This is a genomic window from Mesorhizobium sp. M0048, assembly GCF_040323405.1.
Classification (GTDB): domain Bacteria; phylum Pseudomonadota; class Alphaproteobacteria; order Rhizobiales; family Rhizobiaceae; genus Mesorhizobium.
Window position 1 is genome coordinate 1 of record NZ_JAMYUV010000001.1, and the last position, 224008, is coordinate 224008.

The window sequence follows — 224008 nt, forward strand, 5'->3', positions numbered from 1 at the left end:
ACCAGAAAATCCAGACCATCGACCTCAATGCAAGCCAACGATAGGATGGCAAACTGTTCGCGATGTCCTCGCACAGCTGTTCGCGATGTCCCCGGTCCAAACACCCCCTTGAGGGGGAGATGGCCGCGAAGCGGCCAGAGGGGGTCGGTCCGACCGGGCTCGGCCCCTTATCGCAGGCGCAAGAGGTCGGTGCTCCATGCGAGACGACCCCCTCTGTCGCCCCCGGCGACATCTCCCCCTCAAGGAGGGAGATTCGCCATCCTGTTGATGTCAGAAAACCTTCATCGTTTCGAAATGTGCCTGAAACATTGAAGCTGGAGCTTGGCGGCGACGTTCAACGCCATCCAGGAGACAGCCATGAACAAGATTTCGATGACGCGGCGCGCTTTCGTCACGTCGGCCAGCGCCGTTGGCCTGGTCGGCGCGTCGGGCCTCGCGCTTCCCTATTACTCGCGCGCCAATCAGCGCCCGGCCTTTACCCACGGTATCCAATCCGGCGACGTCGACGCGACCAGCGGCATGGTCTGGGCGCGCACGGACCGGCCGTCGCGCGTCATGTTCGAAGTGTCGCCGACGGAGAGCTTCGCCAATGCCGTCCGCCTGGCGCCGCTCGATAGCTCGCCGGCCAGCGACTATACGGTGAAGCGGCTGCTTACCGATCTCGCCTCCGACCAGGACATCTTCTACCGCATGGTCGCGGCCGATCTTTCCGATATCAACGCCGTTTCCGAGCCGATCATCGGCCGCTTCCGCACGGCACCTGCCTCGAAGCGCGACATTCGTTTCGCTTGGTCGGGCGACACCGCCGGCCAGGGCTGGGGCATCGACGACACCGGCATGAAGACCTACGCCACGATCGCCAAGCACACGCCGGACTTCTTCCTGCATTCGGGCGATACGATCTATGCCGATGGCGCGATGAAGGACGAGGTCGACCTGCCCGGCGGCGGCAAGTGGAAGAACACCGTGCTGATCGACGAAAAACGCAAGGTTGCCGAGACGCTGGATGAATACCGGGGTCAGTGGAAATACAATTTGATGGACAGGAACGTGCTGGCGCTGAACGCCATCTGCCCGACGTTCTACCAGTGGGACGACCACGAGGTGGTGAACAACTGGTCGGATTCGAAGGATCTGAGCGCCGACGACCGCTACACCGAAAAATCCATCCATGTACTGGCGGCACGCGCGGCGCGCGCCTTCCACGAAATGACGACGATCCGCTACGAGCCGTCGGAGCCCGGCCGTGTCTACCGCAAAATCGCCTATGGGCCGCTGCTCGACGTGTTCTTCCTCGACATGCGTTCCTATCGCGGCCCCAACGGTCCGAATATGCAGGAGACGATGACGCCGCAATCGCGCATCCTCGGCGAACAACAGACGAAATGGCTGAAGCGCGAGCTGGCGAATTCCAATGCAACCTGGAAAATCATCGCCGCCGACATGCCGCTCGGCCTCGTCGTCTGGAACGACGGCACCAAGAAGGTCGGGGCTGAGGCAATCAGCAATGGCGACAATGGCCCGGCCAAGGGGCGCGAGCTGGAAATTGCCGACCTCCTTCGCTATATAAAGAACGCGGGGATCAGCAATACCGTCTGGCTAACCGCGGACGTGCATTACACAGCCGCGCATTATTACAATCCGGACAAGGCGCAGTTCCAGGACTTCAATCCGTTCTGGGAATTCGTTTCGGGTCCGATCCACGCCGGCACATTCGGACCGAATGCTTTCGACATGACTTTCGGCCCGGAGCTGAGGTTCATCAAGGCACCGACCGCCGAACAGGGTCAGAACCTGCCGCCGTCGGCCGGCCTGCAGTTCTTCGGGCTCGTCGACATCGATGGAGCCACCGAGCAGTTGACGGTGCGGCTGATGGATCGCGACGACAGCGAACTCTATAAGGTCACGCTCGATCCGGTGCGGTCGGCGTGAGATTGCCTTTTAGGACCACCCCGAAGGTGGATGTGCATCAATCGGGATAGCAGACGACGGGAATCTTGGGCCAGACGGCGCTGTCGCATCCGGCGTTTTTTTGCCTTTGCTTGAAGGCGGTGCTGACCGGTCCGGTCACCACCGGGTCGACGCCGTCCGGAGCATCGGCAAAAAGCTGCTCTGCCGAGCGCTTGTCGGACGGCAGAGCAGACCGCGTCTCCTTGGACGGCGCGGCCGATTGCGCCGCGCTTGCCGCGAGGAGGACGGCGAGCGCGGTACATGCCAAAATCGGCCGGAGTTTGATGCCTGTCTCGATCATGAAATTCGAACTGTCCGGACCACGAAAGGTTCCGCCTTGGTTAATAATTCCACTTCACACCAAGATATTTAAGATTTGGTGACTTTATTTGGTGGCTCGCCTCCTCTTTCGCAAATGCGAAAAACCCTGTATGAGCCGCCCAACCGAAAGAGGCAGCGCCTTTTGGCCTGCTGCCTGCAACGCTCCCGAGACCGAAACATGAAAATCCGCAATATCGCGATCATCGCGCACGTCGACCATGGAAAAACCACCCTCGTCGACCAACTCCTGAAACAGTCCGGCTCGTTCCGCGACAACCAGCGCGTCGCCGAGCGCGCCATGGATTCAAACGATCTTGAAAAGGAACGCGGCATCACCATCCTGGCCAAGGCGACCTCGGTCGACTGGAAGGATACCCGCATCAACATCGTCGACACGCCCGGCCACGCCGATTTCGGCGGCGAGGTCGAGCGCATCCTGTCGATGGTGGATTCGGCCATCGTGCTGGTCGACGCCGCCGAGGGCCCGATGCCGCAGACCAAATTCGTCGTCGGCAAGGCGCTCAAGGTTGGACTGAAGCCGATCGTCGTCATCAACAAGATCGACCGGCCGGATGCCCGCCATGTCGAAGTGGTCAACGAGGTGTTCGACCTTTTCGCAGCACTTGACGCCACCGACGAGCAGCTCGACTTCCCTATCCTTTACGGTTCAGGCCGCGACGGCTGGGTCTCGGAAAACCCCGAAGGCCCGAAGGACCAGGCTCTGGCGCCGCTGTTCGACCTCGTCATCAAGCACGTGCCGGCGCCGACCGTTCATCCCGGCCCGTTCCGCATGATCGGCACCATCCTGGAAGCCAATCCGTTCCTCGGCCGCATCATCACCGGCCGTATCGAATCCGGCACGCTGAAATCCAACCAGGCGGTCAAGGTGCTGCACCATGACGGCACCCAGGTCGAAACCGGCCGCATTTCGAAGATCCTCGCCTTCCGCGGGCTCGAGCGCCAGCCCATCGAGGAAGCGCAGGCGGGCGACATCGTCGCCATCGCCGGCCTGTCGAAAGGCACTGTCGCAGACACCTTCTGCGACCTGTCGGTGACCGAGCCGCTGCACGCGCAGCCGATCGATCCGCCGACGGTGACGATGTCTTTCCTCGTCAACGATTCGCCGCTGGCCGGTACCGAAGGCGACAAGGTGACCAGCCGCGTCATCCGCGACCGCCTGTTGCGCGAGGCCGAAGGCAATGTCGCGCTGAAGATCGAGGAATCACCTGACAAGGATTCGTTCTTCGTTTCCGGCCGCGGCGAATTGCAGCTGGCCGTGCTGATCGAGACGATGCGCCGCGAAGGTTTTGAGATCGCCGTGTCGCGGCCGCGCGTCGTCATGCAGAAGGGCGATAACGGCGAATTGCTGGAGCCGGTCGAGGAAGTCGTCATCGACGTCGACGAGGAGCATGCCGGCGTCGTCGTGCAGAAGATGTCGGAGCGCAAGGCCGAGATGGTCGAGTTGCGCCCTTCGGGCGGCAATCGCCAGCGAATCGTCTTCCACGCGCCGACGCGCGGCCTGATCGGCTACCAGTCGGAACTGTTGACCGACACGCGCGGCACCGCCGTGATGAACAGGCTGTTCCATGCCTACGAGCCTTATAAGGGTGAGCTGCCGGGTCGCACCAACGGCGTGCTGATCTCCAACGAACAGGGTGAATCGGTGGCCTATGCCATGTGGAACCTGGAAGACCGCGGCCCGATGGTCATCGATCCCGGCGTCAAGGTCTATCAGGGCATGATCATCGGCATCCATTCCAGGGACAACGATCTCGAGGTCAACGTGCTCAAGGGCAAGAAGCTGACCAACATCCGCGCCGCCGGCAAGGACGAGGCGATGAAGCTGACGCCGCCGATCCGCATGACGCTGGAACGCGCGCTGGCCTGGATCCAGGACGACGAGCTGGTCGAGGTGACGCCGAAGACCATCCGCCTGCGCAAGCTCTATCTCGACCCGAACGAGCGCAAGCGTTTTGAGAAGTCGGCGAAAGTGGTCGGCGCGGCATAAAGGGTAATACCGCGCAGTGAGCGGTAAACTCGTCACGGCTGTCATATACGACAATCGACGCGAGGCCGAAGTTTGCGTGTCGATGCTCGACGCGTATGGAATTTATGCTCTCGCGAATTATCTTCTCGACACGGGCAGGCTCGGCTTGATCCATGTGCAAGTCGCCGACAGCGATCTCGATGCAGCCAAGGGTTTGATCGGCTCGGCCTCCAAAGAGGGCGATTGACCCCTGGCCGCAACTGTCTCCGATCGCGGATGCCCTTGCCGTCGCCTCATCCGCCGGCAGCCGAAATGATGTCGTCCCGGTCTGGTTCGCCAGACAGGTGGATGCGGATCGCCGTTCCCGTCCGCGCCGGCCTGCGCAAGGCTTTGGCTCCGTCCGGACTAATGACCAGCAATCGTTTCTCTTCCCAAACCTGAAGCCGCGATCGCGAGACACCGAGTTCGCTGGCGAGCAACCGGTCGAGCCGCAGCGATGTCGGCGTTTCGAGCCAGAGCTGGAGTTCGAGAGCGGTGGTGTTTCCCAGCCTGTCGCCGAGCACCTCCTTTTGAACGGCGGCTTCGGCGAACTCCTCAACGCGCCCGATACTGCTTCGCAATGCGGCAACATCGAAGGCATGGCGCCGCGCCAGGACCGGATCGTTGCTTTCGAGCGCCTGCAATATTGCCGGTTCGATATCCCGGCGGCTGCAGCGCTCCAGAATGCCGAAATTCCAGGAATTGTCGCAGTCGATGCAGCGGTAGATCAACCAGGCGTCAATGCGCTTGCCATTGGCATTGACGCGGAATTTGCCGCTGCAGCGATAGGCTTTCAGGCCGCCGCAGCGATTGCAGTTGAGGTGAGGTCGAGGTGCGGTTTTGGGCGCGATCGCCCAGCGGATGAGCAGTATCGAAGGCATGCCGAAAAGCCCTTCCCGTCGGGAAGTTCGTCAGATCGGCGATATCGAGAACCCCTTGCGGGCACGGCGTGGCGAGAGACTGCGGCAGTTGGAAATCAGGTGTCGCGGGTGGTTATGCGCGACAGCGGTTCAGCAGTGCCAAACCGGTCTCGAACCGCCACCCTGAAGAACAGGTCATGTGAAAACAGGCACCGCGACTGCGACGCCCTGCTCTGTGTTGGGGGAGTTGACGAGACCGGCGGTTACGTAGGCAAAGTGAAGCTCGGAAAGGATTTCGGAACGACATCTCTAGCCGTGAGGTGCCTGGCGGACAAGCCTTCTTTCGGTAGACGCTACCGTCGCCGGAACAGTTGGGTTATGTTGAACACCCCAAACACTTCAAACGAGACCCCGTCATGCATTTCACGTCGCTGCTGATTTTTGCCGGCGCCCTGCTTGTTGCCGCCGGCTCGCCCGGCCCGTCGATTGCCGCTCTTGTGGCGCGGGTCATCGCAAAGGGCTTCCGCGACGTGTTTCCGTTCCTGCTTGCGATGTGGATCGGCGAAGCGATCTGGCTGTCTCTGGCGGTGTTTGGCCTCGCCGTGGTGGCGCAGACGTTCCATTATGCCTTTGTCGTCGTGAAGTGGGCCGGCGTCAGCTATCTCGGCTGGCTTGCCTGGAAGATGTGGACGGCACCGGTCGAGGCGAAGGAAGGTTCGCTGCCGCGCGAAGATTCTCCTGCCAAGCTGTTCTTTGCCGGCATGGCTGTGACGCTCGGCAACCCCAAGATCATGATGTTCTATCTGGCGCTGCTGCCGACCATCATCGACCTCGGTTCGGTCAGCGTGGTCGGCTGGGTCGAGCTGACGGCGACCATGGCAGTGGTCCTGGTCGCCATCGATTTGACCTGGGTGCTCGCCGCATCGCAGGCGCGCAAGCTCTTGAGAAGCAAGCGGGCGATGAAGATCGCCAACCGCATCAGCGCCGGCACCATGGCCGGCGCTGCGGCGGCGATCGCGGCGCGGTCCTGAGCCGGCGCGTCAACCCATTTCGATGATCGGCGCGATCTCGATACTAAAGGCTGGGTCGGTCAAGATAGGACAATCCTTGGCCTTGCCGACGGCATCGTCGATGTCTTTTGCTTCGATGATGGTGTAACCAGCGGTCGGATTGCTGCCGCCGTTGTTCTCGACCTTGCCGCCAGGCAGCACGGTCTTCGACATGCCGACTGGATTGCCACCGTCGACCACCGCTGAGCCGAGCTTGCCGTACCAGCCGGTCCAGGCATCCATCGCTGCCTTCCGTTCGGCCTCCTCGGTCGGCATCTTGCCTGAGCCATGATAGACGTAGAGAAATTTCGCCATGTTCTCCTCCTCTGATCGGCGGCATCGAACCGGCATGCGGTCATGCCGCATGCCGATCATCTGACCAAACCGGCAAACAAGCAACGAGAATGCGAAGTAGCTAATATAATGTGCGGTTGGCTCGCAACAGCGGTGCCCTATCGCGCCATCGCGTGGTATTCATCGTTCGGCCGCATATCGATTGCCGATGCCAGCCGGTTCGACATGTTGAAGAATGCCGCGGTCGAGGCGACATCCCATATGTCGCGGTCGGAAAAGCCGACTTGCCGCAGCGCCGCCCGGTCCGCTTCGACGATCTTTGCCGGTTGCTCGGTCAGCTTCACCGCGAATTCGAGCATGGCGCCTTGCCTGTCCGACAGCTTGGCGGCGCGAAAATTCATCACCATCATCTCGCCGAAGGCGGGGTCGCCGGAAAGCTGGCGCACCGCCGCGCCATGCGCGGCCAGGCAATAGTAGCAATGGTTGACCGAAGAGACGGCGACCGCGATCATCTCGCGCTCGAGTTTCGACAGGCCGGATTCACCCAGCATCAAATCATTGTACATGTCGGTGAAAGCGCGCAGCTTCTTCTCGTCGAAGGCATAGGCGAGTAGCACATTGGGAACGAGGCCGAGTTTCTCCCGGCATTTGGCGAAATAGGCCTTGGTCGCGTCGCTCAGCTCCGCCGGTGCCAGGTCAAGCGCGGTGATTTTGTCCGTCATGGCGGATTTCTCCTCGTTTTTCGCCAGGCTGCCGGTGAATTCCGACATTTCGTCGCAAGCCGTCAAACCTTTGTCGCCAAATACCCGTCATCTGTTAGCATAGCCGCAAAAACATGCGACGGGAGGGACTCATGGCCAGTGTAAAGTCAGCGAGCCGGTTGAAAAAAGCCGGCCTGACGAGGGGTGAAGCCGCGGGTGGCGAAAAGCCCGGCAGGCTTGCCGACTACCTGCTGGCCCGAGCTCCGGCCGAAGATGTCGCCGCCTACGACGTCATCGATCTCGAACGCGCTGCCGAACTCGCCGGCCGCGCAGTGGCCAGGCACAAGAAGGACGACTGCGTCGTTGCTATAGACGTCGATTCCGGTGTCGTCCGCCAGGGCCGGCCGATGACGGTGATCACCGTCGTCAACGACAACATGCCGTTCCTGTTTGATTCCGTCCTCGGCGAAATCACCGAGAGCGCGGGCGAGCCGCTGCTGGTTACCCACCCGGTCATAGTCGTCAGGCACGGCAAAAACGGCGTCGAGGAAATCCTCGGCGACGGGGGTTATGCCAAGGGCGACCACAGCCATGACCGGCTGAGCGTCATCCATGTCCATATCGGCCGCCTTTCGGCCGAGCAGGCTGAAGGTCTGGCCGCACGCCTGACCAAGCTGCTCGGCCAAGTGCGCGCCGCCGTCACCGACTGGAAGCCGATGCTCGCCCGCCTCGACCAGGCGATCTCGGAATTCCGCTACTCGCCAGTGCCGCTCGACAAGGCCCATGTCACCGAGGCGATCGCCTTCCTCGAATGGCTGCGCGACGACAATTTCACCTTTCTCGGCATGCGCGAATTCAACTACACCGGCGGCGAGACGAGCGGCATGCTCGAGCGGGCCGAAAAGCCCGGCCTCGGCATCCTTTCCGATCCCGACGTGCTGGTGCTCAGGCGCGGCACCGAAGCGGTAAGCACGACGCCGGAAATCCGCGCTTTCCTGCATGGGCCGGAACCGCTGATTGTCACCAAGGCCAACGCCAAGTCATCGGTGCACCGGCGCATCTACCTCGACTACATCGGCGTCAAGACCTACACCGGCAAAGGCGTGCTTTCGGGCGAGCTCCGCATCGTCGGCCTGTTCACGTCGACTGCCTATACGCGCTCGGTGATGAAAATCCCCTATCTGCGCTCGAAGGCGGAAACCGTCATCGCCAAATCCGGCTTCAATCCAAGCGACCATTCCGGCAAGGCATTGATCAACGTGCTGGAGAGCTATCCGCGCGACGAGCTGTTCCAGGTTCCGGTGCCGATCCTGCGCAAGCATGCCGAAGCCATCCTGGGCTTGATCGAGCGGCCGCGCGTCAGGGCATTGGTGCGTGTCGACCAGTTCGACCGCTTCGTCTCCGTGCTCGTCTTCGTGCCGCGCGACCGCTACGACAGCGTCGTGCGTGAGAAGATCGGCACGTATCTGAAGACCGTCTTCGAAGGCCGGCTGTCGGCCTATTATCCGGCGTTCCCGGAAGGCGGGCTGGCGCGTGTCCATTTCATCATCGGCCGCTCCGGCGGCAAGACGCCGAAGGTCGAGCAGGCGACGATCGAGGCGGCGATCCGCGACATCGTACGGACCTGGGACGATGCACTGCGCGAGACCGCGACAGAGACCGGCGCCGATGCGAGACTCACGGCCATCGCCTCGCGTTTTTCGGAAAGCTATCGCGACAGTTTTCCGCCGGCCGTGGCGCTGGCCGACGCCGGGCGCATCGCCAAGCTCGATGCGTCAAATCCGATCGCCATCGACTATTACCGTCACGCCGTCCAGAAGCCGCATCAGGCTGCGCTGAAGATCTATCACCACGGCAGCCCGGTGGCGCTGTCGCGGCGCGTGCCGGTGCTGGAAAACATTGGTTTCCGCGTCATCAGCGAGCGCACTTTCGAGGTCGGCGACAATCAATCCGGCATGGTCTTCATCCACGACATGGAACTCGAGAACAGCTACGGCAGGCCGATCGACCTCGGCAATGGCGGCGCGCTGTTCGAGGATGCGTTCCTTTCCGTCTGGCGCGGCGATGTCGACAATGACGGCTATAACGGCCTTGCCCAGACCGCCGGCCTGTGGTCAGGCGAGATCACCGTCCTGCGCGCCTATGGCCGCTATCTGCAGCAGGCCGGTATCCCGCAGAGCCAGGATTTCATCGCCGCCGCGCTCAATCGCTATCCCGAGATCGCCCGCGGCCTGCATGCGCTGTTCGTCGCCCGCCTCGGCCCGACGGCGGAAACGGAAGGTGTCGTCCAGGCCAAACATTTGAAGGCCAAGATCACGGATGCGCTGGAAGACGTTCCCAACATTGATGACGACACCATCATCCGCCGTTATCTGAACCTGATCGAGGCCTCGCTGCGCACCAATCATTTCGTTGCCGATACGAAAGAGAAAGGCCAATCGCTGGCGATCAAGCTCGATTCGCAATCGGTGGACGGGCTGCCGGCGCCGCGGCCATGGCGGGAGATCTTCGTCTATGGCTCTGAGGTCGAGGGTGTGCATCTGCGCTTCGGCCCAGTCGCGCGCGGCGGCCTGCGCTGGTCGGACCGTGCCCAGGACTATCGCACCGAAGTGCTCGGCCTGGTCAAGGCACAGCAGGTCAAGAATGCGGTGATCGTGCCGGTTGGCGCCAAGGGCGGTTTCTACCCGAAAAAGCTGCCGATGAGCGCCGGGCGCGACGCCATTTTCGAGGCCGGCACAGCCGCCTACAAGAATTACGTTTCCAGCCTGTTGTCGATCACCGACAATATCGGCCTGGACGGCGTCATCCCGCCGGCGGGCGTGGTGCGGCGCGACCAGGACGATCCCTATTTCGTCGTCGCCGCGGACAAGGGCACGGCGACCTTCTCGGACATCGCCAACGCCATCAGTGAAAAGCACGGCTTCTGGCTCGACGACGCTTTCGCCAGCGGCGGTTCGGCCGGTTACGACCACAAGAAGATGGGCATCACCGCCAAGGGCGCCTGGGAAGCGGTCAAGCGGCATTTTCGCGAGATGAACCGCGACATCCAAACCACTCCGTTCACCGTCGTCGGCGTTGGCGACATGTCAGGCGACGTGTTCGGCAACGGCATGCTGCTGTCGGAGCAGACCCGACTGATCGCCGCCTTCGATCATCGCGACATCTTCATCGATCCCGATCCCGACATGGCGGCTTCGATGGCCGAGCGCCGGCGTATGTTCGCTCTCGCCCGCTCAAGCTGGCAGGATTACGACAAGACGAAGCTGTCCGAAGGTGGCATCATCGTCTCGCGCAGCCAGAAGTCGATCACCTTGCCGGCCGCCGCGGCTGCAGCGATCGGCCTCGGCAAGACAACGGCCACGCCGGTCGAGATCATGAGTGCCATCCTCAAGGCGCCGGCAGACCTTTTGTGGTTCGGCGGCATCGGCACCTATGTCAGAGCATCGGGCGAGACCAACCAGGATGTCGGCGACCGTGCCAATGACGCGATCCGCATCACCGCGCTCGACCTGCGCGCCAAGGTGATCGGCGAGGGCGCCAATCTCGGCGTCACGCAGCGGGCGCGCATCGAATTCGGATTGAATGGCGGCCGCTGCAACTCAGACGCGATCGACAATTCGGGCGGCGTGAACTGTTCCGACGTCGAGGTCAACATCAAGATCGCGCTGGCTTCCGCGATGCGCAAGGGATCGTTGACCCGGCCGGCGCGCAACAAATTGCTGGCCGAGATGACCAATGAGGTCAGCGCCCTGGTGCTGTCCAACAATTACCAGCAGACGCTGGCGCTGTCGCTTGCCCGCAAGCGGGGCCTCGCCGACATCGCCCATCAGAGCCGCTTCATGGCGGCGCTGGAGGCGCGCGGACTGCTCGACCGTGCCGTCGAGGCGCTGCCGTCGCCGGCGGCCCTTGTCGAGCGCGAGACGCGCGGCGAGCCGCTGACCCGGGCCGAGCTCGGCGTGCTGCTTGCCTATGCCAAGATCGCGCTGTTTTCCGATATCGTCGCCAGCGACGTGCCCGACGATCCGCATTTCGACCGTGATCTCATGGGCTATTTCCCCGATCGCATGGCAAAGAGATATGCGGGAGAAATCCACGGCCATCGGCTGCGCCGCGAGATCATCGCCCGTGTCGTCGCCAATGATCTGGTCAATCGCGGCGGTCCGTCCTTCGTCAACAGGCTGCAGGAAACAACCGGCCGCAGTGCCGCCGATGTCGTGCGCACCTTCGCCGTGGTTCGGGATGGATTTGCGCTGCCGGCGCTCTATCGCCAGATCGACGCGCTCGACAACCAAATCGACGGGCAGATCCAGCTCGACCTTTATCAGGCGGTCAGCCGGCTGATCTATGTGACGAGCGGCTGGTACCTGAAGAACGATGCCGGCACCGCGCCGCTCGGGCAGCGGATCGCCGAGTTGCAGGACGCGCGCAAGGCGCTGGAGTCGAAGCTGGTTTCGCTGCTGCCGGCCTTCTCGCGCGAGCGGATCGAAGAGCGGCGGCACAATCTGTCGAAGGGCGGCGCGCCGGGGAGCCTTGCCGAACAACTGGCGTTGACCGATGTGGCGGAACTCATCCCCGACATTGCCCTGACGGCGCGGACGGCGAATGCTGGCATCGTCGCTGCTGCCAAGGCGTTTTTCGCGGTCAGCGATGTCTTCCGCATCCCGCGCGTCGAAGATGCGGCGCGCTCGATCACCCCCTCGGATTATTACGATCAACTGGCGCTTTCCCGTGCCACCGACACGATCGGCGCGGCCAGGCGCGGCATCGCCGTGGCGGCACTCACCAGCCATGCCGAGGCGGCGGATCCGGTGACGGCATGGCTGGAGGCCGGCGGCGAACGGGTCGGACGCATCCGCGAGCGGCTGCAGGCGCTGACCGAGGGCGGCGACATCACCGTGTCGCGGCTGTCGGTGGCGTCCGGCCTGATGAGCGATCTGACGGGGCTGTGAGACGTCTTCCATATCGCGCGGGATTGCCGGGAAGAACTGCGCGATAGAGCGAACGGCGCGCTGCTTTGGGGAGCGCCGGAGCATGATGCCGAACCTAACGATCGGCTTTTGGACAAGATCGTGCTCAACAACAAGACGGAGCGTCATTCCGATTCGATCGGCATTGAGCAAGCTCCAGCGGAGGGGACATGGCTGAGATGGCAGTGCAGCGGGCGTCGGGACGCGGCATCTGGGGATGGATGCTGTTCGACTGGGCGGCACAGCCGTTTTTCACGGTCGTCACTACCTTCATCTTCGGTCCTTATTTCGTCTCGCGCATGGCCAGCAATCCCGAGACCGGGCAAGCGGCCTGGGGCTACGGCATTGCCGCCGCCGGCCTCATCATTGCCGTTTTGTCGCCGGTCCTCGGTTCGATTGCCGACCAGACCGGACCGCGAAAGCCGTGGATAGCCTTCTTCGCCGCGGTCAAGATCACCTGCCTCACCCTGCTGTGGTTCGCCGCGCCCGGCTCTGATCTTTTTCTGGTCGTGGCGTTGTTCTCGCTGGCGTCGGTCGCGGCGGAATTCTCGACCGTGTTCAATGATTCGATGATGCCCCGCCTGGTGCCGAAGAGCGACATCGGCAGGATCTCGAACATGGCCTGGGGGCTCGGCTATCTCGGCGGCATGATCGCACTGATCTTTGTCGTTACCGTCATGGCCGGCTCGCCTGAAACCGGCAAGACCGTTGTTGGGCTGGACCCGATCTTCGGCCTCGATCCCAGGCTCGGCGAGGACGCGCGCGCCACCGGACCGTTGTCGGCGGCCTGGTATTTCCTGTTCATCCTGCCGATGTTCTTCTTCACGCCGGATGCAATCAAAGGCATTCCAATCGGGCCGGCGGTGCGCGAGGGACTGTCGGAACTGAAGTCGACGCTGGCCGAAGTGCGCAAGCGCAGCGGCATTTTTCGCTTTCTCGTCGCCCGCATGATCTATCAGGACGGCGTCAACGCGCTGCTGGCGTTGGGCGGAACGTTTGCGGCGGCAATGTTCCATTGGTCGATTACCGAGATCGGCCTGTTCGGCATCATCCTCAACGTCGTCGCCATAGTCGGATGCCTGGTTGCCGCACGCCTCGACACGGCGCTGGGTTCCAAGTCCATAGTGATGATTTCGCTGGTCATGCTGAGCATCGCCACGCTCGGCATCGTCTCGACCGGCCCGGGCTATACGCTGTTCGGCGCCTGGGTGATGCCCGGACTGGACGGCGGCGGATTGTTCGGCACGGCGGCGGAAAAAGCCTACATTTTCTACGGCCTGCTGATCGGGCTTGCTTTCGGGCCGGTGCAGGCATCGTCGCGCTCCTACATGGCGCGCAGCGTCTCCGCGGCCGAATCGGGCCGCTATTTCGGCATCTATGCGCTGGCCGGCCGAGCAACCAGTTTTGCCGCACCTTTCATGGTGGCCACGATCACCCTGGCCAGCGGCTCGGCGCGGCTCGGCATGGCGGCGATCGTGCTGTTCCTCGGAGCGGGCATGGCGATCCTGATCGGCACGCCCTATCCGGCGGATCGGCCGGCGGAGTGATCTGCTCGTCCCTTCTCCCACAGAGGGAAGGGAGGGAGTTCAATGCCTGAAATGCCTCACGCCGGTAAACACCATGGCGATGCCGTGAGCATCGGCGGCGGCGATGACATCGTCGTCGCGCATCGAGCCGCCGGGCTGGATGACGGCGGTGGCGCCGGCTTCGATTGCCGACAAAAGCCCATCCGCGAACGGGAAAAAGGCATCCGAGGCGACGACAGAGCCCTTGGTCAAAGGCTCCGTCAGACCGGCAGCCTCGGCCGCGTCGAGCGCCTTGCGCGCGGCGATGCGCGAGGAATCGACCCGGCTCATCTGGCCGGCGCCGATGCCGACTGTAGCGCCATCCCTGGCATAGACGATGGCGTTCGACTTGACGTGCTTTGCCACGCGAAAGGCGAATTTCAGATCGGCCAATTCGGCCGGCGTCGGAGCGCGGCTGGTCACCACTTTCAGGTCGAGGTCATCGATCACCGCATTGTCGCGGCCCTGGACCAGCAAGCCGCCGGCAACCGATTTCAAGCCAAGGCCCGCCGCGCGCGGGTCGGGCAGGCCGCCGGTAACCAGCAGGCGTAGATTCTTCTTGGCGGCAATGATGCGGACTGCTTCCTCGGACGCCTCTGGTGCGATGATCACTTCGGTAAAGGTCTTGACGATCTCTGCGGCGGTTCCGGCGTCGAGGATGCGGTTCATGGCGACGATGCCGCCGAAGGCAGAGACCGGATCGCAGGCCAGCGCCTTGGCATAGGCCGCGTGCAGCGAAGCGGCTTCGGCGACGCCGCACGGGTTGGCGTGCTTGATGATGGCAATTGCGGCGGAGCGGGTCGGATCGAATTCGCCGACCAGCTCGAAGGCGGCGTCGGTGTCGTTGATGTTGTTGTAGGAAAGCTGCTTGCCCTGAAGCTGGCGCGCCGTAGCGACGCCCGGCCGCCTGTCGCCATTGACATAGAAGCCGGCGCCCTGATGCGGGTTTTCGCCATAGCGCATCACCGATTGCAGCTTGCCGCCGAAGGCGCGCCATGTCGGATGCTCGATCTCGAGCGCCTCGGCGAACCATCCCGAGATCGCCGCATCGTAGGTGGCAGTACGGGCAAAGGCCTTGGCTGCCAGCTTCTTGCGGAAATCCAGCGACAGCGAGCCGAAATTCATCTCCAGCGCGTTGAGCACCGAGGCATAGTCGTCAGGGTCGGTGACGATACCGACATAGGCGTGGTTCTTGGCCGAGGCACGGATCATCGCCGGGCCGCCAATATCGATGTTCTCGACGATCGCCGCGTAGTCGGCGCCGGAGCGGCGCACCTCTTCGAATGGATAGAGATTGGAGACGACGAGATCTATAGGCTCGATACCGTGGTCGCGCATCGCAGCGGCGTGCTCGGGATCGTCGCGCACGCCGAGCAGTGCGCCATGCACCGACGGGTGCAGCGTCTTGACGCGGCCGTCCATGATCTCGGGAAAGCCGGTGAGCTCGGATACGTCGCGCACGGCCATGCCGGCCTCGGCGATCGCCTTTGCGGTGCCGCCGGTCGAAACCAGCTCGACGCCGGCCGAAGCCAGCGCCTTGGCGAAGTCGATCAGGCCGGTCTTGTCGAAGACGGAGAGCAGCGCGCGACGGATCGGAACAAGGTCGGGCGCGGGAATGTTCTTGGCGGCGACGGCCATGGGCTGGCGGCCTTTCCAGTTCTGGTTGGAGAGCGTCCGCGGGCCGTAGCACATGAGGCCCGGAAATCAAGCAGCAAGGCTTGATCAGTGTTTGCCGTTGCCACTGGCTTCAGCTTTTTCCGGATGACCACCGATAGTAGTCCGCGTCAATTGCCAGTGGACCTCGGAAATCTCCGAGGCTTTGAACGCAAGCACGATCTGCCGGCTGCGGCGCGGGCCGCCGAGCCCGGCGAAATAGATCGATTCCTCGACCTCGGGTGCCACTTCGGTGGAGGTAAACACCCAGGTGTCGGCATGGTCGGCGGCCAGCACCAGACGGTCATGCTCATCCTGGAGCAGGTTTATGTCGGGATGGACATGGAAACGCACCGTGACGAAATCACGGCCATTGTTGCGGATAGAGGCGCCGCCCGGCCGCAGGAAGCGGTCCCTGCCGGCAAGCACATTGCCTTCGGTCGATAATTTCAGCTCGCGCTCATGCAGGAAGCCGAAGCGCGCCCCATAGCCGTCATGGCGGGCGATGAAGCCCTGGCTGCCCTTCTGGTCGGTGCGCTTGCAAGGCACATGCTGCGGTCCGCCGATCAAAGGCGTGCCGAGCAGGTCGTTGACGCGCAGGGAGTGGTTGAAGCGCGCCGACGACGTGTCGTTGATGGTGGCGGTCGAATGGGCGGCGGTGGCGCGGGCAAGCGGCCGGAACTCGGCGGCGCCATAGGTGTCTATGCCGGCGTTGACGATATAGTGCTGGCGGCCCGACGACAATTCGAAGGCGAGGCACCCGGCGTGAGCGGCATTGGACACGTCGACGGGCGGCGGCGGTCCGGTATCGGCGATCACGGTGACACCCCCCATCGACAGGCGCTCATAACCCGAATGCGGCGCGTGCAGCAATGGTGCGCCGGCGGTGTCGTCGTGATGCAGGATGCTGGCGATACGGTCGTGGATGGTGGCGCCCATGCCGTTGAAGCGGGCAAGGCTGCCATCCTGATGGCGAAAGAAGCGCAGCGCCGGCAGCATCCGGTCGATGGCGCCGATCAGGGCGGCCGGCGGTGTCTCGGCCTGATTGGCGTATGTCTGGCGCAACGGCAGAAGGTCGGCGAGGATTTCAAGCACGGCCATCGGATTGCGCGAGATATGGCCGCCGTCAGGCAGGATCTGGCGGTCGATCTCCTCGGCGAGACTGCGGGTGGCACCGCGCAGCGCCGAGGCCGGCGCCGGCAGCGACAAAGCGGCAAAGGCCAGCGCAATGCGCGCGCGCAGCCTGTCCTTGCCGTCCGGCATCTCGCGCGCCATGGCGCGCAGATAGCGGATCTGGACGGCAAGCGATTTCAGGAAGGCGCGGTAGAACGGAAATTCGGCGCCCTGCAACACGATCGAGGAATGCTGCAGCCAGGCAATGACGCGCTTGGCCGTCGTGCCGGGCTCCCAGGCGACGCCGGAAATATGGCTGCCATGGATTGCAATCCAGTCGGAAACCAACGCCCGCGCGTTGGCGGCGGCGAGCTCGGTACGCGCGGCACGCATGTGGCGCAGCCAGCGAAAGCCATGCAGCGTCTTTTGCCAGCCGGGATTGGGCACGTCGATCTGGAAGGGCGATTTGCCGCCGGTCTCGACCAGATGCCCCGAAAGCGGATAGCGGCCGTAATAGATCTCGAGCGCAATCTGAGGATCGGCGAGGCGCAGGTCCGGCGGGGCGATCAGGACGCGCTCCGGCGTGCGGCCTGAGTAGCGCCAGCGATAGAGTGGTCCGGCACGCAAGCGCCGGCGCGCCTTGCGCCAGAACTCCCTCGCGACAAGCGTCCACAGACGCGTCGTGTTACCGGCAGCGATTGCCAAAATCTCTCCTGATCGTCCTCACCCAGGCACAAGTTTATATGATTCAAGAACTTGTGCGAAGGCGAATTCCGCGGCAGCGTGGCCGTTCAGCCTGTTTTCCGTGCCTCCTCGCTCCAAAAGGCCGGACGCGCTTCGATATCTGCCCTTAGCCGGCTCTGCGCATGCGGGCGGCGAAGAAGCCGTCCAGCCCGGAACGGGCAGGGGAGCCAAGCTCCAGGTCGGCAGGCGTGGTGCGCAACGTGCCTTGCGGCGTCAGGAACGGGTCGATGCCGGCGATCTCACCCGGCCGAAGCGGGTCGTCGATGATTTCCGCATTGCCGGCGAGAAAGCCGCGATAAAGCTCTTCGCCTTCGAGCGGATCGAGCGAACAGTTGGAAAAGACGATGCGTCCGCCAGGCTTGACCAGGGTGACGGCCCGGGCAAGCAGCCGGCGTTGCAGGTCGGCCAGTTTTTCGACGTCGGCCGCCGTCTTCGTCCAGGGGACGTCGGGGTGCCGGCGCACCGTGCCGGTCGAAGAGCAAGGTGCGTCGAGGAGGACGGCGTCGAAGCGGTCCTTCGGCTCGTATTTGAGCAGATCGGCCTGCACTATCTCCGCGGCCAGGCCGAGCCGTTCGAGGTTCTGCGTCAGCCGTGCCAGCCGCGTTCTGGACATGTCGAGGGCGGTGACGTGGGCGCCGGCGAGGATCAACTGGGCGGTCTTGCCGCCCGGCGCGGCACAGAGGTCGGCGATTCGCAAACCATTGATGTCGCCGAACAGCCGGGCCGGCAGGCTGGCCGCCGCGTCCTGAACCCACCAGGCGCCTTCCCCAAAGCCGGGCAGTTCGGTCACGGAAGCGCTGAGCTTTTCCACCCGCACCGTGCCGGTCGGCAAGACGAAGCCACCGAGCCGTTCGGCCCACAGCGCCGGGCCCGACTTGACGGTGAAATCGACCGGCGCCTCATGGCGATGGGCGAGCAGTATCTGCCTGGTCTTGTCGAGGCCGTAGACCGTTTTCAAACGGTCGGAAAACCATTTTGGCGCCTCGTCGGTGGCCGCAACCGCCGCCGCGAGCTCATCCTGCTTGGCCCGCGCCAACGTACGCAGTACGCCGTTGACGAGGCCGGAAAAGCGCGCCGTGCGCGGATCGGACTTGGCATGCGTCACGGCGAGGTCGACGGCGGCGCTGTCGGGAACATCGAGGAACAGGATCTGCGCCGCCGCCCCATGCAAGATGTGCGAAAGCGCCGTGGCGTTGGGCGGCAGCGGCTTTTCCAGGCGGCGGGCCAACAGGCCTGATATGGTCATGCGGTAGCGCAGGGCGGTGACCAGAATGGCGCGCACCAGGGCGCGGTCGCGCAGGTCGAGCGCCTTGTATTGCGGATGGCCGTTTTCATGGTCGGTCAGCCCGTCGAGCGGCGTTCTCGCGTCGATGACGGCGGCAAGCAGCCGCGCGGCTGCCTTGCGCGCGGCGAGACCGCGAGCTTCTGAAGCCTCACTGTGAGTTGGCCTCATTGTGCCGGCGATCGGTTGACTAGTTTAAATATGGCGCTGACAAAATCTTCTTTGCTTCCTAGGGGTGAGGTCACCTGAATGTAGTCTTTCTCAACCTTGTCAACATAGTCCGCGACTTGCTTTGGAGATGCACCATCCCCGACAAGTCGGACGATGTGGTGGAGATAGGTGTCATATTCGTTTTCAGGAAGCGGACGAAATTCCAGTTCACTTGATGTTTCCATGTTCGCCATCGGTATGCCGATAGGGTTCCAGTGCCTTGCACAAAGATCGCGTATTTCCGCCAGCGAGATCCCGCCTTTTTTGTCTGTCGCGCTCGTCACGACCACGGACCTTTAGGCCCGGTCGGATTGCGTCCCCAGGGATTGGGTTTCGGCCTGGCCGGCTCGGCCGGCCTTTCGGGCCGGGCGGCCCTTTCCCACGGACCCGACGGCTGCTGCCCGATCCCGTCCGGCGCCGGGCTTGGCGTCGCGGCCGCTTCGGGTGCGCCGGCCATCTGTTGCGCCATCCGCTGCAGGGCGGCGATGCGGTTTTCGGTGCTCGGGTGGGTGGAGAACAAATTGTCCATGCGCTCGCCGGAAAGAGGATTGATGATGAAGAGATGGGCGGTTGCCGGATTGCGCTCGGCATCCGGGTTGCGGATGCGTTCGGCGCCACGGGCGATCTTGTCAAGCGCCGAGGCGAGCCACAGCGGGTGTCCACAGATTTCGGCACCGCGCCGGTCGGCCTCGTATTCGCGAGTGCGGCTCACCGCCATCTGCACGATCATGGCGGCCAAAGGCGCGACGATCATTGCCACCAGCACGCCGACGATGCCGAAGGAATTGTTGTTGTCGCGGTTACCGCCGAAGAAGAAGGCGAAGTTGCCGAGCATCGAAATTGCGCCGGCGAAGGTGGCGACGATCGTCATGGTCAGCGTATCGCGGTGCTGCACATGGGCGAGCTCGTGCGCCATCACCGCCGCGACTTCTTCATGCGATAGCCGCTCGAGCAGGCCAGTGCTGGCGGCGACAGCGGCATTTTGCGGATTGCGGCCGGTGGCGAAGGCATTGGGCTGCGGATTGTCGATGAGATAGGTCCTCGGCATCGGCAGACCGGCGCGTCGGGCGAGGCCCTGCACGATGGCGTAATATTCAGGCGCGTTGCTTTCGTCGACCTCGATCGCTCGGTGCATCGCCAGCACCATCTTGTCGGCGTTCCAATAGCTGAACAGATTGGTGCCGGCAGCGATCAGCAAAGCGATCATCATGCCGCCGGATCCGCCGACCAGATAACCGACGCCCATGAACAGGGCCGTCATTGCGGCCAAAAGCATGGCGGTGCGAAGGGTGTTCATTGTCTGCTCCGTTCTGCCCAACAAAGGGGTCGATCCCTTGTGGACCCATCGCTATATGATGGGAAACAGCGGTTCTCGTTTCAATCGGGGGCCCGTTTCAATCTACCGGAAGATCGCATGATCGACGAATCCAACAAAACACAGGCTCACCACGCGCCGCAAAAGGCGCTGACGCCGGCAGCCCGGCGCGCTTTGGCGGAGGCCGAGGCCCGGCGGCAAAAATATCGCGAGACGGAAGCCACGCTGCCGAGGGAGATCGGCGGGCGCGGCGGCAAGGAGCCTGGCCGCTACGGCGACTGGGAGATCAAGGGCCTGACCAGCGACTTTTAGCCCAGGCAGGGCGCCAAACTACGCAGGCTGCGCCGTCCGCTCCGCTTCGATGGCAATCCAGCCGCTGGCATCGACGGCGATGCCGATCGCGTCATAGCCGGCGATAGCGGCATGCGGCGTCTGCAAAGGATGCCGGTGCGTGGCGCTGATCACCACGATTGCGGCGCCCGCGGCTTCGGCTGCCGCTATGCCGGCCGGCGCGTCCTCGAAGACAAGGCAGTCGCGCACATCGACGCCGAGCCGTTCGGCCGCCAGCCGGAAGCAGTCGGGCGCCGGCTTGCCGCGGGCCACGTCCTCCGCCGCAACGATCAAGGCGGGAGCCGGAATGCCGGCGGCCTGCAGGCGCAGCAGGGCGAGTTCGCGCGGCGCGGAGGTGGCGATCGCCCAACTCCCAGGCGGCAGCGATGCGAGGAACGCCGCGGCGCCGGCGATCGGGCGAATGCCCTCGACATCGGCTGCCTCGGCCTGCAAAAGCGCATCGGCTTCGCGGGCAGGATCGACGCCTGGCAGCGCCAGCCGGCCGATGGTCTCGATCGCCCGCACGCCGTGGATGGTCGGCAGGAATGCGGCGACGTCAAGACCTTGCCGACGCGCCCAAGCTGCCCAGACCCTTTCCGCCGCGGCAATCGAATTGAGAATCGTGCCGTCCATATCGAACAGGAAGGCCGCAAATTTTCTGCCTGCAAACATCGGTTTTCCCGGGTCATCCTGGAGGGATTATTTTCGAAGGACGCGTGTCGATCGACCGTAACGTTGCCGCGTCCGTATGGGAAGCCGCGAGGCGTCGTTTTCGACGTTCGCAAGGAACCGCCGCGCACTCTCCTGCGTTGACCAGCACTATCTTCCATGACGATCGTAGGGGGACGGCGATGCTGATCAGGCTCGGCTATGAAATTGGCATTGAATGCGCTGCAGCCACGCCGATTGTTTCGCTGCTCGAGATCCACAGGGATCGCCAGGTCGACATCAAGCGGCAGACGCGCGTGCTGACCTCGCCGTCGGTCCCGACCAGGGTCTACCACGATCTTTTCGGCAATAGCTGCCGCCGCTTCACGGCGCCGGCCGGAAGCTTTCGCATCCTCTATGACGCGGTGGTCGAGGACAGCGGTGAGGCGGACGAAGTCAACACGCTGGCCAGGGAAGTTCCGGTCGCCGAATTGCCGGACGAGGTGCTCGGCTATCTGCTCGGCAGCCGTTACTGCGAGACCGACCATCTCGGCGACCTGGCCTGGCAACTGTTCGGCCAGCTTCCGCCGGGCTGGGCGCGGGTGCAGGCGATCGTCGACTATGTCCACAACCGCCTGTCCTTCGGCTACGGTTATGCGCGCTCGACCCGCACGGCGGCGCAGGCGCATGAGGAACGCGTCGGCGTCTGCCGCGACTTTGCCCATCTGGCGATCACGCTCTGCCGCTGCATGAATATCCCGGCCCGCTACGTGAACGGCTATCTCGGCGATATCGGCGTGCCCGCGGATCCGGCGCCGATGGACTTCTCGGCCTGGATGGAAGTGTTCCTCGACGGCAAGTGGTACACGTTCGATCCCCGCCACAACGTGCCGAGAATCGGCCGTGTCGTCATTGCGCGTGGCCGCGACGCCACCGATGTGCCGCTGTTGCACAGTTTCGGCCCGCACCGGCTCAGCCTGTTCAAGGTCTGGACCTACGAGCAGGAAGGCAACCTGTTCAGGCCGCCCTATCGCGGCCTCGACAGGACCGTCACCGCACGGGTGCTGGCCTAATCCTCCCGGAGACATCCACAGCCGTGTTTCCACGTCCCGCCATCGCGGTCGTGCTGATCCGGTTCGAGACATCTCTTCTGTACCGGATCGGGACGCAGTCCGGCCGTTCCGAATTGCGAGCCGGATCGTGGTAAGCGCTTTGTGAACAAAGCTGCGCCGACGCGGCTTTCGTTTACCGGCTGTTTACCTTGTCGCCGCTCGAAACCGTTTGGAAACAATGCCCTGAGCGGGGGGCGCTCGCTTTCCCGCGCCCGGCGGCGCGATCCGGCCGGATTCCTGCAATGCGCGTTCGGACAGCTGCAGGCTGTAGCGAATGGAGGCGGAAGGAATGCGGCGTTTCGGGGGTCTTGTTCAGGCGATCGGCGGGTTTGCCGGGGATCGCAGCGGAAATTTCGCGGTGCTGTTTGGTATAATCGGCTCAGTACTGGCGCTGAGCGTCGGCTTTGCCGTCAACGTCTCCCAACTCTACAATGTGAAATCGAGCCTGCAAGGCGTCGTCGATGCTGCGGTCACCTCGACGGCCCGCGACCTGACGACCAGCGTCATCAGCGAGGCTGACGCCAGCAAATCGGTGCAGGCCTTTCTCGATGCCAACAGCACGGCGGGTATCCTGCAGGACAATCAGATCGTTCTCGACAAACTGACTGTCGACCGAATCGCCAAGACCGTTCAGGCGGACGTTCATGTCAATGTCAGCTATTATTTCCCGCTTTTCAGCACGGGTAGCATGCAGCGCGTTCCCGCATCGACGACGGCTCTCTATTCGGACAAGCAGATCGAAGTCGCGATGATGCTCGATGTTACCGGCTCGATGGCAGGCCAGAAAATCATCGATCTGCGGACGGCTGCGGCGAATGCTGTCGACAGCTTCCTGGGCGGTCAGGACCCGTCCAAACCGCGCGTGCGGGTTGCCATCGTGCCTTATGCCAATTCGGTGAATGCCGGTACACTTGCCACCAGCAGCGTCTATGTGGAAACCACCGCCAGCCAACGCAAACAGGCGCCGGCCAATGACGCCGTGCAGTATGTCTCGGGCTTCATCCGTCCCGATAATTGCGCCACAGAACGCAAGGGGACCTACCAGTATTCGGACGCAGGCCCCGACGCCAGCATGGTCAACCGCGACTACCTGCTGTCGTCCTTCGCCTGGCAAACCGGCACCGCCGCCTGCCCGGCCGCCACGCTGATGCCGCTGACGGCCGATGCGACGGCGCTCAAGACGGTCATCAAGAATTTCGTCGCCTCCGGCGGCACTGCCGGCCATATCGGCGTGCAGTGGACCTGGTACATGCTCTCGGAGAGCTGGGGGAGCATAATGAGGACTTCGCAGCGGCCGGCCAAGATGGATCCAAAAAAGGTCGCCAAAATCGCGATCCTGATGACCGACGGCGAATTCAACCTGTCCTACTTCGATGCGAGCACGGTGAGCGACGTTTACAATGACGCCGGCAAGGAGCCGACCCGCACGGCAGCCAAGAAACTTTGCGCTGCCATGCGCGACAAGGGCATCGAGATCTTCACTATTGGATTTGACCTAAACGAAACGAATGCCAAGGCGACGCTCCAGGATTGCGCGAGCCCGGACACCACCAAGATCAAGCACTTCTACCAAGCTGCCAATGGAACCGAACTCAACCAGGCTTTCCAGGACATAGCGCGCAACGTCGAGATGTTGAGCGTAACCAAATAAGGGACAACAGCCCAAAAAGGAAAAGGCCGCCGCTTCTTGCGAAGTCGGCGGCCTTCCGTGTTTCCGTCCATGGCGCGGCTCCTGGCTGCGACGGTTGGTCGCCAGCCGCGCATCTCGCGCCTTAACGGGAAGACTGCTTCCCGAAAGTGCGATCCGCTGAGGCCACGTTCTGGAAAACGAAATCACTCGACATCGGATCACCTCCTTTCGATTTGTTGAACACTTGCTCATGATGGGGTGTCATCCGGCAAATGGCAAGGCGGGGCACTCGAAAATCCTGAACAAGCGTGCTTGTGCACTCGGGCGGCTTGCGGCCGGCCGATCCGGCAGGCAAGATCGAGCCGCGATTGTTCCGGGCCGCTTTTTGCCGGGTAAGGGAGGATGGGGATGGAGGCAGCCGAAAGAGCGGCCCGGATTGTTCGGACGGTCATCGAAACGCTGAAACCGGGTTTCGCGGTGAGGCTGTGGACAGGCGAGCGGATCGGCCCGGCTACCGGCCCGGTGCTCACTATCAACGACCAGGACATCGTCTGGCAGATCGTACGTCGGCCCTCTTTATCGACGCTGATCGAGATGTGGATTGCCAAGGCGGTCGACGTCGAAGACGGATCGCTGTTTGATTTCTACGCCTTGCCCACGCACGGCAAGCTCAGGACGAAGCTCAAGACGTTGCCGAAGCTGGCGATCCTGCGCGACCTGCCGGCGGTGCTGTTTTCGCGAAAACAGATGACGGCGCGAACCGATCTTTCCGGCCGCAATCCTTTCGTCAGCGGTTCGAGCCGGGAGGCAATCCAGCATCACTACGATATTTCCAACGCATTCTACCGGCTCTTCCTCGACGAGCGCATGGTCTATAGCTGCGGCTATTTCAAGGATTTCGCCAACGATATCGATCAGGCCCAAAGAGACAAGCTCGACCATATCTGCCGCAAGCTTCGGCTGAAGCCCGGCGAAAAACTGCTCGACATCGGCTGCGGCTGGGGAGCGATGCTCATCCATGCGGTGAAGAATTATGGCGTCGTCGGCCACGGTGTTTCGCTGTCGGAGGCACAGACCGAGCTCGCCCGCGAACGCATCCGCGCCGCGGGGCTGGAGGACCGCATCACCATCGAGATCAAGTCCTATGCCGAGCTGTCCGGCTCCTTCGACAAGATCTCGTCGATCGGCATGTTCGAGCATCTGGGGCTTGCCAACCATGCGGCCTATTTCTCGAGGATCCATCGCCTGCTCAAGCCCGGCGGCATCTATCTGCACCACGCCATCACCCGGCGCGACAAGGGCAGCTTGAAGAAGACGCTGCGAAAGGGGCCGGAATTCAAGGCGCTGATCAAATACATTTTTCCGGGCGGCGAACTCGATACGATCGGCATGACGCTCGGCAATCTCGAGGCGCACGGCTTCCTCGTCTACGACGTCGAAAACTTGCGCGAGCACTATGCGCGCACCTGCAGGCTATGGGCAGAGCGTCTCCACGCACGTTTTGACGAAGCCATCGCTGAGGTCGGCGAAGCCAAGGCGCGGCTCTGGCTGCTTTATCTCACCGGCTGCTCGATTACTTTCGAACGTGCATCGGCGCAGGTTTTCCAGACCGTCGCCACAAGGCGCGCGCGTGGGCCGAGCGGCCTGCCGCCGACGCGGGCGGATTTGTACCGATAGCTACAGGAGGCGCATCGTGGCGCCGATCTCGACGCGGGCCGGTCGATCGACGGTGCAGTAGACGCCGAGATTATGGGCGTTGTGGCGGACCAGGCTGCGCAGGATTGCCGGGTCGTGGTCCAACCCGTCCTGGCCAATGATGGTGAAGCCGCAGCGGCGGCACGGCTCGGAGATGGTCAGGAGCAGGTCGCCGATTGCCAGCTTGCGCCCGATCCATTCCGTCTCGGGGAACGACCCCTCGACCTCCGGCATATCGACGACGATGTTGGGGCGGAAGCGGCGCGCGTCGGCGGTGCCCTCTGGATGCAGCACTTTCAAACGCGCCAGTGAGGCGGTGGTCAGCAGATGAATAGGGGCTTTGACATAGCGTTCCGTCAGCAGAGGGCCGGCGTAATCCGGAGCCGCATTTTCCCGGCGGAACGGCCGGATGGAAGCCGCAAAGCCGAGATACGCGGAAACCGCGCGATCACTTTGCGCGCCAGGTGCCGAAAGCCAGCGTCCGTCGGGGATGGCGACCTCCAGCCTGCCGGCCTGCGACAGCCGGGTGCGGATGCGGGGCACCTTGTGCCATTTCGCTTCGCGGTCGGGCCGTGCGATTTCATCGGTCGAGGTATCGACAAGACCAAACAGGCGGTCGCCTTCGACGGTATACCAGTCGACGGAGATCGCCTCCTGAAACTCGCCGGCGAGCGAGCTCGCGGGATAGCGCCAAAGCTCGGTGACGGCGCCCAATGCGGGTTGCATCAGCCCTTCTTGTTTTGCCGGTTGGCGATCAGGTCGTCGACGACTGCCGGATCGGCGAGCGTCGAGGTGTCGCCGAGCGCGGCAAAATCATCCTCGGCGATCTTGCGCAGGATGCGCCGCATGATCTTGCCGGAACGGGTCTTCGGCAGGCCGGGCGCGAACTGGATCTTGTCGGGCGAAGCGATGGCGCCGATCTCCTTGCGGACATGGACGACGAGCTCCTGGCGCAATTCCTCGCTTGGCGTCTCGCCGGCCATCAGCGTGACATAGCAGTAGATGCCCTGGCCCTTGATATCGTGCGGGTAGCCGACGACGGCGGCCTCCGAGACCTTCTCATGCGAAACCAGCGCCGATTCGACCTCGGCGGTGCCCATGCGGTGGCCGGAGACGTTGATGACGTCGTCGACCCGGCCGGTGATCCAGTAGTAGCCGTCAGCATCGCGGCGGCAGCCGTCGCCGGTGAAGTACCTGCCCTTGTAAGTCGAGAAATAGGTCTGCACGAAGCGGTCGTGATCGCCATAGACGGTGCGCATCTGGCCCGGCCATGAGTCGGCAATGCAAAGATTGCCGCTGGCTTCGCCTTCCAGTACCTTGCCGTCGGCGTCGACCAGCTGCGGCTTGACGCCAAAGAAGGGCCGCGTCGCCGAACCCGCCTTGAGGTGGGTGGCGCCCGGAACCGGCGTGATCATGATGCCGCCGGTCTCGGTCTGCCACCAGGTGTCGACGATCGGCACCTTGCCGTTGCCGACGACGTTGAAATACCACTCCCAGGCTTCCGGATTGATCGGCTCGCCGACGGTGCCCAGCACGCGCAGCGACTTGCGCGACGTTTTGGTGACATGGGCATCGCCGGCGCCCATCAGCGCACGCAACGCCGTCGGCGCCGTGTAGAAGATGTTGACCTTGTGCTTGTCGATCACGTCCCAGAAGCGCGACTGCGACGGGTAGTTCGGCACGCCTTCGAACATCAGCGTGGTGGCGCCGTTGGCGAGCGGCCCGTAGACGATATAGCTGTGACCGGTGACCCAGCCGACATCTGCGGTGCACCAGTAGATGTCGCCGTCATGATAGTCGAATACATATTGGTGGGTCATCGAGACATAGACGAGATAGCCGGCGGTGGTGTGCAGCACGCCCTTCGGCTTGCCGGTCGAGCCGGATGTGTAGAGGATGAACAGCGGGTCCTCGGCATTCATCTTCTCGGGCTTGCATTCGGCCTTAACCGTGGCGACCTCGTCATGGTACCAGACGTCGCGCCCGGCGGCCCAGCCGGTCTTGCCGCCGGTGCGGCGCACGACCAAGACCTTTTCGACTTTCGTTCCGGCCTTGGCGGCGATCTCGATCGCCTTGTCGGTGTTGTCCTTCAGCGGGATAGTCTTGCCGCCGCGCAGGCCTTCGTCGGCGGTAATGACGAAGGTCGACTTGCAGTCGTCGATGCGTCCGGCCAGCGCGTCCGGCGAAAAGCCGCCGAAGACGACCGAATGAATGGCGCCGATGCGCGTGCAGGCGAGCATCGCATAAGCGGCCTCCGGGATCATCGGCATGTAGATGGTGACGCGGTCGCCCTTCTTGACGCCGTGCTTCTTCATCACATTGGCGAGGCGGCAGACATGTGCGTGAAGTTCGTTATAGGTGATCTTCCTGTCGTCGTAGGGGTTGTCGCCTTCCCAGATGATGGCGGTCTGTTCGCCGCGCTTCTTCAGATGCCGGTCGATGCAGTTCCAGGAAACGTTTGTCTGGCCATCCTCGAACCATTTGATCGAAACCTTGCCGTCGAAGGACGTGTTCTTGACCTTGCTGTAGGGCTTGAACCAGTCGATGCGCTTGCCGTGCGTGCCCCAGAACTTGTCCGGGTTCTTGACGCTGTCGGCGTACCATTTCAGGTAGGTGTCATTGTCAATCAGCGCGTTCTTCTTCCACGCCGGCTGGACGCGATGGACATGAACATCGGACATTTCTTCGCCTTCCTCCCCAAAACCAAACCGCCGGCTTGACCGCCGGCAGGATCGCAGCGATGCGGCCGCGAATTCGCGCGCATTATTAACAGTTCGGCGGTGACGGCAACATTAGACGTTGGATTCGCGCGGCGGGATGCCGCAGGTGCCTTGCCGGGTGGTGTCAGCACTCTCGTGAGGCGGCTGCTAAGCGCATGTTTTTGCGGGAGGAATCTGGTTTGATCGCAGAAATATCAATAGACGAATAAGCAAATGGGGTGCACAATTTCAGGCTGGGAGGAAGGAGAATCAACCAGGGGACCGCAATGCGCGACCATTCAGAAATGGACCTGATGCTCAAGGGCTATGGCTTGACCACGGCCAAGATTCTTTATCACTTTCCCGATCATCCGCATCTGCTGCAGAGCTTCATCTGGCAGGATTACGACATCGCCCCGAAATTTCCGGTGCTGATCCGCTTCATCGAATTCTGGAAGGCCGAGCTCGAAGGCCCGCTGCATTCGGTGAGCTACACGCACCAGAAGCTGATCGCGCCGAACGAATGGCGCAAGGTCGACGGCGAGTTCGTGCTGCATTAGCCGGGGCGGCAGCCCGGGAGCCGCCGCCAGCTTTTGGAGCGTCAGACTGCGGGCGCGTTCAGCCGGGCAAACCCCTCCTGCCGGCGATAGGGAAAATACGGGTAGGGTGCGGTGACCTCACTTGCCGTGTCGAGCTTCTTCATCTGCTCGGCTGTCAAGGACCAGCCGACGGCGCCGAGATTCTGGCGCAACTGCTCCTCGTTGCGCGCGCCAATGATGACGGAGGCGACGGTCGGCCGCTGCAGCAGCCAATTAATGGCGATCTGCGGTATGGTCTTGCCGGTTTCCTCGGCGACAACATCAAGCGCGTCGACGACCCGATAGAGATGCTCATCCTCGACGGGCGGTCCGAAGCTTGCCGTGTCGTGCAGCCGGCTTTTCTCAGGCAGCTTCTGGCCACGGCGGATCTTGCCGGTCAGGCGGCCCCAGCCGAGTGGGCTCCACACCAGCGCACCGACACCCTGGTCGAGGCCGAGCGGCATCAACTCCCATTCATAATCGCGTCCGACCAGCGAGTAGTAGACCTGATGGGCGACGTATCGGGGATAGCCATATCTATCCGCCAGGCCGAGCGACTTCATCACTTGCCAGCCGGAAAAATTGGAGACGCCGACATAACGCAGCTTGCCGGCGCGCACGAGACCGTCCAGCGTCGACAGCACCTCCTCGATCGGTGTTGCGGCATCAAAGGCGTGCAGTTGCAGCAGGTCGATGTAATCGGTTCCAATACGCTTCAGCGCGTCTTCGACGGCCTTGATCAGGCGTGAACGTGACGAGCCGGCATCGTTGGGACCGTCGCCCATCGGCAGCGAGGTCTTGGTCGAGATCAGCACGGCGTCGCGGCGGCCCCTGATGGCAGCGCCGAGCACTTGTTCGGAAGCGCCAATCGAATAGACATCGGCGGTGTCGAACAGGTTGACGCCGGCCTCTAGGCAGATGTCGACCAGCCGCCGTGCTTCCGTCGCATCGCTGTTGCCCCAGGCGCCGAACAGCGGGCCTGAGCCGCCGAAGGTTCCAGCGCCGAACGAGAGTGCCGGGACCTTCAGGCCTGATGCGCCAAGATTTCGATAATCCATGGGTTTGCTCCTTGTGGAAGGATGGCTGTTTCAAGGATTGGTTGAGGTTTGCCGTTCTATGACGGCGCGATTTCCGGTGTGGAGAGGGCAGGGTCTCGGTCGAGGCGCAGAGCAAACGCCGCCACGGCAAGCGCTGAAAGCGGCAACAGGGCCGCGACCCAGGTGACGGCGCCGAGGCCGGGACCGTGCGCGATGACCACGCCGCCGAGCCAGGCGCCGGCCGCGTTGCCGAGGTTGAAGGCGGCGATGTTGAAGGACGAGGCGAGGCTCTGGCCGGCGCCTTGTGCCTTTTCCAGCACCCACATCTGCAGTGGCGCCACGGTGGCGAAGGCGGCGGCGCCGAGCAGGCCGACATAGATAACGGCCATGACCTGGCTGTGCAGGGCGAACGTCATGGTGCCGAGCACCAGCGCCAGGACGACGAGACTGCCGAGAACGGAAGGTAGCAGCCGGCGGTCGGCGAACTTGCCGCCGGCGATTTTGCCGGCGATGAGGCCGCCGCCGAAGACCAGCAGGATAGGCGACACCGCTGCTTCCTCAAAACCGGTGATCTCGGTCAGCAACGGAGCGATGTAGGTAAAGACGGCAAAGACGCCGGCATAGCCAAGCACGGTGGTGGCAAAGCCAAGCAGGACGGGCGTGCGGCCGAGCACGGCGAGATCGGCACGCAAATTGCTCTTCTCAGGTTCTGTTCGGCTGCGCGGCACCACCAAGAGAATGATGGCGGAGGCGGCGATGCCGACCAGGGTCACCGCCCAGAACGTCGCGCGCCAGCCGAAGGCCTGGCCGAGCCAAGTGCCGAAAGGCACGCCGAGGATGTTGGCGATGGTCAGGCCGGTGAACATCAGGGCGATCGCCGAAGCTTTCTTGTTGGGCGCCACCAGCCCGGTCGCCACGACCGAGCCAACGCCGAAGAAGGTGCCGTGGGCGAAGGCGGTCAGCACGCGCGCACCCATCAGCGTCCAGTAGTCTGGGGCAAGCGCACAGGCGAGGTTGCCCAGCGTGAAGATCGCCATCAGCGACAGAAGCACGGTCTTGCGCGGCCAACGGCCGGTTGCGATCGTCAGCAGCGGCGCGCCGATGACAACGCCGAGCGCATAGCCGGAAATAAGCTGGCCGGCAGCTGAGATCGAGACGTCGAGATCGGTGCTGACGTCGAGCAGCAGGCCCATGATGACGAATTCGGTGACGCCGATGCCGAACGCACCGGCGGCAAGAGCGTAAAGAGCAAGGGGCATGGCGGTTCCCACTTCGATGACGACCAGTTTTGACGACGGGCGCCGTGTTCCTCCCACGCCCCAATTCGGAAGATCGTGTCGCGATGTGCTGTGAACCAGCCTTGCATCGGGCACATCGTCTGTGAAATAGATTCACCAATGACCAGACCCGACATCAACCGCTCCGGCGAGATCGAAGTGTTCGTCCGCGTGGTCGAGGCGGGCAGCTTTTCGGCCGCTGCCCGTGCGTTGCGGATGACCCCGTCGGCGGTGAGCAAGCTGATCGCGCGGCTGGAGGCACGGCTCGGCGCGCGGCTGGTCAGCCGTTCGACGCGCAGGCTGCAACTGACGCCGGAGGGGGCGGCCTTTTTCGACAGCGGCGTGCGTATCCTGGCCGACATGGCAGCGGCCGAGCGCGAGGCGGCGGCGGGTGCCGCGCCGCGTGGCCGGCTGCGGATCAACAGCTACGTGCCTTTCGGGCAGCATCGGCTGATCCCGCTTTTGCCGCGTTTTCTGGAGCGCTACCCCGAAATCTCGGTCGATCTGGTGTTGACCGACGATGTCATCGACCTGATGGAGGAGCGTGCTGACGTCGCCATCCGGGCCGGGCCGCTCGGCGAATCACGGCTGGTGGCGCGCAAGCTCGGACAGAGCCGGGTGGTCGTCGTTGCGGCGCCATCGTATCTCGAAGCGCGTGGCACGCCCGTGACGCCCGCCGATCTCGATCGTCACAACCGGATGGGCTTCCGTTTCGTACGCCACCTCGAGGGCTGGCCTTTTATCGATGCGGTCGGCAAGCCGATCAGCCTGTCGATCGCCGGAAATACGCTGGTCAGCGACGGCGAGGCGATGCGGCTGATGGCGCTGTCGGGGGCGGGCATCGCCCGGCTGGCAAGCTGGCATGTGGAGGCCGACATTGCCGCCGGCCGGCTCCTGCCGCTGCTGGAAGAGTTCAACCCCGGCGACGAGGAACTTACCCACGCCGTCTATGTCGGCCATGGCAAGCATCTGCCGGCGCGGGTGCGGGCCTTTTTGGACTTTTTGGTCGAGACTGTCCGGCTGAACTGAGCCCAAAACGATCGGGAGCCTGCCGGCTCCCGAAGCAACGAAGGTAAGAAGGTAAGATTGAGTTACTATTTCGGCGCAAAGGGCGCCGGCCGCCGGCCGGCCGCCTGACGCTCCAGCATCCAGCCCGGATATTCGGCGGGCAGGGCACTGGCTTCGTCGAGGCGAACAAGATCATCGGCATCGAGCTGCAACTCGGTGGCTGCAAGGTTCTGTTCCAGCTGCTCCGTGCGGCTGGCGCCGATGATGACGCTCATCACGAATGGCTTGGCCAGAACATAGCCGAGCGCCACCGTAGCGACGCTGACGCCGTGCTTGGCGGCGATCTCGCGCATGACGGCGACTGCTGCCCAGGCACGGTCCTCATTGACCGGCGGGAAATTGAAGCTGGCGCGGCGGCCCTCGCCATTGCCGGGGGCGCCCGGTCCGTATTTGCCGGAGAGCAGGCCGCCAGCCATCGGCGACCAGACCATCAGCCCGAGCTTCTCCTCGTTGAGCAGCGGCACGATCTCGCGCTCGAGATCGCGGCCGGCGATCGAATAATACGACTGCACGGTCTCGAAGCGGGCAAAGCCTTTGCGCTCGGCAATACCCAGCGCCTTGGCTATGCGCCAGGCCTGCCAGTTCGAGACGCCGACATAGCGGACCTTGCCGGCGGCAACCAGGTCGTCGAGCGCCCGCAGCGTTTCGTCGATCGGCGTCACCGTGTCGGTGCCGTGCAGCTGGTAGAGATCGATATGATCCAGCTGCAGCCGTTCGAGGCTGCCTTCGACCGAATCCATGATGTGGCCGCGCGAGGAACCACGCTGGTTCGGGCCTCCACCCATGGCGCCATGAACCTTGGTGGCGATGATCACGTCCTGCCGGTTGACGCCAAGGTTCCTGAGCGACTGGCCGAGAAGCCGTTCCGAGGCGCCAAAGGAATAGACATCCGCCGTGTCGAAGAAATTGACGCCGGCGGCGAGCGAGCGGGCAACGATCTGGTCAACGCCCTTCTGGTCGAGGCTGGCGATCAGGCCCCATTGGGCGTTCTCGCCGGCCGCGCCGAACGTCATCGTGCCGAGGCAAAGTTCGGAGACGAACATCCCCGTATTTCCAAGTTGATTGTAACGCATGGTGGCTCCAGACGGGTTGAGAATAACTCGACCCATATAGGAACGAAACGTTCCGTTTCTATATGCTGGCTTAGTCAATGTTAGCCTGTGGCCTAAGGCCGGCTGCGCCTCATCTGGCGCCGAAAATCGCCGATCCAACCCTGACACTAGTCGCGCCGAAGGCGATCGCGGTTTCGTAGTCGCCGGACATGCCCATGGAGAACTTGTCGACGCCGGCCTCAAGCCCAAGCTTTTCCAGCAGCGCGAAATGCGGACCGGGGTTCTCGCCGGCCGGCGGAATGCACATCAGCCCTTCGATGGCGAGGCCGTGAACCGAGCGGCAGCGGGCCACGAAGGCGACAGCCTCGCGCGGCTCGATGCCGGCCTTTTGCGGCTCGGAGCCGGTGTTGACCTGGACATACAGCCTTGGTGACCGGCCTTGCCTGGCGATCTCCTTGGCGAGTTCGGCGGCGATCTTTTCACGGTCGACGGTTTCGATGACGTCGAACAATGCCACCGCTTCCTTCGCCTTGTTCGATTGCAGCGGACCGATCAGATGCAGCTCGACGTCGGGAAACGCCGTCCGCAGTGCCGGCCATTTGGCTTGTGCTTCCTGGACCCGGTTTTCGCCGAAGACGCGCTGGCCGGCCTCGATAACGGGGCGGATATCGGCGGCGTCGAAGGTTTTCGAGACCGCGACCAGCGCCACCGCTCCGGCGTCGCGTCCTGCCTCGCGCTCGGCGGCAGCGATCCTTGCCTTGACCGTGAAAAGCTGTTCGACGGCGCTCGCCATGCCTATATCCTGCCTGTGTTTGGCTTTTCGCCGGATCGCCGCAGTTGACGGGTCCGGCAATCCATGGTGAACACCGCGACGACATTTCCTGAGCCGCCCGGGCATTGTCCGGCGGTTCGCGCATGCTTTTAAGTGAAAAACACCCGATGGCAACCGAACGATACAATCCGCGCGCGTCAGAGCCCAAATGGCAGAAGGCCTGGGACGCAAAGAAGCTGTTCGAAGCCGACAATGACGACCCGCGCCCGAAATATTACGTGCTGGAGATGTTCCCCTATCCGTCGGGGCGCATCCATATCGGCCATACCCGCAACTATACGATGGGCGACGTGGTGGCGCGCTACAAGCGGGCCAAGGGTTTCAACGTGCTGCACCCGATGGGCTGGGACGCCTTTGGCATGCCAGCCGAAAACGCGGCGATGCAGAACAAGGTCCATCCCAAGGACTGGACCTATCAGAACATCGCCGCTATGCGCGAGCAACTCAAGGTCATGGGCCTGTCGCTCGATTGGGCGCGCGAGTTCGCCACCTGCGATGTCGATTACTATCACCGCCAGCAGATGCTGTTCCTCGATTTCGTCGAGAAGGGGCTGGTGACGCGCAAATCCTCCAAGGTCAACTGGGATCCGGAGGACATGACGGTGCTTGCCAACGAGCAGGTCATCGACGGACGCGGCTGGCGCTCGGGCGCGCTGGTGGAACAGCGCGAGCTGACGCAGTGGTTCTTCAAGATCACCGACTACGCGCAGGACCTGCTGGATTCGCTCGATCAACTCGACGACTGGCCGGAAAAAGTGAAGCTGATGCAGGCGAACTGGATCGGCCGTTCGGAAGGTCTGCTGATCCGCTGGCCGCTGGCCAAGCCAGCAGCCGGCGAGCATGAGCTCGAAATCTATACGACAAGGCCTGACACCATCTTCGGCGCCTCCTTTATGGCGATTGCCGCCGACCATCCGCTGGCCAAAAAGGCCGCCGAAGACAATCCGGCGCTGGCAAAGTTCATCGACGAGGTCCGCCATATGGGCACCTCGGTGGCGGCTCTGGAGACGGCCGAGAAGAAGGGCTTCGATACCGGCATTCGCGTCGTCCATCCGTTCGACGAGAAGTGGACGCTGCCCGTCTACGTCGCCAATTTCGTGCTGATGGACTACGGCACCGGCGCCATCTTCGGCTGTCCGTCCGGTGACCAGCGCGACCTCGACTTCGCCAACAGATACGGCCTGCCGGTCATTCCGGTGGTGATGCCGGAGGGCGAGAATCAAGGGAGCTTCCAGGTCATCGATGAGGCCTATGTCGGCGACGGCGTGATGATCAATTCGCGCTTCCTCGACGGCATGAAGCCGGATCAGGCGTTCGACGAGGTGGCGAAGCTGCTGGAACAAAAGACCATCGGCAACCGGCCGATGGCCGAGCGCAAGGTGAACTTCCGCCTGCGCGACTGGGGCATTTCGCGCCAGCGCTATTGGGGCTGCCCGATCCCGATGATCCATTGCGAGGATTGCGGCGTGGTGCCGGTGCCGAAAGCCGACCTGCCGGTCAAGCTGCCGGACGACATCGAGTTCGACCGGCCGGGCAATCCGCTCGATCGCCATCCGACATGGCGGCGCGTCAAATGCCCGCGTTGCGGCAAGGATGCGCGGCGAGAAACCGACACGATGGACACATTTGTCGATTCTTCGTGGTATTTCGCTCGCTTCACCGCGCCGTGGGCAAATGATCCGACCGATCCCGAGGCCGCGACTGAATGGCTGCCGGTTGACCGGTATATTGGCGGTATTGAGCATGCGATCCTGCATTTGCTCTATTCGCGCTTTTTCACCCGCGCCATGCGCGAGACCGGCCATGTCGATCTCGCCGAGCCGTTCAGGGGCCTGTTCACGCAAGGCATGGTGGTGCACGAGACCTATCGGGTTGGCGGCGCCTCGAACGGCCGCTGGCTTGCGCCAAGCGAGGTCAGGCTGGAAGACGCCGACGGAAAGCGCCGCGCCTTCGAAATCGCCACCGGCGAAGAGGCGGTGATCGGTCCGCTCGAAAAAATGTCGAAGTCGAAGAAGAATACGGTGAGTCCGGAAGAGATCACCGACGGCTACGGCGCCGATACGGCGCGCTGGTTCATGCTGTCGGACTCGCCGCCCGAACGCGATGTCGAATGGACCGACGAGGGCGCGGCCGGCGCGCACCGCTTCATCCAGCGCATCTGGCGCCTGGTGTCGACGGCTGCCGAATCGCTCGCCGGAGTCCGGCCAGAGGCGGCGAAGGACGGCGAGGCCGGGACAGTGTCCAAGGCCGCGCACAAGATCCTGAAATCGGTCGGTGAGGATATCGAAAAGCTCGCCTTCAACCGCGCCATCGCCCGCATCTATGAGCTCGCCAATGCCTTGACTGTACCGCTCAACGAGGCGGCAGAGGGCAAGGCCGGTCCGGCGCTGCAAGCGGCCTGCCGTGAGGCCGTCGAGATCCTGGTGCACCTGATCGCGCCGGTCATGCCGCATCTGGCCGAGGAGTGCTGGCAGACGCTCGGCGGCACCGACCTTGTCGCCGAACGGCCCTGGCCGGTCTACGATCCCTCGCTTGTCGTCGACGCCGAGATCGTGCTGCCGGTGCAGGTCAACGGCAAGAAGCGCGGCGATTTGACAATTGCCCGCGACGCGGACCAAGGTGCGGTCGAAAAAGCGGTTCTGGCCCTCGACTTCGTGCAGAGAGCGCTCGAAGGTAAGGCGCCGCGCAAGGTGATCATCGTGCCGCAGAGGATCGTTAATGTCGTTGCCTGATCCGCGAAAGACAGAGCTGACGCTGCGCCGCGTCGTGCTTTGCGGGCTGCTCGCCTCGGTGGCGCTGGTTTCCGCCTGCACGGTGCGGCCGCTCTATTCGAGCGCGCCGCTGATCGCCGGCTCGCAGGTCGGCGCTGCTGCCGAGCTGGCATCGATCTCGGTCAAGCCGGTCAAGACCCGCTACGCCCAGCAGGTCCGCAACAATTTGATCTTCGCGCTCGGCCGGGGCGCCGGCGAGCCGGCTTCGCCGGTCTATTCGCTTGATCTCGGCGTCTCCGAACTCGTCGAATCGGCGGCAATCGAGCAGGTCACGACAGACGAGGACGAGCCGACCGCCGGCACTGTAACGCTGACCGCCAACTATGTGCTCAGCGATGCCAAGACGGGCACGGTCATAGCGAGGGGCAAGCGCTCGATTCCGTCGTCATACGACAGGCCGCGCCAGGAATTCGCGTCATACCGAGCCCAGATCGACGCCGAGAACCGTGCGGCGCGCGAGCTGGCAGATGTGCTGCGGCTGTCGATCGCTCAGGATCTGATCAAGCACGGCAAGCCGGCGGCAAGCTAGGTCTTTCCGGAGTGCGCAATCTGCAAAAAAAAGGCCGATTGCTCGGCCTTTTTTTGTTCGTAGGATAGTCGCTTCAGCCGATCTTCTGCCCGGTCTTTGCCCAGTCGGCGAGGAACAGTTCCAGGCCCTTGTCGGTCAGCGGGTGTTTGACCAGTGCCTTGAGCGTCGCCGGCGGCGCGGTGATGACATCGGCACCGATCAGCGCCGCCTGCTTGACATGGTTCACGGTGCGCACAGAAGCGGTCAGGATCTCGGTCTGGAAGTCATAATTGTCGTAGATGGTGCGGATATCGGCAATCAGCTCCATGCCGTCCCAGCCGCTGTCGTCGATGCGGCCGACGAAGGGCGAGATGAAGGAGGCGCCGGCCTTGGCGGCGAGCAGCGCCTGGGTGGCCGAGAAGCACAGCGTGACGTTGACCATGCGGCCGTCCGACCGGATGTCCTTGCAGGCTCTCAGGCCATCGAGCGTCAGCGGCACCTTGATGCAGACATTGTCGGCGATCCTGGCCAGGATCTTGGCCTCCGCCATCATGTCCTTGTATTCGGTGGCGACGACTTCGGCCGAGACTGGGCCCTTGACGATCTCGCAGATCTCTCTTGTGACGTCGGCGATCTTGCCGCCGGATTTCAGGATCAGCGACGGATTGGTGGTTACGCCGTCGAGCAGCCCCAAATCGTTCAGCTCGCGGATTTCCTTGACCTCGGCGGTGTCGACAAAAAATTTCATGGCGGTCTCCTGAAGATTTTTCATGTGCACGTCATGCACATTCGGGGTCGGACTTTGATCTAGACCAAAGTCGGGGCAAGGTCACGCCTCATGATCGAAGATTCGCCCTTTGTCGCGGCCGCACCGGTGCTGGTGCCGATGCCCGCCGAGCGCCCCTACACCTATGCCGTGCCGGCTGGCATGCGCGTGGTGCCGGGCTCGATCGTGCGCGTTCCGCTTGGGCCCCGCCAGGTCGCCGGCATCGTCTGGGACGGCGCCGTCGAAAAGGTCGACGCGAAGAAATTGCGGCCGATCGAGCAGGTTTTCGACTGCCCGCCGATCGACCGCGCGATGCGGCGTTTTGTCGATTGGGTGGCGCAGTACACGCTGTCGCCGCCCGGCATGGTGGCGCGCATGCTGCTCAGGGCGCCGGAGGCGTTCGATCCGGAGCCGTGGATCGAAGGGCTGCAGCGCACCTTCGCCAAGCCCGACCGGATGACGGAGGCGAGGACGCGCGTGCTGGAGACGGCCGAAGGCGGACTTGCCTGGACGCGATCCGGCCTGGCGCATGCGGCAGGCGTGTCGTCGACGGTGGTGGACGGGCTGCGGGCGCAGGGCGTATTCCAGACGGTGATGATCCCGCCGCGGCCGGTGGTCGCAGCACCCGATCCCGGCTACGCCGTGCCTTCACTGATGCCCGACCAGAGCGATGCCGCCGAGACGCTGCGCGCCAATGTCGCGACCGGTACATTCGGGGTCACCCTGCTCGACGGTGTAACCGGATCCGGCAAGACGGAGGTCTATTTCGAGGCGGTCGCGGCCGCGCTCGATCGCGGCAAGCAGGTGCTGATCCTGCTGCCGGAAATTGCGCTGACCCATGCCTTCCTCGAACGCTTCCAGGAGCGGTTCGGCGCCAAGCCGGCGGAGTGGCACTCGGACCTGCCGCCAAGGATGCGCGAAAAGGTCTGGCGGCAGGTAGCGGAAGGCGGCGTGCGGGTCGTCGCAGGCGCGCGCTCGGCGCTATTCCTGCCATTCAGGGAGCTTGGATTGATCGTCGTCGACGAAGAGCACGATCCCGCCTACAAGCAGGAGGATCGCGTCTTTTACAACGCGCGCGACATGGCCGTGGTGCGCGGCCATATCGGCGGTTTTCCGGTCGTGCTCGCTTCGGCGACACCGTCGGTCGAAAGCCGGGTCAATGCCAGCCAGGGCCGCTACAGCAGGGCGGTGCTTTCGGCGCGCTTTGCCGAGGCGGCACTTCCCGATCTCAAGACGGTCGACATGCGCCGCGCGCCGCCGGCACGCGGCGGCTTCCTGTCGCCGGTGCTGCTCGGCCATATGCGGCAGACGCTGGAAAGAAAGGAACAGTCGCTGCTGTTCCTCAACCGGCGCGGCTATGCGCCGCTGACGCTCTGCCGGGTCTGCGGCCACCGCTTCGGCTGTCCGGTCTGCTCGGCCTGGCTGGTCGAGCACCGCTTTCGCGGCCAGCTCGTCTGCCACCACTGCGGGCACAATGAACGCCGGCCCGAAGCCTGTCCGGAATGCGGCACGCTCGATCATCTGGTCGCCTGCGGGCCAGGCGTCGAGCGCATCGCCGAGGAGGTCGTCGCGCATTTCCCCGATGCCCGCACCATCGTCTTGTCGTCGGACCTGATGGGCGGCGTGCGGCGGCTGCGGCTCGAGCTTGAAGCCATCGCCAATGGCGAGGCCGACATCGTCATCGGCACGCAACTCGTCGCCAAGGGCCACAACTTCCCCAACATGACGCTGGTCGGTGTGGTCGATGCCGATCTCGGCCTTGCCAATGGCGACCCGCGCGCCGCCGAGCGCACCTTCCAACTGCTCAGCCAGGTGACCGGCCGCGCCGGTCGCACCGGCAAGAAAAGCCTCGGCCTGCTGCAGACCTTCCAACCCGACCACCCGGTGATGCGCGCGATCGTCTCAGGCGATGCCGAGGCCTTCTACGAGCGCGAGATCGCCGAGCGTGAGCGGGCGGGGCTGCCGCCCTTCGGCAGGCTCGCCGGCGTCATCGTCAGCGCGGCGACACGGGCCGAAGCCGAAGGGCACGCCCGTGGCCTGCGCCGCGCCGCGCCGCAAGCCACCGACCTGTTCGTGCTCGGCCCGGCCGAGGCGCCGCTGTCATTGATCGGCGGCCGCCATCGCTTTCGCCTGCTGATCCAGGGCGAGCGGCGCGCCGACATGCAAGGGTTCATTCGCACCATGTTGGCCGAGGGACCGAAGATAAGGGGCTCGGTGCGAGTCCAGGTCGACATCGACCCGCAGAGCTTTTTGTAAGCTGTCGAATTACCCTTTCGAGGCGCGTTCGGTGAATGGGTTCAGGTAAGGCACGTCGAGAATCGCAAAATGCCGGGTGTTGGCCGTCAAAACTGACAGGCCGTGCAAACGGGCAGTAGCTGCGATCAGAACGTCCGCCAGACCCGGATTGGCGCCTCTGGCGATAGTGGCGTCTTCCAGTTTTCCGGCTTCTCGCGCGATTGCTAAATCGATGGGAAGGATGCGCTGGTTGAACTCTAGAAGCAACCTTTCGAACCACTCATTGATGCGCTCTGCCTTCATATGCCCGCCCGCCCGCTTCAGTTTCGCGATTCCTCGTTCCACCTCCAAGATGACGATCGACGAGAGCTGCCAAGAGCCGCGTTCTCCTTGTTCGGCAACCCAGTTCTGCACGTGTGCCGGAAGCAGAGGCCGACCAGGTGCAAATGCCGAGAGAAAAGACGTATCAAGCAGATAGCCGGTCAAAACTCCACTTCCCGCGACGGCGATTCGTTTCGCTCAAGCTCGATGCCGCCTGGATACTGAAGCAGGAAATCCACGAAGTCTTTTTGGCTGTTCTGCGGATAAAGTTTCCGTCCCTCACCGATTGGCACCACCATGACTGCGGGCTTGCCGTGCTTGGTGATAACCGTGGGCTCACCGTTCTCAGCAGCCTCCACGAGCGCGGAAAGGCTGGCCTTTGCCTCTCGTAGTTGCATCGTCTTCATGCGCGGAACCTCTTGTGGTCTCATGTAGTCACAATATAGGAATTGTGCAGAAAAAAACAGCCCGTTGTGTAACGTCCTGTTAGCCCGGTCGATACAACGGCGCTCGCGTTGGGCTGACGCCCCGTAAATTGCGACGGCCCATCTGGCGCATGTCTCTTGCTTCGCTAGAATGCCCGAAAATTTTGAATATCCATTTACGAGGGGACAAGGATGGAATTTGCGTTTCCATGGCCGATGAGCCAGGGCGAGTGGCTGGCATGGTCAAGCGCCGTCGTGACCTTGCTTTTCGGGCTGCTGCTGTTCCTGGCGCCAGGGCTGGCGTTCCGGATTCTCAGGCTGCAGGTCAAGCCCGAGAAGGCGGCGGCGATCGCCGAAGGTCGCGGCAGGATGTCGGGCTTCTATCTCGGTGTCAGCCTGTGCTGCATCCTCTTGGCGCAGCCGCTGCTCTATATGGCGCTCGGCTTCTCCTGGCTGTTCACCGCCTTCGGCCGGCTGCTGTCGATGATGTCGGACGGCGCCAACACGCCGTTCAACTGGGCTTCCATCGTCGTCGAGCTGGTGCTGGCGGCGCTGCCGCTTGCCTTCGCCTTCGGCTTTTTGCCCTGAATCAGGGATCAATCCGGGGTTGGTTGCTGAACTCGCCCGGCGGATGCGACAATAGTGCCTGAAAACCATGCCGGACGACGCATTGCGGTCTGAAAATGCCTGTGCTAGACGGCAATCGACTTTCGACCGGGGATAGCGGAAGCCGCGCCTCCGTGCTTGGAAAAATGCAGTAAGGTCAAAGATTTAGCCAGAGTTTTTGCTCGCGCCAACAATCTGCGGCCTGTCAGACAAGAGAAAAGACGGTCCGTGGCCCAATCGTCATCGCCAATCTCAGGTGTCGCAGAACGCTATGCGGGTTCGCTGTTCGAACTCGCGCTGCAGGCCAATTCGGTCGCCGGCGTCGAGGCCGACCTCAACAGGTTCGAAACGATGCTCGAAGGCAGCGCTGACCTTTCGCGGCTGATCAGGAGCCCTGTCTTCTCCAGCGAGGACCAGGCCAAGGCGATCGCCGCGATCGCCGACAGAGCAGGGATTACCGGCCTCACCGGCAATTTCCTGCGCGTCGTTGCCCAGAATCGCCGGCTGTTCGCCGTGCCCGGCATGATCAAGGCGTTCCGCCAGATCGCCGCCGAACACCGCGGCGAGACCGCTGCCGAGGTCACCTCGGCGCATGCGCTGACGCCTGCCCAGGAAACCGAGCTGAAAGCAGCGCTGAAAAGCGTCGCCGGCAAGGACGTGGCGATCACGGTCACCGTCGATCCGTCGCTGCTCGGCGGACTGGTGGTCAAGATCGGCTCGCGCCAGATCGATACGTCGCTCAAAACCAAACTCAATTCGCTCAAGCTTGCACTGAAAGAGGTCGGCTGATGGACATCCGCGCCGCGGAAATTTCCGCAATTCTGAAAGACCAGATCAAGAATTTCGGCAAGGAGGCCGAGGTCTCCGAAGTCGGCCAGGTGCTGTCCGTCGGTGACGGTATCGCCCGCGTCTACGGCCTCGACAATGTCCAGGCCGGCGAGATGGTCGAGTTCCCCGGCGGCATCCGCGGCATGGCGCTCAACCTCGAAGCCGACAATGTCGGCGTCGTCATCTTCGGCGCTGACCGCGACATCAAGGAAGGCGACACCGTCAAGCGCACCGGCGCCATCGTCGATACGCCCGTCGGCATGGGCTTGCTCGGCCGCGTTGTCGACGCGCTCGGCAACCCGATCGACGGCAAAGGCCCGATCCAGGCCACCGAGCGCAAGCGCGTCGACGTCAAGGCGCCCGGCATCATCCCGCGCAAATCGGTGAACGAGCCGATGTCGACCGGCCTCAAGGCCATCGACGCACTGATCCCGGTCGGCCGCGGCCAGCGCGAACTGGTCATCGGCGACCGCCAGACCGGCAAGACCGCGATCATCCTCGACACCATGCTCAACCAGAAATCGGTGCACGACAACGGCCCTGAGAAGGAAAAGCTGTACTGCGTCTATGTCGCCGTCGGCCAGAAGCGCTCGACGGTGGCGCAGTTCGTCAAGGTCCTGGAAGAGCGCGGCGCGCTCGACTATTCGATCATCATCGCCGCGACCGCCTCCGATCCGGCGCCGATGCAGTTCCTGGCACCGTTCACCGCCTGCACCATGGGCGAATATTTCCGCGACAACGGCATGCACGCGCTGATCAGCTACGACGATCTGTCGAAGCAAGCCGTCGCCTATCGCCAGATGTCGCTGCTGCTGCGCCGTCCGCCGGGCCGCGAGGCCTATCCGGGCGACGTCTTCTACCTGCACTCGCGCCTGCTTGAGCGCGCCGCCAAGCTCAATGACGAAAATGGCGGCGGTTCGCTGACGGCGCTGCCGATCATCGAGACGCAGGCCAACGACGTTTCGGCCTACATCCCAACCAACGTCATCTCGATCACCGACGGCCAGATCTTCCTGGAAACCAATCTGTTCTTCCAGGGCGTCCGTCCGGCGGTCAATGTCGGCCTGTCGGTGTCGCGCGTCGGCTCCTCGGCGCAGATCAAGGCGATGAAGCAGGTTGCCGGATCGATCAAGGGCGAGCTCGCGCAGTACCGCGAAATGGCTGCTTTCGCGCAGTTCGGCTCCGATCTCGACGCCGCCACGCAACGCCTGCTCAACCGCGGCTCGCGTCTGACCGAGCTGTTGAAGCAGCCGCAATTCTCGCCGCTCAAAGTCGAGGAGCAGGTCGCGGTGATCTTCGCCGGCGTCAACGGCTATCTCGACAAGCTGGCGGTCAACCAGGTCGGCAAGTTCGAGCATGGTCTGTTGTCGCATATGCGCTCGGCCGGCAAGGACGTGCTCGACGGCATCCGCAAGGAGAAGGCGCTGTCCGACGATCTGCGCGCCAGGCTGAAGGCAGAAATCGACGCCTTCGCCAAGACCTTTGCTTGAGCAGGACGGACGGGATCAGGTTTAAAGCATGCCTTCGTTAAAAGACCTTCGTAACCGTATCGCCTCGGTCAAGGCGACGCAGAAGATCACCAAGGCGATGCAGATGGTCGCCGCGGCGAAGCTGCGTCGCGCGCAGGAAGCGGCGGAAGCGGCGCGTCCCTATTCGGAGCGCATGGGCGCGGTGCTGGCCAATATCACCCAGGCGATCGGCGGCGGCGGCGATGCCCCGGCGCTGATGACCGGCACCGGCAAGGACGACGTGCATCTGCTTGTCGTCTGCACGGCCGAACGCGGTCTGTGCGGCGGCTTCAATTCGCAGATCGCCCGCTTTGCCCGCGACCACATCCGCAAGCTTCTGGCAGACGGCAAGCAGGTCAAGATCATCTGCGTCGGCAAGAAGGGGTTCGACATATTGCGCCGCGACTACGGGGCGCTGATCATCGAGCGTGTCGACCTGCGCGAGGTCAAGACGCTGGGCTTTGTCAATGCCGATGCCATCGCCAAGAAGGTGATCCACCTGTTCAACGAAGGCGGCTTCGACATCTGCACGCTGTTCTATTCGCAGTTCAAGTCGGTGATCAGCCAGATCCCGACGGCGCAGCAAATTGTCCCGGCGGGCGCGCCTGCGGCTGGCGCGGAAGTGAGGGACGGCGGCAGCGCTGTCTACGAATACGAGCCGGAGCCGGGCGAGATCCTCTCCGATCTCATCCCGCGCAACATTTCCGTGCAGGTTTTTCGCGCGCTGCTCGAGAATGCTGCCGGCGAGATGGGCGCCAAGATGAGCGCCATGGACAATGCGACGCGCAACGCCGGCGACATGATCAACAAATTGTCGATCACCTACAACCGCCAGCGGCAGGCGCAGATCACCAAGGAATTGATCGAAATCATTTCGGGCGCCGAGGCGCTCTAGGCACGCTCACAAGGAGGTCATCGACCTCAAGCGTGTGAGAAACAAAGAGACGAAAAGGGTAAGGACGATGGCGAAAGCAGCGACCCCGAAGACGGCAGCCCCGAAGGCCGCGGCACCAGCAGCAGCAAAGGCCGCTCCGGCCAAGAAAGCGGCAGCAACCAAGGTCGCCGCTGTGAATGCGCCGGCCGCCACCATCAAGAAAACCGGCCTGGCAGGCAAGGTTCGCCAGGTCATCGGCGCCGTTGTCGACGTCCAGTTCGGCGAACATCTGCCGGCGATCCTGAACGCGCTTGAGACGATCAACGTCGGCAATCGCCTGGTGCTAGAGGTGGCCCAGCATCTGGGCGAAAACACCGTGCGCTGCATCGCCATGGACTCGACCGAAGGTCTGGTCCGCGGCCAGGACGTCTATGATACCGGTGCACCGATCACCGTGCCGGTCGGCCCGGGCATGCTCGGCCGCATCATCAACGTCATCGGCGAGCCGGTCGACGAGGCAGGCCCGGTCGACGGCATCGAGATGCGCTCGATCCATCAGCCGGCGCCGACCTATGTCGAGCAGTCGACGGAAGCGCAGATCCTGGTCACCGGCATCAAGGTGCTCGACCTGCTGGCCCCCTATGCCCGCGGCGGCAAGATCGGCCTGTTCGGCGGCGCCGGCGTCGGCAAGACGGTGCTGATCCAGGAACTGATCAACAACGTCGCCAAGGCGCATGGCGGCTTCTCGGTGTTCGCCGGCGTCGGCGAGCGCACCCGCGAAGGCAACGACCTCTATCACGAGTTCATCGAGTCCGGCGTCAACAAGAAGGGCGGCGGCGAAGGCTCCAAGGCCGCGCTCGTCTATGGCCAGATGAACGAGCCGCCGGGCGCCCGCGCCCGCGTCGGCCTGACCGGGCTGACGGTTGCCGAATATTTCCGCGATCAGGGCCAGGACGTGCTGTTCTTCGTAGACAACATCTTCCGTTTCACGCAGGCGGGCTCGGAAGTGTCGGCGCTGCTCGGCCGCATTCCTTCGGCCGTGGGCTACCAGCCGACGCTGGCTACCGACATGGGTGCGCTACAGGAGCGTATCACCACGACGACCAAGGGTTCGATCACCTCGGTGCAGGCGATCTATGTGCCGGCCGACGACCTGACCGACCCTGCACCGGCGACCTCGTTCGCCCACCTCGACGCGACGACCGTGCTCAACCGCGCGATTTCGGAAAAGGGCATCTATCCGGCGGTCGATCCGCTCGATTCGACCTCGCGCATGCTCGACCCGATGGTTGTCGGCGAAGAGCATTATCAGGTCGCCCGCCAGGTGCAGTCGATCCTTCAGCGCTACAAGTCGCTGCAGGACATCATCGCCATCCTGGGCATGGACGAGCTGTCGGAAGAGGATAAGCAGACCGTGGCCCGCGCTCGCAAGATCGAGCGCTTCCTGTCGCAGCCCTTCTTCGTCGCCGAAGTGTTCACCGGCGCACCGGGCAAGCTGGTCGACCTCGCCGACACCATCAAGGGCTTCAAGGGCCTTTGCAACGGCGATTACGACCATCTGCCGGAGGCCGCCTTCTACATGGTCGGCGGCATCGAGGAAGCGGTCGAGAAGGCACAGCGCCTGGCCGCTGAAGCGGCCTGATGGTGAATGGTCAATAGTGAATTGTGAATGGGGAGTAGCGGATAGGAAATCGGGGGCTGAGTGAAGGTCATTCTTTCTGACCATTCACCATTCACCATTCACCAGTCGCTAAATTGATCATGCCTGAAGCTTTCAAATTCGAACTGGTCTCGCCGGAGCGCCTCTTGGTTTCCGAGCAGGTCGAATCCGTCGTCATTCCGGGCGCCGAAGGCGAGATGACTGTCATGGCGCATCACGCACCCGTCATGACCACGATCAAGCCCGGCGTCGTCACGCTGAAGACCGTTTCCGGCAAGGAAGAGCGCTATGTGGTGTTCGGCGGCTTTGCCGACATCGTTCCGGCCGGCTGCACGCTGCTCGCCGAATCGGCTGTGGCCGTGGGCGACATCGACCGCGCCGACCTTGCCCGCCGCATCCAGGAGGCCAGGGAAGACGCCGCCGACGCCAAGGACGACCAGACCCGCAGCAAGGCCGAGCAGTTCCTCAACCAGCTTACGACGCTTGAAGGCGCGCTGTTGCCGGCTTAACAGGCGCCCCCTGCCTTCTCCCCTTGTGGGAGAAGGTGGATCGGCGCGCAGCGCCGAGACGGTTGAGGGGTGTTGGAAGAAACGAGACGGCGGCGATCCCTGGAGCACCCCTCATCCGACCGAGCTCCGCTCGGCCACCTTCTCCCACAAGGGGAGAAGGGGGGCTGGTCACACCGTCAGCGCCTCCACTGCGCGCATGACGCCGCGCAGTTCGGCGAGGCCCTTCAGGCGGCCGATGCAGGAATAGCCGGGGTTCACCTTCTTGCCGATGTCGTCGACGATGGCGTGGCCATGGTCGGGGCGCATCGGAATCTGCCAGTCCGCCCTGCCTGCCGCCTTGCGCCGGCGCTCTTCGCCAATCAGCGCCGACACGACCGCCACCATGTCGGTGTCGCCGTCGAGGTGCTCGGCTTCGTGGAAGGAGCCGTCTGGCTCCTTGGTGACGTTGCGCAGATGGGCGAAATGGATGTTTTCGGCGAAGGCCTTGGCCATCGTCGGCAGATCGTTCTGCGCGCCCGCCCCGTAGGAGCCGGTGCACAGCGTCAACCCGTTGGCCGGCGAAGCGACGGCGTCGAGCAGCGCGCGGGCATCATTGGCGTTGGAAACGATGCGCGGCAGGCCGAACAGCGAAAAAGGTGGATCGTCGGGATGGATCGCCATCCTGACGCCGGCCTCTTCGGCCACCGGCACGATCTCGCGCAGGAAGGCAAACAGGTTTTCGCGCAGACCTTCGGTTGAGACGTCCTTGTAGAGGTCGAGGGCACGGCGGAAGCTTGCCCGATCGAAGATGAATTCGCGCGCCGGAACCCAGCCGATCAGGTTGCGCTCCAGCCTTGCCTTGTCGCTGTCGCTCATCCCTTGCAGTCGCACACGCGCGGCCTCGACGCGGGCCGGCGGGTGATCGGCCTCCGCCCCTTCTCGCTCAAGGATGAAGACGTCATAGGCGCAGAGCTCGACGACATCGAAGCGCAGCGCCGTGCCGCCATGCGGCATGGGATAATCGAGATCTGTGCGCGTCCAGTCGGTGATCGCCATGAAATTATAGCAGACGGTATTGATCCCGGCGGCGGCGACGGAGCGGACCGACGCCTTGTAATTGTCGATCAGGGTGCGCCAGTTGCCGCTGCGGGTCTTGATGTCCTCATGGACGACAATGCTTTCTACCACATCCCAGGTCAGGCCCGCTGCCTCGATGTCGGCCTTGCGCCTGGCGATCTCGTCCGCCGGCCAGGCGCGGCCGTCATTGAGGTGATGCAGCGCGCTGACGATGCCGACGGCGCCGGCTTGACGGACATGGGCAAGCGTCACCGGATAGTCTGGCCCGAACCAGCGCCAGGTTTGTCTCATGGCTTCTCACTCCCTATGCCAAGCGCCACGAAGGCAGCGGCAGGTCCGCCTCGCCGCAGGCGCTCGAGATGGGCTGCCGTCAGATCGATCAGTGTCATGCGGTGGGAATGGTCTTTGGCGAAGCCGGCGAGATCGAACATCGCTGTCACCGTTTCGATAGCTGGCCGGCTGCCGAGCACAGTAAGCCGAGTGTCGATCGGGTCGGTAAAATGGGCTTCCGGCAAAGTTTTGCCGCGCGCCTCGCAAGCGGCGATCCAGGCCGCCACCACCAGCATGAGATGCGCGGGCGGGTCACCGGCACCCAGCCGATCGACGGCCGAGGCGACGATGCGCTGCGGCAGTTTCTGGCTGCCGTCATTGGCGATCTGCGCCGTGCGATGGGCGAGGGCGGTGTTCGAATAGCGTTCGGCGAGCTGGGCCGTGTAGCCGGCCGTATCGAGCCCGGCGTCCTGCGGCAGCGTCGGGATGGCTTCGGCCCATAGTCCGTCGACGAATTGCCGGATCGCCGGATCGGCAAAGGCGCGGTCGACCGTGTCGTAGCCGCTGAGCAGGCCGAGATAGGCGATTGCCGAATGCGAACCGTTGAGCAGCCGCAGCTTCATGTCCTCGAAGGGCCCGACGTCGCCGACCATGGTGACGCCGAACTTTTCCCAGACCGGCCTGCCTGCCGGGAAATCATCCTCGACCACCCATTGGCAGAACGGCTCGGTCATCACCGGCCAGGCATCCTCGACGCCGAGCTCGACGGCGATACGCGCCCGGTCCGCATCGGTGGTCGCCGGCACGATGCGGTCGACCATGCTCGACGGGAAGGCGACGCCGTCGGCGATGTGCCCGGCAAGGCCGGGATCGCGCAGTGCCGCGAATTCGACCAGCAGGCGGTGCAGCGTGGCGCCATTGGCCGGAAGGTTGTCGCAGCAGAGCACGGTGAAGGGCTTGATGCCGGCGAAACGGCGGCGCGACAGCGCTTCGGTGAGAAAACCATGCGCCGTCCGTGGCATTTGCGGGTTAGCCAAATCATGGACGATGTCCGGATGGGTGCTGTCCAGACCGCCGCCGGCTGCTCTCAGATAAGCCTTTTCGGTGATCGTGAGCGTAACGATGCGGGTGCGCTGATCCGTCAGAGCGGCGAGCACCGCAGCCGGATCTTCCGGCGCCACCAGCATCGACAGGATCGAACCGACGACGCGCAGCTCTTCGCCGATGCTGCTCCTGATCGCCAGCGTGTAGAGGCCATCCTGCGGCGCTAGTGCGTCGCGTGTGTCTGGACTGCGCAAGGACACGCCGACAATGCCCCAGTCCGCCTCTCCCGCCGCCAGGCAGTGGTCGACATAGGCCGCCTGATGGGCGCGATGGAACGCACCGACGCCGAGATGGACGATGCCCGGTGCGACGCCGCCGCGGGCGTAGCGCGGAACCGCGACCGAAGCCGGCAGTGCCTTCAGCGTGCTGTTGGAAAGGCGTCTATTGGTCATTGCGCCACGTGTCTGATCGAGATTGTTGGGTCCTGCTGGCAGGCGGCGTAACACCCGATGCCGTCACGCACAATGGGCAATGGCCGACGAAAAGTCATCATACAACAACCCAGTTTTTGTATGTTGACATTATTTCTTTCCAACCCTACCGATGTCCGAGTTGGGAGGATTACGTGGCCGCATTGACGGATCCGGATTTGCTGTTTGCCGCCGAGGCGCGCCCGCTTTCGCTGGCCCGCGATCTCTACGCCGCGGTCAAGGATCTGCCGATCGTCAGCCCGCACGGCCACACCGATCCGCGCTGGTATGCGCTCAACGAGGCGTTTCCCGATCCGGCGCAATTGCTGATCGTGCCGGACCACTACATTTTCCGCATGCTGTTCAGCCAGGGCGTTCGGCTTGAGGAGCTTGGGGTGCCGACGCTTGACGGCTCGCCAGTGGAGACCGACGGCAGAACGATCTGGCGGCGCTTCGCCGAGCATTATTACCTGTTTCGGGGTACGCCGACCCGGCTGTGGTTCGACCATGTGCTCGCCCATCTGTTCGGCATCGGCGAGCCGCTGAATGCCAGGACAGCCGACCGCCACTACGACACGATCGCGACGCTGCTGCAGCGTGAAGACTATCGCCCTCGGGCGCTGTTCGAGCGCTTCAACATCGAGGTCATCGCGACGACCGAAGGTGCGCTCGACGATCTCAGATGGCACCAGATGATCCGCGAGAGCGGCTGGCAGGGCCGCGTCGTCACCGCCTACCGGCCCGATGCGGTCGTCGATCCCGATTTCGAAGGCTTCTCAGCCAATCTCGACCGGCTTGGCGAGATCACCGGCCGCGACACCGGTACTTGGACCGGCTATCTCGATGCGCATCGCCAGCGGCGCGCCTTCTTCAAGAGTTTCGGTGCGACGTCCTCCGATCACGGCCATCCGACGGCCGACACCGCCAATCTTTCGGATGCCGCCGCCGCGGAGCTGTTCAACCGTATCCGCCGGGGCTCGGACGACGAGCGCGAGCGAAAACTGTTTCGCGCCCAGATGCTGACCGAGATGGCCAAGATGAGCCGCGACGACGGGCTGGTCCTGCAGATACATCCCGGCTCCTGGCGCAATCATTCGCCTTCTATCTTTCAGAAGTTCGGCAGGGACAAAGGCTTCGACATCCCGACCCGAACCGATTATGTGACGGCGCTGAAGCCGCTGCTCGACTGCGTCGGGCTGGAGCGCGACCTCACCGTCATCCTCTTCACCCTCGACGAGACCAGCTATGCGCGCGAGCTGGCGCCGCTCGCCGGCGTCTACCCGGCATTGAAGCTCGGGCCGGCTTGGTGGTTCCACGACAGCCCCGAAGGCATACGCAGGTTCCGTGAGATGACCACCGAAACCGCCGGTTTCTACAACACCGTCGGTTTCAACGACGACACCCGCGCCTTCCCATCCATACCGGCTCGCCATGATGTGGCGCGCCGGGTCGATTGCGCTTTTCTGGCGCGTCTCGTCACCGAGCATCGGCTCGGCGAAGACGAGGCGCACGAGCTGGCGCAGGAACTTGCCTATACGCTCGCGAAAAAGGCGTACCGGCTCTAACGGCGCTTGCCGCCATCGTTTCAAAAACGGGAGGAAACCAATGCTGCATTTTTCTAGACTGGCGGGAGCTACGCTAGTTGCCGCCGCACTGCTGGCCGGATCGGCAAGCGCCCAGACGGTCCTGCGCTCGTCCGACACCCACCCGGATGGCTATCCGACGGTCGAGGCGGTCAAATATTTCGGCGAGCTGGTGAAGGAGCGCACGGCCGGCCGCTATGTGGTCGAGATCTATCCTTCCGCGCAACTTGGCGAGGAAAAGGACACGATCGAGCAGGTGCGCACCGGCGTGATCGATCTCAATCGTGTTTCGATGGCGCCGTTCAACGGGCTCATCCCCGAGACCACCGTGCCCTCGCTGCCCTACATCTTCCGTTCGGAAGAGCATATGCACAAGGTCATGGACGGGGCGATCGGCGACCAGATCGCGGCGGCGTTCGACCAGGTCGGGCTGGTGTTGCTCGCCTTTTACGACGGCGGTGCGCGCTCCTTCTACAATTCGAAGAAGCCGATCAACACTGTAGCCGATATGGCCGGCATGAAGTTCCGCGTCATCCAGTCCGACATCTTCGTCGACATGGTGGCGGCACTCGGCGCCAACGCGACACCGATGCCTTATGGCGAAGTGTATTCGGCGATCGAGACCGGGGTCATCGACGGCGCGGAGAATAATTTTCCGAGCTACGACACTGCCAAGCACGCGGAAGTCGCCAAGTATTATTCGCTCGACGAGCACACGATGGTGCCGGAAGCCTTCGTCATGGCGAAGTCGAGCTGGGACAAGCTGACGCCGGAAGACCAGGCGATATTCAAGGCGGCCGCCAAAGAAAGCGTCGCCAAGCAGCGCGAGCTGTGGACCGCCAAGGTCAAGGAATCGCGCGCCAAGGTCGAGGCGGCAGGTTCGCAGATCACGACGCCGGACAAGCAGCCCTTCATCGACGCGATGGGGCCGGTCTACGAGAAGCACGTCAAGGACGACAAGCTGAAGGCCATGGTCGAAGCCATCAAGGCCGTGCAGTGATCAAGCGGCGGCGCGGACATTCCGCGCCGCCATCCTCTTGCGGAGAAAACCGGTGACTTCCAGCCCAAAACCAAGACCGCTTCTGTCCGGCGTCGCGCAAGTGATGTCGCGCGTCAGCACGGCGGCGCTGTCGATCGCCGGCATCGGGCTGGTGCTGATGACCGCCTTCGTCGCATGGCAGGTGTTCGGCCGCTATGTTCTGAACCGCTCGCCCAGCTGGACCGAGCCGGGCTCGGTGATGCTGATGAGCTGGTTCATTTTCCTCGGCGCTGCCGTCGGTGTGCGCGAGAACTACCATCTTGGCTTCGACGTCCTGCTCTACGTGCTGCCGAAAGGCGGCAAGCGTTGGCTGCGGATGATTTCGGACCTCGTCGCGCTCGCCTTCGGCATCGGCATGATCTGGTATGGCAGCCAGCTGGTCGCATTGACCTGGGGCTCTACCTTGCCGTCACTCGGCATATCGGGGGGCTGGGATTACGTCCCGCTTGTCGCGGGAGGAGCGCTCATCGTGCTCTTCACGCTGGAGCGCATCGTGCTTCGCCTCTCCGGCGCACCGATCGACGATACCCTCGATGAACTGCCGCCGGCCGAAGTCGCGGCCGAACTCGACACCGCGAACGTGAAGGTCTGACGCCATGGAACTGTGGATTCTGTTCGGCGTCTTCACCCTGCTGATGCTTATCGGCACGCCGATCGCTTTCTGCCTCGGCGTCGCAAGCCTTGCCACCGTCCTCTATATGGGTCTGCCCCCGCTCATCGTATTCCAGCGACTGAATTCCGGCATGAGCGTCTTTTCGCTGCTGGCCATTCCGTTTTTCATCTACGCCGGCGACTTGATGGTGCGCGGCGGCATCGCCAGCAAGATCGTTGCCTTCGCCGGCTCGCTCGTCGGTCATTTGCGCGGCGGCCTCGGGCAGGTCAACATCGCCACCGCTACACTGTTCGGCGGCATTTCGGGCTCCGCGGTGGCGGAGGCAGCGGCGGTAGGCGGCCTGATGATCCCGCAGATGAAGGCGCGCGGCTATGGAGCGGACTACGCCGTCAACGTTACATCGATGGCGGCGCTGATCGCGCTGCTGCTGCCGCCGTCGCACAACATGATCATCTATTCGATCTCGGCAGGCGGAAAGATCTCCATCGCCGATCTGTTCACGGCCGGCATCATCCCGGGCCTGCTGTTGGCCCTGTCACTGATGATCACCGCCTATTTCGTGGCGCGCTCCCGCGGCTACCCGACCGAGCCGTTTCCGGGCTTCACCGCCGTTGCGCATCTCTTCGCCGTCGCGGTGCCCGGCCTGCTGCTGATCGCGATCATCTTCGGCGGCGTACGATCGGGCGTGTTCACGGCTACCGAGAGTTCCTGTATCGCCGTCATCTATGCGTTGTTCGTAACCGTCTTCGTTTACCGGCAGATGACCTGGGAAGGTTTCGTTCATGCCACCTACGGCGCCGTGCGCACCACGGCCATGGTGCTGCTCATCATCGGCATGGCGGCGGCGTTCTCCTGGTTGATGGCCTTCCTGAAAGTGCCGGCAGCGCTGATCGCCTCCATGAACGCGATCTCGGACGATCCGCTGGTCGTGCTTCTCCTGCTCAACCTCCTGATGCTGTTCCTCGGCACCTTCATGGACATGGGGCCGACCATCATCATTTGCACGCCGATCTTCCTGCCCGTGGCGCAGGCCTACGGCGTCGATCCGGTGCATTTCGGCGTCATCATGATCCTCAATTTCGGCATCGGGCTGAACACGCCGCCGGTGGGCGCGGTGCAGTTCGTCGCGTGCGCAGTGGGCAAGATATCCGTCTGGGAATCGATGCGCTCGATCTGGCCGTTCTATGGCGCAGGCCTCGTGGTGCTGGGGCTCGTCACTTACATTCCGGCCATTTCGCTGTGGCTGCCGAGCGTCTTCAAATAGGAGGTGCGACATGGCCTCAGACACCGCAGCCGGCCTCCGCGTCGAACGAAGACCGAAACTTTCGGAAACCGTCGTTGCGGCGATCCGCAAGCAACTGCAGGCGGGCGAGATCCAGCCAGGGCAGAAGCTGCCGACCGAGGGCCAGTTGACCGAGACCTTCGGGGTCAGCCGCACGGTGATACGTGAAGCGCTGGCCAAACTTGCCGCGGACGGCCTGGTCGAGCCGCGCCAAGGCGCCGGGGTCTTCGTCACCGAGCATATCTCGACAGCATTCGGTGCTCTTGCGGCGGAGATGGGCAGCAAGGATTCGATCGCCCTCAACGTGCTCGAAGTCAGGTTGGCGATCGAGATCGAATCCGCCGGGCTCGCTGCCATCCGCCGCAACGCCGCGCAGGAAGCGGCGATCCAGGAAGCCTTCTTCGAATTCGAACGGCTGCTCCTCAACAGCGAGCCGACGGGACCGGCCGACCTTGCTTTCCACCGCGCAATCGCCAGCGCCACCAACAATCCGTTCTATGTCGAGATGCTCGACGTGCTCGGCCGGCGCGCCATTCCTTGCGACGTCACCTCGCCATGGTCGACCGAGATCGCCCAGTCGGACGCCTACCAGCGCGGCCTGCAACGTGAGCATCTGGTGATCCTCAAGGCCATCTCGGCAGGCGATGCGGAGGCGGCCCGGGAGGCGATGCGCGCGCATCTCGGTGCCAGCCAGCAGCGCTATCGCGAGCGCCTGCACGCGCGCCAGGTTTTTTATGCCGACTCGGTCAAGGCCGCGGGAACTGAATAAGCAATTGAGGCAGCCCCATGGGACAGCAATGAATCACACTGACAATCATACGGATTTCACCTCCCGCTTCGCCATCGATCCCGTTTCTGCCGCTGCCATGGGAACGGACGAGCTGCGACACAATTTCCTGATCGAGGACTTGTTCCGGCCCGGCCGCATCGGCCTGACCTACACCCACTACGACCGCATGATCGTCGGCGGCGCCATGCCCGCCGGTACGCCGCTGCCGCTGCAGGCGATCAAGCCGACCGGGACCAAGAATTTTCTCGACCGCCGTGAGATGATCATTGTCAACATCGCCGGTGCCGGCATCGTGAAGGCCGGCGGTCAATCCTACGAGCTGCAGGCGCGCGACATGCTCTATCTCGGCATGGGCACGGATGAGGTATCGTTCGCTGCGACCAATCCGGCAGCGCCGGCTAAATTCTACCTGCTCAGCGCGCCGGCGCATCAGGGCCATCCCAACCGGCTGATCCGGATCGGCGATGCCAAGCGGCTCGATCTCGGCAGCCAGGCAACCTCCAACGAGCGCTCGATCTTCCAGTTCATCCATGCCGATGGGGTAAAGACCTGTCAGCTTGTCGTCGGCATGACGCAGCTTGCCTCCGGTTCGGTCTGGAACACCATGCCATGCCATGTGCATGATCGGCGCATGGAAGCCTATCTCTATTTCGATCTGCCGGAGGCGGCGCGGGTGTTTCATTTCATGGGCGAGCCGGACGAAACGCGCCATCTCGTCATGCGAAACGAGGAGGCGGTGCTGTCGCCGGGATGGTCGATCCATTCGGGCGCCGGCACCTCGAACTACGCATTCATCTGGGCGATGGCCGGCGACAATGTCGACTATACCGACGTTGACCTGGTAATGATGGAGGAGCTCAGGTGAGCGACCTCTCTGCGTTCAGCCTTGCCGGCAAGCGCATCCTCGTTACCGGCGCCAATACCGGCATCGGCCAGGGCATCGCCGTGTCGATCGCGCGCGCCGGTGGCGCGGTGGTCGGCGTTGGCCGGTCGGCGATGGACGAGACGGCGGAGAAGATTGCGGCGGCCGGCGGCCGCTTCGAGGCAGTCCGCTGCGACCTTGGCGACGATGCCGCTGCCCAGGCGATGCTCGACCGCGTCTGGGATGATACGGGGCCGCTCGATGGCTTGGTCAACAATGCCGGCATCATCCGGCGTGCCGATGCGGTCGACTTGACCAAAGCCGACTGGGACGACGTCATCGGCGTCAATCTCAAGACGGTGTTCTTCCTCGGCCAGCGCTTTGCCAGGCGCGTCCTTGCCGAGCCGGGGCGGCGTGGCAAGATCGTCAACATCGCCTCGGTACTGAGCTTTCAGGGCGGCATTCGTGTCGCCTCCTACACCGCCTCCAAACACGGCGTGCTCGGCATCACCCGGCTGCTGGCATGCGAATGGGCGGCAAAAGGCATCAATGTCAACGGCATTGCGCCGGGCTATATCGAGACCAACAACACCGAGGCGCTGCGCGCCGATCCCGACCGCAGCGCGTCGATCCTGGCGCGCATTCCGGCCGGGCGCTGGGGCGCGCCGGAAGACATCGGCGACGCAGCCGTCTTCCTGCTGGCGCCGGCGTCGAACTATATGCATGGCGCGGTGATGCCGGTGGACGGCGGCTGGCTGGCGCGATGAACAACCAAAGATGAGAGTTTGGCGATGACCGGAACCAAAATCTTCTCGCATGCCGGTGAGGGCGCATGGACGCCGACGCCGGATGGCAACCGCAGACGCGTGCTCCTGCACACGGACGAGCTGATGATGGTCGAGTTCGGTTTCGACAAGGGTGGCGTCGGCGCGCTGCACTCGCACCCGCACGTCCAGGCGAGCTACGTCGCCGAAGGGCGCTTCGAGGTCACCATCGACGGCAGGACCGAGATCCTGGAAGCCGGAAGCAGCTTCATCGTTCCTTCCAACCTTGTCCATGGCGTCAAGGCGCTGCAGGCGGGACGACTGGTCGACAGCTTTACGCCGCACCGCGCCGATTTCCTCGACTGAGCTGCGGGCCCGAAGATCAGGCAGCCGGTTCTCAGAACGAAAAAACCCGCGCCTCCGGAGAGACGCGGGCGTGTTGCCTGGGCGCTTGTGGCGCCGCGGTACTCAAAACATCACCGCAGAACCTGAACCTGCCGAATGATGGTGAAGATAGGATTAACCGCTCCGAGGCGGTGCGATATTCACAGCCAAAGCGAATAGGGGCTGGAACGACGGTCTGATATCGGCCAATGAGAGAGAAGTTCGCCTCAGACGGTGCCGCGGACAGGACCAGAGGGGTCGATAAATGTTCGAATCTGCTGTCCAGGCAATCACCTGGCGATTCGCCGGCGAATTTCGGCAGGTCGTATCCCCGAAAGTTCCCTAATGCAGATAGCGGCGAGCGTCCCGGTGGAGGATTCCAAGCGGCGCGTCCTGAAGGATGTATTCGGCTTCGATGATTTTCGTCTCGGCCAATCGGCCGTGATGGAGGCGCTTCTGGCCGGGCATCATGTGCTGGCTGTCATGCCGACCGGCGCCGGCAAGTCGCTCTGCTACCAGGTCCCGGCGCTGGTGCTGGGCGGGCTCACCATTGTCGTTTCGCCGCTGGTGGCCCTGATGCAGGATCAGGTCGCCGCATTGCGGCTTGCCGGCGTGGCGGCCGATACGATCAATTCCTCGCTCGACCGCGATGCCAATGTCGCTGCATGGCGCCGTGTCGCGGCAGGCCAGACGCGCCTGCTCTATCTTGCACCGGAGCGGTTGATGACCGTGCGAATGCTCGAGGCGTTGACCAAGCTCGATGTCCGGCTGATCGGCATCGACGAGGCACATTGCATCTCGCAATGGGGACCGGCGTTCCGGCGCGAATACGAAGAATTGTCGAGACTACGTGATATCTTCCCGAAAGTGCCGATCATTGCGCTGACGGCGACGGCGGATGAGACGACGCGCACCGACATTGCCGCGCAACTGTTCGACGGGCGCGTCGATACGGTGGTGCTCGGCTTCGACCGACCGAACATCAAGCTAGGCATTGAGCCCAAGCAGGACAGCAAGCGCCAATTGCTAAACTTCGTGCAGCGCCATGCAGGCCGCAGCGGGATCGTCTATTGCCTGTCGCGCAAAAAGACCGAAGAGATGGCGGCGTTCCTCGAGCGGAACGGCGTACGCGCGCTCGCCTATCATGCCGGAATGAGCAAGGACGCGCGTGAAGCGAATCAAAACGCTTTCATGACCTTGTCCGGTGTGGTGATGGTGGCGACCATCGCCTTTGGCATGGGGATCGACAAGCCGGACGTCGCCTATGTCTTCCACACCGACCTGCCGGGCAGCTTGGAGGCCTATTATCAGGAAATCGGGCGGGCGGGCCGCGACGGGCGGGCGGCCGAGGCACATATGCTCTTCGGTCTCGGCGATATCCGCATGCGCCGGCTTTTCATCGAAGACGAGGACGCGCCGGCTGAGCACAAAAGGCGCGCGCATGGCCGACTCGATACGCTGATCGGTTATTGCGAGACGACGCAGTGCCGCCGTCAGATCCTGCTTGGCTATTTCGGCGAGAGTGCTTCGCCTTGCGGCAATTGCGACAACTGCCTCGACCAGGCGCCGCATGCGGATGGCGAGGCGGAGGCGCGGATCATCCTGGCGGCGATCGCACAGACCGGCGAGCGCTTTGGCGCCGCCCATGTCGTCGATGTTCTGCTCGGCCATGAAACCGAGAAGGTCCTGGACAGGAACCACCACAGGCTTGCCAGCTTCGGCACCGGTGTCGCGCACAAGAAAAATGTGTGGCTGTCGCTGGTCCGCCAGCTCGTCGCGGGAGGGTTTCTGACATTGGACTCAACGGGCCATGGCGGCCTCGCCATTGCCGAGAAGGGCTGTGCGCTGGCTCGGGGCGAGGCCTCGTTCCGGTATCGCGTGGACGCGCGCCAGTCATCGCGAGGCAAGATACGGACCGCACAGGATACCGCAGCAGGCACGGAAGGTCTGGATTCGGTGCTGCTGGCCGCGCTCAAGGCTGTACGGCTGCGTCTTGCCCGGGAACGCCAGGTGCCGGCCTTCGTGATCTTTTCGGATCGTACACTGATCGATATGGCCGAACGCTGCCCGCGCGATCTGGACGCCTTCGCCGCGGTCAACGGCGTCGGCGCCGCCAAGCTCAAGGATTTCGGCGAGATATTCCTCGGCGCGATCGCTGCGCATCAATCTGGTGTGGCGGGCTGAAGACCCACTTCAGTGACGTAATCAGCACCTGCTTCGCCTCGCCGCCGCAATCGCAGCCTCCTGCTGCCGCAAGCGCTCGAGCTTCGCACTCTGGCGGGCAGCCACGGTCGAGGCGACACGCTGCCCTCCCAACAGCCAGCCCGGAATGTTGGTGTGGACGACTTTGCCACGAGCGATGGCTGTCGCCGACATTTCGTCGGCGACAGCGCCCATCGCCACGTTGAGCTCGACGCAACTCATCTTGTCGTATTTCGCAGCATCGAAGGATGCAGGCAAAGGCGATGCGCAACTTCCGACAAACATCAGGCTGCATATCAGAGGCGCGGCCGTGGAGATCGCCTTCATTTTCTTTTCAAGCACGTTGACGCCTGCCGAGCGAATTTCGGAGGGTTCTCGATCTCAGGCCGCGAAGCACTCCCGAGGTTCGGCGTAACTGAAGCATGTGACCTCTACAATACTCTGTGCTGACCGTCCTGTTTATCCTCGAAGAATTCCGAGAGTGCCGCTGCCGTTTTGTCGGGGTGCTCTTCCGGGAAAAAGTGCCCGCCTTGAACAGCGCGTCCTTCCACTCTGTCGGCCCATTTCCTCCAAATGGCCAGCGGCCCGCCCTCTTGCGCATACCAGTTCTCCAGGGCGCCTTCGCCACTCCATAGCGCCACTAGCGGACACTCGATGCGACTACCGTTTACCTGGTCCAGCGCGTCATGTTCACGATCGATCGTCGCAGCGGCGCGATACTCTTCGCAGATGGCGTGAATATGCGCGGGATCGCGAAGCGCATCAACATAGGCGTCCCTGACCTCTTTGGAGACCATTTTCGCCGACGATCCCCACTGCGTTATTGCATCGTCGACGACGGCATCGGGAGCCGCGCCTATCAGACGCTCCGGCAGGGGCTCCGGCTGGGCAAGAAGGCTCCAGGGCCAGAAGCCGAGTGCCAGTCTGGCATCCGCCCGATCCCATGTTGCGGCGGTGGGGATGATGTCGAGGACGGCGATTTTGAGCACTTTGTCGGGATGGTCGAGCGCCAGGCGATAGGCAACCCGCCCGCCACGGTCATGCCCGGCAACCATGAACCGCTCAAACCCCAGTTGCTTCATGGCCTGAACCATGTCGCCGGCCATGGCGCGCTTGGCGTATGGGCTATGATCGGCAGATGAAACCGGGCATCCGCTTTGCCCATAGCCTCGAAGGTCGGCGGCGACCACCGTGAAGCGGGGCGCCAAGGCTGCGGCGATATCCCTCCACATCAGATGCGTTTCTGGAAAACCGTGAAGAAGCAGCAGCGGCGGACCGGTGCCGCCGACCCTTGCGAAAATGGTCGTATCGTCCAGTCGCAAGCTGGTGGCTCTGAAACCTGCAAACACCGTCAGCCTCCTCGGGCGCCCTTAGACAAGCTCTCCAAGGGCGCTAACGGCCGCCTGAGGCGAACCCCGGCCGCGATGGCCTGGGTTCAAGCCGGCCAGTTGCTAGAATCGAAACCAGACCCACACGCGCCTGCGGAAGCACCGCCTGCGCCGATAGCCATTTCGCCAGTAAACGCGACAGACCCTTCTCCAAGCACGCCGGCGGCGCCGACGCGGCCGGTGCCACCGGCGATGATAGACTGGTTGCACCTCGGCTTGAGTTTCGTCGTCGTCGAAGGTTTCGACATCCGGCGCCTCGAGTTCATCGAGAATGCCGCTTCTGGCAGTTGGAACGCCGGCCACTGCGTTGATTGGCCGAACTGTGCTTGCAAGGGCCGCGGCCCCGGCAATGCCAAACATTCCTGTCAAAAATAGTCGCCGATCCATGGAAACCTCCCAGTCTTCAACCAGCGATAGAACAAGGCTAACGATGGGGAGATAGCGCAGTCGGTGCAAACGCCTAGTGCCGCCCGGCGATCGCAATGATCCGGTCGGCCGGAGGGCGTTGCCCTCCTCCCCGAAGTGGGATGGCTACCTCGATCGACAAACACCCGGCGCTTTCTGAATTTATGGCGAGCCGAGATCAACGAAGATCGAATGACGTCTACGCCAAAGCCACCCAATTTCACGCTACTCGCTTTGCAAGGAGGCTTGACGGCCATCCTACCAGAAGGTAGGTATGGGCATGAGCAACTTGTCTACCACCTCTGACGACATCCTGGCTTGTGCGCGTTCTCTGATCGTCGCTGGCGGCTACAACGGTTTCAGTTATGCCGACATCGCTGTTGTGGTCGGGATCCGTAAGGCGAGCATCCATCACCATTTCCCAAGCAAAGTCGATCTGGTTCGGACGCTGGTTGCGCGGTATCGGGAAGAAGCTGAAGCGGGGATGGCAAATGTCGAACTTCACGAATCCGATCCGCTCGAACAGTTGCGGATCTATGCCGGGTATTGGGAAGCCTGCATTGCGGACGCCAGCGCCCCGTTTTGTATCTGCGCGCTGTTGGCAAGCGAGCTCCCCGTTCTGCCCGAGGAAGTCGGCCTTGAGGTCCGGGCGCATTTCCGCTCCCTGTCGGCTTGGCTTACATCCGTGCTGGAGCGCGGCGCGCGGCGCGGCCAATTTCAACTGATGAGTACCCCTCGCGCCGAGGCTGAAGCGTTCATGGCGACCGTCCACGGCGCGATGCTTTCGGCACGGGCCTATGGCGACCCGACGATATTCGGCGTCGTGACAGGCCCGCTCCTGGAGCGGCTCGCTCCGCGTTCCCTCCAGATACGACACTAAGATCTCAACCAACCATAGCCGTAACGGCTCCGCGACGTTCGTCAAGACTCTCTACCTACTAGTCGAAAGGACATCCAATGACGGTTCACAATCGCGATCTTTCCCGTGCCAGCCAGGAACAATGGCTCAAGCTCTATTACTTCGCTCGGACGGCGTTCTCGGCTGCCTGGGTGGCGGCTGCCTTTACGGTGGGACAGAATTCCGGGGAGATCGCGGCGGTGTTACTCGTGGCTTATCCTGCATGGGATGCCCTGGCCAATTTTGTCGACGCATCGCGCAGCGGAGGATTGGGACAGAATCGCACCCAGACCATCAACGTCGTGGTCAGTGTGGCGACAACGTTCGCGGTCGTTGTTGCGCAGAAGATGAGCATGAACTGGGTGCTGGGCGTGTTCGGCCTATGGGCGATCCTGTCCGGCCTGCTTCAACTCGGTACCGCTGTCCGCCGTTGGAAGAGCTCTGGTGCGCAGTGGGCGATGGTCCTGAGCGGAGGGCAGTCAGCACTGGCAGGCACGTTTTTCATCGCACAGGCGCGGATGCCGATGCCGCCATCGATCACCAACGTGGCCGGCTATGCCGCAGTAGGCGCCCTCTACTTCCTGGTTTCGGCGGTGTGGCTGAGCGTGAGCCAATTGCGGCGGAAAGCTGCATAGCGTGCCATCTTGAGCCATTACCGGCGCGATGAGAGATGCTGTTACCTAATGTCTCCGGGTTGGCCACATTGCGAAGTGGCGGAGAGGGAGGGATTCGAACCCCCGATGGGCTTGCACCCATGCCGCATTTCGAGTGCGGTGCATTCGACCACTCTGCCACCTCTCCGCGGTCATGGTCCGCCGTTGCCGGCGCGGCGCACTAGATAACGGCTGGACAGGCAGGTTACAAGGGCCAATCTGCCCCGGCGCCGCAGCTTCTGTCCATGCTTCTTCGAGGCTCCGGTGGCCGTTGCTCGATATTTGCAAGGTCTGGGCTCAACCCATTCGCAGCTTGCCCGCGGCGCTTGCCTTGACTCAAGCCGAACCTTCGGTTAGGGACAGCGCGCAATCGGCGTGGAGGGATCTTCCGCGCCGCTTGTTTTTTGAACCCGCAGACTGACAAAAAGACGGCCGAACCGCCTGTGGCGGTTCATCAAGGCCGACCGAACAGCGAAAGGCAAAAAATGTTCGCAGTCATCAAAACGGGCGGCAAGCAGTATCGCGTTGCCGCCAACGATCTCCTGAAGATCGAAAAGCTCGAAGCCAATGTCGGCGACATCGTCGAGATCGGTAGTGTGCTCGCGCATGGCGAGGGCGAAAACGTCACGTTCGGCGCACCGTTCGTGGATGGTGCGATGGTCACCGCCGAAGTCGTCGAGCAGGGCAAGAACCGCACCGTCATCGCCTTCAAGAAGCGCCGCCGGCAGAATTCGCGCCGCAAGATCGGCCATCGCCAGCTTTTGACCACCGTCAGGATTGCTGAAATCCTGCTGGGTGGCGCCAAGCCGGCGAAGAAGGCCGCCGCCAAGACCGAAGCGAAGGCTGAAGTTGCAGCCAAGACCGAGGCGAAGGCTGAAGCCGCGCCGAAGGCAGCAGCGAAGGCAGAGGCTGCGCCGAAGAAGGAAGCCAAGGCCGAGACGACCGAGGACAAGGCTGCCGAAGCCGCCGCACCGTTGTTCAAGGCGCCGAAGGGCGAGCCGGACGACCTGACCGTGATCAAGGGCATCGGCCCGGTCGCCGCCGGCCAGCTCAACGAACAGGGCATCACCACCTTTGCCCAGATCGCCAAGCTGTCCGACAAGGACGTCGCCAAGATCGACGAGCACATGCCGTTCAGCGCCGACCAGATCAAGGACTGGCGTGAGCAGGCCAAGGAATTGGCGAAGAAGTAGAACGAACCGACGCAATCGTCGCCGGATCGGACTTGAAACGGAACGCGAACGCGTTCATAAGATCGTTTAGGCGCCTCGCGGCGCATCGGAGTAGTTAGATGGCACACAAGAAAGCTGGCGGATCGTCGCGCAATGGTCGCGACTCCCATTCCAAGCGGCTCGGCGTGAAGAAGTTCGGCGGCGAAGCCGTGATTCCGGGCAACATCATCATTCGTCAGCGTGGCACGACGTGGCATCCCGGCACCAATGTCGGCATTGGCACGGACCACACGCTGTTTGCGCTCGAAGCTGGCGCAGTCACCTTCAACAAAAAAGCCAATGGCCGAACCTACGTATCGGTGAACCCGATGACGAAGGCAGCGGAGTAGCCGGTTCCGCACGAGAACACCGGCACCCATCTCGGGACCGGTGTCTGGCCAAGCCAGGAAATGGATCAGGGGAGATGGGTTTCCATCTCCCCTTTTTCTTGTGCCTGGAGGACTTTGATATGGTTGCCGAAGCGGAAGTGACAGACGACGAAAGTTACACGATAGATTGCCCGGTGCTCGCGACCGAGCGGCTGGTCATGCGTGCCCCGCGTGAAAGCGACATCGAGCAATTGGTGGCGCTCGCCGACAACCGCCATGTCGCGGAAATGCTGGCTCGCATGCCGCATCCCTATGGCGAGGCGGAGGCACGCGCTTTCCTGGCCATGACGGCATCGCGCCGGGCCGGAATCGCCTATGCGTTGACGCTGGCCGGCACCGAGACCTTCGTCGGCTGTGCCGGGCTCAACACCACGGATCGCGGGCTGGAGCTTGGCTACTGGATCGGCGAGCCGTACTGGAAGCGCGGCTACGCGACGGAAGCAGCGCACGCACTGGTCGACCTTGCCTTCCAGAGAACCACGATCCAGGTGCTGCACGCCTCGACGCGGGTTATCAATCCGGCCTCGCGCCGGGTCATCCACAAATGCGGCTTCCAGTATGCCGGCCAGGGCATGCTGAATTCGATCGTTGCCGGTCAGGTGCCGGTCGAACGCTACCGCCTCGATCGCAAGACCTGGACCAGCCTGCGGAACTGGGTGCATTTTTGATGGATGCGGCTCACGTCATCTCGAGCCAGACCGGAAAGTGATCCGAACCGGCCGCTTGCCGGTCGACCCACAGGCGCCTCAGCGATTTGGCAAGCGAGGCGCTGGTGAAGATGTAGTCGATGCGCTTGTAGCGGCTGGTATCGCCCGGCTGCTTGGGGTCGACCCAGGTGACGAGATCGGCGCCGGCAGCGCCGAGGCGTGCGGCGGCATCGATGGCGAGGTCGGCGGTCACCGGCATGCCGAATTCGTGGTCAGGCTGGCCGGCGAGTTCGACATGTTCCGGCGATCCGGCCAGCATGTTGAAGTCGCCCATGACGACGAAGGCTTCGGGAGAAGGCAGCTCCGGCAAGCCGATCTCGGCGACGCCGGAGAGCCCGCCGCCCTCGAGCGGGTATTTCAACAGACGCTGGCGCAGAAAGCGGATCTGGCTCAGGCGTTCAACCGGGCTGCGATGGTCGAGATGGGTGGAATAGAAGCGGATCGGACCAAGCGGCGTTTCGACCAGCGCCTCCAGCGCGCCGCGCTGGAAGTTCATCGCCTCGACACTGCGGCTGCGCGGCAAAAGGAGATTGCGCGACAGATGGATCGGCGTCCTCGACAGCACCATGTTGCCGAGCTGGAAGGTGGTCGTGATGGCGCGGCCGTTCTCCAGGCGCGAGCCAGCGTCGGCTTCGAAGTTGCTGCCGTAGACGGCAAAATAGTCGGGCAGCGCCTCGCCGAGGTCGGCCACCATGTCGCGGCCGCCATTCTTCGGGTTAGCGCGGGTGACCTCCTGCAGCGCGATCACGTCGGCGCCGCGCACGGCATCGGCGATACGGCCGATATCATAGCGGGCGTCGAGGCCGACGCCGTAATGGATATTGTAAGTTACCAGCTTCATTCCGACATCTCGCGCTTGGAAAGCCGAGGATCGATTTTTCGGCAAGGGTCAACCAAATGGTACGCGTCCAGAGCTACGCGCGACGTTACAGTAGCAAAAACGGCCCTCGCCCTTCGACCCGCCTTGGTTTAGAGCAATCCCGCAAAGCCAATAGCAGAAACCATACAATCCGATGAAATTTCTCGATCAAGCCAAGGTCTACATCCGCTCCGGCGACGGCGGCGCCGGTTCGGTGTCGTTCCGGCGCGAAAAGTTCATCGAGTTCGGCGGCCCGGACGGCGGCGACGGCGGTCGCGGCGGCGATGTCTGGGTCGAGGCGGTCGATGGGCTGAACACGCTGATCGACTATCGCTACCAGCAGCATTTCAAGGCCAAGACCGGGACGCACGGCATGGGCCGCAACATGACCGGCGCCAAGGGTGCCGACGTAACGCTGAAAGTGCCGGCCGGAACACAGGTCTTTGCCGAGGACAATGAGACGCTGATCTGCGATCTGACGGTCGTCGGCCAGCGCTTTCTGTTGGCCAAGGGCGGCAATGGCGGTTTCGGCAACCAGCACTTCAAGACCTCGACCAACCAAGCGCCGCGCCGCGCCAATCCCGGACTGCCGGGCGAAGAGCTCAACATCTGGCTCAGGCTGAAGCTGATCGCCGATGCCGGCCTTGTCGGGCTGCCCAACGCCGGCAAGTCGACCTTCCTGGCGGCGGTCACCGCGGCCAAGCCGAAGATCGCCGACTATCCCTTCACCACGCTGCATCCGGGCCTTGGCGTGGCCCGCATCGACGGTCGCGAATTCGTCATTGCCGATATTCCGGGCCTGATCGAAGGCGCGCATGAAGGTGTCGGCATCGGCGACCGCTTCCTTGGCCATGTCGAGCGCACGCGCGTCCTTCTGCACCTCGTCTCGGCGCAGGAAGAAAATCCGGGCAAGGCCTACAAGACCGTGCGCGCCGAACTCGGCGCCTATGGAAACGGGTTGACCGACAAGGTCGAGATCGTCGCGCTTTCCCAGGTCGACATACTCGATGCCGCCGCGCGCAAGGCGAAAGCCGCCTCGCTGAAACGCGCCGCCGGCCGCGCGCCGATGCTGCTTTCCGCCGTCACCGGCGAGGGCGTCGAGGCGGTGCTGCGCGCGCTGATGGGGGTGGTGGCGGAGGCACGCGAAGCCGTCGCCGCGCCGGTCGAGACGCGCTGGAACGCATAGCCATGGCCGCGCAATCGCTGAAAAATTATCGGCGCATTGCCGTCAAGATCGGCTCGGCGCTGCTTGTCGACCGCACGACGGGCCTGAAGCGCGACTGGCTGGCCTCGCTTGCCGACGACATCGCCGTGCTGGCCAGTGGCGGCGCCGAAATTCTCGTCGTGTCTTCCGGGGCGATTGCACTCGGCCGCACCATCCTCGGTCTCGGCAAGCGGGCGCTGAAGCTCGAGGAGAGCCAGGCTGCTGCTGCCGTCGGGCAGATCGCCTTAGCCGGCGCCTGGTCGGATGCGCTCGGCAAGAATGGCTTGAAATCGGGCCAGATCCTGCTGACGCTCGGCGACACCGAAGAGCGCCGCCGCTATCTCAACGCGCGGGCGACGATCTCGACACTGCTCAAGATGAAGGCGGTGCCGGTCATCAACGAGAACGATACGGTGGCCACCTCCGAAATCCGCTATGGCGATAACGACCGGCTGGCTGCGCGCGTCGCCACTATGATGGGCGCCGACCTTTTGGTGCTGCTCTCCGACGTTGACGGGCTCTACACGGCACCGCCGGCGCGTGACCCGCAAGCTCGATTCATTCAGGTCGTCGACCGCATCACTCCCGACATCGAAGCGATGGCGGGTGCCGCTGCTTCGGAATTGTCGCGCGGCGGCATGCGCACCAAGCTCGACGCCGGCAAGATCGCGACCGCCGCCGGCACCGCCATGATCATCACATCGGGCACGCGGCTGTCGCCGCTGCTGGCAATCGAGCGCGGCGAGCGTGCCACCTTCTTCCGGCCGAGCGCCAATCCGGTCAAGGGCTACAAGACCTGGATCGCCGGGCAGCTCGAACCTGCAGGACGGCTGACGGTCGATGCCGGCGCCATCGGCGCGCTGCTCTCCGGCAAGTCGCTGCTGCCGGCCGGCGTCAAACTGGTCAGCGGCAATTTTGCGCGTGGCGACACGGTGGCGATCCTGTCGCCCGAGGGCCGCGAGATCGCGCGCGGGCTGGTTGCCTATGATGCCGCCGATGCCGTAAGGATCGCTGGCCTGAAGACGGCCGAGATCGAAACCGTGCTCGGCTACGAGGCGCGTTCGGCGATGATCCACCGCGACGATCTTGTGGTGAGCCATGCCGGTGGCGAGCAAGTAGTCGGTGACCAGGTTACATAGCGGAGGATGAGCCATGCTGACGCTGCATGAAAAATCCCGGGATGATACCGTGGCGCTGATGGCCGATATCGGCCGCCGCGCGCGTGCCGCGGCCCGCCCGCTGGCCATAGCTGCGGCCGAGCGCAAGCACGCGGCGCTGTTCGGCATGGCTCAGGCGATCCTTCGGCATGAGCAGGACATCCTCGACGCCAATGCCATCGACATCAGAAATGGCAGGGAGGCTGGCCTATCGGCAGCGTCGATGGATCGGCTGAAGCTCGATCCCGCCCGCATCCGCGCCATGGCAGACGGTATCAGCGAGATCGCCGGGTTACGCGATCCGGTCGGCGATGTCATTGCCGCATGGGACCGGCCGAACGGGTTGCATATCGAACGGGTGCGCACGCCGCTCGGCGTCGTCGGCGTCATCTATGAGAGCCGGCCTAACGTGACCGCCGATGCCGGCGCGCTCTGCCTCAAGGCGGGCAATCCGGTGATCCTGCGCGGCGGCTCGGATTCGGCGAATTCTTCCGCCGCTATCCATGCCTGCCTGGTCGAGGGGCTGAAGGCAGCCGGGCTGCCGGAGGATGCCATACAATTGGTGCCGACCACCGATCGCGCCGCCGTCGGCGAAATGCTGAAAGGACTTTCCGGCAATCTCGAGGTCATCATTCCGCGCGGCGGCCGCAGCCTGGTCGAGCGTGTGCAGAGCGAGGCGCGGGTGCCGGTCTTCGCGCATCTCGAGGGCATCTGCCATCTCTATATCGACCGATCGGCCGATCTCGACATGGCGGTCAAGATCGCGGTCAATGCCAAGATGCGGCGCACCGGGGTGTGCGGTGCTGCCGAGACGCTGCTGGTCGACCGTGCCGCCGCCGGCACGCATCTGGTGCCGATCCTCGAGGCCTTGCGGGCGGCAGGCTGCGAGATCCATGCCGATGCCGAGGCGCTGAGGCTTTATGCCGATGCCCAGCCCGCGACCGATGCAGACTGGGTGACCGAGTATCTGGACGCGATCATTGCGGTGAAGCTGGTCGACGGCGTCGCCGGCGCCATCGAGCATATCGAGACGTTTTCCTCGCATCACACCGAGGCGATCATCGCCGAGGACGCCACAGCGGTCGACCGGTTCTTCAACGAGGTCGATTCGGCGATCCTTCTGCACAACGCCTCGACCCAGTTTGCCGATGGCGGCGAGTTCGGCATGGGCGCCGAGATCGGCATCGCCACAGGCAAGATGCATGCACGCGGGCCGGTCGGCGTCGAGCAACTGACCTCGTTCAAATACCGCGTACGCGGGTCGGGACAGGTGAGGCCTTGAGCGCCGGTCTTACCCTCCCCCTTGTGGGGAGGGTGGCGAGCATCGCGAGCCGGGTGGGGGTGCGACGCTGAACTCTGCAACACCCCCACCCTGCTCCGCTTCGCGGATCGACCCTCCTCACAAGGAGGAGGGTAAGGAATCCGTATCCTCCCACTATCTGCACATGCCGCATGCCGGGAAAGGCGTGGCGGTCGGGCTGTTCGGCGGTTCGTTCAACCCGCCGCATGCCGGCCATGCGCTGGTCGCCGAGATCGCACTCAGACGGCTTGCGCTCGACCAATTGTGGTGGATGGTGACGCCCGGCAACCCGCTCAAGCACGCCGGAGACCTGGCGCCGCTGGCTGAGCGGCTGCAGCTATCCGAAAAGATCGCCAAGAACCCGAAGATCAAGGTCACCGCCTTCGAGGCAGCCCACCGCGTCCGCTTCACCGCCGACACGCTAGCGCTGGTCAAGGCGCGTAACCCGGGCGTCGATTTTGTCTGGATCATGGGCGCCGACTCGCTTCGCGACTTCCACCGCTGGCAGCGCTGGCGCCGCATCGTCATGACGTTCCCGATCGCGGTGGTCGACCGGCCAGGTGCGACGCTGTCGTTCCTGTCGTCGGTGGTCGCCAAGACCTTCGACTATGCTCGCGTCGACGAGGGCGACGCACCGCGGCTCGCCCGCATGACGGCGCCGGCCTGGACCTTCATCCACGGCCCGCGTTCGTCGCTGTCGTCGAGCGCGATCCGCAAGGTGGCAAAGGGATAGGAGTCTCCTTCTCCCCCCTGTGGGACAAGGTGGCCGAGCGAAGCTCGGTCGGATGAGGGGTGCTGGAATGATCGCTAGCTTGAAGAACTAAGCACTTAAAATCCCTCGGTCTTTTTACGCTGCATTTCTTCCAGCACCCCTCATCCGTCTCGGCGCTACGCGGCAATCCACCTTCTCCCACAAGAAGGGGAGAAGGCAAGTCCGGTGATGTCGCTTTTGCCGCTGCCTTGACCTGCTTGATGGGCGATCCTCGGTCATGACGATTCTCGAGCGCGACCAGGACAAGAACGGTCTAGGGCAGCCGGCGCCGTCGATCGCCATTGCCAGTATCCTCTTGTCGATGGCGCTGATCGCCGTCGGCAATGGGCTCATGTTCGCCTATATCCCAGTCCGGCTTGGCGCCGCAGGCTTCGATCCGACTTGGGCGGGGCTGATCGTCACCGGCCTTTCGGCTGGCGGCCTCGCCGGCTGCATCCTGACCGGGCCGCTGGTGCGGCGTGTCGGCCATGCCCGCGTGTTCATGGTGCTGTCGGCACTCATCGTGCTGTCCAACGCCGCGGTCGGCGCCGGGCCGCATCCCTTGCCGTGGATCGCTGCACGGGCGCTCTACGGCTTTGCCATTTGCGGCCTGTTCATCGTCGCGCAGAGCTGGCTGAACGATGTCGTTGCTAACGCCATCCGTGGCCGGGTCATGGCTATCTTCTACGTTGCCTATGTCGCCGGACTCGGCGTCGGCTATTCGACGCTGGCGTTGATCGATATCCGCGCGGCCGATGCGCCGCTGATCGGCATTGCCTTCACCGCGCTGTCGATCCTTCCCGTCGGGCTGACGCGGCTTGCGCAGCCACCGGCGCCGCAAGCGGCGTCCGTGGCGCTCGGCCGCGCCTGGCGGATCTCGCCGGTCGGCGTTGCCGGCATGCTTGCCGTCGGCGGCCTGTCGATGACGATCTCGGGCTTTGCGCCGATCCATGCCACGGCCAAGGGCTACAGCCAGGCCGACGTCGCCTTGCTGCTTTCGGCAATGCCGGTCGGCACGCTGATCCTGCAGATTCCGCTCGGCTGGATTTCCGACCGCACCGACCGGCGCTTCGTGCTGATCGCGGCGTCGGCGCTTGCCGCCGCGGCGGGCCTGTTTGCCCTCGGTTTCGACGGCGGCGCGCTGGTGGCGCTGCTCGTCATCTACGTGGTCTGGGACGGCGCCTCGGAATCGATCTACTCTCTGGCCAGCGCCCATGCCGGCGATCGCGCCGGCAAGGACGACATGGTGGCGCTGTCGAGCTCGCTTTTGTTCGCCTGGTCGCTGTCCGGCTTCGTCGTCCCCGGCATCGTGACCGGGCTTTCCGCCGTCTATGGCACGCAGGCCTTCATCTATGTGGCAATCTTCATTGCCGCCGCGTACTGCCTGTTCGTTCTTTGGCGAGTCGTCATGGTGCGGCCCGTGCCTGCCACCGAGACCGGCAGTTTCGCGCCGATGACGGCGCAGGCGCCGTTGCCCGTCGATCTCGCCTTCGCGCCCGAAGGTCAACGCGGGCGCGAAGAAATTTGAACACCCTCCAGCTGGCTTCAAATGCTCTATTGCCGTGTGGCTGAGGCATCCGCCTGCGGCGCTTTCGGTGCCGGCGCCGGGACCGAAAGGCCCTCGGCATCGAACGCCTGCTTGACCCTCTTGGTGAGGTCGATCTGGGTGGCGAAGAAGTCGGCAGCCGCCGTCCAGTAGCGCAAGGTGATGGCGACGGTGCTGTCGCCGACGGTCGCGACAAAGGCGATCGGCCCAGGCTGCCGCCTGACACGCCGGTCGGCGGCGGCAACGCCAAGCATGGTCTTTTGCGCGAAATCGATGTCGTTCCACGAGCCGATGCCGAGCGTGATGTCGCCGCGACGCACACCGTTGCGGGTGAAGTTGCGGACCGGCTGGTTCCACAGGGTCGAGTTGGGTGCAAGCACGTAGACGCCTTCGACCGTCCTCAGCGTTGTAGCGAACAGGCCGATCTCCTCGACGGTGCCGGATATGGCGCCGACCTCGACATATTCGCCGATGCGGAACGGCCGCAGCGCCAGCAGCATGATGCCGGCGGCAATGTTCTGCAGCGTGCCTTGCAGCGCCAAGCCGATGGCCAGGCCGGCGGCACCGATGGCGGCAATGATCGAAGCGGTCTGCACGCCGAACTGGCCGAGAACCATGATTACGACCAGGCCGAGGATGGCGTAGCGGACGACCTGCGAGAAGAAATGGCGGAGCGTTTCGTCGAAGCCATGGATATGGCCGAGGCCGGCATAGATCGAACGCTCGGCGAGGCCGGCGACGATGTAGCCGATGACCAGCAGGATGACGGCGCCGACCGCAGAAAGCGAGTAGGAGACGATCAGCGTGCTGAGTTGCGCCAGGCCGGATTGCACGGTGAGGAGGGCGTTCTGGGGATCGATCGGCATGTCGGGATTCCGGTTTGTGGATGAGCCGATAACCGCTGCGGGGCGAGGCGGTTCCGATTTTCTCGCTCGGAAAGCCTCATATTCGGCCGCTGCCGGGCGCCTGCTTGCGAGCGGTGTCTTGAAACTGCAACCTAACTCTGCCTATCTAAGCAGTGTCACCTGATTTTGAAGGTGATTTGGTTGTTCTTGCTGCGAAAGGAAATACACTGAGAACAGCACTTCGGAAGAAGGCCGACATCGTGCCTTCGCCGGCCGGGATCAGCGTAAACGACGCCGTGTCCCGCGCCATCAAGACAGTCCTTGCCAGTCTGGAAGACTCCAAGGCCGAAAACATCGTCTCAATCGACATTCAGGGGAAATCGAGCCTCGGCGACTACATGGTCGTCGCATCGGGCCGATCGCACCGTCATGTCTCGGCTGTCGCCGATCACCTCCTCAAGGCGCTCAAGGATGCCGGGCTCGGCACGGCGCGCGTCGAGGGGCTGGCTGGCGCCGACTGGGTCCTGATCGATTCGGGCGACATCATCGTCCATGTCTTCCGTCCCGAGGTCCGCGACTTCTACAATCTCGAAAAGATGTGGCAGGCGCCCGATCTCGAGGAGGAGACCCTCCACTGAGCCGTACTCGTCTTGATGCATGTCGTTGTCAGACATGCATCAGCGGCTCTTCGAGGCAGGGATGAAGATTACCGTTCATGCCGTGGGCCGAATGAAAGCCGGCCCCGAGAAGCAGTTGGCCGATCGCTATTTCGAGCGTTTTGCCAAGAGCGGTCCTACCGTAGGCCTCGAATTCGCCGGGATCGTCGAGATTGTCGAAGGCCGCGCGCAGACGGCCAATGAGCGCCGGCGCGAGGAAGGCCAGAAGCTGCAGACGCACTTGCAACCGGGCACGGCGCTGGTGCTGCTGGACGAGCGCGGCAAGAACCTTTCCTCCGAGGATTTCGCCGGCCGCATAGGCTCGCTGCGCGATGGCGGGCGCAAGGCGCTGGTGATCGCCATTGGCGGCGCCGACGGCCATGACCAGTCGCTGCGCGACCTGGCTGATCTGACGGTGTCCCTCGGCGCGCTGACCTGGCCGCATCAGCTGGTCCGGGTAATGCTGGGCGAGCAGCTTTACCGGGCGGCAACGATCCTTTCCGGCCACCCCTACCATCGTTCATGAAGTCGGCTCGGTCGGCGAATTGATGCCAGCCGCCCGGATTTTTGCCCCAATGCTCATCAAGAGTTTGGGCTCATGGGTTTGCGGATGGCGGCCGGGGCTCGAACATGGTTGATGGTTCGTTAACGAAGCCGCGCATAGAGTTAGGCTTCAATGTCTGAAGACTGGAAATCACGAACGGGCTCCTGGCGCGTGCGCTACGGCATCGCCGTGGCGGCGATCGCGCTTTCGCTCGGCGTCGCGCGGGCTGAGAACACGCTCGACCTGGCGCCCGACCCGGACCAGAGCCGCGCCGAATACGAAAAAGTATCGAAAGAGATCACGCTGTCGTCCGAGCGGCTGGCCAAGCTCGCCGCCGACATCGCGGCGGTCAAGAAGGACCACGCCTCGATCACCGCGGCGCTGATCCAGTCGGCGATGACCGAGCAGAAGCTCGGCCAGGACATCGAGGACATTGGCGGCAAGCTGGAAGGGCTTAAGGCGCAGGAGCAGAAGATCCGCGCCTCACTGGCCGCCAGACGCGACGTTCTGGCCGAAGTGCTCGGCGCGCTGCAGCGCATGGGGCTCAACCCGCCGCCGGCGATCCTGGTCAAGCCGGAGGACGCATTGTCGTCGGTGCGCAGCGCCATCCTGCTCGGTGCCGTGGTGCCGGAACTGCGCCAGCAGACCGACATGTTGCTGACCGACCTCAAGGAGCAGTCGCGGGTGACGGCCTCGATCGAGGCCGAGCGGAAGCGGCTGACGGCAGCGATCGGCGAGCAGGCGGCGGAAAAAAAGCGGCTCGGCATGCTGCTCGAAGCCAAGCAGAAGCTCGCCGCCGATACGCAAACCGCGCTGGCCGCCGAAAAGCAGCGGTCCGCGACGTTGGCGGCCAAGGCCGGCAGCCTGAAAGAACTGATCGCCTCGCTCGAGGCCGATAGGGCCCGCAAGGCGGCGGATGCGGCCAAGGCAGCCGAGCAAAAGACGGCCGACGCCGACAAGGGCCCGGCATCGGTTGCGGCGTCGACGGAATTGGCCTCGCTGCCGGTGCCGGAGAGCAACAGGCTCACCGCTGCCGCGCCGTTTTCCGCGCTGCAAGGGCAGATCGCGCTGCCGGTCACCGGCAGGATCAAGCGGCGCTTCGGCGCCAACGACGGTAACGGCGCGGTGATGCTCGGTGACATGGTTGCGACACAATCGGGAGCCATCGTCACAGCACCGGCGGATGGAAATGTGCTTTATGCGGGGCCTTTCCGCTCTTACGGTCAACTCTTGATCCTGAATGCGGGTGACGGCTATCATGTCGTCCTGGCGGGGATGAGCAGAATCAGCGTCGCGTCTGGCCAGTCGGTGCTCGCAGGTGAGCCGGTCGGCGCGATGGGAGAGGCCCGGGTGGCGACCACCTCGGCATCGAAGAATGGAAATGCCACGCCGGAGCTCTATGTCGAGTTCCGCAAGGATGGAAAACCCGTCGATCCGGCCCCATGGTGGGCGGACCGTTTTTCTGGAAGGACGTGAATGATGCGGAAACTGTCGCTTCTGTTTGCCGGTGCGCTGATGGGTGCATCGGCGATGAGCCTGGTCTATGGCGCGCCCGGCTCGACGGCGAAGGCTGCGGGCTCCGAGACCTATAAGCAACTGGCGATCTTCGGCGATATCTTCGAACGGGTGCGGGCGAATTATGTGACGCCGCCCGACGACAAGTCGCTGGTTGAAAATGCCATCAACGGCATGCTGTCCTCGCTCGACCCGCACTCCTCATACATGAACGCCGAAGAAGCGCAGGACATGCGCGTTCAAACCAAGGGCGAGTTCGGCGGGCTCGGGATCGAGGTCACGATGGAGAACGACCTGGTCAAGGTGATCACGCCGATCGACGATACTCCGGCCGCCAAGGCTGGTGTGCTCGCCGGCGACTATATCGCCAAGATCGACGGCGAGGAGGTTCGCGGCCTGACGCTCAACGACGCCGTCGAGAAGATGCGCGGGCTGGTCAACACGCCGATCAAGCTCACCATCCTGCGCCAGGGCGCCGACAAGCCGATCGAACTGACCGTCGTGCGCGACATCATCAAGGTCAAGGCGGTCAAGTTCCGGGTCGAAAACGACATCGGCTACATGAAGATCACCTCCTTTACCGAAAAGACCTATGACGACCTCGAGAATGCCATCGACACCATCAAGAAGCAGGTGCCGAACGACAAGCTCAAGGGCTACGTGCTCGACCTGCGCCTCAATCCGGGCGGTTTGCTCGACCAGGCGGTGAGCGTGTCGGATGCCTTCCTTGACCGTGGCGAGATCGTCTCGACGCGCGGTCGCGATCCGAAGGACGTCACCCGCTTCGACGCGCGGGCCGGCGACGACATCGGCGGCAAGCCGCTGATCGTGCTCGTCAATGGCGGCTCGGCCAGCGCATCGGAAATCGTTGCCGGCGCGCTGCAGGATCTGCGCCGCGCCACGGTGGTCGGCACGCAGTCCTTCGGCAAGGGTTCGGTGCAGACCATCATCCCGCTTGGTGAGAACGGGGCGCTGCGGTTGACGACGGCGCTCTATTACACGCCGTCCGGCAAGTCGATCCAGGGCAAGGGCATCACGCCCGATATCAAGGTCGACCAGCCGCTGCCGGCGGAACTGCAGGGCAGGGATCTGACGCGCGGCGAATCCGACCTCAAGGGCCATATCAAGGGCGCCGACGAAGGCACGACCGGTTCGGGTTCGGCAGCCTATGTGCCGCCGGAGCCGAAGGACGATTTGCAGCTCATCTATGCCGAGCAGCTGCTGCGCGGCCAGAAGACCGATCCGGCGTTCCCGCCGAATCCGCAAAAGGCCGTATTGAACCAGTAAGGGCGGGCAAGCCGGGCCAAACAGGTCTGGCTGCCTGAGCGAAGCGATGCGATGCTGCCGGGGCCGCGAGGTTCCGGCAGTTTGATTCGGGGCTGCTGCCGGGCATGCTGCGCGTCCAGTGAAGCAAGGGGACGCGCCGACATTTTGAATTTTGCGCCTCCGGAGAAGGTTTACTTCGGGGATGCACGCCGGGGGTGCGGGCTTGGCTGATATCGGCAAGGACATAGAACGACCTCTCGGACAGGCGATCCGGCCGTCGCGCTCGGGCGGCGGGATCAGCGCCGGTGCGGTCGCGGCCGCGCTTGTCGTGCTGTCCGTGGTCGGCGTCTCCAGCGCGATCGCCTTGCGCGACAAGCCGTTCCGGAAGCTGCAGGAAGTAGCCGTTTCGACGCCGAAGACGCCGGCGGCGGCGGATACCGCCGCGGCGCCCGCCAAGGCGACGCCCGAAACGGCAGCGCCAAGCAACGCAAGCGGCGCCAACATAACCGGGCCGAAGACGGGCGGTCCGCAGATCATCCATGTCCAGACCGAGGAGGGCGATGGTCCACCCGAGGCGGCCATCGTCATCCGCGACCCTTCGACGATCGGCCAGAACCTCAGGATCGCGCACATTCCCGACAAGGCACTGATCGAGGCCAGCGAGACCGGTCCGCTGCCGATCCGCGCCGCCGACGGCCGGCGCCCGTTCGATGTCTATGCGCGGCCGTGGTCCGGCGCGCGCGGTGCACGCGTGGCGCTCGTCATCGGCGGTCTTGCCGTGTCGCAGACCGGCACGCAGGCAGCCATCGCCAAGCTGCCGGCGGAGGTGACGCTGGCCTTCGCGCCGCAAGGCAACAGCATCGGCCGCTGGATGCAGGTGGCGCGGCAGGGCGGCCATGAGGTCATCATGCAGGTGCCGCTCGAGCCGTTCGACTATCCGAACGTCAATCCTGGCCGCAACACGCTGACCGTGGCTGCGACGCCGGACGAGAATTTGAAGAATTTACGCTGGGCGCTGTCGCGAACGACCAACTACACCGGCGTCATGAACTATATGGGCGCCCGCTTTTCGGCCGACGCGACGGCAATGGGGCCATTGATGGCCGAGCTTGGCAAGCGTGGCCTCGCCTATGTCGATGACGGTTCCTCAGCGCGCAGCCTGGCACCCGAATTGGCGCTGAAGGACGGCGTGCCGTTCGTCGGCGGCGATACGGCGATCGACGCGGTGCAGGACCGCGGCGCCATATTGAAGAAACTGGACGGGCTGGAAGCGACGGCGCGGGCGAAAGGGTTTGCCGTCGGCGTCGGCTCGGCCTTCGACCTGACGGTGGATACCGTGTCTTCCTGGGTGACCGAGGCCAAGAAGCGCGGCATCGAGATCGTGCCGATTTCGGCGGTGGCAATAGATCCGGAAAAAGGCTGAGATGGCAAAGAACAAGCTCGTTGACCCCGAGACGCTGCCCTACCGGCCCTGCGTAGGGGTGACGGTCCTCAATGGCGACGGCCTGGTCTGGCTCGGCCATCGCATTGCCGAGCCAGACAGCGAGTTCGCCGGAACGACACAGCTCTGGCAGATGCCGCAGGGCGGCATCGACGATGGCGAGGAGCCGCTGCTCGCGGCCAAGCGCGAACTCTACGAAGAGACCGGCATGCGCTCGGTGTCGTTGTTGGCCGAGGCGCCGCACTGGATCAAATACGATCTGCCGGCCGATCTGGTCGGCGTCGCCTTCAAGGGACGATATCGCGGCCAGACGCAGAAATGGTTTGCCTTCCGCTTCGACGGCGACGAAAGCGAGATCGCGATCAATCCGCCGCCGGGTGGCCACAAGGCCGAGTTCGACCGGTGGGCGTGGCGGCCGATGCTGGAATTGCCGGGCCTGATCGTGCCGTTCAAGCGCAAGGTCTACGAAGACGTGGTGGCGGCGTTCCGGCATCTGGTGGCGTAGCCGCCAGCCTTCCGCTAAAACAGGTCGGCATGAACGACATCTCCAGCAAATCTCTTCCGCCGACCGCCACCCTGGGCGAACCGGTCAGCGAAGCCGCGGCGGGGGCGATCCTGACCATCGATCTCGGCGCCGTGCGTGAGAATTACCGGCGGCTGAAGGCGCGGCTGGGCGGAGTCAGTTGTGCTGGAGTGGTCAAGGCCGACGGTTACGGGATTGGCGCGGTGCCGGTAGCCGCGGCACTGATGGCTGAGGGTTGTAATACCTTCTTTGTTGCGCATTTGGCCGGCGGCATCTTGCTGCGCAAGGCGCTCGGCTCAGGCCCGGCCATTTATGTGCTGAACGGCATTCCGCCGGGTGCGGAAAGGGAAGCGGTTGCAGCAGGGCTTTGCAGCGTACTCAACAGCGCCAGCCAACTCGCGGCATGGCGCGAAATGGCCGGACGGGTGGGCCGTAAGCTGCCGGCCGCCCTCCAAGTCGACAGCGGCATGTCGCGGCTCGGCATGACGCTGTCCGAGGTGAAGGCAGTCGCGCGGGATCCACAGGCCTTCGACGGTGTCGAACTGACCTTCGTGATGAGCCATCTCGCCTGCGCCGACGAACCCGAGCAACCGGCCAACGAACAGCAACGGCTGGAATTCGAACGGCTGCGCCGGATGCTGCCGGAAGCGTCGGTTTCGCTTGCCAATTCATCGGGCATTTTTCTCGGGCAGCGCTATCACTACGACCTCGTTCGTCCGGGTGCCGCTCTCTATGGCATCAATCCGACGCCGGCGAAGGACAATCCGATGCTGCCGGTGGTGCGATTGCAGGCCAAGGTCATCCAGGTGCGGATGCTGGAGGCTGGCGCCGGTGTCGGCTACGGCCACACTTTCCATGCCAAGGCCCCGCTTGCCGCGGCGACGATTTCGCTCGGCTACGGCGATGGCTGGCATCGTCGCGCCGCTTCCGCTGCCTGGTTCGAAAATGTGCGGCTGCCCTTCGTCGGCCGGATTTCAATGGATACGATCATCCTCGACATTTCCGCACTGCCGCCCGGCAAGCTGAAGGCCGGCGACCTCGTCGAACTGATCGGGCCGTCGTCGCAGACGGTGGACCAGGTAGCCGGCCAGGCCGGCACTATCGGCTACGAGGTCTTGACCAGCCTCGGCCACCGTTTCCACCGGCGCTATGTGAATCGCTAGGACGCAAGCTTGTTGTCCTCACGCATGTCTTTTCCCTGAGCATCGGCACTTGGCTGACGCCACAGAATCCGGCAGACAGAAGGCGGCGATGATCCCGGTCTCGAATCCCGACGAGATGCCGCCGCGGAGAACCAAACGATGAAGATCTTCGTGCTGGGCGGCGGCGTGATCGGGGTCACCACCGCCTATTTTCTTGCCGAGGCCGGCCATCAGGTGACGGTGATCGATCGCCAAAAAGGCCCGGCGCTGGAAACCAGCTTTGCCAATGCCGGCGAGATCTCGCCCGGCTATGCTTCGCCCTGGGCCGGGCCCGGCGTTCCGCTGAAGGCCATCAAATGGCTTTTGATGAAGCACGGCCCACTGGTGGTGCGACCGGCCCTCGATCCGCATATGTGGATATGGCTGGTCAAGATGCTGCGCAATTGCACGGCTGAACGCTACGCGCTGAACAAGGCGCGCATGGTGCCGCTGGCCGAGTACAGCCGCGACACGCTGAAGGCGCTGCGCGAGGCGACCGGCATCGCCTATGACGAGCGTGCCAAGGGCACGCTGCAGCTTTTCCGAACGCAAAAGCAGCTCGACGGCGTCGGCGGCGATGTCGAGGTGCTGAAGACCTATGGCGTCCCCTACGAGGTCCTCGACCCCGACGGCTGCATTGCGGCCGAACCCGCGCTGGCTGGCGTGCGCGAAAAATTCGTCGGTGGCCTGCGGTTGCCCGGCGACGAAACCGGCGACTGCAAGATGTTTACCGACAGGCTTGCCGAGCTTTGCGCGGCACGCGGCGTCACCTTCGAATACGACACGGAGATACGGCGCGTCGTCAAGAAGCGCGATCGCATCACCAACATCAGCACCAGCAAGGGCTGGATGATCGCTGATGCCTATGTGATGACGATGGGCAGCTATTCGGCGCGGTTCATGCGCATGCTGAAGCGGCCCATCCCGGTCTACCCGGTCAAGGGCTATTCGATCACCCTGCCGATCAAGGACGCCGCCGCCGCACCGGTCTCGACCGTGATGGACGAGAGCTACAAAGTAGCGATCACCCGGCTCGGCGATCGTATCCGGGTCGGCGGCACGGCGGAGATTTCCGGCTTCGACCTGCGGCTGCACGAATCGCGGCGCCGCACGCTCGAACATTCGGTCGGCGACCTGTTTCCGGGCAGCGGCGACATGCGATCGGCGACCTTCTGGTGCGGGCTGCGGCCGATGACACCGGACGGGCCGCCGCTGATCGGCCGCACCGATTTCTCCAATCTCTATCTCAACACCGGCCATGGCACACTCGGCTGGACCATGGCCTGCGGCTCGGCTAAGGTTCTGGCCGACATCATCTCCAGCCGGGTGCCCGACATCGACGTCGGCGATCTCGGGCCCGGACGATACGCCAAGTAAGACGCCCACCAGCTAAGACAGCCAGCGGCCGGCAGGCTCATGCGAACAAACCCCTGTCCCGTTCGACGGCCTTGGTAATGAAGCTCGCGACGACCTGGACGCGGCGCAGCGGCCTGACCGATTCATGATAGACCAGCCAGTAGGCGCGGCGTATGGGTGCGACGATATCGAGAGGCACCAGCTCCGGCATCGAGCGGGCAACGAAGGTGTGCAGTATGCCGATCCCGGCGCCGGAACGCACCGCTTCGGCCTGGCCGAGCGCGGAGGAAATGGCGAAGCTGGTGCGCCAGTCGGCGCTGAATTCGGCCGCGTAGTCGAGCGAGGGACTGACGATCAGATCCGGCACGTAGCCGATCAGCGTATGCTGCGCTAGCTCGGCGGCGGTTCCGGGCAGGCCATGCGTGTCGGCGTAGGCACGCGACGCGAACAGGCCGAGCGTGTAGTCGACCAGCTTTCCCGCCACCAGGCGGCCTTCCGTCGGCCGCTCGACGGTGATGGCAATGTCGGCCTCGCGCCGTGACAAAGAGAAGGAGCGTGGCACCGGCACCAGCTGGATGGTGAGTTCACGGTGCAGAGCGGTCAGCGCGCCGAGGCGCCTGGCCAGGAAGGCGACGCCAAAACCGTCTGGCGCGCCGATCCGCACGGTGCCCGACACGTCGTCGCCTTCGCCTGAAACAGTCGAGCGCGCGGCGATCATGTCGCCCTCCATGCGTTCGGCGATCTCGAGGAAACGCTCGCCCGCCGGCGTCAGCTCACTGCCGGTGGTAAGCCGGCGAAACAGTTTTGTCCTGAGCGCATCCTCGAGGGCGGCGATGCGGCGCGAGACGGTCGCGTGATTAAGCTCCAGCCGCCTGGCGGCGCCGAGGATCTGACCGGCCCGCGCCACGGCAAGGAAGATGCGGGCATCATCCCAGTTCATCGGGATGGTCCGGATGATGACGATTACGGCAGCGCTCGACGGCGAAGAAACTCAATTTCTCTATCCCATGGCGTACACCACACATCTCTATCATTTGCGCGATTTGATGCACAGACACCCACTGCTATCTATTTTCTGCACAACGGTTGCGTTTTCGCTCGCGTTGCCATCGCTCTCGCAAAGGCGGACAATGCCTAATCACGAACCAGGGAGAGAGACCATGATCGAATACGGTCAATTCATCGGCGGCAAGCGCGTCGCCGGAACCAGCGGCCGCAAGCAGGACGTCATGCAGCCGATGGACGGCACGGTGCGCGGCACGGTGGCGCTGGCTTCGCAGGCGGAATTGCGCGCGGCGGTCGAAAACGCCAAGGCGGCACAGCCCGGCTGGGCGGCGACCAACCCGCAGCGGCGCGTGCGCGTCCTGATGCGGTTCCTCGAGCTGATCGCCAAGGAGTATGACGCGCTGGCCGAGATATTGGCGCGCGAACACGGCAAGACCATCGCCGACGCCAAGGGCGACATCCAGCGCGGCCTCGAAGTGGTCGAGGTCTGCATCGGTGCGCCGCACATGATGAAGGGCGAGTTCACCGATGGCGCAGGCCCCGGCATCGACGTCTATTCGATGCGCCAGCCGCTCGGCGTCGTCGCCGGCATCACGCCGTTCAATTTTCCGGCGATGATCCCGCTGTGGAAGATCGCGCCGGCCATCGCCTGCGGCAATGCCTTCATCCTCAAGCCGTCCGAGCGCGACCCGGGCGTGCCGATGCGCATTGCCGAACTGTTCATCGAGGCCGGCCTGCCGGCGGGCATCCTCAATGTCGTCAACGGCGACAAGGAAGTGGTCGACGCCATCCTCGACGATCCCGACATCAAGGCCATCGGTTTCGTCGGCTCGACACCGATCGCCCAGTACATCTACTCGCGCGGCTGCGCGGCCGGCAAGCGCGTGCAGTGCTTCGGCGGTGCCAAGAATCACATGATCATCATGCCGGATGCCGACATGGACCAGACCGTCGACGCGCTGATCGGCGCCGGCTACGGCTCGGCCGGCGAGCGCTGCATGGCGATCTCGGTGGCCGTTCCGGTCGGCAACGACACCGCCAACCGGCTGATGGAAAAACTGGTGCCGCGCGTCGAGAGCCTGAAGGTCGGTCCGTCGACAGATTCTTCCGCCGATTTCGGCCCGCTGGTCACGGCGCAGGCGCTGGAGCGGGTCAAGTCCTATGTCGACACCGGCGTCAAGGAAGGCGCCAAGCTGGTCGTCGACGGACGCGGCTTTTCCATGCAGGGTTACGAGAACGGCTACTATATGGGCGGCTGCCTGTTCGACAATGTGACCGCCGACATGCGCATCTACAAGGAAGAAATCTTCGGGCCGGTGCTGTCGGTGGTGCGCGCACCGACCTACGAGAACGCGATCAGGCTCGCCAACGAGCACGAGATGGGCAATGGCGTCGCTATCTTCACCCGCGACGGCGATGCGGCGCGCGACTTCGCCTCGCGGGTCCAGGTCGGCATGGTCGGCATCAACGTGCCGATCCCGGTGCCGATCGCCTACTATACGTTTGGCGGCTGGAAGGCGTCCTCCTTCGGCGACCTCAACCAGCACGGGCCGGACGCGTTCCGCTTCTACACCAAGACCAAGACGGTGACGTCGCGCTGGCCGTCCGGCGTGAAGGATGGCGCCGAATTCGTCATTCCGACGATGAATTAGCCGGACGGGTTTCTGTCTGCGCGTCCTCGCCTTCGGCTTCGGGCGCGCGGGCCGGCGTGAAGGATGGCGCCGAATTCGTCATTCCGACGATGAATTAGCCGGACGGTTTTCTGTCTGCGCGTCCTCGCCTTCCGCTTCGGGCGCGCGGGCCGGCGTGAAGGATGGCGCCGAGTTCGTCATTCCGACGATGAATTAGCCGGACGGTTTTCTGTCTGCGCGTCCTCGCCTTCGGCTTCGGGCGCGCGGGCCGGCGTGAAGGATGGCGCCGAATTCGTCATCCCGACGATGAACTGATCCAGATCGCGGAAAAAGAAGGCCTGGGCTCGACCCGGGCCTTTTTTTCGTCGCGGTCTTCATCGGCATGAACACTAATGTGATGGAACCAAGAAGGCAGCAATCTTCTTAGGTTGCAGTCCTGCCGCGAAGCAGACGCTGGCAGATCAACCAACGGCGCTGGTGACGGCTCCGGGGATATCGTCCGGCGCAAAGGAGGTGTCAGATGACACGTCTCATGGCGACTGTAGCTTGCGCTGCGATGGCCCTTTCCGCCGTCCCGGCAATGGCTGCCGAGCAATGTGCGGCACGCGCCGATATGGTGAAGGCGCTCGGCGAGAAGTTTCATGAAAACCCGAGCGCGGTCGGCGTCGTCAATCCGAATGTGGTGCTTGAAGTCTTCGTTTCCGACAAGGGCACATGGACCATCCTCGCCAGCGACACAAAAGGCCAAAGCTGCGTGATTTCAGTCGGCGAAGGCTGGGAGAGCGCGATGACGATAGCGGCGCTGCCAGGCACCTGATGAGGTTCCACGCTCGCGCGTAGCAGCGGCCTCGGCATGGCCGCGCAGCCTGGTGGCCCATTCTTTCGGCGACAACCGTAAAACGGATCTGCAGGCGCCCGCTTGGGCGCCTGCTTGCGCTTTTCCATTGCCGATACCATATATCGAGAACATAATGGGAACATCTAGAATCGTTCCCACCGATGGCAGACCGGAACACAGAAAGGAACGACGCGATGATGATGACGTCGGAACCGGCCTGGATCGCTCCGGCAAAGTGAGGCTGTCAAACCCCTCCTTTGCCGGAACGCGATGGCAAAGGAGGTGCCTATGGCACACAAATCGCTGTTGGGATGGGTGAAAACCCTGGTTCTTGCTGGCGCATTGGCGGTGGGTACGAACACCGCAAGCGCGCAATATCAATACTGCGTTGAACATGGCGAGCTCGTCGCCCATTTGAGCGAGAAGTTCCAGGAAAGGCAGTTTGCTTTGGGGCTGATCGGTCATGAGGCGGTCATGGAAGTCTTTGTCGCCGAGACCGGAACCTGGAGTATCGTCGTCACCGATATCGCCGGCAGAAGCTGCATCGTCGCGGCCGGCGACAATTGGGAAAACGTGATGGCCCTGCCCGGCCAGGGCGCATGACGAAATGACAGGCTCAGCGTGTGGCAGCTGCCTCGGCATGGCCGCGCAAAAGTGCCATCAGGCGCTTGGCGTCCTTGGCCGCGGCCTCCTCGTCGCCGGCTAGGATCGAGCGGATCAGCGCGACATGATGCTCGGCGGATTCGGCCAAGCCGGTATCGGCCTTGTAGCGGAACCAGAAACGGCGGCTGTGGGTTTGCAAGGGCGCCGCCAGGCGCGCGGCGAACGGGTTGTCGGCAGCCAGCGCCAGCGCCTCGTCGAGCGCCTTGTCGGCCTGGATGAAGTAAAACACATTTTCCGAAATCACCGCCTTTTGCATGGCAAGGGCAGCGTCATGGAACAGGTCGGCGGCCTCGCGGGTGACGAAGCGAGCGGCCGAGCGGGCAAGCACCACCTCGACGCCACGGCGGGCGTCGAGGACACGCAGCCAGTCGCCGGGGTGCAGCGGGGCAATGGCAATGCCGGCGCGCGGCCGGACCTCGAGCAGCCCCTCCCAAGCCAGCCGCTGGATCGCTTCGCGAACCGGGGTGCGGCCGAGGCCGAGCCTGTCGATCAGCGCCCCCTCGGTGATGAAGCTCGCCGGCGCCAGCTCGAGAGTTACGATCATGTGCTCGAGCCTGCGGTAGGCCTTCGCAGTTGCCGGCTCGGAGCCCGGCCTGTCATATACCAATGCGGCTTCTCCTGATATATTGTTGATATATCATATCAGATTCAACGTTGACAGTCGGCTTCTTAAGAAATATACGACTGATATATCAGATGGAGCGATCGATATGTGGGCCGGAGTCTTCCCCGCCGTTACGACCAAATTCACCGAGGACGACGGCCTCGACCATGCCGAGATGGAGCGCTGCTTTGCGCTGCAGATGGAGGCCGGCTGTGACGGCATCATCGTCTGCGGGTCGCTCGGCGAAGGCCCGATGCTGTCGCATGACGAGAAGATCGCGGTGCTGAAGACCGCCCAGAAGATCGCCGGCAAAAAACCGGTGCTGTTGACGGTCAACGAGGCCGGTACACGCGAGGCGGCGGCGATCGCACGCCGCGCCGCCAAGGAAGGCGCCAACGGTTTGATGGTGGTGCCAAGCCCAATCTACCATACCAATGCCGAGGAGACGGTCGCGGCACTCAGCGCCGTCGCCGCGGCCGGCGACCTGCCGGTGATGATCTACTCCAACCGGCTTGCCTATCGCGTCGACGTCACCGTCGACCAGATGGAGGAGTTGGCCAAGGACCAGCGCTTCGTCGCCATAAAAGAGTCCTCGGACGACATCCGCCGCTCGACCGAGATCATCAACCGCCTCGGCGACCGCTACGACCTGTTCACCGGCGTCGACAATCTCGCCTTTGAGGCGCTGTCGGTCGGCGCCATCGGCTGGGTGGCGGGCTTGGTCACCGCGTTCCCGCGCGAGACCGTCGCCATCTACCAGCTGATGAGACAGGGCCGCCGCGAGGAGGCGTTGAAGATCTACCGCTGGTTCCGGCCGCTGCTCGACCTCGACGTCTCGACCTATCTGGTGCAGAACATCAAGCTCGCCGAAGTCTTGGCGATCAACACCAACGACCGCGTGCGCATGCCGCGCCAGCCATTGTCCGGCGAGCGGCGCAAGGCAGTCGAAAAGGTCGTCAGGGATGCGCTGGCCGTGCGGCCGCAACTGCCGGCATTCTGATCCAGTGCCTTCGAGGGTGTTTGCAGATGTGCAGCGCGGCGCATGCCAATGAATGACAATGCTACGCTCGATGTCGCCATCATTGGTGGCGGCATTATCGGCATCTGCGCTGCCGCATTTCTGGCCGAGGCGGGGCGAAACGTCACGATCTTCGATCGGACGGGGATCTGCGAGGAGACCAGTTCCGGCAATGCCGCCGCCTTTGCCTTCTCCGACGTGCTGCCGCTCGCCCACAAGGGCATGATCAGGCAGCTGCCGAAATGGCTCGCCGACGCGCTCGGCCCGCTCAGCATCCCACCAGCCTATCTGCTGAAGCTGCTGCCCTGGCTGGTCCGCTTCTGGCGCGCCGGCCGAAGCGACCGCTATGAAGCCGGCCTTGCCGCACAGGCCGGGATGATGAAGCTCGCCGAGGCGGAATGGATGGGTTTGCTCGACCGTTCCGGCACACGGCCGATGCTGCACGAGGACGGCTCGCTCGAACTCTACGAAAGCGAAGCCGAGTTCAAGGCCTCACTGCCCGGCTGGGCGGCAAGGCAGCGCTTCGGCATCGGCTTCAGCCATGTCGAGGGGAGCGCTCTCGCCGCCTTGCAGCCCGGTCTGTCGCCGCGCTTCGTCAAGGGAACTTTCGTTCCGGGGTGGAAAACCGTCGCCGACCCCAAGCGGCTTGGAAAGGCGTTATGGGCCTATGCCGAGAGGTTGGGCGCCGGGTTCGAAAGGGCCCGGATCGAGCGTGTCGAGGCAGGACAGGACGGCGCGATCCTGACCATGGCCGACGGCACGAGGCGACGGGCGAAGCATCTCGTCATCGCTGCCGGGGCCTGGTCGCACCTGTTGGCGAGACATCTCGGCGACAGAATCCCGCTGGAGACCGAGCGTGGCTACAACACGACGCTGCCGAAGACTGCCTTCGACGTAAGGCGGCAATTGATCTTTTCCGGGCATGGCTTCGTCATCACGCCGCTCGAGACGGGCCTGCGCGTCGGTGGTGCGGTCGAACTCGGCGGCCTTGAGAGGCCGCCCAATTATGCGCGCTCGAAAGCGCTGCTCGAAAAGGCCCAGAAATTCCTGCCGGGACTGGATCCGGCCAATGGGCGCGAATGGATAGGGTTCCGGCCGTCGCTGCCGGATTCGCTGCCGGTGATCGGGCAATCGCAAAAAACGCCGTCGGTGGTGTACGGTTTCGGCCATGGTCACCTCGGCCTGACCCAGGCCGCGGCGACCGGACGCTTGATCCGCGAGCTCGTTCTCGGGCAGAGTCCATCGCTTGATCTCGGTCCGTTCAGCCCGCAACGATTTTGAGATCGAAGACATTCAGTTGGGAGCCGGCATGGCCAAGCATTCCTTCTTCTGCATAGACGGCCACACCTGCGGCAATCCGGTGCGGCTGGTTGCCGGCGGCGGACCGCTGCTCAACGGCTCGACGATGATGGAGCGGCGAGCGCATTTCCTGGCCGAATACGACTGGATCCGCACCGGCCTGATGTTCGAGCCGCGCGGCCATGACGTGATGTCCGGCTCGATCCTCTATCCACCGACGCGCGAGGATTGCGACATCGCCATCCTGTTCATCGAAACCTCGGGCTGCCTGCCGATGTGCGGCCACGGCACCATCGGCACGGTGACCTTTGCCGTCGAAAATGGATTGATCAAGCCGAAGACGCCGGGCGTGCTCAGGCTGGATACGCCGGCGGGCGTGGTCGTCGCCGAGTACAGCCAAGTCGGCGATTATGTCGAGGAGGTGCGCATCACCAATGTGCCTTCCTTCCTCTATGCCGAGGGACTGACGGTCGAATGCCCCGGGCTCGGCGAGGTCAGCGTCGATGTCGCCTACGGCGGCAATTTCTACGCCATCGTCGAACCGCAAAAGAACTATCGCGACATGGCCGACCATTCGGCCGGCGAGCTGATCGCCTGGAGCCCGGTGGTGCGGCAGCGGCTCAACGAGAAATATTCCTTCGTCCACCCGGAGAATCCCGGCATCGACAAGCTGTCGCACATATTGTGGACCGGCGCGCCGACCAACCCGCAAGCCGATGCCCGCAACGCCGTCTTCTACGGCGACAAGGCAATCGACCGCTCGCCCTGCGGCACCGGCACCTCGGCGCGGATGGCGCAGCTTCACGCCAAGGGCAAGCTTGGGGTCGGCGACGACTTCGTCCATGAATCGATCATCGGGTCGCTGTTCAAGGGCAGGGTGGAGAAAGAGGTCACCGTCGCCGGCAAGCCGGCAATCATTCCGTCGATCGGCGGGTGGGCGCGGATGACTGGATTGAACACGATCTTCATCGACGACCGCGACCCGTTTGCACACGGCTTCGTCGTCAAATAGAGAAAACGCTGACGTTAGGGAAAGACAGAGAGCGCAAACGGATTGCCTTTGACGGCGCAACGATCCCGCCCATCAACTTATTTTGACGGCGATTTCTTCGACATGGGGCGCATAGAGCGATTGAATCGTCAAAGACATTGCGTTAGGCCAATGGTAGGGTCCGCGATGGTCCAGGGGGCGGACGGGAACAAAACGGGCAATCGGACGGCGTGCGGCGAAAACACGCGTAATGATCGAAAAATCACGTTGCAATCCGGGCTCGAAACTTTACGACTAGGGAAAATACGAAAAGGAATGCGTCTGCATGGGCGACATTCCAGGGGAGCCACGACAGCATGCAGTATTTTGTCCAGCAGCTTATCAACGGGCTGACGCTGGGATCGATCTATGGGCTGATAGCGATCGGCTATACGATGGTCTACGGCATCATCGGCATGATCAATTTCGCCCATGGCGACATTTTCATGATCGGCGCTTTCACCGCACTCATCGTTTTCCTTATCCTCGGTGCGTTGTTCTATTCGCTGCCGATCGTCGTTGCGCTGCTGATCATGATGATCGTCGCGATGCTGCTGACCAGCCTGTATAATTGGACGATCGAGAAGGTGGCCTACCGGCCTTTGCGTGGTTCATTCCGGCTGGCGCCGCTGATCACTGCGATCGGCATGTCGATTGCGCTGTCCAATTTCGTCCAGGTGACGCAAGGGCCGCGCAACAAGCCGGTCCCGCCAATGGTGTCCACGGTCTACAACATCGAAGGCATCAGCGTCTCGCTGAAGCAGATCATCATCGTCCTGGTCACCATAGTCCTGCTCGCGGTGTTCTGGTACCTGGTCAACAAGACCTCGCTCGGCCGGGCGCAGCGCGCCTGCGAGCAGGATCGCAAGATGGCCGCACTGCTCGGCGTCGACGTCGATCGCACCATCTCGATCACCTTCATCATGGGCGCCGCCCTCGCCGCCGTCGCCGGCACGTTGTTCCTGATGTATTACGGCGTGGTGGTGTTTTCCGACGGTTTTACGCCGGGTGTGAAGGCGTTTACTGCCGCGGTGCTCGGCGGTATCGGCTCACTGCCCGGCGCCGTGCTCGGCGGCCTGATGATTGGCTTCATCGAAAGCATGTGGTCGGCTTATTTCTCGATCGACTACAAGGACGTCGCCGCCTTCTCCATCCTGGCGATCGTGCTGATCTTCCTGCCTTCCGGCATTCTCGGCCGGCCAGAAGTCGAAAAGGTCTGAGATCATGGCGGTTACCGTGTCTCCGGAAAGCACCGTCGTCGCCACCCCGGTCCAGCGCGCTTTTCGCGAAGCGCTCTATGCCGGCGCCATCTCGCTTGGCCTGTTCGTGCTGTTCATCGGCCTGAAGACCGACCAGAACATCTCCAACGAACTGATCCTGGTGCAGCGCTGGGGCTTGCTCGCCGGCGTCGTGATCGCCACCATGGCCGGACGCTTCCTTTATGTCGCCTATGGCCAGCCCTTCCTGGCGAACCAGAAGATCGTCGACGTCGCCACCGGCCTGCTGCCGGTCAGCCTGGCTTCGCGATTCTTCCGCCTTCCCGCGTTCATCGTGGCGCTCGCCGTCGCCGTTATTCTGCTCGCGCTCAGGGGCTTCCTGACCGAGGCTTTAGGGCCGGAACTTTCCGATTTTGTGCGGTTCCTGCGGGCACTTGCAATCATCTATGCGCTAGCCTGGCTGATATATCGGTTCCGGGCCTTCATTCATTCTCATTTCTCGGCATTGGGCATAACCGCACTGGCGCTCTACCCGATTATCGTGGTGTTGGTGCTGGCGCTATATGCCGGGTCCATGGCGGCCGGTTTCCAGGGTTCGCTGAAGTATGTCGACAATTTCGGCATCCAGATCCTGATCTACGTGATGCTGGCCTGGGGGTTGAATATCGTTATTGGCTTGGCCGGCCTGCTGGACCTAGGCTATGTCGCCTTCTACGCCGTCGGTGCCTATGCCTATGCGTTGCTCGGCACGCATTACGGCCTTTCCTTCTGGATCCTGCTGCCCGCCGCCGGCCTGATGGCTGCGTTCTGGGGCGTGATGCTGGGCTTCCCTGTGTTGCGCCTGCGCGGTGACTATCTGGCGATCGTGACGCTCGCTTTCGGCGAGATCATAAGGCTGGTGATTATCAACTGGCGCGAAGTGACCAACGGCTCGGCCGGGATTTCCGGCATCCCGAAGGTCTCGTTCTTCGGCCTGATGTCGTTCAACGTCTCCGACCCGAACTACATCTCCAAGGTGCTCGGCATCGCGCAGTCCGGTGCCTACTACAAGATCTTCCTCTACTACCTGATCCTTGGACTCTGCCTGCTGACCGCCTTCGTCACGGTGAGGCTCAGGCGCCTGCCGGTCGGCCGCGCCTGGGAAGCGCTGCGCGAGGACGAGATCGCCTGCCGCTCGCTCGGCATCAACACCACCACCACCAAGCTCACGGCCTTTGCCACGGGCGCGATGTTCGGCGGCTTTGCCGGCTCGTTCTTCGCCGCGCGGCAAGGCTTCGTCAGCCCGGAATCCTTCGTCTTCCTGGAATCGGCGATCATCCTTGCCATCGTCGTGCTTGGCGGCATGGGCTCGCTGGTCGGCATTGCCGTCGCCGCCATGGTGATGATCGGCGGCACCGAAATCCTGCGCGAACTGGATTTCCTCAAGACCGGCCTGAGTTGGGGCAACATCAAGGTCATACCCGGGTTCGGCCCCGACTTCACGCCGGAGCTTTATCGCATGCTGTTGTTCGGCATGGCCATGGTCATCGTCATGCTGTGGAAGCCGCGTGGCTTCGTCGGCAGCCGCGAGCCGACAGCCTTCCTCAAGGTGCGCAGGGCGGTGTCCGGGTCCTTCACCAAGGAGGGACACGGCTGATGAACGCGAGCCCCTCCGTGAACGATGCCATCCTGCAGGTCGAGCATCTGTCGATGAAGTTCGGCGGTCTCATCGCCATCGGCGATTTGTCATTCCAGGCCAAACGTGGCGAGATCACCGCGCTGATCGGCCCCAACGGCGCCGGAAAGACCACCGTGTTCAATTGCATCACCGGTTTCTACAAGCCGTCGGAAGGCATGATCACGCTCAACCGGCGCGACGGCTCGACCTTCCTGCTCGAACGCCTGCCGAACCATGAGATCCCGGCGCGGGCCAAAGTGGCGCGCACCTTCCAGAACATCCGCCTGTTCTCGGGCATGACGCTGCTGGAGAACCTGCTGGTGGCCCAGCACAACAAGCTGATGAAGGCGTCCGGCTATACCGTTCTCGGCCTGTTCGGTTATAGCGGATACAGACAGGCTTCGGCGGAATCGGTTGAACTCGCCGAGCACTGGCTGGAGAAGGCCGATCTCGTCGACCGCGCCGACGATCCTGCCGGCGATCTGCCATATGGCGCGCAGCGACGGCTCGAAATTGCTCGCGCCATGTGCACCGGCCCTGAGCTTTTGTGCCTCGACGAGCCGGCCGCCGGCCTTAATCCGAAGGAATCGGCGGCGCTCAATGCGCTGCTGATGGACATCAAGGACAACACCGGCACCTCGATCCTTTTGATCGAGCACGACATGGCGGTGGTCATGCAGATTTCAGACCATGTCGTCGTCCTCGAATACGGGCGCAAGATCTCCGACGGCAACCCGCAATCGGTGCGAACCGACCCGCGCGTCATCGCCGCCTATCTCGGCGTCGAAGACGAGGACGTCGAGACGGTACTGACCGAAGTCGGCGACGAGGACGTCATCGAGCAACTGGATACGGGTCCGGATGCCGCGCATGGACCGGGCACATCGTCTTCCTATCTCGCCGGACCGGTGGCCGATACCGTCGGCCATAGCGAGGGCGAACGCGTCACAGTGTCAAAGGGCGCTTCGAAGGCCGGGCAGATCGATGCAAGGTCGAGCGCTGCTGCTGCAAAGTCCGGATCGCCGGCCAAAGCCAAATCGGCCGCGAAATCTTCCACGGCAAAGCCGGGCAAGGCTCCGGCGAAGTCGAAAACTCCCGGCACCTCTAATCGGCGTGGGGGGCGGAAATAATGGCCGGCACAACGCTGCTCGATATCAAGGGCGTCCAGACCTACTACGGCAACATCAGGGCGCTGAACGGCGTCGACGTCACCGTCAAACAGGGCGAGATCGTGGCGCTGATCGGCGCCAACGGCGCCGGCAAATCGACACTGATGATGACTATCTTCGGTGCTCCGCGCGCTCGTGCCGGCACCATCACCTTCGCCGGCACCGATATCACCCAGATGCCAACCCACGAGATCGCACGCATGCGTATCGCGCAGTCGCCGGAGGGCCGGCGCATCTTTCCGCGCATGACGGTGATGGAAAACCTGCAGATGGGCGCCAGCCTCGACGGTCTCAAGCATTACGACGAGGATGTCGAAAGGGTCTTTACGCTGTTCCCGCGGCTCAAGGAACGCGTCAGCCAACGTGGCGGCACGCTTTCGGGCGGCGAGCAGCAGATGCTGTCGATCGGCCGCGCGCTGATGGCAAGGCCGAAGCTGCTCTTGCTGGATGAGCCGTCGCTAGGCCTGGCGCCGCTGATCGTCAAGCAGATATTCGACGCCATTCGCGAGCTGAACCGCACGCAGGGACTGACCGTGTTCCTGGTCGAGCAGAACGCCTTCGGCGCACTGAAGCTCGCCACGCGCGGCTATGTCATGGTCAACGGCAATGTGACGATGAGCGGCACCGGCAAGGAACTGCTCGCCAATCCGGAAGTGCGCGCCGCCTATCTCGAGGGCGGCCATCACTGAGTTTCAGGAGTCTTCATCATGCAGGGCATTCTTTATGAGGAACCCTCGATTTGGCAGTTCTTTTTCGTCACCTGCCTGCTCGGCGGCTGGGCGGCCTGGATGACGGGCAAGGCGTGTGCCCAGACATGGCGCAGCTTCGCCCAGCTATTCGCCTATATGCTGGGGCTCGGCATCGGCGTAAGATTCATCCATCATGCGCTGTTCGGCGGAACGATGTTTTCGCTGCATTACTACGTGGTCGATACCATCGTGCTGATGATATTGGGCTTCATTGGCTACCAATACACGCGCACGAACCAGATGGTAACGCAGTATAATTGGCTTTACGAAAGAGCCTCTCTTTTGAGCTGGAAACCGAAAGGTTGACATTTATCATTAATGGCGTTTCAGGGATGAATCGGCGTGACAAGTGCCTGAAAATCGGCAAAGTACTCTTTCTGCGAGCAAGAGTGGGCATCGCATGAAAGCAACATCCACGCCCACTCGGTAAATGGGAGCGTTTCAATGAAAAAGTCACTTTTGTCCGCCGTCGCACTGACCGCGCTTGTCGCGTTCAGCGGCAACGCGTGGGCTGACATCCTGATCGGCGTTGCCGGTCCGATCACCGGTCCGAACGCAGCGTTCGGTGCCCAGCTTCAGAAGGGTGCCGAACAGGCAGTCGCCGATATCAATGCGGCGGGCGGCGTTCTTGGCCAGCAGCTCAAGCTTGAAGTCGGCGACGACGTCTCCGATCCCAAGCAAGGCATCTCGGTCGCCAACAAGTTCGTCGCCGACGGCGTCAAGTACGTCGATGGCCACTTCAACTCCGGCGTCTCGATCCCGGCGTCGGAAGTCTACGCCGAGAACGGCATCCTCGAGATCACGCCGGCCGCGACCAATCCGAAGTTCACCGAACGTGGCATGTGGAACACCTTCCGCACCTGCGGACGCGACGATCAGCAGGGCAAGGTCGCTGGCGACTATCTCGCGGCGAACTTCAAGGATGCCAAGATCGCTGTCATCCATGACAAGACGCCTTATGGCCAGGGCCTCGCCGACGAAACCAAGAAGGCGCTCGCAGCCAACGGCGTGACTGAGGCCATGTATGAAGGCATCAATGTCGGCGACAAGGATTTCTCGGCCCTCATCGCCAAGATGAAGGATGCGGGCGTCTCGGTCGTCTACTATGGCGGCCTGCACACCGAAGCCGGCCTGATCATACGCCAGCTCGCCGACCAGGGCCTCAAGGCAACCTTCATGTCCGGCGACGGCATCGTGTCGAACGAATTGGCCTCCATCGCCGGCGACGCCGTCGAGGGCACGCTGATGACGTTCGCTCCGGATCCGCGCAAGAATCCGAACGCCAAGGAACTCGTCGAGAAGTTCCGTGCGGCCGGCTTCGAGCCTGAGGCTTATACGCTCTACTCCTACGCAGCGATGGAAATCATCGCGGCCGCCATCACCAAGACCGGCTCAGCCGATGACGCTCAGAAGGTAGCCGAGACCATCAAGTCGGCCGGCCCCTGGAAGACTGCGATCGGCGAGATCGGCTACGACGCAAAGGGCGATATCACCCGTCCGGACTACGTCATGTACACCTGGAAGAAGGGTGACGACGGCAAGTACACCTATGTCGAGAACGAACCCGGCAAATAACCGGACGTTGCTACATGAGAATGTCCGGCGCCTCGCGCCGGGCATTTTTTATGAGAGTTCCCGAAAGCCTGGATCGGAACTGCCCAGGCGTTGTCCGGATCGACACGCAATGCGTCAACGCGATTAGATCAAACTAAATCGGTTTAATGCTCTTTTCGATTTTGTTTGCACTGCAGCATTTTCGCGCTAATCATGTCCGGCAGTTCCCTTCCCGGCGTCCGGAGCCCTGTCCTTGGCAATCTCGAAGATCCTTGTCGCCAACCGCTCCGAAATAGCCATCCGCGTCTTCCGCGCGGCCAATGAGCTCGGCCTTAAAACCGTGGCGATCTGGGCAGAGGAGGACAAATATTCCCTGCATCGCTTCAAGGCCGACGAAAGTTACCAGGTCGGGCGCGGGCCGCATCTGGCCAGGGATATGGGGCCGATCGAAAGCTATCTTTCGATCGAGGAGGTTATCCGCGTCGCCAGGCTTTCGGGCGCCGACGCCATCCATCCGGGTTACGGGCTGCTGTCGGAGAGCCCGGAATTCGCCGAGGCCTGCGCCAAGGCCGGCATCATCTTCATCGGGCCAAAGCCCGATACGATGCGCAGGCTGGGCAACAAGGTCGCCGCGCGCAATCTCGCGATCGAAGTCGGCGTGCCGGTAATTCCCGCTACCGATCCCTTGCCGGACGACATGGCGGCGGTAAGGGAACTCGCCAGGACGATCGGCTACCCGGTGATGCTCAAGGCATCCTGGGGCGGCGGCGGCCGCGGCATGCGCGCCATCCGCTCCGAGGCCGATCTCGCCCGCGAGGTCATGGAGGGCAAGCGTGAGGCGAAGGCGGCTTTCGGCAAGGACGAGGTCTATCTCGAGAAGCTGATCGAGCGCGCCCGCCATGTCGAGGTGCAGGTGCTGGGCGACCGCCAAGGCAACGCCGTGCACCTGTTCGAGCGCGACTGTTCGATCCAGCGCCGCAACCAGAAGGTCGTCGAGCGGGCGCCGGCGCCGTATCTCGAAATGTCACAACGCGAAGAGCTTTGCGGCTACGCGCTGAGAATTGCGCGCCAAACCAGCTATATCGGCGCCGGCACGGTCGAGTTCCTGCAGGATGCCGACACCGGAAAATTCTATTTCATCGAGGTCAATCCGCGCATCCAGGTCGAGCACACCGTCACCGAACAGGTGACCGGCATCGACATCGTCAAGGCGCAGATCCATATCCTCGACGGCTTTGCCATCGGCACGGCGGAATCGGGCGTGCCGGCGCAAAAGGACATCAGGCTCAACGGTCACGCCCTGCAGTGCCGCATCACCACGGAAGATCCCGAACATAATTTCATCCCCGATTATGGCCGCATCACCGCCTATCGCGGTGCCACCGGCTTCGGCATCCGCCTTGATGGGGGCACCGCCTATTCGGGCGCGGTGATCACCCGCTTCTACGATCCGCTGCTGGAAAAGGTGACGGCGTGGGCGCCGACGCCGGCCGAGACCATTGCCCGCATGAACCGGGCGCTGCGCGAATTCCGTATCCGCGGCGTGGCGACCAATCTCACCTTCCTCGAGGCGATCATCAATCACCGGAGCTTCGCCGACAATTCCTATACCACCAAGTTCATCGACACGACGCCGGAACTGTTCGCCAGTGTGAAGCGGCAGGACCGCGCGACCAAGCTGCTCAACTATCTTGCCGATGTTTCGGTCAATGGTCATCCCGAGACGCGCGGCCGGCCGCAGCCAAAGGCCGATGCGGCGCCGCCGGTGGTGCCATATCTCAACGGCAATGTGCCTCAAGGCAGCAAGCAGAAGTTCGACGTGCTCGGGCCGGAGAAATTCGCCGCCTGGATGCGCGAGCAAAAAGAGGTGCTGGTCACCGACACGACAATGCGCGACGGGCATCAATCCTTGCTCGCGACGCGTGTGCGCACCTATGACATCGCCGGAATTGCCGGCACCTATGCGCGTGCTCTGCCGCAGCTGTTGTCGCTCGAATGCTGGGGCGGCGCCACATTCGACGTCGCCATGCGCTTTCTCACCGAGGACCCATGGGAGCGGCTGAGCAAAGTGCGCGAGGCGGCACCCAACCTTCTTCTGCAGATGCTTCTGCGCGGCGCCAATGGCGTTGGCTATACCAACTATCCCGACAACGTCGTCCAGCATTTCGTCCGCCAGGCCGCTGCCGGCGGCATCGACCTGTTTCGCGTCTTCGACTGCCTGAACTGGGTCGAGAACATGCGCGTCGCCATGGATGCGGTCGGCGCCGAGGGCAAGCTGATCGAAGCGGCGATCTGTTATACCGGCGACATACTCGATCCGGCGCGGGCCAAATACGATCTGAAATATTATGTCGGCCTGGCCAGGGAACTGCAGTCGGCAGGCGCCCATATCATCGCCGTCAAGGATATGGCCGGGCTTTTGAAACCGGCGGCGGCCCGCGTGCTGTTCAAGGCGCTGCGTGAGGCGACGGACCTGCCGATCCACTTCCACACCCACGACACATCCGGCCTGTCGGCGGCAACCGTGCTGGCGGCGGTGGAGAGCGGCGTCGACGCCATCGACGCGGCGATGGATTCGCTATCGGGCAACACCTCGCAGCCGTGCCTGGGTTCGATCGTCGAGGCGCTGAAAGGCACCGAGCGCGACCCGGGCCTCGACCCGCAATGGATCAGGAACATCTCGTTCTACTGGGAGGCGGTGCGCAACCAGTACGCCGCCTTTGAAAGCGACCTGAAGGGGCCGGCATCGGAGGTCTATCTGCATGAAATGCCGGGCGGGCAGTTCACCAACCTCAAGGAACAGGCGCGCTCGCTCGGGCTGGAGACACGTTGGCATGAAGTGGCGCAGACCTATCACGACGTCAATCTGATGTTCGGCGACATCGTCAAGGTGACCCCGTCGTCCAAGGTCGTCGGCGACATGGCGCTGATGATGGTGAGCCAGGACTTGACCGTCGCCGACGTCGAGAATCCGGCGCGGGACATCGCCTTCCCGGATTCGGTGGTGTCGATGTTGCGCGGCGATCTCGGCCAGTCGCCGGGCGGCTGGCCAAAGTCATTGCAGAAGAAGGTGCTGAAGAGCGAAAAGCCGATCACGGTGCGGCCAGGTTCGCTGCTCAAACCGGCGGACCTCAAGGCCAGTCGCACGGAGGTCGAGGAAAAACTCGAGCGCAAGCTCAGTGAGTTCGAGTTCGCGTCGTGGCTGATGTATCCGAAGGTGTTTTCCGATTTTGCCGCCGCGCAGGAGACCTACGGGCCGGTCAGCGTGCTGCCAACGCCGACCTATTTCTACGGCATGAAGCCGGAAGACGAGATTTTCGTCGATATCGAAAAAGGCAAAACGCTGGTGGTGCGCTGCCTTGCCATGGGCGATGTCGACGAAAAGGGCATGGTCACCGTGTTCTTCGAACTCAACGGGCAGCCGCGCCGGGTGAAGGTGCCGGACCGGGCGCATGGCGCCTCCGCTGCCAAGGTACGGCGCAAGGCGGAGCCGGGCAATGAGGCGCATGTCGGCGCGCCGATGCCTGGCGTCGTCTCGGCGCTTGCGGTCGTTGCCGGCCAGGCGGTAAAGGCCGGCGACGTGCTGCTGTCGATCGAAGCGATGAAAATGGAAACGGCGTTGCATGCCGAACGCGACGGCACCATAGCCGAGGTGCTGGTCAAGGCCGGCGACCAGATCGATGCAAAGGATCTGCTGATCGCATTCGGGTAAGGTGTGCTGATATTCAGGTGATGCCGGCCTGCAAACGCCGGCTTCCTGCGCTTCCGGTGCTCACGTACTCGGGTACGCTCCGCTCCGGTTCTCGGCAGCCATCGTTTTCGGCTCGGCCTGACCTGAATCTCAACACACCTTAAGGCGTGCCCAACCCCTTCATGCCGCATCGATAGCACCTTGACCCGCCGCGCCCGGTCGGGCATCGAACCGCTGCAATTCGCCGCTCGGGTTACCCCGAGTCGCGGCGAGAAACGACGCGGAGAGAAGAATATGGCCGACGACATCACCGAGACCAGCCAGACTGTTGCCGCCGGCCAGCTGCGCGCCTTCATCGAACGCATCGAGCGGCTCGAGGAAGAGAAGAAGACGATTGCCGACGACATCAAGGAAGTGTTTGCAGAGGCCAAGGGCACCGGCTTCGACACCAAGGCGATGCGGTCGATCATCCGGCTGCGCAAGAAAGACCAGGCCGAGCGGCAAGAAGAGGAATCCATTCTCGACCTCTACAAGGCCGCGCTTGGAATGGTGTAGAGACTGTCTGGAAATTCTACTCCGGCAGCAATCCGATGGTGTTTTCGGCGCTTCCGATGCTCACGGACCTAAAAGTCCGCTGCGCTCCGGTTCTCGAAACCACCACCATACGACCCGCCAGAGCGAATTTTCGAAACCGTCTCGGCAACAGTCTCGGCCTGATGCTGGAGCGAGCATCGAACCATGAGCGAATTCGATTTTGGCGCCCGCCGCGCCTCTGAATTCCGCCAACGCAGCTTCTGGACGCTGTTCGCGGAACGGCATCCGGATGAAAGGGCTCTGCTGGCGAGGCGCGGGCCGTGGTTCTGGCAGCGTGGGCTGCCCGACTTCGCATTGGTCATTTCCATGTATGTCGCGCCTGCGCACAATCATGTCGGCGTCTTCTTCGGCCGCAACGAGAAGCTCGGTGCCACGCAAGCCTGGTCGCGGTTGAAGCCGTTCCAGCCGGCCATCGAAGACAGGCTGAAGCTCAGGCCAGAACAAAGTTGCGACGGCCTAGGCATCAATTCGATGTGGCGGGTGAATTGTTTTGCCGAAGACAATTGGCCGGCGATGACCGACTGGCTGGTTACGGAAGCCTCACGTTTCGAGCGCGCGATTGCCGAAGTTCTGGGTCAGGAATAAAGCAGGATTTCCAGACGCAATCCTTAGAATCGCTCTGGTGAGCAGAGCAAGGGAGCCGGTCGATCGATGACGATCATGTCGCGCGTTGCCGCCTTCTTCCGCTCACGCTGGCTGGGCGGCGTGCCGCTCGATCGGCTGTTCTGGCGCGATATGGTCGTTGTCGGCACAGCGATCAACGTCGCGTTGTCGGTGGCGGCGCTCATTCTGCTTGGGCTGAAGCTGCCGCTTGCGCTAGTCCTGGCGGTGCATTTCGCGCCGGTGCCCTATAATATCTTCCTGACCTTTGCCGTTTGGCGAACTGCCGGAAAATCGAGTGGCGCCAAGGCCTCGCTGATGACGCTTGGCGCCACGTTGTGGCTGATCCTGGTGGTTGTGGCCTGACGGTCAGGCGGCCGGCTCGAATTTGAGCGCCACGCCGTTGATGCAATAGCGCAGGCCGGTCGGCGGCGGGCCGTCGTCGAAGACATGGCCGAGATGGCTGCCGCAGCGGGCGCAATGGCACTCGGTACGGACCATGCCGTAGCTGCGGTCGACGGTGGTCTCGACCGAGCCCGGCACGGGATCGTTGAAGCTCGGCCAGCCGGTGCCGCTCTCGAATTTCAGCTTGGATTCAAACAAGCGCTGGTCGCAGCCGACGCAGGAGAAGGTGCCGGCGCGCTTCTCGTGCAGCAGGGCGCAGCTTCCCGGCCGTTCGGTGCCGTGGTTGCGCATCACCGCATATTGCTCGGGCGTCAGCCGGGCGCGCCATTCGGCATCGGTGCGGGTAACGGGGTAGGTGTGGCTGTCCATTTTTTCCTCTTAGCTTATGTCGCTATTTGGGTTGCCTTCCCAACTTCGCCTGAAATAGGCATTTGTTACGGCGTTTGCTCGTATTTCCTATCCTGCTGCGACGAATTCCTCAGGCGATGGCCGCGAGATAGCGCCCAACCGATGCTGAAAATGCCGCCTTTGCGTCTCCGATGACATTCTGGTTCCACCATGCGCCGTAGATATGGTCGAACGTGAAAGGCTCCAGCGCGGCCTTGATGCCGAGCACTTTCGTCGCGTTGAGCGGGATATAGTTCGGGTAGCTGTACATGAAGCTGACATGACGGCGCGTAGGCGTCACCTGCAGGATGTCGCCGGCCAGCATGGCATTGCCGCCGTCGCGCTTCCAGTGCAGCACCTGGCCACCGGCAAAGTGGCCGCCGCAGCGGATGAGCGTCAGCGACGGGTTTATGGCGCGCGTTTCGCCTTCCCAGCTGATGATCGCCGGATGCGGCCGCATGATCCACTGACGATCATCGGCATGCAGATAAATCGGCACGCCGCCAAACGCCTCGCTCCACTCGACCATTGCCGAATAATAATGGCAATGCGAAATGGCGATGGCGGCCAGGCCGCCCCGGCGGTTGATCTCGGCCACCGCCTCGTCGCTGACCATCGAGATGCAGTCCCACAGCATGTTGCCGTGCGGCGTTTGCGCCAGCAACGCCCGCTGGCCGATGGCGAAGCGCGGCTCTATGCCGAAGGCGAGCACGCCGGCGTCGTCCCTCACCGGCCGCGAGCTCTTCCGGCGTGGTCCAGGCCTGGCCCTCCCAGCGCACATATTGCCGCTCGTCTTCGCAGATCGGGCAATGTTGCGGCGGCGTCGCTGTCGCCGCGAACTGGACACCGCATTGCAGGCAAAGGAAACAGGTCGACCGTCCTGTTTTGCGTGGGCCCATTCAGTGCTTCCTTGAAAGTTGCTTCGTCGCGGCTTCGAGGCCGGCGAGCGTCAGCGGAAACATGCGGCCGCCAAAGATATCGCGGATCATGGCAATGGAATGGGTATAGCCCCAGTTCTTCGCGTCTTCCGGATTGAGCCAAATGGCGTTCGGCCATTGCTGTAGCAGCCTGCCGAGCCATACGGCACCGGCCTCCTTGTTCCAATGCTCGACCGAGCCGCCGGGATGGGCGATCTCATAGGGGCTCATCGAGGCATCACCCACGACGATCACCTTGTAGTCGGGGCCATATTTATGGAGGAGGTCGGACGTCGGAATCACCTCGGCATGGCGGCGGCGATTATCCTTCCATACGCCTTCGTAGAGGCAGTTGTGGAAGTAGAAATATTCGAGCTGGCGGAACTCGGCGCGGGCGGCCGAAAACAGCTCCTCGACACTCCTGATATGGTCGTCCATCGAGCCGCCAACATCGAAGAACATCAGCAGCTTCACGGCATTGCGACGTTCGGGTTGTGTCTTGATGTCAAGATAGCCGCGCTCGGCGGTGGCGTGGATGGTGCCGGGCAGGTCGAATTCCTCTTCGGCGCCTTCGCGCACCCAGCGGCGCAACCGCTTCAGCGCGACCTTGATGTTGCGGGTGCCGAGCTCGACGGCATCGTCGAAATTCCTGAACTCGCGCCTGTCCCAGACTTTTACCGCGCGGCGGTTGCGGCTTCCGTGCTGGCCGATGCGCACGCCTTCGGGATTGTAGCCATAGGCGCCGAAGGGCGAGGTGCCGGCGGTGCCGATCCATTTCGAACCGCCCTGATGCCGGCCCTTTTGTTCCTCCAGTCGTTTCTTCAGCGTCTCCATCAGCTTTTCGAAGCCACCCAGCGCCTCGACCAGCTTCTTCTCCTCATCGGTCAGGTGCTTTTCGGCGAGCGTCCGCAGCCATTCCTCCGGGATGTTTGCGACATCGACCGGCTTTTCGCCAGCCAGCGCCTCGACACCTCTGAAGACGTGCGAAAAGACCTGGTCGAAGCGGTCGATGTGTCGCTCGTCCTTCACCAGCGCGGCGCGGGCGAGATAGTAAAAGCCCTCGACATCATAGTCGACCAGCCCGGCCTCCAACCCCTCCAGCAGCGACAGATATTCCCGGAGCGAGACCGGAACGCGCGCGGCTTTCAGTTCAAGGAAGAAGGGGAGGAACATGGTCCAACTTTATCTGTGTCCCTCGATCTTCTCCCGTGCGGCGCTGGCGATAAAGGCGGAACGCGTCAGACCACGCCGACCCGCTTCTTCGTCGATTGCCGCCAAAAGACCTGCGTCGAGCGACAGATTGGCCCGGACAGGCCGTCCGGAATCGATCAGCACAGGGATCATCACGGCGGATTCACCGGCAGCGCTATCGACTTCGCCCAGTCGGAGCAGATCTGCCACAGTGCGCGCGGCGGGCAAGGGCAAGTTCTTCGCCATTCGTGTCTCTGCCCATTCGCGAACGGCAGAAGTCGCATCGGCTATCGCCTCTTCGGGACTTGCGCCACCGCCGTGACATCCGGGAAGATCAGGCACCCGCACTCCCCAGACTTCATCTGCGCCGTCAAGAATTCCGACATAGTGCGTCATGATTCGTCCTTAAATCCATCCAGCAAGCCGGGCGATCGACCGCGCAACACCCAGAGATTGTTCGCGATGCCGCGGCACAATGATCATGATCTCCGGCCTTTCCGGATGCTCGTACTTCTCGTGTTTGCCGCCGCCTACGTTCACCCAGCCGTCACGTAAAAGCCTCGTGACAATCTTGCGCGTGTTGGTCTCGATCAGCGGCACTGTCGCCCCTGATCATGCGCAATATATTGCGCACAGGTGATTATTTCAATCGTTGGCTTCATCAGAGCAGATCATATTCGATAAAGCCGGTCCTGCGCGCCACGTGGTCGTAGAGCTTGCGTGCGGTGGTGTTGGTTTCGTGCGTCATCCAGTAGACGTTCTTGACGCCGATCTTGCCGGCTTCCTGCTTGACCGCTTCGATCAGGGCGGCGCCGACGCCCTTGCCGCGCACATCGGGGTCGGCGAACAGGTCCTGCAGATAACAGTTATTTATCTGCGACCAGCAGGAGCGATGGTAGAGATAGTGCGTCAGGCCGACGGCCTTGCCGTCGAGGGTGGCGATAAAACCCTTTGGCTCGAACTCGCCCGCCGTGAACAGCCGCTTCCAGGTGACGGCGTAAACGTCTTCCGGCAGCTTGGTTTCGTAGAAGGTGAGATAGGCGGTCCACAGACGCCGCCAGTCGGCATGGTCGGGTTGCGCAAGCGGGCGGACGGTGATCTCGGTCATTTCATTTCCTCTGAATTCGGCAACACGAAGCTGCCTTCACGCCTCGCTGGCGGCAACGGTCCAGCGACGGGAAAGCGCTGTCCGGCGGCTTTCGTCGACCGCCCCTCACCCTTGCCGTCTCGCCATGAAGGCCAGGCGCTCGAACAGATGCACGTCCTGTTCGTTCTTCAGCAAGGCTCCGTGCAGCTTGGGCAGCGCGTTCCTCGCGTCGGCGCGCAGGTCTTCGGGCGCGATGTCGTCGGCAACAAGCAGGCGGATCCAGTCGAGTGCCTCGGAGGTCGACGGCTTCTTCTTGAGGCCGGGCACGTCACGGATTTCATAGAATTGCGTGAGTGCGGCGCGCACCAGGTTCTGCTTGATGCCGGGATAGTGCACGTCGACAATTTTGTGCAGCGTCTCGACGTCGGGAAAGCGGATGTAGTGGAAGAAGCAGCGGCGCAGGAAGGCGTCCGGCAGCTCTTTTTCGTTGTTGGATGTGATGACGGCGATCGGCCGGACGGTGGCGCGGATGGTCTCGCCGGTCTCGTAGACAAAGAACTCCATCCTATCCAGTTCCTGCAACAGATCGTTGGGGAATTCGATATCGGCCTTGTCGATCTCGTCGATCAGAAGCACCACCTTCTTGCCGGCGGCGAAGGCGTCCCACAGCTTGCCGCGCTTGATGTAATTGCGGATGTCGTTGAAGCGCTCGTCGCCGAGCTGGCTGTCGCGCAGCCGCGAGACGGCATCATATTCATAGAGGCCCTGCTGCGCCCGCGTGGTCGATTTGACGTGCCACTCGATCAGATCCAGGCCGAGCGCTGCCGCCACCTGACGGGCAAGTTCGGTCTTGCCGGTGCCGGGCTCGCCCTTGACCAGCAATGGCCGCTCAAGCGCGATCGCCGCGTTGACCGCCACCATCAGATCCTTGTCGGCAACGTAGGCCGCCGTGCCTTCGAAACGCATTTTTGCTCCCGGGTCCATCGCGCGACCCTAAGGACGCGGCCTTCGCTGTGCAAGGCGCCGCTGGCGAAGCGAAGATCTTGCCGGCGCGGCCCTCGCCGAGGGGTTCTGCGTCGAATTACGCCTCGAAACATGTCGCCTCTCTGGCGCTTGGTCTGGCGTCAGCCTATATTGGGCATGACGGTCTGCGCTTCCCGGCAGGAGAACATTTTCCCCGGGGCCTTAATGATCCCTAGGGAGCTGTCCCTGGGAAGACCCGTGGGTTTTCTCATACGGCGCCCACCTACTTTGTAGGTTCCCGGGATCGCTCTCTCCACCGGTTGTGTGGATCGTCACCTATCGAAAAGGCCATCTGGCGGATCTTGTCGTCGCGCCGCTTTTTGCGGTGCTCTCGAACGACAAGTTCGCCCCGCTCTTCCAAAACGTCGCTCGTAAAACTCCATCCAAATCGGACCTTTGCTACCGTCGGCGCATGACATCCCCAAAAGACCTGAAAAAAAATCTCCGCAACCAAGCCCTCGGGCGCCGCGATGCGCTCGATCCTTTCTGGCGTGTGGAGGCAGCACTCGAAATGGCCGAGACGGCGCGCGACCGGATCACGGTCGAGCCGGGCCAAATCGTCTCCGGTTTCTGGCCGATGCGCTCGGAAGTCGACGTCCGGCCGCTGATGTTTGCCCTGCGCGAGAAGGGCGCAAGGCTCTGCCTGCCGGCCATCCTCGACAAGACCACCATCGTTTTTCGCGAACTGGTGCGCGGCGCGCCGATGATCGACATGGGTTTCGGCACAGTCGGGCCGCATGAGGAAGCCGAGGTGCTCGATCCGCAGCTTATGCTGGTGCCGCTTGCCGCCTTCGATGCGCGCGGGCACCGAATCGGGTACGGCGCAGGCTATTACGATCGGGCGATCGGGCGGCTGGCCGACAAGGGCCAGCAGCCGCGGCTGATCGGCATTGCCTTCGACTGCCAGGAGGTGGCCCTGGTGCCGGACGAGCCGCATGACGTGATCATTCCCGAAATACTCACCGAGAGCGGGTTGCGCCGGTTCGCGCCGAAATTGTAGATAAGTTCCTGGACGCATGGTCTTTTCCGAAAGTCATGCAGCTTTTTGCTTCGCTGACCTTCGGTTCGGGATCGCGCTTATATGAGACTTCTCTTCCTCGGCGACATGGTCGGCAAGACAGGACGTACGGCGGTGTGGGAACAACTGCCCGGCCTGATCTCGGATTTCAAACTCGACTTCGTCATCGTCAATGGCGAGAACGCCGCCGGAGGCTTCGGCATCACCGAGGAGATTTTTCGCGAGACGATCTCGGCCGGCGCCGATGTCGTCACCACCGGCAACCATGTCTGGGACCAGCGCGATGCGCTGATTTTCGCGCCGCGCGAAGAGCGCTTCCTGCGCCCGTCCAATTTCCCCAAGGGTACGCCGGGGCGCGGCTCAGGCGTCTATATCGCCAGGAACGGCGCGCGCGTGCTGGTCGCCAACATCATGGGTCGGGTGTTCATGCATCCCGAGCTCGACGATCCGTTCCAGGCCGGCGAGCGCGAACTTGCCGCTTGTCCGCTTGGCGAGCAGGCCGATGCAATCGTCATCGATTTCCATGCCGAGGCGACCTCGGAAAAAATGTGCTTCGCTCATTTCGTCGACGGCCGTGCCAGTCTTGTTGTCGGCACCCACACGCATCAGCCGACCGGCGATCACCAGATTCTCAATGGCGGCACCGGTTATATTTCCGATGCCGGTATGTGCGGTGATTACGATTCCTCGCTCGGCATGGACAAGGAGGAGCCGCTCAACCGGTTCTTGTCCAAGGTGCCGAAAGGCCGCTTCGAGGCGTCGACCGGACCGGCGACATTGTGCGGCGTCGGCGTCGACATTTCCGACCGTAGCGGCCTGACCGAACGGATCGCGCCGTTTCGCCGCGGCCCGCGGCTCGAGGAAACGGCTCCATCCTTCTGGTCGTGACATTGATATAGACGCTTGCAATACCCAATTGCCGGCGAAACTGCTCTAGATCGTAGAGGGGACGACCTCCATGCAGCTAGTCGAATTCCTGGCGCCGCATTTCGCCTTTGTCTCCGACCCGACTGCGTGGGTCGCGCTGCTGACGCTGATCGTGCTGGAGGTCGTGCTCGGCATCGACAATCTGATCTTCATCTCGATCCTGACCAACAAATTGCCGGTAGCGCAGCGAGCCCGCGCCCGGCGGCTCGGCATCTCCGCCGCGCTGGTGATGCGGCTGATCCTGCTGGCCACCATTTCGATCATCGTCCAACTGACGACGCCTATATTCACCGCCTTCGGCCACGGGTTTTCATGGCGCGACCTGATCCTGATCGCCGGCGGCCTGTTTCTCGTCTGGAAGGCGACCAAGGAGATCCACCACACGGTCGATCTCGATGATCACCAGGACACGATGATGGGCGAGACGCTGCAGCTTTCGCTGGCCGGCGCGATTTTCCAGATATTGCTGCTCGACCTCGTCTTCTCGATTGACTCGATCATCACCGCCGTCGGCATGACCGACGAAATCGCGATCATGTACATCGCGGTGATCGTGGCGGTGAGCGTGATGATGCTGGCGGCCGGGCCGCTGGCCGATTTCATCGCCAAGAACCCCAGCATCGTCATGCTAGCGCTGGGCTTCCTGCTGATGATCGGCATGACCCTGATCGCCGACGGCATGGGTTATCATGTGCCGAAAGGCTATATCTACGCCGCCATGGGTTTTTCGGCCCTGGTCGAAGGGCTCAACATGCTGGCGCGGCGGCGGAAGAAGGCAAAGGGCGGCGGGCACTGAGGATGACCCACCGCGGCTGACCTAATGCCCCGGCACGCCTTTCGGATGGCGGTCGCCGATCAGGCCTAGCATCACGCCTTGCTCCAGCCACGCCTTGGCGCCGGCGAGCACCAGCGCAAAACCGCCGGTCGAATCGATCGCCTGCTTGACCTGCTCATCGAGGCTGCCGGCAAAGCCGAAATTGCGGACCTCGACAAAGGTCGTGGCGCCCGGCATCTCGGTAAAGGTCCACACGACCGTGGTCGGCGGATCGCTCCATTGCATCAAGATCTTCTTGTTTTCGACGATTTCACGGACATTGACCGTCGTCGAGACGCCATACATGCGCCATTCCCAATGGATTTCCTTGCCGCTGTCCAACCTGTCGCTGCCATGGGTGAACCAGAACTTCGTCGTGATCGCCGGATCGACGAAGGCTTCGAATACGTCGGCGACCGGCCGCCTTATCAGCATGCCGGCTTCGGCGGTCGGTGTTTCGCGGATTTCCATATCGTCCTCCTTTCCACGGTGCCGCCTGTTCACCAGGCATCGGGTTCGCGCACCAGGTGAATGATGTCGGCCGGGTTGGTGATCCAGCCGCCGCGAAAGCCTTCACCCAGTGCCTCGATGGCGTCGCAGCGCACGACACCGGCCTTGGCGAGATGCTCCGCTGCGGCCGGAAAATCATCGGTGAACAGTTCCAGCCAGATCTCGGCCTGGCTCATCATCGGCGCCTCGTCGATCCACAGTCGATTGGGACCGAGTTCGAAGCCGACGGCCGGCGGTTTGGCCGTGAATGGCTTCAGGCCGATGACGTCGCGATAGAAGGCGATCGTTGCCTGGTATTGATGCGGCGGGACTTTCATCGCGATGTTGATGCCGCCGGTGATCTTCGCGGTCATTCTTACTCCATTTGCTCTCAGATGTTGTTCTCGTTGGCCGGCTCGCCCTTCATCTCGCTGCGGTAATAGCCGTCGCGCAGATTGATGCCGTATTCGACATAGGCCTTCATGCAGGCCAGCATCTGCGACCAGCCCTCGCAATTGAGGTAGGATTTCTTTAGGCCGACCGCGTCCTCGTGCCAGCCGGTTTCGGCGATGGTGACGAAGGTGCCGCCGTCGTCGAGCGGCTCGAAATTCATCTCGATGCGGGTCTTGTAGGCGGGCTCGCCGTCGGCGTCGGTCGCATCCCAGCGCAGCACGATGCGGCTGTCTTTCTCCACCTTGTCGACCTCCACGGGAACCTTGCCCCACCAGATGACGGTGGCGCCCGCCAGCAGCGGTGCGCTGGCGCCGCCGATCGTGGTGAAGTAGCCGCTGAGCTTCTTCGGATTGACGACCGCATCGAAGACTTCGGCGACGGGTTTGCCGATGCGGCCAGAAACCCTGAATCCAAGAGACATATCCACAGCTCCTTCCTTGAATGCAACGGCATTATGTTATAAAAACATAACATGTCAAGCACGGCGCAGGACGACAATGTTTTCAAGGCGCTGGCGCATCCGCGCCGGCGTGCGTTGCTGGACCGGCTGAAGGATGCGCCGCAGACCACCGGCATGCTGTGCGATGCCTTCCCAGACATGGACCGCTGCACGGTCATGCTGCATCTGAAGGTGCTGGAGGAGGCCGACCTGGTCGTGGTGCGCCGGCAGGGGCGCGAACGCTGGAACCATCTCAACGCGCTGCCGATCAAGCACATCCACGACCGCTGGATCAGTCAATATGCCACGCACGCGATCAGCATCCTCGACCGGCTGAAATCCGATCTTGAGGGATGAAAGGTTGCCGAAGCCTGCCACTTTCGGGCCTTGAGACCCTTGCGTGTCCGACGCAATGGCGCGGCTGGACGAATTGAGCCGATTTATCTATAAGCCGGCCATTCCGACAGAGAGCGCCGTACGTCCGTCCGGACGCAGCAGGACGTTCTGAAGTTTTGAATTCGAGCATTTTGCAAGGCGCCGGGTGGTTCACCAGGCCGCAGATGCTCTAGCCGAGAAAACGACAGGGGTGCCATGGCTGGCCATTCACAGTTCAAGAACATCATGCATCGCAAGGGCCGCCAGGATGCGGTGCGATCGAAAATGTTTTCCAAGCTGGCGCGCGAAATCACCGTCGCCGCCAAGAGCGGCACGCCCGATCCATCGATGAACCCGCGCCTGCGCCTTGCGGTGCAGAACGCCAAGGCGGTGTCGATGCCGAAGGACAACATCCAGCGCGCCATCAACAAGGCGTCGATGGGCGATGCCGAGACCTACGAAGCCGTTCGCTACGAGGGTTACGGGCCAGGCGGCGTCGCGCTGATCGTCGAGGTGCTGACCGACAACCGCAACCGCTCGGCGTCGAATGTGCGCGCTGCCTTCACCAAAGCCGGCGGGGCGATGGGCGAGACCGGCTCGGTTTCGTTCATGTGGGACCGCGTCGGCGAGATCTACTATCCGGCATCGGCCGGCAGCGCCGAGAAGGTGATGGACGCAGCGATCGAGGCCGGCGCCGACGATGTCCAGTCGGACGAGGAAGGCCACACGATCTATTGCGCCTTCGAGAATCTCGGCGAAGTGTCGAAGGCGCTGGAAGGCGCACTCGGCGAGGCCGAATCGGTGAAGCCGATCTGGAAGCCGCAGACCAATATCGCGGTCGACGAGGAGCGGGCACAATCGCTGATGAAGCTGGTCGCGACGCTCGAAGACGACGACGACGTGCAGAGCGTCTACGCCAATTTCGAGGTCGACGAGGAGACCTTGGCGAAGCTCAGCGCGGCGTAAGTTGAGAACGCCGCGCATCGACCACGTATCTTTCTTCTAGAGCTGTCAGTTACTGATGGGGGACGGATGACTGACACTGACGAGGCTCGTTTTTCTGACGCGATGTCCTGGCCTCGCCGGGGTGGCATATGGCGCCGGCTGTTCGCTTCGATCATCGACTATCTTATCGTCCTGATACCTCTTTACGGACTTGTAGCGGGTTTGTTTCTGCTAACTGACGGCGGAGTCAAAGGCAGCTTTTGGTTGAACTGGAGACTATGTCAGGCGGCTACGTTAAACGGAGCAAGTGATCCATCATTTGCCCGTTACGATTGGCAGATATGCAGAACGTCGCTGTTCGGTTTGACGGTCGCCGAATGGGCCCTGGGAACGGCTTCGGGCTCACAGTCTGAAGGAAATCCCTCCATCTCATTTGATTTGGATTCGCAGGGCAATATCCGACCGGCAGCATTGGATCTGGGTTTCCTCGAACTGGTCGTTCTCGCGTCTTATCTCCTTGTCATGGAGTTGACCTCTGGCCAGCCAATCGGCAAGCGGTTCGCGGCGCTCATAGTGCATGACCAGGATGACAAAAATAGAATCGGACTGCCCGTACGAAAGGCTGTTCGGCGGCAGGGAATGAAATTTCTCGGCGCTTTGCCCATAATGTTCATGGGAGGGTGGTACACTGTTCAGGCTTGGGGCAGCGCTCCTGGGGTCGCGCAGGACTTCTCCCGGCTGGAGATTGTCGGTGCATACGCCGCGTTGGTCTTGGTTATGGTCTGGCCGATCTGGATCGCAATATCCATAGCTCTTGGCAACGACCCGATACACGATCGATTTGCCGTAACCACAGTTCGCGCAGATGAGACCGAGACATGAACGTGTCAGACAGAGCCCGCGTCCGCATCACCTATTGCACCCAGTGCCTGTGGCTGCTCAGGGCCAGCTGGATGGCGCAGGAGCTGCTGTCGACCTTCGGCACCGATCTGGGCGAAGTGACGCTGGTGCCCGGCACCGGCGGCATCTTCACCATTTCCTGCAATGACACGCTGGTCTGGGACCGCAAGCGGGACGGCGGTTTCCCCGACGCCGCAAAGCTCAAGCAACTGGTTCGCGACGTCATCGATCCGGATCGCGATCTGGGCCATGCCGACCGCAAGGGCGATAAGTCAAAAGACCCTGCCTGAGGCCTTTTACACTTCCGTCCTGCATTCACCGCCAGGCGAAGATGAAGCAGCCCAGCGCCACGATGGCGGTGATGGTGCGGACATGGTTCCACATCACCCAGTCCCTGAGATAAGTGGCCCATACTGCAGCGCCGTTGGCGCTTGTCGGATCGACGGCGGCCAGGGCGTTGTTGAGCGGCACGTTGAACATCATCGTCACGATCGGGTTGCCGACGAGGTAGATCAGGGCGCCGGCGAGGAGCCAGAATGCACCCGGTTGGCTCCAGCCGATAAGAGCGCCGGCGGCAAGGACAAGACAGACCAGCCCGGTGCCGAAAAGCGCGGTCATGAATGCCGGCGTAATCACGGTGATGTTGATCGAATTCATGGCGGCGATGCCGCCTCCGGCAGGCAAGCGGCCGAGCGCCGGCATGATAAAGTTGGAGAAGGCGAAGAAAACGCCGCCGACAACGCCTGAGCCAATGGCAGCGACGAAAGTGAGGGTGGGAAGCAGTTTCATGATCATGTCAGTTGCTCCAGATGCCGGTTGAGGCGGTTTCGGTTGCGTAGGCGGAAAAGTCCTTTGGGGCGCGGCCGAGCACGCGCTCGACGCCGTCTGTCAGCGACTCGTTGCGGCCGTCGAGGACTTCGGTGAACAGCTCGTTGAGCAGCCACGCGAACTCGGCCGGCAACTCATGCTCGGCGATGGCGGCGGTGAACTCGGCGTGTGAAATCCGCTTGAAACGAATGTCGCGGCCGACGGCCCTGCCGATTTCGGCGACCGCGTCGGCGAAGCTCAGCAGCCGCGGCCCGGCCAACTCGTAGAGCTGGCCGATATGGCCCTGCCGGGTTAGTACGGCAAAGGCGGCGTCCGCGATATCGTCGGCATCGACGAATGGCTCACCGACATTGCCGACCGGCAACGCCACCTCGCCCTCGCGCAGGGCATCCACGAGAAACCCCTCACTGAAGTTCTGGGAAAACCAGGCGCAGCGCAGGATCGTCCAATCGGCGCCTGAGGCTTTCAGCATCTCTTCGGCACGTTGCGCTTCCGTTTCGCCGCGCCCCGACAGCAGCACCAGCCGGCGCACACCACACTGCACGGCAAGGCGAGAGAAGACGCCGACCGTGTCGGCCGCGCCGGGCACCGCAAGATCAGGATAGTAGCTGATGTAGACGGCGCCGACACCATCAAGGGCGGGTTCCCAAGTGGCTTTGTTTTCCCAGTCGAAGGGTGGCGTGCCCGAGCGCGAGCCTATCCGTACCGGTAGGCCCCGCGCCGTCAGCCGCTCGGCGAGGCGACGGCCGGTCTTGCCGGTGCCGCCGAGGATCAAAGTTGGTCTCGTTACAGTAGGGTTCATGTCGATTTTCCTCAGTTTGAAATGTGAGTAATCCTCACATTTGCAAAACGTGATAAACCCTCGTATTTTGCGAGTCAAGCCAATTTGTTGATTCTTCGTCGGGAGACAGTGATGGAAGGCTCTGCCGTATCGGATTCACAGGACGGCCAGATCGCATCGCCGCGCCGGGCACCGAGCCAGCAGCGCAGCCGCGAGCGGGTCGAGCGCATGCTGGCCGCCGCCTCGGCGCTGATCGCCGAGCAAGGCAGCGACGCCATGCGCATGGGAGTGGTGGCCGAGAGGGCTGGCGTGTCGATCGGCTCGCTCTACCAGTTCTTCCCGGACAAGCGGGCAATCATCTGGGCGCTGGCCGAGCGCTACACCGCGGAAAGCCAGGCCTGCATTGCCACGGCATTGGCGGAGGTCAGGGACGCCGAAGGCCTGTGGAAGGCGTTTTCGGAACTGGTGGATACCTACTACGGAATGTTCCTGGCGGAGCCGGTGATGCGCGATATCTGGTCGGGCACGCAGGCCGACAAGGCGCTGCGCGAGCTTGAGCTTGCCGACAGCCGGGCCAACGCCGAATTCCTCACTGCGGTGCTGAAAAGGCTGCGGCCGTCTGCCGATCCGGCGGCGCTGGAAGCGACGGCATTTCTCATCTGGCAGCTGGGCGAAGCCGCCATGCGGCTGGCGATCTCGGTCGGGCGAGAAGAAGGCGACAGGCTGGTTGCCGCTTACAAGCGAATGGCGCTGCGCGAGCTGGTGGACGGGTAGGCCGCCGTGCTCGTAGGGACAGGCCGTTAGGTGGTGGCGATCAACTGCGGAAGCGGGGCGCTGGCCCTCATCTGCCTGCCGGCACCTTCTCCTCGTTAGAGACGGGAAGAAGGGGGAACTCCAGCGCCGGCGACCCCTCGCCCCGTTCTTCACGAGGAGAGGGTAAGGGTGAGGGGCAGCGCCAAACCTGAGATGATTGCCGCTGAGGCCCAATCAATAAAAAACCCGCCACGAGGGCGGGTTTCTCGATCAGCGAAACGCCAGTGCTTAGAGGCCGAAACCTTCGAAACGCTTCTTGAACTTCGACAGGCGGCCACCGCGGTCGAGCAGGGTCTGCTGGCCGCCGGTCCAGGCCGGATGAGTGGTCGGGTCGATATCGAGGTTCATCGTATCGCCTTCCTTGCCCCAGGTCGAACGGGTCATGTATTCGGTGCCGTCGGTCATGACGACCTTGATGGTGTGATAGTCGGGATGGATGTCGGTCTTCATGGGTCTGTTCCTGGCTTGCCGGGTGCTGCCGACGGGCTGAAGCCTGCGTCGATGCGCCCCTTTTTAAAACTCGAAGCCGCAGCTATTGAGGAGCCACGGCTTCTAAAACGGTCGGCGAGCCTATACATCAGCCGGAATTGAATCACAAGGCCGCGGCAAGCGCATATTGATGGCGCAAACCTCAAAGGGCCAAAGGAAACGGGTCATGGCGAACATCAGCGGCGATGCAGACGAGCGCAAGCGCTCGCTGAGGCCGCTGCAGCGCCTGTTTCCCTATATCATGCATTACCGCAAAATGGTCATCGGCGCGATCGCCTCGCTGGCCGTCGCGGCGGCGACGACACTGGCGCTGCCGCTGGCCGTGCGGCGGATGATAGATCACGGCTTTTCCGCTTCCGATTCCAGCTTCATTGCCGAATATTTCGCCATGCTGGTGGTGATGGCCGCCGTGCTGGCGGCGGCGTCTGCCAGCCGCTACTATTTCGTCATCACGCTTGGCGAGCGCGTCGTTGCCGATATCCGCCGCGATGTCTTTGCCCACGTCACTACGCTGTCGCCCTCCTTCTTCGATACGGCCCAGTCGGGCGAGATCGTCTCGCGGCTCGCCGCCGACACGACGCAGGTCAAATCGGCCGTCGGTGCCACCGCCTCGGTGGCTTTGCGCAACGTCATCCTTGGCCTCGGCGCCGTGGCGATGATGGTCTTCACCAGCCCAAAACTGTCCGGCCTGGTTATCGCGGCCATTCCGCTAATCGTGCTGCCGCTGGTCGCCTTCGGCCGCTCGGTGCGGCGCAAGTCACGGCTGGCGCAGGATACTCTGGCCAATGCCACCGCCTACGCCAGCGAGCAGATCGGCGCGGTGCGCACCCTGCAGGCCTTCACCAACGAGAAGCTTGTAACCGGGTATTTTTCATCCGCCGTGGAAGCAGCGTTCGAAGCGGCGCGGGCCTCGATCTTTGCCCGCTCCTTTCTCACCTTCTTCGCCATCTTCATGATCTTTTCGTCGGTCGTGGCGGTGCTGTGGTTCGGTTCGCGCGACGTGCTCGACGGCACGCTGTCGCCGGGCACGCTTGGCCAATTCCTGCTCTATTCGGTGTTCGCCGCCGGCGCGCTCGGCGCCCTGTCGGAAGTCTGGGGCGAACTGTCCCAGGCAGCGGGCGCCGCCGAACGGCTGACCGAGATCCTGGCCGAGAAACCCGCGATCCAGGCGCCCGCCGATCCGACGCCGCTGCCGGCAAAGGCGAGAGGCGCGGTCAGCTTCGACGATGTCTCCTTCTCCTATCCGGCCCGGCCCGACCGCGCCGCCGTCCATGGCCTGAGCTTTCAGGTCAAACCCGGTGAGACGGTGGCGATCGTCGGGCCATCCGGCGCCGGCAAGAGCACGGTGTTTTCGCTGCTTCTGCGCTTCTACGATCCGGAGGCCGGCAGGATCGTCATCGACGGGGTCGATCTGCGCGAGGCCGATCCGGCCGCGATCCGCGCGCGCATCGCCATCGTGCCGCAGGACGTCACCATTTTTGCGGCGAGCGCGCGCGACAATATCGGCTTTGGCCGGCCCGGTGCTAGCCAGGCCGAGATCGAGGCGGCGGCGAAGGACGCGCTTGCCGACGAGTTCATCCTGAAGCTCGAAAAAGGCTATGACAGCCAGGTCGGCGAGCGCGGCGTGACGCTGTCGGGCGGCCAGCGCCAGCGCGTGGCGATCGCCCGCGCCATTCTGCGCGATGCGCCGATCCTTCTGCTCGACGAGGCGACCTCGGCACTCGATGCCGAAAGCGAGACGCTGGTGCAGACGGCGCTGGACCGGCTGATGCAGGGCCGCACCACGATCGTCATCGCCCATCGGCTAGCAACCGTGCTGAAGGCCGATCGCATCCTGGTCATGGATGGCGGCCGCATCGTCGAGGAAGGCACGCATCAGAGCCTGGTCGCCAAGGGCGGCATCTATGCGCGGCTGGCCAAGCTGCAGTTCGATACCGGTGCGAATGCTTTCAGGGGCGCGGCCGAGTAGGTCTGCCCGCGACGGCCGGGATTCTTCAGCTACCGAAAGCTCGGCGTTTGCCGCGTCGATAGGCGATGAAGAGGGGAACGCCGACAAGCAACGACAACAAAAGCATGCTGGCGACCGTCTGTCGCTGCTCCTTTGCCGGATCGCTGAGCGGCACATCGGCAGGCGGCTCTTCATAGGTAAAATCGTACTGCCAGCGAATTTGGTCTGCGACCTCATCGACGGTTTTCAGATAGTCGGCAATCGCCTTCGCCGGCACTTCGCTTGCCAGCGTCTGAAAGTTCCATTCAACTTGAAACTCGGTGGGCGTGTTGGACCAGGACGCCTTGAGAGACAGGTAGGGCGTCACGACGTTTTTCATCGATTCGCCGGAAAACCTCGCCTTGACGTTGCGCACGGTCACCTTGTGGCGGCGGTAGAACTGGGAGCCGAGGGAGACGGGCCCGGTTCGGTCGACGATTGTCGGGGTTGGAAGAGAGTTGTTGCCGAGATCGGCCGCGCGGATCGGGAAATTCTTTGCCAGATCGTTGGCCGCCAGCGCCTCCGCCGGCAAGCGATAACTTTCCTTCACACTCACTATGTTGCCGTCGCGGCGATCCACGATTTCCGGCTTGGCGATGGTTTGGATGCCCGGATATTGCTTGTTGTAGTATTTCAGGTAGGCGTCTGACACCTCGCTCAGCGACCGGCTGGCGAAATTGCCGCGCATCCAATCGGCATCGGCGTCCTCATATGTCGAGAAGACCGTCAGCACCAAGGGATCGCCCGGTTTGCGCGGAAAGTCGAATTCCTCGGCGATCTGGATCGATGGGCTGGTGAGCACAGGGCTCGGCATCTTCTCCAACCCGCCGGTGCTGGAAAGCGGCAGCGCGAAGCCGTAGTCCGGCTGTGCGAGATTGTGCGCCCTGCCGCCCTGAAGATAGTTCGTGGCGTCCAGCCAATATGTCTTTGCTCCGATCCTTGCCTTGACTATGGCATGGTCGAAATCGCGGAGCGCCGGCAGATGCTGGTCCAGGGCCCGTCCCTCGTCGAGATCGGCCAAGGCGACCTCGGCAGCAATGCCAAGCCGCACAAGCGACGAAACCAGCAGCAGGGCCTTGTCCTTGCAGTCACCGAACCCGCTCAGGATGACCGTCGCGGGATCACGCGGAACGTAGGAACCGGCACCCATCGACAGGCTTACATAGCGGATCTGGTCCTGCACCAACCGCGTTGCCTCGACCATTCGGTCCTCCGGCGCCGGATGCCGCAGAGCGATGTCATCGAGCTTTGCGGCAAAAGCCGGGGGGAAAACGGTCGCTGGCTTGTAATAGGGCGCAACGGCATCGACCACACTTTGCCAATTCGCGGTAGACGCGACATCGATGGAGCCCCAGCCTGGATAGGTCACGGGCAGGTTGTCCTCGACATTGACCGGTTTCGGGTTTGGAATTTCATAGATAAGTGGTGTCCGGCCCAGTCGGGGAGATTGAGGGCTTAAGTCGGGTTCCCCTTGTCTTGATCTGGAGCGGCTGGCCCGAAGGCCAAATGATGCTTGTGCGGAGAAGCGCTACCGGCTCTTCCCATTCGGTGGAGAAATTCTTGAAGAAAAGGTCCTTGCCGACCAGCGGTGTTACTTCGTAGGTCGACCCGTAATCGACGATGTCGCCGGCACGCACGTCATCGATGTTGACATGTGCAGTCAGCCAGCCGTCGAAGACGCCTTTCTCGGCGTCTCTTTCCCTGCGGAAGATGTCGAATTCGACGCCTTCCAGCCGGTCCAGAACGGCGCCATCGCGGATGATGTGAAGATGGTTGAGCGTGACCTTGTGCCGGGACGGATCGAACTGCAGATCGATACTCGCGCCACGATCCAGGCCGGGACGGTCGACGATCTTATAGACGGTGCGCGAGTACTCGACATAGCCGCCGGCGCGATGCTTGATCTGGTCGTCCGAGAGCAGCCATGAAACGCCATTCTTGATTTGATCCGATCGGGCGGGATCGGCAGCCGGAATATCAAGCTGCTTTACCCAGCTTTCTGCCGGACCCTTGAAAACCATGTCGTCGGACATGGCCGGAGAACTCAGACCGATCAATAAGATGAAAAATACCAAGCGGGGCCAGAAAGACTTCACCCTATGAAAACTGTAACAGGCAGACATCTACGCTCGCCCAACTTGGAAGAACTCCTTTTTCAGAGGCTTTCCCACCAAAGTAAAGGCCAGTTTCGCGGATTTCCGCGGTCACCGCGGCAAGAGCCGGGAATAGACGGAGCGGCTCACTTCCCGTACCGCTTCTTCAGGTGATTGGTGAAATGCACGGCATTGAGCTTTTCGCCGGTGGCGCGTTGGAGCAGTTCCGGCGTCGACCAGCGCGAGCCTTGCGACCAGATCCTTTTGCGGCGCCAGTCGTTGATCGCGGCGAAATCGCCCTTGGCGAGGTCTTCGTCGGCTGAAGGATGATCTCTGGTCAACGCCGCCCATTGCTGTGCCGCCATCATGGCGCCGAGCGTGTAGGAGGGGAAATAGCCGAAGGCGGCACCCGGCCAGTGGACGTCCTGCATCGGACCATCAGCCGGATTGTCTGATGTCGACAGGCCGAGATAATCGCGCATTTTGGCATCCCAGGCCTCGGGCAGGTCTGCTGCTTCCAGCCGTCCCGAGACAAGCTCCTGCTCCAGCTCGTAGCGCAGGATGACGTGCAGCGGATAGGTGACCTCGTCGGCATCGACACGGATCAGGCCGCGCTCGACCCGGTGCACATGCGGCAGGATGTCGTCGATCGTCCAGATCTCACCAAGGTGTCTTTCGAGCACCGGCAGCGCCCAGCGCCAGAATTCTGGATTGCGGCCGATCTGCTTTTCGACGAACAGGCTCTGGCTTTCATGCACCGCCATGCCGCGCGCTTTGCCAAGCGGCCAGTGCGCCCACGCCTTCGGCAGGTTCTGCTCGTACAGCGCATGGCCGGTCTCGTGCAGCACGCCCATCAGCGCCGACAGGAAATCCGAGGTCTTGTAGCGGGTGGTGATGCGCACGTCGCTCGGCACCCCGCCGCAGAAAGGATGGTGCGAAACCGACAGCGAGCCGTGGGTGAGGTCGAAGCCGACTGCCGCCATCATGGCGAGGCCGAGCTCGCGCTGCTTGTCCAAGGGGTAGCTGCCGGAAAGTGGCTTCAGCGGATGTTTCGCCAGCCGCTCTTCCTGCACGGCCAGTGCCTCCGGTACGAAGCCTTTCAGGAAGGCTTTCAACTCGGCAAACACAGGCGTGATGTCGGCGGTGCGATTGCCCGGGTCATATTGCTCCATCAGCGCGTCGTAAGGCTCGAGCCCGAGTACCTCGGCGCGAAGTGCCGCCTCCTCGCGGACTAGCGCCACGACGCCTTCCAGCGCCGGCAGGAAGCCGGCCCAGTCGTTCTTGGCGCGCAGGTCGCGCCAGAGCTGCTCGGAGCGCATGCGCGCGGTCGTCTGGCGCTCGACGAACTCGACCGGCAGGCAGGTCAGGTTGGTGTATTGCCGGCGGAATTCCCTGACCGCGGCCTGCTGCTCTTCGTTCAGCGCTTCCTGCTCGGCCGCCGCGATCCAATCGGCAATCTCCGGCGCAGTCGCCCGGGCATGGTGCATGCCGGCAAGCGCCGACATTGCCTCCGCGCGCTTCTCGCCGCCGCCGACCGCCATATGGGTCGCTTCATCGGCGCCGAGGATGGCAAGGGCGTGTTCCAGTGCTTCGAGCTTGTGGCCGAGGTCGTCGAGTTTTTGAAAGGACATTGTGGGTTCCGCTGATTTGACGGCGAGAAAAGATATCAATGCAAAACTGTTGGCAACCCCGAAAGCCGCCCGCGACCGACGCCGTGCCGGCAGTGCTGGCGCTGATTGCGCAGGCGTTGGGCTAGCGCATGATTCCCTGAACCGAAAGCTGGACAAGGATCATGCGCAAAAATCAATTGCCACAGCGCCGGGCGCTGCGGCCGGTTTCAGCCGCCTGGATAGGTTGGGCCATAGCCGTTCGGATAGTATCCGCCATCGGCGCCGTTGCCGATGAGGAAGGCACTGCCGGTATCAGCGCGCACCTTTTGGCTGACATCGTCGAGCTGCGCCAGCAACTGCTGATCTTGCGTGCTCGGCATCGTTCCCTCGCGTGCGGCCCACTCGGCGGCCCGGTCGAGTTGAGCGACCTGCGTGCGCAAGTCACGCGCCTCGCCCGGCTCGAGCTTGTTCGCCTGGATGGCGCCCTGGATACCTGTCTCCACGCTCTGGATCTGATTGATCAAGGCCGTCTCGCGTGGGCCGGCGTAAGCGCCGGCAAACGGAACGAGGAGAAGTGTGGCGAGCGCAGCGGTCCTAAAATTCCTGGGAGCGAAGAAGCGCATGGTTGCGTCTCCTTTACTGCGGAAGGCGGTGGTTGGGAGGGGCCCTGCCTTCCGGCCGCGGGCCGTCAGGTTCCGTCGCGTCGCGATGAGCGGTTCTACCGCCGGCGGTTCTCGGCCCATGACCAAGGCTAAAAGGCCACGGCGGCAAAATGTAATTAAAAAAGGTAATTTTTTCAGCTCTTGCCGCTGCCGCACCAGTGCACTAAATGCCGCCGACTTGAGCCGGCTCGCCCTGGCGCATGATATAAGCCAAAGGCTTGCAGATCACCGCTCGGTCAGCTTCAGCTCGATACGGCGGTTTTTGTTGCGCGCCTCTTCGGTATCGGCGGGGTCGAGCGGCTGGAATTCGCCGAAGCCGGCCGCGACCAGCCGGTTGGCCGGCACGCCGTTCTCGATCAGGAACTTGACCACCGAGGTCGAGCGCGCCGTCGACAATTCCCAATTGTCGCGGTAGCGGCCGGTGCCGGAGAGCGGCTTGTTGTCGGTGTGGCCATCGACGCGCAGCACCCAGTTGATCTCCGGCGGGATTTCCTTTTGCAATTCGATGATGGCATCGGCAAGCTTCTTCATCTCGACCTTGCCGGCATCGTTGATCACTTCGGAGCCGGTCGGGAAAAGCACTTCCGACTGGAAGACGAAGCGGTCGCCGACGATACGGATGTTCTCGCGGTCGGCGAGAATTTCACGCAAGCGGCCGAAGAAATCGGACCGGTAGCGGTTCAGCTCCTGCACGCGTTGCGCCAGTGCGACGTTGAGGCGGCGGCCGAGATCGGCGATCTTGGTGTTGGATTCGCGGTCGCGCGTTTCGGACACGTCGAGCGCTTGTTCGAGCGCTGCGATCTGCTTGCGCAGCGCCGAAATCTGCTGGTTGAGGATCTCGACCTGGCTCAGCGCCTGCTGGCTGATCTGGCGCTGGCTGTCGAGCTCGCCGGAAAGGGCCGTTGCGCGCTGGTTGGCGGCATCGCCGGCACCGGCGCCTTGCGCCAGCAATTGCTCGAGCCGGCTTTTTTCGGCCTCCGATGCGGATAGCGATGCCTGCAAATTGGCAAGGGTGTCTTCCTTGTCCTGTGTCGTCGAGCGCTCCAGCGCCAGAAGCTGGGTCAACTCATTGATCTGCGAGTTGAGGCGGTTGAGCACCGTGTCCTTGCCGGAGATCTCGCGGCCGAGCAGGAATTGCGCCAAAACGAAAACCGTGAGCAGGAACATGATCGCCAACAGCAGCGTCGACAGCGCATCGACGAAGCCCGGCCAGTAATCGATGCGGCGGTCGGAGCGCCGGCCTCGCGCCAACGCCACGTCAATGCACTCCAGGCTTCTTCAAGGCGTCGGCGATCTTCTCCAGGGTGTTGCGCATCGCCTTCTGCTCGTCGGACTGGGCCTCGACCCAGTCGCGCATGATCTGCTGTTCCGAGCGCATGTTCTTGACCAGGCCGGAAATGCCGTCGGCGAGATTGGCCATGGCAGTGGCCACGCGCGGATTGGAGCCGCCGCCATTTTCCTGCAGAGTGCGCAGCTTTTCCGACAACAGCCGGATTTCCTCGGAGGGTTCGGTCCTCGCCGCGTCGGCAACGACGATGTCGGAGGACAGGTCGGTGACCGAGGACAGCCAGTTTTCGAGTTCGGTATAGAAGCGCGTCTGGGCGCGGCCGGCCTGCAGGTCGAGGAAGCCGAGCACCAGCGAGCCGGAGAGGCCAAACAGCGAGGACGAGAAGGCGGTGCCCATGCCGGCCAACGGCGCGGAAAGTCCCTGCTTCAGGGATTCGAGCACGGCGGCGGCATCGCCGGTGCCGGGATCGAGCGACTCGATGGTTTCGCGGATCGAGCCAATCGTATTGAGCAGGCCCCAGAAGGTGCCGAGCAGGCCGAGGAACACCAGCAGTCCGACAAGGTAGCGCGACGTGTCGCGGCTTTCGTCGAGGCGGGTGGCGATCGAATCCAGCATGGTGCGCATCGAACTGGTTGAGAAGGCAATCGTCGAGGAGCGGCCGATCATCGCCTTCATCGGCGCCAGCAGCACCGGCTCGGTTGTCTCGGAACCGGCGCGGAACGAGTTGACCCAGCGCACCTCGCGGAACAGCCGGCCGACCTGGACGAAGGCCAGCAGGATGCCGACCGCCAGCACGCCGATGATCAGGCCGTTGAGACCGGGATTGGTGACGAAGGCGGTCGAGATCTGGCGCGTCAGGATGGCGGCGATAAAGGCCACGATGAACAGAAAGATCACCATGGTCAGCAGAAACACCTGCGGACTCGACAATTTGTGCGGATCGTAGATCAGAACGTCGGAGCGCCTGCCCATGCCGAAGGATCTGAGAAGAGTCATCCGTGCCCCGTTTCCGATGCCGTCGCCGCCGATCAATTTGTGTTTGCGACTCTAAACGGAATTGTGACGAAATTGAATGGCGCTTGGCAATATTGCCACTGTCCGCGACCGGAGGTCAAAGCCGGTTGATGACCAGGCAGTCGACCATGGCGGCCAGATGCAGGCCGGCGCCGGTGACGACAAAGCCATGCCACAGCGCATTGTGGAAGCGCAGGCCCTTCCAGGCGAAGAAGATCACGCCGCAGGAGTAGACGATGCCGCCGGCAACGATGAGCGCGATCGATGTCGCCGGCAGCGTCCGCACGAGCGGCTCCACCAGAACGAGACCGCTCCAGCCGATGGCTAGATAGAAGACGATCGCCAGCCGATCGAAACGGCCGGGAAGAAAGACCTTGATGGCGATGCCGACCGCCGCGGCGGTCCAGACCAGGAGGATCGTCGAAACGGCCAGCGGCGAGCCGCCGAGCTGGGCCAGGAAAGGCGTGTAGGTGGCAGCGATCAACAGGTAGATCGCGGCATGGTCGAAGCGCCGCAATATCCATTTTGCCGGCGACGACACCGGCCAGACATTGTAGGCCAGCGAAATCGACAGCACGGTGAGCAGCGAGACCACATAGAATGCGGCGGCGACATATTCGCCGGGGCCGGTTCGATAGGCGGCCAGTGCCAGCAGCGTCGAGCCCGCAGCGATCGCCAGCACGATGCCCACGGCGTGGACAATACCGTCGGCGATGATCTCGGCGCGCGAGTAATGCCAGCGCCCCATGAAGGGAATGTCGAGCTGGGAGAATTCGCTCTGGGATTTGGGCCGGCTGTTCGTCATCGATGATCCTGCGTCGCCTTATCTGGGCGGCCGCGGGCGAGTATTTCAAGCTTTGGTTGCGGTTTTGCGACTGCGGCGCTTCAGCGCGGCGCGCCTCTATCAGCTGGCTGAGAGTGGCCTTTTTATGGTCTTCAACAGCGCGCGCTGGATGAGTTCGTTGCCGGCAACCAGCGAACCGGCGTTCAGCACGTCCTGTCCCCCGGCGAAATCGGAGACGAAACCGCCCGCCTCGCGGATCAGCAAGATGCCGGCGGCGACATCCCAGGCCGACAGGCCGGTTTCCCAGAACCCGTCCATGCGGCCGGCGGCGACGTAGGCGAGATCGAGCGAGGCGGAGCCGAGACGGCGGACGCCAGAAACCTCGGCCATGACATTGCGCAACTCGATGAGGAAATTGCCGTGCTGGCCACGCCCGAGATGCGGCATGCCGCAGCCGATCACCGCATCGACCAGCTTGGTACGGCCGGCGACGCGCAGCCGGCGGTCGTTCATGAAAGCGCCGCCGCCGCGCTCGGCGGTATAGAGCTCATCCATCGCCGGATTGTAGACGACCCCGGCGACGATCTGGCCCTGGCGCTCCAGCGCGATTGAAACGGCAAAGAGCGGAATGCCGTGCAGGAAATTGGTGGTGCCGTCGAGCGGGTCGACGATCCAGCGGTGCTGGCCGTCGTCGCCCTCGATCACGCCGCGTTCCTCCATCAGGAAGGCGTAGCCGGGCCGCGCCTTCGACAGTTCGGCAAAGACGATGTCTTCGGCCTTGCGGTCGGCCTGGCTGACATAGTCGCCTGGCCCCTTCATCGAGACCTGCAGGTTCTGCACTTCGCCGAAGTCACGCGACAGGGAGCGGCCGGCCTTCATTGCGGCCTGGACCATGACATTGAGGATCGCGGAACGCGCCATTGTGTTTCTTCCTGCTGCCCGCGCTTTAGTCGGCGCGGCGCACGTAAGTGATTTCGTTGGTATCGACGATGATGCGCTCGCCCGAGCCGATGAACGGCGGCACCAGCACGCGGATGCCGTTTTCGAGTATCGCCGGCTTGTAGGACGAGGCTGCCGTCTGGCCCTTCACCACCGGGTCGGCCTCGGTGATGGTCAACGTGACATAGTCGGGCAGCGAAATGCCGATCGGCCTTTCGTCATAGAGCTGGACCGTGACCATCATGCCGTCCTGCAGGAAGGCGGCGCGATCGCCGACGAACTCCTTTTGCAGTTCGAGCTGCTCATAGCTTTCGGTGTCCATGAACACCAGCGCGTCGCCCTGTTCGTAGAGGAAAGAAAAATCCTTTAGATCGAGCCGGATCTGCTCGACCGTTTCGGCCGAACGGAAGCGCTCGTTGAGCTTGGTGCCGTTGATCAGGTTCTTGAGCTCGACCTGGTTGTAGGCGCCGCCCTTGCCGGGCTTGACGGTGTTGGTCCTGACCGCCACCCAAAGGCCGCCATCATGCTCGATGACATTGCCGGGACGGATTTCGTTGCCATTGATCTTGGCCATGGTGAGGTGATCCGGAAATGAGATGATCGCCGCAAAGGGCAATTTGGCGCCTCCAAGACCACAAATCGCCAGCAGAGGCAAGGAGCGCCTTTCAGGTGAAGCGGGAACGAAGCTGGCCCGGCAACGCGGCGCGGCAGCCTCAGTCCGTCCCGACGGTTGCGGTGACCGCCTCGGTCACCGCGTCGGCAACCTTTCTCAAAAGATGCAGGTGCGGCGAACGTAGGACGACAATTCGCAGCGACAGCTCGAGGCCGGGAGCGTCGACCAGGGCAATACCCTGCGGCAGCTTTTCCCGCAGCAGCCGCCTGGGCAGCAGGCCAAGGCCTTGGCCTCGACGAACCCAGTCGATCTGCAGCACGCTGTCCTGAATCTCGGCGCCGACGATCAACCTGTGGCCGCCCTCGGCAAGGGCAGCCGCCAGCCGCCGGCGCGCGTCGCAAGGTTCAGGGCTGAGGACCCAGGGCATGGTCTTGACGCCAGCTTGCCGGCCGGTGTTTTCGGCAGCGATGATGCCGAGGGGCTCGGTTCCGACAACACCGTCGCCGGCTTTGGAATTGCTGCCGTCCAGGATGAAGGCGAGGTCGAGCTGTCCGCGCTTGTGCTGGTCGGCCAGCTCAAGACTCCAGCCGCTCTTCAGCCGCAGCGAGACCTTCGGAAACCGCGCCACGGCATCAGCGATAGCGGCGGCCACAGCTTTGTCGCAAAGTCCATGCGCGAGGCCGAGCCGCAGCAGGCCCTCCGGTTCGTCGCCCTTGGCGAATGATCTCAGCGCGTCGACCGCGGCGAGAATGTCCTTGCCGCGTGCCAGCACTTCTACGCCGGCCGGGGTCAGTCGCGACGGTTTCAGCCGGCGGTCGAGCAATTCCGTGCCGAGCATTTCCTCCAGCCGCTGGATCTGGCGGGTGACGGCCGGCTGCGTCAATGGCAGGCGTCGAGCCACCTTCTGAATCGAACCCTCCTCGGCAAAGAGGGCCAGTGTTTTCAATTCTTCAAGCACGATACACCAGAACATGTCATAGAAGCATAATTATTCTGAACATTATGAATTTGAAATCCGATGGGTTGCAAGCGATTTTCCTCCGGCAGGACCCAGCGGGAAAGGGACGACGATGAAAGCGATCGAATTGCGGAGCCCGGGCGGCTTCGAGAACCTCAAAATGGTCGAGCGGCCGATGCCTGGACCAGGGCGTCAGGAGATGATTGTGAAAGTCAAGGCCACGGCGCTGAACTACCGCGATGCCGAGATCGTCCGCGGCAGCTATCACACGAAGTTTGCATTGCCGCTGGTGCCGCTGTCGGACGGCGTCGGCGAAGTCGTTGCCATCGGCGCCGAGGTCAGCCGGTTCAAGATCGGCGACCGGGTCTGCGGCACCTTCTGGCAACGCTGGGTCGGTGGCAGTTTCGCGATGGCTGAGCCCTCCTACCAACGCGGCGGCCCAATCGACGGGCTGCTCAGCGAATTTGCCCGGCTCGACGAACAGGCGGCGGTGCTGGCGCCGGCCAATCTGAGCGACCTCGAAGCAGCGACGCTGCCATGCGCCGGCGTGACGGCATGGCACGCGCTGTTTACGGAGGGCAGCGTCAAACCCGGCGACACCGTGCTTTGCCTCGGCACCGGCGGCGTTTCGCTGTTTGCGGTGCAGTTCGCGGCCGCTGCCGGGGCGCGCGTCATCGTGACGTCGAGCAGCGACGAGAAGCTTGCGCGGGCAAAGCAACTTGGCGCGCAGGATGGCGTGAACTATCGCAGCATCCCCGATTGGGCATCGGCCGTGCTGGGATTGACCGATGGCCGCGGCGCCGACCATATCATCGAGGTTGGCGGACCGCAGAGTTTTGCACAATCCCTGAGGGCAGCGGCGCGCGGCGCCCAGATCAACGTCATCGGCTATCTCGGCGGCAGTGACGGCGCCATCAACCCGCTCGACATCTTCCGCCGGCAGGTCCGGGCGCGAGGCATACCGGTGGGCTCACGCGAATCCTTCGAGGCGATGAACCGCGCCATTGTCGTCAACCGGTTGAGACCGGTGATCGACCGGGTTGTGCCGTGGAGCCAGGCCGCCGAAGCCTTTCGGTACCTTGAACACGGCTCGCCCTTCGGCAAGGTCGTGCTCGATCATACGCAGTGAGCCCGCCTGACGAGCCCGGGTGCGATGAGTCGCGAGATCGCGATCAGGGCAGGCGGTTGGCCCGTTGCAGCGCCTGCTGTGTCTGCTCGTCGGTCAGGCCCTGCAGGAAATCGTCCATTTCTTGGTCGATGAGCCCGGCGCGGCGGGCGACAACATACCAGGCGCCGGCTAGGATCAGATCCGGATCGGTGCCGATGCCGTTCATGTAGAGCTTGGCGAGACGGTTCTGGGCAGCGACATTGCCGCCTTCTGCGGCCTGCTTCATCCAGTTGAAGCCGGATTTCAGGTCGCGTGCGCCGCCGCGCCCCTCGATCATCCAGGTGGCGAGATCGATCTGTGCGGTGTCATAGTTCTGCCGCGCGGCCTGTGCCAGCAGGCCGCGGGCGCGGACATCGTCGCGCGGCTTGCCGCCGGCGCCGTTGGCGTAGACCTGTGCCATCGCATATTGTGCGTCGGCAAGCCCGGTCGCGGCAGCGCGCTCGTAATAGGATACGGCTTTGGCAATACCGGCATCGCCGGGCTCCTGCTCGACCATCAGCTGCGCAAAATTGAACTGCGCCAGGCGGTTGCCGGCCTCGGCGGCGGCCTGCATCAGCGCATAGGCTTCCTTTTCGTCCTTTTTGACGTAGCGGCCGTCGAGCAGCATCAGCGCATACTGGAATTGCGATTCCGGCACGCCCTGCTCGGCGGCAAGCGCATACCACTTCGCCGCCCCAGCCGCGTCGACCGGCACGCCGAGGCCGCGCGACAGTATCTCGGCCACCAGCGTCTGTGCCGCCGGATCGCCGTTTTGAGCACGGGACAGCGCAAGATTGTAGGCCGTCTTGTAGAGCCCGCGCTGAAAGGCGCCGTAGGCGGCGTCGGACGGCTTTGCGCCGAAGCGGTCGGGGTTGATGGTATCGGCCGACGGCAACGGGGCGGTCGTGGCGGGCTGCGGCAATTGTGCGGCGATCGGCTTATCGGCAGGTTCGCTGGAATCCGGCCTGGGCTGCGGTAGCGGAACGGGTTCCGCCGCTATCGCCTGCGTCACGGCCGTTGCAAGAAAGGCGCTGAAAAGGATTTTCCGCGAGAGCACGTCAGTCCTCGAAGCGCGGCGCGGTTTCGTCGAGCAGCGCGTTGGCGGCGGCAACCGCCGTCTTCGGATCGGCGCCGTCGGCGAAGACGGCGCTGGACAGCGCAACGAATTCGGCACCGGTGGCGGCGACCGCTTCCACCGAGGCAAGATCGGATCCGGCCATGACGATGCAAGGGATCTGGATCACGTCCGCCCACCATTGCCCCAGCGACAGGTTGCGCGGGTGCGGCTCCGGCTTGTTGTCGTAACCGAAGCGGCCGAAGAAGATGTAATCAGGCCTGAGCTCGCCGAGTTCCAGCGCATCATCGCGGGTCTTGGCGCCGCCGGTGCCGACCATCATCCTGGCCTGGAAATGTTCGATCGTTTCGGCGAGCTCGTCCTTGCCGACCTCGACATGAATGCCGTCGGCCTGGACGCGGCCGGCGATGCGGGTGTCGCCGGCAATGATGACGGCAATGCCGGCCGCTTGCGCCACCGGCACGATCTGCTCGGCAAAGGCCTGGAAGGCGGCCTCGTCCATACCGTTTTCCGGCAGGATAAGCGAGGCGACGTCACCGCCGTCGAAGGCCGCGGCGATGCGCTCGGCCGGCACGTTTGGCGGCGCGATCAGCACGATACGGCAGCGGTTGGGCGGCGTTGCGTCATTCATTGGTGTTCGGTCCCGGTTATCGCCTATGCCGGGCGAAGATGGTTGCATTGCGGCATAGAGCAAAGTGCGGGAGTTGAACAGGCGGCAGGGGGTCGCTTGCGGGCTCTAGGCTGGCACTTTCGATTTCCACAGCGACCAGCCGAGGTTCATGCCGGCGGCGGCGACCAGGATGGCGGCGGCGCCGACGATCTGCGCCGGCTGCAGACGATGACCGAAAGCGACCACGTCGACGAGGATGGCGACGACGGGATAGATGAAGGACAGCGATCCCTGCAGATGCGTCGGCAGCTTCTGGATGGCGCCGTACATGAGGATGTACATCAGGCCGGTATGGACGATGCCGAGCGTCGCCAGCATGCCCCAGCTCCGCGCGTCGGCGGGAAGGTGGGTGAGATTGGCGAAGGGTGCCAGCATGACGACGCCGACACAGACCTGGATCAAGGCGATCAGGTGCGGCGGCGTGCCTTTGAGTTTCTTGGTGACGATAGCCGCAACGGCCCAGAAGAAAGCCGCGGCCAGCGCCATCGCAATGCCGGCAAAGTAATCCGTACCATGATCGCCTGCATCGGGCGCGGCCTGCACGATCAGCAGCATGCCGGCGAAGGCAATGCCGAGCCAGGTCAGCTTGGTCATCGTCAGCCGTTCAGAGAAGAAGAGCGCGCCAAAACCCACCAGCATGAAGGGCTGCGTGTTGTAGACAGCCGTGGCGATCGAGATCGAGGCACGCGAAAACGCGCTGAACAGCAGCAGCCAGTTGATAACGATGGCAGCACCGCCGAGAGCCGCGATGGCTACAATGCGAAGCGACAGCCTGCCGCGCAGCAGTCCCAGCGCCGCGCAGATAATCAGCAGCGTTACCGCCCCGAAAGCACAGCGCCAGAACACCACGTCCATGATGGGCTGGCCGGAAAGGACGACGAACCAGCCGATCGTGCCGAGGATCGCCATCGCCGCCGTCATTTCGATCGTGCCGCGTACCGTGTTGTCCATGGATGCTCCCGAACCTTTGTTGAGATTTTATAATCCCACAGCGGATCGGGTCTTTCCATGACTTGTAGCCGGTGATATGCAGGACGAGCCTCATTAAATTAGGTAAACATCGCTCTTTTCCTGGAATTGTAAAATGCTGGACGAGCTCGATAGAAAGCTCCTCGATATCCTGGTCAAAGATTCACGGACCTCGCTGAAGGAACTGGCGCTGCAGGTCGGGTTGTCGTCGCCAAGCGTTTCGGAGCGGCTTCGACGGCTAGAGGATCGCGGCGTCATCCGCGCGTTCACCATCGACATCGATCCGCAGGCGCTCGGCTACGCCTTGCAGGCGATCGTTCGCGTCCGGCCATTGCCGGGCAAGCTGCACATCGTCCAGAAGCTGATCGAGGAAATCCCCGAATTCGGCGAATGCGACAAGGTGACGGGCGATGACTGCTTCGTTGCGCGGCTGTTCGTCCGCTCGATCGGCGAGCTCGATGGGATTCTCGACCGCATCGCCGACAAGGCCGAAACCAGCACCGCGATCATCAAGGCGCAGCCGATCCGGAGACGCCCGCCGCCGCTCGACATGCCAAACATGTGACGGGTTTCGGTGGCGTGGCCCACATATTTGCGGTCGCGGTCTGGCCATTTCTGGTCTATTCCAGAGATCACTTCCCTCCAGCCTCCTTTCCCTCATGTCAGGCCTGCTCGTCGATCCCTGGTTCTATGCCGCGGCCATTCCGGCCGTCATCCTCGTCGGCCTGTCGAAAGGCGGCTTCGGCGGCGCCGTCGGCTTTGTCGGCGTGCCATTGATGGCGCTGACGATGCCGCCGGTTCAGGCTGCCGCTATCCTTCTGCCAATTCTGTGCCTGATGGACATTGTCTCGGTGTGGACATGGTGGGGCATCTTCGACCGCAAGATGCTGGCCGACATGATGCCGGGCGCCGTGATCGGCATTGCCCTTGGCTGGCTGACGGCGGCCTTGGTCACCGAAGAGATGGTAAGGCTGATCGTCGGCGCGGTTGCCCTGATCTTCGTGCTGCGCTGGCTCTATTTGCAACTCCGCCACGGTGCCGGCCACGCGGCGGAGCCCAACCGCGTCGCCGCCGGCCTCTGGGGTACCGTTGCCGGGTTCACCAGCTTCGTCGCCCATGTCGGCGGCCCGCCTTTTCAGGTCTATGCGCTGCCGATCAGGCTCGATCCGAAGGTGCTGTCGGGCACCGCGGCGATCTTCTTCGCCGTCACCAATGCGCTGAAGCTCATCCCCTATTTCGCGCTCGGCCAGTTCGACACCACCAATTTGACCGCGTCGGCGGTGCTGATGCCGCTGGCGCCGCTGTCGACAATCGCCGGCGCCTGGCTGGTGCGGCGGATGCGGCCGGAGTTGTTCTATCCCTTCACCTATGCGACCGTGGCGGTCGTCGCGGTTAAGCTTCTGTGGGACGGCATCGCCGGCCTCCTGTAAGACGGCGGCCCCAGTCGGCCGCCGTCGGATTCCTTAAACCTCAGGCGGCACTCGGCAGCAGCGGCCGCGTCCTGCCAAGCGCCAGGGCAACGCCGGTTGCTAGCACGAACGCCATGCAGCCCAGAATGGTGATGTCGTGCAGCGTCGGCTTCAGCACCATGTCTGCGATGATCACCAGCATCACCGAATAGTCGAAGCGCGCGGCATTGAGGACGCGCTGGCCCTGGGCAAGCACTGCCGGCGTCACGCCATCCTTGGCGATCATGCCTGCCATGCGGTCGGCAGTCGGCTTGAAGACGAACATGCCGATGCAGAAGGTCGTCGCATAACCGGCAAGGCCGATCAGCACCCACAGATCGGAAAAGCCGACCCAGAAGCCGCACATGATGAGGCCGAAGAGCAATGTCAGCATCGACATCGGCGCGAAGAACCGGTTGCCGAGCTCGCCGGTGGCGCGCATCGCCTGCAGCATGCCTTCGACGTTTCCGGCACGGTCGGCGCGTACCGCAAGCAGCATCAGCGTGAAGCCGCCGCCGACCCAGAGGATCGCCGAGACGATGTGCAGAAATTTAACGACCGAGTACCAATCCATTGTTCGCTCCTTGAGAGATTTTCATGATTGCCGGAGCGCAAGGTTTGCTCCGCCTCGTTGGGAGGAGCGCGGCGTTTAGCGCGTCGCCTGTTTCGGAACGATGTCGCGGGCAGTGCCGCTTTGTTTCGGTATGTCGGTCACGATCTGGAAGAACCATGGCGCAAGCGGGTCGCCCCCGCTTCCAGCCAGTGGTGTGAACGCCGCCCTGGCCGGTCAGCTGTGCTGTTACGGCACAGATGCCGGGCCCTTGATCGAAAAATATGCGCTGCGTTAAGGCTTCGTTAAGCTTTACAGGCGTTTACTATGTCCATCCAGTGATCTGGATTCTTACCGAGTGGTTGGAGCCACTTTGTTTGACGCCTCCCTGTTAAACTCCTGAGAGCCGCCTTATCCGCGGCTCTTTTTTTGTGCGCCGGCATGGGCGTCTAGCGGCTAAATGCGGCCGTTAACCGTTTGTTAAACATGTGCTTGCCTTCGCTGGCAGCGAAGCGCATTTTCAAGCTTCAGTCGTTTAGGCTGCCGGATGTGGCAGACCAAGAGCCGAATCGGCCGGCTGTGAGGCAAGTGCAGGGGCGTGGCAATGAACGAGCCTTCGAAGGCTGGCGCGAAAACCATCAAGCTGGCGGAGCGCCGGGTTTTCTCCCAATCCTTCAAGCCGCTCTATCAGGAAGGCATGGGCCTGGTCGAGCAGGCGGCCGAGTATCTCGACGGCAAGGGCCGCGCCGAGGCCAAGAAGCTGTCGAGGCCGGCGGCGACGCTTTATGCGGCCGAATCGATGCGGCTGACCACCAGGCTGATGCAGGTCGCCTCGTGGCTGCTTTTGCAACGGGCGGCGAATTCCGGCGAGATGACCCGCGATCAGGTGGCCTCAGAAAAATCCAAGGTGCGTCTCGACACCGCCTCGGCGCATGAGGAGGCGCCCGGCTGGGCCGAATTGCCGAACGATTTCACCGACCTCGTCAACCGCTCGCTGCGCCTGCAGGCGCTGGTGCGCCGCATGGACGAGGAGATCTATGGCGGCCTCACCGAGGTGCCGCCGTCGAGCCGTCGCCTCAATCCGGTGTCCGACCAGATCACGCTGCTCAACACGGCTTTCGCCCGCGGCTGAGGGACCGTTTGATAATTCTACTCCGACGGACACCTAAGGCCGCCTCGGTTCTCGAAAATCACGCCATCTGCCTCGTCAGAGCGAATCTCAAACAGCCTGCGCGACGTAGCCACCCCTCGTTTCTGGTTTGTTCACATTTCGCTGGCATCGCTGTCTACCAGGGGTAAAGTTGGCGGATGGGGGAAGCGATTCGCATCATCGGCATCGATCCGGGGCTGAGGCGCACCGGTTGGGGCATCGTCGAAAGCCTCGGTAATTCGCTGCGCTTCGTCGCTTCCGGCACGGTGCGGTCCGACGACAAGGCCGCCCTGGCGATGCGTCTTTGCCAATTGCATGATGGGCTCGCCGAGGTCCTGCATGCCGCGATGCCGCACGAGGCGGCGGTCGAGCAAACTTTCGTCAACAAGGACGCCGCAGCGACGCTCAAACTCGGCCAGGCACGCGGCATCGCCATGCTGGTGCCGGCGCGTGCCGGCCTTGTCGTTGCCGAATACGCGCCAAACGCCGTCAAGAAGGCGGTGATCGGAGTCGGCCATGGCGACAAGAAGCAGATCCACATGATGGTCAAGGTGCTGATGCCGAAGGCGACTTTCGACAGCGACGACGCCGCCGATGCGCTGGCCATCGCCATCTGTCACGCACACCACCGGCAGAGCATCGCCTACAGGCTGGCGGCGCTGGTCGGATAAGTTTGTTCTTGACTTGTTCTCAGGCCGGCAATAAGTAATACCGACGAGGTATTACCATGCGCGTTACCACCAAGGGGCAAGTGACCATCCCGAAGGAGATCCGGGATCATCTGGGTATCGGCCCAGGTTCGGAGGTGGAGTTCGTTCCCACCGAGGACGGCGCTCGTGTTATGGCGGTCAACGAAAACATGTCGGAGGAGGAAGCCTCGCGCAGATTCAGCCAGATGCTCGGCCGTATGGCCGGTACGCTGGATTTGGGGGGCATGACGACGGACGAATATATGAAATGGCTGAGGGGCCCGCGTGAAGACCTCGACATTGATTGACACAAATGTCTTGGTCGACGTTTGGGGTCCTGCCGGACGGGAGAGAATGTGGTCTGCGTCGGCAATTACCGCATGCCGGCGCGACGGCGCGCTTGTCATCAACACAATCGTCTGGTCCGAGCTCGCGCCGCTGATTGCAACGGAGCAGGCCCTTCGCCAGGCAGCCGACATGCTCAAGATCGAGCGTGAATTCGTGCCGTGGGAAGCAGCCTTCCTTGCCGGTGTCATGCACTCGCGCTATCGCCGCGCCGGCGGCATTCGCGAACGAACCTTGCCGGATTTCTTTATCGGCGCCCATGCAGTTGTCGCCGGGCATCGCCTGCTGACGCGCGATGCTGCGCGCTATCGCAGCTACTTCCCGGACCTCGACATCATCTCTCCGGAAACCCACCCGGCATGATCGGCACGCTCAAATGATCGGCAAGCTAAAAGGCACGCTGGACGAGATCGACGAGGATTTCTGCATCGTCGACGTGCATGGCGTCGGCTACGTCGCCTATTGCTCGGCGCGTACGCTGGCGGCATTGCCGCAGCCGGGCGAGGCGGTGGTGCTGTTCATCGAGACCTATGTGCGCGAGGACATGCTGCGGCTCTATGGGTTCCAGTCGGTGCTGGAGCGCGAGTGGTTCCGGCTGTTGATGAACAATGTGCAAGGCGTCGGCGCTAAAGTGGCACTGGCCATCCTGTCGACGCTGGCGCCGGCCGATCTCGCCAATGCGATTGCGCTGCGCGATATCGCCATGGTCAGCCGTGCGCCCGGCGTCGGCAAGAAGGTCGCCGAGCGCATCGTCACCGAGTTGAAGAACAAGGCGCCGGCCTATGCAGGCACTGCCTCCGGCACCATCGGCCTGAAGCAGGAGCTCGGTGAGGGCGTTGCCTCGGCGCCGATCACCGACGCCGTCTCGGCGCTGGTCAATCTCGGCTATTCGCGCGACACCGCCGCCAATGCAGTCGCAGCGGCGCTGAAGGCGGCAGGTGAGGAGGCGGACGCATCGAAGCTGATCCGCTTCGGGCTGAAGGAGCTCGCACGGTGAGACGTTGCTGGAAAGTGAAATTCCAACTACTATGTGATCGGTAAGAATTTTCTCCAGGAGTAAGAATATGGGCGCATATGCCAGTCTGACCTCCAAGGGACAGCTCACGATTCCAAAGGACGTCCGCGACGCCTTGTCGCTCAAGACGGGCGATACGATCGCCTGGACGGTCATGGATGGTTACCTGATCGGAACGCCGCGCAACCTCGGATTTGCCGACCTCGCCGGATTCTTGGGAGATCCGCCTGGCGGTCCCGCTACGCTGGAGGAAATCGACGCCGCTGTGCGGGATGCAGTCGGCCGGCATGTTGTCGGGGATAGATCAAATGACGGACAAGAGGGTCCCGCTTGACGTCGATCGGCATCGATACCAACGTTCTGCTTCGCATGTGCTCAATGATGATCCGGAGCAGCGGGCAAAGGCGCTTGCGTTCGGCAGCGGCCTTAGTGTGAAAATGCCCGGCTTCGTGAGTTTGATGGTGCTGGTCGAATTCAGCTGGTCGTTGGCTTCGCGCTACAGGCAGCCAAAGGAACAAGTATTGGCCGCAATCCAGAGGCTGCTCAAGATCAAGACGCTGGAGTTCGAAGACTTCGATGCCATCGTCATCGCGCTCGAGCGATCGAATTCAGTGCAGGTCGACTTTGCCGACGCGTTGATTGCGGAACACAATCGAAAATTAGGTTGCTCGCACACGGTCACCTTCGATCAGCGCGCTGCCAAGGCCATTCCCGGTATGGAACTGCTCGCATGAGCCTTTCGCCACGCCTAATTGCTCCCGACAGACGCGGCGAGGACGCCGAGCAGACCTTGCGGCCGCAGACGCTCGGCGACTTCGTCGGCCAGGCTGCGGTGCGGGCCAATCTCAAAGTCTTCATCGAGGCCGCCAAGGGCCGCAGCGAAGCGCTCGACCATGTGCTGTTCGTCGGCCCGCCCGGCCTCGGCAAGACGACGCTGGCGCAGATCATGGCGCGCGAGCTCGGCGTCAATTTCCGCTCGACCTCGGGTCCGGTCATCGCCAAGGCCGGCGATCTGGCGGCGTTGCTCACCAATCTCGAAGACCGCGACGTGCTGTTCATCGACGAGATCCACCGGCTCAACCCGGCGGTCGAGGAAATCCTCTATCCGGCGATGGAGGATTTCCAGCTCGACCTGATCATCGGCGAGGGGCCGGCGGCGCGCTCGGTCAAGATCGACCTGGCTCGCTTCACGCTAGTCGCCGCCACCACCCGGCTCGGCCTGTTGACCAACCCGCTGCGCGACCGTTTCGGCATTCCGGTCCGGCTCAATTTTTACTCGGTCGAGGAACTCGAGCAGATCGTGCGGCGCGGCGCCCGCATCCTTGCCATGCCGCTCGGCGACGACGGTGCCTTGGAGATCGCCCGGCGGGCGCGCGGCACGCCGCGCATCGCCGGGCGGCTGTTGCGCCGGGTGCGCGACTTCGCCAGCGTTGCCGGCGACGGTCATGTCGACCGCAAAGTCGCCGACGAGGCGCTGACGCGGCTGCAGGTCGACGGGCTCGGCCTCGACGCGCTCGACCGCCGTTATCTGTCGATGATCGCCCGGAATTTCGGCGGCGGGCCGGTCGGCATCGAGACCATCGCTGCCGGGCTTTCCGAGCCACGCGATGCCATCGAGGACATCATCGAACCCTTTCTGATCCAGCAAGGCTTCATCATGCGTACCCCGCGCGGCCGCGTGCTGGCGGCCAATGCCTGGCGGCATCTCGGCCTCGACGCGCCGAAGGACCTGGCGCAGCAGCAGATCAGCCTGTTCCAGGAAGAGCCCTAAGTTCCGCTACTTATGGCTTTGCTGCTGGCAGTTCCCCGGCCCAGCCCTCCAGGTCTTGATCATCGCCGGTCTATGCGCAAAACAGGTGGTGTCAAAACAGATGCTCGTCGGGACCAAAAGGACAGCGCAATGGACGATCATGGTGAATCGGCGTTGTCCGCCGGGCTTTCCGGAGCGCTGACGGAATTCGGCCATCGATTGATGGCGCGGGTCTATTATGCAGACACCGATTTTTCCGGCGTCGTCTACCACGCGCGCTATCTCGAATTCTTCGAGCGCGGCCGTTCCGACTATCTGCGGCTGGCCGGCGTCCACCACACCGAGCTTGCCGACGGCAGGCATGGCGAGAGAATAGTCTGGGTGGTGCGGCGCATGGAGATCGACTTCCGCGGTTCGGCCCGCATGGACGACATCCTGACCATCGATACGCGCACCGACGAGATTTCCGGCGCCCGCATCGTCATGGCGCAACAGTTGAAGCGCGGCAGCCAAGTGCTGGTCGAGGCGCGTGTCGAAGCGGCGATTGTCGGCGAGAACGGGCGGCCGCGGCGCTTTCCCAAGGACTGGATCGCAGCCTTCATGCCCAGAACGCGCAAATAAGGTCTCAGAGGCGGACGATCCGGAACTCCTGATCGAGGCGAGGATCGCCGGGCGGCTCGTCGGGGCGCGGCAATGCGCCGCGCTGTACGTCATAACCCATCCTTAACCATAACGGTCCATGAAGGGATTGGTTAAGATTGGGAGAATCCAAGCGCCTTCCTTTCACCAATATTTGCCCCGAAAAGGCCGCCAACGGTGCATTTGGGGTTATTCCGCAAGCTTAACGCGAACGGACCACAAGGGATGCCCATGGGCCAGCCGCCAGCCACGCCCGGAAAATCTTTAAGGACGTAACATGGAAAACATCGCTCTCGCCGACCCGGGCGCGCATTTATCGATTTGGGCCTTGTTCATGCAGGCCGGTTGGGTGGTCAAGCTGGTCATGATCGGCTTGCTCTGCGCCTCGATCTGGACCTGGGCGATCATCGTCGACAAGCTCGTCGCCTATGCCCGCATGCGGCTGGCGCTCAACCGCTTCGAGCAGGTGTTCTGGTCGGGACAATCGCTGGAAGAGCTTTACCGCACGCTCGCCGACCGCAAGACGACCGGCATGAGCGCGATCTTCGTCGCCGCCATGCGCGAATGGAAGAAAAGCTTCGAGAAGGGCGCGAAATCGCCGCTCGGCCTGCAGACCCGCATCGACAAGGCGATGGATCTGGCGTTGACCCGCGAAATGGAAAAGCTGGAAGGGCGGCTCGGGTTTCTCGCCACCACCGGCTCGGCGGCGCCCTTCATCGGCCTGTTCGGCACCGTGATCGGCATCATGACCTCGTTCCAGGCGATCGCCGCCTCGAAGAACACCAGCCTGTCGGTGGTCGCGCCCGGCATCGCCGAAGCGCTGCTGGCGACAGCCATCGGCCTGCTCGCCGCCATCCCGGCCGTCATCGCCTACAACAAGCTGTCGTCGGACGCGAGCAAGATCGCGGTGCGCATGGAAGGGTTTGCGGATGAGTTCTCCGCCATACTCTCGCGCCAAATCGATGAAAAAGTCGCGCAGAAGGCCTGAGGAACGATCATGGGAATGTCCGTAAGCGCAGGTGGCGGAGGACGCGGCGGGCGCGGCCACAGGCGGCGCGGCCGCCATCACGCCTTGATATCGGAGATCAACGTCACGCCGATGGTCGACGTGATGCTGGTGCTGCTGATCATCTTCATGGTCGCAGCACCCTTGCTGACGGTCGGCGTGCCGATCGACCTGCCGGATACGCAGGCCAAGGCGATGAACGCCGATACGCAGCCTATAACCGTGTCCATCAACCCGGCCGGTCAGATTTACCTCCAGGAAACCGAGATCCCTGTCGAGGAGCTGGTGGCGAAGCTGCAGGCGATCTCGAAGACGGGCTATGACGAGCGCATTTTCATCAGGGGTGACAAGGCGACGGATTACGGCACGGCCATGAAGGTGATGGCCCGCATCTCGGCTGCCGGCTACAAGAATATCGGCCTGGTTTCACTGCAGGAACAGGATCAGTAGACGCAAGATGAGGACCGGCCTCACCACATCGGTGATCTTGCATACGGTGGCGATTGCCTTCGGGCTGTTCACCTTGTCCTCGCCGCCCGCGATGCCTGCGTCCGATGCGGAATCGGTGTCGGTCGAGATCGTGCCGATGGAAGCGACGGCACAGGTCCTGCAAGGCGACAAGAAGTCTGTGATGCATGACAAGCCGGCGCCGCTGCCGACACAGCGTCCCGACATCGTTCCCGATGCTCAGAAAGTCGGCGATAACAGCGTCGATACCGACAAGCCGCCGACACCTGAGCCCAAGCCCCAGCCAGTCGACATGACGGCGGCTCCGCCACCCGCGCCGACGCCGGTCGAAAAGCCCAAACGCGAGGACGTGCCGAAGCCGAAGGAAGAGCCGAAGCCTATTCCCGCTACGGAGGTCGCGCCGGTGCCGCAGCCGAAGGAAGAGGTCAAGCCCGAGCCGGTCAAGCAGACCGAGCCCAAGCCGACGCCGGCCACGGAGCCGACGCCCACGCCACCGCAGGACAAGACCGCCGCGATCGATCCGCAGCCCGAGGTCAAGCCGGATGCCGTCGCCGAGGCGATTGCCAAGCAACCGCCGACCGAGGAGGCGCAGCTTCCGGACTCGGCGCCAGCACCCGAGGCTCGGCCGAAGCCGCAGCCGGCCCAGGCCGAAAGCGCCAAGGCGCCCGAGCGCAAGGATGCCGACAAGCCGGTCAAGGAAGCCTCGTCCAGGCCCAAATCTGAAGACAAGCAGTTCAACGCCGACGAGATTTCGGCTCTGCTCGACAAGCGGAAGCCGTCCGGCGGCGGCGCCAAGCGCTCGACCCAGCAAGCATCGCTCGGCGGCGACAAGGATCAGGGCCAGAAGCTTTCGAAATCGGAGCAGGGGGCATTGGAGGCCCAGCTTAGTAATTGCTGGACCCTGCCGGTAGGGCTCGAGGGTTCGGAGAATTTCGTGGCTGTGATCCAGTTCAACCTGGACGCCTCCGGCAAGCTGGATGGCCGGCCTACTGTCGAAAAATCGAGCGGAAACCGCCCGTTTGACGAAAGTGCAGTGCGCGCGGTTCAGAAATGCGACATGGCCGGCCTGCAGGTTCCGGCGGGCAAGCAAGACATCTGGTCCGACGTTCGGGTCACTTTTGACCCTAGGGAGATGCTCGGCCTTTAGGCCCGGCGCTCACAGAATCAGCGAAAGAAGCGAGAAGACATGAAATCCATCCTCAAGCCGCTCCTGACGATCGCAGCGATGGCGCTGGGTATGACCGTTGCCGTCACCCTGCCGGCGCGGGCGCTCGTTGAGCTCAACGTCAATAAGGGCAATGTCGAGCCGTTGCCGATCGCCATCACGGACTTCCAGGGCGGCGATGCGCTCGGCGCCGAGATTTCCGGCATCGTCAGTGCCGACCTGAAACGCTCCGGCCTGTTCGCGCCGATCGACAAAAGCGCTTTCATTGAAAAGATCTCGAGCCCGGATGCCACGCCGCGCTTCGAAGACTGGAAGGTGATCAATGCGCAGGCGCTGGTCACCGGCAGTGTCGGCAAGGAGGCTGACGGCCGCATTCGCGCCCAGTACCGGTTGTGGGACACGTTTGCCGGCCAGCAGATGTCGGGCGAGCAGTTCTTCGCCAACGACGCCAATACCAGGCGCGTCGCCCATATCATCGCCGATGCGATCTACGAGCGGCTGACCGGCGAGAAGGGCTATTTCGACACGCGCGTTGTCTTCATCGACGAGTCCGGTGCCAAGAATGCGCGCAAGAAGCGGCTTGCCATCATGGACCAGGACGGGGCCAACGTCCGCTATCTCTCGAACGGCAAATCGATCGTGCTGACGCCGCGCTTCTCGCCGAACCGGCAGGAAATCACCTACATGTCCTATGAAAGCGGTCAGCCGCGGGTGTACCTGCTGCAGATCGAGACGGGGCAGCGCGAGCTGGTCGGCAATTTCCCCGGCATGACGTTTGCGCCGCGCTTTTCGCCCGACGGCCAGAAGGTGATCATGAGCCTGCTGCGCGATGACGGCAATTCCAACATCTTCGCCATGGACCTGAGAAGCCGCTCGACGACCAGGCTTACCAACTCGACCGCCATCGACACCTCACCGTCCTACTCGCCTGACGGCAGCAAGGTGGTGTTCACCTCGGATCGCGGCGGCCGCGCGCAGATCTATGTGATGGGCGCCGACGGCTCGGGCCAGACCCGCATCTCGTTCGGCGACGGCGTCTATTCGACGCCGGTATGGTCGCCGCGCGGCGATCTCATCGCCTTCACCAAGCAGACCGGCGGCGAATTCCAGATCGGCGTCATGCGCACCGACGGTTCGGGTGAGCGCATCCTGTCTACCGGCTTTCAGCAGGAAGGGCCGACCTGGGCACCCAACGGCCGGGTGCTGATGTTCTTCCGTGATTCCAATGGCGGACCAAAACTTGTTTCGGTCGATCTCACCGGCCGCAACGAACAGCCGATCCCGACGGCGAACTTCGCCTCGGATCCGGCCTGGTCGCCGCTGCTGGAATAGGCGGGAAGAGGAATTGAGGAATTGAAGAACTGACGAACTGACGAGTTGAAGAACTGAAGAGTTGAAGAACTGAAGAATGGAGAAGGCAGAGGTCACATCGAGCACGCGAGGGATTTAGAAGTCTATAAGCGTGCCTATGCGGTTTCCCTTGGGGTACACAGAGCCACGCTTGCCTTTCCGAAAATGGAGCAATACGCGCTCGCCGATCAACTACGTCGTTCCAGCAAGGCGATCTGCGCCAATTTGGCCGAAGGCTTTGCCAAACAGACCCACTCCAAGCCCGAATTCGCACGGTTCACTTCGATGGCCATAGGATCGTGCAGTGAAGTGGAGACCTGGATTTCGTATGCGTTCGACCTCGAGTACATCACACAGGCGCAACGCGACGATTGGTTGCAATCCTATGCCCGCGTCTATGGAATGCTGGTCAATCTCAGAGAGAAGCTGAGGTGATCTCTTCCTCAATTCCTCAATTCCTCAACTCCTCAATTCCCTCTTTTCATGTTTTGGCCGCATTTCCGCCTACGGTCCGCGCTCATTGTCGCCCTTGAGTAGCCCTCGGCAGAACGGTTGCGGACGGCAGCCGAAACCAAATTTTAACCGTGTTTCTTGAGCGTCGGTTAACCCAAACGTGGTTACTGGACGATCAATGAAATCACTCGAATTGCGAAGGAGAGGCGGCATGGGCCGTATCGCAGCACTTACCACAAACCCGGTCATGATCGCGCTCGTCGCGATGCTCGCGATCACCGGTTGCGCCTCGAAGAAGACGCCGAACAGCGCCGCCGATCTCGGCCTCAACGGCGCCGGCGCGGCAACGCCCGGGTCGGCCCAGGACTTTACCGTCAATATCGGCGACCGCATCTTCTTCGATACCGATTCTTCCTCGATCCGCGCCGATGCGCAGACGACGCTGTCGCGCCAGGCGCAGTGGCTGAACCAGTACAAGCAGTATGCCATCGTCATCGAAGGCCATGCCGACGAGCGCGGCACGCGCGAATACAATCTGGCGCTCGGCGCCCGCCGTGCTGCCGCCACCCGCGACTTCCTGGTCGCCAAGGGTGTTTCGGCGCAGCGCCTGAAGACCATTTCCTACGGCAAGGAGCGTCCGGTCGCGGTTTGCGACGACATCTCCTGCTGGTCGCAGAACCGCCGCGCCGTGACCACCCTGAGCGGCGCCGGCTCCTGATCGGCAAAAATGCAACACTTAGTGCGAAAGGCGGCCGCAGGGCCGCCTTTTTCGTATCTGCTCGCTCCAAACAAAATTTGGCCGAAGTCTCACGTCCTGTTAAGAGCCGAGAGCGTCTGGCCAGTCCCCAGTTGGCTGGTCTACTTCGAGTGAGAGGCGCGCAACAATGGTTTCACGGCGAGAGGCACATGCATTTCAGATCGGTCTTGAGCGGCACGCTTGCGCTGCTGCTCGTATCAAGTATCGCGGCACTTGCTGACGGTATCGGGGCAAACGCCACCGAGCAGTCATCGGAAAGCGGTTTTTCCTTCCATCTGCCGACGATCAAACTGCCCGCCATTTTCGGCGAAAGGAAAAAGCCGGATCAGGTTCAATTCGCACAACAGGATGGCACCGGCACTCCGGCGCTGGAGGAACAGCTCCGGCAGATGAACGGCAAGATCGAGGAACTCAATTTCCAGGTTCTGCAGATGCAGGAGCAGATCCGCAAGCAGCAGGAAGACAACGAATTCCGTTTCCAGCAGTTGGAAGGCGGTCCGCAAGGCGCGCAGCAGCCGGCCGGACAGAAGAAGTCCGAGGCCGCGCCCAGCAGCGACGGTAACGTGGCGGAGGTCCCGGCAACGCAGGCTCCGGCCGACGCGGGCAAGGCAGCAGACGGCGGCAAAAGCGTCGAAGACGTCATCATCGAATCGCCCAACGGCGATCCCGGCAAGCTGATCCCCGGCGCGCCGCCTAAGACGTTCGGCACCATCACCGTCGACAAAAACGGCAATGTCGTCGAAGCCGATGGCAATGCGCAGGCGAACGCGCCGTCGCAGAATACGGCCCCAGCCAACGGCGCCAGCGCGGCCGGCAACAAGGCCGGTAAATCCGACGACACGGTGGTCGCGGCACTCCCATCGACCAACGACCCGGAGGAGCTTTACCGCAACTCTTACCAGTTCATCCTGTCGGGCGACTACAGCACCGCCGAACAGGGTTTCCGCGATCACATCGCCCGTTTTCCCCGGGACGCCAAAGCGGCGGATGCGCATTACTGGCTTGGTGAATCGCTGCTCGGCCAGCAGAAATACCGCGATGCGGCCGAGATTTTCCTCGCTGCCAGCAAGGACTATCCCAAGGCCAAGAAGGCGCCCGACATGCTGCTGAAGCTCGGCGTTTCACTGGTCGGGCTGAAGCAGCGCGACGTGGCCTGTGCCACTTTCAGCGAGATCGGCAAGCGCTACCCTGATATTTCCGGCGCGCTCAAGGAGCGGGTCAAGCAGGAAAGGGCACTCGCGGCGTGCTAGTTTTTCCGTTGCGTGTCGCTGCCGCAAAACCGGGCCCACGCTTGGGCGACATGCATGACGCTCGACACCGGGCCTGACCTTTCGGATTTTTCGCGGATCGACTTTTCCAACGGCGCTGTTGCGGCCGTGTCCGGCGGCAGCGACTCGACCGCCCTCCTCCTCCTCCTCAAAGCCCATCTCGACCGTAACGCCCCGGCAACGAAATTGCTGGCGGTGACGATCGATCACCAATTGCGGCCGCAAGCGGCAGCGGAAGCGCAAGCCGTGGCCAGGCTGTGCGCGGCGCGCGGCATTGCCCATCGCATCCTCGCCTGGTCGGGGCACAAACCATCGACCGGCCTGCCCGCCGCCGCGCGCGAAGCCCGATACCGGCTGCTCGCCGAGGCCGCCGACGCGGAAGACATCGGCCTGATCCTGACCGGCCACACCGCCGACGACCAGGCCGAGACGGTGCTGATGCGGCAAGCACGTGACGACGGGCCAGGTGAGGAGAGGCCGCGCGACGAAGGGCGGGGCCTTGCCGGCATGGCGCCGGCAACCCTCTACGAGTGGCGGCACTGGATCGTGCGGCCACTGCTCGGCGTAAGGCGTGGGGCACTGCGCGAATTCCTGCGGCGTGAACAGGTTGCCTGGATCGAAGATCCGACCAATGCCGACACCGCTTTCGAGCGGCCGCGCGTCCGCGCAGCACTTGCCGAACGCGATAGTGCGCCTCGCGTGGCCGAAGCGATAGCGTTGGCCAGAAAGGTGGCGGCCGAGCGTGAGCAATTGGGACGCCGCGCGGCCATGCTGATCCGCAGCTTGGCCTCCAGGCCAGCCGCCGGCCTCGTCCGCCTCGACCGGGATTTTGCGACTGAAAGCGACAGCGGGGCGGCTATTTATGCGCTGCGCATTCTGCTGGCGGCGACCGGCGGCACAGCCTTCCTTCCCGACCAGGCCCGCAGCGGAGCCCTTTTCGGCCGGCTCCGCACCGGGGCGCTTTGTGCCACATTGTCGCGGACCGTGATCGATGCCCGGCGTACCGGTATCTTTTTGCATCGCGAATTGCGCGATCTGCCGCCCGCTGTCGAGGTTTCCGACAATGCCCTTTGGGACGGCCGCAGACGGATCACATTGGGCGACAGTTCAAGTGCATTGTTGATCGCGCCGCTGTTGGTAGCCCCGCTCGGGGCGGCTCTTGCCGCAAAGCGGGCAATTGCCGGGCATGGCACGCCGGCAAGCCTTGTACGCGCAGCCCTGGCCGCCGAGCCGGCGTTATGGCGGGATGGCGAATGCCTTGGTCTGCCTGGGGAAGGCCCGGGTTTGCCCGGGGAAAGCCCGATGCCGGCGGCTGTCGCCGCATATCCGGCAGTCGCGCCCTTCGCCCGTTTCCTGCCGTCCTTCGATCTGGCGCCGGCCGATGCCGTCGCCGCCTTGCTTGGCGCGGCGCCGGTTCCAGCCTCGCCATTCGGCGGCCACAGTGCCGGCCTACCACGGGCGAAAGCTTAACCGAGACCTGCTGTTATGCTTGGCAAGGGGAGACGCTCTCCCTATGTTAGGGCCAAGTTTCCTCTCACGACGCGTGTCCGCCCAGCGGCGCCAACGGGACAATTGATGAATCCGAATTATCGCAACCTCGCGCTCTGGGCGATCATAGCGGTCCTGCTCATCGCTCTCTTCAATCTTTTCCAGACGCCGCAGACGCGTGGGGCCTCGAGCGATGTCCCCTATTCGCAGTTCCTGCAGGAAGTCGGGGCGGGACGGATCAAGTCGGTGACCATCGCCGGCGCCCGTATCTCCGGCAATTACACGGACAGCTCCAACGGCTTCCAGACCTATTCGCCTGGGGACCCATCACTGGTTTCGCGTCTGCAGGACAAGAACGTCACCATCAATGCGCGTCCTGAATCCGACGGCTCCAATTCGCTGTTCGGCACCCTGATCTCCTGGCTGCCGATGATCCTCATCCTCGGCGTCTGGATATTCTTCATGCGCCAGATGCAGTCCGGTTCCGGCCGTGCCATGGGCTTCGGCAAGTCGAAGGCCAAGCTTTTGACCGAAGCGCATGGCCGCGTCACCTTTCAGGACGTCGCCGGCGTGGACGAAGCCAAGCAGGATCTGGAAGAGATCGTCGAGTTCCTGCGCGACCCGCAGAAATTCCAGCGGCTCGGCGGCAAGATCCCGCGCGGCGTGCTGCTCGTCGGTCCTCCCGGAACCGGCAAGACGCTGCTCGCCCGCTCGGTCGCCGGTGAAGCCAACGTGCCGTTCTTCACCATTTCGGGCTCGGACTTTGTCGAGATGTTCGTCGGCGTCGGCGCAAGCCGCGTCCGCGACATGTTCGACCAGGCCAAGAAGAATGCGCCTTGCATCATCTTCATCGACGAAATCGACGCGGTCGGCCGCCATCGCGGTGCCGGCCTCGGCGGCGGCAATGACGAACGCGAGCAGACGCTGAACCAGCTGCTGGTCGAGATGGATGGCTTCGAATCCAACGAAAGCATCATCCTGATCGCCGCCACCAACCGGCCCGACGTGCTCGATCCGGCGCTGCTCAGGCCGGGCCGCTTCGATCGCCAGGTGGTGGTGCCGAACCCCGACATCGTCGGCCGCGAGAAGATCCTGAAGGTGCATGTGCGCAACGTGCCGCTGGCGCCCAATGTCGACCTCAAGGTGATCGCGCGCGGCACGCCGGGCTTTTCCGGCGCCGACCTGATGAACCTGGTCAACGAGTCCGCCCTGATGGCGGCGCGGCGCAACAAGCGCCTCGTCACCATGGCCGAATTCGAGGACGCCAAGGACAAGATCATGATGGGCGCCGAGCGCCGCTCGTCGGCGATGACGCAGGCCGAGAAGGAGCTGACCGCCTATCACGAGGCCGGCCACGCCATCCTGGCGCTCAACGTGCCGTCGGCCGATCCGTTGCACAAGGCGACCATCATTCCGCGCGGCCGGGCACTCGGCATGGTCATGCAGCTGCCGGAAGGCGACCGCTATTCGATGAGCTACAAATACATGATCTCGCGCCTCGCCATCATGATGGGCGGCCGTGTCGCCGAGGAGTTCAAGTTCGGCAAGGAGAACATCACCTCGGGCGCCTCCTCCGATATCGAGCAGGCGACCAAGCTGGCGCGCGCCATGGTGACGCGCTGGGGCTTCTCCGACAAGCTCGGCCATGTCGCCTACGGCGACAACCAGGAGGAGGTGTTCCTCGGCCATTCGGTGGCGCGCACGCAGAACATCTCGGAAGAGACGGCGCAGATCATCGACGCCGAAGTGCGCCGGCTGATCGACGAGGCCTATTCGACGGCAAGGTCAATCCTGACTAAGAAAAAGAAGGAATGGATCGCGCTGGCGCAAGGCCTGCTCGAATACGAGACGCTGTCGGGCGAGGAGATCAAGCAGCTGATCGCCGGCAATAAGCCCGCACGCGACCTCGGCGACGACACGCCGCCGAGCCGTGGCTCGGCCGTACCAAAGTCCGGCCGCCGCAAGAAGGGTCCCGAGCCCGAAGGTGGCATGGAACCCCAGCCGTCAAGCTAGGCCCCGGCCCAGGACAGATCGACTTCGAAACGCCGCGGGCTCCAACCGCGGCGTTTCCTTTTGATGTTCGCGAGGCGCAAAAGCTGCCGGTCTCCCTACTTGTGGGCAGGGCTATCGCAGGTGGAAAGCCGAGGCTTTCGCCCTACGATGAGGGAGACTTGGCGCCGACCCTGGGCAAATTGCCTGCCGTTCGGCGCAAGGGCTCAACGGCGCCGACGACCCGCCCTCCGAGGCGGGTTTTTGCTTCCGGCGGCGGACAGAGGGAGCGAAGGAACGCGACCTGACAGTTGGTCCGACCTCGGAAGGCCCTCTCACTTGTTCGGCAATAACAAAAAAGCCCGCGAACCTTGCGGCTCGCGGGTTCCTATCGTCGGATGATGATGGCGCCGGTCAGCTCTTCAGCTTGGCGTTGCAGAGGCTGTAGAAGCCGCCGCCCTTCTGGATCCACCTGAGGCCGCCCAGCGTGTTGGCGTCCTTGTTCGCGTAATAGAGGTCGAGGCAGGTGTGCATGCGGCCCTTGGCCGGGGTCTCGGTTGCATACTTCTTGGAGATCGCCGTCGGGAATTTCACGCCCTGGGGGGCGGTGATGGTCGGCGGCTGCGGATCGCCGGTATACTTGGCATCGGGAGCCGGCAGGGTGTCGTCGTCGGCTGCGCCGGCGCCGCATTGGCTCTTGCGGAAGTCGTTCCACTTCATGCCGTTCAGCGTGTTGCCGGCCTTGGCAGCCTGATATTTGGCGCTGCAATCCGCCATACTGAGGCCTTTGCCGGAATCGGTCGCGGCGGCTGTCGCCGCCTCGGCAGGTGCCGCGGCAGGCTGTGCCGCTGCAGTTGCGCCGGCGGCGCATTCACTCTTGCGGAAGTCGTTCCATTTCATGCCGTTGAGCGTGCCGGCAGCCTTGGCGGCCTGGTATTTGGTGCTGCATTCCTTGGCCGTCAGGCCCGGCGCAGCGTCGTCGGCGGCTGCCGCAGCCTTGGTCGTGGCGGCGGGTTGTGCGGCTGCCGTCGCGTCGGCGGCGCACTGTGTCTTGCGGAAATCGTTCCACTTCATGCCGTTCAGCGTGCCGGCGGCTTTTGCCGCCTGGTACTTGGTGCTGCACTCCTTCGCCGTCAGGCCCGGGGCCGCATCGTCGCCGGCGGCTGCCTTGGTGGTGTCAGTGGCCTTGGCCGGGGCGGTGTCGGTCGTAGCGGCGGTGGCATCGGTGCCGCATTGCGCCTTGCGGAACTGGTTCCAGTTCTGCCCGCCAAGCGTTCCCGCATCCTTCGCCGCGTTATACTTGGTGCTGCACTCGGCCATGGTCAGCGCATTGGCAGGCGCCGCCAGGAACAAGGTCGCGACGGCAAGACCCGTCAAAGTGGCAAGTCGGTGGATGAGCATGCGTTTTCTCCCTGTGGCAGTTCATGATATGTCCCAGTGCAGCAATAGCGCTCAACGGCTGGTTGCGCCAGATGCTAAGTAGCGTAGAGACAAATTTAGAGGTGCATTCTTTTCTTTAAGGTGATGAATTCGTTGCCGGGACCGTCTCCCAGCCAAATTCGTCCGGGTGCATTGCACGGAGAGCGCGCATATGGCTGGTTCCCAGCGAGGCCACTGCGTCACATGACGGACAGTCAAATCGGCGGGTGCGGAGGACCTGAGCCTACCGCTGTCTGGAGCCGCACGATGCGGACTCGGGTTCAAGGCCACACTGCCACAGACCAAAGGATCCAGATGAGTTTGAGTTGACGTTTCTGATGCTGCTGCCGCAACAAGGGCTCGGAACTTGAAAATCAACACACTAGCGTGACGCAAAACACACAAAACAACAATTTTCTAAGGATTGGTCGTCCATAATCATACAATGTGATGACGGGGCTTGGGCCATTTTATGGCATGAGATGCTCGGAAAGAACCATCGGGAAGCTGGCGAACATGGCAGGACATTATTTCGGTACGGACGGCATTCGTGGGCGAGCCAACAAGTTTCCAATGACGGCGGAGGTCGCCATGCGGGTCGGCATGGCCGCCGGCCTCTCGTTCCAGCGCGGCAGCCACCGCCACCGCGTCGTGCTCGGCAAGGATACCAGGCTTTCCGGCTACATGATCGAGAACGCGATGGTATCCGGCCTGTGCGCCGCCGGCATGGATGTCTTCCTGCTCGGCCCTATCCCGACGCCCGCTGTTGCCATGCTGGTGCGCTCGCTGCGCGCCGATATCGGGGTGATGATTTCTGCCTCGCACAACCCCTATTACGACAACGGCATCAAGCTGTTCGGCCCCGATGGCTACAAGCTGTCCGATGAGATCGAGGAGCGTATCGAGGGGATGCTCGACAAGGATATCGAATTGGCGCTCGCTGATTCCGATGGGCTCGGCCGCGCCAAACGCGTGGACGGCGTGCATGACCGCTATATCGAATTCGCCAAGCGCACGCTGCCGCGCTCGATGTCGCTGTCGGGCCTGCGCATCGTCGTCGATTGTGCCAATGGCGCCGCCTACAAGGTGGCGCCCGACGCGCTATGGGAACTCGGCGCCGAGGTCGTTGCCATCAATGTCGAGCCCAACGGCTTCAACATCAACAAGGAATGCGGCTCGACTCATCCAGCCGGCTTGCAAAAGAAGGTGCACGAAGTGCGCGCCGATATCGGCATTGCGCTCGACGGCGATGCCGACCGCGTCGTCATCGTCGACGAGAACGGCGCGATCGTCGATGGCGACCAGATCATGGCGCTGATTGCCGAGTCCTGGCACCAGAGCGGGCGGCTGGCCGGCGGCGGTGTCGTCTCGACGGTAATGTCCAATCTCGGCCTCGAACGCTTCCTCGGCGACATGAACCTGCAGTTGCATCGCACCAAGGTCGGCGACCGCTATGTCGTCGAGCACATGCGTGCCCATGGGCTCAATGTCGGCGGCGAACAGTCGGGTCACATCGTGCTGTCCGACTTTTCGACCACCGGCGACGGCCTTGTCTCGGCGCTGCAGGTGCTCGCCTGCATCAAGCGGCAGAACCGGCCGGTGAGCGAACTGTCGAAGAAGTTCGAGCCGGTGCCGCAGCTGTTGAAGAATGTGCATATTTCCGGCGGCAAGCCGCTCGAGGAGGCGCCGGTCAAGGCAGCGATCGAAGATGCGCGCAATCGCCTCGGCAAGGCCGGGCGCCTGGTCATCCGGCCATCCGGCACGGAGCCGCTCATCCGCGTCATGGCGGAAGGCGACGACCCACAACTTGTCGAGTCCGTCGTCAACGACATCGTCGAGGTCATTTCGGAAACGCGCAGCGCCGCCTGATCTCCCTCCAACATCGGTTCAAAGCCCGCCTTGCCGGCGGGCTTTTTATTGAGTCGCCAATTCCGCCTGCAGCAACGGCCGCCAGATTGCTCGACTTTTGGAGATTCGTGGTTAATCAATACGGTTAAACGCCTTTTAACCTTTCCGATTCATTATCCACAACTGAGGTCAATCACGTTTCGGGCGCGTTCGCCGTTCGAGGGTTCTCAGGAGTGATAAGCATGTTCAACACAGCAAGAATGGCCCTCCTGGCCGCGCTGTTTGCCGGCGCCGGGCCGGCATTCGCCGCCGATTTCGTCGAGCCGCCCGTAGTCGAGGAGGCGCCACCACCGGTTGCCTACGAGCAGCCGGCCGAATTCGGCGGCTGGTATATCCGTGGCGACATCGACTATCACTGGTCGAAGTTTCGTGGCGGCGACTACATCACCTACGGTGTAGCGCCCCAGAATCCCGGCAAGTTCGATACAGGCAAGCTGGACGGCGCCTTCTCGGCCGGCGGCGGTGTTGGTTACCAGATCGACGAGCATTTCCGCACCGATCTCACCTTGGACTGGATGAGCAAGTCCAAATTCCGCGGCTCGACCAACGGCTTCTGCGGCCCGCAGCAAACGCCTTGCACGTCCGTCGATACCTCGTCCTATTCGGCGCTGCTGCTCTTGGCCAACGCCTATGTCGACATCGGCACCTGGCATGGGATCACGCCTTATGTCGGCGCCGGCATCGGCGGTGCCTGGGTCAAGTGGGATGAACTGCACAACGTGGACAGCGACGGTTCATTTGATCATAGCGGTGGCAAGGGCTGGCGTTTTGCCTATGCTGCCATGGCGGGCGCATCCTACTGCCTGACCGATCGCGTCAAACTCGATGTCGGCTACCGCTTCAGCCACATCAATGGCGGTAAGATGTTCGACTATGCCTCCCTCCCCAATGTCGGCCCAGGCTATGACAAAGGCATCAACGTGCACGAAGTGCGTGGCGGCCTGCGCTACCAGTTCGGCAGGTCGGACTGCGCGCCGCCGGAGCCCTACGTTCCAGAACCCGAGCCCGTCTACACCAAGTAGTTGTTTCTGAAATCCAGGAATTCGTCGACCGCCCGGCTGATGCCGGGCGGTTTCGTTTTGGCTGCCTAAGATGCTGCGGCGCTCGGGAACACCGCCCAACTTGAGAAGCGAAAGCGGATCAAATCAATTGCTAACGCCTTGTTATCCTTAACCCGCACTTAACCCCTATGGTTAACAATGCTGTCTGAAACGGCGCGCGATTGCGAATGCGCCAAGTTCGGGAGCCGAGGACCATGACATCCAAATCGCCTGTAGCACTGGCGCTAGCAGCAGTCGTCGTGTTGCCGCTGACGCCGGCGCTTGGTGCCGATTACGAACCGCCGGTCTATGTCGACCAGGCGCCCGATTATGTACCGGTCGAGGTTGGCTCGGGATGGTATCTGCGCGGCGATGTCTCCTATCTGGTGCAGAAGAGCTTCAGGGATGAGGATTTCGCCTTCACGCCCGCGAGCTTCGACGAAAAGGAAGATCCCATCTTCGCCAGCATTGGCTTCGGCTACCATTTCAACGACTATTTGCGCGCCGATCTCAATGCCGGCTATCTGCCCGGCAACAAGATCGAGGTCGGCTATAACAACGGAACGACCGTGGCATCGGCGACCCTGAAGAACTATGCCTTCTCAGGCATACTCAATGGCTATGTCGACCTTGGCACCTATGTCGGAATCACGCCTTATCTCGGCGCTGGTGTCGGTATCCTCCAGAGCAAGCGCCGCCTGTCGGCGAGCTACTTCACCGCCAACGCCGACCCCACCGACGATTTCGTCCTGCGTGACAACAAGACCCAATACTCCTTCGCCTACACGCTGAATGCCGGCCTTGCCTACCAAGTGTCCAAGAATGTCTCAGTCGATGTGGGGTATCAGTATTTCTCCGCACCCGACGCCGAATATGTGACGGCCGAAAGCCTGACTTCTTATCCGATCCGCAAAGGGATCAATAATCACCAGGTCAAAGTCGGACTGCGATACGACCTCTGGTAGGCTCGATCGAAGCTGAGGCGTGAACAATGGCGGGTCTTTGGCCCGCCGTTTGCGTTGTGGCACTTTTTTCCAAAGGCAGCCGGTATCCCGACAGCGACAAAAACTTTCCCCTTGACGCCGAAAGCCTGAACGCATATCGCCGTCCGTGGGCCACCCCTCCCCAACGAGGGGCCACTATCTGGAAGGATAGACCACGATGACGACGCATACGAAGCCCGAATTCCGTCCGGCAAATCCCAATTTTTCCTCAGGTCCCTGTGCAAAACGCCCCGGCTGGTCGGTCGAGGCGCTCAAAAATGCCGCGCTCGGGCGCTCGCACCGTGCCAAGATCGGCAAGACCAAGCTTGAACAAGCGATCGAGCTGACGCGGGAAATCCTCCAGGTTCCGGCGGATTACCGCATCGGCATCGTGCCGGCATCGGATACCGGCGCGGTCGAGATGGCGCTGTGGTCGCTGCTGGGCGAGCGCGGCGTCGACATGGTCGCCTGGGAGAGTTTTGGTTCCGGCTGGGTCACCGACGTCGTCAAGCAATTGAAGCTCGCCGACGCGCGCAAGATCGAAGCCGGCTATGGCGCGCTGCCCGACCTGACGAAAATCGATTTCGATCGCGACGTGGTCTTCACCTGGAACGGCACGACTTCGGGCGTGCGCGTGCCGAACGGCGATTTCATTCCGGCCGACCGCCGCGGCCTGACCATCTGCGACGCCACTTCGGCCGCGTTTGCGCAAAGGCTCGATTTCGAGAAACTCGACGTCGTCACCTTCTCCTGGCAGAAGGTGCTGGGGGGTGAGGGCGCGCATGGCATGCTGATCCTCAGTCCGCGCGCCGTCGAGCGCCTGGAAAGCTACAAGCCGGCCTGGCCGCTGCCGAAGATCTTCCGGCTCACTTCGGGCGGCAAGCTGATCGAAGGCATCTTCAAGGGCGAGACCATCAACACGCCGTCAATGCTGTGCGTGGAGGACTATCGCGACGCGCTGCGTTGGGCGCAGTCGATCGGCGGCCTCGACGCGCTGGTCACCAGAGCGGATGCCAATGCCGCTGTTCTGGATCGCTTTGTCGGAAAATCTTCCTGGCTCGGCCATCTTGCCGTCAACCCGGCGACGCGCTCGAACACATCGGTCTGCCTTTCCTTCACCGATCCGGATGTCGCTGCACTCAACGCCGATGGACAGGCTGCGTTCGCCAAGGCAATCGTCTCGGCGCTCGACAAGGAAGGCGTCGCCTACGACATCGGCGCCTATCGCGATGCACCGCCCGGCCTGCGCATCTGGTGCGGCGCGACAGTCGAGACCTCCGATCTCGAAGCGCTGCTGCCCTGGCTCGACTGGGCTTTTGCCGCACAAAAGGCGTCGCTGAAGGCAGCCGCCTGACTCCCTCTCCCTCGAGGGAGGGTGGCCCAAAGGGGCGGGTGGGGTCGCCTCCAACCGCTCACCGATCCGCGATCCAGAAAGAAAAAGATTTGGCCGCATCCGGCCGCAATGACCCCACCCCGGCGCTTCGCGCCGACCCTCCCCTCAAGGGGGAGGGACGCCAATCGCAAAGGACCAAGCCAATGCCCCGCGTTCTCGTCTCAGACAAACTTTCCACCACCGCCGTGCAGATCTTCAGGGATCGCGGCATCGAGGTCGACTATTTGCCGGATCTCGGCAAGGACAAGGAAAAACTGCTCGAAGTGATCGGCCAGTATGATGGGCTGGCCATCCGCTCGGCGACAAAGGTCACGGAGAAGCTGATCAACGCCGCGACCAGGCTGAAGGTCGTGGGCCGCGCCGGCATCGGCGTCGACAATGTCGACATCCCGGCGGCGAGCCGCAAGGGTATCATCGTGATGAACACGCCTTTCGGCAATTCGATCACCACCGCCGAGCATGCCGTCGCCATGATCTTCGCACTGGCCCGCCAGATACCGGAGGCCAACGCCTCGACCCATGCCGGCAAATGGGAAAAGAACCGCTTCATGGGCGTCGAGATCACCGGCAAGACGCTCGGCATCATCGGTTGCGGCAATATCGGCTCGATCGTCGCTACGCGCGGCGTCGGCCTGAAGATGCACGTCGTCGCCTTCGATCCGTTCCTGTCGGACAGCCGCGCCGAGGAACTCGGTGTCGAAAAGGTCGAGCTCGACGAGCTGTTCGCCCGTGCCGACTTCATCACGCTGCACACACCGCTTACCGACAAGACGCGCAACATCATCGACGCCGCGGCGATCGCAAAGATGAAGACCGGCGTGCGTATCATCAACTGCGCGCGTGGCGGGCTGATCGTCGAGGCCGACCTGATCGCGGCCTTGAAGAGCGGCAAGGTGGCCGGCGCCGGCATCGACGTGTTCGAGGTCGAACCGGCGGAGAACAACGCGCTGTTCGGCATGGAGAATGTGGTGGCGACGCCGCATCTCGGTGCCTCGACGATGGAGGCGCAGGAGAACGTCGCGCTACAGGTCGCCGAGCAGATGTCGGACTATCTGATCAAGGGCGCCGTTTCCAATGCCATCAACATGCCGTCGATCACCGCCGAGGAAGCGCCGCGGCTGAAACCTTTCGTCAAGCTCGCCGAAGTGCTCGGCGCCTTTGTCGGACAGGTCACCGAGGATCCGATCAAGGAGGTCGAGATCCTGTTCGACGGCTCGACCGCGACGATGAATACGCGGGCGCTGATCAGCGCTACTCTTGCCGGGCTGATCCGGCCGCAGGTCGCCGACGTCAACATGGTGTCGGCGCCGATCATGGTGAAGGAGCGCGGCATCATCGTCGCCGAGGTCAAGCGCGACAAGTCGGGCGTGTTCGACGGCTATATCAAGCTAACGGTCAAGACCGAGCACAGGACGCGCTCGATCGCCGGCACCTGTTTTTCGGACGGCAAGCCGCGCTTCATCCAGATCAAGGGCATCAATCTCGACGCCGAGGTCGGTCAGCACATGCTCTACACGACCAATGCCGACGCGCCCGGCATCATCGGCCTGCTCGGCACGGTGTGCGGCGAGAACGGCGTCAACATCGCCAATTTCCAGCTCGGCCGCAACCGGCCGGGCGGCGATGCCATTGCGTTGCTCTATCTCGATGCGCCGTTCCCGGAAGACGTGTTGGCGCAGGTGCGCTCGCACAAATCGATCGACTCGGCCAAGCGGCTGCATTTCGACGTCGGCGCGGCCTGAAATTCGATCACCCCGTGTGCAGCAGCACGCGGGGCGCTTCCATGGTCGTTGACGGACCGCAGTGAACCGTCGCGGCAAGCGACTTCATTGAGCAGCGGATACCGCCATCTTCCGTCCGCTGTATTCGGCGAGGCTGATGCCGCCCAGCACCAGCGCGAGAGCCAGCGCCTGATAAAGCTGGAATGTCTCACCGACAATCAGCACCGACAGCAGCGTACCGAAGATCGGCACCAGATTGATGAACAGGCCGGCCCGGTTGGCGCCGATCAGCTCGTTGCCTCTGATATAGAAGATCTGCGAGATGACCGAAGCACCGATGGCAGTATAGAACGCGACAGCCCAGCCGCGGGCGTCGGGGACGATGACCTTGCCGGCGGCAATCTCCCACAGGAAGAAAGGCAGCGATGTGATGAGTGCGGCAACCGACAGCGCCAGCATCAGGCTCTGCCAGCGGATGACCGGCTTCAGCCGCAACCCCACCGAATAGAAGGAGTAGCAAAGCACGGCGACCAGCATGATCGCGTCGCCGAAGTTGAGATCCAGCTTGAGAAGCTGGCGCAGGTCGCCATGGCTCGCCGTCACCGCGACGCCGATGATGGTCAGCACGACGCCAGCGATCTGCACCCGGTTCACCCGCAGGCGAAACAGCACGAAATTGGCGATGATGATCACGATCGGTATCGCCGCCTGCTCGATCGAGACGTTGATTGCCGTCGTGTAGTTGAGCGCCGTGTAGAAGATCGCATTGAAAAAGGCGAAGCCGCAAGCGCCGAGCCCGCCAAGCAGCAACCAGTGCCGACGCACCACTGGCCAGTCCTGATGCAGCGTTCGCCAGCCGATCGGCAGCAGGATCAGAACGGCCAGAGTCCAGCGCAGGAAGACCAGCGTCATCGGCGAAATGTGGTCGACCGCCAGCTTGCCGGCCACGGAGTTGCCGCCCCACAGCAAGGTGGTGAACAGCAGGAAAAGGTAGGCGGCTCGATGCATCGTGACATTCCGGCCAGGCAGAGGGAATTCGACGTCGGTGTGGGCCTATTGCGACCGCCAACCCAAGTAAATGATGTCAAAGGCGAAAATTGTTGTGCCTCGGGGCGTTTTGGGCGGCAAAGAGTGGTCGCGCTCGCCGGGTCTTGACGCTATAGAGCGACGTGCGTGCAATTGGACGCTACAAGTACGCGTCGGAAGGCTCTAATCCTCGCGTCGTGCTTTTCCGAAAATCGATTCCGATTTTGGGGGCCGATGCGATAGAGGCCTGTCGTTTCGAACTGTTTTCAAGCTGCTCGTGCGGCGTCTCAAGGGAAAAGAAATATGGCCAATGTGGTGGTCGTCGGCTCGCAATGGGGCGATGAGGGCAAAGGCAAGATCGTAGACTGGCTGTCGGAGCGCGCCGACGTTGTCGTGCGCTTCCAAGGCGGCCACAATGCCGGCCACACGCTGGTCGTCGACGGCAAGGTCTACAAGCTGTCGCTGCTGCCGTCCGGCGTGGTGCGGCAAGGCAAGCTGTCCATCATCGGCAATGGCGTCGTCTTCGATCCGCACGCTTTCGTCGCGGAGGTTGCGAAATTGAAGGCGCAGGGCGTCGAGGTGACGCCGGACCGCCTGAAAATAGCCGAAAACACCGCGCTTATCCTGTCCTTGCACCGGGAGCTGGACGGATTCCGCGAGGACGCCGCGTCCAATTCCGGAACGAAGATCGGCACGACCCGCCGCGGTATCGGTCCCGCCTACGAAGACAAGGTGGGCCGGCGCGCGGTCAGGGTGATGGATTTGGCGGATTTGGAAACGCTACCCTTGAAGGTCTACAGGCTGCTGACGCACCACAATGCGCTGCGGCGCGGGCTTGGCCATGCCGAAGTCACGCATGAGGCGATCATGAGCGAGCTGATTTCCGTCGCTGACGAGATCCTGCCCTATATGGACCGCGTCTGGAAAATCCTCGACGACAAGCGCCGCGCCGGCGAGCGCATCCTGTTCGAGGGCGCGCAAGGCACGTTGCTCGACATCGATCATGGTACCTATCCGTTCGTCACCTCGTCCAATACGGTTGCCGGTCAGGCCGCCGCGGGCTCCGGTGTCGGCCCGGGCGCCATCGGCTATGTGCTCGGCATCACCAAAGCCTATACCACGCGCGTCGGCGAAGGCCCGTTTCCGACCGAGCAGAAGAACGAGATCGGCGAGTTCCTGGGCACGCGTGGCCATGAATTCGGCGTCGTCACCGGCCGCAAGCGGCGCTGCGGCTGGTTCGATGCCGTGCTGGTCCGCCAGGCTGTCGCCGTCAACGGCATCAAGGGCATTGCGCTGACCAAGCTCGATGTGCTCGATGGGCTGGACGAGATCAAGGTCTGTACCGGCTACCGACTCGACGGCGAGGCGATCGATTACCTGCCGGCCAGCCAGGGTGCGCAGGCCCGCGTCGAACCGGTCTACGAAACGTTGGAGGGGTGGAAAGGTACCACCGCCGGCGCGCGCAGCTGGAACGATCTGCCGGCGCAGGCGGTGAAGTACGTCCGCCACATCGAAGAGCTGATCGGCGCGCCGGTCGCACTCCTTTCCACCAGCCCTGAACGGGACGACACGATACTTGTGACCGATCCGTTTCAAGACTAGTTTCTCAGCCTTTCCGGGCATTGCGGCTGATTTGCGGGGGCCGGCCCAGAAACAAATGCAGGTCGACTGAAGCATGGTAGATTTTGTTGGTGCCCTGAAAAAGACGCTAGACAAGCTTGATAAGCCGTCGGCGGAAGTGCGCGCCAAAGTTTATGACATGGCGCGTTCGACGATCGCGAAGAAAATTGCCGAACGCGATCCGCCGTTTGCGCCGTCGGATGTCGCCAGGCAGAAGCGCGCACTCGAAGACGCCATCGCAAGCGTTGAGCGAGAATATGCTAAACCGGCACCGGCATCCGATCCGCTGGCGGAACTGGAGGACATCTTCTCCTCCATCGACCGCAACAAGAACCAGCCCAGCCATGTCCGGCAGCCGGCAAAGACCGAGCCAGCAAAGACGGAGCCAGCAACGACCGGGCCAGCAAAGACCGGGCCGGCCCAGACTGGGCCGGCATGGCAGTCCACGCCCGCCAAGGCGGTGCCGAACTGGCAAAAGCCGCAGCCCGTCGCTCTTCCTCAAGAGCGCGCTGGTCCGCCGCCGTCCGATATGGATCTTCCGACGGCCGATGACCAAGACAGCGTTTTTCGGGGCGACGACTTTTCCAACGACGGCGGCCCCGCGGAGGACAGGTTCCAGCGACTCCATCCTGCCGAGCGCAGGCGCAGCTATGGCGGCGTGATCGCCGCCGCCATTGCCCTGCTGGTCATTGCCGGTGGCGGTTATGGCATCTGGCTGAACAAGGATGCGTTCGGCAGCATGCTCGGCCTCGACGAGACCAAAGCCGTCGCCACCGAACCGCTGGTAAAACCAGCCCCGGCCAAGCCGGTGGCCGATGCGGCCGTACCGGCCGCCGCGCCTCCGACGGAGGCCGGCGAGGGCGCGAAGTTTACGCAGCGCCTTACGCCCGAGGGCCACGAAGTCGATCCCGGCCCCGCGGCCGGGCAGGCGGGCATCGGCGAAGGCGAATCCGTCGCCGCACTGACCACGCCGCCGTCGGCCGCTCAAGCGCCGACCACCCCGGCACCCGCCGCGCCGGCACCGGCCGCACCCGCCGACACGCAAGCCACGGCCAATGCTCCACCAGTCGATGGGTCCGCTGCGCCAACGCCCGCAACGCCGCCCGATGCTGCAGCTACTCCGCCAGCCCCTGCAACGGCCGCCCCACCGCCCGCGACGGCAGCGGCACCGACGGTAGTTCCGCCGCAAGCCGCGTTGGCCGTCGGCCAGAAGGCGATCTTCTACGAGGAGCGCACCAGCACCGCTCAAGGCTCGGCCGAGCCCGGCAACATCGTCTGGTCGCTGGTGCAGGAATCGCCCGGCGGCGACCTGCCGCCCGAGCCGGCGATCCGTGCCGAGGCGACCATTCCAGGCAAGGATATCCAGTTGCGCATGACGATCCGTCGCAACACCGACCAGACGCTGCCGGCCAGCCACATCATCGAGATGATCTTCCTGACGCCTAATGGCTTCGAGGGCGGCGGTGTCGACAACATCTTGCGTGTCGCCATGAAGGGCTCCGAGCAGGATGCCGGCAGCCCGCTGATCGGCATCCCGGCCAAGATCGCCGATGGCTTCTTCCTGGTTGCGCTCAACGACACCAAGGCGGATGAAGACGCCAATCTGACCTTGCTCAGAGGTCAGGACTGGATTGACGTGCCGGTCGTCTACAAGACCGGGCGGCGGGCGCTGCTCACCATGGAAAAGGGAATTCCCGGCGAGAAGGTATTCGACGAGGCGCTGAAGGCCTGGCAGACAAAGACGGCGGGGTGAGGCCGGCTCACCAGCCCAACGCCTCCTTGGCTCAGAAGCCTTGGAACAGCATGTCGAGCGCGCTCACGATGTCTTCGTGATGCCTGGTCAGATTCAGTCGGCTCTCGCCCAGTTCCGTCGCCGCAACCGTGGCGATCAAATGGGTGGCCATGACCAATTTCCGACCATTGATCTCGAAAATGGGATGGAGCCTTCGCATTGGTGATGGTGCCATCGCAACCGGCAGCAGCGGGACGACCACCCGGGTCTTGAAATGGTCGAGCAGATCGGCCTGGACGTCGAGGAGATAGCCGCCTTCGATGCTACTCGCGAAGACGTCGTAGCGCGCCATCAGAATTGCCGATGTTCTGCCAGCGGAATACCGTGTTTTTCGACATATTCGTTCCACGCATCTATCGTCGCGCGGTTCTCAAGCTTCCACAGCCGCGTCTTTTCGGCGGCCACTGCCTCTGCGATGCCGGCTTCAGCGGCGCGCGAGACATTAACATCGAGCCCCTTGGCTTCCTTCATGAGCTTTGAGTCGATAGACAGATTTGCCGGCTGACGAACCGCATTCACAGCTATCTTGCGCATGATCACCTCCGCAGCATGCGCATAACATATGCGCACTCCTGTCTAGCCGCAATGACAAGGCGCTTGAACTCGCGAATTACCCCTCCATCTCCTCGCGCAGCATCTCGAGTTCCAGCCATTCCTCCTCGAGCGCTGCCAGTGTGACGCGCTCCTTGTCGAGCGCGGCAATCGTCTTCTGGAACGAGGCCGGGTCGCGCTCGTAATAGGCCGGATCGGCGATGTTGTTCTCCAGCCGCGAGATCGAGGCCGACACCGCCTCGATCTTCTTGGGCAAGGTTTCCAGCGCGAATTTCTGCTTGAACGACAGTTTCTTTGCCGGGCCCTTGGGAGCGACCGCGTCGCTCCTGCTTGCGGCCGTCGCCTCGCTGGTCTCTGCCTTCGGCCGCGCCTTGCGGTCGTCCAGCCTGGTGCCGCCGCGCTGCGCCAGCATGTCGGAATAGCCGCCGGCATATTCGATCCAGCGGCCATCACCATCCGGCGCGATGATGCTGGTCACGGTGCGGTCGAGGAAATCGCGATCGTGGCTGACCAGGATCACCGTGCCGGCAAAGCCGGCGACCAGTTCCTGCAGCAACTCCAGCGTCTCCATATCGAGGTCGTTGGTCGGCTCGTCGAGCACAAGCAGGTTTGCCGGCCGCGCCAAAACGCGGGCGAGAATCAGCCGTGCCCGCTCGCCGCCCGAAAGCTCGCGCACCGGCGTGCGCGCCTGTTCCGGCTTGAACAGGAAGTCTTTCATGTAAGAGACGACGTGGCGCTGTTCGCCATTGATGACCAGGTTCTCGCCGCGACCGTCGGTGAGATACTGCGCCAGTGTCTCCTGTGGATCGACGGCCTCGCGCTTCTGGTCGAGCGTGGCGATCTCCAGATTGGTGCCGAGCCGCACCGTGCCTGCGTCCGGCTTCAATTCGCCGGTCAGCATCTTCAACAGCGTCGTCTTGCCAGCGCCGTTCGGCCCGACCAAGCCAACGCGATCGCCGCGCTGGATGCGGGTCGAAAATCCCTTGACCACGATCAGATCGCCAAAGCTCTTCTCGATGTTCCTGGCCTCTATCACCAGCTTGCCGGATTCGGCGGCGTCGCTGGCTGTCATCGTCGCCGCACCCTCGGCGCCGCGATGACCGCGAAAGCGCTGGCGCATGGTCTGCAACTCACCGAGCCGGCGCATGTTGCGCTTGCGCCGCGCTGTCACGCCATAGCGCAGCCAGTGCTCCTCGCGGACGATCTGGCGACCGAGCTTGTGCTGCTCGCGCTCTTCCTCCTCCAGCACCGTGTCGCGCCATTGCTCGAAATAGCCAAAGCCCTTGTCGAGACGGCGGGTCTGCCCGCGGTCGAGCCAGATTGTGGCGCGTGACACGCGCTCGAGAAAACGGCGGTCATGCGAGATGACGACCAGTGCCGAGGAGGTGCGGGCAAGCTCCTCCTCCAGCCATTCGATGACCGACAGGTCAAGATGGTTTGTCGGCTCATCGAGGAGGAGAATGTCGGGCTCCGGCGCCATGACGCGGGCGAGTGCCGCACGCCTCGCCTCGCCGCCGGAGAGGTCGTTCGGCCGTTCTTCGCCGGTCAGGCCGAGATGCTCCATCAGATAGGTGGCGCGATAGGGATCGTCGGCGGGCCCGAGCCCCGCCTCGACATAGGCGCGGACGGTCGCAAAACCTTCCATGTCGGGCATTTGCGGCAAGTAGCGCACGGTTGCCGAAGGCTGGCGGAAGACTTCGCCGTCCTGCGGCTCGATCAGCCCGGCGGCGATCTTGAGGAGCGTCGACTTGCCCGAACCGTTTCGGCCGACCAAGGCGATCTTGTCGCCAGCTGAGGCCGTCAGGGCGGCACCGTCGAGCAGCGGCGTGCCGCCAAAGGTCAGCTTTATCCCATCGAGATTGAGAAGCGGCGGTGCCATGTCAGCTTTCAGGTAAGGGAAAAGGATGCGCGAGCAGCAGCGCGCGGCCGCTGGCCAGCGCGATTTCCAACCGGCCCCTGACCTCGTTGGAAATGGTCAGCGACGAGCCGAACGCAACCTCGACATGGTCGAGCGGCCATTTGGCACCGGTGACGCTCAGGCCGGCGAGATCGGAGAAGCCGAGCACCGAAAACAGCGTGCCGTCGGCATAGTCGAAGCCAGTCTTTCCGGGCAGCAAGGGAATGCCTTCCTGTGCGCCGCTGGTCAAAAGCACGTCCGTCCCGCCTTCCGCCAGCCGGACGCTCAGCGCCAGATGCAGGAAGATGTGGTCGGTGCGTTTGCCGCCGAAAGCGCCTGCGAGCACAAGGCTGGTCGCACCGCGTTCGAGTGCGGCGGCGATAGCGAGTTCACCGTCGGTCTTGTCCTTTTCGGCGGGAAACACCTGCCGTGGCACGGCGGCCAGATCCTCCGGCAACTCGGCAGGTACGGAATCGAAATCGCCGACCCAGAGTTCCGGCCTCAGGCCCAGCATACGGGCATGGCCGATGCCGGCATCGGCAGCGATGACGCGCGAGCCTTCGACCTGGCGGTCGAGCAGCGGCGTGCGGATGAGATCGCCGCCAAGCAGGATGGTGAATTTGCTCATATCTCGTGGCCCTTACCAGCCCTGCCCCAGAAACGGAAGAATGAAACGGAAGATGAAACGGCAGACGAAACGGAAGGCTGGGCTTTGGATGCCCGGCAAACTTCCGCTTGCGCGGCACTTCGGCCGGGCCTATGTGTCGAAACGCTCTAACGGGGTGCCGGACGCGATCTTCGCGGACCGGCTGAGAGGCAAGACTGCCAACCCGCTGAACCTGATCCGGTTTGTACCGGCGGAGGGATTAGACGCTTCGGACAGCCCGGCGCCTCAATTCCTTTCAATGCGAACGAAGGAGGCGCCGATGCGCAGTTTTTTCCACTCTCTTGTCCCGATTGTCCTGCTTGCGGCATCCGCGCTCGCCCTGCCAGGGCAGGCATCGGCACAGGATAGACTGACCGTCTATACCTATGAAAGCTTCACCGCCGATTGGGGTCCGGGACCGGCGGTGAAGAAGGCCTTCGAGGCCGAGTGCAGCTGCGTCGTCGAATTCGTCTCGGTCGCTGACGGCGTGGCGCTGCTCAACCGTGTGAAGCTGGAAGGGGCCGCCACCAAGGCCGATATCGTGCTTGGCCTCGATACCAATTTAACCGCCGACGCCAAGGCAACCGGCCTGTTTTCGCCGCATGGCGCCATATCGGATGTCAGCGTGCCGGGCGGCTGGCGCGACGATACTTTCGTGCCGTTCGACTATGGCTATTTCGCCGTCGTCTACGATACCGAAAAACTGAAGAACCCGCCGAAGAGCCTCAGGGAATTGGTCGAGGGCGATGCCGGAGAGAAGATCGTCATCCAGGACCCGCGCACCTCGACGCCGGGCCTTGGCCTGCTGTTGTGGGTCAAGTCGGTCTATGGCGACAAGGCGCCCGAAGCCTGGGCCAAGCTCAAGGCAAAGGTGCTGACGGTGACGCCAGGCTGGAGCGAGGCCTACGGCCTGTTCACCAAGGGCGAGGCGCCGATGGTGCTGTCGTATACCACGTCGCCGGCCTACCACATGGTCGCCGAAAACACCGAGCGCTACCAGGCGGCGTCCTTCGAGGAAGGCGAATACCTGCAGATCGAAGTTGCGGGGATCACCACCAAGGGCGCGAAGAACCCGCTGGCGGAAAAGTTCATCGCCTTCATGACCGGACCGAAATTCCAGGATGTCATTCCCGAAACCAACTGGATGTTCCCGGCCGGCAAGACCGACAAGCCGCTCAATCCGGCGTTCGACAAGCTTGTCAAACCGACCAAAACCTTGCTGTTCAGCCCGGAGGAAGTCGCGGCCCACCGCAAGGCCTGGGTCGATGAGTGGCTTGCGGCGATGAGCAAGTAGCTTTGGCCGATTGATCGAAGATGATCGCTCTACGGCGCCCCCCTCTGTCCTGCCGGACATCTCCCCCACAAGGGGGGAGATCGGACGGCACGGCGGCTTTCGCCAGTCGCCGATGTTGCTGGAATGAGCGGAGCGCTGAAACTGCCAATCTCACCCCTTGTGGGGGAGATGTCCGGCAGGACAGAGGGGGCGCGAAGGAACGCAATCCTCACTAAGAATCTCGAATCTGGTAGTCTAGCGTGCAACGCGCACCATCATCTGACTCCCGCGTCAACGCCGGCATCGTCGCGCTCGCCGCCATCGCGTTGCTGATCGGCGGTGCATTCACCGGGCTCGTCGTCGAAGCCACGCGCGACCCGTCCGGTGTTGTCTCCGCCTTCGATTCGTATCTCTTGCGTATCGTCCGTTTCACGCTCTGGCAGGCTCTGTTGTCGACCCTGCTCTCCGTCGCGCCAGCGCTGTTCGTCGCGCGTGCCCTGTCGCGGCATCCACAGTTTTTCGGGCGAGGCTTTATCCTGCAGCTTTTCGCCGTGCCACTGGCGCTGCCGGCCATTGTTGCCGCACTCGGTGTCTTGGCACTCTATGGCCGCGCCGGCTATTTTGCCGGCACGCTGGGCGCGCTAGGCGGCCAGAGCTGGCCCGGCATCTATGGCCTGTCGGGCATACTCGTCGCCCATGTCTTCTTCAACCTGCCGCTGGCGACGCGGCTGTTCCTGGAGGCGTTGCAGATCGTGCCGGCCGACCAATGGCGGCTGGCGAGCCAGCTTGGCATGGGTGCTGCGCCGGCCTTCCGGCTGATCGAATGGCCGCCGCTGCGTGCGGCCTTGCCGGGCGTTGCCGGGCTCGTTTTCATGCTGTGCATCACCTCCTTCACCATCGTGCTTACGCTCGGCGGCGGACCCAGCGCGACGACGCTGGAGGTTGCCATCTACCAGGCGCTGCGTTTCGACTTCGACCCGGCGCGGGCTGTGACGCTGACCCTGCTGCAGATTGCCCTGACCTTCGTGGTCGTGCTGGCCTTGACGCGGCTTGGCGCCAATATGACCGGCGACGCCAATCTGCCGGTGGCGCCGCGCCGGTATTTTTTAGCCGGTGCGGCCGAGACCGTGCTGAACGCGCTGGTGATCGGGCTGGCACTGCTATTTGTCGCCGGGCCGATGGCGGCCACGCTGGCGGCCGGGCTTGGCGCCGATCTCGGCCGCCTTGCCGGCGAGAGCGCGGTGCGGCAAGCGACGGCGACCAGTGCCGTGCTGTCCGTCTTATCGGCGCTGCTCTCCCTGGCGCTGTCGCTGTCGCTGGTCATGGCGCGCCGGGCGCTGGCGCTCACCCGGCGGACAGGCCGGCGGACGGTGCTCGAGCATCTGGCCGACACCGGTGCGGGGTTCGTCCTGGTGGTGCCGCCCATCGTCATCGGCGCCGGCTGGTTCCTGCTCCTGCGCACCGTCAGCGATGTCTTTGCGATCGCCCCTGTCATGGTCGTTGCGGTCAATGCGGTGATGGCGATGCCGTTCGCCATCCGCGCCATCCGCCCTGCCTATGACGCGGCGAGCGAACGCCACGAACGGCTTTGCGCACAGCTTGGCATCTCGGGCTGGAACCGGTTGCGGCTGGTCGACTGGCCGTCGCTGCGGCGGCCGCTCGCCACCGGCTTCGCTTTCGCCATGGCGCTGTCGCTCGGCGATCTTGGCGTCATTGCGCTGTTCGGCAGCGATTCCGTGCAAACCTTGCCCTACCTGCTGCTGGCCCGCATGGGCAGTTACCGCACCGAGGATGCGGCCGGGCTGGCGCTGGTGCTCGGCCTTGTCTGCCTGGCGCTGGTGCTGACCGCGGACTGGATGGGAAGGAGGGAGAAATCATGATGCCGATCAGCCCGGAACGGTCCATTTCGGTGGAAAAAGGCGCGGCCGTGCGGCTCGATAATGTCTCGTTCAGCTATGGTGAAACGCCGCTTATATTCGATGTCGATTTCCCGGCGTCGGAAATCACCGCCATCATGGGGCCGAGCGGTTCGGGAAAGTCGACACTGCTCAATCTGGTGGCCGGTTTCGAAGCGCCACGGTCAGGCCGCGTGCTCATCGGCGGCGCCGACGTCAGCACTGCGCCGCCATCAGCGCGGCCGGTATCGATGGTGTTCCAGGAAAACAACCTGTTTGCCCATCTGTCCCTCGAGCAGAATGTCGGGCTCGGCCGCTCGCCTTCGCTCAGGCTGAGCGAGGCTGACCGCGCCGCAATCGCCGCAGCGCTGAAGCGCGTCGGCCTTGCCGGCAAGGAAAGCCGACTGCCGCGCGAACTCTCCGGCGGCGAGCGGCAGCGCGTCGCGCTCGCCCGGGTTTTAGTGCGCGACCGGCCGGTGCTGTTGCTTGACGAGCCGTTCGCTTCGCTCGGACCGGCACTGCGCGACGACATGCTCGACCTGGTGGCCGACGTCCATTCGGAGCAGCGCATGACGGTGCTATTCGTCACGCACCAGCCGGACGATGCGCGCCGTATCGGCCAAAACATGGTTTTCCTGGACGGTGGCACGGTTGCCGCGACCGGCACCGCCGCCGATTTTTTCGTTGGGGCTGGACCGGAGGCATTCCGACGCTATATCGGCTCGGGTCCGTTTGCGACTGGATCACGAGATGTTGCCCGGAAGCGGACATAATTTATGGTCAAACCGGCGGAAGGCGAAGCGGCGCTTGCTTGCCATGGTCGAGGTAGTGTGGCTAGGTCCGCCAGGAACTGGTCCGGCTTAGACCGTGATTTGCCCTTGCTGCCTCGTATCTGTCGGACGCACGAAGGACGCCGTAGAACTTGATTTTGCGCGTGATGCTTTCCGGAAATCGCGCCCGATTTTCGCGGTCACGTCCCAGGACTTGAAAGGAAGCCGACCTGCCGACCGGCATCGACAATCGGAGGCTGAAACCGCTGGCGCGCTTTCTTGCGCTGGCCGGTCTTGCCGTGGCGCTGGCAAGCTGCCAGATGTTCACGCCTCCCGACGTGCAGGAATCGGGCTTCCAGCCCTCCGACAAGCCGATTACGGTCGACAATGTCGCCGCTAACAGCAGGCTCGCCGAACTGGCGAAGGCGCAGCACCCGCGCATCCTCGCCACCTATGGCGGCGAGTATTCCGACCCCAAGCTCGAGCGCATGGTGGCCAAGGTCGTCGGCAGACTGACCGTGGTGTCGGCCAACCCGACCCAGACCTACCGCATCACCATCCTCAACTCGCCCAACGTCAATGCCTTCGCGCTGCCGGGCGGCTATCTCTACATCACCCGCGGCCTGCTGGCGTTGGCCAACGATTCAGCCGAGCTTGCCGCCGTCATTGCGCATGAGATGGGCCACGTTACGGCCAATCATGGTCTGCAGCGCCAGCAGCTGGAAGCCGAAGAGGGGTTGGCGACCAAGGTCGTTTCGGACGTGCTCGGCGACAACCCGACGGCCAAGGCGGCGCTGATCCGCGGCAAGCTGAGGCTGGCCCAGTTCTCGCGCAATCAGGAGCTGGAGGCCGATGCCATCGGCATCAAGTCGATCGGCGAAGCCGGTTTCGACCCCTACGCCGCCGGCCGCTTCCTGCAGTCGATGTCGGCCTATACCGATTTCCGCTCGATCAGCGGCGCCACCGACGCCAGCCTCGACTTCCTGGCGACGCACCCCAACACGCCGCAGCGTATCGATCTCGCGCAGCGCCACGCCCGCCAGTTCGGCGCGCCCGGTGTCGGGTCGCGCGACCGCGATTCATTCCTTGCCGGCATAGACGGGCTGCTCTACGGCGACACGCCGGAGGAAGGCTATGTGCGCGGCGAAACCTTCCTGCATCCTGGCCTCGGCGTGTCGTTCTCAGTGCCCAACGGCTTCATCATCGACAATTCGGCGGCGGCGGTGACGGCCACAGGCCCGGGCGACATGGCAATCCGCTTCGACGGCGTTTCGATCGACAAGGACCGCTCGCTGACCGACTACATCCGCAGCGGCTGGGTTGCCGGCCTCGACGACAGCAGCGTGCGTCAGGAAACGATCAACGGCAACGAAGCGGCGACCGCGCATGCCGGCGCCGATGGCTGGCAATTCGATATTGCGGTGATCCGCGCCGGCGGCCAGGTCTACCGCTTGCTGACTGCTGCACCGTCGGCCAGCACCTCGCTGAGCACGGTGGCGCGCTCGGTCAGCGGCTCATTCCGCATCCTGAGTGCTGCCGAGAAGGCAGCACTGAAGCCACTGCGTATCCGCATCGTCACGGTGCAGCCCGGCCAGACAATGGGCTCCCTGGCCGCACAGATGGTCGGCGTGGACCGCAAGCTGGATTTGTTCAGGGTGCTCAACGCGCTGTCGCCGGGTGCGGCGGTTTCGGCCGGCGACAAGGTTAAGATCGTCACCGACAAATAGCAGCCGACGCGATTCAGGCTGCGAGAAATTCCGGATTCTGCTTTACCAGCGCCGCCTTGAGCTTTTCCATGGCGCGCGCCTCGATCTGCCGGACACGTTCCTTGGAGATGCCGAGCGTCTCGCCAAGCGCTTCGAGCGTCGCGCCCTCGTCGCTCAGCCGGCGTTCCTCGATAATCCTGAGCTCGCGCGCATTGAGAGCGCCGAGCGCCGTCTTCAGCCACACCGAGCGGCGTTCGACGTCGATCGTGTCGCCGACGACCTCATCGGGCAGCGGGTCATCCGAAACCAGGAACTCCATCCGCTCGGTTGCGCCCGCATCGTCGGCAAGCGGCGTGTTGAGCGAGCTGTCCGGCGCCGAAAGGCGGGAATCCATCATCGCCACATCCGCCTCCGATACCCCGAGAGCCGCCGACACTTCGCGGTAGAGCGTGGCATTCGACGTCTGCTCGGCGCCGTTTGCCAGGCGGGCGCGCAGACGGCGCAGGTTGAAGAACAGCGCCTTTTGCGCGGAGCTGGTGCCGCCGCGCACGATCGACCAGTTGCGCAGGATATAGTCCTGCATCGATGCGCGGATCCACCATGTCGCATAGGTCGAGAACCGCACCTCGCGCTCGGGCTCGAAACGGGCCGCGGCCTCCAGCAGCCCGACATGGCCTTCCTGGATCAGGTCGCCCAGCGGAAGGCCGTAGTGGCGAAACCGCGACGCCATGGAAATGACCAGCCGCATATGTGCGACGGTGATGCGGTGCAGCGCGTGCTGGTCATTGTTTTCCTTCCAGCGCAGCGCCAGGAGATGCTCTTCGTCACGTTCCAGATAAGGGGCTTTCATCGCCGCGCGAACCATGGTCCGTCCTGCACTGTCTTCCATCATGCCGCGCTCCTGCTTCAGGCGTTGCGGTGCGATCGAATCGTGAGTTGGCGCCGATGGTTGAAATGGCGGCGCCGCGCCCTACAACAGCGAAGAACGTGCCATGCGGGGGAATGTTCCCCTGGACTGTCATGTCGATTGCGCTGTTCCAGGCGATTCGCCACCGGCCTTGACTCAGCCGGATGGCGCCGGGAACTGCTGGTTGAGAATTGGATTTCAAGGGCGCGAGATTTTTGAAATTTAGTTTCTTATTCCGGCATCGCGCATCTGTCATTTTCCGGCACTCGCAATGACGCCGGACATCGGCCAAGGACGGGATCACAGAAAAATGAAATGGCTCAAATCGCTTATTATCGCCGGAACGCTGCAGGTTCTGGCCATCGCCGCCGGTCATGCCGGCGCCAATCTCGACCAGATCAAGCAGTCCGGCGTCTTCAAGGTCGGCACGGAAGGAACCTATGCGCCCTTCACCTATCATGATGCTTCCGGCGCGCTCGTCGGCTTCGACGTCGAGATCGCACGGGCCATCGCCGAGCGCCTCGGCGTCAAAGCCCAGTTCCTCGAAGGCAAATGGGACGGGCTGATCGCCGGTCTCGACGCCAACCGCTACGATGCCGTCATCAACGAGGTCGGCATCACCGAGGCGCGCAAGGCCAAATATGACTTTTCGGATCCCTACATCGCCTCCAAGGCGGTGCTGATCGTGCGTGGCGACAACACCGATATCAAGAGCTTCGCCGATCTCAAGGGCAAGAAGGCGGCGCAGTCGCTGACTTCGAACTTCGGCAAGCTGGCTGAAACCAACGGCGCCGAACTCGTCGGCACCGACGGCTTCGACCAGTCGATCCAGCTTCTTCTTACCGGCCGCGCCGACGCCACCATCAATGACAGCCTGTCCTTCCTCGACTTCAAGAAGCACAAGCCCGACGCCAATGTGAAGATTGCCGCGCAGGAGGAAAACGCCGACTATTCCGGCGTCATCGTGCGCAAGGGCGATCCGGAACTGGTGGCCGCCATCAATAAGGCGCTGGCCGACATCAAGGCCGACGGCACCTACAAGAAAATCGCCGAGACCTATTTCGGCCAGGACGTTTCGAAGTAAAACGGCTTTCTCGTGTGGGCCGAACGCCGGCCCGCGTCGTTCATATCGCGGCGAGCTGTCTTTTGACGGCCCGCCGCTTTCGCGTGATATGAGCGACGGCAATCTGGCAAGGAGGAGCCTTCGTGCCGCACTGGCTGCAATTGATGCTGGAATCCCTGCCTACGCTGCTGTGGGCCGCACTCATCTTCACCGTGCCGTTGACGCTGCTGTCGTTTGCATTCGGTCTTGTCCTAGGCCTGGTTGTGGCGCTTGTCCGGCTGTTCGGTCCCAAACCGCTGGTCGCCGTGGTCCGCTTCTACGTCTGGATATTCCGCGGCACGCCGCTTCTTGTGCAACTGTTCCTGATCTTCTACGGCCTGCCATCGGTCGGCATCCTGCTCGACGCCTTTCCGGCAGCACTGATCGGCTTTACCTTGAACATCGGCGCATATTCGTCGGAAATCATCCGCGCCGTCATCGGTTCGGTGCCCAAGGGCCAGTGGGAAGCGGCCTATTCGATCGGCATGACCTGGGCCCAGGCAATGCGGCGCACCATTCTTCCACAGGCGGGGCGCGTCGCCGTGCCGCCGCTGTCCAACACCTTCATCTCGCTGGTCAAGGACACTTCGCTCGCCGCCGCCATCACCGTGCCGGAGATGTTCCAGGCGGCGCAGCGCATCGTCGCCACCACCTATGAGCCGCTGATCCTCTATGTCGAGGCAGCGGCTCTCTATCTGGTCATGAGCTCCGTGCTGTCGGCCTTGCAGGCGCGGCTGGAAACGCGGCTCAACCGTTATGGCGGCTTCCTGGAGGCGCGCGCATGATCGGCCTCACCAACATCGAAAAGCGTTTCGGCGACAATTTGGTGCTGAAGGGCGTGACCGTCACCATCGAGGAAGGCAGCGTCACGGCGCTTGTCGGGCCGTCGGGCGGAGGGAAGAGCACGCTTTTGCGCTGCATCAACCTGCTCGAGCTGCCGACTTCAGGCACGGTGCGGATCGGCGACGATGCACTCGAATTCCACCCCGGCGGCAGGGTCTCGACCAGGGATATCCAGCGACTGCGGCTGCAGACCGGCATGGTGTTCCAGAATTTCCAGTTGTTTCCGCATCGCACTGCGATCGAGAACATCATGGAGGGGCTGGTGACGGTGCTGAAATGGCCCAAGGAAAGAGCGCGCGGACGGGCGCTCGCCCTGCTCGAAAAGGTCGGCATGGCGCATAAGGCCGACGCCTGGCCGGCGACGCTGTCAGGCGGCCAGCAGCAGCGCGTAGCGATTGCCCGGGCGCTGGCGCCTTCGCCGAAAGTCCTGCTCTGCGACGAGCCGACCTCTGCACTTGATCCGGAACTGGCGCAGGAGGTGGTCGACGTGCTCGGCAAGCTCGCCAGCGAGGGCACGACCATGGTGATGGCGACGCATGATCTGCGGCTCGCCTCGAAGATCGCGCGGGAAGTGGTGTTCCTCGATGCCGGCAACATCGTCGAACAAGGGCCGGCCGCGGTGCTGTTCAGCAACCCCGAGCGCCAGCGGACCAAGCGGTTCATCGCCACGCTGAAGCAGGAGGCGGAACGGGAAGGCGGCGGCAAGAGCTAGAATGGCCATTACCGGTCAGCCAAAACAAAAAACCCGGCGCGAGGCCGGGTTTTTCTGATTCGAAGGCGAAAAGCTCAGGCAGCCTCTTCCTGCTCGGCTTCCTCGTTGTCTGCCTTGGCGCCGCGCTTGGGGCCCTTGTTGAGGTTCACCTCGATGAGGCGAACCGCTTCGGTCTCCGACATGCGGTTGACGGCCGCGATCTCGCGGGCCATGCGGTCGAGGGCCGCCTCGTAGAGCTGGCGCTCGGAATAGGACTGCTCCGGCTGGTTGTCGGCGCGATAGAGGTCACGCACCACTTCCGAGATCGAGATCAGATCGCCGGAGTTGATCTTGGCATCATATTCCTGGGCGCGGCGCGACCACATGGTGCGCTTGACGCGGGCGCGGCCCTGCACGACCTTCAGCGCGCGCTCGACATAATCCTCTTCCGACAGCTTGCGCATGCCGATCGAGGTCGCCTTGGCGACCGGCACCTTGAGGCGCATCTTGTCCTTCTGGAAGTCGATGACGAACAGCTCCAGCTTGTGGCCCGCGACTTCCTGCTCATCGATCGAGACGATCTGGCCGACACCATGCGCCGGATAGACGATGTACTCGCCGGTCTTGAAACCGTGGCGCGCTGCGGTGGACTTCTTCTGCGGGGTGATCGTTGCCATTACGCCCTGAACTCCTTGTTGTGGTACCGGCATCGTGCCGGCCCGAACTCGTGCGACCGGGGTGACCGGTCCTTAGCCACACAACGATGAACTCACCGGAAAGGCCAGGACCGGCAAATCGCAACATTGCGACCGCCTGCCCCAGATCGCTCTGGTCCGGATTGAGAAATTCACCTTTCAGTGATTTGGGGCGTTTGCGCCATAAATCGACGTTGTGTCACCGGCATGTTTGGCTGATTTAACACAAAAAGTCGGAAGAATCAAGGTTTTGCTGCACGCGCGAAGGCCACGCGCCGTTGCCGCCTGTCAAGGCAGTTAATGTATCACGTCTGTTAAGCGGCGTCAGGCGGCCGCAGCCGGCGGGCTCGTCAGTCGCCTTCGCCGGGCTCGGGGGAGAAATATTTCTCGAACTTGCCAGTTTCGCCATCGAAAGTTTTAGCGTCGGCCGGCGGCTCCTTCTTGGCGGTGATGTTGGGCCATTTCTCGGCATATTCGGTGTTGATCTGCAGCCATTTGTCGAGGCCCGGTTCGGTATCGGGCTTGATCGCGTCGGCCGGGCATTCCGGTTCGCAGACGCCGCAATCGATGCACTCGTCCGGGTGGATGACGAGCATGTTCTCACCTTCGTAGAAGCAGTCGACCGGACAGACCTCGATGCAGTCCATGTATTTGCATTTTATGCAATTGTCGGTCACGACATAGGTCATTGGTCGGCTCCGGGACGTCCCATTTTGTTGGGCTTTTTTGGTGAGGTAACGCCTTTGTCCGCTGGTGGCAAGGGCGGCCCCTGCCAGCGGTGCCGCGGTTTCCGGAATGGAATTCCGGAAGGCCGGCAAAGCGGGCGTTCGACCTTGCTCAATCGTCGCCGAGCAGGTGGTCGGTCTGGCGGCGTTCCTTCTTCGTCGGGCGACCGCTGCCGGCCTCGCGCAACGGCGGCACCGCATCCGGAAGCGCCTCGCCCTTGGGCGTGGCGGGCGGCGACATGTCCTCGTAGAGCAGGCGGGCCTCTTCGGCCGGGCCACGCCGTACGCCGGTGCCAAGGACTTTCCAGACGAAGATCCGCCGCTCCAGCGTGATGGTCAAAACGTCGCCCGGCCGGACCGCATCGGAGGCCTGCGCTGCTTTGTCGCGATTGATGCGGACGCGTCCGGCGACGACCAGCCTGGCTGCCAGCGTGCGCGATTTTACCGCGCGCGAGAAGAACAGCCACTTGTCGATGCGCTGGCGGGCATCAGTGACCATTGGACGAGCAGCTTACTTCTTCAGCTGGTCGCGCAACGCGGCGAGCTTGGCGAAGGGCGAGTCCGGGTCGAAGCGGACCGGGCGTTCCTCACGCGGTTTCGACTGGAAGGCGGGCTTTGCGCCTTGGGCGCTGCCTTTACCGTCCTGCCGGCCAGCCTTCCAGTCGGGCCGGTTTTCGCGCCGGTCGGGGCGGTCGCCTTGTGGCTTGCCGGCGCGCTGCTCTCCAGCCTCGCCTTGCGGTTTAGGCTTGAACTTGCTGCGATCGAAGCGCGGTTTGCCGGCGCCGTCACGCGGGTCGTGGCGCCCCTGACGGGCGGCCCGGTCGCCTGGTGTCGGTTGCCCGCCCGCATCTACCGGCGCATCGCTGCGACTGTCCGGCGCAGCTTGACCATTGCGCGCGCGAGCGCCCCGTTGATTGTCCCGGGGGCGGTGGTCATGCTGGCGATGACGCGGGCGCTGGTCGAAACGACCCTGCCGCCACAACAGGATAGGTTTTGGCTCCTCCGCCTCCGGGGCAGCGTCGTCGGCGACTGCTTCCGCCGTCGCTGCAGGTTCGGCCGGCGATGTTTCCGTCGTTTCGAAGATCGGCGGCTCTGCCGGTGCCATAGCCTCAGTTTCCGCCCCAAGTTCCGCCGCCCTTGGCTCGGCCGCTGGTTCTGCAACCGCTTCGGCGGTGGGCAGGATCTCTTGCGTGACTTCTGCCGCAGCTTCAGGGGCTGGAGCTTCCGCGACAGGCTCTGCCGTCGCTTCGGTTACAGCTTCGGCCGCCGCCTCCGCAACGGGAGCCGCATCCGACACGGGTTCCGAAGCCTCCGCCGGCGGCTCTGCCGCGGCAGATGCTTCCGCCATCCTCGCCTGCTCGACTCGCGTTGCGTCTTCAGCCGCCTGCTTTGCAGCGGCCGCTTCGCGCGCGGCATTGTCCTGTGCTTCGAGCCGCGCCTTGACCTCGGCCGCCGGTTTGGCATCAGCGCGATAGCCGAGCCCCTTCAGGATTTCTTCCATGTCGTCGGCGGTCGCGCCGAGGATCGACATCATCGGCGGCGTCACCATGAAGGACTGGCCGTCATAGGCGCCATCGGGGCGAGGCCCGAGGCCCGGCTTCCAGTTGGTCGCCGGCCGGATCAGGTCGGCCAGCCGCTCGAGAATATCGACGCGTACAGCACGCCGGCCAAGATTGCGGTAGCCGGCAAGCTTGTAGAAGGTCTTGTCGAAGGTCGGATCGATGACCACCGAGGTGCGGCCGGAGGCCAGTGCGTGAACGACATCGCCGAAGCCGGGCTTGTCCTTGCCGTCGTTTCTCAGCGCCCACAGGAGCGTGATCAACCCGGCCGGCGCCGGCTTGATCAGCGCCGGCACAAAGACATGGTAGGCGCCGAAGCGCACGCCGAGGCGGCGAAGCGCCGCGCGGCCTTCCTGGTCGAGCGACTTCATCTCGTCGGCGATGTCGCGACGGTTGATGAGGCCGAAATGCTCGACAAGCTGGAAAGCGATGCCGCGGCCGATGCCGGTGATCTGCTCGGCATTCTTGAGGTCGACCAGCGGCTTCAGCAGGGATTCGATCTGGAAATTGACGAAGCGCTCGGCGCGCGCCGCAACCTTGTCGCGGGCCGGACCGGTGAGCTGCTCGTCGGCCAGCAGGACAAGACGCGGCTTCAAAGCGTCTTCGCCGGCGACCAGCGTGCCGATCGGCGCGCCGATCCAGCGCAGCGTGCCATCCGAACCCAGGGCGATGTCGCCATTGGCAGAGGCGCCGAAGCGCTCGGCCCGCGCCTCGAACTCGGCGGCAAGCGCCTTCTGCGCCGCCGCCCGCACCGCCTTGGCGTCCTCGCCGCCGGCGCTCTGGTCGGCGGTAAAGCGGAAACCCTGCAGCTCGCCGACATGATGGCCTTCGACGAGGACGGTTCCGGTTGGGCTGATTTCGGCTTCAGGCATCGTGTTTTCTCTAAGGCGCCGCATGAGGACGGAAGTCCTGCGGTCTACAAAACGTTTCGTCAACCGCTCATGCAGCGCATCCGACAATCTGTCTTCGATTTCGCGCGTCTTTTCCTGCCAGTGTGCCCGATCGGCCAGCCAGCCGGGTCGGTTGGAAACGAAGGTCCATGTGCGGATCTGGGCAATCCTGTGCGACAGCGTGTCGATGTCGCCTTCGGTGGTGTCGGCACGGCGCACCTGCTCGGCCATGTAGTTCTCGTCGACATGGCCATGCCTGGCAAGGTCCATGTAAATGGAGGCGATCAAGTCGGCGTGCTGGGCCGGCGCGATCTTCCTGTAGTCGGGAAGCGCGCAGGCTTCCCACAGCAGCGCCACGCGTCTCGCATCGGTGGTGAGTGCCCGGACGTCCTCGTCGCGCGACAGATGCTCGAGCGCCTGCGCGTCCACGGCCGGCAGCGCGCGCGTCAGGCCCTCGACCGGGGCGTTGGTCTCGATCGAGCGCTTCAGCGCATCGAGGTTGGCTAAATCGAAATGCGCGGTGCGCCACTGCAGCACTTTCACCGGGTCGAAATCATGCGCCACGATCTTCTTGACCAGTTCCTCATCCAGCGGATCGACCTGGCCGGTGACGCCGAAGGTGCCGTCGCGCAGATGCCGGCCGGCGCGGCCGGCAATCTGGCCGAGCTCGGCCGCTGTCAGGTTGCGGTACTGGTAGCCGTCGAATTTACGGTTCTGGGCGAAGGCGACGTGGTCGAGGTCGAGGTTGAGGCCCATGCCGATGGCGTCGGTTGCGACGAGGTAGTCGACGTCACCCGACTGGAACAGCGCCACCTGGGCGTTGCGGGTGCGCGGGCTGAGTGCGCCGAGCACGACGGCGGCACCGCCTTGCTGGCGGCGGATCAGCTCGGCAATGGCATAGACCTCGTCGGCCGAGAAGGCGACGATCGCGGTGCGCCGCGGCAGGCGGGTCAGCTTCTTCGAGCCGGCATAAGCAAGATGCGACAGCCGTGGCCGGGTCACCACCGACACGCCCCGCAGCAGGCGCTGCAGGATGCCGTGCATGGTGGCCGCGCCAAGCAGCAGCGTCTCCTGGCGGCCGCGCAGATGCAGGATGCGATCGGTAAAGATGTGGCCGCGTTCGAGATCGCCGGCGAGCTGGACCTCGTCGATGGCAACGAAGGCGGCGTCGGTCTCGCGCGGCATCGCTTCCACCGTGCAGACCGAGTATTTCGCGCCAGCCGGCTGGATCTTTTCCTCGCCGGTGATGAGCGCAACCTTATGGGCGCCGACCTTCTCGCAGACGCGCGCATAGACCTCGCGGGCAAGCAGCCTGAGCGGCAGGCCGATGACGCCGCTTTCATGCGCCACCATGCGTTCGATGGCGAGATGGGTCTTGCCGGTGTTGGTCGGGCCGAGCACGGCCGTCACGTCCCGGCCGGTCAGGATCAGCGGTTCAGTGTGTTTCGGATGGATGTTCATCGGCCTGGAAATAAGGCTCTCCGCCTCGCATTGTCGGGAGCGCGCCCATATTGGCCGCGTATGACAGGCGACACATAGGGATTTCGGGCGCGAAGCGAAAGCGGAATGTGCCGAGGGCAGGCCGATTGGTCGCTTCAAAGCCAGAAAATCTGTTCCCGATTAACAGTTGGAACGAGTCTGGAACGAATCAGCGACGAATCACTGACTCTCGCCGATTCAGGTTTTGTTCACGGCTACATCTGGGTTTTCTGCCGGCGTACCTCACCACATGCTGAATCACGGGAACTGGCCCGATTCATGCAAGCGGCATCCAGGCGAGCACCATGGTTAACCTTTGCCGGTGAATGGTCGTGGGTGGCCAATCTGCTTCGCACAACATTATGAAATTATTGATGTTTCCTAACGCGCTTTAATCATTTCGAGGGCGTTTTCAGCTCTCGTCGTTAACGTTCCGCTCAAAGCCGGAACGAATCGGCGACGAATCAGAGATAGCCGAAGTTTCTTGGTTTGTTCACCGCAACATGTTGTGTTGTGAACAGCTTCTCCACCGAGAATCCACAGGCTGCGGGACGGATTGTGCACAGGCTGCGCAGCGGCCATTAACCTTTGCGTGCTGGTTCGGCACACGCCGGCGTCATGGCCAATCGGTCGGCGCACTTGCCGCATGAGGCTCAGACTCGGCCTCACGCTGAACGGCTTGTTCAAGGCACGTCCTCTCCGACGGCATAGCGCTGCAATGTAGGGCCGACGGTCTGGATGATTTCGTCGTGAGACAGGGCGACGACCGGTGGTAGGCCCAGCAGGTAACGGCACATCGCCAAACCCAGCAGCTGGCTGGAAATGAGTCCGGCCCGCCGGCCCGCATCGGCGGGATCAGCGACCGCCGCAACCAGTGGCCTCACCTGGTTGGCAAATACATCGCGCAACTTTTCGGCGGCGAATTCGTTCGACGTCGCCGACCGCAGCAGAATTGCCATGCCGGTACCGTTGGCCGGATCTTCCCAGATTTCGAGAAATCGCCTGATCAGTGTCTTGCCGATGGCGGTTCGATCGATCACCCGCAGTGCCGGCAATTTCAGGTCGACGACCGCCGCTCTGGCGAATAGCTCGTCCTTGCTGCGGAAATAGCGGATCACCATGGCCGGATCGATCGAGGCATGGGCGGCGACGTCGCGGATGGAGGCGCCGTCATAGCCGTGCTTGGCGAACAGCAGCCTCGCGGCTTCGAGGATCTGGGCGCGGGTGCGGTCCGACTTGCTGGTTTTCTTCTGCTGATTCTCGCTCATGAAATCCATATGCCAACGGCTGTTGACAAATGCAATGGCTTCGGCTAGAAAGTCAACATGTGTTGATAAATGGAGAGCGAAAATGTTGCCTGATGCAACGGAAGTCCTGATTATCGGCGCCGGCCCGACCGGCTTGGCGCTGTCCATCGTGCTGCACCAGGCCGGGGTCGACCATATTCTGATCGACAGGCTTGGGGAGGGCCTTCAGACCTCGCGGGCCGGCGTCATCCACGCTCAGACGCTGGAAGCGCTGGAGCCTCTGGGCGTCACGCAGCGGCTGAGCGAACTTGCCCTGAAGCTGCAGAATTTCGCCATCCGAGATCGCAGCCGGGCACTGCTCAAGCTCGATTTCGGAAAGCTTCCGTCGAGACATCCCTATCTGATGATGCTGCCTCAGAATCTCACCGAGCAGGTGTTCGCCGAGCGGATTGCCGCCCTGGGCGGCGTGATCCACCGCATGGTCGAGGCCAAAGCGGTGGTTCAGGACACTGACGGTGCGCGCGTGACGGTGGTCGAGAACGGCCGCGAGAAGATCATATCGACACGTTACGTCGTTGGCGGCGACGGCATGCACAGCCTGGTGCGCAACTCGGCCGGCATCGAGTTCGACGGCGCGGCCTATGAGGCGTCGTTCGTTCTCGCCGACGTTCGTCTCGACTGGCCGGTTGGGCCAACCGAAGTATCGCTGTTCTTTGCGCCAGCCGGACTGGTGGTGGTGGCGCCGCTCCCAGACGGATCGTACCGCGTCGTCGCGACAATGGACGATGCACCGGAAAAACCCGCAGTCGCAGACATACAGGTGCTGCTCGACAGCCGCGGACCGACCGGCAGACGAGGCCGGGTGCTTGAGCTGAAATGGAGCTCGCGGTTTCGCGTGCATCACCGCCTGGTCCGGTCATACCGCAAGGGCCGGTTGTTCCTGATGGGCGATGCCGCGCACGTGCACAGTCCGGCGGGAGGGCAAGGCATGAATACCGGCATCGTCGACGCGGTCGTGCTTGGCCAATTGCTTGGCGACGTGGTGAACGGCGTGCGCCCCGAAGCGGAGCTCGAACTCTATGAAACGCTGCGACGCCCGGCAGCCCAAGAGGTGCTTGACCTGGCTGGCATGATGACCGGCATGGCGCTTGCCCGCAGTCCAGTGAAGCGGTTCGTTCGCAACCTCGTACTATCGGTGCTGAACCTCACACCATTCCTGAAGCGCCGCATCGCCTTGAAGCTGTCGGGCCTCAGCCGGGCACCGCTTGCCCGTCTGCCGGCACCCGCGTGCAAGGCAGGTTCAATTACCCGAACCCAGCCTGAAGCCAGCCCAGCGCTGAAGCTTGCCGCGTGACAGCCCGGCTATCTGCCCGTACCTGCCGTCGGGCCGGTACGGGGGCATCCGCGACATCCCAAGCCTCAGCTGATGTACTGGCCGCCATTGGCTGAAATGGTCGAGCCGGTGATGAAACCGGCATCGTCGGAAGCGAGGAAGACGACGCAGCGCGCGATCTCCTCCGGCTCGCCGAGACGGCCGACCGGGATGTGCGGGATGACACGCTCGTTGAGCACCTTCTCGTCCATCGCCTTGACCATCTCGGTGGCGATATAGCCGGGGCAGATGACGTTGACGGTGATGCCGGCGCGCGCGCCTTCTTGGGCCAGTGCCTTGGTGAAGCCGATGTCGCCGGCCTTCGAAGCCGAATAATTGACCTGGCCGACCTGGCCTTTCTGGCCGTTGATCGAGGAGATGGTGATGATGCGGCCGAACTTGCGGTCGCGCATTCCACCCCACAACGGATGCGTCATGTTGAAGACGCCGGAAAGATTGGTGTCGAGGACCTCTTTCCATTGCTCGCGCGTCATCTTGTGGAACATCGCGTCGCGGGTGATGCCGGCATTGTTGACCAGCACCGAGACGGGACCGAGATCGGCCTCTATCTGTTTGATGCCGGCAGTGCAGGCTTCATAGTCGGCGACCGACCATTTATAGACCGGGATGCCGGTCGCTGCCTTGAACTTTGCCGCCGCATCCTCGTTGCCCGCGTAGTTTGCGGCCACCGAATAGCCGGCGCTCTTCAAGGCGACCGATATCGCCGCGCCGATGCCGCGCGACCCGCCTGTGACGATTGCAACCTTTGTCATGTGTCCTCCCGGGAAATGCAGATGGCTGCGCGTTGAAGCGGTGGGGTTTGCCCTCTATTCCCTACTCGCTTTGCACCAGCATCCTACTCGTATCGCCTATCTCATCACAATGCTTCCACGCACATGGCAACGCCCATACCGCCGCCGATGCACAGCGTGGCAAGACCTTTCTTGGCACTTCTGCGGCGCATCTCGTAGACCAGCGTGTTGAAGATGCGGGCGCCCGAGGCACCGACCGGATGGCCGATGGCGATGGCGCCGCCATTGACGTTGACGATCGCCGGGTCCCAGCCCATGTCCTTGTTGACGGCGCAGGCCTGCGCGGCGAAGGCCTCGTTGGCTTCGACCAGATCGAGGTCGCCGACCGACCAGCCGGCCTTGGCCAGCGCCTTGCGCGAAGAGGGGATCGGTCCCGTCCCCATGATCTGCGGGTCGACGCCGGCGGTCGCCCAGGAAACGATACGCACCAGAGGTGTGATGCCGCGCCTTGCGGCTTCCGCTTCGGTCATCAGCACCACAGCTGCGGCGCCGTCGTTGATGCCGGAGGCATTAGCTGCCGTCACCGTGCCTTCCTTGTCGAAGGCCGGCTTGAGCTTGGTCATGGCATCGATTGTCGCGCCGTGGCGGATGTATTCATCCTGGTCGACTACGGTGTCGCCCTTCCTGCCCTTGACTGTGAAGGCAACTATCTCGTCCTTGAATTTTCCGGCTTTCTGCGCGGCCTCGGCCTTGTTCTGGGAAGCCAGTGCGAACTGGTCCTGGTCGTCGCGGGTGATCTGGAACTGGCGAGCGACGTTCTCCGCGGTGTTGCCCATATGATAGCCGTAGAACGCATCGGTCAGGCCGTCCTTGATCATGGTGTCGATCAGCTTGAAGTCGCCCATCTTGACGCCACCGCGCAGATGTTGCGCATGCGGAGCCATCGACATCGATTCCTGGCCGCCGGCAACGATGATCCTCGCGTCGCCCTGGGCGATCTGCTGCATGCCGAGCGCGATGGCGCGCAAGCCCGAGCCGCAGAGCTGGTTCAGGCCCCAGGAGGTAGCCTCCTGCGGCACGCCGGCGGCCATAGCCGCCTGCCGCGCCGGGTTCTGCCCTTGGGCCGCGGTCAGGATCTGGCCGAGAATGACCTCGTCCACCTCCTTGCCCTCGACGCCGGCACGGACAAGCGCTTCCCTGACGGCGACCGCACCCAATTCATGGGCTGGCGTGTTGGCGAAGGCGCCGTTGAAGGAGCCGACAGGCGTGCGCGCTGCACTGGCGACAACGATGGCGTTGGAAGCGGACATGTTCTTCTCCAGGCTTTCGGGGAACGATTTCGGGTGCCGTCGGGGACTTTTCTTGCCCTTTCCACAACCCGAGTCAAACCCGAAATGGGCATGGCGTCCGACTGCCGCAAGCATGCAGCACGTCGCTGCAACGGCGGCCCGTCCGTGCTGCGCAGCATAAAATGTTCCCGCACTGCACAAACTGCTTGGATTCATGACGCTTTTGCGCATATCCTTTAAAAAGGCGCAATCGTTACCGGCGGCTTACTTAAGCTGCCCGGTGTCCGGGGAGGATGCAGATGGCCGCAAAAGACGAACCTATTGTTATCAAGAAATATGCCAATCGCCGTCTCTACAATACGGGCACCAGCACCTATGTGACGCTTGAGGATCTCGCTGAAATGGTCAAAAAAGGCGAGGACTTTACTGTCCAGGACGCCAAGACCGGTGACGACATCACGCATCCGGTGCTGACCCAGATCATCTTCGAGCTGGAGAACAAGGACGGGCAGAACATGCTGCCGATCCCGTTCCTGCGTCAGCTCATCGCCTATTACGGCGACCAGATGCAGATGATCGTGCCGAGCTTTCTCGAGCAGTCAATGCTGGCGTTCTCTAAGGAGCAGGAACGCTTTCGCGAGCAGATGAAAGATGCGCTCGGCAAGTCGCCGATGGACATGATGAAGATCGCCACGCCGATCAAGGTGCTGGAGGAGCAGACGCGGCGCAACATGGAAATGTTCCAGAACGCCATGCGGCTGTTCACACCGTTCCCGCCTGCGGGCTCTGCGCCGGCAGCAGCCCCGGCCGAACCGGCCAGGAAGGAAACACCGGAAAAACCCGACGACCTTCAGGAACTGAAGGAGCAGATCGCCGCGATGCAGCGCAAGCTCGACACGATGTCCTGACTGCCGGCTGGCGAAGTGCCGGCCGAAACTTCCTTCAGCAGACCGTGTGATAAACATCTTCGTCTCGAAAGGCGGAGATGTCATCCATGCTATGCATCGTGGCATGCTCTATTTCGTGGTCACCGTCACCAGAGCGGTAACAGGTTTGCCGTCTACTAGAATGGGCCGGTGATGATCATCGGCAAGAAGCACGCCGATTACGTGTCTGCCGGCGGCATTCGGGCAATGGCCGAAACGGGCCTTGATAAGGTCACCGCCAAAGTCGCTGTTCATGCTGTTGTACGGCTTGCCGGGGATGTTGCAGGTGTCTCCGTCGGGATCGATCTTCATATGCACGTGGCCGCATTGGCTGATTTCCCCGCACTCACCCGCAGCGAGCAGCCTGAAGTTGCTCCTGACGACGACGCCTATCGCCTTCTCAGGAGCATTGCCCAGTTCGACAACTGAACCTGCGGTCGGCCAGGCGATTTCCAGGGTGGGCCGATCCTCGGCCTCGGCAGACACGAGCGACAATAAGGAAAAAGCGAGGGCAGTCGTTGCGATGATGCGAAACATGATAACCTCCGTTGCGATGTAAACACTGATTACATATGCAGTGCTCGAACACAAGGGAAATAATCAGCGATTACATTCCGCTCTCGTGCTATTTGGCTGAGATGACCAAGACTACTGATTCCGACGAAGCCGGACATGCCAAGCGATACCATCACGGCAATCTTGTCGAGGCCTTGATCACGGCAACCGTGGAGATCATCGAGGAACGGGGAGCCGAGCATGTCTCCGTACGCGAAGCCGCAAAACGTGCCGGCGTTTCACCCGGCGCACCATTCCGGCATTTTCGATCGAAAACAGCGTTGCTAACCGCGGTCGCCGAACAGGCCATGGATCGGCTGACAGAGGCTGTTGCCAAGGCGCAGTCGAAAATCGGCAGCGCAGATCCCATTGAGGCTTTCGAAGCAATCGGACAAGGCTATCTGGAATGGGCAATTACCAACCCCACGCATTTCCAGATCATCAGTTCCAGAACCCTAATTGATTTTGAAGCGTCGGACAGCCTTCGTCATCAGAATGAGGCTATTCGGCGGAGGATGATCGACTTGCTGACGCAAGCGCAACAACACGGTCGGCTTGCTCCCGACACCGACTTTGATCATCTTGTGCTTGCCGCGCGTGCACTCGTGTATGGGTTGGCACGCATGGCGCTCGATGGTCATTTCCGGGAATGGCATCCGTCCGAGCCGCCAGCCCTGGCCGCGCAGCGGGCTCTCCGACTTTTCATGAACCGTATGACCATTCCATCTAAAGCTTAAATCCGCCAGCACCCAAAAAAGGGACCGGGATTGCGCCACCAGCTAATGGAACTCCGGCAGCGGTCCCTGGTAGCGGGCGCGTGGCCGGATCAGGCCGTTGCTTGTCACCTGTTCCACCGCGTGCGCGGCCCAGCCGACGCTGCGGCCGAGCGCAAACAGACGGAACGGCGCATCGGACGGCAAGCGGAGGCTGCGCGTCAGGGCAGCCAAGGCGAAATCGACGTTCGGGCGCATGCCCGTTGCCGCAAAGGCCGCATCCCAAAGCCGCAGCAGCCCGTCATCGACATCGATAGCGGCCAGCAAAGGTTCGGCGCGCGGATCGCCGTCGGGATAAAGCGGATGGCCAAATCCGGGCAGTGGCATGTCGTGACCGAGCCAGCGTCCGACGGCCGCATCCGGCCCCAATCTCTGCGCATCCTCACCCAATATCATGACGGCCTCCGCGGCGGCGCCATGGCGCGGACCGGAGAGCGTGGCGAGGCCGGCAAGCAGGCAGGCCGAAACAGGTGCGCCGGTGGACGCGGCGACCCGTGCGGCGAAGGTCGATGCGTTCAATTCGTGATCGGCCAACAGTACGAGCGAGCGGCGGATCAAGTCTGCGCCGGCCGCATCGAGCGACCATCGCCGCGCCAGCCTTTCGTGCACGGCACCGGTTCCGGGAATCGCGCCGAGCGCCTGGGCCAAGGCGGCGATGGCGCCGGCCGCATCGTGGTTGAGCGAAGCTGATCGGCGGCCGAGCGAAGGCCGGCCCTTGGCCGCCAACGCGGCCAATCCCGCGAAGGCGGCCGGCCGGCCAGTTGCGCCGTTGCCATGGCGGCTCGCCGAGACAAACGACACTGGTGCGTCAGACGCCCAAAGCAGGTTTGCCGTCTGCTCCAGCGTGGCAGCCTCGCAGAGTGCAACCGCATCCTGGCCGCGATAGACGAGGCGGCCGTGCAAAACGGTCGAGATCGTGGTGGCTATCGCCGGCTCGCCCCAGGCAATTGCACTTTCGGCGATGGCCTGAGGATTTCGGCCGCGCGCCCGGCGGCTCGCCAGCGCCGCGATGTCGTCGGCGCGATACTGGCTACGGCGTGGATCCGCCCCATCCGGCCGCATGCCGATGCGCCCGCGGCTGACATAGGCATAGAGCGTCTGGGCGCGCACCTTGAGACGCTCCAGGGCCTCGTCCCGCGTCAGCCACTCCGTCATGTCAGTCCTGTCATGTTGATTCTGTTGATCAAGATTGATGATCCAGTCGCCAACCCTTATCTACCGCGCGGAAAGGGTCAAGGAGAAAACCAATGGCGAATGGGCTCGATGATGTGGTGGCGGCGGAAACGGTGCTCTCCGATGTTGATGGTCTTGGCGGCCGCCTGACCATCCGGGGCCATTCGTTGCCCGAACTGGCAGGCCGCTGGAAATACGCCGAGGTGGTCCATCTGCTGTTCGACGGCTTTTTCGACGATTTTCCCGACGACAAGGAGCTGGCGAACGCGATCGGTCGGGCGCGCAGCGAAGTGTTCGGGCAGATCGAACCCTTGCTGCCGTTTCTCGCATCCCTCGATATCTACAGCGCGATGCGCGCCGGCATTGCGCTGCTGCCGGACGGCAGCAAATTGCCGGACGCGCTGCGGCTGGTTGCAGCACCTGCCGTGCTGACGCCGGCCTTGCTGCGCTTGCAGCGCGGCGAAAGCCCGATTGCGCCCGATAGCAAGGCCGATCATGCCGCCGACATGCTGCGGATGCTGACCGGCATTGCGGCCTCGCCGAAGTTGGCGAAGGCACTCGATGCCTATCTCGTGACGGTTTGCGACCATGGCCTCAACGCATCGACCTTCGCCACGCGCGTGGTCGCTTCGACGCAGGCCGGGCTTACTTCGGCGGTGCTGGCCGGGCTCGGAGCGCTCAAGGGGCCGCTGCATGGCGGCGCCCCAGGTCCGGTGATCGAGATGCTGGATGCGATCGAGGCGCATGGCGACGCCGCCGGCTGGCTGCGTGACGAGATCGGGCGCGGCCGCCGCATCATGGGCTTCGGGCATCGCATCTACCGCGTGCGCGATCCGCGTGCCGACGTGCTGAAAGCGGTGGTGCGGCAACTCGGCGCCAAGGGCGTAGCCGCCCACCGGCTGGGGTTTGCCGAAAGCGTCGAGCAAGCGGCGCTCGAAGTGCTTCGCATCGCCAAGCCGTCGCGCTCGCTCCAGACCAATGTCGAGTTCTTCACAGCACTTCTGCTGGAAGCGGCGGGCTTTCCGAAAGAGGCGTTCACCAATGTCTTTGCTGCCGGGCGCGTCGCCGGCTGGATTGCCCATGCGCGCGAGCAGCAGACGAGCGGACGGCTGATCCGGCCGCAGTCGCGCTATATCGGGCCGGTCCCAGACCTCGTCGCCTGAGGATTTTTCCCTCGCATACTTGCGGAAACCGGTCGCAATAGCCGGTGCCGGACACCTCTCTCGTCGAGATAAGAGAGGTCCTCATGACAAAAATTTCATGTCATTGCTCCACACATCCGCTGTTCTTGGATGGCAGAGAACCTATATGCTGCAGTGCAACATGGTTCCGCGGGAACCCACTTCAAAGGAATAGCCAGCCTTGACTACCAGAAAAACCGCCATAGTCACGGGTTCTACCTCGGGCATCGGCCTGGCTATTGCCCACGCGCTCGCGGCCGAAGGCTGCAACCTCGTCGTCAATTCCTTTTCCGATACCGCAGACGACCACGCCATCGCAGACGCGATCGCGAAGCACCACAAGGTGAAGACCGCCTATGTCAAAGCCGACATGTCAAAGGCGGCCGAGTGCCGGGCTTTGGTGGCGAAGGCAGCCGAGGCATTCGGCTCGGTCGACATCCTGATCAACAATGCCGGCATCCAGCATGTCGCGCCGGTGGAAAGCTTCCCGATCGAGAAGTGGGATGCGATCATCGCCATCAACCTGTCATCGGCCTTCCACACCATCGCCGCCGCCATCCCGTTGATGAAACAGGCCGGTGGCGGCCGGATCGTCAACGTCGCCTCGGCCCACGGCCTTGTCGCCTCGCCGTTCAAGTCGGCCTATGTCTCGGCCAAGCATGGCATTATGGGCTTGACTAAGACTGTCGCTCTGGAGCTGGCGCGCGACAAGATCACCTGCAATGCCATTTGTCCGGGCTATGTGCTGACGCCGCTGGTCGAGGCGCAGATCCCCGATCAGATGAAGGCCAACAAGATGGACCGCGAGACGGTGGTCCGCGAGGTCATGCTCGAAAAGCAGCCGACCAAGGAGTTCGTTACCGTCGAGCAGGTTGCGGCGGCGGCAGTGTTCCTATGCTCGGATGCGGCGGCGCAGATCAACGGCACGCACATCTCTGTCGATGGCGGCTGGACCGCTCAGTGAGCCATCCAGCGGTCAAGGGCCACGCCATGCCGAAGAACGGCAAGGTGGAAGAGCCAAAGAAGATCAACATCGCGCTGCAAGGCGGCGGCTCGCACGGGGCGTTTTCCTGGGGCGTGCTCGATCGGCTGCTGGAGGACGGGCGCCTCGATATAACGGCGGTTTCGGGCACCAGCGCCGGCGCCATGAATGCCGTGGCGCTGGCCGACGGCTTTGTCCGCGGCGGCGTCGAGGGTGCGCGGCGGAAGCTCGACGATTTCTGGCGTGCGGTGGCGGCAAAGGGCCGCTTCAGCCCGGTGCAGCGCATGCCTTGGGACGTCGCCTGGGGCAATTGGTCGATCGAGAACACACCCGGCTATTTCCTGTTCGATACGATGTCTCGGGTATTTTCGCCCTATGTCGCCAATCCGCTCGCCATCAATCCGCTTCGCGACGTGGTCGAACGTGAGATCGATTTCGACAATGTGCGCGCCTGCAAGTCGATTGAACTGTTCATATCCGCTACCAATGTCGAGACCGGCCAGTTGCGGGTCTTCTCGGACGGCGAGATCGACCTCGACACGGTGATGGCGTCGGCCTGTCTGCCGCAATTGTTCCGTGCCGTCGAGATCAAGGGCGTGCCCTATTGGGATGGCGGTTATGGCGGCAACCCGGCACTGTTCCCGTTTTTCAAGACGGCGGCCACCGAGGACGTGCTTTTGGTTCAGATCAATCCGGTGGTCCGCGAGGGGACGCCGAAGAGCGCCAATGAAATCCAGAATCGCATCGACGAGATCACCTTCAATGCCGGGCTGTTGCGCGAATTCCGCTCGATCGCCTTCGTCAAGGAATTGATCGCCGCCGGCCGACTGCCGCACGGCGAATATCGCGACATACGCATGCACCGCATCGATGCCGACGAAGCGTTCAAGGATTTGTCGGCATCGTCCAAGGTCAATGCTGAATGGGCGTTCCTTGCCTATCTGCGCGACCTCGGCCGCACCGCGGCCAGTGACTGGCTGGAAGAAAATTACGACGCCGTCGGCAAGCGGCCGACGATCGATCTGTCCGGCGAGCTCGATGACGGCCTGAAGCCGGTACGCGGGCCCGCACCGGGCCGCCGGGTCAAGGAGTTTCTTGCGGCGCGCAAGCAGCCCGAGGCCGCCCGCCGTCCGGCCTAGAACGGTTCATCGTTTCGGAAACGCCGAACCGCTCTATCTTTTTGTTTTTGTTTTGACGCAATTCCGGACGGAAACCGTTTCACACTTTTGCTGGAATTGCTCTCGCTCCTCCGCAAAGCAGATGACATCGCAATCTGTCCAATCATCCTGACACTTGCTGCCATACCGCTGTTTTGGCGATCAACAGCCGATGCTGCAGCCGCATCTTTGCGGACAAAGCAACAATCCATCAACTTTTCTGACTATATTGCGCCGCAACTTTGAGGTAGAAGCGCGCTTCGCCGATCACGGCAATTTGAATACGGCCTCGCGCGCACCCATATCGGCGACGCGCCCCAAGTAGAAGATGCGGCTTGGCCGAACCCCGCGCACTGGAAAAATAACGATGCCGAAATTCAGGTTTCACAAGCTTGCTGCCATTGTTGTGCTCATCGGTTTCGCCGGCTGGATGGCGACAGGCGAGTTCTCGTCCGTCGGCAGCGCGTCCGCCGACAACAAGCCCAAGGCAGGAGAGGTCGAGCAGCCCAAGACAGCCGACGCAGGCAAGCCCCAAACTGGCGAACAGGGGGCTGCCAAGCCGGGGACTGCCGAGGCGGAACAGCCCAAGGCGCCGTTACGCACGGTCGCGGTCATAACCCCGCCGCGGCGCACCTATGCACGCGCTATCCGCATTTCCGGACTGACCGAAGCCGACAAGCGCGCCGTCCTGGCGACACGCGTCGCCGGCGTTATCGACAAGCTGCCGGTCAAGCAGGGTCAGCACGTCAAGACCGGCGACCTGATCCTGATGCTTGCCGCCGAGGAAAAAATCTCGGCGGTCGACAATGCCAAGCAGCTTGTCGTGCAGCGGGAGGCAGAGCTGGCTGCTGCCCTGCGGCTGATGAAAACCGGCAATCTGCCCAAGTTGCAGCTCGATACAGCCCGCTCCAACCTGACGCTGGCCAAGTCGCAACTGGACGCAGCGCAAGCCGAACTCGACCGCAATGAGGTGAAGGCGCCCTTCGACGGCGTTATCGACCGGGTGCCGGTGGAGCTTGGCAGTTCCGTGATGCAGGGCGGCGAGGTGGCTACTATTCTCAGCCTCGACCCGGTGATTGCGCGCGGCGAGGTCAGCGAACGCGATCTCGGCTATCTGAAGATCGGTGACAAGGCGAATGTGCGTCTGGTCAGCGGCCAGAACGTCGAGGGCATCGTGCGCTACATCAGCCGGGATGCATCATCGGCAACCCGTACCTTCCGGGTCGAAGTCGCCATCCCGAATGCAGATGGTTCCGTACCGGCCGGCATGACGGCCGAAATCGCGCTCAGCGCCCAGCCGACCGACGCCGTCATGCTGCCGCGCTCGGTGGTGACGCTCGGCGACAAGGGCGACCTCGGCATCCGCGCCGTCGACAAGGACGACAAGGTCGTGTTCTTCCCGATCGACCTGGTCGACGACACGCCGACCGGCCTGGTGCTTGGCGGCATTCCGGCCGACGCCCGCATCATCGTCGCCGGCCAGGAGCTGGTGAAGGAAGGCGAAGTGGTCAAGCCGGTCGAAGCGGACCAGGCGACCATCCAAAAGCTGTTGGGCGAAGCGACGACCGGGACGCAGTAATCATGGACATCGTCAAACTTGCAATCAGCAATGCCCGGCTGACCATATCGGTCCTGGTCTTTCTCATCCTTGCCGGTGCGGTCGCTTACCAGTCGACGCCGAAGGAAGCGGAACCGGACGTTCCGATTCCGATGATGTATATCAGCCTGATCTACCAAGGCATCTCGCCGGAAGATTCCGAGCGCCTCTTGCTGCGGCCGATGGAAGCCAAGCTGAAGAGCCTGAAGGGCCTCAAGGAGATGCGCTCGGCCGCCTTCCAGGGCGGCGGCTATGTGCTGGTCGAATTCCAGCCACAGACGGATCTCGCCACCGCGCTGCAGGACACGCGCAGCAAGGTGCAGGACGGCAAGGCCGACCTGCCGCAAGCGGCCGAGGAGCCCGTGGTCTCAGAGGTCAACATCTCCGAGTTCCCCGTCCTGGTCGTGACGCTGTCGGGCGAGGTGCCCGAGCGCGTGCTGACGGCGGCGGCGCGCGAGTTGCGCGACCGCATCGAGGAAGTGCCTGGTGTGCTCGAGGGCTCGCTGCAGGGTGCGCGCGACGACCTCGTCGAAGTGGTCATCGATCCGATGAAGCTGTCTTCCTACGGGCTGCAGCTCGACCAGTTGATCGGTGCGGTCGGCGCTTCCAACAGTCTTGTCGCCGCCGGCAATATCGAAGGGTCCGAGGGCAAATACGCAGTCAAGGTGCCGTCGCTTATCGAGACGCCAGAGGATGTGGCGGCGCTTCCGGTCGTCGCCGGCCCCAATGCCGTGGTGCAGGCCAAGGATATCGCCACCATCCGCTCGACCTTCAAGGACGCCGAGACGGTTACCCGCCTCGACGGCAAGCCGGCGATTGCCATCGAGGTGAAGAAGCGCATCGGCTCCAACCTGATCGATACGATTGGCAAGGTCAGGGAGGTGTCCGACGCCTTCATCAAGACGATGCCGGAGGGCATGCACGTCACCTACACGCAAGACAAGTCCGTTTTCGTGAACCAGTTGCTCGGCGACCTGCAGAACCACGTGATGATCGCCGTCATCCTGGTGTTCATCGTTATCCTCTACGCGCTGTCCGGCCGTGCCTCGCTGCTGATCGGACTGGCCATCCCCTCATCCTTCCTGATCGGTATCCTGTTGCTGGCAATGATGGGCTACACGATCAACATGATCGTGCTGTTCAGCCTGATCCTGGCGGTCGGCATGCTGGTCGACGACGCCATTATCGTCACCGAATTCGCCGAGCGTCGCATGAGCGAGGGCATGCCGAAGCAAGAGGCGTTCGCGCTTGCCGCCAAGCGCATGGCCGGCCCGGTCATCGCGGCGACGATGACGCGCATTGCCGCCTTCTCGCCGCTGTTGTTCTGGCCGGGAATCATCGGCGACTTCATGAAATATATGCCGATCACGCTGATCGTGACGCTCTCGGCCTCGATGCTCTATGCGCTGGTCTTCGCACCGACGCTGGGCGCGATATTTGCCAAGGCGCCGGCCCATCACCCCGACGACAATCGCGACGGCTGGTACATGGCCGTGGTCAAGCAGGCGGTGCACTATCCCATCACCGTGCTTGTCCTTACTGTGGCGCTGTTGTTCGGCGTCGGCTACGCCTATTCGAAATTCGGCGCCGGCGTCGAATTCTTCCCGAATGTCGAGCCTGACTACGGCCTGCTCTATGTCCACGCCCGCGGCAATCTTTCGCTTGCCGAAATGGACGCGGCCACCAAGACGGCGGAAAATCGGCTGCTCGGTTGGCCGGGCGTGAAGTCCGTCTATACGCGTGTAGGCAAGACGCAGGGCGGCGGCCAGGACGTTCCGGAAGACGTGGTCGGCGTGATCCAGTACGAATTCGTCGACTGGCGCGAGCGCAAATCGGCGAACTCAATCCTGGACGAACTGCGCGGCGTGATGGCCGGCATTCCCGGTGTCGACGTCGAGGTTCGCGTGCCGGAAGCCGGCCCGCCCACCGGCAAGCCGATCCAGATCAGGCTTTCGGCCGTCGATCCGAAGGGCCTTGACGACAAGGCCCGCGCCGTCGCCGCGCGCATTGCCAAGGTGCCCGGCGTCATCGATATTTCCGATGGTCTGGCGCCGCCCGGGGTCGACTGGGCGCTCGAGGTCGATCGCGCCAAGGCGGCGCAGTACGGCATCAGTCCGACCGCGGTCGGGACGGTCGTGCAATTGGTGACCAACGGGCTGAAGCTCAGCGAGTACCGGCCCGCCGGCGCCGACGATGCGGTGGACATCAGGCTGCGCCTGCCCGAGGATCGGCGCACGCTGTCGACGCTCGACGAACTCAGGGTGCAGACCGCGCAAGGCTCGGTGCCGATCTCGAACTTCGTCGTGCGCAAGCCGGAGCCGACGGTCGGTATCCTCAACCGCATCGACGGTGCGCGAACGGTGGTCGTCCAGGCCAACGTCGCAGCCGGCGGCCAGGTGGCTGCCGTCCAGCAGGAGGTCACCAAAGCTGTCGCCGACATGAACCTCGGCAGCGGCATTCGCTGGAAGCTTGCCGGTTCGAATGAGGACAGTGCGGAGGCCGGGGCCTTCCTCAGCAAAGCCTTCGGTGCGGCGATCTTCCTGATCTTCATCGTGCTTCTGGCGCAGTTCAACAAGTTCACCAGCGTCTGGTTGGTGCTGTCCTGCGTGGTCATGGCGACGATCGGCGTGTTCCTCGGGCTGCTGCTGACGGGAGAGGCATTCGGCATCGTCATGTCGGGCATTGGTGTCATCGCGCTGGCCGGCGTGGTGGTGAACAACAACATCGTGCTGATCGACACCTATGACCGGTTGCGCGAAGAGGGCTGGGACAAATACGAAGCCGTTCTGCAGACCTGCCGCGAACGTGCCCGCCCGGTGGTGCTGACGGCAGTGTCGGCGATTCTTGGCGTGCTGCCGATCGCTTTCGGCCTCGGCCTCGAAATCTTCCACCACGAGACGACGATCAACGCGCCGTCGACGCAATGGTGGATTTCGCTGTCCTCGGCGATCGTCTTCGGGCTGTCCTTCGCCACCGTGCTGACGCTGGTGGTAACGCCGTCGATGCTGATGGTGTTCACGCGCGCCAAGGTCAAACCCGGTGCGCGCCGTGGCTGGTTCAGTCGCCTGTTGGGGCGTCGCAAGGCCGAGATCTCCTCGGAAGGCCTGGGGGCCGATCTGGGCGCCGAGCCGGCGATCGCCTTCCCGAAGGCCGCCGAATAGAGTCCGATTGCTGCCCTGATCAAGCAAAGGCCGCCCGGGAACAATGGGCGGCCTTCTGCATTGTTTCGTCATTGCAACCTCAAAGCGAGGATTTTCTGATGACGATCAGCACCATTCTCATCATTATTCTTATTCTTATCCTGATCGGCGCGGTTCCGGCGTGGCCGCATTCTCGGTCCTGGGGTTACGGCCCATCCGGCATCGTCGGCGTCATCCTGATCGTTGTCCTGGTGCTGCTGTTGATGGGCCGGATCTGAGCGCAATCATTGGTCCGGACAAGCGGCGGATGACCGTCAGACCATCCGTCTTTTTCAACTTCCTTATTGGGCAGCTTGCTGCACCGGCTTGGTTGTGGCGATGCCGATATCCTCAAGCGCTTCCGATACTGCATCTTCCAGCGGCGTGTGCGGGATCGTACTGATAATGCCTTCCAGCCGGGCTGAAGCCAGCCGGTGCGGCTCGAAGCGGAGATAGCACATCGAAACGATCTCGCGCCACATCGCCACGAACGGGCTGCCGGCGCGCAGCACCCACCACGGCATCTTCGTCAGCTTCAGCGCGCGTCCGAGCGCCTTCTCCGCGGCTGCCTTGATCTGGAGGTCGGTCACAGCATGGCCGGGAAAATTCAGCGCCTCGTATGAGCCGAGCTTGTCGAGATTGTCAGCCAGCCCGACGAAGGCCTTGGCCAGGTCGGGCAGATAGGCCCATTCATGCACGAGATCGACCGGTCCCGGTGCCGTATAGATACCCTTGGTCATCTTGGCGGCGACAACCAGATCGAACCACGATCCGCTGCCGGTGCCGCCGAAGAAATCACCGGCGCGCAGCAGGATCGTGCGCACCCGACCCGCGTCGGCCTCGCGGCGAAACAGATCTTCCATGGCGACGCGGATGCGGCCCTTTTCCGTCGTTGGGCGAAACGGCGCGTCTTCGGCGATCACCGCCGGCATCGGCGAGCCGTAATTGTAGACGGTGCCCGGGAAGAGATGCAGTGCGCCGTTCGCCCGGCAGGCAGCCATGACGTTCTCCGCCATCGGCAGACACTTGCCCCAGTCGGTGTAGAGCGGGTTGAGGCCGTTGAAGATAATGTCGACGCCTTCGGTGGCGCGGATCAGCGCGTTGCGGTCGAGCGCGTCGCCGGCGATTGCGGCGGCGCCTTTGAGCTCGGCCGGCACCTTGCCGCCGCGGGTGACGGCGCGGACACCGTAGCCGGCATCGAGGAAGGCCTTGGCCACCGCACGGCCGAGCCGGCCGTTGGCGCCGAGAATTGCGATCTTGGTCATTGTTCGTCTCCGTGTTTGTGTTGCGAGCCTGTTGTGGTCTCTTCGCAAGCGAATGAAAATTGACTAAAGCTGGTGATCTGATATTCAATTTTGAATGGATATCGATTGGAACCTGATCAAGAGTTTCGTCACGGTGGCGGAGACCGGCAGCCTGTCTGCCGCCGCGCGAAAACTTGCCGCAAGCCAGCCGACGCTCGGCCGCCACATCGCCGAGCTGGAACAGGCGCTCGGCGTCACCCTGTTCCGGCGTGGGCGGCGTGGCTATGCGCTCACGGAAGCAGGCAGCACGCTCTTTGAACAGGGTCGCGCGGTGAGCGAGCAGGCAAGTGCCTTTTCGCTGCTGGCGCTGGGATCGGTCGAGGCGATAGAGGGTACGGTGCGCATTGCCGCCAGCGAAGTGGTGGCGGCCTATGTGCTGCCAGAAATCACCGCGAGGCTTGGTTTCGAGGAGCCGGGCATCGAGGTCGAGATCGTCGCCTCGAACCAGGTCGAGAATCTGCTGCGTCGCGATGCCGATATCGCCATTCGCATGGTCAAGCCGGCGCAGAATGAACTGGTCGCGCGCAAGGTGACCGACATTCCGCTCCGCGCCTGCGCGGCAAAATCCTATCTCGACCGGCGTGGCCGTCCGCGCGAGGCGCGCGATCTCGCCGGCCATGATCTGGTCGGCTTCGACCGCAGCGATGAGATCATTCGCGGCTTTGCCCAGTTCGGCGTCCCGCTTGCCCGCAATGCCTTCCGCTTCAGGACCGATAATCAGATCGTGCTGTGGGAAGCGGTGCGGGCGGGAAACGGCATCGGCTTTGGCCAGGAGCCGCTCGCCGACCGTGATCCGCTGGTCGAGACAGTGCTGCCGGGTCTCCCGCTGCCGACGCTGCCGGTGTGGCTGGCCATGCACCGCGACGTGCGTACAAGCGTCCGCATCCGCCGCGTCGCGGATTTCCTCTACGAAGAGTTCAAGCGCTATTCAGCCGGTGCTGCCTCGGCTGCGAATTCAGCGCGGTGAGCGAGCCCGGCCATCAACAGCACGACGATCAGCAGCCCGGAAAGAGCGACGAAGATCGGGCCGAAGCTCGAGTGTTCGGCGATGAAGCCGATCGCCGACGGCGCCACCAGAATGCCTGAGTAACCCATTGTGGTGACGACGCTCATGCCGGTGCCGGACGCCATGCCCTCCTGGTTGCCGCCGGCCGAAAAGATGATCGGCACCATGTTGGCAATGCCGAGACCGCAAAAGGCGAAGGCGGCAATGGCGAGCCAGGGCGAGGGAGCCAGCCCGGCCACCAGCATGCCGGCAGCAGCGGCAAGAGCCGAGGCGCGCAACGTCGTAACGGCACCGAAACGGTTGCGGACGCCATCACCAAGGAAGCGCATGACGGCCATGACACCGGAAAAGGCGGCGTAGGCCAGGCCTGCGATGGCAAGATCGGCACCGAGCTCCTGCCTGAGATACAGCGCCGCCCAGTCGAGCACCGCACCTTCGGAGATCATCGTCAGCAGCGCCATCAGCCCAACCAGATAAACCAGCGGGTTTGCCGGCAGCGCGAATTTGTGGTGCTCGGCGACTGGGTGCTTGTCCTCGGCGATCAGGTAGCGGATCGCTACGGCGATGACGGCAAAGGCAAGAGCCGTCACCACCGTCGCATGGGCGAGGTGACCGTAGTTCTGGATGGCGAAACCGCCCAAGGCGCCGCCAGCGAAACCGCCAAGGCTCCAGAAGCCGTGCGAGGACGACATGATGGCACGGGACAGCCGCCGTTCGACTGCCACTGCGTTGGCATTCATGGCGACGTCCATGCCGCCGATCGAACCGCCGAAGATGAACATGGCGATTGCCGCCAAGGGCACGTTGGGGGCCAGAGCCACGACCAACAGGCCGAAGCTGCCGGCAAGTCCGAACCAGCGCAGCACCGTGCGCGAGCCATGCTTCGAGATCAGATGGCCGCACCAGGTCATGGCGGTTACGGCCCCGGCCCCGAACAACAGAATCAACAGGCCGAGCGTGAATTTGCTGATGTCCAGCCGGGTGAGGAACACCGGGATCTGCGGCGCCCAGCTCCCGGTCAGGAAGCCATTGGCGAGGAAGATGCCGGCCACTGCCCAGCGTCCACGAATCGCGGTCTGCGTCATTTTCTGCGCGTCCATCGGGTAGAATCCGGTCCGGAAATGGCTTCGCGCGGCAAATTAGATCGATTCAATTCACAGTCAAGCGCTCTTTGCCGAAAGTGCTTGGACCAGACGCTACGTCCTCTCGCGTCGGCCAACCATCTCGGCGGTCCACTCCGAAATCCTTACGGCTGGGGATAAGGCGCGCCATCCTTGTGCACAAACCGGCCGTCGGCGTTGGTGCTCATCATGTCGATGTCGGAGCAGGTGGCGACGTCGTCGGGCCAGCGCGAACCGACTTCGAGATAAATCGCCATCGCGCCCGATTTGTTGATCATGTGATGGCCGTTGCCTGATCCTTTCGGAAAGGCCGCGCAGTCACCGGCGCGCAGCACCGTCTCACCGGCATCTTCGACGAGCGTCAGCTCGCCTTCAAGCACGTAGACGAATTCGTCTTCGTGCGAATGCCAGTGGCGCTGGCTCGACCAGTTGCCCGGCGGCAGGCGCATGAGATTGATACCGAAGTCGGTGAGCCCGCCTGCGTTGCCCAGCCGCTGCCGCACGCGTTCGGCATAGGGTGCATCGAACGGCGGTGGATAGGATGAGCCCTTGCGTCCGGGCACGTCGGCAACGTCAATCTTAGGCACGGCGTCCTCCCTAGTGATCCCTGGGGCGCCTTGCCTCGAACTCGGCCTTCTTGGCATCGGAGGCTTCGATCTGGTTCAGTGCCTGCCACTCGGCATAGGGCATGCCGTAGATGATCTCGCGCGACTGTTCCTTGCTGAGTTCGACACCCTCGGCCTGCGCCGCATCGCGGTACCAGTTGGACAGGCAGTTGCGGCAGAAGCCGGCGAGGTTCATCAGGTCGATGTTCTGCACGTCGGAACGCTCGCGCAGATGCGCAACCAGCCGGCGGAAGGCAGCGGCTTCGAAATCGCGCTTTTGTTCGTCGCTGAGTTCGGTCATGTCTTTGGCGTCCCTTGGGCCTTCCGTCACACCGGTCCGGTGCGCGAGCCGAATATTTTCACCGCATGTATATCGGCACGTCGATCGATCGCGTCAACGATCGGCGCCAGCCGTTCGGCCCAGTCGAGGGCACCCTTAAGGTCGGCGATCAGGTCCTGGCGGATCTCGAGCAGCGCATGGGCAAATCCGTTGACGATGGCGTGCCTGAACATGGTATCGCCGCGCAGTGCGCCGTCATAGGGTTCGTTGTCGCCGACGATGAGGCTCTTGTCCTTGGCGAGCATGTCGATCAGCGGCCGCGCAACGCGATCGTCGAGATCCCATAATATGCCGACGTGCCACGGCCGCACGAAGCCCTGCATGGTCGGCGTGAAGGAATGCACCGAAAAGATGAAAGGTGCCTGCGCGGACGCTTGCGCCACCGAGGCGATCATGGCGCCGACGGCATCATGATAGGGGCGGTAAAAACGGTCCAGACGTCTTTCGCGTTCCTCCGGCGCCATGGGATAATTTCCCGGGATGATGGTGCCGTCATAGAGCTGGCGAATCAGCGTTGGATCGTCCTCGCCGCGATTGGGATCGATCAGCAGCCGTGAAAAATTGGCAAGCACCGCCGGAACGCCGAGCAGACTTGCGAGTTCGCGGGTTACAGTCTCGACGCCGATGTCGTAGGCGATGTGGCGGTCGAACTCCGCCGCTGGCAGGCCAAGGCTGCCATATTCCTCCGGCAGGTCGCGGCGAGCGTGATCGGCCAAAAGCACCATGCCGCGCTTGCGGTCGCCTTCGACGATGTCGAAAGGCGCGAAAACTGTGGATCGGGTCATCGGCGGGAAAGGTCTGTTCGTGGGCTTCCTGGGAGGGTGGTATCGTCATTCCACGAAGAGAACGCTTGCGCAATGCCGTTGTTTAGCCACGGTTTCTGCAAAAAACTGAGCGGGGGCGACCGCAAGCGCGCCGGAGCCTTCTAAATCGATTGGAATTGGACAGATCGGCGCGTTGACATGCGTACGGACTTTTCCGAAAAGGGGCGTTGAGAGATGCAAATGTGGTTCTTGAGGGGTTTCAGGATGGGTTTCGCCGGCAGGCTGCGTGTGCGCCATGCCTTGGCCATGCCGCTCCTGATACCGGCAATGGGCCTTTTCGCGGTGATCACGGCCTCGCCGGCACGGGCCGATTTCCGGGTCTGCAACGCCACGCAGAACCTGGTAGGCGTCGGCATCGGCTATCGGGCCAAGGCCGGCTGGATCACCGAAGGCTGGTGGCACATCGAAGGATCGAGCTGCAAGACGCTGATCGAGGGACCGTTGTCATCAAGGTTTTACTATCTTTATGCAGAAGACGCCGAGCGCGGCGGACGCTGGGATGGCCCGATCAACATGTGCGTGGCCGAAAAAGAGTTCAAGATCGCCGGCGTTACCGACTGCGTCGCCCGGGGCTTTCAGCGCGCCGGATTTCAGGAATATGACACGGGCGAGCAGGCAAGCTGGATGGTCCAGCTGACTGACGAGCCCGCAACGGATGGCGCTGCAGCCGCCCCGGGAACAAACAGTCAATGAGACGCAGCCGCAAGGTCAAGATCCTCGCCACCATCGGTCCGGCCTCCTCGTCCGAGGAGATGCTGAAGAAGCTGTTCGAAGCCGGCGCCGACGTGTTCCGGATCAATATGAGCCACACCGACCATGAATTGATGCGGACGCTTGTCGGCCGCATTCGTGCCGTCGAGGAGGCGGTCGGCCGGCCGATCGGCGTTCTCGCCGACCTGCAAGGGCCAAAGCTGCGCGTCGGTAAGTTCGCCAACGGCAAAGAAGTGCTGACCGTCGGCCAGACCTTCACGCTCGACGACAATCCCGAGCCCGGCAATTCGAAGAGGGTCTACCTGCCGCATCCCGAAATCCTGCGTTCGGTCGAGGCCGGTCATCGCCTGCTGATCGACGACGGCAAGCTCGAGCTCAAGGCGGTCAGCAGCAACGGCCAGGCGATCGTCTGCACCGTCGTCGCCGGCACCACCATTTCCGACAAGAAGGGCGTCAGCCTGCCCGACACCGACCTGCCGGTCGGCGCGCTGACGGAAAAGGACCGCCGGGATCTCGACGCAGTTCTGGCGACCGGCGTCGACTGGGTGGCGCTGTCCTTCGTGCAGCGGCCCGAGGACCTGGCCGAAGCGCGCAAGATCGCGCGCGGCCGGGCGCTGATCATGGCCAAGATCGAAAAGCCGCAGGCCGTCGCCCGGCTGGCCGAGATCATCGAGCTTTCGGATGCGCTGATGGTCGCCCGCGGCGATCTCGGCGTCGAGATGCCGCTCGAAGCCGTGCCCGGCATTCAGAAGCAGATCACCCGCGCCGCCCGCCGCGCCGGCAAGCCTGTGGTGGTTGCCACGCAGATGCTGGAATCGATGATCACCGCGCCGGTGCCGACCCGCGCCGAAGTCTCGGACGTCTCGATCGCCGTGTTTGAAGGCGCCGACGCGATCATGCTTTCGGCGGAGTCCGCCGCCGGCGCCTACCCGGTCGAAGCGGTGGCGATGATGAACCGGATCGCCACCAAGGTCGAAACCGACCCGACCTACGCCGGCATCATCAACGCGCAGCGCTCGGAACCGGAAGCGACCGGCGCCGACGCCATTTCGCTTGCTGCCCGCGAGATCGCCGAGACGCTGAAGCTGTCGGCCATCATCACCTACACGGCCTCGGGTACAACCGGCCTGCGCGCCGCGCGTGAGCGGCCGCAAGTGCCGATCGTCGCATTGTCGCCGATCCTCAACACGGCGCGGCGGCTGTCGCTGTTGTGGGGCACGCATTGCGTCGTTTCTCCCGATGCCATCGACCTCGACGATATGGTCGATCGCGCCTGCCGCATCGCCTTCGACGAAGGTTTCGGCAAGCCCGGCGACCGCGTCATCATCACGGCCGGCGTTCCGCTCAGGACGCCCGGTTCGACCAACATGCTGCGCATCGCCTATGTCGGATCGGAAGTCGGACGCTAATGCCGGCGGCGGCTGGCGGATCGGCCGGCTGCATGGCGCGTCGTAAACACGGCGCCAGCCCGGCGCATCGACGGCAGTCGGGTTAGGATCGACGCCGAACTCCGCCAGCTTGCATCGGCCTGCAGCGGGCGGTTCGAAGGTCCTGTTCGACTTGAGCTGGAAGTCAGTTAAGCTAATCTCTCCTGGGAGAAAGAGGAGGGTGATCCAATGTGGATGCGCACTGATCTTCTGGAACTCCTCGGCATTGAGCACCCGATAATCCAGGCGCCGATGAGCGGCGTCACCACACCGGAACTCGCGGCGGCGGTCAGCAATGCCGGGGCACTAGGCTCGCTCGGATGCGGTATTCTGCCTGCTGCGGCTATCCGCGAGCAGCTCACGGCGACACAGCACGCCACCAATCGTCCGGTCAACGTCAACTTCTTTGCGCACCCGGCGCCGGCACGCGATGATGCGGCTGCACAAACTATGCGCGACCGCCTTCGCGGCTGCTATGAGGAGGTCGGCCTCGGACCGGTGCCCGAGCCGGGCGAGCCCTTCCCCACCTTCGATCGTGAGCGTCTCGAAATTGTGCTCGAGCTGCGCCCGAAGGTGGTCAGCTTCCACTTCGGCCTACCCGACACCGCAATTGTGCAGCAGTTGAAAGCGGCCGGCTGTACTGTCTTGTGTTCGGCTACCACCGTCTCGGAAGCGCGCCAGCTTGAGGCAGGAGGGGTGGACGCCATTATCGCCCAGGGATACGAGGCCGGTGGGCATCGCGGCACATTCACTGGCGACCCTGCTATCGGCACAGCCGGCACCATGGCCTTCGTACCGCAGATTGTCGATGCCGTGCGGGTGCCTGTAATTGCCGCCGGCGGTATCTTCGACGGTCGCGGCATTGCCGCCAGCTTTGCACTTGGTGCATCTGGTGTGCAGATCGGCACGGCTTTCCTGGCCTGTCCTGAGCCAATGTGCAGCCAGTCTATCGCGCAGCATTGCGCTCGGCCAACGACGAGAGCACGTCGGTGACTCGCTGCTTCACTGGCCGCCCAGCGCGCGTGGTGCGCAACCGGTTTGTGATGGAAATGGCTGGTGAGGAAGATGCTGCGCTGGCGTTTCCGCTACAGGCGAGTCTGGTCATGCCGCTTTCGATGGCGAAGGATGAAAGCAAGCGGGCTGACTTCTTGCCCATTTGGGCCGGGCAGGGCGTTGCGAAGCTGCGGCAGATGCCGGCCGCCGCGCTTGTGGAGAAACTCGTCACGGAAGCAAGCGGCGTAGATCGGGCCTATAGGGGAGTAGGGGAGTAGGGGAGTAGGGGAGTAGGGGAGTAGGGGAGTAGGGGAGTAGGGGAGTAGGGGGCATGCGTTCCGCAGTGCAATCTACACCACTTACATACTGCCTTACTCCCCTATTGCCCTACTGGCTTCAAATGCCTTCGCCGGCAAGCTCCTCGGAAAGTGCGGCGACCTGGTCCTGGGCGCTGCGCATCATCGGGTAGATGCCGAGAACGCGCTGCCAGGCCTCGAGTGCCGACTGCTTGTGGCCGGTTTCGGCCATGATCTGAGCCAGGCCCGAAAGCGCGCCGAAATGGCGTGGTTCGAGCTGCAGGGTGCGGTCGATGTCCGCCATCGATTTCCCGTAGTTCTTCATCATGAAATGAACAGTGGCGCGCCGGTTCCAGCCTTCCGCATAGGTCGGCTGCAAAGTCACCACCTGATCGAGGAAGTCGAGCGCGACATCGAATTTCTGGTTTTCGATCGCCTTCTGCGACCATTGCATCATCAGGTCGATAGAGGCGCTGCCCGACTGGGACCACTCGGTGCCGATCCGTCCGGCGATGCGCTCGGCCGCCTTTTCATTGCGTTCGCGCTTGAGATCGGCAAACAGCTGATCGAGCCGCGCCTGTTTCGTCTTGACGACCGGAGGCGCTGTCGGCGGAGTTGTGGTCGGATCTTCAGCCCACGCCGGCAGCGAGACAGCGCCGGACACGAGGAAAGCCGTGAAAAATGCAAAAAGAATCCGCATCGCGGGAATCTAGCCCCCGACGCCGGATCGTCAAACTGAAATTTAGCGTGAGTGTCGTATCATGCGAACGGAGGCGCGCAGCCTCCGTCGAAAACTCAACCCTGGCGCGCCTTGTAGCGCGGCGCGGTCTTGTTGATGATGTAGATGCGGCCCTTGCGACGAACCAGCTGGTTGTCGCGGTGACGCGCCTTCAACGCCTTGAGCGAATTCTTGATTTTCATGGTCTTGCCCGTCGGTCTGGGCCCGGTCACGGGCCGAATTATTAAGGCGCGCCCACAGACGCGCCTTTGAACTGTGCGTGGCTCATAGACGAGGAGCGTTGCCCGTGTCAACCGCAAGCGCGTTGCCTAAACGATACGGACCGTTTCGTATCATCAAATATCCGCCACTGGCGCCTTGCGGCATTGCGCAGGCTTGCGACGGCTGGAATGATGCGATTGCGAATTGGAGATCGTCATGCGCCGAATTCTTGTGTCCGCCTGTCTTGTCGTCCTCGCGGCAGGCTCTGTTGCCCACGCGCAGGAATGCGACCGTAACGACGACAGCCAGCAGATGATGAACATCTGCGCCGACGCGGACTACAAATCCGCCGACGCCAAGCTCAACAAGGCCTACCAGGATCTCATCGGCGGAAGTGACGCAAAAGCCAGGAAGCTGTTGCAGACGGCGCAGCGCGCCTGGATCGCTTTTCGCGACGCGGAATGCAGCTATTCTGCCGCGGACAGCGAAGGCGGCTCGATCTATCCGATGCTGATATCGGAATGCCTGACGCGGCTGACCGACGATCGCACCAAGCAGCTCACCGCCGATTCGACCTGCGCAGAAGGCGATGTGAGCTGCGCCAGCCCCGACGAGGACGAGAGCGGCGACATCCAGTAAGCGTAGGTTCTAACTTTGTGTTTGAGCATGATCTTTTCCGAAACCGGATTCCACTTTTCGCTAGCGCGGACCTTCGGTTCGGCATCATGCTCTAGCTGCGGCGGCTCACGCGCGTAAAATGGCCCATCTTGCGGCCGGGCCGCGCCTCGGCCTTGCCATAGAGGTGCAGCATCAGATCGGGCTCGGCGAGCAGCTCAGCAACGCGCCGGATGTCGTCGCCGATCAGGTTTTCCATGACGCAGTCGAACTGCCGGGCGGGATTTCCCAGCGGCAGGCCGGCGACGGCGCGGATGTGCTGCTCGAATTGCGAGATGGTGCAGGCGGCCTCCGTCCAGTGGCCGGAATTGTGGACGCGCGGCGCTATCTCGTTGACCAACAGCGAACCGTCGGCAAGGACAAAGAATTCGACGCCGATGACGCCGACATAGTCGAGCGCTGCAAGGATCTCTGCCGCCGCCGTTTGAGCCGCAGCAGCCGTCTCGGATTTTACTCCGGCCGGCAGCGTCGAGCTGTGCAGAATACCGTTGCGATGGACATTCCACGCTGGATCGTAGGCGGCGAGCGAGCCGTCGCTGCCGCGCGCGGCGATCACCGAAATCTCGCGCTCGATGGTGACGAAGGATTCCAGGATCAACGGCACGTTGCCCATCGCCTCGCAAGTGCCGGCAAAGCCGCCTGTTTCCATGTTGCGGAAGACACGCTGGCCCTTGCCGTCATAGCCCATGCGGCGCGTCTTCAATATGCCGCTGCCGTTGAACTGTTTCAGCGCAGCCGTCAGTTCCTCGTCATTGTCGACGGGACTGAAATCCGCGGTCGGTATGCCGATACCGTTGAGGAATTTCTTTTCCGCCAGCCGGTCCTGCGCCACTTCCAGTGCGCGTGCCGGCGGATAGACCGGCACCGTAGAGGCAAGTGCCGCGGCAGCCGCGACCGGAACGTTCTCGAATTCATAAGTAACGACGGCACTGGCCGCAGCCAGCTCGCCAAGCGCGGCCGCGTCGTCGTAGGCGGCGACGATCTGCCGGTTGGCGACCTGTGCCGCCGGGCAATCCGGCTGCGGCTCCAGCACGACGATGCGATAGCCGAGGCGGGCCGCGGCCATCGCCAGCATGCGGCCGAGCTGGCCGCCGCCGATGATGCCGATGCTCGATCCCGCCGGCAGGCTCACGGCGCGTCCGTGGGCTCGGCGGCCACCTTGGCGGTCTGCGCGGCGCGCCAGCTATCCAGCCGGGCGGCGAGCTTTTCGTCGCTCAGCGCCAGCACCGCGGCGGCGAGAAGGGCAGCGTTGGCAGCGCCGGCCTTGCCGATGGCCAAAGTGCCGACCGGAATGCCGGCCGGCATCTGCACGATTGATAGCAGCGAATCCTGGCCCGACAGCGTCTTTGATTCCACCGGCACGCCGAGCACCGGCAGCGGCGTCATCGCCGCCGTCATGCCGGGCAGATGCGCCGCACCCCCGGCACCGGCGATGATCACCTTGTAGCCGGCCGCCTTGGCGCCCTTGGCGAACTCATAGAGCCGGTCGGGCGTGCGGTGGGCCGAGACAATCAGCCGCTTGTGCGAAATGCCAAGCGCCTCAAGCGTTTCGGCGGCGTGGCGCATCGTCGCCCAGTCGGACTGGCTGCCCATGATGATGGCGACGTCGGCGCGGTGATCGTCCAAGCTTCTGCTCTCCGGCGGCAAAGGCGCGCATTAGCGGAAATCGAGGGGAGCCGCAAGGATGGCCGGAAACGGCAAAGCCGCTTGTGCCGTCTGCGTGGCTACGCACATGGACTTGGGCGGTCTGTCATCGGGCGGCCGCTGCTCGGAAGCGGTTGACGAAGTCGTCAAGTTCGGGCCGTTCGGTATCGGAAATCGCCCAGTAGGAAAAGGCGCTGTCGCTCCAGTGGACCAGCGAGAAGCCACCAGCAGAAAGATCGACCGGTCCGGCTGTCGAGCCGGTTTCCTCGGGCGCGGCGACGAGAGTGATCAGGTGCTCGCGGTGCCTGTAGACCAGTGCCGGCACTGGCTGGTCGGCGATCACCTCGACGCGGCCGCCGAGCAGCGCGAAGCCGTCACTGGCAAGATCAGGTGCCGGTGGTGACAGGCCGACCCTGCCATCCAGCCAGGGTTTGACCGTGTGCCGGTCCGACGAGACGACGTCCACGGGGCTGGCTGCCAGCAGGCTGCGGCGGTGGCCGTTGGCGACCGCGGCGGCAAAGCTGTCGGGCGCCCTGCTCAGCATCATCCATTGCGTCGCGCCGCTGGCCAGCACGGCGGTAACGACGATCGACGCCGCCAGCGCGCGCCAGTCGAACGCGCCAAATCGGTGCATCGCCCTGTGCGCTGGCAGCACTCGAGCGGCGGGCGCCGGCGCCGGCAGCACTTTCTCCATACCGGCTGTCCCGATTGCAGCGATGCGAGCCTTGAAATCCTCACGGACATCGAGCCTCGGCAGCCCGCTGACGACCGTCTGCAGCGCAACGATGCGGGCATGCTCGGCGGCGAGCGCCGGGTCGGCCGCGATGCGTCGCTCGACAGCCAATGCTGCTGCTGCGTCGAGCTCGCCATCGACCAAGGCATGGATCATCAGCGCCACGCCCGCCGGGTCATCGGGCAGTCCATCGTTGTGCGCGCTCATAGCGCCCTCCCAAGTTGGGATATAAGCAGACCGCGCGCCCTCGCCAGCCGCGACATCACCGTGCCTAGCGGCACGCCAAGCAGCGTCGCGATCTCGCGATAGCTGAGGCCGTTGACGTCGCGCAGCACCACAGTCTCGCGAAATTGGTGCGGCAGCGCGGCGATCGCCGCCTCGAGTGAGGCCGTGTCGGCCTTGGCGATCAGGCTTGCCTCAGGATTGTCCGTATCCGGCAGGCCGGCGCCATATGCAGCCGTCATGTCATCGAGGTCGCTCAGGTCGCCGACGGCGACGATACTGCGCGGCCGGTTGCGCGCCAGCCAGGAGTAAGAGGCGTTGCGCACGATCGCCAGCAGCCAGGCGCGCGCATTGCCGCCGGCATAGCCGGCGATGCCCGCATGCGCCTTCAAACAGGCCTCCTGCACCACATCCTCCGCATCGGCTGCGTTGCCCGTCAGCCAGCGGGCAAGCGCAAGCGCATCCGCGAGATGGGGCAGAACCACCTCGCGAAAGCGCTCGGTCGCGGCCTCTTGGTTCAACACCGTCGCATCGCCCGGCATCCCGGGCAGAACCTTCCGAAAATCCTCACGGAGCGACGGTGATCCTGCCCTGCATGTGCGGGTGAAGCCCGCAGAAATAGGCATAGTCGCCCACTTTGGTGAAGGTGAAGGCATATGTGTCACCGGTGTCAAGCGCCTTGGAGCGAAACGAGACATCGTTGGCGACCACCAGATGCGGGATGTCGTCGTCATTCTCGAAGGTCACGGTAGTGCCCTGCTTTATCGTCAGCACCGCCGGTGTGAAGGCAAAGTTCTCGATCTTGACCATTGGCTGGTCTGCTGCGTTCAGTGGCATGGCAACCATTATCAGGATCGCCGCCAAACCAAACGTGACAGCGGATACGACCAAGACGCGGGATGGGAAGCGGATCATCGCATTTCCCCTCAGGCCAGCGTGCTGTCGATGATGGCGAGGTCCTGCCCGCCTTGCTTGACTGTGACGCTGCTTGTGCCGAGCAGGCTGCGCAACTGGCCGGCAGGTACCGTCATCGGCCCGGGTGAGGCTGCGGTGCCCGGCGCCGGTTGCGGGAAAGCGGTCGAGCGCGCGGTATGAAAGGTCACGTTTCCTTCGACCTTCTGCATGATCTGGTGGATATGGCCGTTGAGTACGGTGACAGAGCCGAAGCGCTTGAGCAGGGCCAAGGCCTGCGCCGCGTCGTCGGTGCCCCAGCCCCATTCGGGATAAACAGCCCATAGCGGGATGTGGGCAAAGACGACGATTGGCGTCGAGGCGGTGACCGCCTTCAGATCATCGGCCAACCATGCCAACTGGTCGGCGCCGAGATTGCCCAGCCCGCCAGCCTTCAGGTTGACGACGTTGACCAGCCCGATGAAATGGACGCCGTTCTGGTCGAACGAATACCAGCCGGCGCCCTTGGTGCCCTTGCCGTAGCGGTCGAGATAGGCCTGGCCATTGCCGTCGTCGATCAGGTCGTGCTCACCGGGCACATAATGTACGTCGAAGCCTGCGCCGCCGATGATCTGGGCAGCGTTGTCGAACTGCGCGACTTTCGACAAATGGGTGATGTCGCCGGTGTGGATCATGAAAGCGGGCTTTTGCGGCAACGCCTGGATCTTGCCGATGGCCTCCTTCAGCGTGTCGATGGCGTGCGGGTTGGCAGCCTTGTCGAAGCCGATGTGGCTGTCGGAGATCTGGAGGAAAGTGAAGCCGGTGGCCAAGGCCTCTGCGGCTTGCGCCGCGCCGAGCAGGCTGAGCGAAACCGGCACGCCGGCCGAAATCGTCCACAGCACTCCCGTGCCGGCCCAGATCATGCATTCCAGTGCATGACGGCGGCTGATGCCGTCAGCTTCATTGTCGTGGTGGTGGGTCATACCGGTCTCCTGCAACGCCGGAAATGGCGTCTGCTTGGGAGACCAATGGGCGGGGTGGTTTATTCCGCCCGACGACCAAAAAGTCATTCACAGTGCCGTGATGGCGCAATGGCCCGATGCCAAGCCGGCACTGGAAGTATGGCGATGTCTAGTCCGGCCAGCGCAAGGCCCCGGCGGACTGCTTGCGAGCGGGTTTCATCGCATCCGCGGGCCGATCGGCAGCACTCAGCACCGCCCGCAGGCTTTCGGCGACGATCTCCGCCTCGCCGGGATGAAGATTGCATGGATCGAGGAAGAAGTGACCGCGCTCGACCTCGTGGTTGCGCACGATGATCGGGGGCGAGCCCGCCGCCAGAGCCGAGGCAAGGCCGGCGGCGGTGAACCTGCTTTCAGGCGTAACAAACACCTGCAGGCGGTCGAGCGGATTGGCGGTCGGATCGGGAATGATATGCGCGGCGATACCAGGTAGCCCATCCAATGCGTCTTTCCACAGATGCAGGGCGGCTTCCTCCCGCTGACGGATGCCGGCATGGTCGCGCCGCTCCCAGGCTTCCAGGGCCGCCATGGTGCCGGCAATGCTCTCCTTGCCCACCTTCATGGCGCGCGCAACGCCGCGGTTCTGGAGATAGGCGGCCCGCACCAGATCCTTGCGCCCCGTCACGATGCCGCTTGTCGGTCCGCTGAGGAACTTGTGCCCGCTATAGACGACGATGTCGGCGCCGCGTGCGAGAAAGCCGCGCAGGTCGTATTCGGAGGCGGCGTCGACGATCACCGGCACGCCCTTGGCGTGGCAGATCTCGCAGAACTCCTCGAGCGAAAGCATGCCGTATTGCACCGTGTGGTGCGCAACTACGTAGAGGCCGGCTGCGGTGCGGTCGCGGATCGCGTCGCGCACATGATAATCCTGCGTCACGCTGACCGTGCCGGCGGGTATTGTCTTCGCCCCGGCCAACCGGATCGACTGGTCGATCGGCGCGCCGTAATTGACGATGTGACCGAGCTGGACGATGACCTCCGACTTGACGCCCTCAATGTCGTCCGGCAGCCGCTCGATCGCAAGAAGGCTGGTTCCGGTCATCGCGCCGGCAATCGCCATGGTTATGCCGCTGGCGCAGCACGCGGTGATGAAGCCGGCCTCGCCGCCGGTCAGGCGTGCAATCACAGTACTTGCGGCGCGCTGCAGATCGTCCATCTCGACCCATTGCGAGGCGATTTCCGACATTGCGGCAATCGCTTCTGGCACGATAATCGAAGCGCCGAGCGCCGTCATCGTACCGGAAACGTTGATGATCGGGCGAAGGCCAAGCCGTTCGCGGATTGTCGTGTTGGAACGGTCAGCGGCATAGGTCGTCATCTCTGCAGATCCTGTTTCGAACGATTTCAGGCGATCTCGACGACCGCCTCGATTTCAACTGTGATGTTGCCCGGCAGCGAGCCGACACCGATTGCCGAGCGGGCATGTCCGCCGATCTTATCAAAGACGGCGGCGAAAAGATCGGAACAGCCATTCACCACCTTGGGGTGCTCGCTGAATGTCGGCGTCGCATTGACAAAGCCAAGCAGCTTGACGACGCGCACGATGCGGCCGAGGTCGCCGGCCGCCGCATGCATGACCGCGAGCAGGTTTAGGCCGGTCAGACGCGCATGCCCATAGGCCTCTTCAACGCTGACGTCGTCGCCGACCTTGCCGGTGCAGAGCGCGCCGTCGGCGCGCAACGGCCCCTGGCCGGAGAGGAAGATCAGCCGTCCGCTCTCGGCATAGGTGACGAAGTTGGCGATGGGCTTCGGCGGCTCGGGCAGTGTCAGGCCCAATTCCGCGAGCCGGATGTAAGGCGTCATAAAAGCTCCTTGCGACAGCTTTCGCCGTCCGATGTCAAAAATGCGAGGCGCGAAATCGCGCCAGGAAGCTGCGAAGGCGTTCATTGTCGAACCCCGCCGCCAGAATCTCGGCGGGTGGTCCGACGGCGCTGACGCCGCCGTCCGCCATGAAAACGATGCGGCTCGATGCATCGCGTGCAAAAGCCATTTCATGCGTGACCATCAGCATCGTCATGCCGTCTTCGGCAAGGCTGCGAACGACCTCGAGCACCTCGCCAACCAGTTCGGGGTCGAGCGCCGAAGTTATCTCGTCGAGAAGCAGTATCTTCGGCTCCATCGCCACGGCGCGGGCGATGCCGACGCGCTGCTGCTGGCCGCCGGACAACTCGGCCGGCAGGCTATCGGCCTTGTGGGCGAGGCCGACCCGGCCGAGCCAGTGCTCGGCAATGGTGCGGGCCTCGGCATTGCTCTTGCCGCGCACCTTGCGCAGGCCAAGCATGATGTTGCCGGCGGCAGTCAAATGCGGAAACAGATTGAAGCTCTGGAACACCATTCCGGTCTCGGCTCGCATCGCCGCCAGGTCGCGCTCGCTGCGTCGCTGGCGTGTTCCCGTCTCGCGATAGCCGACCTCCTTGCCATCGATACGGATCGAGCCGCTGTCGTAGCTCTCCAGGAAGTTGACGCAGCGCAGCAGCGTGGTCTTGCCGCTGCCGGAAGGGCCGATGACAGTCACCACCTCGCCGCGTGTCACCTTGAGACTGACGGAGCGCAGGACCTCGACGGATCCAAAGGCTTTGGAAACCTCGGAGACATCGAGAAGTGCCGGATTCTGGTGCGGGGCATTGGACATCTTGCTATTCCCGGATGAATGAGAAACGCTGCTCCAGCCGCCGGCTGGCCAAGGAGAGGGCGTAGTTGACGGCGAAGTAGACGAGCGCACCGAGAATGTAGAGCGGCATCGCCTCATAGGTGCGGCCGATGACCTGGTTGATTGCCTGCATCAGGTCGGTGATGCCGAGCAGCGAGACCAGCGCGCTGCCCTTCACCGCGTCGGTCACGCCATTTATCCAGGGTGGCAGGAAGCGTCTGAACGCCTGCGGAAAAATGACGTAGGCCAGCCGCTGGCGAAAGGTCAGTCCGATCGCCATCGCCGCCTCGGACTGACCCTTGGGAATCGAGCCGACGGCGCCCCTCAGATATTCGACCACCTGTGCGGTCTTGAACAGGGTGAGGGCGAGTACGGCCGCCCAAAAGGATTCCAGATGCAGCCCCACCGCGGGCAGGCCGTAATAGACGAAGAAGATCAGCACCAGGATCGGAATGCCGCGTATGGTGTCGCTGAAGATGCGCACTGCCCAGCGCAGCGGAGCCGGACCGTAGACAAGGCCGACGCCCATCAGCACGCCGGCGATGAGCGATAGCACCACGACCAGCAGCGACACCCACAAGGTCACGGCAAAGCCTTCGGCGAGGAACGGCAAGGCGTAAATGATCTGGCTCAGCATCTCAGCGCGCCGCCTTGAACCGGCGCTCGACCAGCCGCAACGCGAAAAGCAGTGCATAGCCGGTCAACAGGTACATCGCCGTCACCACCAGATAGACCTCGACAATGCGGAACGTGTTGAAGTTGATCCACTGGGCGCCGTAGGTGAGCTCGGGTACCGAGATGACCGATGCCACGGACGTGTCCTTGAAGAGCGATATGAATGTGTTGGAAAGCGCCGGCAGGGTTATGCGCAGCATCGTCGGCAGGCGCACGTGGAGCAGCCTTTGCCATGGCGTCAGGCCGATTGCCTTGCCGGCGTCGAGCTGTCCGCGCGGCACCGCCTCGAGCCCCGAGCGAAACACCTCGACCAGGTAGGCGCCGCTGTAGAGCGATAGCGTGGCAATGAATGAGGTTTGCGCACTGTAGGCAATGTCGACCACCGTCGGCAGGCCGTAGAAGACCAGATAGACGAGCAGGATCAGCGGCACGTTGCGGATGAACTCGACATAGGCCGCGATGATGGTCCGCACCGCACGTCCGGCCGATACGTACCAGACCGCCAGAACGAGCCCGATGACGATGCCGATCGCGATCGAGATGACGGCCAGTTCAAGGCTTAACAGCAGTCCGCCCCAGAGCTTGTCGAAATGCCGCCAGATCAGGTTGAAGTTGAGGGTATAACCCATGCATCCCCGTCATAGAGGGCTGTGATGAGAGGGGGGCGGAAGGACGTTTGTCCTTCCGCCTGCTTGCATCAGATGACCGGGAAACCGGGGTGGCGGGCCGGCGGCTCCTGTCCGAAATAATCCTTGAACGCAGCGTCGTAGAGTGCCGTTTCATGGCCGAACATGGCGATGGTGAAGGTCTGGTTGACGAAGGTCAGCCAGTCGAGGTCGCCCTGCCGCAGTGCGGCGCCATAAAGCATCGAGAACCAGCTCTTGCCGGCATCGAAGTATTTGTCCGGATTGCGCGAGGCGAGCCAGCGGACCGTTGACAGATCAACCGCGGCAGCGTCGACGCGCTTGGATTCCAGGGCCTGCAGCACGTTGGCCTGCGTGTCTATCTGCATCACCTGCGACTCCGGCAGCACGATATGCACATTTGCCTCGGCATCAACGTTTTGCAGGATGGAAATCCGGGTCGCCGAACCGGCGGCAAGCAGCTTGTCGAAGGTCTTGTTTTCGGCGTTCGGAAGGGTCAGCAAGGCGATGCCTTCGACGTAGTAGGGCCTGGAGAAGTGGATCAGCTGCGAGCGCTGGGCGGTCATGGTCATGAACTGGATGGTGATGTCGACCTTGTTGGTGGTCACGTTCGGAATGCGCTGAGCCGGATCCTGCATGACGAATTCGACTTTGGTCGGGTCGTCGAAAAGCCCCTTGGCGAGAATGCGACCCATGGTGATGTCCATGCCCACCAGTTCGCCGGCGTCGTTCTCGAAATGCCAGGGCGCATTGGTACTGCCGGTGCCGACGATCACCTTGCCGCGCTCGAGGACGGTGCGTAGCAGGCTGTCCGGCGCTGCCTGGGCCGCCGCTTTCTGAACGTCGACCGCGGTAGCGGCGCTCATCACTCCGGCCGTTGCAAGCCCGGCCATTCCCAGTTTCAGAAATTCACGTCTTTTGGATGTGTCGTTCACGGCGACCTCCTTTCGTGTTGTGTTCCCCTTTGGACCAGCGATACAGGCATCGGTTGCAACTGATGTAATTGTCTCTTACAAGAGACGCCTGTACTCTGTACAAGACAGATTAACATCAGGGATCGATAATGCAAGATGGCAATGCATTGGCCGCTCGACCGGACGCCGGACTGGACGAAGACAAGACCTCGGGCTCTCGGGAGAAGGGTCTCAACCGGGTTCTCCAGATTTTGGAGTTTCTCCACACGACCCAGCGCGCGATCGGCGTTGGCGACCTTGCCAAAGGAGTGAACGCGCCGCGTTCGACGACTTATACGCTGGTGCGCTCGCTGGTCGACGCAGGCCTGCTTGAGATGGCCGGAGACGGCAATCGGGTCTATTTCGGAAAGAAGCTTTATCTCTACGGAATGGACTATGTGCGGGGCAACGACCTGCTCAGGCGAGGGCGCCAGGAAGTCGACCATCTGTCGCGCGAGACCGGCGAGACCTCGGAGCTGTGCATGCTGCAAAGCGGCCGCTACACCATCGTCCATTCAAGCCCGGGAACGAGGCCATTCAGGATCAGTTCGGCGACGGGTCTGCAAATACCGCTTCCCTGGACAGCTTCCGGGCGGCTGCTCCTCGCCGGGTTCGACAGGGCGGCGATCGAGGATATGGTCTCGGAAGACGATCTCGTGCTGCCGGACGGCCGCAGGTTGCGGCTCGACGATTTCATAGCTGACATCGCCGTCGCCAAGTCGGCCGGCTACTGCGTCACCTCCGGCCTTGTCGATGCCTATACGAAATGCCTGGCCGCGCCGGTTTTTTCAGCGCCGGGCAGGGTCGAGGCGACGATGTGCCTGGTGGTTCCGATCGATACCTCGACCGAAAAGACCGACGATCTGATAGCGTTGTTGCGCGAGCGCGCCGCACGGCTTTCGATCGCGGCATAGCGCTTTTCCAGCAGGCCGGCGCCGGCGTTCGTTCAAGCAATAATGTCTGGCGTTCAAGCAATAATGTCTGGAATGATCTTGTCTTCCAGCGCCATCAGCCTGTCCTTCAGGAAAAGCTTCTTTTTCTTCATGCGCTGGATCTGCAGCGGGTCGCAATTCATGGCGATCATCGCATTGATGGCCGCATCGAAATCGGCGTGTTCCTGCTTCAGCCGGGAATATTCGAGGCGGATATCAGCCTGTTCCTGATCGGACATTTTTACCGTCTGCACGTCTGCGGCGCCCAAACACTGGGCCTGATTGGGCGGGACCGGGGCCTTCTTGCACCGGCGCGCAGCCCATACCACATTTCACATTGTCGTGGAATGCTACCACGCAGCATTCGACATCGGTGCTCGATGGTGGCACACTGTCATTATGCCGTCACAGAAGCGAGCCTGCGGTGGACGTGCCTTGGCGGCTGCAATCGAGGAAACCATGAAAGGGAGAACCAATCATGTCTCTTGCATCCCATCTTGATGAGCTGCAGCGGAAACACGGCGACATCGAACGGGAAATCGACGATGCGATGGCCCATCCATCGGTAGACGACCTCGAAATCGTGAATCTCAAGCGGCGCAAGCTGGCGCTCAAGGACGAGATTGAAAAACTGAAGGCGAAACCGACGACGCACTGAAGCCCTTCCAGGACTAGAAGCGCGCGCCGCCCGGCGCGCGTCCCTTTCCGGTGGCATACCGCTATGCTGCCGGAAATGCCTGTGGATTTGCGGCAAGCTGCCGTCTTGTCATTTCCGATTTGCTAGGCCTGCGCGCCAGTCGCCATTGACAAGCCATCTTTGCTCCTCCACCTCATGCCCGGACCTTCAAGATTAAAGGCAGCCGGCATGACCGGATATTTTTCCTCACCCTTCCCACGCCGCAGGTCGATCGGTGTCGATGTCGGCGGCGTGATTGTCGGCGGCGGCGCGCCGGTCGTCGTCCAGTCAATGACCAACACCGACACGGCCGATGTCGATCAGACGGTCGCACAGGTGGCGGCGCTGCATCGCGCCGGCTCCGAGATCGTGCGCATAACCGTCGATCGCGACGAAAGCGCTGCCGCCGTGCCGGCCATCCGCGAGCGGCTGGAACGACTCGGCATCGACGTGCCGCTGGTCGGCGATTTCCATTATATCGGCCACAAGCTCCTGGCCGACCACCCGGCCTGCGCCCAGGCACTGGCCAAATACCGCATCAATCCCGGCAATGTCGGCTTCAAGGACAAGAGAGACCGGCAGTTCGCCGCGATCGTCGAGATGGCGATCCGATACGACAAACCGGTGCGCATCGGCGTCAATTGGGGTTCGCTCGACCAGGACCTGCTGACCCGGCTGATGGACGACAACCAGGCCCAGGGCTTTCCGCTGACCGCCCAGGAAGTGACGCGCGAGGCAATCGTGCAGTCGGCAATCCTGTCGGCCGAAATGGCTGAAGAGATCGGCCTTGCCCGCGAGAAAATCATCCTGTCGGCCAAGGTCAGCGGCGTGCAGGATCTGATCGCCGTCTACACCGAGCTTGCCACCCGTTCCGACCATGCGCTGCACCTCGGCCTGACGGAGGCGGGCATGGGCTCGAAAGGCATCGTCGCCTCGTCCGCGGCCATGGGCATCCTGCTTCAGCAGGGCATTGGCGACACCATCCGCATCTCGCTGACGCCGGAGCCAAACGGCGACCGCACGCGCGAGGTGCAGGTGTCGCAAGAGCTGTTGCAGACCATGGGCTTCCGGCAGTTCGTGCCGATCGTCGCCGCCTGCCCGGGCTGCGGGCGCACAACCTCGACCGTGTTCCAGGAGCTTGCCCAGAACATCCAGGCCGACCTGCGCAAGAACATGCCCGTGTGGCGCGAACAATATCCCGGCGTCGAGAACCTCAAGGTCGCGGTGATGGGTTGCATCGTCAACGGTCCGGGCGAATCCAAGCACGCCGATATCGGCATTTCGCTGCCCGGCACCGGTGAGACGCCGACCGCCCCGGTGTTCGTCGACGGCAAGAAGGCGGCGACCCTGCGCGGCCCGTCGATCGCCGCGGATTTCGAGAAAATGGTTTCCGACTACATCGAACGGCGGTTTGGGCAACACGGCAAAGCCGCGGCGGAGTAGTTCGATGCGGCGTTTGCTTGGGGCGACGCTGGTTGTCATTTCCGGGCTGGGCTGGGCGGCGGCCGTCCAGGCCGATCCGCCGCGGCCCGCCAAGCAGAAGCTGATCGATCGAGTTTGCGATCTTATCGAGACGCATGCCGACCAGAACGGCCTGCCCCGGGATTTCTTTGCCCGGCTGATCTGGAAGGAGAGTCGTTTCGATCCCAACGCGGTCAGCCCCGTCGGCGCGGAGGGTATCGCCCAATTCATGCCGGGCACCGCCAAGATGCGCGGGCTCGCCAATTCGTTCGATATCGAGCAGGCTATCCCGGCCTCGGCAAAATATCTCGCCGAAATGAAGACCGGCTTTGGCAATCTGGGCCTCGCCGCCGCAGCCTACAATGCTGGCGAGAGCCGGGTGACGCGCTGGCTGAATTCCGGCGGATTCCTCCCGATGGAGACCGAAAGCTACGTCCTGGACGTTATGGGCGAGCCGGCCGACAAGTTCACCGATGCCGCGTATGCCGGCGTCATCCGGCCGCTCGACAAGAAGGCGAGTTTCGCTGCCGCTTGCCGCGAGCTGCCGGTGATCATGTCCAGAACCGTGCCGATGTCGTCGATCAACATCAAGCCGTGGGGCGTGCAGGTGGCCGGCAATTTCCGTCGCGCCGCGGCGCTCAATCAGTGGAGCAACGTGAAGCGCCGGTTTCCAGCCTTGCTCAGCGGTCGCGATCCGGTGGTCAGCCGGGTGCGCACACCGATCGGCAGACGCGGCATCTATGCGGTGCGGATCGGCGCCGACACTAAAGCCAAGGCCGACGATATTTGCCAGAAACTGCACAGCGTGGGCGGCGCATGCATCGTGGTGCGCAATCGGTAAGCCATACGTCGGTGCGTTTCGCGCCATTGCTGCCATCTTGCTCCCCGTGGGCACTTCGTCCTCGACACGTGAAATCATATTTTCGGTGAACCGTTAGCCAGGTCTTGCATCGTTGTCGATGCGGGGTAAGGTCCCCGCGATTTTTCGCGAAAGGGATCAGCATGGCCGGCTTCAAGACACTGGACGACATCGGCAATATCAGCGGCAAGCGTGTGCTGGTGCGTGTCGACCTCAACGTTCCCGTCACCGAGGGCAAGGTTACCGACGCCACCCGCATCGAGCGCATTGCGCCGACCATCGCCGAGCTGTCCGGCAAGGGAGCCAAGGTCATCCTGCTTGCCCATTTCGGCCGGCCCAAGGATGGACCGGCGCCCGAATTCTCACTCGAACCGATCGCCAGGGCGACGGCGGACGTGCTCGGCCGCCCCGTCGGCTTTGCCGCCGACTGCATCGGCGACAAGGCCGCAAATGCCGTTGCTACCATGAACGGCGGCGACGTGCTGCTGCTCGAGAACACCCGCTTCCACAAGGGCGAGGAGAAGAACGACCCGGCCTTCACCGAAAAGCTCGCCGCTAATGGCGACATCTTCGTCAACGACGCCTTCTCCGCTGCGCACCGTGCCCATTCGTCGACAGAAGGGCTGGCGCATGTGCTGCCGGCCTTCGCTGGGCGCACCATGCAGGCCGAACTCGATGCGCTGGAAAAGGGGCTTGGCAATCCAGTCCGTCCGGTTGTCGCCATCGTCGGCGGCGCCAAAGTCTCGACCAAGATCGACCTGTTGATGAACCTTGTGAAGAAGGTCGACGCGCTGGTCATCGGCGGCGGCATGGCCAATACGTTTCTAGCGGCGCGCGGCACCGACGTCGGGAAATCGTTGTGCGAGCATGATCTCGCGACCACCGCCAAGCAGATCATGATCGAGGCGGCCGAGGCCGGCTGCGCCATCATCCTGCCCGCCGACGGCGTCGTCGCCAGGGAGTTCAAGGCCGGTGCTGCCAGCGAGACCGTCGCCATAGCAGACGTGCCGGCCGATGGCATGATCCTCGATGTCGGCGCGAAAACCGTGAAGACCATTGCCGAATGGATCGACCGCGCCGCGACGCTGGTCTGGAACGGGCCGCTCGGCGCCTTCGAAATCGAGCCATTCGACCACGCAACGGTGGCGACGGCCAGGCACGCGGCAGCGCGCACCAAGGCCGGCAGACTGGTCTCGGTCGCTGGCGGCGGCGACACGGTGGCAGCGCTCAATCATGCCGGCGTCAGCGATGATTTTACTTATGTATCGACGGCCGGCGGCGCTTTCCTCGAATGGATGGAAGGCAAGCCCTTGCCCGGCGTCGACGTCTTGAAGCGCTGAGCGCGACCGCAAGAGCAGCGCGAAGGAGTGCCCCCGCGACTTTCAATCGATTCGCGCTTGTTTGACGAAATGGTTCGACTTGAACCTGCGTGGCTCTGGTGGTCTGCTGGGCGCGGATCAATTCTTTCAGGAGAAGCACGATGAGCGAACGTCTCGAGGACATTGCCGCCGCGATGGTGGCCGATGGCAAAGGCTTGCTGGCGGCCGACGAAAGCTCCGGCACCATCAAGAAACGCTTCGACGTCATCGGCGTCGAGTCGACCGCCGACAGCCGGCGCGACTATCGCGAGATGATGTTCCGCGCCAGCGAGGCAATGACCAAATACATTTCCGGCGTCATCCTCTATGACGAGACCATCCACCAGAAGGCCGCCGACGGCACGCCGCTGGTCGACATCATCAAGGCAACAGGCGCCATCCCCGGCATCAAGGTCGATGCCGGCGCCAAGCCTCTGGCCGGCTTTCCCGGCGACACCATCACCGAAGGCCTGGACGGCCTGCGCGAACGCCTCGCCGACTATTACAAGCTCGGCGCCCGCTTTGCCAAATGGCGCGCGGTGATCGACATCGATGTTTCCAAGGGCGTGCCTTCCGCCACCTCGATCGCCTCGAACGCCCATGCGCTCGCCCGTTACGCCGCGCTTTGCCAGGAAGCCGGCATCGTGCCGATCGTCGAGCCGGAGGTGCTGATGGACGGCGCCCACGACATCGACACGTGCTACGAGATCAGCAAGGCGACACTGACAAAGTTGTACGCCGAGCTCTATGCGGCCCGCGTCGCGCTCGAAGGCACCATCCTGAAACCGAACATGGTCCTCGCCGGCAAGAAATCGGGCAAGGTCAGCAGCCCCGAGGAAGTTGCCGAAAGGACCATAAAACTGTTCCGCGAGACGGTGCCGGCGGCGATTGGAGGCATCGCCTTCCTTTCGGGCGGACAATCGGACGAGGAGGCGACCGCCAACCTCAATGCCATCAACGCCATCGGCCCGCATCCGTGGAAGCTGACCTTCTCCTATGGCCGCGCCTTGCAGGCCGCTCCGCAGAAGGCCTGGGGCGGCAAGGCAGCGAACGTCGCCGCCGCGCAGGCCGCCTTCGCCCATCGCGCCCACATGAATCATCTGGCAGCGCTTGGACAATGGCAGCCGAAGCTTGAGCAAGCCGCCTGACCGAAGACATCTTGCGTTTCTCCCGACCCGGGCCACGTGCCCGGGTTTTTGTTTGAAAGCAGCAAGGGGTGCAATTTCTTGCAACTGAAATGCAGCCCGGTGTCGGTATTCCTCGCTGCCGAACGTCCTCCGTGAAAAGAGGAGCAGACCTATGCCAAACAACAAGACCGTTTCGCAGGAAGACTGGTTTCAGGCGCACAAGGCGCATCTGGCGCGCGAAAAGGAATTGACCCGCTTTCGCGATCGTGTCGCCGCCGAACGCCACGAACTGCCGTGGTTGAAGATCCGCAAGGACTACGTCTTCGAAACCGAGCAAGGGCCAAAGAAACTGCCCGACCTGTTTGGCGGCAACAGCCAGCTGATCGTCTACCATTTCATGTTCGGGCCGGGCGCCGATTATCGCTGCGAGGGCTGCTCATTCCTTGCCGATCATATCGACGGCGCCAACCAGCATCTCAGGCACCACGATGTCTCACTTGTCGTGGTAGCGCGGGCGCCATTGGCCGAATTGCTGCCCTACAAGCAGCGTATGGGCTGGAAATTCGACTGGGTGTCGTCCTACGCCTCGGACTTCAACTTCGATATGCAGGTGTCATTCACGGACAAGCAGATCGCGGTCGGCGATACGACCTACAATTTCGAGCGGCGCGCGCGAAACTCGAAAGACCTTCCCGGCGCCAGCGTGTTCTATCGCGACGAGAAGGGCGACATCTTCCTGACCTTCGTCTTGCGCTCCCGAGGCGGCGATCCGCTGATCGGCGCCTATCATTATCTCGACCTGACGCCGAAGGGTCGCAACGAAACCGGCCCGCATCATAGCCTCGTCGACTGGGTGCGGCTGCATGACGAGTACGAAGATCAATCCGGGACACATGACTGCTGCCATTGAGGCGACAAGGGTGTCACTGTAAGGTCGTTCACCTCCAATGCAACATGCGCTAAGTGCTGTTCGCTATGCCCTAAAAGGGACTTGCCATGCGGCGCTTTCCGACCCTTCTCACCTGGTTCGCCTTTCCGGTCTATGTCTGGCAAGGACTTGGCGTGCGTCGCCGCACCACCCGCATGCTGCCGGCACAAGGTCCGGTCATTCACGAGATATCTGGCCTGACGCCAGCAATCTCGGTTCTGGTGCTTGGCGATTCCTCCGCCGCCTCGGTAGGCATCGGCAATTCCGAAAACGGATTGGCCGCGCAACTGGCCGTTCTGATTGCGCAACGCACCGGCCGCATCGTGCGCTGGCGGTCAGCCGGCTTCAACTCGGCAACCTCCGGCCAGATCCGCGATCATGTGCTGCCCAATCTATCGGCCGATCCGTGGACGCATATCGTGCTGGCCATCGGCACCAACGACACCAAGAATTTTCATTCGGTACCGCGGTTCAAGCGCGAGTTTGGCGGGCTGCTTTACGCGCTGCGCGCCAAATGGCCGGAGGCGCGCGTCGTGTGGTCGCCGGTGCTTGAGTTCACCCGGGCGCCGGCGATGCCGCCGCTGCTCGGCAAGATTCTCGAAATCCGTGCCGTCGAAATGAACCGGATGGGCGCGCGCCTTTGCCTCGAGCGCGGCGCCATACCGGCGCCCCGCCTGCCGATCACCGATGCCGAGGCCGGCTTTGCGTCGGATGGATTTCATGCTTCGGAAGCCGGCTACCGAGCCTGGGCGGAACATCTGGTCAGCCTGGTGCTCGGCAACGAACCGGGCGTCGCGTAGCGGGCCGCCGGCACTAAAGCGCGTCGCGTTCGATTGGCCTCATCCGACGCGCTTCAGGTACTGTTTCCATGCATGTCGTTGTCGCAAAACCGCTGCACACGTTTGCGCGACATGCATCACGTCCAGTGCCCGAGCACCGCCGTAATCGAAATCGCCGCCATCGCCAGCAGCGCCAGCTTCCAGAAATCGCTGCGCCGCTTCAGTCCGGGCCAGCCGAGCGGCTTGATGAGCTGGATGACCATCATGGCGATGATGACGAGCGCGAGAAGTTTCGACATGCAGCCTTTGATCAGCATCGCGGCTGGCTGTCAAAGCGGCTCCGCGATCGCCGTCTTTCCAGTGCGGCAGGCCTCTTTTCAGCACTGCCTTGTCACTTCGATGGATAAATCGGAACGCCGGTCATGAGAGCCGCACCCTCCTGACAGACTGCTGTCAGCAGGGGTGTGCGATAGTGCCTGCATCGAAAGAGAGGAGACCAGCCATGAACGGCATTACCATTCTGCGTAGCGTGCAGCACTATGTCGGCAAGATCCGGACGATCCGCAATGAGATCCGCACCCAGCGATTCATGAACACCCTGCCGGCGGACATCCGCAAGGATATTGGTTGGCCGGACATGTATGGCGACCGCCGCAATGGCAGCAATTGAGGCAAGCTTTCTGCGTGGCGTTTGGATGCGACCTGGCGACGAGCTGAAATGGGCATGCTGAAGCCTCCTGACAGTATGGTGTCAGGAGGCTCGTGCCATAGTGCGATGGCCGCCGAAGCCGGATGGCCGAGAGGACGATCGATGAAAAGCTGGAACGACAGGCTGAACACGCCTGGCCTCAACGGCATAAGACCGTCGCCACGCACCATCGGCGACGTCGTCGAAGGCCAGCCGATGCTGGTTCCTACAGCTCGCCAGGTCCATGCATTCATCCGCTCCATCCCCGAAGGCATGGACGTGGATATCCGCGCTTTGCGCACCGCTCTCGCCATCGAGCACGATGCCGAGATGGCATGTCCGGTCACCATCGGCTATCATCTGCGCACCGTCGCCGAGGCCGCCAACGAGGATCTTGAGCGTGGTATGGCGCTGGGCGACGTTGCGCCGTTCTGGCGGGTGGTCGACGCAAGCACGCCGACAACGAAGAAACTGTCCTTCGGCGCGGCCTTCGTCGCCGCGCAGCGCAAGCGCGAAGGGCTGGAACGATAGACGCCGAGGGACCATACGATGCGCCGCGCCGACAGGCTCTTCCAGATCGTGCAGCATCTGCGTGGTGGTCGTCTGGTCACCGCCCAGAAGCTGGGCACGTGGCTCGAGGTTTCCGAGCGGACGATCTATCGCGACATCGCAGACCTGCAGTCGACCGGCGTGCCGATCG

General features: G+C 63.1%; 223 protein-coding genes, 1 tRNA gene, 1 other RNA gene, 2 pseudogenes and 1 riboswitch (1 of these 228 cut by a window edge). Of the genes and pseudogenes, 135 read left to right on the forward strand and 92 right to left on the reverse strand.

Annotation, left to right across the window (positions count from 1 at the left end; translation table 11 throughout):
- The first annotated feature begins 357 nt into the window (after positions 1 to 357).
- Positions 358 to 1932 carry an alkaline phosphatase D family protein gene (locus NKJ84_RS00005; RefSeq protein WP_352504858.1) on the forward strand — a complete coding sequence of 525 codons (1575 nt, stop codon included), beginning with the start codon at positions 358 to 360 and terminating at the stop codon, positions 1930 to 1932.
- A 37-nt stretch (positions 1933 to 1969) separates the two neighbouring features.
- Here NKJ84_RS00005 and NKJ84_RS00010 read toward each other — a convergent pair whose 3' ends face one another.
- Positions 1970 to 2251, reverse strand: coding sequence for a hypothetical protein (locus NKJ84_RS00010; RefSeq protein WP_352479551.1), 282 nt, complete (start codon positions 2249 to 2251; stop codon positions 1970 to 1972).
- A 198-nt stretch (positions 2252 to 2449) separates the two neighbouring features.
- Between NKJ84_RS00010 and typA the strand changes: the two genes are divergently transcribed.
- Together typA and NKJ84_RS00020 are read left to right on the forward strand one after the other, a co-directional pair.
- Entirely contained in the window at positions 2450 to 4279 is a 1830-nt protein-coding gene (typA, locus tag NKJ84_RS00015; protein ID WP_352504859.1) for a translational GTPase TypA, read from the forward strand.
- Between the two features lie 16 nt (positions 4280 to 4295).
- Positions 4296 to 4505: a hypothetical protein gene (locus NKJ84_RS00020; protein ID WP_352504860.1), complete on the forward strand. Its 210-nt coding sequence runs from the start codon at positions 4296 to 4298 to the stop codon at positions 4503 to 4505.
- Between the two features lie 46 nt (positions 4506 to 4551).
- Here NKJ84_RS00020 and NKJ84_RS00025 read toward each other — a convergent pair whose 3' ends face one another.
- Entirely contained in the window at positions 4552 to 5178 is a 627-nt protein-coding gene (locus tag NKJ84_RS00025) for a DUF1062 domain-containing protein (protein ID WP_352504861.1), read from the reverse strand.
- Positions 5179 to 5573: 395 nt separating this feature from the next.
- Between NKJ84_RS00025 and NKJ84_RS00030 the strand changes: the two genes are divergently transcribed.
- The gene (locus NKJ84_RS00030; protein WP_352504862.1) at positions 5574 to 6188 is read left to right on the forward strand and encodes a LysE family translocator; all 615 of its coding nucleotides are present in this window, start codon (positions 5574 to 5576) and stop codon (positions 6186 to 6188) included.
- Positions 6189 to 6197: 9 nt separating this feature from the next.
- On the opposite strand, the gene NKJ84_RS00035 is transcribed toward NKJ84_RS00030, so the two are convergent.
- The gene (locus NKJ84_RS00035; RefSeq protein WP_254817740.1) at positions 6198 to 6521 is read right to left on the reverse strand and encodes a YciI family protein; all 324 of its coding nucleotides are present in this window, start codon (positions 6519 to 6521) and stop codon (positions 6198 to 6200) included.
- 137 nt (positions 6522 to 6658) lie between these two features.
- Positions 6659 to 7222, reverse strand: a complete 564-nt coding sequence (locus NKJ84_RS00040) for a peroxidase-related enzyme (RefSeq protein WP_352504863.1) — start codon at positions 7220 to 7222, stop codon at positions 6659 to 6661.
- A 131-nt stretch (positions 7223 to 7353) separates the two neighbouring features.
- On the opposite strand from NKJ84_RS00040, the gene NKJ84_RS00045 reads away from it, so the two are divergent.
- Together NKJ84_RS00045 and NKJ84_RS00050 are read left to right on the forward strand one after the other, a co-directional pair.
- Positions 7354 to 12150 carry an NAD-glutamate dehydrogenase gene (locus NKJ84_RS00045; protein ID WP_352504864.1) on the forward strand — a complete coding sequence of 1599 codons (4797 nt, stop codon included), beginning with the start codon at positions 7354 to 7356 and terminating at the stop codon, positions 12148 to 12150.
- Between the two features lie 188 nt (positions 12151 to 12338).
- Positions 12339 to 13715, forward strand: a complete 1377-nt coding sequence (locus NKJ84_RS00050) for an MFS transporter (RefSeq protein ID WP_352504865.1) — start codon at positions 12339 to 12341, stop codon at positions 13713 to 13715.
- A 39-nt stretch (positions 13716 to 13754) separates the two neighbouring features.
- On the opposite strand, the gene purH is transcribed toward NKJ84_RS00050, so the two are convergent.
- The 5 genes from purH to htpX form a co-directional block, all read right to left on the reverse strand.
- Positions 13755 to 15371 (reverse strand): bifunctional phosphoribosylaminoimidazolecarboxamide formyltransferase/IMP cyclohydrolase, encoded by a 1617-nt coding sequence (gene purH, locus NKJ84_RS00055; protein WP_352504866.1) that lies wholly within the window; start codon positions 15369 to 15371, stop codon positions 13755 to 13757.
- Between the two features lie 84 nt (positions 15372 to 15455).
- Positions 15456 to 17204 (reverse strand): heparinase II/III family protein, encoded by a 1749-nt coding sequence (locus NKJ84_RS00060; RefSeq protein WP_352504867.1) that lies wholly within the window; start codon positions 17202 to 17204, stop codon positions 15456 to 15458.
- Between the two features lie 145 nt (positions 17205 to 17349).
- Positions 17350 to 18696, reverse strand: coding sequence for an RsmB/NOP family class I SAM-dependent RNA methyltransferase (locus NKJ84_RS00065; protein ID WP_352504868.1), 1347 nt, complete (start codon positions 18694 to 18696; stop codon positions 17350 to 17352).
- Positions 18693 to 19019 carry a hypothetical protein gene (locus NKJ84_RS00070; protein WP_352504869.1) on the reverse strand — a complete coding sequence of 109 codons (327 nt, stop codon included), beginning with the start codon at positions 19017 to 19019 and terminating at the stop codon, positions 18693 to 18695. The genes NKJ84_RS00065 and NKJ84_RS00070 overlap by 4 nt, the downstream gene beginning before the upstream one ends.
- The gene (gene htpX, locus NKJ84_RS00075; RefSeq protein ID WP_352504870.1) at positions 19016 to 20032 is read right to left on the reverse strand and encodes a zinc metalloprotease HtpX; all 1017 of its coding nucleotides are present in this window, start codon (positions 20030 to 20032) and stop codon (positions 19016 to 19018) included. The genes NKJ84_RS00070 and htpX overlap by 4 nt, the downstream gene beginning before the upstream one ends.
- 117 nt (positions 20033 to 20149) lie before the next feature.
- Here htpX and NKJ84_RS00080 point away from each other — a divergent pair, with 117 nt between their 5' ends.
- Positions 20150 to 20362 (forward strand): DUF1674 domain-containing protein, encoded by a 213-nt coding sequence (locus tag NKJ84_RS00080; protein WP_352504871.1) that lies wholly within the window; start codon positions 20150 to 20152, stop codon positions 20360 to 20362.
- Positions 20363 to 20380: 18 nt separating this feature from the next.
- On the opposite strand, the gene NKJ84_RS00085 is transcribed toward NKJ84_RS00080, so the two are convergent.
- Positions 20381 to 21052 (reverse strand): HAD-IA family hydrolase, encoded by a 672-nt coding sequence (locus tag NKJ84_RS00085; protein WP_352504872.1) that lies wholly within the window; start codon positions 21050 to 21052, stop codon positions 20381 to 20383.
- Between the two features lie 179 nt (positions 21053 to 21231).
- Here NKJ84_RS00085 and NKJ84_RS00090 point away from each other — a divergent pair, with 179 nt between their 5' ends.
- From NKJ84_RS00090 to NKJ84_RS00100, 3 genes are all read left to right on the forward strand, one after another.
- On the forward strand, positions 21232 to 22101 hold the full coding sequence (locus NKJ84_RS00090; protein WP_352504873.1) for a transglutaminase-like domain-containing protein: 870 nt from the start codon (positions 21232 to 21234) through the stop codon (positions 22099 to 22101).
- 328 nt (positions 22102 to 22429) lie between these two features.
- The gene (locus NKJ84_RS00095) at positions 22430 to 23791 is read left to right on the forward strand and encodes a pilus assembly protein TadG-related protein (protein WP_352479566.1); all 1362 of its coding nucleotides are present in this window, start codon (positions 22430 to 22432) and stop codon (positions 23789 to 23791) included.
- Between the two features lie 387 nt (positions 23792 to 24178).
- Positions 24179 to 25447 (forward strand): class I SAM-dependent methyltransferase, encoded by a 1269-nt coding sequence (locus NKJ84_RS00100; protein ID WP_352504874.1) that lies wholly within the window; start codon positions 24179 to 24181, stop codon positions 25445 to 25447.
- Here the strand turns inward: NKJ84_RS00100 and NKJ84_RS00105 are convergent, their stop codons facing one another.
- Complete coding sequence (locus NKJ84_RS00105; RefSeq protein WP_352504875.1) at positions 25448 to 26191, reverse strand: MOSC domain-containing protein; 744 nt, start codon at positions 26189 to 26191, stop codon at positions 25448 to 25450.
- Complete coding sequence (gene acs, locus NKJ84_RS00110; RefSeq protein WP_352504876.1) at positions 26191 to 28146, reverse strand: acetate--CoA ligase; 1956 nt, start codon at positions 28144 to 28146, stop codon at positions 26191 to 26193. Before acs ends, NKJ84_RS00105 begins: the two co-directional genes overlap by 1 nt.
- Positions 28147 to 28451: 305 nt before the next feature.
- Here acs and NKJ84_RS00115 point away from each other — a divergent pair, with 305 nt between their 5' ends.
- On the forward strand, positions 28452 to 28724 hold the full coding sequence (locus tag NKJ84_RS00115; RefSeq protein ID WP_254820441.1) for an usg protein: 273 nt from the start codon (positions 28452 to 28454) through the stop codon (positions 28722 to 28724).
- A gap of 41 nt (positions 28725 to 28765) precedes the next feature.
- Here the strand turns inward: NKJ84_RS00115 and NKJ84_RS00120 are convergent, their stop codons facing one another.
- Positions 28766 to 29800, reverse strand: a complete 1035-nt coding sequence (locus tag NKJ84_RS00120; protein WP_352504877.1) for an aldo/keto reductase — start codon at positions 29798 to 29800, stop codon at positions 28766 to 28768.
- A 56-nt stretch (positions 29801 to 29856) separates the two neighbouring features.
- Positions 29857 to 31038, reverse strand: coding sequence for an MFS transporter (locus tag NKJ84_RS00125; protein ID WP_352504878.1), 1182 nt, complete (start codon positions 31036 to 31038; stop codon positions 29857 to 29859).
- A gap of 138 nt (positions 31039 to 31176) precedes the next feature.
- Between NKJ84_RS00125 and NKJ84_RS00130 the strand changes: the two genes are divergently transcribed.
- Positions 31177 to 32085 carry a LysR family transcriptional regulator gene (locus NKJ84_RS00130; RefSeq protein ID WP_352504879.1) on the forward strand — a complete coding sequence of 303 codons (909 nt, stop codon included), beginning with the start codon at positions 31177 to 31179 and terminating at the stop codon, positions 32083 to 32085.
- Positions 32086 to 32150: 65 nt separating this feature from the next.
- Here the strand turns inward: NKJ84_RS00130 and NKJ84_RS00135 are convergent, their stop codons facing one another.
- Both NKJ84_RS00135 and NKJ84_RS00140 read right to left on the reverse strand, forming a co-directional pair.
- Positions 32151 to 33197 carry an aldo/keto reductase gene (locus tag NKJ84_RS00135; protein ID WP_352504880.1) on the reverse strand — a complete coding sequence of 349 codons (1047 nt, stop codon included), beginning with the start codon at positions 33195 to 33197 and terminating at the stop codon, positions 32151 to 32153.
- A gap of 109 nt (positions 33198 to 33306) precedes the next feature.
- Positions 33307 to 33969, reverse strand: coding sequence for a YggS family pyridoxal phosphate-dependent enzyme (locus tag NKJ84_RS00140; RefSeq protein ID WP_352504881.1), 663 nt, complete (start codon positions 33967 to 33969; stop codon positions 33307 to 33309).
- Between the two features lie 146 nt (positions 33970 to 34115).
- Here NKJ84_RS00140 and leuS point away from each other — a divergent pair, with 146 nt between their 5' ends.
- The gene (gene leuS, locus NKJ84_RS00145) at positions 34116 to 36740 is read left to right on the forward strand and encodes a leucine--tRNA ligase (RefSeq protein ID WP_352504882.1); all 2625 of its coding nucleotides are present in this window, start codon (positions 34116 to 34118) and stop codon (positions 36738 to 36740) included.
- Positions 36727 to 37308 (forward strand): LPS assembly lipoprotein LptE, encoded by a 582-nt coding sequence (locus tag NKJ84_RS00150; RefSeq protein ID WP_352504883.1) that lies wholly within the window; start codon positions 36727 to 36729, stop codon positions 37306 to 37308. Before leuS ends, NKJ84_RS00150 begins: the two co-directional genes overlap by 14 nt.
- Before the next feature lie 73 nt (positions 37309 to 37381).
- Here the strand turns inward: NKJ84_RS00150 and fsa are convergent, their stop codons facing one another.
- Positions 37382 to 38035, reverse strand: coding sequence for a fructose-6-phosphate aldolase (gene fsa / locus NKJ84_RS00155; RefSeq protein WP_352504884.1), 654 nt, complete (start codon positions 38033 to 38035; stop codon positions 37382 to 37384).
- Positions 38036 to 38125: 90 nt separating this feature from the next.
- Here fsa and NKJ84_RS00160 point away from each other — a divergent pair, with 90 nt between their 5' ends.
- Positions 38126 to 40309, forward strand: a complete 2184-nt coding sequence (locus NKJ84_RS00160) for a primosomal protein N' (protein WP_352504885.1) — start codon at positions 38126 to 38128, stop codon at positions 40307 to 40309.
- 9 nt (positions 40310 to 40318) lie between these two features.
- On the opposite strand, the gene NKJ84_RS00165 is transcribed toward NKJ84_RS00160, so the two are convergent.
- Together NKJ84_RS00165 and NKJ84_RS00170 are read right to left on the reverse strand one after the other, a co-directional pair.
- The gene (locus tag NKJ84_RS00165) at positions 40319 to 40774 is read right to left on the reverse strand and encodes a type II toxin-antitoxin system VapC family toxin (RefSeq protein ID WP_352471284.1); all 456 of its coding nucleotides are present in this window, start codon (positions 40772 to 40774) and stop codon (positions 40319 to 40321) included.
- Complete coding sequence (locus NKJ84_RS00170; protein ID WP_254018681.1) at positions 40771 to 41016, reverse strand: type II toxin-antitoxin system Phd/YefM family antitoxin; 246 nt, start codon at positions 41014 to 41016, stop codon at positions 40771 to 40773. The genes NKJ84_RS00165 and NKJ84_RS00170 overlap by 4 nt, the downstream gene beginning before the upstream one ends.
- Positions 41017 to 41226: 210 nt before the next feature.
- Between NKJ84_RS00170 and NKJ84_RS00175 the strand changes: the two genes are divergently transcribed.
- The 6 genes from NKJ84_RS00175 (at position 41227) to NKJ84_RS00200 (ending at position 47019) form a co-directional block, all read left to right on the forward strand.
- Positions 41227 to 41622, forward strand: a complete 396-nt coding sequence (locus NKJ84_RS00175) for an AGROH133_08824 family phage infection protein (RefSeq protein WP_352500793.1) — start codon at positions 41227 to 41229, stop codon at positions 41620 to 41622.
- Between the two features lie 246 nt (positions 41623 to 41868).
- Complete coding sequence (locus NKJ84_RS00180; RefSeq protein WP_352504886.1) at positions 41869 to 42429, forward strand: F0F1 ATP synthase subunit delta; 561 nt, start codon at positions 41869 to 41871, stop codon at positions 42427 to 42429.
- The gene (gene atpA / locus NKJ84_RS00185) at positions 42429 to 43958 is read left to right on the forward strand and encodes a F0F1 ATP synthase subunit alpha (protein WP_352504887.1); all 1530 of its coding nucleotides are present in this window, start codon (positions 42429 to 42431) and stop codon (positions 43956 to 43958) included. Before NKJ84_RS00180 ends, atpA begins: the two co-directional genes overlap by 1 nt.
- A 28-nt stretch (positions 43959 to 43986) precedes the next feature.
- Complete coding sequence (locus NKJ84_RS00190; protein WP_352504888.1) at positions 43987 to 44871, forward strand: F0F1 ATP synthase subunit gamma; 885 nt, start codon at positions 43987 to 43989, stop codon at positions 44869 to 44871.
- A 67-nt stretch (positions 44872 to 44938) separates the two neighbouring features.
- The gene (gene atpD, locus NKJ84_RS00195) at positions 44939 to 46492 is read left to right on the forward strand and encodes a F0F1 ATP synthase subunit beta (protein ID WP_352504889.1); all 1554 of its coding nucleotides are present in this window, start codon (positions 44939 to 44941) and stop codon (positions 46490 to 46492) included.
- A 119-nt stretch (positions 46493 to 46611) separates the two neighbouring features.
- Positions 46612 to 47019 carry a F0F1 ATP synthase subunit epsilon gene (locus NKJ84_RS00200; protein WP_352504890.1) on the forward strand — a complete coding sequence of 136 codons (408 nt, stop codon included), beginning with the start codon at positions 46612 to 46614 and terminating at the stop codon, positions 47017 to 47019.
- 168 nt (positions 47020 to 47187) lie between these two features.
- On the opposite strand, the gene uxuA is transcribed toward NKJ84_RS00200, so the two are convergent.
- Together uxuA and NKJ84_RS00210 are read right to left on the reverse strand one after the other, a co-directional pair.
- Positions 47188 to 48366, reverse strand: a complete 1179-nt coding sequence (gene uxuA, locus NKJ84_RS00205) for a mannonate dehydratase (RefSeq protein ID WP_352504891.1) — start codon at positions 48364 to 48366, stop codon at positions 47188 to 47190.
- Positions 48363 to 49841, reverse strand: a complete 1479-nt coding sequence (locus NKJ84_RS00210; protein WP_352504892.1) for a mannitol dehydrogenase family protein — start codon at positions 49839 to 49841, stop codon at positions 48363 to 48365. Before NKJ84_RS00210 ends, uxuA begins: the two co-directional genes overlap by 4 nt.
- A 173-nt stretch (positions 49842 to 50014) precedes the next feature.
- Between NKJ84_RS00210 and uxaC the strand changes: the two genes are divergently transcribed.
- The 9 genes from uxaC to recQ all read left to right on the forward strand — a co-directional run bounded on the left by uxaC (position 50015) and on the right by recQ (position 59360).
- Positions 50015 to 51424 carry a glucuronate isomerase gene (uxaC, locus tag NKJ84_RS00215; protein WP_352504893.1) on the forward strand — a complete coding sequence of 470 codons (1410 nt, stop codon included), beginning with the start codon at positions 50015 to 50017 and terminating at the stop codon, positions 51422 to 51424.
- A 40-nt stretch (positions 51425 to 51464) separates the two neighbouring features.
- On the forward strand, positions 51465 to 52442 hold the full coding sequence (locus NKJ84_RS00220) for a TRAP transporter substrate-binding protein (RefSeq protein ID WP_352479586.1): 978 nt from the start codon (positions 51465 to 51467) through the stop codon (positions 52440 to 52442).
- A 103-nt stretch (positions 52443 to 52545) separates the two neighbouring features.
- Positions 52546 to 53073 (forward strand): TRAP transporter small permease, encoded by a 528-nt coding sequence (locus NKJ84_RS00225; protein ID WP_352505148.1) that lies wholly within the window; start codon positions 52546 to 52548, stop codon positions 53071 to 53073.
- 4 nt (positions 53074 to 53077) lie between these two features.
- A complete protein-coding gene (locus NKJ84_RS00230) occupies positions 53078 to 54358 on the forward strand; it encodes a TRAP transporter large permease (protein ID WP_254820461.1) in 1281 nt (426 codons plus the stop codon).
- A 10-nt stretch (positions 54359 to 54368) separates the two neighbouring features.
- Positions 54369 to 55145, forward strand: a complete 777-nt coding sequence (locus NKJ84_RS00235; RefSeq protein ID WP_254820462.1) for a FadR/GntR family transcriptional regulator — start codon at positions 54369 to 54371, stop codon at positions 55143 to 55145.
- 28 nt (positions 55146 to 55173) lie between these two features.
- Positions 55174 to 56031, forward strand: a complete 858-nt coding sequence (gene kduI, locus NKJ84_RS00240) for a 5-dehydro-4-deoxy-D-glucuronate isomerase (protein ID WP_352504894.1) — start codon at positions 55174 to 55176, stop codon at positions 56029 to 56031.
- Entirely contained in the window at positions 56028 to 56795 is a 768-nt protein-coding gene (gene kduD / locus NKJ84_RS00245; RefSeq protein WP_352504895.1) for a 2-dehydro-3-deoxy-D-gluconate 5-dehydrogenase KduD, read from the forward strand. The genes kduI and kduD overlap by 4 nt, the downstream gene beginning before the upstream one ends.
- A 24-nt stretch (positions 56796 to 56819) precedes the next feature.
- Positions 56820 to 57158 carry a cupin domain-containing protein gene (locus NKJ84_RS00250; RefSeq protein WP_254820465.1) on the forward strand — a complete coding sequence of 113 codons (339 nt, stop codon included), beginning with the start codon at positions 56820 to 56822 and terminating at the stop codon, positions 57156 to 57158.
- 363 nt (positions 57159 to 57521) lie between these two features.
- A complete protein-coding gene (gene recQ / locus NKJ84_RS00255; RefSeq protein ID WP_352504896.1) occupies positions 57522 to 59360 on the forward strand; it encodes a DNA helicase RecQ in 1839 nt (612 codons plus the stop codon).
- 21 nt (positions 59361 to 59381) lie between these two features.
- Here recQ and NKJ84_RS00260 read toward each other — a convergent pair whose 3' ends face one another.
- The gene (locus NKJ84_RS00260) at positions 59382 to 59720 is read right to left on the reverse strand and encodes a hypothetical protein (RefSeq protein WP_352504897.1); all 339 of its coding nucleotides are present in this window, start codon (positions 59718 to 59720) and stop codon (positions 59382 to 59384) included.
- 89 nt (positions 59721 to 59809) lie between these two features.
- Positions 59810 to 60727, reverse strand: a complete 918-nt coding sequence (locus tag NKJ84_RS00265) for an alpha/beta fold hydrolase (RefSeq protein WP_352504898.1) — start codon at positions 60725 to 60727, stop codon at positions 59810 to 59812.
- Between NKJ84_RS00265 and NKJ84_RS00270 the strand changes: the two genes are divergently transcribed.
- The 3 genes from NKJ84_RS00270 to NKJ84_RS00280 all read left to right on the forward strand — a co-directional run bounded on the left by NKJ84_RS00270 (position 60632) and on the right by NKJ84_RS00280 (position 62704).
- Positions 60632 to 61141, forward strand: a complete 510-nt coding sequence (locus NKJ84_RS00270; protein WP_352505159.1) for a hypothetical protein — start codon at positions 60632 to 60634, stop codon at positions 61139 to 61141. The genes NKJ84_RS00265 and NKJ84_RS00270 overlap by 96 nt on opposite strands.
- A gap of 310 nt (positions 61142 to 61451) precedes the next feature.
- Positions 61452 to 62051: a TetR/AcrR family transcriptional regulator gene (locus tag NKJ84_RS00275; protein ID WP_352505149.1), complete on the forward strand. Its 600-nt coding sequence runs from the start codon at positions 61452 to 61454 to the stop codon at positions 62049 to 62051.
- A gap of 77 nt (positions 62052 to 62128) precedes the next feature.
- Positions 62129 to 62704 (forward strand): DUF308 domain-containing protein, encoded by a 576-nt coding sequence (locus tag NKJ84_RS00280; RefSeq protein ID WP_352504899.1) that lies wholly within the window; start codon positions 62129 to 62131, stop codon positions 62702 to 62704.
- A 76-nt stretch (positions 62705 to 62780) separates the two neighbouring features.
- Here the strand turns inward: NKJ84_RS00280 and NKJ84_RS00285 are convergent.
- Positions 62781 to 62870, reverse strand: a tRNA-Ser gene (locus tag NKJ84_RS00285).
- Positions 62871 to 63207: 337 nt separating this feature from the next.
- On the opposite strand from NKJ84_RS00285, the gene NKJ84_RS00290 reads away from it, so the two are divergent.
- The 3 genes from NKJ84_RS00290 (at position 63208) to NKJ84_RS00300 (ending at position 64990) form a co-directional block, all read left to right on the forward strand.
- A complete protein-coding gene (locus tag NKJ84_RS00290) occupies positions 63208 to 63915 on the forward strand; it encodes a 50S ribosomal protein L21 (protein WP_352471261.1) in 708 nt (235 codons plus the stop codon).
- Positions 63916 to 64013: 98 nt separating this feature from the next.
- The gene (gene rpmA / locus NKJ84_RS00295; RefSeq protein ID WP_023678077.1) at positions 64014 to 64283 is read left to right on the forward strand and encodes a 50S ribosomal protein L27; all 270 of its coding nucleotides are present in this window, start codon (positions 64014 to 64016) and stop codon (positions 64281 to 64283) included.
- 119 nt (positions 64284 to 64402) lie between these two features.
- Positions 64403 to 64990 (forward strand): GNAT family N-acetyltransferase, encoded by a 588-nt coding sequence (locus NKJ84_RS00300; RefSeq protein WP_352504900.1) that lies wholly within the window; start codon positions 64403 to 64405, stop codon positions 64988 to 64990.
- Positions 64991 to 65000: 10 nt separating this feature from the next.
- Here NKJ84_RS00300 and NKJ84_RS00305 read toward each other — a convergent pair whose 3' ends face one another.
- The gene (locus NKJ84_RS00305; RefSeq protein WP_352504901.1) at positions 65001 to 65870 is read right to left on the reverse strand and encodes an endonuclease/exonuclease/phosphatase family protein; all 870 of its coding nucleotides are present in this window, start codon (positions 65868 to 65870) and stop codon (positions 65001 to 65003) included.
- Positions 65871 to 66042: 172 nt separating this feature from the next.
- On the opposite strand from NKJ84_RS00305, the gene obgE reads away from it, so the two are divergent.
- From obgE to NKJ84_RS00330, 5 genes are all read left to right on the forward strand, one after another.
- Complete coding sequence (obgE, locus tag NKJ84_RS00310; protein ID WP_352504902.1) at positions 66043 to 67074, forward strand: GTPase ObgE; 1032 nt, start codon at positions 66043 to 66045, stop codon at positions 67072 to 67074.
- Between the two features lie 2 nt (positions 67075 to 67076).
- Positions 67077 to 68231, forward strand: a complete 1155-nt coding sequence (proB, locus tag NKJ84_RS00315; protein WP_352504903.1) for a glutamate 5-kinase — start codon at positions 67077 to 67079, stop codon at positions 68229 to 68231.
- A 13-nt stretch (positions 68232 to 68244) separates the two neighbouring features.
- Positions 68245 to 69531 (forward strand): glutamate-5-semialdehyde dehydrogenase, encoded by a 1287-nt coding sequence (locus tag NKJ84_RS00320; RefSeq protein WP_352504904.1) that lies wholly within the window; start codon positions 68245 to 68247, stop codon positions 69529 to 69531.
- A gap of 163 nt (positions 69532 to 69694) precedes the next feature.
- Positions 69695 to 70282, forward strand: coding sequence for a nicotinate-nucleotide adenylyltransferase (locus NKJ84_RS00325; RefSeq protein ID WP_352504905.1), 588 nt, complete (start codon positions 69695 to 69697; stop codon positions 70280 to 70282).
- A 256-nt stretch (positions 70283 to 70538) separates the two neighbouring features.
- Complete coding sequence (locus NKJ84_RS00330) at positions 70539 to 71828, forward strand: MFS transporter (RefSeq protein WP_352504906.1); 1290 nt, start codon at positions 70539 to 70541, stop codon at positions 71826 to 71828.
- 26 nt (positions 71829 to 71854) lie between these two features.
- Here NKJ84_RS00330 and NKJ84_RS00335 read toward each other — a convergent pair whose 3' ends face one another.
- Complete coding sequence (locus NKJ84_RS00335) at positions 71855 to 72712, reverse strand: mechanosensitive ion channel family protein (protein WP_352504907.1); 858 nt, start codon at positions 72710 to 72712, stop codon at positions 71855 to 71857.
- A gap of 239 nt (positions 72713 to 72951) precedes the next feature.
- Here NKJ84_RS00335 and rsfS point away from each other — a divergent pair, with 239 nt between their 5' ends.
- The 8 genes from rsfS (at position 72952) to NKJ84_RS00375 (ending at position 81194) form a co-directional block, all read left to right on the forward strand.
- Positions 72952 to 73329, forward strand: coding sequence for a ribosome silencing factor (rsfS, locus tag NKJ84_RS00340; protein WP_023678068.1), 378 nt, complete (start codon positions 72952 to 72954; stop codon positions 73327 to 73329).
- Positions 73330 to 73390: 61 nt separating this feature from the next.
- The gene (gene rlmH, locus NKJ84_RS00345) at positions 73391 to 73873 is read left to right on the forward strand and encodes a 23S rRNA (pseudouridine(1915)-N(3))-methyltransferase RlmH (protein WP_352504908.1); all 483 of its coding nucleotides are present in this window, start codon (positions 73391 to 73393) and stop codon (positions 73871 to 73873) included.
- Positions 73874 to 74023: 150 nt separating this feature from the next.
- The gene (locus NKJ84_RS00350; protein ID WP_352504909.1) at positions 74024 to 75367 is read left to right on the forward strand and encodes a murein hydrolase activator EnvC family protein; all 1344 of its coding nucleotides are present in this window, start codon (positions 74024 to 74026) and stop codon (positions 75365 to 75367) included.
- A complete protein-coding gene (locus NKJ84_RS00355) occupies positions 75368 to 76693 on the forward strand; it encodes a S41 family peptidase (protein WP_023719673.1) in 1326 nt (441 codons plus the stop codon). It begins immediately after the preceding gene.
- A gap of 202 nt (positions 76694 to 76895) precedes the next feature.
- Positions 76896 to 78095, forward strand: a complete 1200-nt coding sequence (locus NKJ84_RS00360) for a divergent polysaccharide deacetylase family protein (protein WP_352504910.1) — start codon at positions 76896 to 76898, stop codon at positions 78093 to 78095.
- Position 78096: 1 nt separating this feature from the next.
- On the forward strand, positions 78097 to 78618 hold the full coding sequence (locus NKJ84_RS00365; RefSeq protein ID WP_352504911.1) for an RNA pyrophosphohydrolase: 522 nt from the start codon (positions 78097 to 78099) through the stop codon (positions 78616 to 78618).
- 29 nt (positions 78619 to 78647) lie between these two features.
- Positions 78648 to 79799, forward strand: a complete 1152-nt coding sequence (gene alr / locus NKJ84_RS00370) for an alanine racemase (protein WP_352504912.1) — start codon at positions 78648 to 78650, stop codon at positions 79797 to 79799.
- 66 nt (positions 79800 to 79865) lie between these two features.
- Complete coding sequence (locus NKJ84_RS00375) at positions 79866 to 81194, forward strand: D-amino acid dehydrogenase (RefSeq protein ID WP_352505150.1); 1329 nt, start codon at positions 79866 to 79868, stop codon at positions 81192 to 81194.
- Between the two features lie 37 nt (positions 81195 to 81231).
- On the opposite strand, the gene NKJ84_RS00380 is transcribed toward NKJ84_RS00375, so the two are convergent.
- The gene (locus NKJ84_RS00380; protein WP_352504913.1) at positions 81232 to 82113 is read right to left on the reverse strand and encodes a LysR family transcriptional regulator; all 882 of its coding nucleotides are present in this window, start codon (positions 82111 to 82113) and stop codon (positions 81232 to 81234) included.
- A 220-nt stretch (positions 82114 to 82333) separates the two neighbouring features.
- Here NKJ84_RS00380 and NKJ84_RS00385 point away from each other — a divergent pair, with 220 nt between their 5' ends.
- From NKJ84_RS00385 to NKJ84_RS00395, 3 genes are all read left to right on the forward strand, one after another.
- A complete protein-coding gene (locus NKJ84_RS00385) occupies positions 82334 to 83830 on the forward strand; it encodes a CoA-acylating methylmalonate-semialdehyde dehydrogenase (RefSeq protein WP_352504914.1) in 1497 nt (498 codons plus the stop codon).
- 499 nt (positions 83831 to 84329) lie between these two features.
- On the forward strand, positions 84330 to 84626 hold the full coding sequence (locus tag NKJ84_RS00390; RefSeq protein WP_352479612.1) for a hypothetical protein: 297 nt from the start codon (positions 84330 to 84332) through the stop codon (positions 84624 to 84626).
- Positions 84627 to 84917: 291 nt separating this feature from the next.
- Entirely contained in the window at positions 84918 to 85250 is a 333-nt protein-coding gene (locus tag NKJ84_RS00395; RefSeq protein WP_352479613.1) for a hypothetical protein, read from the forward strand.
- A gap of 13 nt (positions 85251 to 85263) precedes the next feature.
- On the opposite strand, the gene NKJ84_RS00400 is transcribed toward NKJ84_RS00395, so the two are convergent.
- Positions 85264 to 85854: a GntR family transcriptional regulator gene (locus NKJ84_RS00400; protein WP_502895519.1), complete on the reverse strand. Its 591-nt coding sequence runs from the start codon at positions 85852 to 85854 to the stop codon at positions 85264 to 85266.
- Positions 85855 to 86020: 166 nt separating this feature from the next.
- Between NKJ84_RS00400 and NKJ84_RS00405 the strand changes: the two genes are divergently transcribed.
- The 13 genes from NKJ84_RS00405 (at position 86021) to NKJ84_RS00465 (ending at position 100858) form a co-directional block, all read left to right on the forward strand.
- Positions 86021 to 86914, forward strand: a complete 894-nt coding sequence (locus NKJ84_RS00405) for a dihydrodipicolinate synthase family protein (RefSeq protein WP_352504915.1) — start codon at positions 86021 to 86023, stop codon at positions 86912 to 86914.
- 48 nt (positions 86915 to 86962) lie between these two features.
- A complete protein-coding gene (locus tag NKJ84_RS00410) occupies positions 86963 to 88213 on the forward strand; it encodes an NAD(P)/FAD-dependent oxidoreductase (protein ID WP_352504916.1) in 1251 nt (416 codons plus the stop codon).
- Positions 88214 to 88241: 28 nt separating this feature from the next.
- The gene (locus NKJ84_RS00415) at positions 88242 to 89243 is read left to right on the forward strand and encodes a 4-hydroxyproline epimerase (RefSeq protein WP_352504917.1); all 1002 of its coding nucleotides are present in this window, start codon (positions 88242 to 88244) and stop codon (positions 89241 to 89243) included.
- Positions 89244 to 89578: 335 nt separating this feature from the next.
- A complete protein-coding gene (locus NKJ84_RS00420; protein ID WP_254816418.1) occupies positions 89579 to 90481 on the forward strand; it encodes a branched-chain amino acid ABC transporter permease in 903 nt (300 codons plus the stop codon).
- Positions 90482 to 90485: 4 nt separating this feature from the next.
- Positions 90486 to 92114, forward strand: a complete 1629-nt coding sequence (livM, locus tag NKJ84_RS00425; RefSeq protein WP_352504918.1) for a high-affinity branched-chain amino acid ABC transporter permease LivM — start codon at positions 90486 to 90488, stop codon at positions 92112 to 92114.
- Entirely contained in the window at positions 92114 to 93265 is a 1152-nt protein-coding gene (locus NKJ84_RS00430; protein ID WP_352504919.1) for an ABC transporter ATP-binding protein, read from the forward strand. The genes livM and NKJ84_RS00430 overlap by 1 nt, the downstream gene beginning before the upstream one ends.
- Complete coding sequence (locus NKJ84_RS00435) at positions 93265 to 93993, forward strand: ABC transporter ATP-binding protein (RefSeq protein ID WP_352504920.1); 729 nt, start codon at positions 93265 to 93267, stop codon at positions 93991 to 93993. The genes NKJ84_RS00430 and NKJ84_RS00435 overlap by 1 nt, the downstream gene beginning before the upstream one ends.
- Before the next feature lie 18 nt (positions 93994 to 94011).
- Positions 94012 to 94359: a DUF6867 family protein gene (locus tag NKJ84_RS00440; protein ID WP_254816421.1), complete on the forward strand. Its 348-nt coding sequence runs from the start codon at positions 94012 to 94014 to the stop codon at positions 94357 to 94359.
- A 138-nt stretch (positions 94360 to 94497) separates the two neighbouring features.
- Positions 94498 to 95628, forward strand: a complete 1131-nt coding sequence (locus NKJ84_RS00445; protein ID WP_254816422.1) for a branched-chain amino acid ABC transporter substrate-binding protein — start codon at positions 94498 to 94500, stop codon at positions 95626 to 95628.
- Between the two features lie 232 nt (positions 95629 to 95860).
- Positions 95861 to 99319 carry a pyruvate carboxylase gene (gene pyc / locus NKJ84_RS00450; RefSeq protein ID WP_352504921.1) on the forward strand — a complete coding sequence of 1153 codons (3459 nt, stop codon included), beginning with the start codon at positions 95861 to 95863 and terminating at the stop codon, positions 99317 to 99319.
- 273 nt (positions 99320 to 99592) lie between these two features.
- On the forward strand, positions 99593 to 99853 hold the full coding sequence (locus tag NKJ84_RS00455) for a DUF2312 domain-containing protein (RefSeq protein WP_023719653.1): 261 nt from the start codon (positions 99593 to 99595) through the stop codon (positions 99851 to 99853).
- A gap of 183 nt (positions 99854 to 100036) precedes the next feature.
- The gene (locus NKJ84_RS00460; RefSeq protein WP_254816424.1) at positions 100037 to 100477 is read left to right on the forward strand and encodes a DUF4268 domain-containing protein; all 441 of its coding nucleotides are present in this window, start codon (positions 100037 to 100039) and stop codon (positions 100475 to 100477) included.
- A 66-nt stretch (positions 100478 to 100543) separates the two neighbouring features.
- A complete protein-coding gene (locus NKJ84_RS00465; protein ID WP_254816425.1) occupies positions 100544 to 100858 on the forward strand; it encodes a hypothetical protein in 315 nt (104 codons plus the stop codon).
- Between the two features lie 3 nt (positions 100859 to 100861).
- On the opposite strand, the gene msrB is transcribed toward NKJ84_RS00465, so the two are convergent.
- The 7 genes and pseudogenes from msrB to NKJ84_RS00500 all read right to left on the reverse strand — a co-directional run bounded on the left by msrB (position 100862) and on the right by NKJ84_RS00500 (position 105445).
- Positions 100862 to 101266, reverse strand: a complete 405-nt coding sequence (msrB, locus tag NKJ84_RS00470; RefSeq protein WP_352504922.1) for a peptide-methionine (R)-S-oxide reductase MsrB — start codon at positions 101264 to 101266, stop codon at positions 100862 to 100864.
- A gap of 109 nt (positions 101267 to 101375) precedes the next feature.
- Positions 101376 to 102183: pseudogene (locus tag NKJ84_RS00475) on the reverse strand (MBL fold metallo-hydrolase).
- Entirely contained in the window at positions 102184 to 103374 is a 1191-nt protein-coding gene (locus NKJ84_RS00480; protein ID WP_352504923.1) for a vWA domain-containing protein, read from the reverse strand. It lies immediately after the preceding pseudogene.
- 9 nt (positions 103375 to 103383) lie between these two features.
- Positions 103384 to 103788: a type II toxin-antitoxin system HicB family antitoxin gene (locus NKJ84_RS00485; protein WP_254816428.1), complete on the reverse strand. Its 405-nt coding sequence runs from the start codon at positions 103786 to 103788 to the stop codon at positions 103384 to 103386.
- Positions 103789 to 103797: 9 nt separating this feature from the next.
- Positions 103798 to 103992 carry a type II toxin-antitoxin system HicA family toxin gene (locus tag NKJ84_RS00490; protein WP_126104508.1) on the reverse strand — a complete coding sequence of 65 codons (195 nt, stop codon included), beginning with the start codon at positions 103990 to 103992 and terminating at the stop codon, positions 103798 to 103800.
- 61 nt (positions 103993 to 104053) lie between these two features.
- Positions 104054 to 104500, reverse strand: coding sequence for a GNAT family N-acetyltransferase (locus tag NKJ84_RS00495; protein ID WP_352504924.1), 447 nt, complete (start codon positions 104498 to 104500; stop codon positions 104054 to 104056).
- Between the two features lie 105 nt (positions 104501 to 104605).
- Complete coding sequence (locus NKJ84_RS00500; protein ID WP_352504925.1) at positions 104606 to 105445, reverse strand: AAA family ATPase; 840 nt, start codon at positions 105443 to 105445, stop codon at positions 104606 to 104608.
- 176 nt (positions 105446 to 105621) lie between these two features.
- On the opposite strand from NKJ84_RS00500, the gene ssrS reads away from it, so the two are divergent.
- The 4 genes from ssrS (at position 105622) to NKJ84_RS00520 (ending at position 108243) form a co-directional block, all read left to right on the forward strand.
- A non-coding RNA gene (ssrS, locus tag NKJ84_RS00505) (6S RNA) lies at positions 105622 to 105777 on the forward strand.
- 137 nt (positions 105778 to 105914) lie between these two features.
- Positions 105915 to 106502: a 5-formyltetrahydrofolate cyclo-ligase gene (locus NKJ84_RS00510; protein WP_352504926.1), complete on the forward strand. Its 588-nt coding sequence runs from the start codon at positions 105915 to 105917 to the stop codon at positions 106500 to 106502.
- An 81-nt stretch (positions 106503 to 106583) separates the two neighbouring features.
- A complete protein-coding gene (locus tag NKJ84_RS00515) occupies positions 106584 to 107408 on the forward strand; it encodes a TIGR00282 family metallophosphoesterase (RefSeq protein ID WP_023678036.1) in 825 nt (274 codons plus the stop codon).
- A gap of 70 nt (positions 107409 to 107478) precedes the next feature.
- Positions 107479 to 108243: a TerC family protein gene (locus NKJ84_RS00520; protein WP_254816433.1), complete on the forward strand. Its 765-nt coding sequence runs from the start codon at positions 107479 to 107481 to the stop codon at positions 108241 to 108243.
- A 21-nt stretch (positions 108244 to 108264) separates the two neighbouring features.
- Here the strand turns inward: NKJ84_RS00520 and NKJ84_RS00525 are convergent, their stop codons facing one another.
- The 3 genes from NKJ84_RS00525 to NKJ84_RS00535 are packed head-to-tail and all read right to left on the reverse strand — an operon-like array spanning position 108265 to position 109624.
- The gene (locus NKJ84_RS00525) at positions 108265 to 108732 is read right to left on the reverse strand and encodes an SRPBCC family protein (RefSeq protein WP_352479625.1); all 468 of its coding nucleotides are present in this window, start codon (positions 108730 to 108732) and stop codon (positions 108265 to 108267) included.
- 29 nt (positions 108733 to 108761) lie between these two features.
- Entirely contained in the window at positions 108762 to 109124 is a 363-nt protein-coding gene (locus tag NKJ84_RS00530) for a VOC family protein (RefSeq protein ID WP_352479626.1), read from the reverse strand.
- A gap of 17 nt (positions 109125 to 109141) precedes the next feature.
- On the reverse strand, positions 109142 to 109624 hold the full coding sequence (locus tag NKJ84_RS00535; protein ID WP_254816435.1) for an SRPBCC domain-containing protein: 483 nt from the start codon (positions 109622 to 109624) through the stop codon (positions 109142 to 109144).
- 51 nt (positions 109625 to 109675) lie between these two features.
- On the opposite strand from NKJ84_RS00535, the gene NKJ84_RS00540 reads away from it, so the two are divergent.
- The 4 genes from NKJ84_RS00540 (at position 109676) to NKJ84_RS00555 (ending at position 112152) form a co-directional block, all read left to right on the forward strand.
- A complete protein-coding gene (locus tag NKJ84_RS00540) occupies positions 109676 to 109999 on the forward strand; it encodes an ArsR/SmtB family transcription factor (protein ID WP_352504927.1) in 324 nt (107 codons plus the stop codon).
- Between the two features lie 234 nt (positions 110000 to 110233).
- A complete protein-coding gene (locus NKJ84_RS00545) occupies positions 110234 to 110983 on the forward strand; it encodes a YebC/PmpR family DNA-binding transcriptional regulator (RefSeq protein ID WP_254816437.1) in 750 nt (249 codons plus the stop codon).
- A gap of 66 nt (positions 110984 to 111049) precedes the next feature.
- Complete coding sequence (locus NKJ84_RS00550) at positions 111050 to 111844, forward strand: RDD family protein (protein ID WP_352504928.1); 795 nt, start codon at positions 111050 to 111052, stop codon at positions 111842 to 111844.
- Positions 111841 to 112152: an Rdx family protein gene (locus NKJ84_RS00555; RefSeq protein WP_352479629.1), complete on the forward strand. Its 312-nt coding sequence runs from the start codon at positions 111841 to 111843 to the stop codon at positions 112150 to 112152. Before NKJ84_RS00550 ends, NKJ84_RS00555 begins: the two co-directional genes overlap by 4 nt.
- A 25-nt stretch (positions 112153 to 112177) precedes the next feature.
- On the opposite strand, the gene NKJ84_RS00560 is transcribed toward NKJ84_RS00555, so the two are convergent.
- Together NKJ84_RS00560 and NKJ84_RS00565 are read right to left on the reverse strand one after the other, a co-directional pair.
- Complete coding sequence (locus tag NKJ84_RS00560; protein ID WP_254816440.1) at positions 112178 to 112657, reverse strand: anthrone oxygenase family protein; 480 nt, start codon at positions 112655 to 112657, stop codon at positions 112178 to 112180.
- A 1-nt stretch (position 112658) separates the two neighbouring features.
- Positions 112659 to 113492, reverse strand: a complete 834-nt coding sequence (locus NKJ84_RS00565) for an NAD(P)H-binding protein (protein WP_352504929.1) — start codon at positions 113490 to 113492, stop codon at positions 112659 to 112661.
- A 111-nt stretch (positions 113493 to 113603) separates the two neighbouring features.
- Here NKJ84_RS00565 and NKJ84_RS00570 point away from each other — a divergent pair, with 111 nt between their 5' ends.
- Positions 113604 to 114245, forward strand: coding sequence for a TetR/AcrR family transcriptional regulator (locus NKJ84_RS00570; RefSeq protein ID WP_352504930.1), 642 nt, complete (start codon positions 113604 to 113606; stop codon positions 114243 to 114245).
- Between the two features lie 267 nt (positions 114246 to 114512).
- Here NKJ84_RS00570 and rpmE read toward each other — a convergent pair whose 3' ends face one another.
- A complete protein-coding gene (rpmE, locus tag NKJ84_RS00575; protein WP_006327661.1) occupies positions 114513 to 114734 on the reverse strand; it encodes a 50S ribosomal protein L31 in 222 nt (73 codons plus the stop codon).
- 205 nt (positions 114735 to 114939) lie between these two features.
- On the opposite strand from rpmE, the gene NKJ84_RS00580 reads away from it, so the two are divergent.
- Positions 114940 to 116742: an ABC transporter transmembrane domain-containing protein gene (locus NKJ84_RS00580; RefSeq protein ID WP_352504931.1), complete on the forward strand. Its 1803-nt coding sequence runs from the start codon at positions 114940 to 114942 to the stop codon at positions 116740 to 116742.
- Between the two features lie 25 nt (positions 116743 to 116767).
- Here NKJ84_RS00580 and NKJ84_RS00585 read toward each other — a convergent pair whose 3' ends face one another.
- The 10 genes from NKJ84_RS00585 to NKJ84_RS00630 all read right to left on the reverse strand — a co-directional run bounded on the left by NKJ84_RS00585 (position 116768) and on the right by NKJ84_RS00630 (position 126721).
- On the reverse strand, positions 116768 to 118129 hold the full coding sequence (locus tag NKJ84_RS00585) for a transglutaminase-like domain-containing protein (RefSeq protein ID WP_352504932.1): 1362 nt from the start codon (positions 118127 to 118129) through the stop codon (positions 116768 to 116770).
- A gap of 43 nt (positions 118130 to 118172) precedes the next feature.
- A complete protein-coding gene (locus NKJ84_RS00590; protein ID WP_352504933.1) occupies positions 118173 to 118883 on the reverse strand; it encodes a DUF3857 domain-containing protein in 711 nt (236 codons plus the stop codon).
- A gap of 116 nt (positions 118884 to 118999) precedes the next feature.
- Positions 119000 to 120484, reverse strand: coding sequence for a carboxypeptidase M32 (locus NKJ84_RS00595; RefSeq protein ID WP_352504934.1), 1485 nt, complete (start codon positions 120482 to 120484; stop codon positions 119000 to 119002).
- Between the two features lie 206 nt (positions 120485 to 120690).
- Complete coding sequence (locus NKJ84_RS00600) at positions 120691 to 121086, reverse strand: hypothetical protein (RefSeq protein ID WP_352504935.1); 396 nt, start codon at positions 121084 to 121086, stop codon at positions 120691 to 120693.
- Positions 121087 to 121350: 264 nt separating this feature from the next.
- Complete coding sequence (locus NKJ84_RS00605; RefSeq protein ID WP_352465687.1) at positions 121351 to 122382, reverse strand: peptidoglycan -binding protein; 1032 nt, start codon at positions 122380 to 122382, stop codon at positions 121351 to 121353.
- A 1-nt stretch (position 122383) separates the two neighbouring features.
- Positions 122384 to 123409 carry a MotA/TolQ/ExbB proton channel family protein gene (locus NKJ84_RS00610; RefSeq protein WP_352476085.1) on the reverse strand — a complete coding sequence of 342 codons (1026 nt, stop codon included), beginning with the start codon at positions 123407 to 123409 and terminating at the stop codon, positions 122384 to 122386.
- A 115-nt stretch (positions 123410 to 123524) separates the two neighbouring features.
- Positions 123525 to 124232, reverse strand: a complete 708-nt coding sequence (gene trhA / locus NKJ84_RS00615) for a PAQR family membrane homeostasis protein TrhA (protein WP_352504936.1) — start codon at positions 124230 to 124232, stop codon at positions 123525 to 123527.
- Between the two features lie 99 nt (positions 124233 to 124331).
- A complete protein-coding gene (locus NKJ84_RS00620) occupies positions 124332 to 125132 on the reverse strand; it encodes an inositol monophosphatase family protein (protein ID WP_352504937.1) in 801 nt (266 codons plus the stop codon).
- Positions 125133 to 125157: 25 nt separating this feature from the next.
- On the reverse strand, positions 125158 to 125724 hold the full coding sequence (gene efp / locus NKJ84_RS00625; protein WP_254816449.1) for an elongation factor P: 567 nt from the start codon (positions 125722 to 125724) through the stop codon (positions 125158 to 125160).
- Positions 125725 to 125863: 139 nt separating this feature from the next.
- Entirely contained in the window at positions 125864 to 126721 is an 858-nt protein-coding gene (locus NKJ84_RS00630; protein ID WP_352504938.1) for a LysR family transcriptional regulator, read from the reverse strand.
- Positions 126722 to 126833: 112 nt separating this feature from the next.
- Here NKJ84_RS00630 and NKJ84_RS00635 point away from each other — a divergent pair, with 112 nt between their 5' ends.
- Complete coding sequence (locus NKJ84_RS00635; RefSeq protein WP_352504939.1) at positions 126834 to 127850, forward strand: zinc-dependent alcohol dehydrogenase family protein; 1017 nt, start codon at positions 126834 to 126836, stop codon at positions 127848 to 127850.
- Positions 127851 to 127893: 43 nt separating this feature from the next.
- Here NKJ84_RS00635 and NKJ84_RS00640 read toward each other — a convergent pair whose 3' ends face one another.
- The 3 genes from NKJ84_RS00640 to NKJ84_RS00650 all read right to left on the reverse strand — a co-directional run bounded on the left by NKJ84_RS00640 (position 127894) and on the right by NKJ84_RS00650 (position 130564).
- Positions 127894 to 128925, reverse strand: a complete 1032-nt coding sequence (locus tag NKJ84_RS00640; RefSeq protein WP_023678013.1) for a tetratricopeptide repeat protein — start codon at positions 128923 to 128925, stop codon at positions 127894 to 127896.
- 1 nt (position 128926) lies between these two features.
- Entirely contained in the window at positions 128927 to 129574 is a 648-nt protein-coding gene (locus NKJ84_RS00645) for a thiamine phosphate synthase (RefSeq protein ID WP_352504940.1), read from the reverse strand.
- Positions 129575 to 129679: 105 nt separating this feature from the next.
- Positions 129680 to 130564, reverse strand: coding sequence for a DMT family transporter (locus NKJ84_RS00650; protein ID WP_352504941.1), 885 nt, complete (start codon positions 130562 to 130564; stop codon positions 129680 to 129682).
- Positions 130565 to 130697: 133 nt separating this feature from the next.
- Here NKJ84_RS00650 and NKJ84_RS00655 point away from each other — a divergent pair, with 133 nt between their 5' ends.
- Complete coding sequence (locus tag NKJ84_RS00655; protein WP_352504942.1) at positions 130698 to 131147, forward strand: Lrp/AsnC family transcriptional regulator; 450 nt, start codon at positions 130698 to 130700, stop codon at positions 131145 to 131147.
- Between the two features lie 94 nt (positions 131148 to 131241).
- Positions 131242 to 132012 (forward strand): sulfite exporter TauE/SafE family protein, encoded by a 771-nt coding sequence (locus NKJ84_RS00660; RefSeq protein ID WP_352504943.1) that lies wholly within the window; start codon positions 131242 to 131244, stop codon positions 132010 to 132012.
- A 40-nt stretch (positions 132013 to 132052) separates the two neighbouring features.
- Here NKJ84_RS00660 and NKJ84_RS00665 read toward each other — a convergent pair whose 3' ends face one another.
- A complete protein-coding gene (locus tag NKJ84_RS00665) occupies positions 132053 to 132604 on the reverse strand; it encodes a DUF2269 family protein (RefSeq protein ID WP_352476095.1) in 552 nt (183 codons plus the stop codon).
- Between the two features lie 580 nt (positions 132605 to 133184).
- Here NKJ84_RS00665 and rcdA point away from each other — a divergent pair.
- The 18 genes from rcdA to ftsH all read left to right on the forward strand — a co-directional run bounded on the left by rcdA (position 133185) and on the right by ftsH (position 148136).
- Positions 133185 to 133712 carry a protease adaptor protein RcdA gene (rcdA, locus tag NKJ84_RS00670; RefSeq protein ID WP_352504944.1) on the forward strand — a complete coding sequence of 176 codons (528 nt, stop codon included), beginning with the start codon at positions 133185 to 133187 and terminating at the stop codon, positions 133710 to 133712.
- Between the two features lie 176 nt (positions 133713 to 133888).
- Positions 133889 to 134401, forward strand: a complete 513-nt coding sequence (ruvC, locus tag NKJ84_RS00675; protein WP_254816459.1) for a crossover junction endodeoxyribonuclease RuvC — start codon at positions 133889 to 133891, stop codon at positions 134399 to 134401.
- A 56-nt stretch (positions 134402 to 134457) separates the two neighbouring features.
- Positions 134458 to 134727, forward strand: a complete 270-nt coding sequence (locus tag NKJ84_RS00680) for an AbrB/MazE/SpoVT family DNA-binding domain-containing protein (protein WP_352504945.1) — start codon at positions 134458 to 134460, stop codon at positions 134725 to 134727.
- A complete protein-coding gene (locus tag NKJ84_RS00685) occupies positions 134705 to 135127 on the forward strand; it encodes a type II toxin-antitoxin system VapC family toxin (protein ID WP_352504946.1) in 423 nt (140 codons plus the stop codon). Before NKJ84_RS00680 ends, NKJ84_RS00685 begins: the two co-directional genes overlap by 23 nt.
- Before the next feature lie 13 nt (positions 135128 to 135140).
- Positions 135141 to 135761 (forward strand): Holliday junction branch migration protein RuvA, encoded by a 621-nt coding sequence (gene ruvA, locus NKJ84_RS00690; protein ID WP_352504947.1) that lies wholly within the window; start codon positions 135141 to 135143, stop codon positions 135759 to 135761.
- Between the two features lie 67 nt (positions 135762 to 135828).
- Positions 135829 to 136113, forward strand: coding sequence for an AbrB/MazE/SpoVT family DNA-binding domain-containing protein (locus tag NKJ84_RS00695; RefSeq protein WP_352476100.1), 285 nt, complete (start codon positions 135829 to 135831; stop codon positions 136111 to 136113).
- Complete coding sequence (locus NKJ84_RS00700) at positions 136088 to 136513, forward strand: type II toxin-antitoxin system VapC family toxin (RefSeq protein WP_352504948.1); 426 nt, start codon at positions 136088 to 136090, stop codon at positions 136511 to 136513. Before NKJ84_RS00695 ends, NKJ84_RS00700 begins: the two co-directional genes overlap by 26 nt.
- Entirely contained in the window at positions 136510 to 137550 is a 1041-nt protein-coding gene (gene ruvB / locus NKJ84_RS00705; RefSeq protein ID WP_352504949.1) for a Holliday junction branch migration DNA helicase RuvB, read from the forward strand. The genes NKJ84_RS00700 and ruvB overlap by 4 nt, the downstream gene beginning before the upstream one ends.
- Positions 137551 to 137679: 129 nt before the next feature.
- Entirely contained in the window at positions 137680 to 138150 is a 471-nt protein-coding gene (ybgC, locus tag NKJ84_RS00710; protein WP_352504950.1) for a tol-pal system-associated acyl-CoA thioesterase, read from the forward strand.
- Between the two features lie 295 nt (positions 138151 to 138445).
- Positions 138446 to 139156: a protein TolQ gene (gene tolQ / locus NKJ84_RS00715; RefSeq protein ID WP_352489260.1), complete on the forward strand. Its 711-nt coding sequence runs from the start codon at positions 138446 to 138448 to the stop codon at positions 139154 to 139156.
- A 9-nt stretch (positions 139157 to 139165) separates the two neighbouring features.
- A complete protein-coding gene (tolR, locus tag NKJ84_RS00720) occupies positions 139166 to 139624 on the forward strand; it encodes a protein TolR (protein ID WP_352504951.1) in 459 nt (152 codons plus the stop codon).
- A 7-nt stretch (positions 139625 to 139631) separates the two neighbouring features.
- Positions 139632 to 140789: a cell envelope integrity protein TolA gene (gene tolA / locus NKJ84_RS00725; RefSeq protein ID WP_352504952.1), complete on the forward strand. Its 1158-nt coding sequence runs from the start codon at positions 139632 to 139634 to the stop codon at positions 140787 to 140789.
- A 78-nt stretch (positions 140790 to 140867) separates the two neighbouring features.
- Positions 140868 to 142139 carry a Tol-Pal system beta propeller repeat protein TolB gene (gene tolB, locus NKJ84_RS00730; RefSeq protein ID WP_502896067.1) on the forward strand — a complete coding sequence of 424 codons (1272 nt, stop codon included), beginning with the start codon at positions 140868 to 140870 and terminating at the stop codon, positions 142137 to 142139.
- A 96-nt stretch (positions 142140 to 142235) separates the two neighbouring features.
- A complete protein-coding gene (locus tag NKJ84_RS00735; RefSeq protein ID WP_352505151.1) occupies positions 142236 to 142592 on the forward strand; it encodes a four helix bundle protein in 357 nt (118 codons plus the stop codon).
- 229 nt (positions 142593 to 142821) lie between these two features.
- Complete coding sequence (gene pal, locus NKJ84_RS00740; protein WP_352504953.1) at positions 142822 to 143328, forward strand: peptidoglycan-associated lipoprotein Pal; 507 nt, start codon at positions 142822 to 142824, stop codon at positions 143326 to 143328.
- A gap of 188 nt (positions 143329 to 143516) precedes the next feature.
- Entirely contained in the window at positions 143517 to 144617 is a 1101-nt protein-coding gene (gene ybgF, locus NKJ84_RS00745; RefSeq protein ID WP_352504954.1) for a tol-pal system protein YbgF, read from the forward strand.
- Between the two features lie 54 nt (positions 144618 to 144671).
- Positions 144672 to 146105 (forward strand): tRNA lysidine(34) synthetase TilS, encoded by a 1434-nt coding sequence (gene tilS, locus NKJ84_RS00750; RefSeq protein WP_352504955.1) that lies wholly within the window; start codon positions 144672 to 144674, stop codon positions 146103 to 146105.
- Positions 146106 to 146210: 105 nt separating this feature from the next.
- Positions 146211 to 148136: an ATP-dependent zinc metalloprotease FtsH gene (gene ftsH, locus NKJ84_RS00755; RefSeq protein ID WP_352504956.1), complete on the forward strand. Its 1926-nt coding sequence runs from the start codon at positions 146211 to 146213 to the stop codon at positions 148134 to 148136.
- A 390-nt stretch (positions 148137 to 148526) separates the two neighbouring features.
- On the opposite strand, the gene NKJ84_RS00760 is transcribed toward ftsH, so the two are convergent.
- Positions 148527 to 149513, reverse strand: coding sequence for a hypothetical protein (locus NKJ84_RS00760; protein ID WP_352504957.1), 987 nt, complete (start codon positions 149511 to 149513; stop codon positions 148527 to 148529).
- Between the two features lie 534 nt (positions 149514 to 150047).
- Here NKJ84_RS00760 and glmM point away from each other — a divergent pair.
- The 5 genes from glmM to serA all read left to right on the forward strand — a co-directional run bounded on the left by glmM (position 150048) and on the right by serA (position 156597).
- The gene (glmM, locus tag NKJ84_RS00765; RefSeq protein ID WP_292664754.1) at positions 150048 to 151400 is read left to right on the forward strand and encodes a phosphoglucosamine mutase; all 1353 of its coding nucleotides are present in this window, start codon (positions 150048 to 150050) and stop codon (positions 151398 to 151400) included.
- A gap of 221 nt (positions 151401 to 151621) precedes the next feature.
- Entirely contained in the window at positions 151622 to 152461 is an 840-nt protein-coding gene (locus NKJ84_RS00770) for an outer membrane protein (protein WP_352504958.1), read from the forward strand.
- Positions 152462 to 152694: 233 nt separating this feature from the next.
- Complete coding sequence (locus NKJ84_RS00775; RefSeq protein ID WP_352504959.1) at positions 152695 to 153444, forward strand: outer membrane protein; 750 nt, start codon at positions 152695 to 152697, stop codon at positions 153442 to 153444.
- 196 nt (positions 153445 to 153640) lie between these two features.
- Entirely contained in the window at positions 153641 to 154816 is a 1176-nt protein-coding gene (locus NKJ84_RS00780) for a phosphoserine transaminase (protein ID WP_352504960.1), read from the forward strand.
- Between the two features lie 182 nt (positions 154817 to 154998).
- The gene (gene serA / locus NKJ84_RS00785; protein ID WP_352476115.1) at positions 154999 to 156597 is read left to right on the forward strand and encodes a phosphoglycerate dehydrogenase; all 1599 of its coding nucleotides are present in this window, start codon (positions 154999 to 155001) and stop codon (positions 156595 to 156597) included.
- 84 nt (positions 156598 to 156681) lie between these two features.
- Here serA and NKJ84_RS00790 read toward each other — a convergent pair whose 3' ends face one another.
- Entirely contained in the window at positions 156682 to 157584 is a 903-nt protein-coding gene (locus tag NKJ84_RS00790; protein WP_352504961.1) for a DMT family transporter, read from the reverse strand.
- 321 nt (positions 157585 to 157905) lie between these two features.
- Here NKJ84_RS00790 and NKJ84_RS00795 point away from each other — a divergent pair, with 321 nt between their 5' ends.
- Positions 157906 to 159204 carry an adenylosuccinate synthase gene (locus tag NKJ84_RS00795; RefSeq protein WP_352504962.1) on the forward strand — a complete coding sequence of 433 codons (1299 nt, stop codon included), beginning with the start codon at positions 157906 to 157908 and terminating at the stop codon, positions 159202 to 159204.
- A 73-nt stretch (positions 159205 to 159277) separates the two neighbouring features.
- Positions 159278 to 160975 (forward strand): hypothetical protein, encoded by a 1698-nt coding sequence (locus NKJ84_RS00800; RefSeq protein WP_352504963.1) that lies wholly within the window; start codon positions 159278 to 159280, stop codon positions 160973 to 160975.
- 31 nt (positions 160976 to 161006) lie between these two features.
- On the opposite strand, the gene NKJ84_RS00805 is transcribed toward NKJ84_RS00800, so the two are convergent.
- The 4 genes from NKJ84_RS00805 to NKJ84_RS00820 all read right to left on the reverse strand — a co-directional run bounded on the left by NKJ84_RS00805 (position 161007) and on the right by NKJ84_RS00820 (position 164091).
- On the reverse strand, positions 161007 to 161306 hold the full coding sequence (locus NKJ84_RS00805; RefSeq protein ID WP_352504964.1) for a CcdB family protein: 300 nt from the start codon (positions 161304 to 161306) through the stop codon (positions 161007 to 161009).
- Complete coding sequence (locus tag NKJ84_RS00810) at positions 161306 to 161548, reverse strand: type II toxin-antitoxin system CcdA family antitoxin (protein ID WP_254816484.1); 243 nt, start codon at positions 161546 to 161548, stop codon at positions 161306 to 161308. Before NKJ84_RS00810 ends, NKJ84_RS00805 begins: the two co-directional genes overlap by 1 nt.
- 76 nt (positions 161549 to 161624) lie before the next feature.
- Positions 161625 to 163445, reverse strand: coding sequence for an ABC-F family ATP-binding cassette domain-containing protein (locus NKJ84_RS00815; protein ID WP_352504965.1), 1821 nt, complete (start codon positions 163443 to 163445; stop codon positions 161625 to 161627).
- A 1-nt stretch (position 163446) separates the two neighbouring features.
- Complete coding sequence (locus NKJ84_RS00820; protein ID WP_352504966.1) at positions 163447 to 164091, reverse strand: thiamine diphosphokinase; 645 nt, start codon at positions 164089 to 164091, stop codon at positions 163447 to 163449.
- A gap of 140 nt (positions 164092 to 164231) precedes the next feature.
- A riboswitch (TPP riboswitch) is annotated at positions 164232 to 164346 on the forward strand.
- Positions 164347 to 164389: 43 nt separating this feature from the next.
- Between NKJ84_RS00820 and thiB the strand changes: the two genes are divergently transcribed.
- From thiB to NKJ84_RS00840, 4 genes are all read left to right on the forward strand, one after another.
- Positions 164390 to 165403, forward strand: coding sequence for a thiamine ABC transporter substrate binding subunit (thiB, locus tag NKJ84_RS00825; protein ID WP_352504967.1), 1014 nt, complete (start codon positions 164390 to 164392; stop codon positions 165401 to 165403).
- Between the two features lie 239 nt (positions 165404 to 165642).
- Positions 165643 to 167262, forward strand: coding sequence for a thiamine/thiamine pyrophosphate ABC transporter permease (thiP, locus tag NKJ84_RS00830; RefSeq protein ID WP_352504968.1), 1620 nt, complete (start codon positions 165643 to 165645; stop codon positions 167260 to 167262).
- The gene (thiQ, locus tag NKJ84_RS00835; protein WP_352504969.1) at positions 167259 to 168050 is read left to right on the forward strand and encodes a thiamine ABC transporter ATP-binding protein; all 792 of its coding nucleotides are present in this window, start codon (positions 167259 to 167261) and stop codon (positions 168048 to 168050) included. The genes thiP and thiQ overlap by 4 nt, the downstream gene beginning before the upstream one ends.
- 254 nt (positions 168051 to 168304) lie before the next feature.
- Entirely contained in the window at positions 168305 to 169774 is a 1470-nt protein-coding gene (locus NKJ84_RS00840) for a M48 family metalloprotease (protein ID WP_254817057.1), read from the forward strand.
- A gap of 13 nt (positions 169775 to 169787) precedes the next feature.
- Here NKJ84_RS00840 and NKJ84_RS00845 read toward each other — a convergent pair whose 3' ends face one another.
- Complete coding sequence (locus NKJ84_RS00845; protein ID WP_254816490.1) at positions 169788 to 170645, reverse strand: RNA polymerase factor sigma-32; 858 nt, start codon at positions 170643 to 170645, stop codon at positions 169788 to 169790.
- Positions 170646 to 170970: 325 nt separating this feature from the next.
- On the opposite strand from NKJ84_RS00845, the gene NKJ84_RS00850 reads away from it, so the two are divergent.
- The 3 genes from NKJ84_RS00850 (at position 170971) to NKJ84_RS00860 (ending at position 173317) form a co-directional block, all read left to right on the forward strand.
- On the forward strand, positions 170971 to 171744 hold the full coding sequence (locus NKJ84_RS00850) for an amino acid ABC transporter substrate-binding protein (protein WP_352504970.1): 774 nt from the start codon (positions 170971 to 170973) through the stop codon (positions 171742 to 171744).
- A 122-nt stretch (positions 171745 to 171866) separates the two neighbouring features.
- Positions 171867 to 172547, forward strand: coding sequence for an ABC transporter permease subunit (locus tag NKJ84_RS00855; protein WP_023721020.1), 681 nt, complete (start codon positions 171867 to 171869; stop codon positions 172545 to 172547).
- Positions 172544 to 173317, forward strand: a complete 774-nt coding sequence (locus tag NKJ84_RS00860; RefSeq protein WP_254816493.1) for an amino acid ABC transporter ATP-binding protein — start codon at positions 172544 to 172546, stop codon at positions 173315 to 173317. The genes NKJ84_RS00855 and NKJ84_RS00860 overlap by 4 nt, the downstream gene beginning before the upstream one ends.
- Positions 173318 to 173391: 74 nt before the next feature.
- Here NKJ84_RS00860 and NKJ84_RS00865 read toward each other — a convergent pair whose 3' ends face one another.
- From NKJ84_RS00865 to NKJ84_RS00885, 5 genes are all read right to left on the reverse strand, one after another.
- A complete protein-coding gene (locus NKJ84_RS00865; protein WP_006327799.1) occupies positions 173392 to 173973 on the reverse strand; it encodes a CarD family transcriptional regulator in 582 nt (193 codons plus the stop codon).
- A gap of 368 nt (positions 173974 to 174341) precedes the next feature.
- Positions 174342 to 174680 carry a ferredoxin FdxA gene (gene fdxA / locus NKJ84_RS00870; RefSeq protein WP_254816494.1) on the reverse strand — a complete coding sequence of 113 codons (339 nt, stop codon included), beginning with the start codon at positions 174678 to 174680 and terminating at the stop codon, positions 174342 to 174344.
- Positions 174681 to 174828: 148 nt separating this feature from the next.
- The gene (locus NKJ84_RS00875; protein WP_254816495.1) at positions 174829 to 175215 is read right to left on the reverse strand and encodes an RNA-binding S4 domain-containing protein; all 387 of its coding nucleotides are present in this window, start codon (positions 175213 to 175215) and stop codon (positions 174829 to 174831) included.
- A 12-nt stretch (positions 175216 to 175227) separates the two neighbouring features.
- Entirely contained in the window at positions 175228 to 178626 is a 3399-nt protein-coding gene (locus NKJ84_RS00880; RefSeq protein WP_352504971.1) for a helicase-related protein, read from the reverse strand.
- Between the two features lie 701 nt (positions 178627 to 179327).
- Positions 179328 to 180059 (reverse strand): TetR/AcrR family transcriptional regulator, encoded by a 732-nt coding sequence (locus NKJ84_RS00885; protein ID WP_352504972.1) that lies wholly within the window; start codon positions 180057 to 180059, stop codon positions 179328 to 179330.
- Between NKJ84_RS00885 and NKJ84_RS00890 the strand changes: the two genes are divergently transcribed.
- Positions 179995 to 181245: an FAD-dependent oxidoreductase gene (locus NKJ84_RS00890; RefSeq protein ID WP_352504973.1), complete on the forward strand. Its 1251-nt coding sequence runs from the start codon at positions 179995 to 179997 to the stop codon at positions 181243 to 181245. The genes NKJ84_RS00885 and NKJ84_RS00890 overlap by 65 nt on opposite strands.
- 65 nt (positions 181246 to 181310) lie before the next feature.
- On the opposite strand, the gene phbB is transcribed toward NKJ84_RS00890, so the two are convergent.
- Together phbB and NKJ84_RS00900 are read right to left on the reverse strand one after the other, a co-directional pair.
- Positions 181311 to 182036: an acetoacetyl-CoA reductase gene (gene phbB, locus NKJ84_RS00895; RefSeq protein WP_352504974.1), complete on the reverse strand. Its 726-nt coding sequence runs from the start codon at positions 182034 to 182036 to the stop codon at positions 181311 to 181313.
- 104 nt (positions 182037 to 182140) lie between these two features.
- Entirely contained in the window at positions 182141 to 183325 is a 1185-nt protein-coding gene (locus tag NKJ84_RS00900; protein WP_254816500.1) for an acetyl-CoA C-acetyltransferase, read from the reverse strand.
- Positions 183326 to 183603: 278 nt separating this feature from the next.
- Between NKJ84_RS00900 and phaR the strand changes: the two genes are divergently transcribed.
- Positions 183604 to 184212 carry a polyhydroxyalkanoate synthesis repressor PhaR gene (phaR, locus tag NKJ84_RS00905; protein WP_254816501.1) on the forward strand — a complete coding sequence of 203 codons (609 nt, stop codon included), beginning with the start codon at positions 183604 to 183606 and terminating at the stop codon, positions 184210 to 184212.
- A 108-nt stretch (positions 184213 to 184320) separates the two neighbouring features.
- On the opposite strand, the gene NKJ84_RS00910 is transcribed toward phaR, so the two are convergent.
- On the reverse strand, positions 184321 to 184767 hold the full coding sequence (locus tag NKJ84_RS00910) for a hypothetical protein (RefSeq protein WP_352504975.1): 447 nt from the start codon (positions 184765 to 184767) through the stop codon (positions 184321 to 184323).
- A 101-nt stretch (positions 184768 to 184868) separates the two neighbouring features.
- Between NKJ84_RS00910 and NKJ84_RS00915 the strand changes: the two genes are divergently transcribed.
- Positions 184869 to 185522 carry a TetR/AcrR family transcriptional regulator gene (locus NKJ84_RS00915; protein WP_352504976.1) on the forward strand — a complete coding sequence of 218 codons (654 nt, stop codon included), beginning with the start codon at positions 184869 to 184871 and terminating at the stop codon, positions 185520 to 185522.
- A gap of 42 nt (positions 185523 to 185564) precedes the next feature.
- Here NKJ84_RS00915 and NKJ84_RS00920 read toward each other — a convergent pair whose 3' ends face one another.
- The gene (locus NKJ84_RS00920; protein ID WP_352504977.1) at positions 185565 to 186713 is read right to left on the reverse strand and encodes a citrate/2-methylcitrate synthase; all 1149 of its coding nucleotides are present in this window, start codon (positions 186711 to 186713) and stop codon (positions 185565 to 185567) included.
- A gap of 92 nt (positions 186714 to 186805) precedes the next feature.
- Between NKJ84_RS00920 and NKJ84_RS00925 the strand changes: the two genes are divergently transcribed.
- The 6 genes from NKJ84_RS00925 to NKJ84_RS00950 all read left to right on the forward strand — a co-directional run bounded on the left by NKJ84_RS00925 (position 186806) and on the right by NKJ84_RS00950 (position 195066).
- On the forward strand, positions 186806 to 187894 hold the full coding sequence (locus NKJ84_RS00925; RefSeq protein ID WP_352504978.1) for a citrate synthase/methylcitrate synthase: 1089 nt from the start codon (positions 186806 to 186808) through the stop codon (positions 187892 to 187894).
- A 199-nt stretch (positions 187895 to 188093) separates the two neighbouring features.
- Entirely contained in the window at positions 188094 to 188876 is a 783-nt protein-coding gene (locus NKJ84_RS00930) for a 3-hydroxybutyrate dehydrogenase (RefSeq protein ID WP_352504979.1), read from the forward strand.
- A 26-nt stretch (positions 188877 to 188902) separates the two neighbouring features.
- A complete protein-coding gene (locus tag NKJ84_RS00935) occupies positions 188903 to 190033 on the forward strand; it encodes a patatin-like phospholipase family protein (protein WP_352476433.1) in 1131 nt (376 codons plus the stop codon).
- Positions 190034 to 190418: 385 nt separating this feature from the next.
- Positions 190419 to 191630 carry an efflux RND transporter periplasmic adaptor subunit gene (locus NKJ84_RS00940; RefSeq protein ID WP_352476139.1) on the forward strand — a complete coding sequence of 404 codons (1212 nt, stop codon included), beginning with the start codon at positions 190419 to 190421 and terminating at the stop codon, positions 191628 to 191630.
- Between the two features lie 2 nt (positions 191631 to 191632).
- Positions 191633 to 194809 (forward strand): efflux RND transporter permease subunit, encoded by a 3177-nt coding sequence (locus tag NKJ84_RS00945; protein ID WP_352504980.1) that lies wholly within the window; start codon positions 191633 to 191635, stop codon positions 194807 to 194809.
- A gap of 98 nt (positions 194810 to 194907) precedes the next feature.
- Positions 194908 to 195066 carry a DUF3309 family protein gene (locus NKJ84_RS00950; RefSeq protein ID WP_023678456.1) on the forward strand — a complete coding sequence of 53 codons (159 nt, stop codon included), beginning with the start codon at positions 194908 to 194910 and terminating at the stop codon, positions 195064 to 195066.
- Between the two features lie 63 nt (positions 195067 to 195129).
- Here NKJ84_RS00950 and NKJ84_RS00955 read toward each other — a convergent pair whose 3' ends face one another.
- On the reverse strand, positions 195130 to 196092 hold the full coding sequence (locus tag NKJ84_RS00955; protein ID WP_352504981.1) for an SDR family oxidoreductase: 963 nt from the start codon (positions 196090 to 196092) through the stop codon (positions 195130 to 195132).
- 94 nt (positions 196093 to 196186) lie between these two features.
- Here NKJ84_RS00955 and NKJ84_RS00960 point away from each other — a divergent pair, with 94 nt between their 5' ends.
- Complete coding sequence (locus tag NKJ84_RS00960; RefSeq protein WP_352504982.1) at positions 196187 to 197098, forward strand: LysR family transcriptional regulator; 912 nt, start codon at positions 196187 to 196189, stop codon at positions 197096 to 197098.
- Here the strand turns inward: NKJ84_RS00960 and NKJ84_RS00965 are convergent.
- From NKJ84_RS00965 to NKJ84_RS00980, 4 genes are all read right to left on the reverse strand, one after another.
- Positions 197056 to 198237 (reverse strand): MFS transporter, encoded by a 1182-nt coding sequence (locus NKJ84_RS00965; RefSeq protein WP_352476143.1) that lies wholly within the window; start codon positions 198235 to 198237, stop codon positions 197056 to 197058. The two genes, NKJ84_RS00960 and NKJ84_RS00965, sit on opposite strands and share 43 nt — an antisense overlap.
- A 146-nt stretch (positions 198238 to 198383) precedes the next feature.
- A complete protein-coding gene (locus NKJ84_RS00970; protein ID WP_352504983.1) occupies positions 198384 to 198845 on the reverse strand; it encodes a cupin domain-containing protein in 462 nt (153 codons plus the stop codon).
- A 10-nt stretch (positions 198846 to 198855) separates the two neighbouring features.
- The gene (locus tag NKJ84_RS00975) at positions 198856 to 199164 is read right to left on the reverse strand and encodes a DUF1244 domain-containing protein (protein ID WP_254816513.1); all 309 of its coding nucleotides are present in this window, start codon (positions 199162 to 199164) and stop codon (positions 198856 to 198858) included.
- A gap of 26 nt (positions 199165 to 199190) precedes the next feature.
- Positions 199191 to 199988: an N-formylglutamate amidohydrolase gene (locus NKJ84_RS00980; protein WP_254816514.1), complete on the reverse strand. Its 798-nt coding sequence runs from the start codon at positions 199986 to 199988 to the stop codon at positions 199191 to 199193.
- A 267-nt stretch (positions 199989 to 200255) separates the two neighbouring features.
- Between NKJ84_RS00980 and NKJ84_RS00985 the strand changes: the two genes are divergently transcribed.
- From NKJ84_RS00985 to NKJ84_RS00995, 3 genes and pseudogenes are all read left to right on the forward strand, one after another.
- Positions 200256 to 200720 (forward strand): DUF1036 domain-containing protein, encoded by a 465-nt coding sequence (locus NKJ84_RS00985; RefSeq protein ID WP_502894192.1) that lies wholly within the window; start codon positions 200256 to 200258, stop codon positions 200718 to 200720.
- On the forward strand, positions 200717 to 202147 hold the full coding sequence (pyk, locus tag NKJ84_RS00990) for a pyruvate kinase (protein ID WP_352504984.1): 1431 nt from the start codon (positions 200717 to 200719) through the stop codon (positions 202145 to 202147). The genes NKJ84_RS00985 and pyk overlap by 4 nt, the downstream gene beginning before the upstream one ends.
- A gap of 270 nt (positions 202148 to 202417) precedes the next feature.
- A pseudogene (locus NKJ84_RS00995) lies at positions 202418 to 203436 on the forward strand (NAD(P)H-dependent flavin oxidoreductase).
- A 118-nt stretch (positions 203437 to 203554) separates the two neighbouring features.
- On the opposite strand, the gene NKJ84_RS01000 reads toward NKJ84_RS00995, so the two are convergent.
- Both NKJ84_RS01000 and ykgO read right to left on the reverse strand, forming a co-directional pair.
- Positions 203555 to 204154, reverse strand: coding sequence for a tetratricopeptide repeat protein (locus NKJ84_RS01000; protein ID WP_352504985.1), 600 nt, complete (start codon positions 204152 to 204154; stop codon positions 203555 to 203557).
- A 95-nt stretch (positions 204155 to 204249) separates the two neighbouring features.
- Complete coding sequence (gene ykgO / locus NKJ84_RS01005; protein WP_006203764.1) at positions 204250 to 204375, reverse strand: type B 50S ribosomal protein L36; 126 nt, start codon at positions 204373 to 204375, stop codon at positions 204250 to 204252.
- A gap of 235 nt (positions 204376 to 204610) precedes the next feature.
- On the opposite strand from ykgO, the gene NKJ84_RS01010 reads away from it, so the two are divergent.
- Positions 204611 to 205033, forward strand: a complete 423-nt coding sequence (locus NKJ84_RS01010) for a lysozyme inhibitor LprI family protein (protein ID WP_352504986.1) — start codon at positions 204611 to 204613, stop codon at positions 205031 to 205033.
- Positions 205034 to 205124: 91 nt separating this feature from the next.
- Here the strand turns inward: NKJ84_RS01010 and NKJ84_RS01015 are convergent, their stop codons facing one another.
- From NKJ84_RS01015 to NKJ84_RS01070, 12 genes are all read right to left on the reverse strand, one after another.
- The gene (locus NKJ84_RS01015) at positions 205125 to 206201 is read right to left on the reverse strand and encodes a 5-(carboxyamino)imidazole ribonucleotide synthase (RefSeq protein ID WP_352504987.1); all 1077 of its coding nucleotides are present in this window, start codon (positions 206199 to 206201) and stop codon (positions 205125 to 205127) included.
- Entirely contained in the window at positions 206198 to 206695 is a 498-nt protein-coding gene (gene purE, locus NKJ84_RS01020) for a 5-(carboxyamino)imidazole ribonucleotide mutase (protein WP_352504988.1), read from the reverse strand. The genes NKJ84_RS01015 and purE overlap by 4 nt, the downstream gene beginning before the upstream one ends.
- 124 nt (positions 206696 to 206819) lie before the next feature.
- Positions 206820 to 207653 (reverse strand): anti-sigma factor family protein, encoded by an 834-nt coding sequence (locus NKJ84_RS01025; RefSeq protein WP_352504989.1) that lies wholly within the window; start codon positions 207651 to 207653, stop codon positions 206820 to 206822.
- A complete protein-coding gene (locus NKJ84_RS01030) occupies positions 207650 to 208210 on the reverse strand; it encodes a sigma-70 family RNA polymerase sigma factor (RefSeq protein ID WP_352504990.1) in 561 nt (186 codons plus the stop codon). Before NKJ84_RS01030 ends, NKJ84_RS01025 begins: the two co-directional genes overlap by 4 nt.
- Before the next feature lie 25 nt (positions 208211 to 208235).
- Entirely contained in the window at positions 208236 to 208478 is a 243-nt protein-coding gene (locus NKJ84_RS01035) for a cupredoxin domain-containing protein (protein WP_502904008.1), read from the reverse strand.
- A 116-nt stretch (positions 208479 to 208594) separates the two neighbouring features.
- Positions 208595 to 209542: a metallophosphoesterase family protein gene (locus NKJ84_RS01040; RefSeq protein ID WP_352504992.1), complete on the reverse strand. Its 948-nt coding sequence runs from the start codon at positions 209540 to 209542 to the stop codon at positions 208595 to 208597.
- A 148-nt stretch (positions 209543 to 209690) separates the two neighbouring features.
- The gene (locus NKJ84_RS01045) at positions 209691 to 210896 is read right to left on the reverse strand and encodes an aminotransferase class V-fold PLP-dependent enzyme (RefSeq protein WP_352504993.1); all 1206 of its coding nucleotides are present in this window, start codon (positions 210894 to 210896) and stop codon (positions 209691 to 209693) included.
- A 26-nt stretch (positions 210897 to 210922) separates the two neighbouring features.
- Positions 210923 to 211381, reverse strand: a complete 459-nt coding sequence (locus NKJ84_RS01050; protein ID WP_352504994.1) for a RidA family protein — start codon at positions 211379 to 211381, stop codon at positions 210923 to 210925.
- A gap of 34 nt (positions 211382 to 211415) precedes the next feature.
- Positions 211416 to 212210, reverse strand: a complete 795-nt coding sequence (locus NKJ84_RS01055; RefSeq protein WP_254816525.1) for an amino acid ABC transporter ATP-binding protein — start codon at positions 212208 to 212210, stop codon at positions 211416 to 211418.
- Between the two features lie 4 nt (positions 212211 to 212214).
- Positions 212215 to 212865, reverse strand: coding sequence for an amino acid ABC transporter permease (locus NKJ84_RS01060; protein ID WP_254816526.1), 651 nt, complete (start codon positions 212863 to 212865; stop codon positions 212215 to 212217).
- Between the two features lies 1 nt (position 212866).
- Positions 212867 to 213532, reverse strand: coding sequence for an amino acid ABC transporter permease (locus tag NKJ84_RS01065; RefSeq protein ID WP_352476157.1), 666 nt, complete (start codon positions 213530 to 213532; stop codon positions 212867 to 212869).
- A 68-nt stretch (positions 213533 to 213600) separates the two neighbouring features.
- Positions 213601 to 214482 carry a transporter substrate-binding protein gene (locus NKJ84_RS01070; RefSeq protein ID WP_254816528.1) on the reverse strand — a complete coding sequence of 294 codons (882 nt, stop codon included), beginning with the start codon at positions 214480 to 214482 and terminating at the stop codon, positions 213601 to 213603.
- Positions 214483 to 214610: 128 nt separating this feature from the next.
- Here NKJ84_RS01070 and NKJ84_RS01075 point away from each other — a divergent pair, with 128 nt between their 5' ends.
- On the forward strand, positions 214611 to 215414 hold the full coding sequence (locus NKJ84_RS01075) for an IclR family transcriptional regulator (RefSeq protein WP_352504995.1): 804 nt from the start codon (positions 214611 to 214613) through the stop codon (positions 215412 to 215414).
- A gap of 53 nt (positions 215415 to 215467) precedes the next feature.
- Here NKJ84_RS01075 and NKJ84_RS01080 read toward each other — a convergent pair whose 3' ends face one another.
- A complete protein-coding gene (locus tag NKJ84_RS01080) occupies positions 215468 to 215671 on the reverse strand; it encodes a YdcH family protein (protein ID WP_023678480.1) in 204 nt (67 codons plus the stop codon).
- Positions 215672 to 215910: 239 nt separating this feature from the next.
- Here NKJ84_RS01080 and NKJ84_RS01085 point away from each other — a divergent pair, with 239 nt between their 5' ends.
- From NKJ84_RS01085 to NKJ84_RS01115, 7 genes are all read left to right on the forward strand, one after another.
- A complete protein-coding gene (locus NKJ84_RS01085) occupies positions 215911 to 216090 on the forward strand; it encodes a YdcH family protein (protein WP_254816530.1) in 180 nt (59 codons plus the stop codon).
- Between the two features lie 207 nt (positions 216091 to 216297).
- Complete coding sequence (gene ispG / locus NKJ84_RS01090; RefSeq protein WP_352504996.1) at positions 216298 to 217551, forward strand: flavodoxin-dependent (E)-4-hydroxy-3-methylbut-2-enyl-diphosphate synthase; 1254 nt, start codon at positions 216298 to 216300, stop codon at positions 217549 to 217551.
- A gap of 4 nt (positions 217552 to 217555) precedes the next feature.
- The gene (locus NKJ84_RS01095) at positions 217556 to 218410 is read left to right on the forward strand and encodes a lytic transglycosylase domain-containing protein (protein WP_352504997.1); all 855 of its coding nucleotides are present in this window, start codon (positions 217556 to 217558) and stop codon (positions 218408 to 218410) included.
- A gap of 161 nt (positions 218411 to 218571) precedes the next feature.
- Entirely contained in the window at positions 218572 to 219768 is a 1197-nt protein-coding gene (locus tag NKJ84_RS01100) for a phosphoglycerate kinase (RefSeq protein WP_352504998.1), read from the forward strand.
- 140 nt (positions 219769 to 219908) lie between these two features.
- The gene (locus tag NKJ84_RS01105; RefSeq protein ID WP_352504999.1) at positions 219909 to 220934 is read left to right on the forward strand and encodes a class I fructose-bisphosphate aldolase; all 1026 of its coding nucleotides are present in this window, start codon (positions 219909 to 219911) and stop codon (positions 220932 to 220934) included.
- Between the two features lie 151 nt (positions 220935 to 221085).
- Positions 221086 to 221823 (forward strand): DUF899 domain-containing protein, encoded by a 738-nt coding sequence (locus tag NKJ84_RS01110; RefSeq protein WP_352505000.1) that lies wholly within the window; start codon positions 221086 to 221088, stop codon positions 221821 to 221823.
- Between the two features lie 86 nt (positions 221824 to 221909).
- Positions 221910 to 222641, forward strand: a complete 732-nt coding sequence (locus tag NKJ84_RS01115) for an SGNH/GDSL hydrolase family protein (protein ID WP_352505001.1) — start codon at positions 221910 to 221912, stop codon at positions 222639 to 222641.
- A gap of 116 nt (positions 222642 to 222757) precedes the next feature.
- Here NKJ84_RS01115 and NKJ84_RS01120 read toward each other — a convergent pair whose 3' ends face one another.
- Complete coding sequence (locus NKJ84_RS01120; RefSeq protein WP_008873884.1) at positions 222758 to 222919, reverse strand: hypothetical protein; 162 nt, start codon at positions 222917 to 222919, stop codon at positions 222758 to 222760.
- A gap of 203 nt (positions 222920 to 223122) precedes the next feature.
- On the opposite strand from NKJ84_RS01120, the gene NKJ84_RS01125 reads away from it, so the two are divergent.
- The 3 genes from NKJ84_RS01125 to NKJ84_RS01135 all read left to right on the forward strand — a co-directional run.
- A complete protein-coding gene (locus NKJ84_RS01125; protein WP_352505002.1) occupies positions 223123 to 223290 on the forward strand; it encodes a hypothetical protein in 168 nt (55 codons plus the stop codon).
- 141 nt (positions 223291 to 223431) lie between these two features.
- Complete coding sequence (locus NKJ84_RS01130; protein WP_352505003.1) at positions 223432 to 223839, forward strand: hypothetical protein; 408 nt, start codon at positions 223432 to 223434, stop codon at positions 223837 to 223839.
- A gap of 18 nt (positions 223840 to 223857) precedes the next feature.
- A protein-coding gene (locus NKJ84_RS01135; protein ID WP_023678491.1) for a helix-turn-helix transcriptional regulator crosses the window boundary here: on the forward strand, positions 223858 to 224008 show its 5' portion. Its footprint extends 569 nt past the window's final position; the window shows 151 of its 720 coding nt (coding positions 1-151); the start codon lies at positions 223858 to 223860; its stop codon lies beyond the right edge, outside the window.

Bases quoted from the DNA above. Each gene is read 5' to 3' on its own strand.
- NKJ84_RS01055 (WP_254816525.1), bottom strand. From the start codon at position 212,210: ATGTCCAATGCCCCGCACCAGAATCCGGCACTTCTCGATGTCTCCGAG.
- NKJ84_RS00700 (WP_352504948.1), top strand. From the start codon at position 136,088: ATGACGGACAAGAGGGTCCCGCTTGACGTCGATCGGCATCGATACCAA.
- NKJ84_RS00025 (WP_352504861.1), bottom strand. From the start codon at position 5,178: ATGCCTTCGATACTGCTCATCCGCTGGGCGATCGCGCCCAAAACCGCA.
- NKJ84_RS00220 (WP_352479586.1), top strand. From the start codon at position 51,465: ATGCTGCATTTTTCTAGACTGGCGGGAGCTACGCTAGTTGCCGCCGCA.
- NKJ84_RS00960 (WP_352504982.1), top strand. From the start codon at position 196,187: ATGGATATCGATTGGAACCTGATCAAGAGTTTCGTCACGGTGGCGGAG.
- NKJ84_RS01075 (WP_352504995.1), top strand. From the start codon at position 214,611: ATGCAAGATGGCAATGCATTGGCCGCTCGACCGGACGCCGGACTGGAC.
- NKJ84_RS00335 (WP_352504907.1), bottom strand. From the start codon at position 72,712: ATGCCGATCGATCCCCAGAACGCCCTCCTCACCGTGCAATCCGGCCTG.
- rlmH (WP_352504908.1), top strand. From the start codon at position 73,391: ATGAAGATTACCGTTCATGCCGTGGGCCGAATGAAAGCCGGCCCCGAG.
- NKJ84_RS01080 (WP_023678480.1), bottom strand. From the start codon at position 215,671: ATGTCCGATCAGGAACAGGCTGATATCCGCCTCGAATATTCCCGGCTG.
- NKJ84_RS01040 (WP_352504992.1), bottom strand. From the start codon at position 209,542: ATGACCCACCACCACGACAATGAAGCTGACGGCATCAGCCGCCGTCAT.
- purH (WP_352504866.1), bottom strand. From the start codon at position 15,371: ATGGCCGTCGCCGCCAAGAACATTCCCGCGCCCGACCTTGTTCCGATC.
- NKJ84_RS00400 (WP_502895519.1), bottom strand. From the start codon at position 85,854: ATGATCGTAACTCTCGAGCTGGCGCCGGCGAGCTTCATCACCGAGGGG.
- NKJ84_RS00820 (WP_352504966.1), bottom strand. From the start codon at position 164,091: ATGAGCAAATTCACCATCCTGCTTGGCGGCGATCTCATCCGCACGCCG.
- NKJ84_RS00965 (WP_352476143.1), bottom strand. From the start codon at position 198,237: ATGGACGCGCAGAAAATGACGCAGACCGCGATTCGTGGACGCTGGGCA.
- NKJ84_RS00520 (WP_254816433.1), top strand. From the start codon at position 107,479: ATGCAGCTAGTCGAATTCCTGGCGCCGCATTTCGCCTTTGTCTCCGAC.
- NKJ84_RS00455 (WP_023719653.1), top strand. From the start codon at position 99,593: ATGGCCGACGACATCACCGAGACCAGCCAGACTGTTGCCGCCGGCCAG.
- NKJ84_RS00030 (WP_352504862.1), top strand. From the start codon at position 5,574: ATGCATTTCACGTCGCTGCTGATTTTTGCCGGCGCCCTGCTTGTTGCC.
- ruvC (WP_254816459.1), top strand. From the start codon at position 133,889: ATGGGGGAAGCGATTCGCATCATCGGCATCGATCCGGGGCTGAGGCGC.
- NKJ84_RS00955 (WP_352504981.1), bottom strand. From the start codon at position 196,092: ATGACCAAGATCGCAATTCTCGGCGCCAACGGCCGGCTCGGCCGTGCG.
- NKJ84_RS00635 (WP_352504939.1), top strand. From the start codon at position 126,834: ATGAAAGCGATCGAATTGCGGAGCCCGGGCGGCTTCGAGAACCTCAAA.
- NKJ84_RS00510 (WP_352504926.1), top strand. From the start codon at position 105,915: ATGACATCCCCAAAAGACCTGAAAAAAAATCTCCGCAACCAAGCCCTC.
- NKJ84_RS00090 (WP_352504873.1), top strand. From the start codon at position 21,232: ATGCTGATCAGGCTCGGCTATGAAATTGGCATTGAATGCGCTGCAGCC.
- NKJ84_RS00410 (WP_352504916.1), top strand. From the start codon at position 86,963: ATGAATGACAATGCTACGCTCGATGTCGCCATCATTGGTGGCGGCATT.
- NKJ84_RS01035 (WP_502904008.1), bottom strand. From the start codon at position 208,478: ATGGTCAAGATCGAGAACTTTGCCTTCACACCGGCGGTGCTGACGATA.
- NKJ84_RS00695 (WP_352476100.1), top strand. From the start codon at position 135,829: ATGGGCGCATATGCCAGTCTGACCTCCAAGGGACAGCTCACGATTCCA.
- NKJ84_RS00805 (WP_352504964.1), bottom strand. From the start codon at position 161,306: ATGGCGCGCTACGACGTCTTCGCGAGTAGCATCGAAGGCGGCTATCTC.
- NKJ84_RS00770 (WP_352504958.1), top strand. From the start codon at position 151,622: ATGTTCAACACAGCAAGAATGGCCCTCCTGGCCGCGCTGTTTGCCGGC.
- NKJ84_RS00105 (WP_352504875.1), bottom strand. From the start codon at position 26,191: ATGCAACCCGCATTGGGCGCCGTCACCGAGCTTTGGCGCTATCCCGCG.
- NKJ84_RS00555 (WP_352479629.1), top strand. From the start codon at position 111,841: ATGAACGTGTCAGACAGAGCCCGCGTCCGCATCACCTATTGCACCCAG.
- leuS (WP_352504882.1), top strand. From the start codon at position 34,116: ATGGCAACCGAACGATACAATCCGCGCGCGTCAGAGCCCAAATGGCAG.
- NKJ84_RS00230 (WP_254820461.1), top strand. From the start codon at position 53,078: ATGGAACTGTGGATTCTGTTCGGCGTCTTCACCCTGCTGATGCTTATC.
- NKJ84_RS00620 (WP_352504937.1), bottom strand. From the start codon at position 125,132: ATGGCGCGTTCCGCGATCCTCAATGTCATGGTCCAGGCCGCAATGAAG.
- NKJ84_RS00800 (WP_352504963.1), top strand. From the start codon at position 159,278: ATGGTAGATTTTGTTGGTGCCCTGAAAAAGACGCTAGACAAGCTTGAT.
- NKJ84_RS00040 (WP_352504863.1), bottom strand. From the start codon at position 7,222: ATGACGGACAAAATCACCGCGCTTGACCTGGCACCGGCGGAGCTGAGC.
- NKJ84_RS00550 (WP_352504928.1), top strand. From the start codon at position 111,050: ATGACTGACACTGACGAGGCTCGTTTTTCTGACGCGATGTCCTGGCCT.
- NKJ84_RS00495 (WP_352504924.1), bottom strand. From the start codon at position 104,500: ATGACCGAGATCACCGTCCGCCCGCTTGCGCAACCCGACCATGCCGAC.
- NKJ84_RS00570 (WP_352504930.1), top strand. From the start codon at position 113,604: ATGGAAGGCTCTGCCGTATCGGATTCACAGGACGGCCAGATCGCATCG.
- NKJ84_RS01010 (WP_352504986.1), top strand. From the start codon at position 204,611: ATGCGCCGAATTCTTGTGTCCGCCTGTCTTGTCGTCCTCGCGGCAGGC.
- NKJ84_RS00175 (WP_352500793.1), top strand. From the start codon at position 41,227: ATGGAATTTGCGTTTCCATGGCCGATGAGCCAGGGCGAGTGGCTGGCA.
- NKJ84_RS00900 (WP_254816500.1), bottom strand. From the start codon at position 183,325: ATGTCCGCTTCCAACGCCATCGTTGTCGCCAGTGCAGCGCGCACGCCT.
- NKJ84_RS01130 (WP_352505003.1), top strand. From the start codon at position 223,432: ATGAAAAGCTGGAACGACAGGCTGAACACGCCTGGCCTCAACGGCATA.
- acs (WP_352504876.1), bottom strand. From the start codon at position 28,146: ATGTCCGATGTTCATGTCCATCGCGTCCAGCCGGCGTGGAAGAAGAAC.
- NKJ84_RS00950 (WP_023678456.1), top strand. From the start codon at position 194,908: ATGACGATCAGCACCATTCTCATCATTATTCTTATTCTTATCCTGATC.
- NKJ84_RS00655 (WP_352504942.1), top strand. From the start codon at position 130,698: ATGCTGGACGAGCTCGATAGAAAGCTCCTCGATATCCTGGTCAAAGAT.
- NKJ84_RS00780 (WP_352504960.1), top strand. From the start codon at position 153,641: ATGACGACGCATACGAAGCCCGAATTCCGTCCGGCAAATCCCAATTTT.
- NKJ84_RS01105 (WP_352504999.1), top strand. From the start codon at position 219,909: ATGAGCGAACGTCTCGAGGACATTGCCGCCGCGATGGTGGCCGATGGC.
- NKJ84_RS00430 (WP_352504919.1), top strand. From the start codon at position 92,114: ATGAACGCGAGCCCCTCCGTGAACGATGCCATCCTGCAGGTCGAGCAT.
- pyk (WP_352504984.1), top strand. From the start codon at position 200,717: ATGAGACGCAGCCGCAAGGTCAAGATCCTCGCCACCATCGGTCCGGCC.
- NKJ84_RS00330 (WP_352504906.1), top strand. From the start codon at position 70,539: ATGACGATTCTCGAGCGCGACCAGGACAAGAACGGTCTAGGGCAGCCG.
- NKJ84_RS00235 (WP_254820462.1), top strand. From the start codon at position 54,369: ATGGCCTCAGACACCGCAGCCGGCCTCCGCGTCGAACGAAGACCGAAA.
- atpD (WP_352504889.1), top strand. From the start codon at position 44,939: ATGGCGAAAGCAGCGACCCCGAAGACGGCAGCCCCGAAGGCCGCGGCA.
- NKJ84_RS00775 (WP_352504959.1), top strand. From the start codon at position 152,695: ATGACATCCAAATCGCCTGTAGCACTGGCGCTAGCAGCAGTCGTCGTG.
- NKJ84_RS01120 (WP_008873884.1), bottom strand. From the start codon at position 222,919: ATGTCGAAACTTCTCGCGCTCGTCATCATCGCCATGATGGTCATCCAG.
- NKJ84_RS01030 (WP_352504990.1), bottom strand. From the start codon at position 208,210: ATGCCGGGCGATGCGACGGTGTTGAACCAAGAGGCCGCGACCGAGCGC.
- NKJ84_RS00880 (WP_352504971.1), bottom strand. From the start codon at position 178,626: ATGAACATCCATCCGAAACACACTGAACCGCTGATCCTGACCGGCCGG.
- NKJ84_RS00160 (WP_352504885.1), top strand. From the start codon at position 38,126: ATGATCGAAGATTCGCCCTTTGTCGCGGCCGCACCGGTGCTGGTGCCG.
- NKJ84_RS00680 (WP_352504945.1), top strand. From the start codon at position 134,458: ATGCGCGTTACCACCAAGGGGCAAGTGACCATCCCGAAGGAGATCCGG.
- NKJ84_RS01110 (WP_352505000.1), top strand. From the start codon at position 221,086: ATGCCAAACAACAAGACCGTTTCGCAGGAAGACTGGTTTCAGGCGCAC.
- kduI (WP_352504894.1), top strand. From the start codon at position 55,174: ATGAATCACACTGACAATCATACGGATTTCACCTCCCGCTTCGCCATC.
- NKJ84_RS00760 (WP_352504957.1), bottom strand. From the start codon at position 149,513: ATGCTCATCCACCGACTTGCCACTTTGACGGGTCTTGCCGTCGCGACC.
- NKJ84_RS00120 (WP_352504877.1), bottom strand. From the start codon at position 29,800: ATGGATTATCGAAATCTTGGCGCATCAGGCCTGAAGGTCCCGGCACTC.
- NKJ84_RS00095 (WP_352479566.1), top strand. From the start codon at position 22,430: ATGCGGCGTTTCGGGGGTCTTGTTCAGGCGATCGGCGGGTTTGCCGGG.
- NKJ84_RS00920 (WP_352504977.1), bottom strand. From the start codon at position 186,713: ATGACGGAGTGGCTGACGCGGGACGAGGCCCTGGAGCGTCTCAAGGTG.
- NKJ84_RS00350 (WP_352504909.1), top strand. From the start codon at position 74,024: ATGTCTGAAGACTGGAAATCACGAACGGGCTCCTGGCGCGTGCGCTAC.
- NKJ84_RS00465 (WP_254816425.1), top strand. From the start codon at position 100,544: ATGACGATCATGTCGCGCGTTGCCGCCTTCTTCCGCTCACGCTGGCTG.
- NKJ84_RS00415 (WP_352504917.1), top strand. From the start codon at position 88,242: ATGGCCAAGCATTCCTTCTTCTGCATAGACGGCCACACCTGCGGCAAT.
- NKJ84_RS00080 (WP_352504871.1), top strand. From the start codon at position 20,150: ATGATCGACGAATCCAACAAAACACAGGCTCACCACGCGCCGCAAAAG.
- NKJ84_RS00045 (WP_352504864.1), top strand. From the start codon at position 7,354: ATGGCCAGTGTAAAGTCAGCGAGCCGGTTGAAAAAAGCCGGCCTGACG.
- NKJ84_RS00590 (WP_352504933.1), bottom strand. From the start codon at position 118,883: ATGTCTGCCTGTTACAGTTTTCATAGGGTGAAGTCTTTCTGGCCCCGC.
- NKJ84_RS01000 (WP_352504985.1), bottom strand. From the start codon at position 204,154: ATGCGGATTCTTTTTGCATTTTTCACGGCTTTCCTCGTGTCCGGCGCT.
- NKJ84_RS00650 (WP_352504941.1), bottom strand. From the start codon at position 130,564: ATGGACAACACGGTACGCGGCACGATCGAAATGACGGCGGCGATGGCG.
- thiQ (WP_352504969.1), top strand. From the start codon at position 167,259: ATGATGCCGATCAGCCCGGAACGGTCCATTTCGGTGGAAAAAGGCGCG.
- NKJ84_RS00890 (WP_352504973.1), top strand. From the start codon at position 179,995: ATGTTGCCTGATGCAACGGAAGTCCTGATTATCGGCGCCGGCCCGACC.
- NKJ84_RS00860 (WP_254816493.1), top strand. From the start codon at position 172,544: ATGATCGGCCTCACCAACATCGAAAAGCGTTTCGGCGACAATTTGGTG.
- NKJ84_RS00865 (WP_006327799.1), bottom strand. From the start codon at position 173,973: ATGGCAACGATCACCCCGCAGAAGAAGTCCACCGCAGCGCGCCACGGT.
- NKJ84_RS00915 (WP_352504976.1), top strand. From the start codon at position 184,869: ATGACCAAGACTACTGATTCCGACGAAGCCGGACATGCCAAGCGATAC.
- NKJ84_RS00050 (WP_352504865.1), top strand. From the start codon at position 12,339: ATGGCTGAGATGGCAGTGCAGCGGGCGTCGGGACGCGGCATCTGGGGA.
- NKJ84_RS00980 (WP_254816514.1), bottom strand. From the start codon at position 199,988: ATGACCCGATCCACAGTTTTCGCGCCTTTCGACATCGTCGAAGGCGAC.
- NKJ84_RS00300 (WP_352504900.1), top strand. From the start codon at position 64,403: ATGGTTGCCGAAGCGGAAGTGACAGACGACGAAAGTTACACGATAGAT.
- alr (WP_352504912.1), top strand. From the start codon at position 78,648: ATGAACGACATCTCCAGCAAATCTCTTCCGCCGACCGCCACCCTGGGC.
- NKJ84_RS00290 (WP_352471261.1), top strand. From the start codon at position 63,208: ATGTTCGCAGTCATCAAAACGGGCGGCAAGCAGTATCGCGTTGCCGCC.
- NKJ84_RS00225 (WP_352505148.1), top strand. From the start codon at position 52,546: ATGTCGCGCGTCAGCACGGCGGCGCTGTCGATCGCCGGCATCGGGCTG.
- NKJ84_RS01125 (WP_352505002.1), top strand. From the start codon at position 223,123: ATGAACGGCATTACCATTCTGCGTAGCGTGCAGCACTATGTCGGCAAG.
- atpA (WP_352504887.1), top strand. From the start codon at position 42,429: ATGGACATCCGCGCCGCGGAAATTTCCGCAATTCTGAAAGACCAGATC.
- NKJ84_RS00385 (WP_352504914.1), top strand. From the start codon at position 82,334: ATGATCGAATACGGTCAATTCATCGGCGGCAAGCGCGTCGCCGGAACC.
- livM (WP_352504918.1), top strand. From the start codon at position 90,486: ATGGCGGTTACCGTGTCTCCGGAAAGCACCGTCGTCGCCACCCCGGTC.
- NKJ84_RS00210 (WP_352504892.1), bottom strand. From the start codon at position 49,841: ATGACCAATAGACGCCTTTCCAACAGCACGCTGAAGGCACTGCCGGCT.
- NKJ84_RS00885 (WP_352504972.1), bottom strand. From the start codon at position 180,059: ATGGACAGCGCCAAGCCGGTCGGGCCGGCGCCGATAATCAGGACTTCC.
- recQ (WP_352504896.1), top strand. From the start codon at position 57,522: ATGCAGATAGCGGCGAGCGTCCCGGTGGAGGATTCCAAGCGGCGCGTC.
- NKJ84_RS01095 (WP_352504997.1), top strand. From the start codon at position 217,556: ATGCGGCGTTTGCTTGGGGCGACGCTGGTTGTCATTTCCGGGCTGGGC.
- NKJ84_RS00405 (WP_352504915.1), top strand. From the start codon at position 86,021: ATGTGGGCCGGAGTCTTCCCCGCCGTTACGACCAAATTCACCGAGGAC.
- NKJ84_RS00100 (WP_352504874.1), top strand. From the start codon at position 24,179: ATGGAGGCAGCCGAAAGAGCGGCCCGGATTGTTCGGACGGTCATCGAA.
- NKJ84_RS01065 (WP_352476157.1), bottom strand. From the start codon at position 213,532: ATGGGTTATACCCTCAACTTCAACCTGATCTGGCGGCATTTCGACAAG.
- NKJ84_RS00435 (WP_352504920.1), top strand. From the start codon at position 93,265: ATGGCCGGCACAACGCTGCTCGATATCAAGGGCGTCCAGACCTACTAC.
- NKJ84_RS00485 (WP_254816428.1), bottom strand. From the start codon at position 103,788: ATGACGCACTATGTCGGAATTCTTGACGGCGCAGATGAAGTCTGGGGA.
- NKJ84_RS00790 (WP_352504961.1), bottom strand. From the start codon at position 157,584: ATGCATCGAGCCGCCTACCTTTTCCTGCTGTTCACCACCTTGCTGTGG.
- NKJ84_RS01045 (WP_352504993.1), bottom strand. From the start codon at position 210,896: ATGACGACCTATGCCGCTGACCGTTCCAACACGACAATCCGCGAACGG.
- fsa (WP_352504884.1), bottom strand. From the start codon at position 38,035: ATGAAATTTTTTGTCGACACCGCCGAGGTCAAGGAAATCCGCGAGCTG.
- NKJ84_RS00085 (WP_352504872.1), bottom strand. From the start codon at position 21,052: ATGTTTGCAGGCAGAAAATTTGCGGCCTTCCTGTTCGATATGGACGGC.
- glmM (WP_292664754.1), top strand. From the start codon at position 150,048: ATGGCAGGACATTATTTCGGTACGGACGGCATTCGTGGGCGAGCCAAC.
- ruvA (WP_352504947.1), top strand. From the start codon at position 135,141: ATGATCGGCAAGCTAAAAGGCACGCTGGACGAGATCGACGAGGATTTC.
- NKJ84_RS00795 (WP_352504962.1), top strand. From the start codon at position 157,906: ATGGCCAATGTGGTGGTCGTCGGCTCGCAATGGGGCGATGAGGGCAAA.
- pal (WP_352504953.1), top strand. From the start codon at position 142,822: ATGGGCCGTATCGCAGCACTTACCACAAACCCGGTCATGATCGCGCTC.
- NKJ84_RS00850 (WP_352504970.1), top strand. From the start codon at position 170,971: ATGAAATGGCTCAAATCGCTTATTATCGCCGGAACGCTGCAGGTTCTG.
- NKJ84_RS00125 (WP_352504878.1), bottom strand. From the start codon at position 31,038: ATGCCCCTTGCTCTTTACGCTCTTGCCGCCGGTGCGTTCGGCATCGGC.
- uxuA (WP_352504891.1), bottom strand. From the start codon at position 48,366: ATGAGACAAACCTGGCGCTGGTTCGGGCCAGACTATCCGGTGACGCTT.
- typA (WP_352504859.1), top strand. From the start codon at position 2,450: ATGAAAATCCGCAATATCGCGATCATCGCGCACGTCGACCATGGAAAA.
- NKJ84_RS00200 (WP_352504890.1), top strand. From the start codon at position 46,612: ATGCCTGAAGCTTTCAAATTCGAACTGGTCTCGCCGGAGCGCCTCTTG.
- tolQ (WP_352489260.1), top strand. From the start codon at position 138,446: ATGGAAAACATCGCTCTCGCCGACCCGGGCGCGCATTTATCGATTTGG.
- NKJ84_RS00460 (WP_254816424.1), top strand. From the start codon at position 100,037: ATGAGCGAATTCGATTTTGGCGCCCGCCGCGCCTCTGAATTCCGCCAA.
- NKJ84_RS00390 (WP_352479612.1), top strand. From the start codon at position 84,330: ATGACACGTCTCATGGCGACTGTAGCTTGCGCTGCGATGGCCCTTTCC.
- ruvB (WP_352504949.1), top strand. From the start codon at position 136,510: ATGAGCCTTTCGCCACGCCTAATTGCTCCCGACAGACGCGGCGAGGAC.
- NKJ84_RS00665 (WP_352476095.1), bottom strand. From the start codon at position 132,604: ATGGATTGGTACTCGGTCGTTAAATTTCTGCACATCGTCTCGGCGATC.
- ispG (WP_352504996.1), top strand. From the start codon at position 216,298: ATGACCGGATATTTTTCCTCACCCTTCCCACGCCGCAGGTCGATCGGT.
- tolA (WP_352504952.1), top strand. From the start codon at position 139,632: ATGAGGACCGGCCTCACCACATCGGTGATCTTGCATACGGTGGCGATT.
- rcdA (WP_352504944.1), top strand. From the start codon at position 133,185: ATGAACGAGCCTTCGAAGGCTGGCGCGAAAACCATCAAGCTGGCGGAG.
- NKJ84_RS00150 (WP_352504883.1), top strand. From the start codon at position 36,727: ATGTCGTTGCCTGATCCGCGAAAGACAGAGCTGACGCTGCGCCGCGTC.
- htpX (WP_352504870.1), bottom strand. From the start codon at position 20,032: ATGAACACCCTTCGCACCGCCATGCTTTTGGCCGCAATGACGGCCCTG.
- NKJ84_RS00945 (WP_352504980.1), top strand. From the start codon at position 191,633: ATGGACATCGTCAAACTTGCAATCAGCAATGCCCGGCTGACCATATCG.
- NKJ84_RS00250 (WP_254820465.1), top strand. From the start codon at position 56,820: ATGACCGGAACCAAAATCTTCTCGCATGCCGGTGAGGGCGCATGGACG.
- NKJ84_RS00535 (WP_254816435.1), bottom strand. From the start codon at position 109,624: ATGTCTCTTGGATTCAGGGTTTCTGGCCGCATCGGCAAACCCGTCGCC.
- obgE (WP_352504902.1), top strand. From the start codon at position 66,043: ATGAAATTTCTCGATCAAGCCAAGGTCTACATCCGCTCCGGCGACGGC.
- NKJ84_RS00610 (WP_352476085.1), bottom strand. From the start codon at position 123,409: ATGACTCTTCTCAGATCCTTCGGCATGGGCAGGCGCTCCGACGTTCTG.
- tolR (WP_352504951.1), top strand. From the start codon at position 139,166: ATGGGAATGTCCGTAAGCGCAGGTGGCGGAGGACGCGGCGGGCGCGGC.
- NKJ84_RS00910 (WP_352504975.1), bottom strand. From the start codon at position 184,767: ATGTTTCGCATCATCGCAACGACTGCCCTCGCTTTTTCCTTATTGTCG.
- NKJ84_RS00560 (WP_254816440.1), bottom strand. From the start codon at position 112,657: ATGATCATGAAACTGCTTCCCACCCTCACTTTCGTCGCTGCCATTGGC.
- ykgO (WP_006203764.1), bottom strand. From the start codon at position 204,375: ATGAAAATCAAGAATTCGCTCAAGGCGTTGAAGGCGCGTCACCGCGAC.
- NKJ84_RS00140 (WP_352504881.1), bottom strand. From the start codon at position 33,969: ATGGCGAGCGCCGTCGAACAGCTTTTCACGGTCAAGGCAAGGATCGCT.
- NKJ84_RS00005 (WP_352504858.1), top strand. From the start codon at position 358: ATGAACAAGATTTCGATGACGCGGCGCGCTTTCGTCACGTCGGCCAGC.
- NKJ84_RS00530 (WP_352479626.1), bottom strand. From the start codon at position 109,124: ATGACCGCGAAGATCACCGGCGGCATCAACATCGCGATGAAAGTCCCG.
- NKJ84_RS00545 (WP_254816437.1), top strand. From the start codon at position 110,234: ATGGCTGGCCATTCACAGTTCAAGAACATCATGCATCGCAAGGGCCGC.
- ybgC (WP_352504950.1), top strand. From the start codon at position 137,680: ATGGACGATCATGGTGAATCGGCGTTGTCCGCCGGGCTTTCCGGAGCG.
- NKJ84_RS00305 (WP_352504901.1), bottom strand. From the start codon at position 65,870: ATGAAGCTGGTAACTTACAATATCCATTACGGCGTCGGCCTCGACGCC.
- NKJ84_RS00035 (WP_254817740.1), bottom strand. From the start codon at position 6,521: ATGGCGAAATTTCTCTACGTCTATCATGGCTCAGGCAAGATGCCGACC.
- NKJ84_RS00540 (WP_352504927.1), top strand. From the start codon at position 109,676: ATGTCAAGCACGGCGCAGGACGACAATGTTTTCAAGGCGCTGGCGCAT.
- NKJ84_RS00940 (WP_352476139.1), top strand. From the start codon at position 190,419: ATGCCGAAATTCAGGTTTCACAAGCTTGCTGCCATTGTTGTGCTCATC.
- NKJ84_RS00595 (WP_352504934.1), bottom strand. From the start codon at position 120,484: ATGTCCTTTCAAAAACTCGACGACCTCGGCCACAAGCTCGAAGCACTG.
- NKJ84_RS00660 (WP_352504943.1), top strand. From the start codon at position 131,242: ATGTCAGGCCTGCTCGTCGATCCCTGGTTCTATGCCGCGGCCATTCCG.
- NKJ84_RS00420 (WP_254816418.1), top strand. From the start codon at position 89,579: ATGCAGTATTTTGTCCAGCAGCTTATCAACGGGCTGACGCTGGGATCG.
- msrB (WP_352504922.1), bottom strand. From the start codon at position 101,266: ATGGACAGCCACACCTACCCCGTTACCCGCACCGATGCCGAATGGCGC.
- NKJ84_RS00440 (WP_254816421.1), top strand. From the start codon at position 94,012: ATGCAGGGCATTCTTTATGAGGAACCCTCGATTTGGCAGTTCTTTTTC.
- NKJ84_RS00280 (WP_352504899.1), top strand. From the start codon at position 62,129: ATGACGGTTCACAATCGCGATCTTTCCCGTGCCAGCCAGGAACAATGG.
- NKJ84_RS00815 (WP_352504965.1), bottom strand. From the start codon at position 163,445: ATGGCACCGCCGCTTCTCAATCTCGATGGGATAAAGCTGACCTTTGGC.
- NKJ84_RS00170 (WP_254018681.1), bottom strand. From the start codon at position 41,016: ATGAAGACGATGCAACTACGAGAGGCAAAGGCCAGCCTTTCCGCGCTC.
- NKJ84_RS00355 (WP_023719673.1), top strand. From the start codon at position 75,368: ATGATGCGGAAACTGTCGCTTCTGTTTGCCGGTGCGCTGATGGGTGCA.
- NKJ84_RS00580 (WP_352504931.1), top strand. From the start codon at position 114,940: ATGGCGAACATCAGCGGCGATGCAGACGAGCGCAAGCGCTCGCTGAGG.
- NKJ84_RS00925 (WP_352504978.1), top strand. From the start codon at position 186,806: ATGGCGAATGGGCTCGATGATGTGGTGGCGGCGGAAACGGTGCTCTCC.
- NKJ84_RS01085 (WP_254816530.1), top strand. From the start codon at position 215,911: ATGTCTCTTGCATCCCATCTTGATGAGCTGCAGCGGAAACACGGCGAC.
- NKJ84_RS00325 (WP_352504905.1), top strand. From the start codon at position 69,695: ATGCCGCATGCCGGGAAAGGCGTGGCGGTCGGGCTGTTCGGCGGTTCG.
- ftsH (WP_352504956.1), top strand. From the start codon at position 146,211: ATGAATCCGAATTATCGCAACCTCGCGCTCTGGGCGATCATAGCGGTC.
- rpmA (WP_023678077.1), top strand. From the start codon at position 64,014: ATGGCACACAAGAAAGCTGGCGGATCGTCGCGCAATGGTCGCGACTCC.
- NKJ84_RS00525 (WP_352479625.1), bottom strand. From the start codon at position 108,732: ATGGAAATCCGCGAAACACCGACCGCCGAAGCCGGCATGCTGATAAGG.
- NKJ84_RS00935 (WP_352476433.1), top strand. From the start codon at position 188,903: ATGCCGAAGAACGGCAAGGTGGAAGAGCCAAAGAAGATCAACATCGCG.
- thiB (WP_352504967.1), top strand. From the start codon at position 164,390: ATGCGCAGTTTTTTCCACTCTCTTGTCCCGATTGTCCTGCTTGCGGCA.
- NKJ84_RS00645 (WP_352504940.1), bottom strand. From the start codon at position 129,574: ATGAATGACGCAACGCCGCCCAACCGCTGCCGTATCGTGCTGATCGCG.
- tolB (WP_502896067.1), top strand. From the start codon at position 140,868: ATGGCGCTGGGTATGACCGTTGCCGTCACCCTGCCGGCGCGGGCGCTC.
- NKJ84_RS01050 (WP_352504994.1), bottom strand. From the start codon at position 211,381: ATGACGCCTTACATCCGGCTCGCGGAATTGGGCCTGACACTGCCCGAG.
- NKJ84_RS00515 (WP_023678036.1), top strand. From the start codon at position 106,584: ATGAGACTTCTCTTCCTCGGCGACATGGTCGGCAAGACAGGACGTACG.
- efp (WP_254816449.1), bottom strand. From the start codon at position 125,724: ATGGCCAAGATCAATGGCAACGAAATCCGTCCCGGCAATGTCATCGAG.
- NKJ84_RS00395 (WP_352479613.1), top strand. From the start codon at position 84,918: ATGGCAAAGGAGGTGCCTATGGCACACAAATCGCTGTTGGGATGGGTG.
- NKJ84_RS00190 (WP_352504888.1), top strand. From the start codon at position 43,987: ATGCCTTCGTTAAAAGACCTTCGTAACCGTATCGCCTCGGTCAAGGCG.
- NKJ84_RS00500 (WP_352504925.1), bottom strand. From the start codon at position 105,445: ATGCGTTTCGAAGGCACGGCGGCCTACGTTGCCGACAAGGATCTGATG.
- NKJ84_RS00130 (WP_352504879.1), top strand. From the start codon at position 31,177: ATGACCAGACCCGACATCAACCGCTCCGGCGAGATCGAAGTGTTCGTC.
- NKJ84_RS00600 (WP_352504935.1), bottom strand. From the start codon at position 121,086: ATGCGCTTCTTCGCTCCCAGGAATTTTAGGACCGCTGCGCTCGCCACA.
- phbB (WP_352504974.1), bottom strand. From the start codon at position 182,036: ATGACAAAGGTTGCAATCGTCACAGGCGGGTCGCGCGGCATCGGCGCG.
- NKJ84_RS00480 (WP_352504923.1), bottom strand. From the start codon at position 103,374: ATGTTCCTCCCCTTCTTCCTTGAACTGAAAGCCGCGCGCGTTCCGGTC.
- NKJ84_RS00275 (WP_352505149.1), top strand. From the start codon at position 61,452: ATGAGCAACTTGTCTACCACCTCTGACGACATCCTGGCTTGTGCGCGT.
- ybgF (WP_352504954.1), top strand. From the start codon at position 143,517: ATGCATTTCAGATCGGTCTTGAGCGGCACGCTTGCGCTGCTGCTCGTA.
- trhA (WP_352504936.1), bottom strand. From the start codon at position 124,232: ATGACGAACAGCCGGCCCAAATCCCAGAGCGAATTCTCCCAGCTCGAC.
- NKJ84_RS00320 (WP_352504904.1), top strand. From the start codon at position 68,245: ATGCTGACGCTGCATGAAAAATCCCGGGATGATACCGTGGCGCTGATG.
- phaR (WP_254816501.1), top strand. From the start codon at position 183,604: ATGGCCGCAAAAGACGAACCTATTGTTATCAAGAAATATGCCAATCGC.
- NKJ84_RS00810 (WP_254816484.1), bottom strand. From the start codon at position 161,548: ATGCGCAAGATAGCTGTGAATGCGGTTCGTCAGCCGGCAAATCTGTCT.
- serA (WP_352476115.1), top strand. From the start codon at position 154,999: ATGCCCCGCGTTCTCGTCTCAGACAAACTTTCCACCACCGCCGTGCAG.
- NKJ84_RS00380 (WP_352504913.1), bottom strand. From the start codon at position 82,113: ATGAACTGGGATGATGCCCGCATCTTCCTTGCCGTGGCGCGGGCCGGT.
- NKJ84_RS01100 (WP_352504998.1), top strand. From the start codon at position 218,572: ATGGCCGGCTTCAAGACACTGGACGACATCGGCAATATCAGCGGCAAG.
- NKJ84_RS00115 (WP_254820441.1), top strand. From the start codon at position 28,452: ATGCGCGACCATTCAGAAATGGACCTGATGCTCAAGGGCTATGGCTTG.
- NKJ84_RS00010 (WP_352479551.1), bottom strand. From the start codon at position 2,251: ATGATCGAGACAGGCATCAAACTCCGGCCGATTTTGGCATGTACCGCG.
- NKJ84_RS00445 (WP_254816422.1), top strand. From the start codon at position 94,498: ATGAAAAAGTCACTTTTGTCCGCCGTCGCACTGACCGCGCTTGTCGCG.
- rpmE (WP_006327661.1), bottom strand. From the start codon at position 114,734: ATGAAGACCGACATCCATCCCGACTATCACACCATCAAGGTCGTCATG.
- NKJ84_RS01025 (WP_352504989.1), bottom strand. From the start codon at position 207,653: ATGAGCGCGCACAACGATGGACTGCCCGATGACCCGGCGGGCGTGGCG.
- NKJ84_RS00065 (WP_352504868.1), bottom strand. From the start codon at position 18,696: ATGAGGCCAACTCACAGTGAGGCTTCAGAAGCTCGCGGTCTCGCCGCG.
- NKJ84_RS00975 (WP_254816513.1), bottom strand. From the start codon at position 199,164: ATGACCGAACTCAGCGACGAACAAAAGCGCGATTTCGAAGCCGCTGCC.
- NKJ84_RS01060 (WP_254816526.1), bottom strand. From the start codon at position 212,865: ATGCTGAGCCAGATCATTTACGCCTTGCCGTTCCTCGCCGAAGGCTTT.
- NKJ84_RS00875 (WP_254816495.1), bottom strand. From the start codon at position 175,215: ATGGTCACTGATGCCCGCCAGCGCATCGACAAGTGGCTGTTCTTCTCG.
- NKJ84_RS00365 (WP_352504911.1), top strand. From the start codon at position 78,097: ATGGCAAAGAACAAGCTCGTTGACCCCGAGACGCTGCCCTACCGGCCC.
- NKJ84_RS00135 (WP_352504880.1), bottom strand. From the start codon at position 33,197: ATGCGTTACAATCAACTTGGAAATACGGGGATGTTCGTCTCCGAACTT.
- NKJ84_RS00565 (WP_352504929.1), bottom strand. From the start codon at position 113,492: ATGAACCCTACTGTAACGAGACCAACTTTGATCCTCGGCGGCACCGGC.
- fdxA (WP_254816494.1), bottom strand. From the start codon at position 174,680: ATGACCTATGTCGTGACCGACAATTGCATAAAATGCAAATACATGGAC.
- tilS (WP_352504955.1), top strand. From the start codon at position 144,672: ATGACGCTCGACACCGGGCCTGACCTTTCGGATTTTTCGCGGATCGAC.
- NKJ84_RS00845 (WP_254816490.1), bottom strand. From the start codon at position 170,645: ATGATGGAAGACAGTGCAGGACGGACCATGGTTCGCGCGGCGATGAAA.
- proB (WP_352504903.1), top strand. From the start codon at position 67,077: ATGGCCGCGCAATCGCTGAAAAATTATCGGCGCATTGCCGTCAAGATC.
- NKJ84_RS01115 (WP_352505001.1), top strand. From the start codon at position 221,910: ATGCGGCGCTTTCCGACCCTTCTCACCTGGTTCGCCTTTCCGGTCTAT.